Genomic DNA, 228,505 nt, shown 5'->3' with positions numbered 1-228,505 from the left:
GAGTCCCGGGGTGACGCTCCCGGCGGACCTCCCGGGCCCCCTCGCGGCACCCCCGACGGACGTCCCGGCCCGCCCCCGGGCGGACGGCCGCCGTCCGGTGGCCCGCGGGACCGCCGGTCCCCCGGTGAGCCCCGCCCCCCGGCGGCGACCGGTCCGGAGCAGCGCCCCGGCACTCCGCCCCCCGGACGTGGGCGGGACCGCGCGCCCGGCCCCCGGCGCGGACCCGGTGGCCCGGAGGGCCCCGGCAACGCGGACGACGACGGCGACTCACCCTGGCTGCGCCGCCGCGAGCGCGACGCCGCGGCCGAGGCCGAGCGGGCCGCGGCCTGGTCCCGCCGGGCACGCGACACGGCGTCCAGCGGGCACAGCGACAGCCGCCCGACCGACATCCGCTCGATCCGCGCCGCCAGCCGCGGCATCGGCGAGACCCTGCGGACCCCCGGCCGTCCGGAGGCCGCCGCCGAACGACGACGGCACCGCGCCGCCGAGCCCGACGTCCCGCCGGAGGAGCGCGACCGCGCCGCCCGGCTGAGCGGTGAGCTGCCGGTGGTCCCGCGCCGTTCCCGCCGGGAGCCCCCTCCCCCGGCGGGCCCCCCGCCCGCACGCCCGAACACCCCGAACGGCGGCCCCGGCGCACCTCCGGTGCGCCCCGGAGGCGGACCCGGCGGACCGGCCGGCCGTCCCGGACCGGCCCCCGGGCCCGGTGGTCCGGGCGGTGGCCCCGGCGGGCCCTCCGGTGGACGCGGTGCGCCCGGTAGCCCCGGCGGGTCCGGCGGGTCCGGTGGTCCGGGCGGACCCGGTCGCTCTGGTGGACCGGGCACCACCGGTACGCCCGCAGGACCCGGTGGCCCGCCCGGTCCCCGTGCTCCCGGCCGGGGCCGCCCGGCCGACGCCCCCACCCGTGCCGCCGCGGCGGCCCCGCCTACCCGGCCCGCCGACGCGACCCGGCGCGAGCCCGGTCCCGACGGCGCGCGCCCGCCGGACCGCCCCGGCCGCCCCGCGCCGGCCCGCCCGCCCCGCGGCGCGGCCCCCGCTGCGGGTGCCGCCGTGGCCGCGGCGAGCGCCGGAGCCGGCACCGCCGTGGCCGGAGCCGCGGCCGGGGCCGCACCCGGAGCCGTCGCACCGGGACGCACCGGCCGGCCGGGCGCCGCCGACGAGGACCGGCAGGAGGACGACCGTCCCCCCGGCCGCCGGCGGACCCTCGACACCGCGCGCGCCTCCCTCGGCGCCGCGCTCGGCCTCACCGCGGCCTCGACCGTCCTCCCCGGCAGCGGGCACCTCGCGCTGCGCCGGCGCCGCACCGGCGGGCTGATCCTCGGCACGCTGCTGGCGGTCGTCGTGGGGCTCGCGGTCCTGGTGCTGCTGACGCGCCGGTCCGTCCTGCTGCAGAACCTGCTGTCGACCACCACGCTGACCGTCATCGCGGGCGCGCTGGTGCTCGGCGGGATCGGCTGGATCGCCCAGGTCGCCCGCACCTACGCGCTCGCGCGGCCACGGACGCTGCCACTGGGCCAGAAGATCATCGGCACCGGGACCGCGGCACTCCTGTGCCTCACGGTCGCCGTGCCGTTCGGGTACGGCGTGGAGCTGCTGAACTCCCAGCGCGGGCTGCTGGACTCCCTGTTCCAGGGCGGCGGGACGTCCGCGGCCGAGGCGCTCGGGAAACCCCGGCTGAACGTCCTGCTCCTCGGCAGCGACGCCGGCGACGACCGCAGCGGCACCCGTACCGACACGATGATGGTCGCCAGCATCGACACCCGGTCCGGCCGGACGACCCTGTTCAGCCTCCCCCGGAACATCCAGCGTGCCGAGTTCCCGCCGGGGTCACCGGCCGCCGAGGAGTTCCCGGACGGCTTCCACGACTCCTCGCAGCCGCTGTCCGGCGACTACCTGCTCAACGGCGTCTTCGCCTACGGCGAGCAGAACCCGGAGATCGCGCCGCCGACGCCCACCGCCGAGCCCGGCCTCAACCTCCTGCAGTCGACGATCTCGTACATGACGGGCCTCCCGATCGACTACTACCTGGAGGTCAACATGGCCGGGTTCTCGTCGATGATCGACGCGGTCGGCGGGGTCACGGTCAACGTCGGGCAGGAGCCGATCCCGGTCGGCGGGGTCACCGCCTTCGGCCGGTACGTCACGCCCGACCGCTACATCCCGCCGGGCATGCAGACGCTCAACGGCGAGGACGCGCTGTGGTTCGCCCGGTCCCGCCGGGACGGCACCGACTACCAGCGGATGGGGCGGCAGCGCTGCCTGATCCAGGCGGTGATCAGCGAGACCAGCGCGACCGAGCTGATCGGCCGGTTCCAGAGCATCGCCGCGGTGACCCGGGACAACGTCTCGACCGACATGCCGCAGCAGGTGCTGCCGTCGCTGGCGGTGCTGGCCGACGAGGGCTTCCGGCTGGAGAGCGTCGCGTTCGACCCGTCACTGCCGGACCCGAACTCCTCGACCGGCTACTTCGTCACCGCCGACCCGGACGCCGACTACATGCGTGAGGTCGTCCGCGGGGCGATCGCCGACCCGCCGCCGCCCCCGGACCCTGCGCTCGCCGCCCCGGCACCTGCGCCGGCACCGGCGGCCCCGTCGTCGGAGGCCCCGTCGTCGTCGGAGTCGGGGGCACCGTCGTCGTCCGCCGCGCCGGAGCCGGCCTCGACCGCCCCGCAGTCGGTGGAGGACTCCTGCGCGAGCACCGGCGCGGCCGACGTCCCGTCCGAGGAGGAGCAGGGCGCGGCGGAAAGCGCCGAGGACTCCGGCTCGGGCACGACGACCACCGGGCTCGGCCCGGTCGGCGGCATCCGCCCCGACGAGTACTGAGTCCCGTCCGGGTTGCTCCGGACGTCCGATCCGAGGCGACCGACACGCTCCCTTCCTTTCGCCCGTCCGGGTTTGGTTAGGTAAGCGAAACCTGATCACCGGAACGGCTGACCCCCCGTGCTCCGTCGGACGCCCTCCGTCCTCGCCGCGCTCCTCGCGGCCCTCGCCCTCCTCGCCGGCTGCGGTTCCGGCTCCGATTCCGCACCGGGCGGCGAGGGCGCGACCGCGCCCGCCGCCGACGGAGCCTTCCCGGTCACGATCCCGACGGCGTTCGGTGAGGTCACCGTCTCCGAGCAACCGCAGCGGGTCGTCGCGCTGGGCTGGAGCGACGCCGAGACCGCGCTCGCCCTGGGCGTCGAGCCGGTCGGTGCGGCCGACTGGCTGGCCGTCGGCGACGACGGGCTCGGGCCGTGGGTGCCGCAGGACTACACGACCCCGCCGACCGTGCTCGGCACCCTGGAGGTCGACCTGGAGGCCGTCGCCGCGCTCGACCCGGATCTGATCCTCGACACCCGCGCCGCGGGCACCCGGGACCGCTACGACCGGCTGACCCAGCTCGGCGTGCCGGTCGTCTCGATCCCGGCCGGCGGGGAGAACTACCTGACGAACTGGCGCGACCAGCTCCGCATGGTGGGGGCCGCGGTCGGCCGCCCCGGGGAGGCCGCCCAGCTGCAGTCCGGCCTGGAGCAGCGCTTCGCCGACGCCCGCGCGCAGCACCCCCAGCTGGCCGGGGCCACCGTCGTGTCGGGGGCCCGCAACACCCTCGGCGAGTACGCCGCCTACACCGCGGGCTCCGGGCGGATGGAGTTCCTGGAGGAGCTGGGCATGACCCTGGCACCGCAGATCGCCGCGCTGCCCACCGAGGGCTTCTCGACGCCGATCTCGCGGGAGCGCATGAACCTGCTCGACGCCGACGTCACCGTCATGCAGCCGATCGGCAAGGACGCGACCGAGATCGAGAACGACCCGCTGTGGCAGGCCGTGCCGTCGGTCGCCGCCGGCCGCGGCGTGCTGCTGTCCGACCGGGACGTGTCGCAGGCGTTCTCCGCCGCGTCGGTGCAGGGCTGGACGTTCGCGCTGGACCGCACGGTGCCGCGCCTGGCGGACGCGGCCGCGGCCGCACCGTGACCGCCGGCCCGGCCGCGCCGGCCGTGGCGGAGCCGGACGCCCCGCCCGCCGCGGCCCGGCGGGCACGGGTGCGGCGCGCCGCCGTCGTGCTGGTCGTGCTGCTGGCGGGTTCGGTGACGGCGAGCATGCTCGTCGGCGCCGGGATGCTTCCGCCCGCGACCGTCGCCGACGCCCTGTTCGGCGACGGGCCGGTGACGCCGGAGAGCCTGGTCGTCACCGACGTCCGGCTGCCCCGCACGGTGCTCGCCCTGCTCGCCGGCGCCGCACTCGGTGTCGCCGGGGTGCTCGCCCAGGGCATGACCCGCAACCCGATCGCCGAGCCCGGCCTGCTCGGCCTGAACACCGGCGCGGCACTGGCCGTCGTGCTGGGCATCGGGGTGTTCGGTGTCTCCACCCTGACCGGCTACGTGTGGTTCGGCTTCCTGGGGGCGGCGCTCGCCGCGGTCGTCGTCGGCGGGGTCGCCGGGGTCGGGCGCAGCAGCCGCACCGTCTCCCCCGCCGCGCTGGCGCTGGCCGGCGCGGCGGTGGCGGCCGGGCTCGGCTCGGTGATCACCGTGTTCCTGCTGACCAACCCGACGCTGTTCGACGACTACCGGTTCTGGCAGGTCGGCTCGGTCGCCGGCCGGGACCTGTCGATCGCGGCCCAGGCGGCCCCGTTCGTCGTGGCCGGGCTGGCACTGGCTCTGACCTGCGGGCAGCGGCTCGACGCGCTGGCGCTCGGCGACGACGGCGCCCGCTCCTTCGGCCGCCGCCCCGGCGCCGACCGCCTGGTGTGCGGGCTCGCGCTCATCCTGCTGGCCGGGACGGCGACGGCGGCGGCCGGGCCGATCGCGTTCGTCGGGCTCGCCGTCCCGCACGTGCTGCGCGCGCTGACCGGCCCCGGTCACCGCACCCTGCTGCCGCTCGCGGTACTGGCGGGCCCGTCGCTGCTGCTGCTCGCCGACGTCCTCGGGCGGGTCGTGGTGCCGCCCGCCGAGGTGCAGGCCGGTGTGGTCACCGCCGTCGTCGGCGTGCCGCTGTTCGTGGCGCTGGTGCGTCGCCGGAAGTTCGTCCGGTGAGCGCCCCGCCCGACACCACCGACGCGACCGGCGGGGTCGGGGTCCTGCGCGGGCTGCGTGCCCGTCGGAGGCGACGCGTCCTGGTCTCCGGAGCGGTCGTCGCGGCCGCGGTGCTCGCCGCGTTCGTCGTCACGCTCTCGGCGGGGGCACAGCTCGTCCCGCCCCCCGACGTCGTCGCCGCGCTGCTCGGCTCCGGATCGCCGCGCACCGAGCTGGTGGTGCTGCGGCTGCGGCTGCCCCGCGCGCTCACCGCCGTGCTGGTCGGCGCGGCACTCGGGCTGGCCGGGGCGCTGTTCCAGCGGCTGCTGCGCAACCAGCTCGCCAGCCCGGACATCATCGGGATCAGTGCCGGGGCGAGCGCCGCCGCGGTCGCCGGCACCGTGCTGCTGGGCCTGTCCGCGGCCGGTGTGTCGGTGGCGGCGGTGCTCGGTGCGGTCGCGACGACGGTGCTGATCCTCGCCCTGACCCACCGCGACGGCCTGCACGGCGTCCGGTTCGTGCTGGTGGGGCTCGGGATCGGCACCGGGCTGCTGGCCGTCGTGTCGTTCCTGATGATCCGCGCGTCGCTGACCAGCGCGCAGGAGAACCTGGTGTGGCTGACCGGCAGCATCAACCAGGCCGACTGGTCGCGCACGGTGCCGCTCGTCGCGGCCTGCGCGGTGCTGGTCCCGCTCGCGCTGGTGCTGGCCCGGGCACTGCCCCGGCTGGAGCTCGGCGACGACACCGCGACCGCGCTCGGGCTGCCGGTCGGGCGGGCCCGGCTCGCCCTGATCGCGGTCGGAGTCCTCCTGGTCGCGACCGCTGTGGCCGCGGCAGGGCCGGTGTCGTTCGTGGCGCTGGTCTGCGGCCCGCTGGCGACGCGTGCGGCCGGGCCGGGGAACGGGTCGCTCCCGCACACCGCCGGCATCGGTGCGCTGGTGGTGTTGGTCTCCGACCTGGTGGCCCGCCATCTCGTGAACGACGTCGCGCTGCCGGTCGGTGTGGTCACCGGCGCGGTCGGCGCGCCCTACCTGCTGTGGCTGCTGGCCCGCGCCCGTACGAGGGGAACGACATGAGCCTGACCGCGGACGACCTGGTCCTGCGCTACGACGACCGCGTGGTCGCCGACGGCCTGACGGTCCGGCTGCCACCCGGGCGGATCACCGCGATCGTCGGGCCGAACGCGTGCGGCAAGTCCACGCTGCTGCGCGGCCTCGGCCGGATCATCACCCCGGCCGCCGGGCACGTCGCCCTCGACGGCACCGACGTCCGCGAGATCGGCGGCCGCGAGCTGGCCCGCCGGCTCGGGCTGCTCCCGCAGTCCCCGGTGGCGCCGGACGGGATCACCGTCGCCGATCTCGTCGAGCGAGGCCGGTCACCGCACCAGGGCTGGTTCGGCGGCCACGGGGACGCCGACGACGCCGCCGTCGCCGCCGCCATGCGGGCGACCGGGGTGCTCGAGCTCGCCGACCGCCCGGTGGACGAGCTGTCCGGCGGGCAGCGGCAGCGGGTGTGGATCGCCATGGTCCTCGCCCAGGACACCGGCGTGCTGCTGCTCGACGAGCCGACGACCTTCCTCGACATGACCCACGCCGTCGAGGTGCTGGACCTGCTCGTCGACCGCAACCGGGCGGAGGGGACGACGGTCGCCGTCGTCCTGCACGACCTGAACCTGGCGTGCCGCTACGCCGACCACCTGATCGCGATGCGCGACGGCGCGGTCGTCGCCGAGGGCCCGCCCGCGGCGACGATGACCGTGGACCTGGTCCGGCGGGTGTTCGCGATGGAGTCGCAGGTCGTGCCGGACCCGGTGACGGGGACGCCGATGGTCGTCCCCGCGGGGCGGCACCATCCCGTCCCCGTCCCCGGTGCCGGCCCGCGCACCGCGGACGGGCCGGGGCCGCGCACCGAGTCCGACCTGCGGGAGGTCGTCGGGGAGCCGCACCCGCTGGTGCTGGACACGTCCGCCGACCGGATCGACGACGTCGCCGCGTCGTTCGTCGCGGCGGCGACGCTCGCGTTCGTCGGCACCGTCGGCGCCTCCGGGTCGGTCACGGTGACCCCGCGCGGCAACCCGCCGGGCGACGGCGCCCGCGTCCTCGACGGCGGATCGCGCTGCCCGAGCGGCCCGGCAACCGGCGCCTCGACAGCCTGCGCAACCTGCTGGACCGGTCCGGGATCGGGCTGACGTTCTGCGTCCCCCGGGTCGAGCACGTGCTGCGGGTCAACGGGCACGGCCGGGTGGTGCGCGACGCCGAGGTGCTCGGGCTGTGGGAGGACCCGCCGGAGCTGGCGATCGTCGTCGACGTCGAGGAGACGTTCGTGCACTGCGGGCGGGCCCTGCGCACGTCCGGCACGTGGCGGCCGGAGGACTGGGCGGACCCGTCCGGGGTCCCGAGCTCGAAGGAGCTGGCCGCGGCCGCGCGCGCCACGCGTGACTGAGTGCCGTCGCGGCCCGGACCGGCGGGGTCCGGGCCGCGCGCGGTCACGCGGTCGCGAACGCGCCCAGGACGCGGTCCGGGCGGATCCCGGCGAAGTGCGACTGCCAGATCTCGTAGTAGAGGTACTCCTCCTCGCTGCGCAGCGGCCACGAGTACTCCGGCTGCTCGGGCACCGACCGGGTCTCCCCGGAATCCCGGGCCTCGGCGGCCTTGCGGCCGGCCAGCTCGGCGAGCACGGTGCCGGCGCCGGAGCCGTCGCCGAACTGCTCCTTTCCCCGCCACAGCAGGTCCTCGGGCAGCCAGCCCTCGAACGCCTCCCGCAGGATCGCCTTCTCGGGGCGGCCGTCGGTGCGCTGCTTCCACTCCGGCGGCAGCGCCAGCGCGGTGCGGACGAGGCCGGAATCCAGGAACGGCTCCCGGGCCTCCAGGCCGAAGTACATCGTCGTGCGGTCGCAGCGCTGCAGGTTCAGGTGGTGCAGCTGCTCCAGGGAGCGGACCAGCTCGGCCTGCAGGGTGTCGGGGTCGGCGTAGTCGTCGGTGTGGGTGTAGGAGTACCCGGCGAACAGCTCGTCGGCGCCCTCCCCGGTCAGCACGACCTTGACCTTCTTCGCGGCCTCGCGGGCCAGGATCAGGTTCGGCACCGAGCTGCGGACCAGCGCCGGGTCGTAGTGCTCGATCACCTCGACGGCGTGGTCGAGGGCCTCGCCGATGTCCTCGGCGGTCACGATGATCTCGTGGTGGTCCGATCCGATGTGCGCGGCGACCTTGCGGGCCGCGATCAGGTCGCCGGAGTCGGCCGTGCCGACCGCGAACGTCGGCAGCTGCTCGCCGCGGGCCCGCGCCTCCTGGGCGGCGATCGCCGCGACCAGCGCCGAGTCGAGCCCGCCGGAGAGGAAGACCCCGACGCCGACGTCGGACATCATCCGGCGGCGCACCGCGGAGACGACGGCCTCGCGGACCCGGGACAGGTCGGCGTCGTCCCAGCCGGGGCGGATCGCGCGCCGCGACGGCCGGACCTCGACCGGCACCGCCTCGGCGAACCGGACCAGGCCCGACGACGGGCTCCACAGGCACCCGGGCGGGAACGACTCGACGTACGGCCGGTCCTCCTCGTCGAAGGCGCGCAGCTCGCTGGCGAACAGCACGGTCGCCTCGGGGTCCGGGGCGGTGTAGGGCACGTCGGTGCCGCCGACGTCGGCCGGCGGGACCCAGTAGAGCGGCTTCACGCCGAACGGGTCCCGCGCCACCAGGCCGGACCCGTCCTCACGGCCCATCGCGACGGCGAACATGCCGTTCAGCGAGGCCACCGCGACCTGCCCGTCCCACATGACCGCGTGCAGCGCGGCCTCGGTGTCGGACTTGGTGCGGACGGTGCCGTCCGGGAACGCCTTGCTGATGCGCTCGTGGTTGTAGATCTCGCCGTTGCCGACGATCCAGGCCGTCTCGTCGGCGTCCGACATCGGCTGGTGCCCGCCGCTCACATCCATGATCGACAGGCGCTGGTGCCCGAGCCAGGTGTTCCCGACGACCTGTACACCCGTGTCGTCCGGTCCGCGGTGCGCCACCCTGGCGAGCATCCGCTCGTACTTCTCGAAGTCCTTCGGTGCTCCCACCGCTGTCCCGCCGAACGCGGCGACGATCCCGCACATGGTGACCATCGTCCCATGTCCCGAGGGGTGCGCATCTCGCTTGTGCATGATCGACGTGTGAGTTCGGACTCTGGAAGGCGTTTCCGGGTCGATGAGGTTTGCTCCGGGGTCCCGCGGTCAATACCGTCGTAGTCATCGGCCGGTACGGCCGTCGTTCACCGCCCTCTCACCTCCGGCGGCGAGGACCCAGCACCGGCCACCGAGCAGAGCGCGGAGACCCCGCGCCAGGACCGACCGACGAGGGGCGGACTCAGGTGAGCACGGCAGGGCACGACGAAGGCACGGGCCGGCAGAAGGTCGTGATCGTCGGCGGTGGTTTCGGCGGCGTGCAGGCGGCCAAGGCCCTCAAGGGCGCCGACGTCGACGTGACGATCGTCGACCGCACCAATCACCACCTCTTCCAGCCCCTGCTCTACCAGGTCGCGACGGGCATCCTGTCCCCCGGCCTGATCGCCCCGGCGCTGCGCCGGGTGCTGAAGAAGCAGGACAACGTCCGCACGCTGCTCGCCGAGGTCGGTGAGATCGACCTCGAGACCAAGATCGTGCACGCCGCCGCGCCGGACGGGCAGCACATCGACCTGCCCTACGACACCCTCGTCGTCGCCGCGGGCGCCACGCACGCCTACTTCGGCCACCCCGAGTGGGCCGAGCACGCCCCCGGCATGAAGTCCATCGAGGACGCCCGGCTGCTCCGCTCCCGCGTCCTGGGCGCCTACGAGCTGGCCGAGGTCGCCCCGACCGAGGAGGAGCAGCGGGCCTGGACGACGTTCGTCGTCGTCGGCGCCGGCCCCACCGGCGTCGAGCTGGCCGGTCAGCTCTCCGAGCTGGCCCGCCACGTGCTGCCCCGCGAGTACCGCGCGATCGACACCCGCGACGCCCGGATCATCCTGCTCGACGCCGCGCCCGCCGTGCTGCCGCCGTTCGCGAAGAAGCTGCAGAACTACACGCGCAAGACCCTCGAGAAGAAGGGCGTCGAGGTCCGTCTGAACACCATGGCGACCGACATCGACGCCGACTCGATCACCGTCAAGGGCCCCCAGGGGACCGACCGGATCGTCGCCCGCACCAAGGTCTGGGCCGCCGGCGTGCAGGCCTCGCCGCTGGCCGAGCTGCTGGCGAAGGCCTCCGGTGGCGAGATCGACCGCGCGGGCAGGCTCTCCGTCGACCCGGACTGCAGCCTGCCCGGCCGGCGCGACGTGTTCGCCATCGGCGACATGGTCTCGACCATCGACCGGCTGCCCGGCGTCGCGCAGGTCGCGATGCAGCAGGGCACCTACGTCGGCAAGCTGATCAAGGCCCGGTCCAAGGGCGACGACACCACCCCGGCCCCGTTCACGTACTTCGACAAGGGCTCGATGGCCACCATCGGCGCCCGCGAGGCCGTCGCCGACGTGCGCGGCGTCAAGTTCACCGGCTGGCTCGGCTACCTGATGTGGTGCTACGTCCACGTCATGTTCCTGATCGGCTGGGGCAACCGCCTCGGGACGCTCTACAACTGGGTCCGGTCGCTGCGCTACGCCCGCTACCGCGGCCACCGCCTGATCAGCGTGACCGCGTCGTACGACAAGGCCGAGCCGCACCACGGCGACGCCGGTCTCCCCGCCGAGAAGGCCGAGCACCGGAGCGAGGTGGACCCGCGCACCGCGCCGGGCACACCGGCCCCGCCCGAGGAGAAGCCGGCCGCGTCGGCCTGACCCCTCCCCCGTCCCGGAACGCCCGGGTGGCCGCACCGGCCACCCGGGCGTTCCGGTATCCGGGCGGGCCCGCGCCGTGGCACGGTTCCCGGGTGACCCCGGCGATGCAGACGCTCATGCGCGACGTCGCGCGGCTCTGGGACGACGCCGCCGACGGCCTCTACGACCGCGGTGATCCCGCCCCGGCGACCGCGGTGCTCGGCGACGGCGTGGAGTGGACCGAGCTGCCGACCGGCGCGGGCGGCACCGGGCCGGAGGCGGTGGGCGGGCACCTCGCCGTCGTCGCCGCGTCGCTGCCCGGCGGCGGCACCCGGACCCGGCTGTCCCGCACGCTCGACGTGCGCCGGATCGCCGACGAGGTCCGGTTCGCCTTCACCCACGACCACGAGCTGCCCTGGCTGCTGCCGGGCGTCGCCCCCACCGGACGCCGGGTGGAGGTCCACGCGGTCCAGCTGGTGCGGGTCCGGCAGGGCCGGATCGACGAGCTCCGCACCCTCTGGGACGTCGCCGGGCTCCGCACCGCGCTGGGGTTCTGACCGGTCGTCCCGCACTCATGCCTCTGACCTGCGGGAACAGGGAATCCCCCGTACGGTGCGACGGGCGGTCGCCGAGCTGCGCCGAGCAGCCCGGAAGCGGTCTCCGCGGGCGTCCGACACGCCCCGTGGAGGGGGTTCCTGCAGGTCGCGCGGGGGTCTCTGCCAGTCTGTACCGCGATCCGCGATGGGAATCCACCCCGGTACGGGGTGTTGGGAACCGAGAGGAGGCGTCAGCGATGGCCCTGCCCACCCTGACCCCGGAACAGCGTGCCGAGGCGCTGAAGAAGGCGGCCGCCGCGCGCACCGCCCGCAAGGAGCTCCGCGACAAGATCGCCAGCGGTGAGGAGACGATCCCCGGGGTGCTCGGTCGCGCGAAGACCGACCAGATCGTCGGCAAGACCAAGGTCGCCGACCTGCTGAAGAGCGTCCCGGGCTGGGGCCCGGCGAAGGTCTCGAAGGTCATGGAGGAGGCCGGCATCGACGCCTCGCGTCGCGCCGCCGGTCTCGGCGAACGTCAGCGCCAGGCCCTGATCGAGAAGGTCGGCTGACCGACCCCTCGTAGCGCCACCCGGCGCCGGGCCCGCCCGGTGCCGCGCGACGGCCCGGTCCGCCTCCCGCGGACCGGGCCGTCGCGCGTCCGGGCCCGGCCGCCGGCCCGTGATCGTCCTTTGGCAGGCTGCGCACGTGGAGCGCGAGGTCGAGATCGAGCCGGGCGTGACCCTGTGGGTGGAGGACCTCCCCGCCCACCGCGAGACCCCCGCGCACCCCGTCCTGCTCGTGATGGGTGCGAACGCCTCCGGGATCGGCTGGCCCGACGCCCTCGTCGAGCTGCTGCGTGAGCGGCACCGCGTGGTCCGCTACGACCACCGCGACACCGGCCGGTCGTCGCACGCGTTCGAGGACCACCCGTACGGCATCGCCGACCTCGCCGGGGACGCGCTCACCGTGCTCGACGCGTGCGGCATCGGCCGCGCGCACGTCGTCGGCATGTCGATGGGCGGGGTGCTGGTGCAGCTGCTCGCCCTGGACGCGCCGGACCGGCTCGCCAGCGCCGCGCTGCTCTGCACGGCCGCGCTCGGCGCGGACCTCGCCGGCCTGCCCGGGCCGCCCCGGGACGTGCTGCGGATGTGGCAGGAGATGCACGACCCGCGCGACGAGCGCAGCGAGCTCGCCTGGCGGGTCGAGCACTGGCGGCGGCTCTCGGGCGGGGCGCTGCCGTTCGAGCCGGCCGAGTTCGAGGAGCTCGAACGACGCGTGATGGCCCACTCCGGCCGGGTGGAGGCGCCGACCGCGCACGCCCAGGCCGACCCGGGCGGGCTGGACCGCGGCGACGAGCTCGGGGCGATCACCGTCCCGACTCTCGTCGTCGAGGCCCCGGCCGACCCGGTGAACCCGCCGCCGCACGCGGCGTTCCTCGCCGAGCGCATTGCGGGCCGCCGGGCCGCGCCGCCCGTCCGGCTCGTGTCGATCGAGGGGATGGGCCACGCGCTGCCGTCGGCGGTGCTGGAGCCCCTCGCGTGGGAGCTGCTGGAGCACGCGGCGGAGGCCGAGGACGAGGCCGCCGGAGCGCCGGGTCAGCCGACCCAGCGGTAGCGGCGCTCCGGGCGCCCGGTGCCGCCGTAGCGCAGCCGCACCGTCGCCGTGCCCGTGGTGACGAAGTGCTCGAGGTAGCGGCGCGCGCTGACCCGGGACAGCGCCGTGGCCTCCGCACACTCGGTGGCCGACAGGTCGGCGTCGCCGGCGCCGGTGTGCTCGCGCAGGGTGCGCGCCACCAGGTCCGCGGTCGGGGTGGTGAGACCCTTCGGCATCCGTTCCGGGCCACCGGCGGACCCGGCGGGCGTCCCGCCGGTGCCGCCGAAGAGGCGGTCGATGTCGGACTGGCCGCGGACCCGGTCCAGGTCGCGGCGCAGTCGCCGGGCCCGGTGCACCTGCGCGGCCAGCGCCGCCGAGTCGAACGGCTTCACCAGGTAGTGCAGGGCGCCCCCGTGCAGTGCCGCGGCCACCGTGTCCGGGTCGTCCGCGGCCGTCACGACCAGCACGAACGGGTCGTCCGCCGCGCCGGTCCGGAGCCCGCGCAGCACCTCGATGCCGGACATGTCGGGCAGGTACACGTCGAGCAGCACCAGGTCGGGGCGCAGCTCCGCCGCCCGCTCCAGGGCCTCCGCGCCGCGGTGCGCCACCCCGACGACGGTGCAGCCCTCGATCCGCTCCACGTATCCCGAGTGGACCTTGGCGACCATGAAGTCGTCGTCGACCACGAGCACCCTCACCGCTGCACCTCCTCTCCCGTCGTCGCCGGTTCCCCGGCCACCGGCAGGACGGCCACGAACACCGCTCCGGTGCCCTCCGCCGCGTCCTGCACCGCGATCATCCCACCGCGCCGCAGGCACGCCTGCCGGGCGAGCGCCAGGCCCAGGCCCCGGCCGCCGATCTCGGCGGCCTTGGTGCTGAACCCGGCCCGGAACACCTCCTCGGCGAGCTCGGAGGCCACGCCGGGGCCGGAGTCGCGGACCTCGATCCAGACCTCGCCGCCGCCGTCGTCCCCGCCGCCGCTCAGCCCGATCTGCACGCGGCGCTCACCCGACCGGCCCGCCGTCGCGTCGACCGCGTTGTCGATCAGGTTGCCGAGCACGGTGACGAGGTCGGCGGACAGGTCCGGGTCGCGCTCCGGGTCGGTGGGCTCCAGCCGTGAGTCCGGGTCGAACGTCAGCTCGACACCACGCTCGGCGGCCCGGCTGTTCTTCGCGACCAGCAGAGCCGCCGTCGCCGCGTCGCCCACCCGCGACGACACCTCCCGCCGCCAGCCCTCCGAGGCGGCGACGATCCCCGCGACGAACCGCCGCACCTCCTCGTGCTCGCCGAGCTCGGTCAGTCCGGCGATGGTGTGCAGGCGGTTGGAGAACTCGTGGGCCTGCGCGCGCAGCGTGTCGGTGACGGTGTGCGAGGCGTCGAGGCGGTGCTGCAGGGTGGTCAGCTCCGTGCGGTCCCGCAGGGTGACCACCGCGCCGACCTCGCGGCCGTCGAGGCGCACCGGCATCCGGTTCAGCACCAGCGCCCGGGTGTCGCGCAGCACCAGCTGGTCCTCCCCGGCGGCGGCGCCGGTGAGCACCTCGCGCAGCCGGTCGTCCAGGCCGAGATCGGCGACGGGGTCGCCGGGCCGGGCGCCGGGGAGCTCCAGGAGCTCACGGGCGACCGGGTTGAGCAGGGTGATCCGGTCGGCGGTGTCCAGCCCGACCACGCCCTCCTTGATCCCCAGCAGCATCGCCTCCCGCCGCTGCACCAGCTCGACGATCTCGCCGGGCTCCAGGCCGAGTGTCTGCCGGCGGACCCGGCGGGCGAGCAGCAGCGACCCGGCGACGCCGACGCCGAGCGCGAGCCCGAGCAGCGCGACCGTCTCGGTGCGGGCCCCGGCGAGCGACTCCCACAGCGACGGCGCCCGGATCCCGGCCGACACCAGCCCGGCCACCGCACCCCGGTCGTCGATCACCGGGACCTGGGCGACCACCGTGCGGCCGGCCGGGGCGCCGACCCAGGCCCGGCCGGCCGGCGCGGTGCTCGCCCCGGGATCGAACCGCTCGCGGACCCGGGACGGGTCCGGCGACGTGCGCACGACCAGGCCCGCGTCGACGATCTCGATCTCGTCGGCGCCCGACAGGTTCTCCGCGCTGCGCGCGAACGACGGCAGCAGGTCGTACTGGCGGCGCTGCAGGGCCTCCCGCACCGTGGGGACCGACGCGACGTCCTCGGCGACCGAGAGCATCCGGCGGCCGTGGGTCTCGCGGAACGACTCCGCGGACTGCACGGCGGCGAGCGCCGCGACCGCACCGAGCAGCACCAGGACGACCACCAGCTGCCAGACCAGGAACTGGCGCGCCAGCGGGGTCCTCGTGCCGCCACGCCGTCCCACCGGCCCAGACTAGGCTGGTCCGGGTGTGCCCGGCGCACCCTGCCGGACCGACCACAGGACCAGCCCATGACCGACACCGCCACCGGTGGTCCCGCCCGCCCGTCCCGGCGGGCGTTCTGCGCGGGCCTCGCCGCGGGGCTCGCCGCGCTCGCGACCGGCGCGGCCGCGGGCTGCGGCGGCCCGGAACCCGTCCGCGGGCTGCGGTTCCTCGTCCCGAACGCGCCCGGCGGCGGGTACGACGTGACCGCCCGCAGCGCGGCCAAGGCGCTGTCCGACGCCGGCATCACCGGCCCGGCCGAGGTGTTCAGCCTGCCCGGGGCGGGCGGCATCGCGGGACTGGGCCGGGTGGTGAACGAGGCGGGCAACGACCGGCTGGTGCTGAGCATAGGTCTCGGCCTGGTCGGCGCCGCCCGCTCCGCCGACGCCACCGGGCTCCTCACCGCGGCGACACCGCTCGCCCGGCTGACCCGCGAGACCGAGATCGTCGTCGTGGCCCGGGACTCGCCGTTCCGCGATCTGCCCCAGCTGCTCGCCGCGTGGCGCGCCGACCCGGCGGGCAACGCCGTCGGGGGCGGGTCGTCGACCGGCGGCCCGGACCACCTGGCGACGATGCTGGTCGCGGAGGGAGCCGGGGTGCCGCCCCGGCGCGTCGGCTACGTCCCGCACGACGGCGGTGGCGAGCTGCTCGCGTCGCTGCTCGCCGACGAGGTCACCTTCGGGGTGTCCGGGCTGGGCGAGTTCGCCGACCAGATCGCGTCCGGCGCGCTGCGCACCCTGGCGATCACCGCGGGGGAGCCGATCCCCGGCGTCGGCGCGCCGACCCTGCGCGAGGCCGGCATCGACCTCGAGGTGACCAACTGGCGCGGGATCCTCGCCCCGCCCGGTCTGACACCCGGCCAGGTGGGCGGGCTCGACGACTGCTTCGCCGCGATGGTCCGCACCCCCCAGTGGCAGGACGTGCTGCGCCGCAACAACTGGCAGGACGCCTACCTGCCCGGCCCGGAGTTCGGCACCTTCCTGCGCAGCGAGGACGAGCGCGTCGGCCGGGTGCTCACGGGCCTGGGTCTCGGCTGAGGAGCGCCGGCCCGTCCCGGCCGTGACCACAAGTTCCGCAATGTCGTTCGTGTCCGCAAGCTGGACCGTCCACGCGGTACGGAGTGATCGTTTCGAGCGGAACGTCACCTCTCGCACCGGCGCGTTGTTCCCCGACGACCGGTCGACGCAGTCGTCGGAAGGGACCTCGTGGAGAACTGGACATCGCCGCTGGGCACCGGACCGCTGCTCGGGATCGCGCTCGGCGCGATCGTCGTGCTGCTGGTGGCCATCATCCGGTTCAAGATCCACCCACTGCTGGCGCTGACCGTCGTCTCCGCGCTGACCGCCTTCGCGGCCCGGATCCCCGCCGACGCGGTCCTCGACGTGCTGGTGGACGGCTTCGGCGAGACCCTCGGCGAGGTCGCCCTGCTGGTCGGGCTCGGCGCCATGTTCGGCAGGCTCGCCGAGGTCAGCGGGGCCGCCGGGGCCCTGTCGGACGCCCTGGTGAGCCGGTTCGGGGACCGCCGGGCGCCGTTCGCGCTGGGCGTCGCCTCGCTGCTGTTCGGCTTCCCGATCTTCTTCGACGCCGCCTTCATGGTGATGCTGCCGATCATCTTCACGGTCGCCCGCCGGGTCGGCGGCGGCGTGCTCGTGCACACCCTGCCCGCGGCCGCGGCACTGTCCACGATGCACGTGTTCCTGCCGCCGCACCCCGGGGCCGTCGCGTCGACGGTGCTGCTCGGCGGCGACGTCGGGCTGGTGGTGCTCATCGGCGTCCTCGTCGCGGTGCCGACCTGGTACCTGGGCGCGTACTTCTACAGCGTCTGGATCGGCCGCCGCATCGTGCTGCCGGTCCCCGAGCTGCTCACCGGTGGCCCGCAGACCGACGACGACGAGACCGGCCCGCCGCCCCGGCCGCGGGTCGTGGTGGGGCTTCTCCTGCTGCCGCTGGTCCTCATCTTCGCGAACACGCTGGCCGCGACCCTGGCGGACACCGGCGCCGTCGACCCCGATGCCCCGTGGGTCGTGCTTCCGCAGTTCCTGGGGGCGACCCCGGTCGCGCTGCTGATCACCGTGCTGGTGGCGACCTGGGTGCTGGCGACGCGCCGCGGGCGCCGGGCGGCGTTCGTCGAGGACCTGCTGGACAACGCGCTCAAGCCGATCGCGCCGGTCGTGTTCATCACCGGGGCGGGTGGCATGTTCGGTGCGGTGCTGATCGCCAGCGGGATCGGCGACGCGCTCGCCGGGACGCTCGGGGCGACCGGCCTGCCGGTGATCGTGTCGGTCTTCCTCGTCGCGGCGATCCTGCGGATCGCGCTCGGCACCGCCACCGTGACGATCACGACCGCGGCCGGGCTGCTGGGCGCCTCGGTGGTCGAGGCGGGGCTCGGTCCGGTGCAGACCGTCGCCGTCGTGCTGGCGCTGGCCGCCGGGTCCTCGATCTTCCCGCACGTCAACGACGCGAGCTTCTGGCTGATCGGGCGGCTGCTCGGGATGGACGTCCCGACGACGTTCAAGACCTGGAGCGTGATCAAGACGCTGATCTCGCTGGTCGGGTTCGCGCTGTCCTGCGTCGTGTTCGTGCTCGCGTCCCTGGCGGGCTAGTTTCGCCGGGTGGGATTCGACGCGGCCCGTGCGCTCGCCGAGACGCTGCTCGCACACCAGCGCCCGGAGCTGTGGGTGCGGGCGCAGCGGGCCGCGATCCGGGCCCGGGAGCTCGCCGAGGAGCGCGGCCTGGACCGGGACCTGCTGATGACGGCGGCGATCCTGCACCCGGTCGGGCACTCCCCCGTCGTCCGGCGCAGTGGCGACCCGGTCCGTGACGCCGCCCGGTTCCTCGGCGCGCGTGGGTTCGACCCGCGGGTGGTCGAGCTGGTCGGCGGCGGTGCGGACGGCCCGCACGCCGAGGCCCTGCGGACCTGCGCGGACGGGCAGGCCGACCCGTCCGGGCGGTGACCTCGCCCCCCACCGGTTGACAACGCACCTACCCGCGGGTTCGGTGGGGGTGTGGTCGCTTTCCTGCTGACGCGACGCCGTCACGTCGATCACCTGGTCGTCACGAGCCAGGCCTGTCGTTGATCTGCTGATCCGCGGGTCCGTTTCCTCTCTTTCCTCCGTTTCCTCCCACGGGCGTCCGAGCACGCCCACTCCGCCGTGTCCGGCATGCCCGGCATGTCCGGCGGACGACACCCTGGAGTTCATCCCCCATGACCGACACCACCGCCGACAATCTCGACACCACCCTGAACGCACAGATCAGTGAGCCGCTGAAGTTCGCCTACTGGGTGCCGAACGTCTCCGGCGGCCTGGTCACGAGCACCATCGAGCAGCGCACCGACTGGGGCTTCGACTACAACGTGAAGCTCGCGCAGACCGCCGAGAACAACGGCTTCGAGTACGCGCTCTCCCAGATCCGCTACATGGCGAGCTACGGCGCCGACCACCAGCACGAGGCCACGAGCTTCTCGCTCGCGCTGGGCCTGGCCACCGAGCGGCTCAAGGTCATCGCCGCGGTGCACCCCGGCCTGTGGCAGCCGGCCGTGCTGTCGAAGTGGATCGCCACCGCCGACCACCTGACGAAGGGCCGGATCGCGGTCAACGTCGTCTCCGGCTGGCTCAAGGACGAGTTCACCTCGATGGGCGAGCCGTGGCTGGAGCACGACGAGCGCTACCGCCGCACCGACGAGTTCATCCGGGTGCTGCGCGAGATCTGGACCGCGGGCGACGGCGGCGCCGAGTTCGCCGGCGACTTCTACCGGGTGCACGGCTTCGACCTGAAGCCCAAGCCGGTCGACGTCCCCGGCCGCCCGCACCCGGAGATCTTCCAGGGCGGCAACTCGACGGCCGCCCGCCGCAACGGCGGCCGCGTCTCCGACTGGTACTTCTCCAACGGCAAGGACTACGACGGCTTCACCGAGCAGGTCGAGGAGGTCCTCGGCCACGCGAAGACCGCGCCGCGGCTGCAGCCCGTCCGGTTCGGGCTGAACGGCTTCATGATCGCCCGGGACGACGAGAAGGAGGCCCGGGACACCCTGCGCGAGATCATCGAGAAGGCGAACAAGCCCGCCGTCGAGGGCTTCCGCGACGCCGTCCAGCAGGCCGGGAACTCCACCGGTGACAAGCGCGGCATGTGGGCGGACTCGTCGTTCTCCGACCTGGTCCAGTACAACGACGGCTTCAAGAGCCAGCTCATCGGCACGCCGGAACAGATCGCCGACCGCGCCATCGAGTACAAGCGGCGCGGCGCCAACCTGCTGCTGCTCGGCTTCCTGCACTTCCAGGAGGAGGTCGAGTACTTCGGCGAGAAGGTCCTCCCCATCATCCGGGAGAAGGAGGCCGAGCTCGCCGCCCGCGAGCCGCGGCCGGTCACGGTCTGAGCCGATCCACCGACGGGCCCGGCGGGCGGCACGCTCGCCGGGCCCGTCCGCGTCCGGACGCGGAACCGGTCCGGACAACCCCCCGTGAATCCCAGTGCGGGGGACGCGCCATTGACGTCCTCGCTCATTCTCGCGAACACTGGGAATCGTGCAGTCCACCGAGCTCACCCGTCGACGCCACGTCGACCTGTCCCGCGTGAACTCGTCGATCTGTCGCTGATCACCGCCGCTCCGCACCGTCGCCGACCTGCGGCGCAGCCGTCGGAGCCCGGTTCCCGCCGCGCCCGCCGGTGATCACCCGACACGGATCCCCGCCGTCCTGGGACGGGCACCGGATCACCGTTCCCGCACACCCCGGAACCGCCGGGTCACATGTGCGGAAACAGTGACCGGCGCCTGCCCGGACGCATTCTCTCCCCGACGAGGAGACACGCATGACCACGACCGAGAACCGTTCCGGCACCGCCACCGTCGCCGAGGTGGTCGACTGGACCGCCGCGCCCGCCCCCACCGACGAGGCGGGCTGGCTGCGCCGGGCCGGCGAGGTCCGCCGCATCCTGGAGCGCGACGCCGCCGCCCGCGACCGCGCCGGCGCCACCCCCTACGACGAGGTCGCCCTGCTCAAGGAGTCCGGGCTCGTCACCCTGCTCGGCCCGGTCGAGCACGGGGGCGGCGGCCAGGAGTGGCCGACCGCCTACCGGGTGATCCGCGAGGTCGCCGCGGGCGACGGCTCGATCGGCCAGCTGCTCGGCTACCACCTGCTGTGGTTCTGGGCGGCCCGGCTGGTCGGCACGCCCGAGCAGATCGAGGCGGTCGAGGCCGACGCCACCCGGAACCGCTGGTTCTTCGGCGGCGCGGTCAACCCCCGCGACTCCGACCTGCTGATCCGCGACGAGGGCGACGAGATCGTCTACAACGGCCGGAAGAGCTTCTCCACCGGCAGCACGATCTCCGACGTCACGGTGCTGGAAGGGGTGCTGGAGGGCACCGACACCCACGTCTTCGCGATCGTGCCCAGCGAGCAGGACGGCATCGTCTTCCACGACGACTGGGACAACATCGGCCAGCGGCTCACCGAGAGCGGCAGCGTGACGATCACCGACGTCCGGGTGCCGTGGGCCTCGGCGGCCGGGTTCACCAACAAGGCGTTCCAGCCGCGGGTCTACAACACGCTCAACGTGCCGACCATCCAGCTGGTGTTCGTCAACTTCTACCTGGGCATCGCACGGGGCGCGCTGGAGACCGGCGCCAGGTACACCCGCACCGTGACCCGGCCCTGGCTGCACGGCGACGCCGAGCGCGCCGTCGACGAGCCCTACCAGCTCGACCTCTACGGCGACTACCGCTCGAAGCTGTGGGCGGTCGAGGCACTGGCCGACGCCGTCGCCGAGGAGGGGCTCGCCATCCACCGCGACGCCTGGAACGTCACCGAGGAGCAGCGTGGCGAGCACGAGGTCCGGGTCGCCGCGGTGAAGGCGCGGGCCACCGACGTCGCGCTGGAGATCACGTCCGGGATCTTCGAGGGGCTCGGCGCCCGCGCGACGTCCGCGGACCTCGCGTTCGACCGGTTCTGGCGCAACGTGCGCACGCACACCCTGCACGATCCGGTGGCCTACAAGCGCCGCGAGGTCGGCGCCCACCTGCTGCGCGACGAACTGCCACAGCCCACCTGGTACACCTGACCGCCCGCCCACCCGGGCGCGGTGGCGCTCCGCCACCGCGCCCGGCCCGGCCCGGCCCGCAAACGCTCACCGGTTCAGGCCAGGCTCACCCGATCGCACGAGCGGGGCCGCATTCCGTGAGCGGCCCGGCGCGGCACGGCCCAGCGCGGCCCGGCGCGGCACCCAGACGCTCACCGGTTCCGGCCACGCTCACCCGATCGCATGAGCGGGGCCCTGTCGCGTGAGCGCCCCGCCCAGTCCGTCGCGGCGGCCCTGCTCGGCTCGGCCGTGCTCGGCCCTGCTCGGCCGCGGCCGGGCTCGACCCACAGATGCTCACCGGTTCCGAGCCCGCTCACCGGCTCCGGCCCCGCTCGCCCGATCGCGTGAGCGGAGCCCAATCGCGTGAGCGCCCCGCCTCGTCCTGCTCTGCCCCGCGCTGTCCTGCGCTGCGAGGCCCGCAGACGCTCACCGGTTCCGCCCACGCTCGCCCGATCCCGTGAGCGCGGCCGTGGCCGAGGAGCGGGGGTGCGGGGTCGGGTGCGGTGTGTCAGGTGATCGCGGCGCGCAGGCGGTCGGCGTGGGAGTGCGCCCAGGCGGCGACGGTCGTCGCGGGACGGCCGGTCACCTCCTCGACCACGCCGTTCGGGGCCGGTTCGGCGTCGTGCAGGAAACCCAGGATCGTGTGGACGACCATCTCGGCGGCGTCCCGGCCGGCCGAGGGCTCCAGCGCCGCGACGGCCTCGTCCGGGGTGACCTGCTCGAACCCGATCCCGACGCCGGTGGCCTCGGCGATCGCGGCCACCGCGTCACGACGGCTGACCGGTTCCGGCCCGGTCAGCGTGAGGGCCCGGCCTGTGTAGCCCGGCGCGGTCAGGGCGACGGCGGCGACCTCGGCGATGTCGGTCATCGCCGTCGGCGTGCTCGCCAGCGCAGGCCACGGCTCGCGCACGACCCCGGTGGCCCGGATCTGCGGGAGCCACATCTCGTAGTTCTCGACGAAGTCGGCGGGCCACAGGTGCGTCCAGGCGGGGCCGGCGGCCTCGACGGCCTTCGTCACGCTCCCCCACCAGCTGTCCGGCTCACCGGTCAGCGCCACGACGTGCTCCACCCCGGCGTCCGCGGCCGCCGCGAGCACCTCGGCCGCCGTCGGCTCGTACGGGGCGAGGTACATCGCGCGGACCCCGTCGAACGCCCCGTCCAGCGCGGCCGGCCGCCGGACCGAACCGCGCACGGCCTCGACGCCGTCGGGCAGCGCGGCCCGCGCCGGGTCGACGGTGAGCGCGCGCACGGGCTCACCGGTGCGGACGATCAGGTGGTCGACGACCAGCCGGCCGATTTTCCCGGTCGCCCCGGTCACCAGGATCGTCATGGGCTCTCCCTCCGACGCCGGGGCCGCGCCACCGCGGCCCCTGACGTCGTACACCGTACCGGAATCACCGTACGGCGTACCGGGACGAGGTCAGCCGACCCGGGTGTGGTCGTCCCCGGCCGTGGCGTCGCCGTCCGCCCCGGTCCGGCGGACCCGTGGCAGGAACCGGCCGGTGCGCAGCCGGTAGGCGTCGTACTCGGGCCCCAGCGCGCTGCCCAGCCCGGGCTCGTACACCGCGCGGGCCTGGATCTGCACCGCGACGAGGATCAGCACCCCGGCGAGCACCCCGAGCAGGGTCGGGGCCATGAACAGCATCCCGGCGCAGCCGACGATCAGCCCGGTCAGCGCGGGGTTGCGGACGCGGCGGTAGAGGCCACCGGTCGCGAGCACCGGGCGTCGCGCGGCGTCCGGGTCCCCGGCGGCCGCGGCGCCCGCCTCGGTCGCGCTGCGCCGCCACACCGTGCCGAGCTGCAGCATGGCGACCGCGACGACGGCGAACCCGAGCAGCAGCAGACCGGCACCGACGACCGCCACGGCGGGCCGGGACAGCACCGAGATCGGCTCGAGCACGTCCAGCGCGACCAGCAGCGGGGCACCAAAGCCGAAGACGGCGGCGACGACGAACAGCGTCCGCGCCCACCAGGCCGGGCTGCCCGGGGCCCTGGCCACGTCGAGCCGGCGTTCCCCGCGGGCCCGGTGCGCCCGGCCGCGGACGACGAGCCCGGTCCCGACGGCGACGAGACCCAGCGCCAGCGCGGCCCAGCCGAATCCCTGGTGACCCATCGCGTCGGCGAGCCGGGCCCAGGCGTCGTCGCCCCAGACCTGCGGGACGGCCTCGGCGAACAGCCAGGCGCCGAACACGAAGAACATGATCGCGGCACCGACGGAGATGACCCGCTCGGGGAGCTTCTGGCCGAGCTTGCGGCCGACGACGATGGCCAGCGCGTCGGCGGCGACCATGCCCAGCGTGGAGCCGAGCCACACGCCGAACCAGCTGTACTGGGTGGCGAGGGTGATCGTGGCGAGCATGGTCTTGTCGCCCAGCTCGGCCAGGAAGAACGCGACCGACGCGGCGACGACGGCGGACCCGCCGGCCCGCTTCGCCTTCTGCTCCTCGTCGTCGGTCAGCGAGTCCCCGCGCAGGGTCCAGGCGCCGAACGCGACGAAGGCCACCGACGCGACCAGCGCGATCCAGCCGGTCGGGATCGACGCGCCCAGGCCGTACCCGACGGCGACCGACACCAGGTGGGTCACCGAGGTGGCAATCGTGATGCCGACGAGCACCGGGATCGCCTTGAAGCGCGTCGCGAACGTGAGGGCCATGAGCTGGGACTTGTCCCCGAGCTCGGCCACGAAGATGACGCCGAAGCTGACCGCGAACGCAGCCAGGAATCCGTCCATGTCCATCCCTCGATCTCGCTCCGGATCGAGGGGTACGGGTGACCTCGATCCGGATCATCCGGATCGAAGGTCTCGCTCACCTGGTGGCCAGGCCCTGCGCCCGGGCCGGCCCTCGTGATCGGGGCGGACCAGTATGTCGAGCGCAGCGTTGGGAGCTACTCCCCTTCGCGTACGGGTCCTGACGTTACCTCATCGATCCAGTCCTGCTCGACCGTCGCGGATCGATGTGACCGCACTCTCAGCACGTGCCGGCCGGGATGGCTTAGCGTCGCGAAGCAACCGCACCGCCCCTGTCACCGCCGACCGAGGAGGAACCCGCCATGCCCGAGGCCGTCGTCTGCGAGGCCGTCCGCACGCCGATCGGCAAGCGGAAGGGATCGCTGTCCGAGGTCCACCCGGTCGACCTGTCGGCCGCCGTGCTCGCCGCGCTCGCCGAGCGGACCGGGATCGACCCCGGTGTGGTCGACGACGTCGTGTGGGGCTGCGTCAACCAGGTCGGCGACCAGGCCGCCCAGATCGGCCGGTACGCGCTGCTGGCCGCCGGATGGCCGGAGACGGTGCCGGGCGTGACGATCAACCGGGCCTGCGGGTCGAGCCAGTCGGCCTTCGACTTCGCGGCCGGGATGGTCCTCGCCGGGCAGTACGACGTCGTCGTCGCCGGTGGGGTGGAGTCGATGACCCGGGTGCCGCTCGGCGCGGGCCGCGAGCTGGGCCGGCCCTACGGCCCGCTGGTGCGCGACCGCTACCGCGAGGACCTGACCTCGGGAGAGTTCCCGAACGACGACTTCAACCAGGGTGTCGGCGCGGAGCGGATCGCCCGCGACTGGGGGCTGTCCCGGACCCGGCTCGACGAGTACGCCGCCCACTCGCACGAGCTGGCCGCCGCCGCGATCGACTCGGGCGCGTTCGACGGGCAGCTCGTCGACGTCCCGGGCGCGCCGGGATTCGCCGCCGACGAGGGGCTGCGCCGCGGGACGACCGCCGAGACCCTCGCCGCGCTGAAGCCGGTGTTCTCCGGGACCGGGGTGATCCACGCCGGGAACAGCTCGCAGATCTCCGACGGCGCGTCCGCCGTGCTCGTCACGACGCCGGAGCGGGCCGCGGAGCTGGGACTGACCCCGATCGTCCGCTACCACTCCGGCGCGGTGTCCGGCGCCGACCCGCTGCGGATGCTGACCGGGCCGATCCCCGCGACCCAGAAGGTCCTCAAGCGCTCCGGGCTGGCGATCGGCGACATCGGCGCGTTCGAGGTCAACGAGGCGTTCGCGCCGGTCCCGCTGGCCTGGCAGGCGGAGCTGGGCGCCGACGACGCCCGGCTCAACCCGCTCGGCGGCGCGATCGCCGTCGGGCACCCGCTGGGCGCCTCCGGCACGATCCTGCTGACCCGGCTCGTGCACCACATGCGCGACCGCGGCATCCGCTACGGGCTGCAGACCATGTGCGAGGGCGGCGGCACGGCGAACGCGACGGTCGTCGAGCTGGTGTGACCGTCGGCTAGGTTCCCGTCGTGCTGTGGATCGGGATCATCGCGTTGCTCGCCGGTGCCGGGTGCTTCTGGGCCGCCGTCCACACCCAGCGCCGGGTGCACGCGATGATGGCGGCGGAGACGCTGCCGGTCCCCCGGCTGCTGGAGGAGGCGGGGATCGCCGCGGACCTCAACGGCGGGCCGGGCCGGTTCCGCAAGGTCTGCGAGGTCGTGGGCGAGGCCGCGCCCGCCCCGGTCGGCCTGCTGCGCTCCGAGCTCGCCGGCGTCGAGTGCGTCTGGCACGCCCACCGGGTCGAGCGCCGGTTCGAGCGCCGCGAGCGCGACTCCGAGGGCCGGATGCGCACCTCCACCCACACCGAGACCGTCTCCGAGCGGGTGTCACCGCACGGCTGGCCGCTGCTGCGCGACGGGCACACCATCGGCGTCGACCCTGGCGGGCGGCGTCCCGACCCGGTCGAGCTGGTGCTGGACCGCTTCGACCCGGCGGACGAACGCGGCCCCCGCGGCGACCGCACGCTCGGCTACCGCAACCAGGAGTGGGTGCTCCGCCCCGGCGTGCGGATGTACGTCCTGGGCGAGGTCGACGACCGTGACGGTCCGTTGGTGATCCGGGCCCCGCAGGACACGTCCCACCCGTTCGTCCTGTCCACCCGCACCGAGGACGAGCTGACCGCCACCGACCGGCGCAGCCAGCGGTGGTGGGCCCGCGGCGGCGCCGCACTCGTCCTGCTGGGGCTGGTCCTGACGATCGCAGGCGCGGTGACCTGAGGCGCGGGACCTGAGCGCGGCCCCACCGGTCCACACCGAACGCGCGCGGGATTCCCAGCGCGATCACAGGCTCGTCTCAGGGTCACGCCGCACAGTTGCTCCCATGACCGAGTACGGGCCGGGCACCGGCGGGCGCGCCGACGGGGAGACCTCCACCGGGGGCGGCGCCACGGACCCCACCCGGCCCGATCCGCGTGCGGCAGGGGACGGCCCCGGGCACGCCGACGGCAGGAGCGCTCAGGAGGCGACCGACGTGACCGACACCGACCACCGGAGGCAGCAGGAGCAGGCCCCGCCGCCGTGGGCCTCCGCGAGCAACCCCACGATCCCGGCGCACGGTGCCGGCAGCCCGCCCACCTCGGTGTACCCGCCGTTCCCGGCGCAGGCCCCTGCCCCGAAGCCGCCGCGGCGCTTCGGCGCAGGCCTGGTCACCGTCGCGGTCGCGGCGGGGCTGATCGGGGGCGGCGTCGGGTTCGGTGGCGCCTACGCCGTGCTCGGCGGGGACACCGGGTCGAGCACCGCGACGCTGTCCAGCTCCGCCGCCCCGGGCACCCCCGCCCAGGCCGCCGACGGCTCCATCGCCGGCGCGGCCGCAGCGATCACCCCGAGCACGGTGGACATCCAGGTCCGCACCGCGCAGGGCACCGCCGAGGGGTCGGGCGTGATCCTCACCGCCGACGGCGAGGTCCTCACCAACAACCACGTCGTCTCCGGGGCGGGCGACGGCGGGCAGATCACGGTCTCGACCGCCGACGGCACCCAGCACCGCGCGACCGTCGTCGGCACCTCCCCCAGCTACGACCTCGCCGTCATCCGGCTGGAGGGGGCCTCGGACCTGAAGGCCGCCACGCTCGGCCAGTCCTCGGGCGTCCAGGTCGGCGAGCAGGTGGTCGCCACCGGGTCCCCGCAGGGGCTCTCCGGCACCGTCACCGCCGGCATCGTGTCCGCGCTGAACCGCACCGTCTCCGCCAGTGGCGACGGCGGCACCCCGGTCGTCTACAACGGGCTGCAGACCGACGCACCGATCAACCAGGGCAACTCCGGCGGTCCGCTGGTCAACCTCGCCGGGCAGGTCGTCGGCATCAACTCGGCGATCGCGACGAGCGGGCAGAACGCCGGCTCGATCGGTCTCGGCTTCGCGATCCCGGTGGACACCGCGAAGCGGGTGGCCCAGAAGCTGATGTCGGACGGCGTCGCGACCAAGCCGCAGCTCGGCGTCCAGGGGTCGGTGTCGGCCTCCGGCTCCGAGACCGCGGGCACCGGTGGCGCGCAGGTGGCGGCCGTCGAGCCCGGCTCGCCCGCGGCGAACGCGGGCGTGGCGGCGGGCGACGTCGTCACCAAGGTCGACGAGTACCCGGTGTCGAGCTTCGCGGACCTGATCGCACGGGTCGGCAACTTCACCCCCGGCCAGCAGGTCACGCTGACCATCGGCAGCGGGGCGGACGCCCGCCAGGTCCCGGTGACCCTCGGCAGCGCGCAGGACACCGAGGCGGCCACCGCCCGGCAGGGCGCCCTCACCACGCCGGAGGGCTCCGGGCAGGGCGGCGGTTCCGCACCTTCCGCGCCGTTCGGGATCAACCCCTTCGGGGGCGGCGGGAACTGACCCCTCCCCCACCGGTCTCCGGCCGGGTGCGACGTACCCCCTCCCGTCGCGCCCGGCCGGTTCCGTCTGTGTCCGGAATCGTGTGGGTTCCGGCCCGCATTGCGGCGAACGGTGGACAGTCACGGACCGATACGGCAACCCTGGTCGCCGTTGTTGCGTGGCGCACCCGTCGCGCGACCCGACCGGGAGGGGCTGTCGATGACGACACACGGCGACACCGGCGACACCGGCCACCGCACGCGGCAGGGACGCGGGATCAGCCTGGCGACCACCGTCGCCGCCGCGGGCGGACTGCTGTTCGGCTACGACACCGGGGTGATCAGCGGGGCGCTGCTGTTCATCGCACCGGAGTTCGGGCTCGGTGAGGCCGGCCAGCAGCTGCTCGTCTCCGGGCTGCTGGTGGGCGCGCTGGTAGGCGCGCTGGCCGGCGGGGCGATCACCGACGCACTCGGCCGGCGGCGGACGCTCGTCGGCGTCGCCGCGGTGTTCCTTCTCGGCGCGGTGCTCTCCGGGCTGGCCCCGGGGACCGGGGTGCTGCTCGGCGCCCGGGTGCTGCTGGGGCTGGCGATCGGCGTGTCCTCGGTCTGCGTGCCGCTCTACATCGCCGAGATCGCGCCGAAGGAGTCACGCGGGCGCCTGGTCTCGATGAACCAGTTCCTGATCACGGTCGGGATCCTGCTGTCCTACCTGGTCAACTCGCTGTTCGCGGAGGCGGAGAGCTGGCGCTGGCCGCTCCTGCTGGCCGGTGTCCCGGCGCTGGCGATGCTCGTCGGGCTGGCCGGGGCGCAGGAGTCGCCGCGCTGGCTGGTGCTGCGCGGGCGGGTCGACGAGGCGCGGGCCGCGCTCGCCGGCCGGACGCCCGAGCAGGCCGACGCCGAGATCGCCGAGATCCGCGCCGCCGCCCGCGACGAGGCCCGCTGGACCTGGTCGGACCTGCGCCGCCCGCAGCTGCGTCCCGCGCTGACCCTGGGCATCGGCGTGGCCGCGGTGAACCAGCTGGTCGGGGTGAACGCGGTCATCTACTACGCGCCGACGATCCTGTCCGGGGTGTTCGGCTCCGACACCGGCGCACTCCTGGCGACGGTGGGGATCGGGGTGGTGAACACGGTCGTCACGGCGGTGGCGCTGGCCCGGATCGACTCGTGGGGCCGCAGGCCGTTGCTGCTCGGCGGGCTCGCCGTCGTCGTCGCCGCGCTGGTCGCGCTGGTCGTGCTGTTCCTGCTGCCCTCACAGGACGGCATCGTCGGGGTCCTCGTCGTCGTCGCGCTCTGCGTGTACATCGCCGCGTTCGCCGCGAGCCTGGGCATCGCGATCTGGCTGGTGAACTCCGAGGTGTTCCCGACCGCGGTCCGCGGCAAGGCCGCCGGGCTCGGCGCGACGACGCACTGGGGCATCGACCTGGTGATCGCGTCGACGACGCTGACGCTCATCACCACGCTCGGGGAGTCCGGGCTGTTCGCGATCTTCGCGGTGATCGGCGTGGCCGGGTTCGTCTTCCTCCACCGGCTGATGCCCGAGACCAAGGGGCGCAGCCTGGAGGAGATCGACGCCGCGTTGCAGGAGCGTGCGGGACGGACCTGACCGCACCCGTCACCGGTCGTGGGCGGGCTCTCCCGGCGAGTGGGCCCGCCGCTCGCGGCGCCGGGACCGCAGGCGGCCCACCAGCGCCGTCACCGCGCCGACGACGGCGACGAGCCCGACCGCCAGCCCGGCCGCCACCAGCGGTGAGTCGGTGAGGTTGCCGGTGAGGACCCCGAGCACGCCGTAGAGCAGCGTCCAGAGCACCGCGCCGGCCGCGACCGCGGGGAGCAGCACCGACCAGGCCATCCCGGACGCGGCGGCCGCGATCAGGGTCGGCACCCGTCCCGCGGGGGCGACCCGGCCGACCAGGACCAGCAGCCAGCCGCGGTCGGCGAACGCGGCCCGCACCCGGGCCACCCGCTCGCCGGTGCGCGCCCCGCCGAACCGGCCGCCTGCCACCGCGTCGAGCACCGGGACGCTCCCCCGGCGGGCGACGGCGTAGGTCACCAGGTCCCCGGCGAGCGCCGCGGCGAAGGCCAGCACGAGCACCACCGGCAGCGACAGCGCCGGGGAGGTCATCGCCGTCGCCGCGGCGGCACCGACGATGGCCCCGGTCGGCACCACCGGCAGGATCGAGCCGAACAGCACCCCGCCTCCGACGACGAGGTAGGCGACCCGGCCGGCGTCCGGGCTCAGCTCGGCGGTGAACCACTCCTCGGTGGCCGGTTGCAGCACGGCGCCCAGCACGCTCACACCGCCGCCCCGACCGCGGCGCCGGGCGGGACGACCAGGGTGCGCGCCGGCAGCCCGGCCGCGGCGACCGCCGCGGCGAAGTCGTGCGGCGGCCGCACGAGGAGCTCCCGCATCCGCCCGCCGGTCCGCCCGGGGACCGAACAGAGCCCGGTGACGGCGAGCGTGCCCCAGTGCACCGGCAGCGCGGCCCGGGGCGCCAGCCGCCGGACGGCCTCGGCGGCACCGGCCGGGTCGAGGTGTCCCGGGCCGAGGCTCGGGCCCCAGCCCCACACCGGCAGCGCGGCGAGGTCGATCGGGCCCTGGGCGGCGACGTCGCCGAGGCCCGGGAACAGTCCGGTGTCCCCGGCGGCGTAGACGCGCAGGCCGTCGCCCTCGAGCAGGTGGCCCATCGCGTCGGCCTGCGGGCCGTGGGTCAGCCGGGGGCCCCAGCGGTGCCCGGAGTGGTCGGCCGGGGTGCCGGTGACGTGCAGCCCGCCGAACGTCCGCCGCTGCCCGACGGCCAGCTCCGACACCCGGGCCACGCCGCGCCGGCGCAGCCACGCTGCCGCCCCTGCCGGGACCACGACCTCGGTGTCGCGCGGCAGCAGCGCCAGCGAGCCCAGGTGCAGGTGGTCGGCGTGCAGGTGTGAGATCAGGACCAGGTCGACGCCGTCGAGCCCCGCGGGATCGACCGCGGGCGCCATCCGCCGCAGCGGCCCGACCGCGGCGGTCAGCACCGGGTCGGTGAGCACGGTGCGCCCGCCGAGGCGCAGCCGCAGCGTGCTGTGCCCGAGGAAGGTCGTCTCCGGCAGGTCCACGCCGTCGAGTATCCCCGCCGGCGCGGTGGCGGGGATCAGGCGTTGCCGAGGACGCGGTCGACGACGATCCGCAGCACCACCCGCTGCGGGTTCACCCGGGGCTCCTTGTACTCGGCGGCGTAGCGGCGTTCCGCGGTGTGCACCCCCTCCGGGGTGGGATCCACGACGGCGACCCCTTCGAGGGTCGACCAGGTCCGGCCGTCGACCGCGGTGACGGTGACCCGGGCCCCGTCCGGCCCGGCGGCGGCGACGTTGCGGGCCTTCTGCGAGCCGCCGCTGGACAGGACCCTGGCGATCCCGTCCTCCACGTCGACGGTCACCCCGACCGGCACGGCGTGCGGCGTGCCGTCCCGCCGCGGGGTGACCAGGACGCACGGGCGGCGCTCCGACCAGAGCTCGCGGAAGCGGTCGGACACACCGTCGGCGAGGGAACGTCGTCGCGTCATCCGGCCATCCTCACCCCGCGGTCCCGGGCGGGTGCTCCCGGCTCCCCGGTCGCGGCCCGGTGTAGACGCCGGACGGCCGGAACCGCAGGCCGGGCTCGGCGTACTCCTCGCGGGCGTGCGCCACCCAGCCGACGGTGCGGGCGGTGGCGAACAGCAGCTCGCCGGCGTCGCGCCGCAGGCCGTGGGCGTGCAGCAACGCGGCCAGCGCGAGATCGACGTTCGGGGCGGGGCCCTCACCGCCGCGGTCGAGGTCCCCGGCCACCGCGTCCACGCACGCGAGCACCCGCTCCGCGGCCGGGTCGTCGCGCAGGCGGTCCAGCAGCACCGTCGCGCGGGGGTCCGGCCCCGGTACACCGTGTGCCCGAAGCCGGGCACGCGTTCGCCGGCGCGCAGCCGCTCGGCGAGCGCGCCGCGGGGGTCGTCCAGGGCGCCGGCGAGGAACCGGTGGGCCAGCCCGCTCGCGAGGCCGTGCCGCGGGCCGTCGAGCGCGCCGAGCCCGGCGGAGACGACGGCGTGCACGTCGGCGAGGGTGCTCGCGGCGCCCCGGGCCGCCACCGTCGACGCGGCCAGGCCGTGGTCGGCGAGCAGCACCAGCGCGGCGCGGACGTGGTCGAGCGCCGCGGGCGGGGGTTCGCCGTCCGGGTCACGGGCCAGGGCGGGCCACAGGCGCGCGGCGAGCGGGCCGTCCCCGCCGCCCGCCAGCGCGTCGACGACCGTCCCCAGCAGCCCGGACGCCGTGCGCACGACCGCAGCGGGCGCGACGTCGGCGCGGAGCGGGTCGGCCGCGGCGAGCGCGGCGACCGCCACCCGGAACCGGTCGGTGGTGCGCGCCCCGCCCGGGAGCGCCGCCAGCGCACCGCGGGCCACGGGCAGCAGCGCCGGATCGGCGTCGAACGCGACGGGGCCCGGGGGCTCCCAGAGCACGGCCGCCGCGTCCCCGAGGGTCCCGGCCACGGCGAGCTCGCCCACGGGCACGCCGCGGAACCACGGACCGCCGTCGGCCACGAGTGTGATCCGGGTCCGGATCCGCTCGACCGCGCCGGAGGGCTCGCCCGCCTCCCGGCCGCGCGCGGCGAGCGCCTCCACCTCGTCCTGGGCGAACCGGCTCCCCCGCCGCTGCGCGCCGCGCACGCTGGTCAGCAGCCCGCGGCTGGCGTAGGCGTACACGGTCTCGCGCTTCACCCCGAGCCGTTCCGCGGTCTCGGCGGCGTTCAGGAACTCCACGACGGCACCCTACGGGACCGCATCAACATTGACCGGATCAATATTGACAAGCGTTGTCGCCGGGCGGACCGTCCGCGGCATGACCACGACCGAGAGGGCCGCCGTGCCGGAGGTCCCACCGGGCCTGCGCGGCGTCGCCGTCACCACCACGACCCTCGGCGACGTCCGCGGCGACGAGGGCTTCTACCACTACCGCCAGTACTCCGCGGTCGAGCTCGCCCGGACCCGCACGTTCGTCTGCGCCTGGTTCCTCGCCACCCGCGGACGGCTGCCCGACCCGGACGAGCGGGCCGCGTTCGCCGCCCGCATCGCGCAGCGCCGGGCGCTGCCCGCCGCGCTGTCCGCGCTGCTGCCGGGCATCGCCGCGACGTGCGGCGACGACCTGCTCGCCGGGCTGCGCGCCGCACTGTCGGTGCTCGGCCCGCTGCACGGCATGCGACCGGTGTGGGACGCCGGCCCGGAGCGCGGCGCCGACGACGCGCTCACCGTCTGCGCGGCGACGCCGACGATCCTGGCCGCGCTGCACCGGCTGCGGTCCGGCCTCGACCCGGTGCCGCCCCGGCCGGACCTGGAACCCGCGGCGGACTGGCTGTGGATGCTCACCGGAGCCGAACCCGACTCCGGGCACGCCCGTGCCGTCGACGCCTACCTGGTCAGCACGCTGGACCACGGGTTCAACGCCTCCACCTTCACCGCACGCGTCGTCGCGTCGACCGGCGCGGACGTCGCGTCCGCGGTGGCGGCGGCGACCGGCGCCTTCTCCGGCCCGCTGCACGGTGGTGCGCCGGACCGCGCGCTGGAGGGCCTCGACGCCATCGACCGCGACGCCGGCGGCTCGCCCGAGCGCTGGGTGGCGGACCGGCTCGCCGCCGGCGAACGGATCATGGGGTTCGGACACGCCGTGTACCGCGGGCCGGACCCGCGCACGGCGCTGCTGCGGGAGGTCGCCGAGCGGCTCGGCGGGCCGCTACCCGCCCGCGCCGCCGACGTCGAACGCCGGGTCGCCGCCACCCTCGCCGAGCTCCGCCCGGACCGCCCGCTGCACGCGAACGTCGAGTTCTACGCCGGAGTGGTGATGGCGGGCTGCGGGATCCCGCGCAGCATGTTCACGCCGACGTTCGCGACCAGCCGGGTCGTCGGCTGGTGCGCCCACGTGCTGGAGCAGGCGGAGCAGCGTCGGCTGATCCGTCCGTCCGCCACCTACGTGGGCCCGCCGCCACCGGAGCCGGTGCCACCCCGCTGAACCCGGCAGGCGGACACCGGTGAGAAAGCTGGCAATGCTAACTTCCCTGTTGCCGCCGACATGCGGGACGTGCTCACCTGATCGTGCACATCCACAACAGCAGCGTCGGAGGTCGTGTGTTCCGGGCCCGTCGATCCGCAGGAGCGTCCCCCGGAGCCCCCGCACAGGAGGCACGGCACCGGCCGGCCGTCGCGATCACCGTGCTCGCCTCGTGCGGCCTGCTCGTCTCGCTGGTGCAGACGATGGTCGTCCCGCTGCTGCCGCGCTTCCCGGAGCTGCTGTCGGTGAGCCCGTCGACGGCGTCCTGGCTGATCACCGCGAACCTGGTCGCCGGCGCCGTGTCGGCGCCGGTGCCCGGCCGGCTCGGCGACATGTACGGCAAGCGGCGGATGCTGCTGGTCGCCCTGGGCCTGGTCGGTGCCGGTTCGCTGCTCGGCGCGGTCGCCCCCGGCATCGGCCTCCTCCTGGTGGCGCGGGTGCTGCAGGGCGCGGCGTTCGGCGTCATCGCGCTCGGGATGAGCCTGATGCGTGACGTCCTGCCCGCCGACCGCGTCGGGTCCGGGGTCGGGCTGATGTCGTCGTCGCTCGGGTTCGGCGGCGCGATCGGGCTACCGATCACCGGCGTCGTCGCGCAGTTCACCAGCTGGCGATGGCTGTTCGCCGGGGCCGCGGTCATCACCGTGTTCCAGATCCTGGTGGTAAGGCGGCTGGTCCCCGAGTCGAACCTGCGCAGCGGCGGCCGGTTCGACACCGTCGGGGCGATCGGTGTCGGCGCCGCCCTGGTGTGCCTGCTGCTGGCGGTGTCGAAGGGCAACGACTGGGGCTGGGCCTCGCCGCTGGTGCTCGGCCTGTTCGCCGCGTCGGTCGTGCTGGCCCTGGTGACGGGGCGGTACGAACTGCGGGTGCCGGGCCCGCTGGCGGACCTGCGCGTGTCCGCGCGGCCGGCGGTGCTCCTGACGAACCTCGCGTCGGTGCTGGTCGGCTTCGCCATGTTCGCGGGCTTCGTGCTCGCCACCCAGATCCTGCAGGCGCCGGTCGCGACCGGGTACGGCTTCGGACTGTCGCTGGTCGTCGCCAGTCTGGTCCTGCTGTCGATGGGCGGCTCGATGGTGGTCTTCTCGTCGGCCTCGGCCCGGCTGTCCCGGGTCCGCGGGCCGCGCACCACGCTGGTGCTCGGCACGCTGCTGCTGGGCGCCGGCAACCTCGGGTTCGCCCTGATCCCGGGCACCGTGTGGCTGCTCATGCTGGTGTCCACCGTCGCGGCGGTCGGGGCGGCGCTGGCCTACTCGGCGATCCCGCTGACGTTCATGCAGGCGGTGCCGGAGTCGGAGACGGCCGCGGCGAACAGCCTCAACACCCTCGCCCGCCAGCTGGGGACGAGCTCGTGCACGGCCGTCGTCGCCGCGGTGACGACGGCCCTGGTCCTCGACGACGGCACCCTGCCCGCCGCCTCGGCCTACACGATCTCGTTCGCCGCGGCCGGTGTCGCGGCGCTGGTGGCGACGGTCCTCGTCGCCCTGACACCGGCGCCGTCGGTCGCGCGGGAGCCGGTCACCACCGCCTCCTGACCCGCGTTCCGGCGCGGTCCCGCCCACCGTTCCCACCCGTCACGGGAATTGCGTCCGTGTCGCGTTCCGGGCACCGGGACGGACGCCGGTCCGGTGCCCGTCCCGTCCACTATGGATCCCTCTGCGCCCGGCCCGCCGAGCGGCGGCCCCCGGCCCGGCGCGGACCTACGGCGGACCCGGTGTCGCCATCGACCGCGCCACACCCCCGCGCTGCATGTGCACGCCGGGAGACGGCGCGGGCACGTCCAGTGATCATTCCAGTGTGGACACCGCGCGGGCGCCCACCTGCGGAGACAACAAGAATGTAATAAGAACCCGCGAGTAGACCCGCGGGTAACATTCTCGCCGGTAACAGTCCGAGTTGACCGACAATGCGTGAGCGCGCACACTCCGGGGCCGGATCACATTCCGATCGTGCCTGTTCACCGATACCGTCATCGGCACCGCTACCGATCCGATCACCCGGTCCGCATTCGCGGCCGGCCTGGTGATTCATCTGGCTGACGCCACTCCAGGAGGTCGTCACATGAAGCCGTTCGTGGTCAACAGCCACGACCGTCTGGTCTTTCCCGCCAATTTCCTCGGCGAGCTCGACTTTTCGGTGATCGACGATCTCGAACAGTTCACCGCAATCGTCGGCCGCGATTTCGAGGCGAAAGCCCCTACCGGGACCGACATCCTGGAGCGCGTCACCACCGGCGCCTACCGGAGCCGCTTCGCGCTGCTGCGCGACATGAGCCAGAACCTGTTCTGGGTCAACCGGTACACGCTGACCATGTTCGAGAAGCGGCCCACCCGCTGGCGTGACCTGCCGCGGCACCGGGGCGACGTCTTCCTCCCGACCCTCACCCCCTGGCGTGACGGCGACAAGAAGGTCCGCGCGGTGCAGGAGGCCTTCGCGGTGCTGCCTTCCACCTGGGACGACGGCGTCGAGGAGAAGATCTTCGACCTGCTCTTCGACGTCTACGGCAACCGCCGCCACCACGCGACCGAGCTGCCGGCGGTCAAGCCCACGGTGGAGCAGTTCCTGACCACCCCGGGCGCCCGCACCTTCGTCGTGCCGCACCACGACCCGGACTACCCGGTCTTCTCCTGGAGCGAGATCCTCGACGCGCACGCCGAACGGCCCGAGCTCGAGGCGCTGACCCGCTGGGCGATGGTCCTGCACAACCAGTACCCGTGGGACCGCGCGGCCACCGAGCTGCGCACCGCCGACGAGATCGGCGACGACGACCACGTCATCGCGTTCCACCCGCGCAACCGCGACGTGGCGGTCTTCCTCGACCGCGCCACCGGCGCCCGCCCGGCCCGCCGCGGCCGGATCGCGACGCAGGCCGAGCCGGTCGAGCCGGAGCGCCCGCTGCCGCCGGTGCGGGTCCGCGAGGCGTTCGCGGTCCAGCCGAAGGTGGAGGCCCTCGCGGTCGTCCGCGGCGAGCACGTCTGCTCGAACGACGACGTCGTGCGCAACTCCGCGTTCTCCTGGTCGCCGATGAGCGCCGAGGAGATCTCCACCAAGACCGGCATCGACCAGCGCCGCTACACCGAGCTGGACATCGAGGACCTCGCCTGGGCCGCGGCGGTCCGGGCGCTGGAGCACTCCGGGCGCGACCGGTCCGAGATCGGAGCCGTGCTCGTCGCCACCTGCACCAGCGAGCGGCTGATCCCGTCGCTGTCGACGTGGCTGTCCGGTCAGCTGGGGCTGCTGCAGACGCACTGCTCGGCCGACATCGTCGCCGCCTGCGCCGGCCTGCCCTACGGCCTGGCCGAGGCCGTCCGGCAGCTGCAGGAGGTCCGGCGCCCGGTGCTGCTGGTCTGCGTCGAGAAGTTCTCCGACAAGATCGGCAACGTCCGCACCTCCCGGATGATCTTCGGGGACGGCGCCGCGGCCATGGTGGTCGCACCGGCGGCCGAGGGCGAGCGCGGCGACGTCGACCTGCTCCAGACCTACGCCTCGGGCCCCGTCTCCCAGGTCAACTCGATCATCTGGCCGAACCCGGAGTTCGACAACGACATCACCGTCTACGGGCCCGAGGTGAAGGCGCTCGTCGCCCGCTACCTCTCCCAGATGATCGGTGAGCTGACCGAGCAGGCCGGCCCGGACGGCACGGGCACGATGCTCGACGCGGTCGACCTGATCGTCCCGCACCAGGCCAACAAGACGATGATCCTGCAGCTCGCGGCGAAGGCCGGCCTCTCGGCGGAGCAGCTGTACTTCAACATCGGCTCGATGGGCAACGTGTCGGCGGCGTCCATCCCGATCGCGCTCCACGACGCCTGCACCGACGGCGCCGTCACCGGCCGCACCCGGGTCTTCGCTCCCGGCTTCGGCGCCGGGGCCGTCGGCGGCTACGCGGTGCTCGAGGTCGATCCGGCCGTCATGGCCCCGGAGGTGGTCCTCGACCCGGCGGCCGCGCCCGAGGCGGCCGCCGTGGCGGCCCCCACGTCCGACGACGTCCGTATCGCGTTCGGCGAGTGACAGGGTTGGGGCCCCACCGGTAGGACAGGGCAAGCGAACCTCGTCCCGTCACCGGCCCGGGGGCACCGCCCGTGTCACCGAACGCCGCCGCAGCCACCAGGAGCAGTGAAACCCGTGTTCTCGCGCATCGCCATCGTCAACCGCGGCGAACCCGCCATGCGGTTGATCAACGCCGTCCGTGAGTGGAACGCAGAGAACGGACCCGACCGCCGGCTGCGCACCATCGCGCTCCACACCGCCGTCGACCGTCGTGCGATGTACGTCCGGGAGGCCGACGAGGCCGTCCTGATCGGACCGGACGACCCGGACCACATGGGTGCGAGCCCCTACCTCGACTTCGCCGAGCTCGAGCGGGCGCTGCGGGTGTCGCGGGCCGAGGCGGTCTGGCCGGGCTGGGGCTTCGTCTCCGAGAAGGCCGAGTTCGCCGAGCTCTGCGCACGGCTCGGGATCACCTTCGTGGGCCCGTCGGCCGAGGTGATGCGCCGGCTCGGCGACAAGATCGCCTCCAAGCAGCTGGCCGAGTCGGTCGGCGTGCCGATGGCCCCGTGGTCCGGCGGCCCGGTCGCCGATCTCGACGCGGCCCGCAAGGCCGCCGAGACCGTGGGCTACCCGCTGATGGTGAAGGCGACCGCGGGCGGCGGCGGCCGCGGCATCCGGTTCGTGGCGGGCCCGGAGCACCTGGACGGGGCCTTCGAGCGGGCGGCGTCCGAGGCGTCGCGGACGGCGGGCGACGCGACGGTGTTCCTGGAGCGCGCGGTCGCCGGCGGGCGGCACGTCGAGGTCCAGGTCGTCGCGGACGCGACGGGGGACGTGTGGACCCTGGGGGTCCGGGACTGCTCGGTGCAGCGCCGGAACCAGAAGGTGATCGAGGAGTCGGCGTCGACCGCGCTGGACGCCGAGCAGGAGCGTCTGCTGCGCGACTCCGCGGCCGACCTGGCCCGCGCCGCCGGCTACGTCAACGCCGGCACCGTGGAGTTCCTCTACCAGCCCGAGGAGAAGCTGCTCTCCTTCCTCGAGGTCAGCACCCGGCTGCAGGTGGAGCACCCCGTCACCGAGGCGTGCACCGGCGTCGACATCGTGAAGCTGCAGCTGCACGTCGCCGCGGGCGGTGCGCTGGCCGAGGTCGCGACCTCGGTGCCGGCAGGATCCGGCTGGGCGATCGAGGCCCGGCTGACCGCCGAGGACCCGGAGCGCGAGTTCGCGCCCGCACCCGGCCGGATCGAGCACCTCGCCCTGCCCAGCGGCCCCGGCATCCGGGTGGACACCGGCGTCGCGGCGGGCGACGTCATCCCGCCGCAGTTCGACTCCATGATCGCCAAGGTGATCGCGTGGGGCCGCGACCGCGACGAGGCCCGCGCCCGGCTCTCCCGCGCGCTGCGCCAGACCGCCGCGGTGATCGACGGCGGCTCCACGAACAAGGCGTTCCTGCTGGACCTGCTCGACCGCGACGAGCTGCGCGCCGGCGACGTGCAGACCACCTGGCTCGACGGGATGATGGCGCAGGGCTACGCCCCGCCGCGCCGCATCGACGTCGCCCTGCTGGCCACCGCGATCCAGTCGCACGACGGCCACGTCGCCCGCCAGCAGGACCGGCTGTTCCGCTCCGCCGAGGCCGGCCGCCCCGAGGTCGGCTACGAGACCTGGCACCAGACCGACGTGACGGTGGCCGGGCAGTCGTACAAGCTGCGGGTCGCCCGCACCCGGGCCGGCCGCTACCGCGTCGAGCTCGACGGGACCTCGGTCGACGTCGACGTCGAGCGCAACGGCGCCTACGAGCGCCGGATCACCGTCGGTGAGCAGAGCTGGACCGTGCTGTCGGTCGCCCAGGAGTCCGACTACCTGGTCGAGGTCGACGGCGCCGTGCACCGCATCTCCGGCGGCGAGGCCGGCATCGTGCGCGCGCCCGCCCCGGCGATGGTCGTCGCGCTGCCGGTCGCCCCCGGTGACGTCGTCTCCGAGGGCGACACCGTCGCCATCGTCGAGTCGATGAAGCTGGAGACCTCGCTGCGGGCGCCGTTCGACGGCACCGTCGCCGAGCTGCTCGTCCCGGCCAACACCCAGGTCGACGGCGGCACCAAGCTCGTCCGGCTGGAGCCCTCGGCCGACGCCGAGGCGGTCGCGGCCCCCACCGCCGACCGCGCCGACTTCGCCGCCTTCACCGCGGCCGGCACCGACGACGATCCCGCCGCCACGGCCGCCGACGCGCTGTCCGCGCTGCGCTACCAGGTGCTCGGCTTCGACGTCGACGAGAGCCAGGCCCGGCCGCAGATGCGCCGTCTCGCCGGGGCCCGCGCGCGCCTCGCCGATGACGACCCGGCCGTCCTCGCCGGCGAGGTCGCCGTCCTGAGGATCTTCGGTGACCTGTGCGCGCTGTCCCGGAACCGCTCCGAGACCGACGACGTCACCGGCGAGACCGAGCGCAACCCGCAGGAGTACCTCTACGCGTACCTGCGCAGCCGCGACGCCGACGACGAGGGCCTGCCCGAGTCGTTCCAGGCCAAGCTGCGCACCGCGCTCGCGCACTACGGCGTCTCCGACATCTCGTCCGACCCGGACCTCGGCCCGGCGCTGTACCGGATGTTCCTGGCACACCGCCGCGCCCCGCAGCAGGTGCCGGTCGTGCTGCACCTGCTCAACTGGCGCCTCGAGCACCCCCGCTCGCTCGCCGGGCTGTCGTCCGCGGCCCGGGAGGACTACCTGCGGACCCTCGACGAGCTCGTCGTCGCCACCCAGCTGCGGCACCCCGTCGTCGGCGACACCGCACGGCTGGTCCGCTACCGCGCGTTCGACGCGCCGGTCGTGGCGGCCGAGCGCTCGCACGCGCTCGCCGAGCTCCGGGAGAGCCTGGACGTGCTGGCCACCGACCCGGCGACGCCGGACCGGGCCCGCCGGATCGACGCGCTGGTCGCGTCGTCGGAGTCGATCCTCGGCGTCTTCGGGGAGCGGCACGACGCCGTCCTGCTGGAGGTCATGACCCGGCGCTACTACCGGGTGCGGCCGCTGCGCGACCTGGAGCTCACCGAGCACGCCGGCAAGCCGCTGCTGACGGCGCGCTACCAGCACCTCGGCAACGACCGGACGCTGTTCGCCTCGGTCATCGACAACAACGACCCGGCGGCCGCCGTGGCGGTCGCCGAGGAGCTGCGACGCCGCGTCGGCGAGCTCGACGGCGACCGCACCGCGCTCGTCGACCTCTACGTCACCTCCACCAAGGCCGACGACGGCGGCGACCCCGACGCCCGCGCCGAGCGGGTCCGGGCAGCGCTCGGCCGGGTGCCCGCCATCCTGCACCGGGTCGCCGTCGCGGTCCGCCCGAACCCGCGTGCCGAGCACACCGCGGAGGCCGAGGCCGAGGCGCCGACCTGGTTCACCTTCCGCCCCGACGAGACCGGCGAGCTCGTCGAGGACCGGACGCTGCGCGGCATGCACCCGCTGGTCGCCGACCGGCTGCGGCTGTGGCGCTTCCGCAACTTCGAGCTGACCCGTGTGCCGGCCGCCACCGACGTCCACCTGTTCCGCGCCGTCGGCCGCGAGGTCCCGGGCGACGACCGGCTGGTCGCGATGGCGGACGTCCGCGAGCTGACCGTGCTCCGTGACGAGGAGACCGGGCGCATCCGGTCCCTGCCGCAGTTCGAGCGCGCGCTCGACGCCTGCATCAACTCGCTGCGGTCCGCCCGCGCGAACGACCGGAACCTGGCCCGGCTGTCGTGGAACCGGATCGCGCTCTACGTCTGGCCGGAGGTCGACGTCCCGCTGGCCGAGCTCGACCAGGTGGTCCGGCGGCTCGCGCCGCGCACCGCGCACCTCGGACTGGAGCAGGTGCTCGTCGAGTTCCGCACGGCCGATGCGTCGGTCACCGGCGGGCAGGGCGGCCCGAAGTCGATGCTGCTGCGCATGTCCCGGCCCCCCGGTGCCGGGCTGACCCTGCGGCTCGACGAGCCGCCGACCGAGCCGATGCGCGAGCTCGACGACTACGACCAGAAGGTCCTCAAGGCCCGTCGCCGCGGCGCGGTCTACCCGTACGAGATCGTCCCGCTGCTCACCGCCCCGATCGACGCCGGCGAGGGCACCTGGCAGGAGTACGACCTGGTCGACCCGGACGACCCGGCACGGCCGCTGCCGGTCGACCGGGCGCCCGGCGGCAACCGGGCCAACCTGGTGCTCGGCGTCGTCTCGGTGCCGACCCGCCGCTACCCGGAGGGCATGAAGCGGGTCGTGCTGCTCGGTGACCCGACCCGGGCGCTCGGCGCGATCGCCGAGCCCGAGTGCCGCCGGGTGCTGGCCGCCATCGACCTCGCCCGCGAGCTCGACGTGCCCGTCGAGTGGTTCGCCGTCTCCGCCGGCGCGAAGATCGCGATGGACTCCGGCACCGAGAACATGGACTGGATCTCCCGGGTGCTGCGCGGGATCATCGAGTTCACCCAGGCGGGCGGCGAGATGAACGTCGTCGTCACCGGCATCAACGTCGGCGCCCAGCCCTACTGGAACGCCGAGGCGACGATGCTCATGCACACCAGGGGCATCCTGGTGATGACGCCGGACTCGGCCATGGTGCTCACCGGCAAGCAGTCGCTCGACTACTCCGGCGGGGTCTCGGCCGAGGACAACTTCGGCATCGGCGGCTACGACCGGATCATGGGCCCGAACGGGCAGGCGCAGTACTGGGCGCCGGACCTGTCCGGCGCGGTGCAGGTGCTGCTGCGCCACTACGCGCACACCTGGGCGCTGCCCGGCGAGCGGTTCCCGCGGCCCGCGCCGACCACCGACCCGGTCTCCCGGGACGTCACGACCGCGCCGCACGCCGGCCCGAACTGCGAGTTCACCACGCTCGGGGAGATCTGGGCGGAGGCCACCAACGGCGAGCGCAAGAAGCCGTTCGACATCCGCTCGGTGCTGCGCGGCGTCGCCGACGCCGACCACGTCACCTCCGAGCGCTGGGCCGACATGCACGACGCCGCGTCGGTCGTCGCGCTCGACGCGCACCTGGGCGGCCAGCCGATCGCCATGGTCGGCATCGAGTCGCGGCCGATTCCGCGCCGCGGCCCGCGCCCGGTGGACGGCCCGTCGCAGTTCACCGCCGGGACGCTGTTCCCGCGCTCGTCGCGCAAGTGCGCGCGGGCGATCAACGCGGCGTCCGGCAACCGGCCGCTGGTGGTGCTGGCGAACCTCTCCGGGTTCGACGGCTCGCCGGAGTCGCTGCGCGGGCTGCAGCTGGAGAACGGCGCCGAGATCGGCCGGGCCATCGTCAACTTCGACGGGCCGATCGTCTTCTGCGTGGTGTCTCGGTACCACGGCGGCGCGTTCGTCGTCTTCTCCGGGACGCTGAACGACAACATGGAGGTCGCCGCGATCACCGGTTCCTACGCCTCCGTGCTCGGCGGGGCGCCGGCTGCCGCCGTCGTCTTCGCCGGCGAGGTCAAGAACCGGGTCGCCGCCGACGAGCGGATCACCGTCCTGGAGGGCCGGATCGCCGAGGCATCGGAGGCCGGCGACGAGGCCGTCGCGGCCCGGCTGCGCGGCGAGCTCGCCGCGCTCCGCCCGGACGTCCGGTCGGAGAAGCTCGGCCAGGTCGCCGACGAGTTCGACACCAAGCACTCCATCGAGCGGGCGCAGAGCGTCGGCTCGGTGCACCGGATCGTCACCCCCGATCAGCTGCGGCCCTACCTGGCCGACGCCGTGGCACGGGGCATGAAGCGCACTCTCGACCGCCGCACCGGCGACACCACTGGAGGACGACAGACATGACCGCCATCACCGACACCAACCCGGAGCAGCGCGTCGCGATCGTGACCGGCGGGGCGCGCGGCATCGGGGCCGCGATCACCACCACCCTCGCCCGCCAGGGCGTGCACGTCGCCGCCGGCTACTCGTCGAACTCGAAGGCTGCCGACGACCTGCGCGAGAAGCTCGGCGCCGAGGGCGCATCGGTGTCGGTGCACCAGGGCAACGTCGGCGCGCCGGAGGACTGCTCCCGCGTCGTGCAGGAGGTGCTCGAGCAGCGGGGCCGGGTCGACTACCTGGTCAACAACGCCGGGATCACCGTCGACAAGACCGTCCGCAAGCTGACCGTCGACGACTGGCACGCCGTGCTGCGGATCAACCTCTCCGGCGCGTTCTACATGAGCAAGGCCGTGCTGGAGCACATGTCCGGCAACGAGTTCGGCCGGATCGTGAACATCTCGTCGGTGATCGGCCAGACCGGGTCGATCGGCCAGGCCAACTACGCCTCGTCCAAGGCGGGCCTGATCGGTTTCTCGAAGTCCCTCGCGCAGGAGGTCGCCCGCAAGGGCATCACCGTCAACTGCGTCGCGCCGGGCTTCATCGAGACCGAGATGGTCGCCGCCGTGCCGGAGAAGGCGATGGAGAAGATCCTCGCGAAGATCCCGGTCGGGCGGCTCGGGCAGGCCGACGAGATCGCCCGCGCGGTGTCGTTCCTGGTCGACGACCGCGCCGGCTACGTGACCGGGTCCGTGATCAGCGTCAACGGCGGCCTGGACATGGCCTCCTGACCCGTCCCCCCACCGGCCGCCCCTGCACCCACCGGGTGCGGGGGCGGCGGTGTCAGGAGCGGGAGCAGAGGCCCTTCGACTCCAGGACGCGGGCGGTGGCGGCGTCGTTCGCCTCCGGCGTGATCCGGCCTTCGGCGAGGCCCTTCTCGGCGGCGTCGAGCAGCGGGCCGACCGGTGTGACGTTCGAGAACAGCGCGATGTCGGCGCCCGCCGACAGCGCCCGGGTGGTCGCCTCGGCCAGCCCGAACCGGTCGGTGATCGCCTTCATCGCGCCGAGGTCGTCGGTCATGACGACGCCGTCGAACCGGTACTGCTCGCGCAGCAGCCGGTAGGCGGCCGGGTCGACGCTGGTCGGGTTGCCGCCGGTGAGCCCGGGGACCTCCAGGTGCCCGAGCATGACGCCGATCCGGCCGTCGAGCGGCTTGCCGGGCCCCACGAGCGCCGCGTACGGCTTCAGGTCCTTCTGCTCCAGCTCCGCCAGGGGCGGGGTGGTGACCGAGCCCTTGTGCGAGTCGCCGGAGCTGTGGCCGTGCCCGGGGAAGTGCTTGAGCACGCCGTACACGCCCCCGGCCTGCTGGCCCTCGGCCCACGCCTGGGCGTAACGGGTGGCGGTCTCCGGGTCGTCGGAGAACGACCGGTCCCCGATCACCGACGAGCGCGGCTGGTCGGAGGTGTCCACCGACGGCGCGAGGTTCCAGGTGACGCCCCGGGCCTTCAGCTGCCCGGCGCGCTCGCGCGCGATCTCCGTGACCTGCTCGGGGGTCCTCGACGCGGCCATCTCCCGCGCGCTGGGGATGTCGCCGTCGAGGTCGTCGATCCGCTGGACACGGCCGCCCTCCTCGTCGACGGCGACGGCGAGCGGGGTGCGCGAGGCGTCCTGCAGGGCCTGCATCCGGTTCCCCTGCAGCAGTGCGGTCTCGTTGCCGCCGAGGAACACGCCGCCGACCTGGGACTCCTTCACGATCGCCGCGGCGCCGGCCGGGTCGGAGGCATCGACCCCGACCATGAGCCGCTGCGCGAGCCGGTCCCGGGTGGACAGTGCCGCGACCATCGGGACGCAGGTGTCGGCGGGGGCCTGCTCGACGCTCGCCGGAGTGGCCTGCGGCTCCGCGGAACCGGGCCCGGGGTCACCACGGTTCGCCGTCAGCACCGGCGTCGTGACGGCCACGGTGCCCGCCGCCAGCGCGCCCACGACGGCCGCGGTCAGCAGCCCGACACCGCGACGGCGGCGGATGGTTGGTCCTCGCATCGCCGACCATCGTGACGCACCGGGCGCCCGCCCGTGCGGCGACACGGTGGGTGCCGGCGTCCGGTCCGCCAGGACGACGCCACCGAGCGGCGGACGGTCGCCCGGCCGGGTGGTCAGCCGACGGCCGGCACGCCCCCCCCCCCCCCCCCCCCCCCCCGGGCGGCGGGCCGGGCGGGGTGCCGTCACCGAACGGGCGCCCGCCCAGCTCCTCGCGGCCGTGCGGGGTGAGCCAGCCCGAGGGTCGGGGCCGAGCGGCACGACCCCGGACGGGTTCACCGAGGTGTGCACGCCGTAGTAGTGCTGCTTGATCTGCTCGAAGTCGATCGTGTCGCCGAACCCGGGCGTCCCGTAGAGGTCCCGGGCGTAGGCCCACAGCACCGGCAGCTCGGTCAGCTTGTGCCGGTTCGCCTTGAAGTGGCCGTGGTAGACGGCGTCGAAGCGGACCAGCGTCACCCACAGCCGGACGTCGGCCTGGGTGATCGTGTCCCCGACCAGGAAGCGACGCGTCGACAGCCGCTCCGACAGCGCGTCGAGGCGCTCCCACAACGCGCGGTAGGCCCGCTCGTAGGCGCGCTGCGAGGTGGCGAACCCGCACTTGTAGACGCCGTTGTTGACGTCGTGGAAGATCCCCTCGCCCAGGCTCTCGATCTCGTCGCGGTGGGCGGCGGGCCACAGGTCCGGGGCGCCGGGGCGGTGGTGCTCCCGCCACTGGGTGGCCAGGTCGTACTCGAGGTCGGCGTAGGAGTTGGTCGCGACCGCGCCGGAGCCGACGTCGACCATCGCCGGGACGGTGACGCCGCCGTCGTAGCCGGGGACCGCCGTCTCGTAGGCCTCGCGCAGGTACTCGATGCCGAGCACCGGGTCGACCCCGCCGGGATCGAGGTGGAAGCGCCAGCTGCGCTCGTCGTGCAGCGGGCCCGCGATGCCCAGCGAGATCGCGTCCTCCAGGCCGAGGAGCCGCCGGGTGATGATCGCCCGGTTGGCCCACGGGCAGGCCCGTGCCCCGACCAGCCGGTACCGGCCCGCCGCGACCGGCCACGGCGACGACCCGTCCGCCGTGATGCGCTCCGCGACCCCGAGGGGCCCGCGTACGAACTCTCCGCTGTCCTGCTCGGTCGCCATGGTCGGTGACGGTAGTGGCGGACACACTGCCGTGCAGGTCACGGACATGATCGGATGGCGGCATGACCGACGAGACGGAACGGGCGCTCGACGAGCTGGTGCGCCCCGGCGCCCGGGTCGCGGTCGCCGACGCGTGCGGCCTGCCCTACGCCCTCGCCGGCCCGCTGAGCCGGGTCGCCGCCCGCCGCCGCGACGACGGCGACGGCGTCCGCCTGGTGCTCGGCTGGATCCCCGGCCCGGCACCGGACCTCGATCCGGCCGCCTTCGTCGACATCCGCACGGTCGTCGGCGGTCCGGGCGCCCGCGCGCTGCTCGACTCGGGCGCCGCGCAGCGGGTGCCGGCGCGGCTCTCCGCGGTCCCGGCGCTGCTGGCCGGGCCGCTGCGGCCGGACCTGCTGCTGGCCACCGTCGTCGCCGACGCCGACGGCTACCGGTTCGGCGCCGAGTCGTCGTGGATGCGCGGGCTCGCCGACGACGGTGTGCCCGTCGCCGCGGTCGTCTCCGGGACCGCGCCGCACGCCGAGGCCGGGCCGCCGTTGCCGGACGTCACCGTCGTCGGCCGCGTCGACGGGCCGGCCGGGCTCCCGCACGTCGTGACGGCTCCCCCGCCGACCGACGCCGACCGGGCGATCGCCGAGCAGGTCGCCGCACTCGTCCCGGTGGGCGCCCGGATCCAGTTCGGGCCCGGTCGCCTGGCCGGGGCGCTGGTCGCCGCCCTGGACGTCCCGGTGCACGTCGACTCGGGCCTGCTCGCCGACGCGGTCGTCGATCTCGACGAGCGGGGGCTGCTGCTCGGGACCCCGTCGTCGACCGCGCTCTGCGGCAGCGAGCGGCTGTACTCCTGGGCGGGCGGGCCCGGCCGGTCCGGTGTCGTCCGGCCGATCGAGTACACCCACGACCTGTCGCGGCTGAGCACGGACCCGGGCCCGCTGGTCGCGCTCAACACCGCGCTGGAGATCGACGTCCACGGGCAGGTCAACGTCGAGGGCGTCGCCGGGTCGGCCGCCGGGATGATCGGCGGCCACCCGGACTTCGCGGCCGCGGCGGCACGCGGGCCGGGGCTCTCGGTGATCGCGCTGCCGTCGTCGCACCGGGGTGGGCCGACGCTCGTCGAGCGGCTCGGCGGGCCGGTCAGCACTCCGTCACACGACGTCGACGTCGTCGTCACCGAACGGGGCACCGCGGACCTGCGTGGCCTGGGCAGGGACGAGCGTCGGCGTGCGCTCGACGTCCTGTGGAGTGGCACCGCTGGCGCGAACGAGTGAACCTCGAATCCATGGCGTGAGCGGTATCACACCGTCTCTCCGGGCGCGCGCAGGCTCCACGAGCCCTCCGGTTGCGGTGCGCGACCTCACCGCGGACTCCGGGCGCACCCCGGGCGCGCCCCCGCGATCGACGACCGGCGAACGACACTGGTGGGAGCGCGGGTTCCGCACCCCACCACGAGGCCCGGAAACATGCTCGTAATGTGAGGAAACCCACGCCTGATCGGGCGTGAGTTGCGTATAACACAACCTCGGCGAGCGATAAAGCCCCCCGCGCCGGACCCGGACGGACCGGCGGCTCCCGATCTAACGTCGACTCGACCCGCTGCACCCGAACCTTGTCGAGGAGACGCGGTACATGACGGCCGACCACCGCACCGAGAGCGAGCTGCCCGAGCTCGGAAGGACTGTCCAGGAGTTCGGTGACGAACCGACCGAGGTCCGGGAGTCCACCCACTACAAGCACGAGTACGTGCAGACGTTCGTCGACAAGTGGGACGAGCTGATCGACTGGCGTGCCCGCTACGAGAGCGAGGGGAAGTTCTTCGTCGAGCAGCTCCGCAAGCGTGGCGTGAAGAGCGTGCTCGACGTCGCCACCGGCACCGGGTTCCACTCGGTCCGGCTGCTCGAGGAGGGTTTCGACACCGTCTCCGCCGACGGCAGCGCCGAGATGCTCGCGAAGGCGTTCGACAACGGCATGAAGTACGGCGGGCACATCCTGCGCGTCGTGCAGGCCGACTGGCGCTGGCTCAACCGTGACGTGCACGGCGAGTACGACGCGATCATCTGCCTCGGGAACTCGTTCACGCACCTGTTCTCCGAGAAGGACCGCCGCAAGGCGCTCGCCGAGTTCTACGCGATGCTCAAGCACGACGGCGTCCTGATCCTGGACCAGCGCAACTACGACTCGATCCTGGACAACGGGTTCTCGTCGAAGCACCAGTACTACTACTGCGGCGACGGCGTCGTGGCGGAGCCGGAGCACGTCGACGACGGCCTGGCCCGGTTCCGGTACCAGTTCTCGGACGGCTCCGAGTACCACCTGAACATGTTCCCGCTGCGCAAGGACTACACGCGCCGCCTCATGCACGAGGTCGGGTTCCAGAAGATCGAGACCTACGGCGACTTCCAGTCGACCTACTCCGACGACGAGCCGGACTTCTTCGTCCACATCGCGGAGAAGGCGTACCTGGAAGAGGCCCTCGACGGGGAGGTCCCGGCGTGACGCAGGCACAGGCCGCGGAGACCACCGCACGGAGCTACTACGACTCCGAGGACGCCGACAACTTCTACTCCCGGGTCTGGGGCGGCGAGGACATCCACGTCGGCCTCTACGAGGCCCCGGACGAGGAGATCGCCGTCGCGAGCCGGCGGACCGTCGCGCGGATGGGCGAGATCGCGGGCATCACGTCCGGCACCCGGGTCCTCGACCTGGGCTCCGGCTACGGCGGCGCCGCCCGCCAGCTCGCGCGCAACCTCGGCGCGCACGTGCACTGCCTGAACCTGTCCCCCGTCGAGAACGAGCGCAACGCCCGGCTCACGAAGGAGCAGGGGCTCGACGGACTCGTGACGGTGGCGACCGGGACGTTCGAGGACGTGCCCGTCGAGGACGCCTCGGTCGACGTCGTCTGGTCGCAGGACGCGTTCCTGCACTCCGGCGACCGGGAGACCGTGCTCGGCGAGGTCGCCCGGGTGCTCAAGCCCGGCGGGCAGGTCGTGTTCACCGACCCGATGGCCGTCGACGGGCTCGACCAGTCCTCGATCCAGCCGATCCTGGACCGCATCCAGCTGGCGACGATGGCGACCCCGGGCTTCTACACCGAGGGGCTCGAGACGCGCGGCTTCACGTCCGTGACGTTCCACGACCACGCCGCGCAGCTGCCGACGCACTACCGGCGGGTCCGTGAGGAGCTGGTCGCCCGCGAGCAGGAGCTCGCCGCGGCCATCTCCGGCACCTACATCGCGAACATGAAGGCGGGCCTGCAGCACTGGGTGGACGGCGGCAACGCCGGCAAGCTCACCTGGGGCGTCGTGCACGCCGTCAAGGGCTGAGAAGGACCGGTACGACGACGAGGGCCCGGCACCCGCCGTGAGCGGGGTGCCGGGCCCTCGTCGTGTCCGTGGCCGGGCGGGGGCCGGTGCTCAGTCGTCCTGCTCGTCCTCCTGACCGCCGCCCTGACCGCCGCCCTGGTCGTCGTCCTGGTCGTCCTGGTCGTCGCCGTCGTCGTCGCCCTGCTGCTGCTCCTGCTGCTGGCCGGGAGCGGGCGCGGCGTCACCGCCACCACAGGCACCGGCGGTCGTGAACACGAGGGCGAGCGCGGCGAGGACGCCGAGCGCCGCCCGGGACAGGGTTGTACGTCGCATGGGTCCGAGTGTTCCAGGATTGTCCGGAACACCGGGCGGCTCAGGACGTGAGGAACGTCCTGAGCTCGGCCAGGACGTCGGCGGGCCGCTCGTCGACGAGGAAGTGCCCGGCACCGGCGAGCCCCCGCCCGGTGACGAGACCCGGCTCGACCGCCTCGCGACGCCACACGTCGAGCGGGCTCTCGGCGTTCGCGCCGACGACCCCGGCACCGCCCCAGAGGACGAGCGCGGGGGCGCCGATCCGCTGCCCGATCGCGACCGACGCGGCGTCGTGCTCCAGGTCGATCGACGCGCCGGCCCGGTAGTCCTCCAGCATCGCGTGCCGCGCCGCGGGATCGGCGAACGCGCGCTCGTAGGACGCCAGCGCCTCCGGGGGGTGCGCGTCCAGCCCGGAGCCCCAGCCGCCCAGCAGCGAGTGCAGGTAGGCGATCGGGTCCCCGGCGATGAGGCGCTCCGGGACGTCGGCGGGCTGGATGAACAGGAACCAGTGGTAGTACGCCGTCGCCAGCGCGCGGTCCACGTGCCCGTAGACGTACGCGGTCGGCAGGATGTCGAGCAGCGCGGCGCGGGTGACCGCGGCCGGGTGGTCGAGCAGCATCCGGTGCGTGACCCGCGCGCCGCGGTCGTGCCCGGCGACGGCGAACTCGTCGAACCCGAGCTCGGCCATCACCGCGACCTGGTCGCCCGCCATCGCGCGGAACGAGTAGCCGAGGTGGTCCGCACCGGACTCCGGGCGGCCGGACTCCCCGTACCCGCGCAGGTCGGTGCAGACGACGGTGTGGTCGCGGGCCAGTTCCTCGGCGACCGGCGCCCACATCGCGTGGGTCTGCGGGAAGCCGTGCAGCAGCAGGACGGGCGGGCCCTCGCCGCCGCGCACCCCGTGGACGGGTACGCGGTCCGGGCCGACGGTCAGGTCGAAGGTGGTGAACTCGCCGAACACTCCTCGGCTCCTTCCGGGTGGTGGATCGGGTCACCGGCGCGTCCCCCGTGGACGTCGAACACCCAGAACCGCAGCACCGCGAACCGCAGCAGCCCGCCCGCGACGCTCGCCAGCGCCACCGCGGTGGCCTCCTCGGCGGGCGTCGGGCGGACGAGGATCCACTCCAGACCGATCAGCACGGTGGAGGTGTAGGTCGCGTAGAAGGCGACCGTGCCGACGTCCTGCACCCACTCGCGGAGCCGGTGCGCGCGGGCGCCGCCGAAGGCGAAGCGCCGGTTCGCCTCGGTGAACACCGCGGTGGTCAGGACGAGCGCGACGAGGTTGGCCGGGACCGCGTCCAGCCACGGCCGGACGAGCAGGAACAGTGCCGCGTTCAGCGCGGTCGCGCCGCCGCCGATCACCGCGTAGCGGGCCAGCTGGACGGCGAGCGGGTGGCGGGCGCCGAGCCGGCGGGCGGCCGCGCGGATCCGGGCACCGCCGGGCGCACCGGCCCGAGCCGTCCCGCCTTCCCCCGGTCCCGGGGTGGATGCTGCGTCCACCGGCCCTCCCACGGACATCCTCACGAGGATCTTCGCAGGGACTACCCGGCCCGGACGATACGAATCGGCGGGACGTGTGACACAGCCACCCGTCCGGACGCTCAGATCTGCAGGAACACCGTCTCGCCCTCGCCCTGGAGCCGGATGTCGAACCGGTAGCGGTCGGCGCCCTCGGCGACCGCGACCAGGGTGTCGCGCCGCTCGGCGGGCACCACCGCCAGCAGCGGGTCGGTGGCGTTGGCCTCGGCGAAGCAGGGGAAGTAGATCCGGGTCACGACGCGGTCGAGCAGCCCGCGGGCGAACACCGAGACGTCGAGGTGCGGGGCCTCGGACACGCCGTCCTCGCCGGGGACGGTCAGCGCACCGGGCAGCACGGTGCGTAGGCTCCAGCGGCCGTCGTCGCCGGTGGGGACGCGGCCGAACCCGCGGAACCCGGCCACCGCGGGCCTCCGCGCGCCGCGGGGGTCGTCGGGGTGGTCGAAGCGTCCGTCCGGGTCGGCCTGCCAGGTCTCGACCAGGGCGTCGACGACGGGGGCGCCGTTGCCGTCGTGGACGGTGCCGCCGACGGTGACCGCGCCCGGGGTGCCGTCGGGGACGACGTCGGCGCCGTCCGGCCAGGGCAGTCCGAGCGACAGGTAGGGCCCGACGGTCTGGGACGGGGTGGGGTCGTGGCGGCTCATGCGTGCGGCTCCTCGAACGGGGTCTGCTCGCGGCCGCGGAGCACGATGTCGAACCGGAACGCCAGTGCCCACCCGGGACGGGTGGCGTCGAGGTCGAAGGTGGACACCATGCGCCCGCGGGCTCCCTCGGGGACCGAGTTGTAGATCGGGTCCTGGGCGAACAGCGGGTCGTCCGGGAAGTACATCTGGGTGACCAGGCGCTGGGTGAAGGCGCGGCCGAACAGCGAGAAGTGGATGTGTGCGGGGCGCCAGGCGTTGTGGTGGTTGCCCCACGGATAGGCACCCGGCTTGATCGTGGTGAACGAGTAGTGGCCGAGCGGGTCGGTCAGCACCCGGCCGCCGCCGGTGAAGTTCGGGTCCAGCGGCGCGGGCCAGTCGTCCCACCGGTGCGCGTAGCGGCCTGCGGCGTTGGCCTGCCAGACCTCGACCAGGGTGTCGGGGACCGGGCGGCCGTCGGAGTCGAGTACCCGGCCGAAGACGACGATCCGCTGCCCCTGGGCCTCACCGTGCTCGCCGAGGGTGAGGTCGTCGTCGCCGGGGCGGAGCGGGCCGGTGAGCAGCGGGCCGGTGACCTCGGTGAGGCGGTGCGGGAGGATCACCGGCTGCTGCTGCGGGGCGCGCAGCCCGGTGCTGCGGTAGCCAGGGGACAGCAGCGGCGCGTGGGTGCCCTCCGGGGCCGGCCGGTAGCCGGCCGGGCGGGTGACGGACGACGTCATCGGCGGGCCTCTCGTGGTGGGTTTCGGGCTCGGGCCGCGGTCAGCAGGCGCCGTGCGGGAGGCCGACGTAGTTCTCGGCCAGGCTGGTCGCGGCGGCCCGCGAGGTGACGGTGTAGCGCAGCTGGGAGCGCTGCAACCCGACGCCGAACGCGTCTCCCGCCTCGGTGGCGGGGTCGAAGCGGTGCAGCATCGAGGTCATGAACCAGGAGAAGTGCTCGGCCCGCCAGACCCGGCGCAGGCAGGTCGCCGAGTAGCCGTCGAAGCCGGTCTCGTCGCCGTCCGCGCAGAACCGCGTGACGGCCTCGGCCAGCACCCGGACGTCGGCGATCGCCAGGTTCATGCCCTTGGCGCCGGTCGGCGGGACGATGTGCGCGGCGTCCCCGGCCAGGAACAGCCGGCCGCGGCGCATCGGGGAGGCGACCATGCTCCGCATCCCGGTGACGCCCGGCTTCTCCAGGAACTCGCCCTCGTTCAGGGTGAAGCCCTCGCAGGCCAGCCGGGTGTGCAGCTCGTCCCAGATGCGGGCGTCGGACCAGTCGGCCGGGTCGGTCTCCGGCGGCACCTGCAGGTAGAGCCGGGTGACCTCGGGGCTGCGCATCGAGTAGAGCGCGAAGCTGTTGTCGTGGTGGGCGTAGACGAGCTCGTCGGTGGTGGGCGCGGCCTTCGCCAGCACGCCCAGCCAGCCGAACGGGTACACGCGCTCGGCGACGGTGAGCCCCCCGCCGTCCCCGACGATCTCCCGGGTGATGCCGTGGAACCCGTCGCAGCCGGCGACGACGTCGCAGCGCAGCAGGTTCTCGGCGCCGTCCGCGCCGGTCCAGGTGATCGACGGCGACGCGGTGTCCACGTCGTGCACCGCCACCCCGGAGACGTCGAACTCGACCGGCAGGCCCGCGTCGTCGACCCGGTCGGCGAGCAGGTCCTTCACGACCTCCTGCTGGCCGTACACGGTGATCCCGGTCCCGACGAGGTCGGCGAAGTCGATCCGGTGGTCGCGGGCCGGCTCACCGGGGGCCTCGGCGAACCGCAGCGAGATCCCGTGGTGCGGCATGCCCTCGCGGTCGAGCCGCCCGGCGACGCCCATCCCGCGCAGCAGCTCGACGGTCGGCGCCTCCAGGACGCCGGCGCGGACCCGGGCCTCGACGTAGGAGCGGCTGCGGGCCTCCAGCACCACCGAGTCGATGCCCTCCCGCGCCAGCAGCGCCGCCAGGACCAGCCCGGCGGGGCCCGCCCCCACGATGCCGACCCGGGTCCGGTGCTCGCGCCGCTGCGTCGTCATGGTGGGGACGTTCCCGCAGCGGCGCTCCCGCATTCGACACGACTTCCGCCCTGCGGAAGAATGCCCGGTCATGGGATCGAGGCCGGTCCGTTCGGGGGTCACCGCGCGGGTGCTGGACGTGCTCGGGGCGTTCAGCGCGACGACACCGGTCCTCGCCCTCACCGACATCGCGACCCGGACCGGGCTGCCACTGACGACCGTGCACCGGATCGTCGGCGAGCTCGCCGCGGGCGGCGCGCTGGACCGCGGCGGTGACGGCCGCTACCGGATCGGGCTGCGGCTCTGGGAGATCGGCCACCTCGCCCCCGCCAGCCACGGGCTGCGCGAGGCGGCGATGCCGTTCCTCGAGGACCTGCACGAGGTGACCCGGCACAACGTCCAGCTCGCCGTCCTCGACCCGGACGACCCGGGCGAGGTCGTCTACGTGGAGCGGCTCTCCCGCCACGACGCCGTCTCGATCGTCACCCGCTCCGGCTCCCGGCTCCCCTCGCACGCGACCGGTGTGGGGCTGGTGCTGCTGGCGCACGCGGTGCCCGAGGCGGCGGAGGCCGTGCTGGCCCGCCCGCTGCGCCGGTTCACCGCGCACACCGTCTGCGAGCCCGACGGGGTGCGCACCCTGCTGGCCCGGGCCCGTACCAGCGGGTTCGTGATCTCGGACCGGCAGATCGAGGCGGTGTCGCTGTCGGTGGCGGCGCCGGTCCGGGCGGGCGAGGGGCCGGTCGTCGCGGCGCTGTCGATCGTCGTCCCGGCCGACGGCACCAACCGCACACCTGGGTCCCCGCGGTCCGGGCGGCGGCCCGCGGGATCAGCAGGGCGCTGGCCCGCGGGGGCGCCGCATCGTGATCGTTCCGATGCCCCGGCCACCGGGACGCGGCGGCGCCGACCGTGCCACCGTGACGGGGTGCGCGACTTCCGCATCGAGATCCCCGAGGCCGAGCTCGACGACCTGCGCGAGCGGCTCGCCCGGACCCGCTGGCCGGAGCCTGCCACCGTGGAGGGCTGGAACCAGGGGGTGCCGCTGGACTACGCCCGCGAGCTCTGCGAGTACTGGCGCACCCGCTACGACTGGCGCCGGGTCGAGGCGGAGATCAACGCCTGGCCGCAGTACCGCACCGGGCTCGACGGCGGTGGCGACGACTCCGTCGAGGTGCACGTCCTGCACGCCCGCTCGCGGCACCCCGGCGCGATGCCGCTGCTGCTCACCCACGGCTGGCCCGGCTCGATCGTCGAGTTCCTCGACGTCCTGACCGCACTGACCGACCCGCCGGACCCGGCCGACGCGTTCCACGTCGTGCTGCCGACGCTGCCCGGGTTCGGGTTCTCCGGGAAGCCGGCGGTGACCGGCTGGGGCGTCGAGCGCATCGCCGTCGCCTGGGCCCAGCTGATGGACCGGCTCGGCTACGACCGGTTCGCCGCGCAGGGCGGCGACTGGGGCTCGATGATCACCTCCGCGCTCGGCACCGCGGCGCCGGAGATGCTGTACGGCATCCACCTCACGATGGCGCTCGCCCCGAAGCCGGACGACGACGACCGGGTGCTGACGAAGCAGGAGAAGGAGGACATCCGCTTCTCCAAGGCGTTCGACCGCTACGGCAGCGGCTACTCCGCCGAGCAGACCACCCGCCCGCAGACCATCGGCTACGGGCTCGTCGACTCCCCCGCCGCCCAGTGCACCTGGATCGTCGAGAAGTTCTGGGACTGGACCGACTGCGCGGGACACCCGGAGAACGTGATCGGCCGGGACCGGCTGCTGGACAACGTCATGCAGTACTGGCTCAACGGGACGGGCGCCTCCTCGGCCCGGCTCTACTGGGAGAGCTTCGCCCGCCGGCGGCTGGAGGAGGTCGACGTCCCGACCGGGGTCGCCCAGTTCCCGCACGAGATGACCAAGCTGCCGCGGCACTGGCTGGAGCGGCGGTTCACCGACCTGCGCCGGTTCTCCCGGCCCGACGTCGGCGGGCACTTCGCGTCGATGGAGCAGCCGGAGGTGTTCGTGGACGAGCTGCGCGACTTCTTCCGGGAGCTGCGCACCTGACCCGCGCTGCGGCAGGATCGCGGCGTGCGCACCCACGTCGCGCTGCTGCGCGGGATCAACGTCGGCGGGACCGGCAAGGTCCCGATGGCCGACCTGCGGCGGGTGCTCGCCGGGCGCGGGTTCACCGACGTCGCCACCTACATCCAGTCCGGGAACGTGGTCCTGACCAGCACCGATCCCGATCCCGGCACGATCGCCGACGAGATCGCCGGGATCCTGCAGGACGACTTCGGCCTCGACCGCCCGGTCGTCGCGTTCGGCCGGGACGAGTACGCCGCCGCCGTCGCGGCGAACCCGTTCCCGCAGGTGAGCGAGCCGAAGCAGCTGCACGCGGTGTTCCTGGCCGAACCCCCGGACGACGCCGGGACGGCCCGGCTGGAGGCCGCGCTGGCCGTCGAACGGGAGCAGGGCGGCCCGGGCGACGCCGCCGTCGTCGGGCGGGTGGTCTACCTGCACCTTCCCGACGGGATCGGGCGCAGCCGGCTCGCCGCCCGGCTGTCCACGCGGACCGGCGCCGCCGACGGCGGCGGCACCGCCCGGAACTGGGCCACGGTCCGGAAGCTCCTCGAGCTCCTGGGGTGACGCCCGGGGTGAGACACACCGCCGTTCCGGTCCGTGGACGCGTAGTCGTCCGCCGTCGCGGGTAGGGGTGTGGTGCGACATAGTGGCACGTGTTCGTGCGTGGCCGACCGCCACGCTTTTCCGTGACCGAGGAGGTCGGAGACAACCGATGGCCGAGTACACGCTCCCGGATCTGCCGTACGACTACGGCGCACTCGCTCCGCACATCGCGCCGGAGATCATGGAACTGCACCACTCCAAGCACCACAACACCTACGTCCAGGGCCTCAACGGCACCATCGACAAGCTCGCCGAGGCCCGGGAGAAGAACGACTTCGGCGCCATCGTCGGCCTGGAGAAGACCCTCGCGTTCAACCTCGGCGGGCACGTCAACCACTCCGCCTTCTGGAAGAACCTCTCCCCGGACGGCGGCGACAAGCCCACCGGGGACCTCGCCTCCGCGATCGACAACGACTTCGGGTCGTTCGACGCGTTCCAGGCGCACTTCACCGCCGCCGCCACCACCATCCAGGGCTCCGGCTGGGCCATCCTGGGCTTCGACCAGCTCGGGCAGAAGCTGCTGATCCACCAGCTCTACGACCAGCAGTCCCAGCTCCCCGCCGGGCAGACCCCGATCGTGCTGCTCGACATGTGGGAGCACGCGTTCTACCTGCAGTACAAGAACGTGAAGCCGGACTACGTCAAGGCCTGGTGGAACGTCGTCAACTGGGCGGACGCCGCCGAGCGCTTCGCCGCCGCGAAGGGCTGACACCGCCTGCGCCCACGCCCCGCCCGGACCGTTCCGGGCGGGGCGCGCGTGTGTCCGGGGCCTAGCGGTGCGCGTCCGGCCCCGTCACCCCGGTCACGCGCAGCAGCAGGTGCATCGCCAGGTCGACCGACCGTTCCCGGACGTCGGCCCGACCGCCGGGCAGCTGCGGGTCGCGGGCGATCACCTGGCCGTCGGCCGTCGTGACGCAGAAGCAGACGTAGCCGACGGGCTTGGCCTCCGTCCCGCCCCCGGGCCCGGCGACACCGGTGATGCCGACGCCGACGTCGGCCCCGAACCGTGCGCGGGCGCCGTCGGCCAGCGCCCGGGCCACCTCCGGCGACACCGCACCGTGCTCGGCGACCAGCGCCGCCGGCACGTCCAGCAGGGCCGTCTTCGCCGCGTCGGAGTAGGCGACCACGCCCCCGGCGACGTAGGCCGACGAGCCGGACCGGTCGACCAGCCGCCCGGCCAGCAGTCCGCCGGTGCAGGACTCGCCGGTCGCGACCGTCCAGCCCCGGCCTGCCAGCGCATCGGCGACGAGCTCGTCGGTGGTGCTGCCGTCGTCGCTGATCAGCTTCCGGCGGTGCCGGTCGACGATCCGCTCCGCGAGGTCCCGGGCGACCGGCTCCGCGCCGGGCAGCGGGTGCAGGTCCACCTCGAGCTCGGAGCGGCGCAGGCAGGTCGTGATCTCGACCCGGGACAGGTCGAGATCGGTGCCGATCACCCGCAGCGTCTCGGCGATCTCGGACTCCGGCAGCCCGGCGAACCGGAGCAGGGTCGGCTCCGCGTGCGGGGTCCGGGCGAGCAGCGCCGCGACCGGCTCCGCGGCGAGCGCCGCGGGCCACATCCCGGTCAGCTCGCGCGGCGGCCCCGGCAGGACGACGACGAGCGGCCCGCCCTCGCGGGACACCGCCAGGCCCGGCGCGGTCCCGACCGGCTCCAGCACACTGCCCCCGCGCGGCACCCGCGCCTGCTTGGCGGTCGCGGCGTCCAGCGCCGGGCCGTCCCAGCCCGCGCGCGCCGCCCAGCCCGCGACCCGCGCGTGGATCCGCTCCTGCAGCGCGGTGTCGACCTCCATCGGCGCGCCGGCGAACTCGGCGACGACGTCCGCGGTCAGGTCGTCGGCGGTCGGGCCGAGCCCACCGGAGGTGACGACGAGATCGTCGCCGGCCACGAACTCCAGCGCGGTGCGCAGGTCCTCGGGGCGGTCACCGACCAGCAGCACCCGGCGCACAGCGAAGCCGAGGTCGCCGAGCGAGCGCGCCACGAACGGACCGTTGGCGTCGGCGACGTGGCCGGTCAGCAGCTCGCTGCCGGTGACCAGCACGGACGCGGTGGGGCGGGACTCACTCATGATCCGAACCTACCCGCGCGCGTGGCGGGGCACCCGGTTCCACCCGGCGGCGGTGGTCGAACCGGGCAGAACACCCGGGACAACCCCGAACCGGACACGGTGCTCACCCGATCGTGGTCAGCGCGACCGTGATCGACGCTGGTGGGGACACCGGGCCCGACCGCATGCACGTGTGGTCACCCGTTCGTGTCGACCCGTCCCGTCGGACACGCCGACGACGGAGCCGACACAGCGTGTCCCCGCTCGAAGCAGCGCGCTCGTCGCGGCGTCGGACGGTCGCCCGGGGCGGCCGATCCGGTCTCACGTCGACCCTCACGAGATCGTGGCCTGCGTCGACACGAAGCACTGACACCGGTACCGGTGAACCGGTCACCGTCGAGCACGCAGCGTAGCCGGACCCCGGCCGACGGGCGCTCTCAGTGTGGTCTCAGGGCGCGTGCACGAGACTGTCCGACATGTCAGGGAAGTCTGCGACGCCCGACGCCGTGACCTGGGTCGGCGAACTCGACCGCCTCGCGCCGCTGCGCGACCTGCGGGTCGGCCCCGGGTTCCACGCCGCCCGTCTGCTGGTCACCGTCGGTGGCACACCGCAGGGGCAGGTGACCGTGCCGCTGCGGAACGGGCACGCCACCATCGCGGAGCTCAACGCCGCCCTGATCACGCTCAGCCCGCCCGAGGCGGTCGTGCCGGCGCCGGTCGGGTCCGACCCGGTCACCGTGGTCGTCGCGACCCGCAACCGCCCCGAGTCCCTGGCCCGCTGCCTGCGCGCCGTGCTCGCCTCCGACCACCCCGCCCTCTCGGTCGTCGTCGTCGACAACGACCCCGACGACGAACGCACCCAGCAGGCCGTCACCGCCACCGGCTCACCCCGGGTCCGCTACGTCCGCGAACCCCGCCGCGGCGCCTCGGTCGGACGCAACCGCGGCCTCGCCGAGGCCCGCACCGACCTGGTCGCCTTCACCGACGACGACACCGAGGTCGACCCCGCCTGGGCCTCCCGCATCGCCGGCGCCTTCGCCGCCGACCCCGACCTGGCCTGCGTGTCGGGCCCCGTCCTCGCCGCCCGCCTGGGCAGCCCCGAGGAACGCGCCGCCGACACCGCCCTGGCCTGGAACAAGGGCTTCACCGCCCGCCGCTTCTCCCTGGCCGCACCCCCGCCGGACTCCCCGATCTTCCCGTTCGCCCCCGGCCTGCTCGGCATCGGCGCCAACCTCGCCGTGCGCGCCACCGCCGCCCGCTCGGTCGGCGGCTTCGACGAGGCCATGGGCCCGGGCACCCCCACCCACGGCGGCGAGGACGGCGAGTTCCTGGTCCGCATGATCCTGGCCGGGCACGTCCTGGGCTACCTGCCCGGCGCCTACCTGTGGCACCACCACCGCCCCGACCAGGAGGCCCTGCGCAAGCAGATGGAGGGTTACGCGGTCGGCCTGGGCAGCTTCCTGGCCAAGGTCGCACTGTCCCCGCAGGGCCGCTCCGCGGCCCTGCGCCGGCTGCCCGCCGCCGTCGCCCGGCTGCGCCACATCTCCGCCCGCGAGGCCGGTGCCGGCGACGCGATGCCGGCCGACGCCGACCAGACCCGCACCCGCGGCATGCTCAACGGGCCGCGGGCCTACCTGCAGTCCCGGCGGGCGGTGCGCCGCGCCGGCGGTGCGGTCCCGCCCCTGATGGGGTTCGTCGGACCGGCCGTCGTGCCGGGGCACCGGACCGTCACCGCATCCGGCGCGTTCCCGGCGGCCGGGCAGCAGCCGGCGGAGGACGGCGAGCGCGCCGGCACCGACCCGGTCGTCCCGGCCTGACCGCGGGCGTCACACCCGCGGGCCGCCGCCGGTCCGCAGGCGGCCCGTCACGCGCCGGTCGCGGCCTGCCGGGCCGGGCCCGGCCCCAGCACCTCCGGTGCGGACGCCGCCGCCACCAGCCGGCCGTACGGGTCGGCCACGAGCCGCCGGGTCGCGACGTCCAGCACACCCATCGTGCACTCCGCCTCCGCGGCGAGCTCGCGGCCGTCGCCGGTCTCGCGCACCAGCCGGTGACGCATCGTGAACGGCTTCCGCTCGGTGAACCCGATCTCCGAGTCGATCTCCACCTGCTCGCCGACGCGGAGCTCGGCCCGGAAGTGCACGGTCGTCGACAGGAGGACGACCGTGATCCCGGCGGCGTCCAGCGCCGGCTGGGACAACCCGGCCGCCCGCAGGTGTTCCATCCGGGCGTGCTCGGCGTACTGGTGGTACACCGCGTGGTTGACGTGCCCGTTCACGTCCATCTCGTAGCTACGGACACCGATCCGGACCGTGAACCGCCCGGGCTGCACTGCGCTCATGGACGCCACCCTGGCATCTCCCCCGACCGTCCGTGGGCGACCGCCGGGCCGGTGCCGCGGAACGTTTGTGCGACCCGCGACCGCGGTCGTAGGGTGGGACGTCCTCCTGACTAGGCTGGAGCGGGAGCAGCACGGGCGGCCCGTCAAGCAACGGCGGCCGGTCGTCACTCACGGTGAAGCTCCCGGGATTCCGGGAGCCGAGCCACCGGCGACGACTGTCGAGGGAGCACGAGACACATGAGCAGTGAGACGCCCACCGGGGTGGGGGACGACCAGGACCCCGACGTCGGCGAGGTCGTCCGCTTCGAGGTGGTCGAGCACGGGGACGGCGCCGTCGTCGTCCACGTCCACGGCGAGATCGACACGATGACCGCTCCGGTCGTGCGGCAACGCCTGGCCGGGCAGATCCCGGCCGCGAGCCTGCTGGTGGTCGACCTGACCCGGGTGACCTTCCTGGGATCGGCCGGGCTGGCCGCACTCGTCGAGGCCAAGGAGAAGGCGGAGGGCGACGGCAGCAGGCTGCGCCTGGTGTGCGGGTCGCACGCGGTGACCCGCGCCCTCGAGGCGACGAACCTGCTGTCCCTGTTCGACGTCGCCGACGGTGTGCCGGAGGCACTCCGCACGGCCTGAGACCTGGAGGCGTATGGGCGCCTGGTGGCCCCCGCGGTCTTCAACACCGACGTGGCCGAGTACCTCGGCCAGGCGGGTTCGATTCCCGTCCGCCTCCGCAGAACCGCAGTATCGACGATGAGCATCCTCCCCGCGCCCGGCACCGCACCGACCGGCGTTCCGGCCACGGCCGGTGCGGTCCGGGCCGGCGAGCGCACCGCGGCCGAGTACGCGTGTGCCCTGCTGGACCGGGCGGGGGGTGCCGCCGGGCTGCTCGCCGTCGACGCCGAGTCGCTGCGTGCGGCGGCCGCCGCGCTGGACCGGCGCACCGACCGGTTCGCGCTGCCGCTCGCGGGCGTGCTCGTCGCCGTCGAGGAGGGCATCTCGACGACCGGGCGCGGCGACGAACCGGTACGGCGGCTGCGCGGTGCGGGAGCGCTGGTCGCGGGCCGTGCGCGCACCGCCGAGTTCGGGATCGGCCCGGACGGGTCCCCCGGCGGCCGGGCCACCGCGGCCGCCGTCGCGACGGGCACCGTCCCCCTCGGCATCGGGGTGGACGGCGACGGCGCGCTGCGCGCCGCCGCGGCCGCGCACGGCCTGGCCGCGCTGAAGCCCGGGCGCCGCGTGCTCCCGCTGCCCCCCGGCGCGGACCGGCGGTGGGCGGGACTGGCCGAGACGACCGTCGTCGCCGCCGGACCGGCCGACCTCCGGGCGGCGCTGGACGTGCTGGCCGCCCCCGCACGCCGCGCCCCGGCCGTGACGGGCGGTCTCCCCGGCGCCACGGCCCTCGGCCCGGCTCCCGCTCCGGCGGCCGCCCCCGCGGCGGACGGCGGGGAACCGGTCGGCTCGCTGGCCTGCTCGCTGCGCACCGGCCGGACCCGGCTCGCCGACCCGGCCGCGGCGGCCGCCGTGCACGCCGCGATCCGGGTGCTGGGCACCACCGCCGTGCGGCTGCTCGCCGCGGACCCGCCGTACCGCGCGGTCCTGCCGGTGCACGGCGCGCGCCGCAGGCACGCCGGGCTGGCCCGCCGGGTGGAGGACCTCGATCTCGATCCGGCCGGGCTCCCCCGCACGGCGCGCAGCGCGCTGCGCCGGGGACGCCGGGTGCGGCGGCTCGGCGGGCTCCGCCCGGCCACCCCCGCGTCCTGGCGGCAGCGGCTGGTCGGCTGGCTCGACGACGCCGGCGCCGAGGCCGGGCTGCTGCCCGTGACCTCGGGCCCCACCGGGGCCGGGACGACCGGGCTGGCCGCGTGGAACCTCGCGGGACTGCCGTCGCTGGTCGCGCCGGTGCCCACCGCGGGCGGGCCGGCCTGCGTGCAGCTGGTCGGACGGCCCGGGTCGGAGCGGAGGCTGCTGGCCACCGCGGAGCTGCTCGGCGGTTCCTGACGGGTGTCAGGCGGGCGGTTCCCACCGTCCGGTCGCGACGAACGTCTCCAGGGCCGCGGTGTGCGGGGCGAGGTCGAGGCCCTGCGCGGCGACCCAGCCGTCGTCGTAGTAGCTGTGCCGGTAGCGCTCGCCGCCGTCGCAGATCAGCGTGACGACGCTGCCGGAGCGACCGCTGCGGAGCATCTCGGCGACCAGCTGGTAGACCGCCCAGAGGTTGGTGCCGGTCGAGCCGCCGACCCAGCGGCCGGTGCGGTCCCGCAGGTGCCGGGCGGCGGCGACGCTGGCGGCGTCGGGCACCGGGAACATCCGGTCGATCACCGACGGCACGAAGCTCGGCTCCATCCGGGGCCTGCCGATCCCCTCGATCCGCGACGCCACCCCGGTCTCGTGGGCCGGGTCGCCCGCCAGCCAGCCGGGCAGGAACGCCGAGCCCTCCGGATCGACGACCGCGAGCCGGGTGGGCAGCCGCCGGTAGCGCAGGTAGCGGCCGATCGTCGCGGACGTCCCGCCGGTGCCGGCACCGACGACGATCCACTCCGGGACCGGGTGCTGCTCCTCGGCGAGCTGGGCCAGGATCGACTCGGCGATGTTGTTGTTGCCCCGCCAGTCGGTGGCCCGCTCGGCGTAGGTGAACTGGTCGAGGTAGTGGCCGCCGGACTCGGCGGCGAGCCGCTCGGCCTCGGCGTAGACCTGGCCGCCGTGCTCCACGAAGTGGCAACGGCCGCCCTCGCGCTCGATGAGCGCGACCTTCTCCGGGCTCGTCGACCGCGGCATCACCGCGACGAACGGCAGCCCCAGCAGCCGCGCGAAGTACGCCTCGGAGACCGCCGTCGACCCGGAGCTGGCCTCGACGACCGTCGTCCCCTCGGTGATCCAGCCCGACGCCAGCCCGTACAGGAACAGGGACCGGGCCAGCCGGTGCTTGAGGCTCCCGGTGGGGTGCACCGACTCGTCCTTGAGGTACACGTGCACGCCCCACTCGGCGGGCAGGTCGAGCACGTGCAGGTGCGTGTCGGCGGAGCGGTTCGCGTCGGCCTGGACCCGGCGCATCGCCTCGTCGGTCCAGGCTCGGGTGCGGGCACAGCTGCGGTCGACGGGCTCCACCCGTCCGACCCTAGACGTGGACCAGACCGGTCCCCGCGGTGACGGACCCGATCACTGCGGCCGGGTGCCCCCGCTCGCGCAGCCACCGGACGGCCGTGCCCGCGGCGCCGGGCGCGGCGCCGAACAGCAGCCCGCCGGAGGTCTGGGCGTCGGAGAGCAGCAGCACCTCGTCGTCGGACGCGGACGTGCGCACGATCCGGTCGTCCACCCACTGCCGGTTGCGCAGCGTTCCGCCGGGGACGACGCCGCCGGCGACGAGCTCCCGGACGCCATCGAGCAGCGGCACGGCGCCCGCGTCGACGCGGGCGTCCACACCGGAGGCGACGGTCATCTTCGTGAGGTGACCGAGCAGGCCGTAGCCGGTGACGTCGGTGCAGCCGGTCGCACCCGCGTCCCGGGCCGCCCGCGCGGCGTCGGCGTTCGGGGTGGTCATCGCGGCGACGGCGGCCCCGACCGCGGCCGGGACACCGCGCTTCACGGCGGTGGTGACGACGCCGATCCCGAGCGGCTTGGTCAGGACCAGCTCGTCGCCGGGGCGCAGGCCCGCGTTGGTCAGTACCCGGTCCGGGTGGACCTCCCCGACGACGGCGAGGCCGTACTTCGGTTCCGGGTCGTCGATCGTGTGCCCGCCGACGACGGCGAACCCACAGTCCCGGCCGACGCCTGCGCCGCCCTCGAGCACCTCGGCGAGCACGTCCGGGCCGAGGTCCTCCGACGGCCAGCACACCAGGTTCAGCGCGAACAGCGGGGTGCCGCCCATCGCGTAGACGTCCGACACGGCGTTGGTCGCGGCGATCGCCCCCCAGGTGCGCGCGTCGTCGACGATCGGGGTGAAGAAGTCGGTGGTCGCGACCAGCGCACGGTCCGGCGACAGCCGCCAGACGGCCGCGTCGTCCCCGGTGTCCGTCCCCACCAGCAGGTCCGGGTGCGACGGCGGGGTCACCCCGGCGAGCACCTCGGCCAGCTGTCCCGGGCCGAGCTTGCACCCGCAGCCCGCGCCGTGGCTGTACTCGGTGAGCCGGCGCGTGGTCGCACGGTCGGATATGCGTTCCCCCCTCGGAAACGACCTGGTCACCTCGGGAACGCTACCCGCCCCCGGGAGTTACCGTCGGGAGCGCGCCGTCGGTCGCCGCGCCGGATCCGTCCGCCGAACGGGGGCTGTCCGGGCACGGTCCGGCGAACGACACTGACCCACCGTGAGCGCGGGGCACGAGAACGACCCGGCCGGACAGGCCGGCGATGCTCCGCACCGGAGCACGACAGGAGGACGAGCGGCGACGTGGTCGACAACGACGGAGTGGCCGAGGACGTCCGCGACGACGAGACGACCCGCGCCGGGGACACCGCCCCCGATCTCCCCCGGCGCAGCCCGTCCCCGTCGCGGGGCGGGGACGGCGCCCGGGCGGAGGTGACCGGCGGCGAGCAGGCCCCCGAGGACCCCGGCACCCGGCTCGCCGACGCGGAGCGCGCCCGTGTCCGGGCCGAGGCCGCCCGGGACGAGGCCGTCCGCCGGGCCGACGCACTCGCCGCCGCGCTGGACGAGGCCCGGGCCCGGCCGGCCGAGACGTTCGGGATCCGCGCCGACAAGGTGCTCCGGATGGCCGACCACGAGGCGGCGCAGCGGCGCCGAGCCGCCGAGCAGGAAGCGGGCGAGCTGCGCCGGCAGGCGCTCGCCGAGGCTGCCCGGATCACGGCGGCGGCGCACGCCGAGGCCGAGCGGACGACCGCGGCGGCCCGGGCGGAGGCCGAGCGGCTCGCGGTGGACGCCGCCGGTGAGCACGAGCGGCAGCGGGCGGCCGGGGTCGCGGCCCGCCGGAACTCCGAGCTGGTCGCCGACACCGCGGCGTCGATGCACGCGCACGTCTCCGAGCTGCGGAGCTCGGTGCGCGACGAGATCGCGCGGCTGCACTCGCTGCTCGGCGCGGAGCTGGGCAGGCTCGACGGGCCGGCGCGTCCGTCGCCCGGGCGTTCCCGCGACACCGACCCGCCGCCCGCGGTCCCCCCGGCCCGCGCGCCGGGCGGAGGTGGTGCGCACACCCTGCGGGAGCCGGCCCCCGCCGAACCCGCCACCGCCGAGCCCGCGATCTCCGAGCCCGCGACCGGGGACCTTCCCGCGGTGTCCCTGCCCGAGCAGCGGGCGGCGGACAGCGCGCCCGTCGCCGGTGCGGAGGACGGCCCCGAGGACGGCCCTGAGGACGGCTCCGCCGCGGAGGGCACCCCGCGGGCCGGGGACGCCGAGCCCGCCCGGACGTCCGGGGACACCGGCCCCGGCTGAGCGCTACCGTGCGGCGATGACCACCGCGCGCCACGCCGCGGCGGACCCGCGCCGCCGGATCCCGCGGACCGACGCCGTCCTCGCCGCACCGGAGCTCGCCGGCGCGATCGACCGGCTCGGCCGCGCCCGGGTCAAGCGCGCCGTCGCCGCGGCCCAGCAGCGCGCCCGCGACGGCGGGATCGACCCGTCGGACGTCACCACGGACGCGCTGGCCGCGCTCCCGGCGGCGGCGACCGCGATCCGTCCGGTGCTCAACGCCAGCGGCGTCCTGCTGCACACCAACCTCGGCCGGGCCCCGCTCTCCGGTGCCGCCGTCGCCGCGCTCGGTGCCGCCGCCGGAACCTGTGACGTCGAGCTGGACCTCGCGACCGGCAGGCGCGGCACCCGCGGAGCCGGGGCCGTCGCGGCACTGCGCGACGCGGTCCCCGGCGCGGGCGCCGCGTGGATCGCCAACAACGGCGCCGCCGCGCTCGCGCTGGTCTGCGCGGCCCTCGCCGGGACCGGCCGGGAGATCGTCGTGTCCCGGGGGCAGCTCGTCGAGATCGGCGACGGGTTCCGCATCCCGGAGCTCATCGAGTCGACCGGCGCCCGGCTCCGCCCGGTCGGCACCACGAACCGCACCCACCTGCGCGACTACGCCGACGCGATCGGCCAGGACACGGCGTTCCTGCTGGTGGTGCACCCGTCGAACTTCGTCGTCAGCGGCTTCGTCTCCACGGTGGGCATCGGCGAGCTGGCCGGGCTCGGGCCCCCGGTCGTCGCCGACATCGGCTCCGGACTGCTCACCCCGCACCCGCTGCTGCCGGACGAGCCGGACGCGGCTGGGACCCTCGCCGACGGCGCCGACCTCGTGACGGCGTCCGGCGACAAGCTGCTCGGCGGGCCGCAGGCCGGCCTGCTGCTCGGCGGCGGGGAACGCGGGACGGCACTGGTCGAGACCGTCCGCCGGTTCCCGCTGGCCCGCGCGATGCGGGTCGACAAGCTGACCCTCGCCGCGCTGGAGGCCTCGGTCGCCGGGCCGCCGACCCCCGTCCGGGAGTTCCTCGACGCCGATCCGGCCGCACTGCGCGGCCGGGCGGACGCGCTCGTCGCCGCGCTCGCCGCGGACGGTGTCGACGCCACCGCCGTCGACACCGTGGCCGGGGTCGGTGGCGGCGGGGCCCCCGGGGTGGAGCTGGCCAGCGCCGGGATCGCGCTCCCCGCCCGCTACGCCGCGGCGTTGCGCGCCGGGGACCCGCCGGTGCTCGGCCGGGTCGCCGACGACCGCTGTCTGCTCGACCTGCGGGCGCTGCCGCCGGCGGCCGACGCCGTCCTGGCCCGCGCGGTGCGGGAGGTCCGGTAGGTGCACGTCCTCTGCACCGCCGGGCACGTCGACCACGGCAAGTCGACGCTGGTCCGCGCGCTCACCGGGATGGAGCCCGACCGCTACGCCGAGGAACGGCGACGCGGGATGACGATCGACCTCGGCTTCGCCTGGACCACGCTGACCGGGAAGGACGGGCCGGCCACCGTGGCGTTCGTCGACGTCCCGGGACACGAACGGTTCGTGACCACCATGCTCGCCGGTGCCGGTCCGGTCCCGGCCGCACTGTTCGTCGTCGCCGCCGACGAGGGCTGGATGCCGCAGTCCGGGGAGCACGCCGACGCACTCGCCGCCGCCGGGATCACCCGCGGGCTGCTCGTCGTGACCCGGACCGACCTGCTCGACCCCGAGCTGGCCCTCGACGACGCCCGCGCCGGGCTCGCCGCCCGCGGGCTCGGCGGGTGGCCCGCCGTCGCCGTCTCCGCGGCCACCGGGGACGGCCTCGACACCCTGCGCGCGGCCATCGTCGAGCTGGTCGCGGCGCTGCCCCCGGCCGACCCGGACGGCGCCGCGCGGCTCTGGGTGGACCGGGCCTTCACCGTCCGCGGGTCGGGCACCGTCGTCACCGGGACGCTCGGCAGCGGCACCGTGCGCACCGGCGACGAGCTGGAGCTCGACGGCGCCGACGGCCGGCACGTCGTGACCGTGCGGGCGGTGCAGGAGCTCGGTGCCCCGGTCGACGCCGCCGGTGCGGTGGCCCGGGTCGCGCTCAACCTGCGCGGGGTCCCGCGGGACCGGGTGCGGCGCGGGGACGTCCTGCTCGCCCGCGGCGCGTGGCCGGTCACCACCGAGGCCGACGTCCGGCTGCACGGCGTCGGCGGGCCGCCGCCGGAGCTCACCTCCCCGACGGGGCTGACCCTGCACGCCGGCTCGGCCGCCGTCCCGGTCCGGGTGCGGCCGCTCGGCGACGACGTCGTCCGGATCCGCCCGGAGCACCCGCTGCCGCTGCGGATCGGCGACCGCGCGGTGCTGCGCGATCCCGGGGCGCACCGGATCGTGGCGGGGGTGACCGTCCTGGACCCGGCGCCGCCCCCGCTGCGCCGCCGCGGCGCCGCGCGGCGCCGGGCGGGTGAGCTGGCGGCGGCGACCGGCGTCCCGGACGCCGCGGCGGAGCTGGCCCGGCGCGGCGCCGTACCGGCGGCCGACCTCGTGCGGTGGGGCGTGCCGGGCGACGCCGTCGCCGCGCTGGGCACCCGGGTACCGGGAGCGGCCGGCTGGTTGCTCGATCCGGCCGCGGCCGACGCGGCCGTCACCGCGCTGGAGCGGGCCGTGGCCGCGCACGACGCGTCGGACCCGCTCGACCCGGGGCTGCCGCTCGCAGCGGCCCGGCGGGAGGCCGGGCTGCCCGACGCCGGGCTGGTGGAGGCCGCGCTGGCCCGGGCCGCGGAACCCCGTCTGGTGGTGCGCGACGGCCGCGTCCGCCCGGCCGCCGACGCGGGCCCGCCAGAGCACGTCCTCGCGGCCGCGGCGGCGCTGCGGGCGGACCTCGTCGCGCGCCCGTTCACCGCGCCGGAGGCGGACCGCCTGGCCGGGCTGAGCCTGGGGCAGCGCGAGCTCGCCGCGCTGGAGCGGGCCGGGGAGCTGCTGCGGCTGACCCCCGACGTGGTGCTGCTGCCCGACGCCCCGGAGCGCGCACTGGAGGTGCTCCGCGGGCTCGGCGAGGAGTTCACCGCGAGCACCGCACGGCAGGCGCTGGGGACCAGCAGACGAGTCGTCGTCCCGCTGCTGGAACTGCTGGGGCGCACCGGACGGACCGTCCGGACCCCGTCGGGTGGGCACCGCCTCCGCTGACACCGGACGCCGGGGACCGCAGTCCCCGGCTCCGAGTGGCGGCGGCGCAGCACCGTGCCTACCGTCGGCCCATGACCGACTCGCGTCCGCCCGGCCCCGGCACCGCCCGCGGCCGATCCGGCGGGACCGGGGCGGCACCCGGCCCCGGGGGCACCGGGGCCACCGACATCACCGACAACGGCGACGGGCTGCGGCTCGCCGCCACGACCCGGCCCGGCGGGGTCGTCGTGATCGCGGTCGAGGGCGAGCTGGACATCCTCACCGGTCCGGGGCTCCGGACCGCGGTGACCGCCCGGATCCCGGACGCGACGCTGGTGGTGCTGGAGCTGGACGGCGTGCAGTTCCTCGGCACCAGCGGGCTCGCGGCGCTCATCGAGATCCGCGAGGAGGCGCACCGGGCCGGGGTCGAGCTCCGGCTGGCCTGCGCCGAACGACGGGTGCTGCGCCCGCTCGGCATCGCCGGTCTGGACCACCTGTTCGACATCCACGAGGGAGTCCAGGCGGCACTGAACTCCTGACGATGTGACTCACATCACATCATTGTGTCAGGGCGTCCGGTCGCGCCCACCTGCGGGGACCTGCAGACCACCCGTGACATGCGACGACGATTCGGGACCCTCTGTCGCCCGATCCGGCCCGCCACCGCGCCGGACGGCCTCATAGCACCGATCGGCCCGGGCCGCAGGTTTGCCCGTTGCGGCCCTCGGGAACCGGGTGACAAGTCAGCCCGGGCCGCCGGGTCCCGACCGACGAGGTGAGCACGTGAGCGATGTTTCCCGGCTTCCCGGCCCGATGGACGACCAGTGGGAGTGGCAGCGCCTCGGCGCGTGCCGCGGGATGGACAGCGCGGTCTTCTTCCACCCGGACGGCGAGCGGAACCCCTCACGCTCCCGGCGCACCGAGCGGGCCAAGCAGGTCTGCCGGGGTTGTCCGGTGGTCCAGCAGTGCCGGCGTTTCGCCCTCGCGAGCCGCGAGCCGTTCGGCGTGTGGGGCGGGCTCGGCGAGTCCGAACGCCGGGCGATCCTCGAACGCCGCGACGCCGGACACATCGCGGCCGAGGCCCCCGGACTCGTCGCCGCCGCCGGCTGACCGCCGCACCCGTCCGTCCGCGCCGGGGTCAGGCCCCCGGGGCCTCCTCGGCCAGCCAGGTGGGCAGCGACGCCGCACCGGCAGCCGGAGCGCGGTACGGCAGGACCGGTAGCCCGTAGACCCGCGCCACCCGGCGGACCGCCCGTCGCACGACCTCGATCTCCGGATCCGCGACCACGCCCGTCGAGGCAGGCGCCACGCAGTACGTGTCACCGTCCGGGTCGAAGCCGACGAGCTCGGACAGTGCCGCGACGAGGTCCGGCTCGTCCGCGTCCTGCACCACCCAGCGCAGACCCAGCCGGTGCAACCGCACCGGACCGGACGGGATCCGCGACACCGGCATCGTGATCGGTGAGTCGTCCGGGTCGGTCGCCGGGTCGTCCCCCGGGTAGTCCTCGGCCTCCACGGGCTCAGCACGACGCAGCCGGTCCGCCGGGTCGTTGCGGACGACGAGCAGGTCGGTCTCACCCGCGCTGCCGGACAGCTCGGCGAGGGCGCCCCCGGCCCGGGCGGACTCGGACTCGGTGAGCGCGACGGCCACCAGCCTGCGCGGCCGGGCCACGTCCTGCACCACGACGATCACGTGCCTTCCGGGACGATCTGCTCTCTCCGCCACAGTGAACCCCGGCGGCGGCCCCGGATGCGCGCTGGACCGGCCCCCGTACGGACGAGTGGGGTCACGCGCGCCGCGAGCGGATCGGGGACGGCGCCGTCCTCCACCACATCCGCTGGTACGCAGCACCACCCGGCGCCGCCGACGGCCGCCGGTCCCCGCCGGCGGTCCGGCGGTCGAGCGGTGCCGTACGCCCGCCCGGCGGTCGATGTGATCCCTCGGGTGGCGGTACGGCACACCGGTGAGCCGTCACCCCTCCGGCGGCACCGGACCCACCGGCCCGACCCCGCGCGACCGGGGCGTCCACCCGGCGGGTCCCCGTCCGGCCGGCGACCCGGACCACCCGGACGGCCCAGCGAGCCGATGGCCGGACACCGTCCGTGGCGCGCCGGGACCGGCCGGTACCGTCTGATCGCGCGGCCCCGCCCGGCGGAGCCCGCGCACGTACCTGCGAGACCCCGTCGAGAACACGGCGGGGGCGCCCGCCCCGACGACGCGCCTCAGCGCGCCCGTTCCCGGAGGTGATCCCCCTGCCCGGATCCCCGCCGCCGTCCCGCGGGGACGGCGTCGAGCACCCGGACGACAGCGCCGACCTCGGCGTGACGTTCTCGTCCCCCCGCCGGGGACTCACCGTGCTCACCGTCCGCGGCGAGGTCGACACGCTGACCGCGCCCCGGCTCGGCGTCGCGCTCGACGAACTGCTGGACCGTCCCGCGAACGGCGACGGCGACGACCGCGACGTCGCCGTCGACCTCGAGGGCGTCACGTTCCTCGCGTCCAGCGGGCTCGGCGTCCTCATCCACACCGCACGCCGGGCCGCCCGTGACGACCGGCGTCTCTACGTCGTCGCCACCAACCGGGCGGTCCTGCGACCGCTCGAGGTGACCGGCTCCGCCCAGCTCTTCACTGTCCTGGCCGACCAGACCGGCATACCCGGGCCCTGAGCGGGGCACTCCCGGCACGACGGGGACCCGCCCGACGGCCGGCGCCGGTGGCGCCGGGCGCGACACCGACCGAAAGGACGACCCAGCGTGGCCCACGAGGACACCTCGAGCGCTCCCACCGACCAGGCATCCGGCGCCGCCACCGTCGAGATCCGGACGGCGGCACGCGCCGCGCTGATCCCGACGGTCCGTGCAGTCGCCTCCGACCTCGCCGCGCGCGCGGACTTCGACCTCGACGCGATCTCCGACCTGCGGATGGCGGTCGACGAGGCGTGCGCGACGCTGGTCGGGCTCGCCGCGCCCGGATCGTCCCTGCGCTGCACGTTCGACGTCCACGGCGAGCGGATCGACGTCTCCGCACGGGTGCACACCGGAGCGGACGCGGAGCTGCCCACCGACAGCTTCGGCTGGCGGGTGCTGCAGACCCTCGCCGACCAGGTCGCGGTCGAGACCGGTGAGGAGGACGGGGGCGGTTCCGCCCTCACCATCCGGCTGCACAAGCTCGCCGGACCCGGCCTGTGACGGCGGACCCCGAGTACGCACACCTCACCCCGCTGCTGTCGGAGTACAGCGGCCTCGAGGTGGACGACCCGCGCCGGGAGCAGCTGCGCGACCGGCTCGTCACCGGGTACCTGCCCGTCGCCCAGCACATCGCGCGCCGCTTCAACCACCGCGGCGAACCGCTCGACGACCTCGTCCAGGTCGCCACCGTCGGCCTGATCAACGCCATCGACCGGTTCGACCCGGACAAGGGCGGCGAGTTCTTCTCGTTCGCGGTGCCGACGATCTCGGGCGAGGTCCGCAGGCACTTCCGCGACCAGAGCTGGTCGATGCGCGTCCCGCGCCGGCTCAAGGACATGCACGTCTCGATCAACGGGGCGGTGTCCGAGCTGTCCCAGACCCTGGGCCGCTCCCCGCGGCCCTCGGAGATCGCCGAGCACCTCGGCCTGCCCGTACCGGAGGTGCTGGAGGGGCTGGAGGCCGCCGAGGCCTACCGCAGCTCGTCGCTCGACGAGATGCTGTCCTCGGAGGACGGTGGCGCCACCGTCGGGGAGCTCGTGGGCGACGCCGACGCCGAGCTCGACCGTGTCGACTACCGCGAGTCGCTGCGCCCGCTGCTCGCCGAGCTCGCGCCGCGCGAGCGCACGATCGTCATGCTGCGGTTCTTCGGGAACCGGACCCAGACGCAGATCGCGAACGAGGTCGGGATCTCGCAGATGCACGTGTCCCGGCTGCTCTCCCAGACGCTGTCCCGGCTGCGCAACCGGCTCGAACCCGACGACCGCACGCTGTAGACCCCGCCCCGCGCGGACGGGGCCGGCCGGTGTCGGCGAAGATCCTGTGCGAGGGACCGCGGTGGCGCGGCTGGCCGCGGCGCGATCGGGAGGAGCGCGATGAGCGTGCCGGAACACGTGCTGGTGATCGGAGCGGGCCTGGCCGGCCTGCGGACCGTGCAGGGACTGCGCCGGGCGGGCTACGAGGGCCGGCTCAGCCTGGTCGGGGCGGAGGAGCACCTCCCCTACGACCGGCCGCCGCTGTCCAAGCAGTACCTCGCCGGTGAGTGGGACCGGTCGCGGATCGAGCTGGCCTCGGAGGACGACCTCGAGGAGCTCGGCGTCCGCACCCACCTCGGGCGCGCCGCCGTCGCGCTGCGGCCGAGCGAGGTCGAGCTCGACGACGGCGCCACCCTGCACGCCGACGCGATCGTGCTCGCCGTCGGTGTCACCTCCCGCACCCGCGACGGCCAGCCCGGATCCATCCACGTGCTGCGCAGCGTCGACGAGTCCGACGGGCTGCGGGACGCACTGGCGGACGCCTCGTCGCTGCTGGTCGTCGGGGCCGGGTTCGTCGGCGCCGAGGTGGCCAGCACCGCGGTCGACCGCGGGCTGGCGGTAACGGTCGTCGAGACCGCGCCGGTGCCGATGGAGCGCCTGCTCGGCGAGCGGGGCGGCACCCTGGTGGCCCGGCTGATGACGGACGCCGGGATCGACCTGCGGACCGGGGTGTCGGTGGCGTCGCTGACGGCGACGGGGGCCGAGCTGTCCGACGGCTCGACGGTGTCCGCGGACGAGACCGTCGTCGGGATCGGCGGGCGGCTGGACCTGGGCTGGCTCGAGGGCAGCGGGCCGGACCTGTCCGGCGGCATCCCGTGCGACGAGCACGGCCGGGTCGAGGGGCTCGACGGTGTCTGGGCGGTCGGGGACGCCGCGGCGTGGACCGACCCGCGCACCGGGGACCGGGCACGGCTCGAGCACTGGACGTCGGCCGCCGAGCAGGCCGCAGCCGTCGCCGCGGACATCGCGGGCGGGGACCCGCCGCCGGCCACCGTGCCGTTCTTCTGGTCCGACCAGTTCGGCCTCAAGATCCAGCTGATCGGACGGCCGGGCGCGGCGGACGAGGTGCTGACGCTGCACGGCGACGGCCTCGACGGGGGCGCAGTGAAGGGCACCGTGCTCGGCTACCTGCGCGGGGACACCCTGGTCGCGGTCGCCGGGTTCGGGGCGGCCCGGCTGATCGCCCGCTACCGCAGGCCGCTCTCCGACGGGGTGGACCGGGCCGCGCTGCTGGAGTTCCGCGACACCCTGTCCTGACCGGGGCGCCGGCCGGGCCTCCCGGCCGGCCGGGCCCGGCGGGGCTCAGCGCAGGATCGAGCGGACCAGCGCCAGCCCGACGAGCGCGCCGACCGCGATCAGCGTGTACTTGATCTTGGGGTCGGCGAGCTTCTCGGCGACCTGCTCCTTGCCGCCCTCGATGAGGTTCTTCGGGTTCGCACGGTCGGCCAGGGCGTCCAGGCTCTCGGCCAGCGCGTCCCGGGTCTGCTCGATCTCGTGCTGGATGCTCTCGGGGTCGCGGGCCACCACGTCTCCTCCGACTCGGCCGGTACGCGCAGCGCGCCCGGGATCTCCTGCTGCTCGCGCCCGCCGGGGTGTGCTGCGGGCGGCGTGGCACACACCGTAGCCATCGCCCGCACCCCGCGCGCAGCGTGGCCACCCGGCGGCGGCGCGTCGCGGCCACCTGTCCACAACCGGCCCCCGATCGGCCGAGTTGTCCACAGGCGGCGTGCTCGGGACGGTGGCGTGCACACCGGGTGGCAGGCTGATCGTCATGAGCGACCGGCTGCAGGCGGGAGACCCCGCCCCCGACTTCACCCTCGACGACGCCGACGGCACGCCCGTCTCGCTGGCCGACCACCGCGGCCGCAGGGTGATCGTCTACTTCTACCCCGCTGCGAGCACGCCCGGCTGCACCACCGAGGCCTGCGACTTCCGCGACAACCTTACCGAGCTGAACGGGGCGGGCATCGACGTCCTCGGCATCTCGCCGGACACGCCGGCGAAGCTGGCGAAGTTCCGTGACGCCGAGGGGCTGACCTTCCCGCTGCTGTCCGACCCGGAGAAGCAGGTCCTCACCGCGTGGGGCGCCTACGGCGAGAAGAAGCTCTACGGCAAGACGGTGACCGGGGTCATCCGCTCGACGTTCCTGATCGGCGAGGACGGCACGGTCACCGACGCCCGGTACAACGTGAAGGCCACCGGGCACGTGGCGAAGCTGCGGCGGGACTGGAAGATCTAGTGCCGCGGGTCCGCCCGGCGGGCGGTGGGTGATGCCCCGTGCCCGCCGGTGGACCGACGAGCAGCTCGTCGCGGCCGTGGCGACGTCGGCCACGCTGGCCGAGGTCTGCCGGCGGCTCGGGATCCGGCCGGGCCGGTACGACGTGCTCCGGGCCCACATCGAGCGGGTCGGGGCGGACGCGGGTCACCTGGCGGGGCCGGTGGAGGCGCGACGGCGCCACCACTGGACGGACGCGCAGCTCGCCGAGGCGGTGCGGGCGTCGGTCTCGTTCGCGGAGGTGTTGCGGCGGCTGGGCTACGCACCGAGCGGGGGTATGCACCGTTTCATCCGGAGCCACATCAGCTCACGCGGTCTCGACACCTCGCACTTCACCGGACAGGCGTGGGCGGAGGGCAGACGGTTTCCGCTCCAGCGCCGCGCGCGCCCGCTCACCGAGATACTCGTACGGGGCTCGACCTACTACAGCAGCGCCGCGCTGCGTCGCCGGCTGATCGCCGAAGGCGTGAAGGAACAGCGGTGCGAGGAGTGCGGACTCCTCGACTGGCGCGGGCGCCCGATCCCGTTCGAGTTGGACCACGTCAACGGTGACCACACCGACAACCGGCTGGAGAACCTCCGTATCCTGTGCCCGAACTGCCATGCACTCACGGAGACGTGGTGCACCCGTAAGAACTAGCCGGCGTAGCCCAACGGGAGAGGCCCACGGTTTAGGTCCGTGTCAGTGCGGGTTCGAATCCCGCCGTCGGCACACGTCGGGTGGTCGCCGGGCCGGTGCTCGGCGACCACCCGACGGTCGCGCTGCGACCGGCGGTCAGGCCGCCGCTCGTCAGACCGCCGCTCGTCAGGCCGCCGGCTCGTCCGGCAGCGGGCGCCGAGCCGCCAGCAGGACACCGCCCAGTCCGAGGAGCGCGCAGATCCCCGAGACGAGCAGCAGCGAGGGCGGCAGGTGCCCGGTCACCGCGTCGCCGAGCGCGACCATCGCGATCGTGCTGGGGGCGGAGCCGAGGATCGTGCCGACCAGGTAGGGCCAGAACCGCACGGCGGACAGCCCGGCCAGGTAGTTCATCGCCGCGAACGGCACCATCGGGATCAGCCGGAGCGAGGTGACGGCCAGGGTCCCGTGGTGGTCGAGCCTGCGCCGCACCCACACGGCCCGCGGGTGCTCGGCCCAGCGCGCGACCATCCGGCCGCCGGTGACCCGGACCAGGAGGAACGCCACGATCGCGGCGAGGGCGGTCGCGACCAGGGTCAGCAGCGTGCCCGACACCGCGCCGAACAGCACACCGGCGGAGACGGTGAAGACCGTGCGGGGGAACGGCGGGACGTTCAGCAGCACCTGGAGCAGTACGAACACGACCGGTCCCCAGGGCCCGGAGGCCTCGACGACGCGGCGCACCTCACCGAACTGCGGGACGACGGAGACCCCGTAGGCGCGGGCCACGAGTACGACGAGGCTCGCCAGGAGCACCAGCCCGAGACAGGCCAGGAGAGGACGCCACCACCGCACTCCGGCCACGGTACTCAGCACGCCGCCGCGACCGTCGTCACGTCCCGGAACGGGTGGTGCACCGCTCACCGGCGGGGCCGCGGAACCGTGAGAAGGTGCCGTCATGAGCGCCGCGACCGACGGAATGGATCCCGCCGACCTGGACCAGGAGGGGCTCGCGGTGCGGCGCGAGGTGCTCGGCGCCGGCTACGTCGAGGCGGCGCTGGCGAAGGTCGACGGCACGACGGCCGAGTTCCAGCAGCTGATCACCCGCTACGCGTGGAACGAGATCTGGACCCGGCCCGGCCTGGAGCGGCGGATGCGGTCCGCCGTGACGCTGACCGCCCTGGTCGCCCACGGGCACTGGGCCGAGTTCGAGTTGCACGTCCGGGCCGCCCGGCGCAACGGGCTGAGCGGCGACGAGATCGTCGAGATCCTGCTGCAGACCGCGATCTACTGTGGTGTCCCGGCCGCCAACTCCGCCTTCAAGATCGCCCAGCAGGTTCTGGCGGAGCCGGCCCCGGAATGACCCGGGGCCGGTGTCACGCCTGGGCGAGCAGGGCCTGCAGGTGCGGGACGAGGGCGCGCAGCGCGAGCCCGCGGTGCGACGCCGCGTCCTTCTCCGCGGCGGACAACTCCGCCGAGGACCGGGTCTCCCCCTCCGGCGCGAAGATCGGGTCGTAGCCGAAGCCGTTCCCGCCCCGCGGCGCGCGCAGCAGGGTGCCCCGCCACGTGCCGTGAACGACGGTCCGGCCGGGGGTCTCGCCGTCGGCGCCGGGTGCGTCCGCGGCGGCGCCGTCCGGGGTCACGAGCGCGGCCGCGCACACGAAGGCGGCGCCGCGCCGGTCGTCCGGCACGTCCCCGGTCTGCCCGAGCAGCAGCTGCAGGTTGGCGTCGTCGTCGCCGTGCCGCCCCGCCCAGCGGGCCGAGAAGATGCCGGGCATCCCGTTGAGCGCGTCGACGGTGATCCCGGAGTCGTCGGCGATCGCCGGCAGGCCGGTCGCGGCGGCCGCGTCCCGGGCCTTGGCGAGCGCGTTCTCGGCGAAGGTCGCCCCGGTCTCCGGCGCCTCGGGGAACTCGGGGACGTCGGCGAGCCCGACGATCTCGACACCGGTCAGCCCGGCGGCGTCGACGATCCGGCGCAGCTCCACGAGCTTCTTGGCGTTGCGGGTGGCCAGCAGGATCCGGGCCGCGGTCACTCGGTGCCCTCCGCCGCCTCGGCCGCGGCCTTCTCCGCCTCGAGCTTGGGGTGCGGGGCGTCGAGTGCCTCGATCTGCATCCGGGCGATGCCGGCGATCCCGGCGAGCGCGGAGTCGAGCATCGCGTCGAGGGTCTTGCGGGCGAACGTGGCGCCCTCACCGGTGCCCTGGACCTCGATGAGCGTGCCGGTCTCGGTCGCCACCACGTTGGTGTCGACCTCGGCCCGGGAGTCCTCCTCGTAGGGCAGGTCGAGCCGGACCCGGCCGTCGACGACGCCGACGGACACGGCCGCGACCTGGCAGGAGATCGGCTTGGGGTCGGTCAGCTTCCCGTGCTCGCCGAGCCAGGTGACGGCGTCGCACAGCGCGACGTAGGCGCCGGTGATGGCCGCGGTCCGGGTGCCGCCGTCGGCCTGCAGCACGTCGCAGTCGATCGCGATGGTGTTCTCGCCGAGCGCGCGCAGGTCGATGCAGGCGCGCAGCGACCGGCCGATCAGGCGGGAGATCTCGTGGGTGCGACCGCCGATCTTTCCCTTCACCGACTCCCGCGACGACCGGGTGTCGGTCGACGAGGGCAGCATCGCGTACTCGGCGGTGACCCAGCCGAGGCCGGATCCCTTGCGCCAGCGTGGGACCCCCTCGGTCACGCTGGCCGCGCACAGCACCTTGGTGTCCCCGAACTCCACCAGCACCGATCCGGCCGGATGCTTCTGGAAGCCCCGGGTGATCGTCACCGGACGGAGCTCGTCGTCCGCGCGTCCGTCCGTCCTGCCCTCAGATCGTGTCACCCGGACATCCTAGGAACCCGTGGCCGGGCCCGCCGGGCCGCTCCGGTCCCGGGGCGCTCAGAGGTCGAACACGGCGTCCGGGGCGGCGAGCTCGACGGGGGCGCCGAAGGAGGCCTTCGCCTCGGTGGCGAGCTCCTCGCGGTCGTACCAGGCGGGGACGTGCGTGACGACCAGCCGCCGGGCGCCGGCCGCGGCGGCGTGCGCCCCGGCCTCCCGGCCGGACAGGTGCACGCCGGCCGGGTTGGCGTCGTCGTGCGGCCAGCTCGCCTCGCACAGGAACAGGTCGGCGTCGCGGGCCGCGTCGACGAGACCGTCGCAGGCGCCGGTGTCCCCGGAGTAGGCGAGGACCGTCCCCGCGTGCTCGACCCGGAGGGCGAACGACGGGCACGGGTGCACCACCGGGTGAGCGGTGACCGTCACCGTGTCCGCGCCGGTGCCGACGGTGAAGGAGCCGACGGCGGCGAGGTCGTGGAACGTGAACACGTCGGTGAGGTCGGTGCCGTGCAGCTCCTCCTCCGACGGCGCGTAGGCGCGGGCGAAGCGGGCGTGCGCGCCGGACGGGGCGTGCACCGGCAACGGGGACTCGGCGGGGTCGAACGGCGGCCGCGGGTGGTACCGGCGGTGCACGACGAGCGAGGCGAAGTCCGAGCAGTGGTCGGGGTGCAGGTGGCTGAAGGCGACGGCGTCGAGGCCCCACGGGTCGGTGTGCCGCTGGAGGGCACCGAGGGTGCCGTTGCCGAGGTCGAGCGTGAACCGGGTGGTACCGGCCTCCACGAGGTAGCCGGACGCCGGGGAGCCGGGACCGGGACCGCTGCCGGAGCACCCGAGCACGATCAGCCGCATGCGCGACACTAACCCGATCGCGCCGTGCGCCGCAGCCACCAGATCCCGGCGAACGGCAGGACGAGCGGGATGAAGCCGTACCCGACGCCGAACCAGGACCAGACGGTGTCCTGCGGGAAGTCACCGGGCACGAGCAGGGTGAAGGCCCCGACGACGAGCACCCCGGTCAGCTCGAACAGCACGGCGGCCCAGGCGAGGCGCCGGAAGCCCGGTCCGGTCCCGGCGAGGCCGATCGTGGCGAGGACGTAGACGATCCCGGCGAGGCCGGACAGCGTGTAGGCCAGGGGCGCCTCGGCGAACCGTTCCGCGATCTGGACGCCGGCCCGCGCGGTCGCGGCGACCGCGAAGACCCCGTAGACGGCGATGAGGATGCGGCCGGGCCCGGTCGCGGTGGCGCGGACCTCCCCCGGCTCAGGCACCGGGCACCCACAGGCCCTGCAGGCGGAGCACCGCGACCAGGGTGCCGAGCGCGCCGACGGCAATCACCGTGCCGCCCCACCGGCTGGGCTCGGCGGTGGCGAACTGCAACGAGACCGGCGGGACGCAGATCGCGACGACGAGGTAGATGAGGAAGGTGCTCTGCTCCGGCAGGGTGACACCGCCGACGAGCACCTGGTAGGCGGCGATGGCCGCCTGCACCACGACGAGTGCCGTGCAGACCCCGACCGCGATCCGGTGGACCGCGCCCGGGGGGCGGTTCGTCACCGTGGTGACCAGCCCGAACAGCGCGGTGGCCGACAGGGCCACCGTGATCACCAGGACCAGCGCACCGATCACGGCGCGGACGTTACCCCGGCCCCGGGGAGGGGCTCCGACCCGGCCCGCCCCACGACGGCACCGATCTCCGGGCCGAGGAAGCGGCGGCCGAGCCGGCGGAACGGCTCCGGGTCGCCGGTGGCGAGGAAACGGTGCGCCGCCGCCGGTGCGGTGTCGTCGCGCAGCAGGTCACGGGTGTGCAGGGTGCGCACGAGGGTGCGGGCGGTCTCGTCGGCCGAGGACACCAGCGTCACGTCCGGGCCGAGGACGATCTCCAGGACCCCGGTGAGCAGCGGGTAGTGCGTGCAGCCGAGGACGACGGTGTCGACCCCGGCCCGCTGCAGCGGCTCCAGGTAGCCCTCGGCGACGCCGAGCACCTGCCGGCCGCTGGTGGTGCCGCGTTCGACGAAGTCGACGAAGCGGGGGCACGCGACGGAGGTGATCTCGGTGTCGCGGGCGGCGTCGAAGGCGTCGGCGTAGGCGCCGGAGGCGATCGTCGCCTGCGTCCCGATGACGCCGATCCGGCCGTTGCGGGTGGCGGCGACGGCACGTCGCACGGCGGGGCGGACGACCTCGACGACCGGGACCGGGTAGCGCTCGCGGAAGTCGGCGAGGCAGGCCGCCGACGCCGAGTTGCAGGCGATGACCAGCGCCTTCACCCCGGACTCGACGAGCTCGTCGCCGATCTGCAGCGCGAGCCGGCGGATGTCGGCGATCGTGCGGGGCCCGTACGGGCTGTGCGCGGTGTCGCCGACGTAGACGATCTGCTCGGCGGGCAGGAGGTCGATCACGGAGCGGGCGACGGTGAGACCACCCACGCCGGAGTCGAAGATCCCGATCGGTGCGTCGATCCCCCGCTCGCTGCTCACACCCCCAGGGTAGGCGTGGCGCGGCGGTCGGCCTTCGCCACCCAGGACGCGGCGACCACGCCGCCGACCGCGCCGAACAGGTGGCCCTGCCAGGACACCATCGGGTCGGACGGCAGCACCCCCCACAGCAGCGAACCCCAGACGAGGAACAGCACGACGGCGAGCAGGATCTGCCGCCCGTTGCGCGCGTAGAAGCCGCGGACCAGCAGGAACAGGAACCAGCCGAACACGATCGACGACGCCCCGATCACCGGCAGCGGGGAGATCAGCCAGACCCCGACGCCGCTGACCACCCAGATCGTCGCGGTCACCACTAACCACTGCCCGACCCCGCCGGACATCGCGAGGAAGCCGAACACCAGGAACGGCACGGTGTTCGCGACGAGGTGCGCCCAGTCGCCGTGCAGCAGCGGCGCGGTGAGGATCCCGGCGAGCCCGTCGGTGTCGCGCGGGTAGATCGCCCCGGCCTGCTCCACCATGCCGCCGGAGGCGGAATCCACGGTTTCGACGATGTACAGCGCGGCCGTGAACAGCAGCATGATCGCCGCGGCCCGTGCCGGAGCGGGCGGGAGCACGCGCACGCGAGCACGGCCGGACGGGAGAGCGGTCATGGCCTCGACGGTACCGACGACGGGTGCGGCCGATCGGGCGAATCAGGCGTGCACCCGGCAACGCCGGGACGGTGTGTGACGACCCCGGGCCGGACGGGCTCGGGGAGGAGGGCGGGCGCGATGGGATACGGCCTGGCCGTCGACCTCGGTACGACCTGCACCACCGCCGCGGTGGAGCGGGACGGCCGGGTCGGGACGGCGACGCTGGGCGACCGGACCACGGCCGTGCCGTCGGTGGTGCTGCTGCGTCCCGACGGGACCGTCCTGACCGGTGACGCGGCCGAGCGCGGGGCCGCCGGTGCACCGGACCGGGTGGTCCGCGGGGTCGGGGCGCGGCTCGGCGACCCGGTCCCGGTGCTCGTCGGCGGTGCCCCGCACCCGGTGCCGGAGCTGATGGCCCACCAGCTGCGCGACGTCCTCCGGATGGTGGGGACGCAGGAGGGTGCCGCACCGGACACCGTCACCCTGACCCACCCGGCGGCCTGGGGCCCGTACGAGCGGGAGCGGTTCGGGCAGGTGCACCGGGCGGCCGGGATCGACGACGCCCGGGTGCTGACCGAGCCGGAGGCGGCCGTCGCGCACCTCGCCTCCACCGGGCAGGTGCCTGACGGTGCCCTCGTCGCCGTACACGACCTGGGCGGCGGGAGCGTCGACGCGACCGTGCTGCGGGTCGGCGGTGCCGGGGCCACCGTCCTCGGCGTGCCCGGGAGCGCACCGGGACTCGGCGGCGCGGGCCTCGACGACGTGGTGTTCGCACACGTCGACCGGGCACTCGACGGTGCGGTCTCCGCGCACGATCCGGCCGACGCCCGGGCGGCCGCCGCCGTCGTCCGGCTCCGGCAGGACTGCGTCCTCGCGAAGGAGGCGCTCTCCACCGACACCGAGACGGTGATCCCGGTGGTGCTGCCGTCGGTGCAGACCGCGGTCCTGCTGACCCGTGGCGAGCTGGAGGAGATGATCCGGCCCTGGGTCGGTGCGACGGTCGCGGTGCTGCGCCGCGCGCTCCGCTCGGCGGGGGTGACCCCGGACGACCTGCACACGGTCCTGCTGACGGGTGGCTCCGCCCGGATCCCCGCGATGGCCGGGGCCGTGGCCGGGCTGGGCAGGCCGCCCTCGGTGGGCAGGCACCCGGAGCACGCCGTCGCGCTCGGGGCCGCGTCGTGGGGCGCCGAGCGCACCGGTGCCCCGGGACGTGCCGGTGGTCCGGGGAGCGCCGATCGTCCGGGCGGTGCCGGCGGCCCGGGTGGTGCCGGTGGAACGAGGGATCCGGGTGAGGCCGGTGGAACGAGTGGTGCCGGGAGCGGGGCGGCCGCGCCGGACCGCCGTCGTCGCGGCCGGGTCGTCCTCGGCGCGGGCGTGCTCGTCGTGGCGGCCGCCGCCGGTGGCGGGCTGCTCTACGGCACCTCCGGCGGGACGCCGCCCGGCGCCGTCGTCGTCACGAGTGAGGCGCCCACCGTTCCGGAGGCCGGGATCCCCCCGGCCGGCGGGAGCCCTGCCGTCCCGATGCCCGCCGTCCCGGCCGAGCCGGCCGCGCCCGGGTCCGACGGCGTCCGGCCCGCCCCCGCAGCGCCGCTACCGGGCGCCCCGGCGGCGGTCCCGCCGCCGGCGCCGGGCGGTGCCGGGGTCGGACACGACCACCACTAGGGCGGCGGTCAGGCCCAGAGGTGCCCGTCGATGCCCTGCGCGGCCGAACCGAGGTCGCCCGAGTAGGCGCCGGTGGACAGGTACTTCCAGCCGCCGTCACAGATGACGATCACGACGTCGGCGCGTTCCCCGGCCTCGAGCGCCTTGTTCGCGACGCCGAGCGCGGCGTGCAGGATCGCCCCGGACGAGATGCCCGCGAAGATCCCCTCCTCCTCGACGAGCTGACGGGTGCGGCGCAGCGCGTCGTAGGAGCCGACCGAGAAGCGGCCGGTCAGGACGGTCTCGTCGTACAGCTCGGGGACGAAGCCCTCGGACAGGTTGCGCAGGCCGTAGACCAGCTCGCCGTAGCGCGGCTCGGCGGCGACGACCTGGACGTCGGGCTTCTGCTCGCGCAGGTAGCGACCGGCGCCGACGAGGGTCCCGGTGGTGCCGAGCCCGGCGACGAAGTGGGTGATCGAGGGCAGGTCACGCAGGATCTCCGGGCCGGTGCCGCGGTAGTGCGCGTCGGTGTTGGCCGGGTTGCCGTACTGGTAGAGCATCACCCAGTCGGTGTGCTCCGCGGCCAGCTGCTTGGCGACGGCGACGGCCTGGTTCGAACCGCCCGCCGCCGGCGACGAGATGATCTGCGCGCCGTACATGGCGAGCAGCTGCCTGCGCTCCTCGGAGGTGTTCTCCGGCATCACGCAGACGAGCTGGTAGCCCTTGAGCCTCGACGCCATCGCCAGCGAGATGCCGGTGTTGCCCGAGGTGGGCTCCAGGATGGTGCAGCCGGGGGTGAGCCGGCCCTGCTTCTCCGCGTCCTCGATCATGGCCAGCGCGGGCCGGTCCTTGATCGAGCCGGTGGGGTTGCGGTCCTCCAGCTTGGCCCACAGCCGCACGTCCTCCGACGGCGACAGCGACGGCAGCCCGACGAGCGGGGTGTCGCCGACGGCGTCCAGCAGCGAGTCGTAACGCACTGACGATCTCCTCACGGGGCGGTGCCGGGCGGGCGTCGCCGCCCGGCACCCGCCGACGATGGGCTCAGCGACCGCCGGCGACGGCCGGGAGGATCGTGAGGGTCGAGGACTCCTTGACCGGGGCCTCGAGGCCACCGGCGAAGCGGACGTCCTCGTCGTCGACGTAGATGTTGACGAAGCGGTGCAGCTTGCCGTCGGTGATCAGGCGGCCCTTGATGCCGCTGTGCCGCGACTCCAGGTCGTCGATGACTCCTGCGACGGTGTCGCCCTTCGCCTCGACGGTCTTCTCGCCGCCGGTGTGCGTGCGAAGGATGGTGGGGATGGAGACGGAGACGGCCATCTCGGTGATCACTCCTGGGGGTTGCGTTGCCGTGGACGTTTCGTCACGCGACAACGCAACCGGAGTACGGCGACATTCCCGCGTGACCTCCGGCGCGGGTGCGCGGGAGGGTCGTTCAGGCCCGGTCGGGCACGTCGTCGGAACCGGTGTGGGAGAACATGTAGGACTCCACCACCTGCAGTGCGTCCTCCACGATCTCGCCACCGGCGAGGTGGTACGACCGCACCTCGGGCTCGCCGTCGGCCGTGGCCAGCCCGACGATCAGCCAGTGCTGGTCGGGGGTCCACTCCATCTGCGCGACGTCCTTGACCGAGGGGTACGCCTCGGGCAGTCCGGTGTCGGTCAGCGGACGGCGCGGGACGCGGGTGTGCGAGTGGACGACGAGCATCCGGCGTTCCCCGGCGGCGTCGAGCGCGCGCTCCAGCCTGATGTCCTCGACGGGGGAGAACGCGAAGTCGCTCTCGATCTCGTCGGCGTTGGTCATCGGGACGTAGCGCTCGGCGTGCTCGCCGTGCTCCGGCCCCACGAGCTGACCGCACGCCTCCAGCGGGAAGTCCCGCCGGGCGTGCGCGACGATCTCGTCGACGAGGTCCGCTCGGATGGCCAGCACGCGGCCGAGGATACGGGCCCGGTCCGGGCCGTCGCACATCGCTCGGCGCGGCTCACAACGTTCATCCGCCGGACGCCCCCGTTCGTGACCCACGCCACGGTGCCGGCGGGCGCGCCGCGGCGATACTGCGCGGCGTGCCCGCCGCCTCCTCCCGCCGGACCGGCATCGTCCTGGCAGCGGTGTTCGCGTCGGTCCTCGTGGTGGCCGTCGCCGCCGAGTCCCGCACCCTGGCCGGCCGTCCGGACGCCGGTGGCGATCCCGGCACGGTCCGGGTCATCGCGTTCAACGACCTGCACGGCACCCTCGAGCCGCCGACGGGGTCCTCGGCCAGGGTGACCGGCGACGACGGCGCCGAGGTCGACGCCGGCGGCGCCGCCTACCTGGCCGCGCACGTGGAACGGCTGCGCGCCGAGGAGCCGGACTCGGTGCTGCTCTCGACCGGCGACAACATCGGCGCCTCCCCGCTGGCGTCGGCGCTGTTCCGCGACGAGCCGACGATCGAGGTGCTCGACGGGATGGGCGTGGCGGCCTCGGTGGCGGGCAACCACGAGTTCGACGAGGGCATCACCGAGCTGCGCCGCATCGCGGGTGGTGGCTGCCACCCGTCCGACGGCTGCCGGTTCACCCCGTCCTTCGACGGCGCGTCCTTCCCGGTCCTCGCCGCGAACGTCACCGAGGACGGCGGCGGCCCGGCGCTGCCGGCGACCCACGTCGTCGAGGCCGGCGGCACCCGGATCGGGATCATCGGCGCGACGCTCACCGAGCTGCCCGGGCTCGTCTCGCCGGACGGCCTGCGCGGCCTGGAGATCGGCGACGAGGTCGCCGCCGTGGACGCCGCGTCCCGCGACCTCACCGCGCAGGGGGTGCGGGCCCAGGTCCTGCTGCTGCACCAGGGCGACGACTCCGACGGCGGCCCGGACTCCTGTGCGCTGGAACCGGGCGGGCCGGGCTCGCGGATCGCCGCGGCCGTCTCCGCCGACGTCGACGCCGTCCTCTCCGCCCACTCGCACCAGCAGTACGTGTGCAGCGCCACCGACCCGGCCGGTGCACCGCGCCCGTTCGTGCAGGGCCTGTCGTTCGGCAGGCTGCTGTCCGCCCTCGACCTCACGATCACCGCCGACGGCGACGTCGACCGGGTCGCCACCACCGCCCGCAACGAGATCGTGTCCCACGACGTGGAGCCCGACCCGGCCGCGCAGGAGATCGTCGACCGGGCCGTTGCCGGGTCGGCCCCGCTCGCAGAGCGCCCGGTCGGCACCCTCGCCGGACCGCTCCCCCGGGCGGCGGCGCCGTCCGGGCTGTCCCCGCTCGGCACCGTGATCGCCGACGCGCACCTGGCCGCCTCCCGCGGCGACGGCGCGCAGCTCGCGCTCACCAACCCCGGCGGCGTCCGCGCCGACCTGGTCCCGGACGCGGAGGGACGGGTGACCTACGGGCAGGCCTACACCGTCCAGCCGTTCGGCAACGTCCTGCAGACGATGACGCTGACCGGCGCGCAGCTGCGGGCCGTGCTGGACCAGCAGTTCACAGTGGAGGACGGGCCGACGGTCCTGCAGACGTCGTCGAACGTCCGCTACGCCGTGGCCGGGGAGCGGGTGGGCCGCGTCGAGGTGGACGGCGTCCCGATCGCGGACGACCGCCCGTACCGGGTCGCGGTGAACAACTTCCTGTCCGCGGGCGGCGACGGATTCGACGCCTTCTCCGCGGGCACCGACCTGGTCGGCGGCCCGGTCGACCTGGACGCGCTCGTCGCCCGCCTGGGGGCGGCGCCGCGGCTCACCGCACCGCCGACGGACCGGATCGGGCGCGGCTGACCCCGGTCAGGCGCGGAGGCGCACCCGGACCAGGGAGTCCTGGACGAAGGTCAGCCAGTGGTAGACGCCCAGGTGCTGGCCCCGCGGGTCGTCGTCGGGCAACTGGTCGGGCATGTCCTCGCTGACGTCGAGCGCGGTGCCCAGCGCGAGCCGGACGTCGTTGAGCGCCGCCAGCCAGGCGTCGGCCTGGTCGGGCGACAGCTCGAGCCGGCCGCCGGACTCGGGGAGGGTGTCCAGCACCGTCTCCGCCGCCTTGTCCTTGGCCTCGATCAGCTCCGGCTCGTGCAGCGAGCGCAGTCCGCCCGCGAGGTCCGAGTCCTCGGTGGTGAAGTCGGGCAGCAGCCGGGCCAGCACCCGGTCGGTGGGCCGGCTGGTGGGCCCGGTGCGGATGCCGGTGAGGGTGGCGAGCTCGTCCTCGGGGGCCAGCGAGGCCCGGTCGGCGAGCATCTGCCGGACCTCGGTGAACAGGCCGCGGAGCACCGCGGCCTCCTCCCCGGAGAAGCCGGAGGTGAACCGGACGCGGTCGCCGCGGCCGCTGCGCTTCCAGCCGTTCATGTGCGCTGCATGGTGGCCCACAGGCCGGCCGCGTGGAGCTTCGCCACGTGCACCTCGACGGTGTCCTTGTCACCGGAGGAGACGGCGGCCTTGCCCTTGTGGTGCACGTCGAGCATCAGCGCGTTCGCCGTCTGCTCGGGATAGTCGAAGACCTTCTGCAGGACGTACGTGACGTACGACATCAGGTTGACCGGATCGTTCCACACGATCGCCTGCCACGGGGTGTCAGGACTGGTGGCATCGTCCGTGTCCGGCGAGACCTGCTCGGTGGGCGACGGGGACGGCGCGGTCATGCGCACCATGGTGACACAGGCGGGCATAGGCTCCGTCCCATGACCGGCTCCGTCCCCCCGCCCGCCCCGGCACCGGGCACGGCACTGCTGACCGACCGCTACGAGCTGACGATGGTGGCCGCCGCGCTCGCCGACGGCACGGCCGACCGGCACTGCGTGTTCGAGCTCTTCGCCCGCCGCCTCCCGGACGGCCGCCGCTACGGCGTCGTCGCCGGGACCGGGCGGCTGCTCGAGGCCCTGCGCGGGTTCCGGTTCGGCCCCGCCGACCTGGAGACGCTGGCGACCGTCGTCGACGACGACACCCTGGGCTGGCTGCGCGACTACCGCTTCACCGGCGACGTCGACGGCTACCCCGAGGGGGAGCTCTACTTCCCCGGCTCCCCGGTCCTCACCGTCACCGGGACGTTCGCCGACGCCGTCCTCCTCGAGACCCTCGCGTTGTCGATCTTCAACCACGACAGCGCGATCGCCTCCGCCGCGGCCCGGATGGTCACGGCCGCGGCCGGACGCCCGCTGATCGAGATGGGGTCCCGGCGCACCCACGAGGAGGCGGCCGTGGCGGCCGCCCGGTCGGCGTACCTCGCCGGGTTCACCACGACGTCGAACCTCGCCGCCGGGCAGCGGTTCGGCATCCCGACCGCCGGCACCGCCGCGCACGCCTGGATCCTGCTGCACGACGACGAGCCCGCCGCGTTCCGCAGCCAGGTCGCGGCACTGGGGACGGGCACCACCCTGCTCGTCGACACCTTCGACATCCGCAAGGGCATCGCGAACGCCGTCGAGGCGGCCGGGACCGGTCTCGGCGCGGTCCGGATCGACTCCGGCGACCTCGGCGAGCTCGCGCGGCAGGCCCGGGACCAGCTCGACTCGCTCGGCGCGACCGGCACCCGGATCGTGCTCTCCGGTGATCTGGACGAGTACGCCATCGCGTCGCTGCGCGCCGAGCCCGTCGACTCCTACGGCGTCGGGACGTCGCTGGTCACCGGGTCCGGTGCCCCGACGGCGGGGATGGTCTACAAGCTCGTCGAGGTCGACGAACGCCCGGTGAGCAAGCGGTCCAGCGCGAAGGAGTCGCGGGGCGGGCGGAAGTCGGCGCTGCGCCGGTTCAAGCCGACCGGCACCGCGGTGGAGGAGGTCGTGTTCCCGCACGGCTCCGAGCCCGAGCTCGGCGACCACGACCGCGTGCTGCCGGTGCCGCTCGTCCGCGGCGGGGAGCTGGTCGACGGGACGGGCTCGCTGCCCGACGCCCGCGAGCGGCTCCGCGCGGCGCTGGTGGCCGTACCGTGGGAGGGTCTGAAGCTCTCCCGCGGCGAGCCCGCGATCCCGACCAGCTTCGTCACGCCCGCCACGGAGGGGTGAGATGGCCCGAACACTGATCGTCGTCGACGTCCAGAACGACTTCTGCGAGGGCGGGGCGCTGGCCGTGGCGGGTGGCGCCGCGGTCGCCGCCCGGATCGGGCGGCTCGCCGCCGAGGGCTCCTACGACCACGTCGTCGCCACCCGGGACGTGCACGTCGACCCGGGCCCGCACTTCTCCGACACCCCGGACTTCGTCGACTCGTGGCCGCCGCACTGCCGGGCCGGGACGCCCGGGGCGTCGTTCCACCCGGCGCTGGACGTCGCGCCGATCGAGTGCGTCTTCGACAAGGGCGCCTACTCCAGCGCGTACTCCGGGTTCGAGGGCGCGAGCGAGAACGAGTCGGGCCTGCCGCTGGCCGACTGGCTCGACGCCCGCGGGGTGGGCGAGGTCGACGTCGTCGGCCTGGCGACCGACCACTGCGTCCGGGCGACCGCGCTGGACGCGGCCCGGCTCGGCCTGACGACGACGGTGCTGCTCGAGCACTGCGCCGGGGTCGCGCAGGAGACGACCGGCCGGGCCCTCGCCCAGCTGCGCGAGGCCGGGGTGACCGTCACCGAGGTGTGACCGGCTCCACCGCGGGCGCCGGCTCGGCGGGCGCCGGCTCGGTGGGCGACGGCTCGGCGGGCGGCGGCTCCGCCTGCGGTTCGCCGGGCACGGGTGGGTCCGCGTCGTCCGGGTCCGCGTCGTCCGGGTCCGCGCCGTCCTCGCCGACCTCCTCGTCCTCGCTGCCCTCGGTGGTGAACGCGCCGACCTTCACGTAGAAGTCGTCGCCGTGCCGGTCGGTGGCCCAGTCCACCGCCTGCTCGATCACCTCGGTGGACTTGATGCTGCGGAGGACGACCCGGTCCCGCCGGACGTCGCGCAGCAGGGCCACGCAGAGCAGGACCATGATCACCACGAACGGCGCGGCCACCAGGATCGTGAGGTCCTGGATCCCGGAGAGCGCGTCCTCACCTCCGGTGACCAGCATCAGCACCGCCACCGCGCCCGTCGCGGCTCCCCAGAAGACCACCACCCAGCGGCTCGGCTCGATGGTCCCGCGCTGCGAGAGCGTCCCCATGACGATCGACGCCGCGTCCGCACCGGACACGAAGAAGATCGCGACCAGGACCATCACGAGCAACCCGGTCACCGTCGCCCACGGGTAGGCCCCGAGCATCTCGAACAGCTGGACGTTCGAGTCGCCGGAGAACCGCGCGCCCGCCTGCGCCTGCTCGACCGCGGTACCGCCGAAGATGCAGAACCAGACCAGGGAGACCAGGCTCGGCGCGAGGATCACCCCGCCGACGAACTCCTTGATCGTGCGCCCGCGCGAGATCCGGGCCAGGAACATCCCGACGAACGGCGTCCACGAGATCCACCAGGCCCAGTAGAAGACGGTCCAGCCGGACAGCCACTCGAGCATCGGCTCCCCGCCGACGGCCTCGGTGCGCGCCACCATGTCGAAGAACTGGGAGAAGTACGCCCCCAGCGACGTCGGGATCATGTCCAGCACGAGCACCGTCGGGCCGACGACGAACACGAACAGCGCCAGCGCGGCGGCCAGCACCATGTTCGTGTTCGACAGCCACTGGATGCCCCGGGCGACGCCGGAGAACGCGGACAGGACGAAGGCCGCGGTGAGCACGACGACGATCGCGGCCAGCACCGGGGCGCCGACGTCGCCGTCGACCCAGCCGACGGCCTGCATGCCGCCACCGATCTGGAAGGCACCGAGACCGAGCGAGGCGGCCGAGCCGAACAGCGTCGCGAAGATCGCCAAGATGTCGATCGTCCTGCCGACCGGACCCTCCGCGGCCCGGCGCCCGATCAGCGGGACGAACGCCTGGCTGATCAGCTGACGGCGCCCCCTGCGGAACGTCGAGTACGCGATGGCCAGCCCGACGACGGCGTAGATCGCCCACGGGTGCAGCGTCCAGTGGAACAGCGAGGTCGCCATGGCCGTCTGCATCGCCTCGGTCGTCCCCGGTGCGGCGGACCCCGGGGGCGGCGACGCGTAGAACGACAGCGGCTCGGTGACGCCGAAGAACATCAGCCCGATGCCCATGCCGGCGGAGAACATCATCGCGATCCAGGACACCGTCCGGAACTCGGGCTGCTCGTCGTCGGCACCGAGCCTGATCCGGCCGAACCTGCTGAACGCGAGGAAGAGCGCGAACGCGACGAAGCCGGTCGCGGCGAGGATGAAACCCCAGCCCCCGGCCCGCATCAGGCCGTCGATCATGGTGCTCGCGGCGTCGCCGAGCCCCTGCGGGTCCGCGACGCCCCACACCACGAAGAGCAGCGCCAGGGCCGCACCCACGCCGAAGACGGTCCGGTCGGTGCGGCCCGCGGTCACCGGGCTCTCCGGACTCTCCGGGGGCTCCGGGGGCTCGGGGAGGTCCGCGGTCCGGGACCGCGGTTCGACGTCTGCCATGACGGTGTCCACCTCTGTTCGGGAATCCGGGCGGCGGATCGACGCTGATCGGGATCCGCGCGGAGCGGGGCGGGCGGTGTGTGCCGAGGGTCGTGCGGTGATCACAGGGGAGGGGCCACCTCACAGCGGCCATCAGATACTCGACTAATATATCTGAACAGGCTAAGGTCCGGCACGAGCGCCGGTCAAGGTCGGCGCCCACCCCCCGACGCCGACGACCCGGGAGCCGCCACGCGTCCCGCACCGCCCTCGGGAAGTCCCGGCCCGATCTGCCACGACAGGCGCGACGACCTGCGGATCGTCGCCCGAATCGACTCTTGACAGGACCCCCGGGGTCGCGCTCCCATCATGGTGCACATTGAGCGACCGGTTGCTTGTCACGCAACGGTTGCCCTGCTTTTCCTTCTCATTTCTCGCGCACGCGGAGCACCGGCGTGCAGGTCCCGCACACCCGATCGACCTCTCCCCCGCCCCGGGCCCGAGCCGCGGGCACCCATGTCCTGCACGAGGAGCACTGCCATGACGACCGGTGAGCTGTCCCCCTCCCCCCGCGGTCAGACCCTGCCGGAGAGCCTGCGAGAGACCCTGGCAGGCCACTACTACACCGATCCGGACATCTTCCGGGCCGAGCAGGACAGCATCTTCCACACGGGATGGTTCTGCTCCGTCCTGAGCGCAGACCTCGACCGGCCCGGCCGGTTCGAGACCGTCCAGATCGGACGCGAGAGCGTCATCGTGACCCGCGGCCGTGACAGTGCGGTCCGGGCGTTCCTGAACGTGTGCCGGCACCGGGGCGCACGGCTGTGCACCGAGGAGAGCGGCGAGGTGAAGCGCTCCTTCCAGTGTCCGTACCACGCGTGGACCTACGGCCTGGACGGCAAGCTCGTCGCCGCGCCGAACCTGACCGCGATGCCGGACGTCGACAAGGTCGAGTACGGCCTGCACACGGTGCACGTCCGCGAGTGGCTGGGCTACGCCTGGCTGTGCCTGGCGGAGGACCCGCCGCCGTTCGAGGAGACGGTGATCGGCGACGTCACCGCCCGGCTCGGCTCGCCGGACGCGATCGTCGGCTACGACGTCGAGAACCTGAAGCTCGGCCGGCGCATCTCCTACGACGTCAAGGCGAACTGGAAGCAGATCGTCGAGAACTTCATGGAGTGCTACCACTGCGCGACGATCCACCCGGAGCTCACCGAGGTGCTGCCCGAGTTCGCCGACGGCCTCGCCACGCAGTACTTCGTCGGCCACGGCGCCGAGTTCGGCGAGGAGGTCCAGGGCTTCACCGTGGACGGCTCGGCCGGGCTCGCCCCGATCCCGGGCGTCGGCGCCGACCAGAACCGCCGCTACTACGCGATCACCGTGCGGCCGCAGGTGTTCATCAACCTGGTCCCCGACCACGTGGTCTTCCACCGCATGTTCCCGCTGACGGCCGAGCGGACCATGGTCGTCTGCGACTAGCTCTACCTGCCCGAGGTCGTCGACTCCGGCGCCGACATCGACCGGTCCGTCGAGCTCTTCCACCGGGTCAACCTGCAGGACTTCGAGGCCTGCGAGCGCTGCCAGGTGGCGATGGACTCGCGGTCGTACCGCGACGGCGGCGTCCTCGTCCCGAGCGAGCACCACATCGGCGAGTTCCACGACTGGGTGCGCGGGCGCCTCGGCTGAGCACCCCCGACGGCCCCGTCACCCGCCACCCCGGCGAGTGACGGGGCCGCCCCACGCCCAGTCCACCGACCCACTCCCGCCCGCCCACCCCAGCTCACCTGCCTCCGCTCCCCAGGCTCCACTCCGCAGCCGGCCGAGACGCTCACCGAACCCGCCGTCGCTCACGCGATCGAGCGAGCGCCAGCGGATCCCGCGAGCGCCCACAGATCGCGTGGGCGCCGACAGACCAGGTGAGCGCCGTCAGAACGCGTGCGAGCCAGCGGATCCGTGAGCGCCGGCGGATCCTCTGGGCGTCGACAGGCCCGTCAGCACCACGGATCCGGCGAGACGCTCACCGAACCCGGCGCTGCTCACGCAATCGGGCGCGCGTCCACGGATCCCGCGAGCGCCGACAGATCGCGTGCGCGTCGCCAGGCCCCGGGAGCGTCGACAGCCCCGTGAGCGTCGGCAGAACCCGCGGAACGCTCGCCGATCCCGTGAGCGGCCAGGGCCCTCCGAGCGTCAGAGGTCCCGTCGCACCCACGAATCCCGCAAGACGCTCACCGAATCCGGCACCGCTCACGCGATCGCGCGAGCGTCCACGGATCCCGCGAGCGCCCGCGGAACGCGTGAGCGCCGACAGGCTCTGTGAGCGTCCGGGAATCCGGTGCGCGTCGACGAGACCCCAAAGCACCACGGATCCGGCGAGACGCTCACCGAACCCGGTATTGCTCACGCGATCGCGCGAGCGTCCACGGATCCCGTGAGCGTCAGCAGATCCCGTGAGCGCCCGCGGAACGCTTGAGCGTCAGCGGATCCTGTGAGCGTCGGGTCAGCGGAAGACGACGGTGCTCGTCCCCGACAGCAGGACCCGGCGCTCGCAGTGCCAGCGCACCGCGCGGGACAGGGCCAGGGCCTCGGCGTCGCGGCCGACCATCTGCAGCGCCGTCGGGTGGTGACCGTGGTCGATCCGGATGACCTCCTGCTCGATGATCGGGCCCTCGTCGAGGTCGGGGGTCACGTAGTGCGCGGTGGCACCGACCAGCTTCACCCCGCGGTCGTAGGCCTGGTGGTAGGGCCGGGCGCCCTTGAAGCCGGGCAGGAACGAGTGGTGGATGTTGATGGCGCGGCCGTGCAGCGCCTTGCAGGTCTCGTCGGAGAGCACCTGCATGTAGCGGGCGAGCACGACGAGCTCGGCGTCGAAGTCGTCGACCGTCCGCAGGAGCTGTGCCTCGGCCTCCGGCTTCGTCTCCGGCGTCACCGGGATGTGCACGAACGGCAGGCCGGCCGCCTCCGCCATCGGTCGCAGGTCGGGATGGTTCGACACGACGGCGACGACGTCGGCGCCCAGGTTGCCCGCCCGCCACCGGAAGATCAGGTCATTGAGGCAGTGGCCCAGCCGGGACACCATCACGAGGATCCGGGCCGGGGCGTCGCCGGAGAAGGCGTAGTCCATCCCGAACTCGGTCGCCACCGGCTCGAAGGCGCGGGCCACCGTGCCGAGGTCGACGCCCTCCGGGGCCACGACCTGGGTGCGGAGGAACAGCCGCTCGCGGATCGGGTCGTCGAACTGCTGATACTCCCCGATGTCGCAGCCGCGCTCGAACAGGAAGGCGCTCACCGCCCGCACGATGCCGGTGCGGTTGGCGCAGTTCAGGGTCAGGATGAACGAACGGGTCACGGTGTCTCCTCGGGCTTCCGCGTCCTCCGGGCGGGCCGTGGCGACAGGACCCGCCCGTGAGATACTGCATTGATATATCAACTGTCGTCAAGAGTCGGCGGACTGACGGTGCACTGTCAGATCGGTGTGCGGGGTTACCATGCGGTAGTGACCGCTCTTCCCGATGTCAGTGAGCCGGAGTACGCCTCCCTGGCCGACAAGGCCTACACGGCGATCCGGGACCGACTGATCATGCTCGACATCCCGCCGATGACGGCGATCGACGACGTCGCGCTGGCCAAGGCGCTGGAGGTCGGCCGCACCCCCGTCCGGGAGGCGCTGAAGCGGCTCGAGATCGACCGTCTGGTGATCTCCTACCCGCGCCGCGGCACGTTCGCGACCGGCGTGGACATCACCGATCTCGCCTACATCTCCGAGATCCGGGTCCAGCTCGAGCCGCTCGCCGCCCGCCGGGCCGCCGAGTCGGCGGGCACCGCCGTGCTCGCCGACCTCGTGGAGCTGGCCGACACGATCGACGGTCTCGACGTGCGGACCCTCGACCGCGACTCCCTGATGCGCTGGGACCTCCACGTGCACCGCGCGATCTACGCGGCCGCGGCGAACCCGCACCTCGAGGACACGCTGATCCGTTACGACAACCTGGCGACCAGGATCTTCTGCCTGTTCCTGGACCGGATGTCGCACTTCGACCAGCACGTCGGCGAGCACACCGGCCTGCTCCGGGCGATCGGCGAGCGCAGGGCCGACGAGGCCGAGCAGCGGGCCCGCGACCACGTGATCGGGTTCGAGAAGGCGATCCGCGCGGTCGTCTGAGCCACCGCGCCCGACCGGGTCAGCCGTGCGCCCGGGCCGACCGCACGGTGTGGTCGAGGAGCAGCGCCGTCGTCACCGGGCCGACCCCGCCCGGCACGGGCGTGATCCCCCCGGCCCGGGTCGCGACGTCGGCGGCATCGACGTCGCCGGCGAGGCTGCCGTCCGGGGCGGTGTTGGTCCCGACGTCGACGACGATCGCGCCCTCCGCGACGTGCTCGGCGCGCACCAGGCCGATCAGCCCGACGGCCACGACCAGGACGTCGGCGTGGCGGGTGTGCTCGGCGAGGTCCTTGGTGTGCCGGTGGCAGATCGACACCGTGGCGTCGCGCTGCAGCAGCAGCTGCGCGGTGGGCTTCCCGACCACCAGCGACCGCCCGACGACGACCGCGCTGCGGCCGGCGAGCGCGATGCCGTGATGGTCGAGGAGCGCCAGGACGGCGGCCGCCGTCGCCGGCGGGTGGGCGGGCAGGCCCGCCGCGAGCCGGCCCACCGACAGCGGGTTGGCCCCGTCGACGTCCTTTTCGGGCACGATCCCCGCGGCGAGCTCGGAGACCCGCACCCCGTCGGACAGCGGGGTCTGCAGGACGATCCCGTGCACCGTGTCGTCGGCGCTCAGCCCGGCCAGGGTGCGCCGGATCGTCCCGGCGTCGGCGTCCGGGGCGAGCGCGACGACGTCGCACACGATCCCGGCCCGGCGGGCCGCGCCGGACAGCGAACGGACGTACCAGCCTGCGCCCTCGTCGTCGGTGGCGACGACGACGGCGAGCCGGACCGGCACGCCCCGTCCGGCCGACTCGGCCGCGGCGGCCGCGACCCGCGCGCGGATCTCCCGCGCGAGCCCGGTCCCGTCGAGGACGGCCGCGGCGGGCGCGGACGTGGACGTGGACGTGGACGCGGTGGTCATCGGCGGATCTGCTCCCGTACGTCGGCGGTGACCTTGTCGGCGCGGCGGAGGACGTCGTCGACCCCGTCGAGAGCCTCGGCGAGCTCCATCCGCGCGAGCGGGTCGGTGATGCCCGCGAGGTTGATCTCGACGTTGAGCCGGGCGGTGCTCGCCGCCGCGCGGGCGGCGTCGGCCGCGGCCCCGACGTCGGTGATCACGTTCGGGTTGCCGATCGGCCGCAGCCGTTCGGCGAGGTCGATCACCTGCCCGGCCTCCCGGACGACCCGGGCCGGGACGCGTCCCGCCTCGACCAGCGCCCACCCGATGGCCGACGACCGGGCCGCCTTCTCCTCCTCGGTGCCCCGGGGCAGGGCGTAGGCGGCGGTGACGGCGGCGAAGGCGCGGGCGTCGTCCTCGGCGAGCCCGATCCCGACGACGCGGAGCTCGTCGGCGCGGTTGCGCACGGACAGGATCGTGTCGGCGTCGCGGGCGTAGCGGTCGCCGTCGCTGTAGCGGGCGACCATGCCGAGCAGCGCGGCGGCCTGGGCGAGGTGCAGGCCGGCCGTCGCGCCACCGCCGGGGGCGGGGACACGGGCGGCGAGGTCCCACAGGAACCTGTCGAGGGTGTCGGAGCGCATGGAGGTCCTTCGGTGCGGCGGTGCGGCGGGCAGGCGGTGCGGCGGGCAGGCGGTGCGGCGGGCAGGGTCCGGCGGGTCAGCGCCGGATGCGGGTCATCTCCGGGTCGACCAGCGGCTCGGCCGCGACCGACGCCGGGATCCGGCGGTCGAAGTACTGGATCTCGACGCCGGCCCCGACCGGCAGCCCCGCCGGCAGCCAGGCGTACGCGACCGGGGTGCCGAGGGTGTAGGCGTACGCGGCCGAGGTGACGTAGCCGGCGGGCTCGCCGTCGACCAGCACGACCTCGTGGCCGAGGACGACGCTGCGGCCGTCGTCGACGGTCAGGCAGGTCAGCCGCCGGGTGACCGCCTCCGGGTCGAGCGCCTCCACCGCGGCGCGCCCGACGAAGTCGCCCTTGGTCTGCGGCCGTACCGCGAAACCCAGACCGGCCTCGTACGGGTCGTGCTCGGTGGTCATGTCCGCACCCCAGGAGCGGTAGCCCTTCTCCAGCCGGAGGCTGTTGAACGCGGCCCGCCCTGCTGCGACGACGCCGAGCGGGCGCCCCGCCGCGTACAGCACGTCCCACAGCTTCTGCCCGTACTCGGCGCCGGTGTAGATCTCCCAGCCGAGCTCGCCGACGTAGGACAGCCGCATCACGGTCACCGGGATCCCGGCGATGTGCGCGGCCCTCGCCCGGAAGAACTTCAGGCCCTCGTGCGAGAGGTCGTCGGCGGTCAGCGGCTGGACGAGATCCCGTGCGAGCGGGCCCCACACGCCGATGCAGCAGGTCCCACCGGTGATGTCCCGGACCCGGGCGCTCCCGTCGCCCGGGAGTGCCCGGCGCAGGTGATCGAGATCGAGGTGGGAGTTCGCCCCGACCTGGAACAGCTGCTCGCCGAGCCGCGCGACGGTGAGATCGCTGCGGACACCACCCGTCTCGTCGAGCATCAGGGTGTAGGTCACCGAGCCGCCCGACTTGTCCATCTTCCCGGTGACGAGCCCGTCGAGGAACGCGCAGGCGCCGGGCCCGGTGACCTCGAGCCGCTTGAGCGGGGTCATGTCGTACATCGCGACGGCGGTACGGGTCTTCCACGCCTCGACCGCGACGACCGGCGAGTGGAACATCGCCGACCACGGGTCGCGCGACGGCGGACGCCAGTCGTGCGGCAGGTCCTTCACCAGGCCGGCGTTCGCCTCGTACCAGTGCGGGCGCTCCCAGGCGTGCGCCTGGAGGAAGAACGCGCCGAGCTCGCGCTGCCGGGCGTGGAACGGGCTGACCCGCACGTCGCGCGGGGACAGCTTGGGCTGCAGCGGGTGCAGGACGTCGTAGATCTCGGCGAAGTTCTGCTGGGAGGTCTCGTCGACGTAGGCGTCGGTGGTCTCGATCTCGTCGAACCGGTGCACGTCGCAGCCGTGCAGGTCGAGGTCGCTGCGGCCGTCGGTGAGCAGCTGGGCCACCGCCCTGGCGACACCGGACGAGTGCGTGACCCACACGGCCTCGGCGATCCAGAAGCCGGCGACCTCGGCCGACTCCCCGATCAGCGGGCCGCCGTCCGGGGTGAAGGAGAAGACGCCGTTGAACCCGGTCTCGACCTTCGCGGACCGCAGCGCGGGCAGGAGCGCGCGGCTCTGCTCCCACTGGGCTGCGAAGTCCTCCTCGGTGAAGGGCAGCATCGAGGGCTGGGCCGACTCGCTGACGTCGTCGCCGATCTCGGGCAGCTCGGCGATCGAGACGGGCATCGGACGGTGCGCGTAGGAGCCGATCCCGATGCAGTCGTTGTGCTCGCGGTAGTAGAGGTCGGCGTCCTGGTGACGCAGGATCGGCATCCGGGCCTCGGTCCGCTCGTCGTTGCGGCCGACGAGGTCCTCCACCTGCCCGGTGCGCGCGTACTGGTGGGCCAGCGGCAGCAGCGGCACCCGCATCCCGACGAGCTTCCCCAGCTCGCGGCCCCAGAACCCGGCGCAGGACACGACGACGTCGGCCGGGATCGTGTCCCCGGCATCGGTCTCGACCCCGGTCACCCGGCCGCCGGCCTGCGCGATGCCGGTGACCCGGGTGGAGCCGCGGAACACCGCGCCGCGGGCCTGCGCCCGCCGGGTCAGGGCGACGACCGCGCGGGACGCCTTGGCGAGGCCGTCGGTCGGGGTGTGCAGCCCGCCGAGCACCCGGTCGCGGTCGAGGAGCGGGTGCAGCCGGGCGCACTCGTCCGGCCCGACGACGGTGGCCGGCACGCCCCGGGAGACCGCCCAGCCCTGCTTGCGGTGCAGGTCGGCGAGGCGCTCCGGGGTGGTCGCGACCTCCAGGCCGCCGACCTGGTTGAAGCACCACCCGCCGTCGCCGTCGCCGGTGTCGAGGCCCGTCAGCTTCTCGACGGTGTAGGTCGCGAAGGCGGTCATGGTCTTCGAGCCGGTGGTCTGGAAGACCAGCCCGGGGGCGTGCGAGGTGGATCCGCCGGTCAGGGGCAGCGGCCCCTGGTCGACGACGGTGACGTCGGTCCAGCCGCGTGCGGTGAGCTCGTCCGCCAGGTTGGTCCCGACGATCCCGGCTCCGATGACGACGACACGGGAGGTCGTGTTCATGGTGGTCTCCTGTTCTTCACCGGGCCGCGCGGGCGGCGGGCGGCGGGCGGCCCGGTGAGAGGTGGCGGGTCACCGCGCTGGGGCGACCCGGGACTCGGTCGCCGCGTCGAGCAGCCGGTCGGCGAGGTGACCGGCGAACGACGGGCGGACGTGCAGCAGGTAGTCGTCGGCGTGGCCGAGGGCCACCAGGATCACGCCGGTCTGCGCGACGACGGTCTGCGCGCAGCGGCCGGCCGGGAACTCGGACGGGTGCAGGTCGAGCGCGCACCCGAGGGCGAGCAGCTCGCGGGCGAGGCGGCCGCGGAGCCGCAGCACGACCCGCTGCCCGGACACGTCGACGGCCGACCCGCCGTGCTCGGCGACGACCGAGCGCAGCGACTCCTCCCCCGCGTGCGGGCGGGCGTGCCGGCTGGTGACGAGCCACTCGTCCGGGCCGAGCCAGACGATCTCGCCGTCGGAGGTGGAGACCCAGGTGTTCGGCCGGGTCGGGATCTCCGCGCCGAGCAGCGCGGACGCCACGGCGCGGGTGCGGGACTCCGGGTCCAGCCGAAGGTTCGTGGCCAGCCCGACGTCCTCGATCTCGATCGTCAGGTCGCCGCCGGTCTCCCGGGCCAGCGCGGTGAACTCCGGCTCCCACGCCTCCAGGGGGCGGGCGGGTTCCAGCGGGCGGGTCTCAGCCATCACGGCGGGCTCCTTCCGGGTCGACGAGGACGCTTCCGGTGATCTCCACCGGGACGAGCGCACCGCGGTACGGGACGTGCACGACGTCGCCGATCCGGTCCCGGCCGCCCGCGACCAGTGCGAGCGCGAACGGCCGGGCCAGCTCGGCGCTGTGGTAGCTGGAGGTGACGTGGCCGAGCATCGGCACCGGGGGCGGCGGCAGGGCGCCGTCGGCGGCGAACTCGACGATCTGCGAACCCTCGGGCAGCCGGGTGGCGGAGTCGGTCGGGAGGAGGCCGACGAGCTGCTTGCGCAGCGGATCGAGGTTCTCGGCACGGGTGAAGGACCGCTTCCCGACGAAGTCCTCCTTCTTCTTCGACACCGCCCAGCTCATGCCGAGGTCGTGCGGGGAGACCGTGCCGTCGGTGTCCTGGCCGATGATCGGGTAGCCCTTCTCGGCGCGGAGGACGTGCATCGTCTCGGTGCCGTACGGGGTGATCCCCCAGAGCGCCCCGACGGTGACGAGCCGCTCCCACAGCGCGAGGCCGTAGCGGGAGTCGACGTTCACCTCGTAGGCCAGCTCGCCGGAGAAGGAGATCCGGGCGAGCCGGACCGGGACCCTGTCGAGCGTGGTGTCCTGCCAGCTCATGAACCCGAAGGCGTCGTTCGAGACGTCGAGGTCGCGGAAGCCCTCGGCGATCAGCTCCCGCGAGCGCGGGCCGACGACCGGGAACACCGACCAGTGCTCGGTGACCGACGCGAGGTGCACCCGCAGGTCCGGCCACTCGGTCTGGACCCAGTCCTCGAGGCTGTCGAGGACGGCGGCGGCGTTGCCGGTGGTGGTGGTGAGCAGGAACCGCTCCGGACCGATCCGCAGGACGGTGCCGTCGTCGACGACCATGCCGTCGTTGCCGCACATGACGCCGTAGCGCACCCGGCCGACCTTCAGGGTGCTCATCATGTTCGTGTAGACGCGGTCGAGCAGCTCGCCGGCGTCCGGGCCCTGCACCTCGATCTTGCCGAGGGTGGAGCCGGCGAGGATCCCGACGTCGCGCCGCACGGCCGCGCACTCGCGCAGCACCGCGGTGTCCATGTCCTCACCGGGGTGCGGGTAGTAGCGCGGGCGCTTCCACTGCCCGACGTCCTCGAACACCGCGCCGTGCGCGACGTGCCAGGGGTGCACGGCGGTCGTGCGGACCGGGTCGAACAGCACACCGCGCTCACGTCCGGCCAGCGCGGCGAACGCGACCGGGGTGAACGGCGGGCGGAACGTCGTGGTCCCGAGGTCGCCGTCCGGGCGGCCGAGCAGCTCGGCGGTGATCCCCGAGGCGATCATCCCGGAGGTCCGGCCCTGGTCGTGTGCGGTGCCGATGGTGGTGTAGCGCTTCACGTGCTCGACCGACCGCATGCCGGCGCCGACGGCACGCTCGATGTCGGCGACGGTCGCGTCGCGCTGGAGGTCGACGAACTGGCGGGCCGGGTCGCCCGGGGTCCGCCACAGCACCGCGGTGGGCGTGCGGGGCGGCTCCGGCGGCACGCTCGGGGCGTCGCCCCCGGAACCCTCGAACAGGCATCCGGCCAGGTCGAGCGTGCCGTTCGCGGCGCCGACGACCTCGGTGCCGGCGAGCGCCGGGCCCGGCCGGAAGGCCCCGAGTGCCGGGTCGTACACGAGCTCACCGCGGACGTGGCTGAACAGGTGCGCGGACGGCGTCCAGCCACCGGAGACGAGCAGCAGGTCGCACGGGACCGTCCCGGCGCCGTCCGGGCCCGCGGTGTGCGCGGCGGTGACGGCACCGTCGGCGCCGCCGTCGGTGCCCACCACGACGGTGCCGGTGCGGACCTCGACGCCGGCCTCGCGGCAGGTCGCGGCGCGCTCGGCGGGGGCGGTGCCGCGGGCGTCGAGCAGGGTGACCCGGGCCCCGGCACCGGCGAGGTCGGCGGCCGCGGCGTAGGCGGCGTCGTCGGTGGTGAAGACCGCGATCTCCTGCCCGGCGAGCACGCCGTAGCGGTGCAGGTAATCACGCGCCGCGGAGGCGAGCATGATCCCGGGGCGGTCGTTGTCGGCGAAGGCGACCGGGCGCTCGATCGCACCGGCCGCGACGACGACCCGCCCGGCCCGGATCCGGTGCACCCGCTGCCGGGACCGGTTCCGCGGTTCGTCGGTCCCCCGGTGCTCGGTGCTCGTTCCTGTCGTGCGCCGCTCCAGCGCCAGCACGAACCCGTCGTCGTAGTGGCCGAACGCGGTGGTGCGCTGCAGGTGCAGGACCTCGGGGTGCCGGTCGAGCTCGGCGACGACGTCGGCCACGAAGCGCAGCGCCGCCCGGCCGTCGACGCGGTCGGTCGGCGCCAGGCTGCCGCCGGCCTCCGGGCGGTCGTCGACCAGGACGACGCGGTCACCCCGCCGCGCGGCGGTGCGGGCGGCGAGCAGCCCGGCCGGGCCCGCCCCGATCACGAGGGTGTCGCAGTGCGCGTGGCGGTGGTCGTAGCGGGCGGTGTCGGCGACGGCGGCGAGCCGGCCCCGGCCGTTCACCCCGCAGGCGACCAGGCCGTCGTGGATCTCGACCACCGCGGCCTGCAGCATCGGCTCGGGGAAGGGCTCCTCGATCTGCACGAGGCCGGTCGGGTCGTCGGTCCAGGCGGCACCGATCCCGCGCGGCCTGCCGAGCGTGACGCTGCTGCCGACGGCGCGGACACCGTGCGCGAGCAGCGCCGACGCGAGCGTGTCCCCGGGGTGGCCGGTGTAGGTGGTGCCGTCGAAGGTGAAGGCGACGGTGCGGGTGCGGTCGACGCGGCCGTAGCCGTGGACGCGGCTCATGTGGTGGCCCCCGGGATCTGCGGCTGGGCCTCGCCGATCCGGTAGACCGCGAGGAACTGGTAGGTACGGGTGTCGCGGACGGCGTTGAACCAGCGCCGGCATCCGGCGCCGTGCACCCAGCGCTCCGGGAAGGGCCCCTTCGGGTTGTCCCGGAAGAACACGAAGTGGGCCCACTGCTCGTCGGTCAGCTCCTGGGGGTCCTCCGGGTAGGCGACGTGGGCCGGGCCGCCGTAGTGGAACTCGAGCTCCTCGCGGGGCCCGCACCACGGGCAGGTGATCAGTTGCACGGTGGGCTCCTGTGTGGACGGTGCGGGGTCAGTGGGCGACGCCGGCGGCGCCGGGCTCGTCGACGAGCGCGCCGGTGACGAACCGGTCGAGGGCGAACGGGGCGATGTGGGGGTGCAGCTCGCCGGTGGCGATCGTGTGCGCGAGGCACCAGCCCAGGCCGGGGGTGACCTTGAAGCCACCGGTCCCCCAGCCGGAGTTGACCAGCACGTTCGCGTAGGGGGGTCCGGCCGACGATCGGCGAGGCGTCCGGGGTGACGTCGACGATCCCGGCCCAGCTGCGCAGCAGGTGCGCCCTGGCGAAGACCGGGAACAGCTCGACGGCGGCGGCCATCTGCCGTTCGATGACGTGGAAGGCCCCGCGCTGCCCGTAGCCGTTGTAGGAGTCCACGCCGGCGCCCATCACCAGCTCGCCCTTGTGCGCCTGGGAGACGTACACGTGCACCGCGTTGGACATGACGATCGTCGGGTGCACCGGCTCGAGCAACTCGGAGACCAGGGCCTGCAGCGGGTGCGACTGCAGCGGCGTGCGCACCCCGAGCCGGTCGAGCAGCGTGGAGGTGTGCCCGGCCGCGCAGAGCGCGACCTGCCCGCAGGCGATGTCGCCGCGGGACGTGCGGATGCCGGTGACCCGGGCGGTGCCGTCACCGACGTCGCCCTCGGTGAGGAAGTCCAGGACCTCGCAGTCCTGGATGAGGTCCACCCCCGCCTCGTCGACCCGCCGGCCGAAGCCCCAGGCCACGTAGTCGTGCTTCGCGATCCCGGCCCGCGGCTGGTAGGTCGCGCCGAGCACCGGGTAGCGGATGTCGTCGGAGACGTTCAGGATCGGGCAGATCTTCGCGACGTCGTCCGGGCCGAGGTACTCGGCGTCGATCCCGTTGAGCCTGTTCGCCTCGACCCGGCGGACCGAGTCGCGGACGTCCTGCTCGGTGTGGGCGAGGTTGAGCACCCCGCGCTGGGAGAACAGGATCGGGTAGTCGAGGTCCTCCTCCAGCCCCTCCCACAGCTTCAGGGCGTGCTCGTAGACGAACGCCGACTCGTCCAGGAGATAGTTGGACCGGATCAGGGTGGTGTTGCGGGCCATGTTCCCGCCGGCCAGCCAGCCCTTCTCCAGGACCGCCACGTTGGTGATCCCGTGGTTGCGCACCAGGTAGTGGGCGGTGGCCAGGCCGTGCCCGCCGCCGCCGACGATCACGACGTCGTAGGAGCGCTTCGGCTCCGGGTTGCGCCAGAGGAAGTCGGGGTGCTCGGGCAGGTCCGCGCCGGGAGGGTCGCCGGCGGTCGCGGTCGTGGTGCTCACGGCGTCAGAGCTCCGGGTAGAGGGGGTGGCGGTCGGCGAGTGCGGTGACGCGGCCGGACAGGACGTCCAGCTCGGACCCGGTGACGCCCGGGCGCAGCGTGCGGGCGATGACGTCGGCGACCTCGGCGAACTCGCCGGCGCCGAAGCCACGGGCGGCGAGGGCGGGGGTGCCGATCCGGAGCCCTGAGCTGACCATCGGCGGCCGGGGGTCGAACGGGACGACGTTGCGGTTGACGGTGATCCCGACCCGGTGCAGCCGGTCCTCGGCCTGCTTGCCGTCGAGTTCGGACTCGCGCAGGTCGACCAGGACGAGGTGCACGTCGGTACCCCCGGAGACGACGCCGACGCCGGACTCGTCGAGCAACCGGGACGCGATGAGCTGCGCGCCGTCGAGCGTGCGCTGCTGGCGCTCGGCGAACGCGGGCGTCCCGGCGAGCCGGAACGCCACGGCCTTGGCGGCGATCACGTGCTCCAGCGGGCCGCCCTGCTGCCCCGGGAAGACCGTCGAGTTCAGCTTCTTCGCGAGCTCCGCCCTGGCGAGGATCACGCCCCCGCGCGGGCCGCCGAGGGTCTTGTGGGTGGTGCTGGTGACGACGTCGGCGTACGGCACCGGCGACGGGTGCAGCCCGGCGGCGACGAGCCCGGCGAAGTGCGCCATGTCGACCATCAGGTACGCGCCGACGGCGTCGGCGATCCGCCGGAACGCGGCGAAGTCGAGGTGCCGCGGGTACGCCGACCACCCGGCGACGATCAGCTTCGGCCGTCGCTCGTGGGCCAGGCGCTCGACCTCGTCCATGTCGACCCGGTGGTCGTCGGGGCGGACGTGGTACGCCGCGACGTCGTAGAGCCGGCCCGAGAAGTTCAGCCGCATCCCGTGTGTGAGGTGCCCGCCGTGGGCGAGGTCCAGGCCGAGGATCGTGTCGCCCGGGTCGAGCAGCGCGGCCATCGCTGCGGCGTTGGCCTGCGCCCCGGAGTGCGGCTGGACGTTCGCGAACCCGGCCCCGAAGAGCTCCGTCAACCGGTCGATCGCCAGCTGCTCGATCACGTCGACGTGCTCGCAGCCGCCGTAGTAGCGCCGGCCCGGGTAGCCCTCGGCGTACTTGTTGGTCAGGACCGACCCCTGCGCCTCCATGACCGCCTGCGGCGCGAAGTTCTCGCTGGCGATCATCTCCAGGGTCCGCCGCTGGCGGCCGAGCTCGGCGGCGACGGCGGCGCGCACCTCGGGGTCGGTGTGCTGCAGCGACCCGTCCAGCGGGCCGGTGGACGTACCCGGCCCGGTCCCGATCCGGTCCACGGCGGACGTCGTCATGGCCACCTCCACATATCTGAACGAGAGGATTGATATATCAACACGCACGAGACTGGCACGCCTGGTTCTGCACGGTCAAGAGGTCGTCAGGGGCGGCTCGGACGCATCGCCGGGCGGCCTGCTGCCGGCCCCGGGCATGCGTGTGGTGCAGGCCCGCCCGGGACCTGCACCACACGCGCGACCACCGGCTACAGGCGTCCGGCCAGCTCCCGGCGCCACCGGCCGAACGGGCGGGGCCGGTCGATCCCGACGACGCCGACGGGCTCGCCCGCGGCGTCCAGGAAGAGCGCCAGGAGACCCGCCGCGGGCTCCGCGGGGTCGCCCTCCTCCACCCGGACCGTCCCGTCCGCCGCGCGGTGCCCGGCGAACTGGATCCGGTGGCCGTACTGGTCGGACCAGAAGTAGGGCACGGCGTGGTGCGACGGCAGCGTGTGCGTGGTCCCGAGCAGCGCCGCGATGGCGACCGCGGGTTGCTGCAGGGCGTTGGTCCAGTGCTCCAGCCGCAGCCGGCTCCCGGTGTAGTCGCGGTGCGTCCGGGCACAGTCCCCGACCGCGACGACCTCGGGCAGCGCCGTCATCCCGCGGGAGTCGGTGACGACCCCGTCGTCGAGCTCCAGCCCGGAACCCGCCAGCCACTCCACGTTGGGCGCGGCACCGATGCCGGCCACCACCACGTCGGCCGGGAGCTCCCGGCCGTCGTCGAGCCGGACGACGGTGACCCGGGGCGACCCGCCGAGCCCGGCGACGCCGGTCCCCCGGTGCAGGCGCACCCCGTTGTGCTCGTGCAGGAGGCCGCAGGCGGCCCCCAGCTCCGGACCGAGCGCGCGGTGCAGCGGGACCGGGGCGGCCTCGACGACGTCGACGTCGAGCCCGAGCCCGGCCGCGGTCGACGCGACCTCGGCGCCGACGAACCCGGCTCCGATCACGACCAGCCGCCTGCCCGGCACGAGATCGGCCCGCAGGGCGCGGGCGTCGTCGAGGGTGCGCAGGGTGTGCACCCCCCGCGGGAGCTCGCCCGGGAGGGCGCGGGCCCGGGCCCCCGTGGCGAGGACGACGGCGTCGGAGGCCAGGCGCTCACCGTCGTCGAGGGTGACGACCCGGCCCGAACCGTCGAGCGCGATCGCCGTGCGGCCGAGCCGCCACTCGGCCGCCGGCTCGGCGTCGTCCGGGCCGGCGAGCGCGATGTCCTCCTCGGACGCGGTGCCCGCGAGGAACTCCTTCGACAGCGGGGGCCGGTCGTACGGGGCGTGCTTCTCGTCGCCCACGACCACGATCCGGCCGTCGAAGCCCTGCTCGCGCAACGCCCGGACGGTCGCGAGCCCGGCGAGCGAGGCCCCGACCACGGTCACGTCGCGCATCAGGGCGCGACCCCGGTCGCCAGCCCGGCCGTCTCGGCTCCGGCCGGGACGGACTCGTCGACGAAGACCCGGCCGTCGTCGACGACCACGGCATGTGTGCGGACGGGCGTCTTGGCGGGCGGGCCGCTCGGCCGGCCGGTGCGGAGGTCGAAGCAGGCCGCGTGCAGCGGGCACTCGACCGCGCAGCCCTCGAGCCAGCCGTCGGACAGCGAGGCGTCCTGGTGGGTGCAGGTGTCGTCGATGCCGAAGAGCTCGCCGTCGACATTGAACACCGCGATCGCCACCGTCCCCAGGACACGAACGGACTCTCCGACCGGGATGTCGGACAGCTCGCCCACGAAGATCATGGTTCCTCCCGTGTTGCCTATCGCGAAACTCGCCATCTCATGCGCAACCGTAGGATGGGGCCGGCACTGCCGGTCGTCAACGAGTGATTTCGCCGCGCGACCGGGTCCGGAGCAGCCGAAACACCGGCGTCACACGTCCGGAGCAGACCGGTGACACACGGGTCCCCGCGTCGGCCGACTGTCCGGGCGCCCGGACGGCCGCGCGGGGACCGCCCGGCGCACCGGATCGACTCCGGCTGTCGCACAAGGGGTCGGCCACCAGGGGATCCACTCGGGACACGGCTCACCAGCTCGCCATCGGACGACGACGGGGGCGGACGGGGGACCACACGGCGCCACGGACCGCACGACCCCGCCGACCGAATGAAAGATATATCACTGATGGACCACGTACGACATGTCGGCCACGATGGCCGGGTTGCGACACTGCGCCGCGACGTGCCTCCAGCGCCGGAAGGGACCCCATGACCAGCAGCCCGCGGAGACGCCCGCGGGGCGGGCCCGCTCCGGCGGTCGAGGAGGAGCGCACGGTCCGCCGCGCGGCCACCGCGGCGTCGATCGGGAACGTGGCCGAGTGGTACGACTTCGGGCTCTTCTCCTACCTCGCCGCGGTCGTGCTGAACCGGGTGCTCTTCCCGGAGGCCGGCGAGCGGTCGGGCGTGCTGACCCTGGGCACGTTCGCGGCGGCCTTCGTCGTGCGACCGCTCGGTGGGTTCGTGTTCGGCCCGCTCGGTGACCGGATCGGACGGACCCGGGTCCTCTCCTTCACCGTGCTGCTGATGACGGTGGCCACCCGCGCGCTGGGCCTGGCGCCGAGCCACGACACGATCGGGATCGCGGCGCCGCTGCTGGTGCTGTTCATCCGGATGCTGCAAGGCTTCTCGGCCGGTGGCGAGCACACCGGCGCGCTCACGCTCGTCGCCGAGTACGCGCCGGACCGGCGGCGCGGGTTCTTCGGCAGCTGGCTGGAGTTCGGCACGATCACCGGCTACACCCTCGGGGCAGGTGTCTGCGGCACGGTGGTCGCCGTGCTGCCCGAGGAGGACCTCCTCGCCTGGGGCTGGCGGATCCCCTTCGTCCTCGCCCTGCCGCTGGGCGTCGCCGGGATCTACCTGCGGATGCGCCTGGAGGACACCCCGGCCTTCCGCCAGCTCATGGACCGCTCCCCCGCCCTGGCGACGATGCCCTACCGGCGCGCGATGCAGATCCTGCTCACCCGGTACCGGGCCCCGGCGCTGGTGGCCGGCGGCCTCGTCGTCGCGTGGAACGTCACCAACTACGTGCTCACCAACTACATGCCGACCTACCTGACGAGCACCCTGCCCCGCTACGGCGAGGACGGCGCGACCGGCGCCGCCGCCGGAGCCATGCAGGTGGCGGTGATGCTGTTCGTGCTCGGCATCGTCGTCCCGGTCGGCAGGCTGAGCGACCGGATCGGCCGCAGGCCGATCCTCATGACGGGCGGCCTCGCCCTGGTCGTGCTGGGCCTGCCCGCGGTGTGGCTGATGCGCGACGGCCTGCTAGGCCAGACGATCGGCCTGCTGATGGTGGGCACGATCCCGGCGTGCTTCGCCGCCGTCGCCCCCTCGACGCTGCCCGCGCAGTTCCCCACGATGGTCCGCTACGGCGGCCTCGGTGTCGTCTTCAACCTGTTCGTCTCGATCTTCGCCGGTACCGCACCCACGATCATCGAGACGGCCGTGACCACCACCGGCGATCTCGACTGGCCCGGCTACTACCTGGTCGGCGCGGGCGTGGTGGGCGTGGTCAGCGTGCTGTTCCTGCAGGAGTCCGCGGGCAGGCCGCTGGCGGGCGCGGCTCCGCTGACCTCCAGTGCGGACCTGCCACCGCCACCGCTCTCGGCGGACGGGATCCCGATGGAGCAGCCCCGCAGGCACCGCCCGCACTGACGCCGCCCCGGCGACGGGCACACTCTTGGCAGGTTTGATATATTAGTCTAGTATCTTCTGTACGTCCAGCGTCCGGCGGCGACGGGAGCCCTCGTGACCATCTCCGTGTTCGACATGTTCAAGGTCGGCATCGGGCCGTCGAGCTCGCACACCGTCGGGCCCATGCGGGCCGCCCACCTGTTCGTCGGCCGGCTGGCCGCGTCCGGTCTCCTGGCGCGGACCGCGTCGGTCCGGGTGGAGCTGTTCGGCTCCCTGGGCGCGACCGGGCACGGGCACGGCAGCGTCCCGGCGGTCGTCCTCGGGCTGGCCGGACACGAGCCGCACCTGGTCGACCCGGTCTGGGCCGGCCCGCTGGTCGACGCCGTCCGCGCGGACGGCCGGCTCCGGCTCGGCGGCTCCCACGAGATCGCCTTCGCGGTCGACGACGACGTCGTGCTGCACCGGAACCGGAGTCTCGACCTCCACCCGAACGGCATGCTGCTGCACGCCCGCGCCGCCGACGGCACGGTGCTCGAGCGCCGCGAGTACTACTCCGTCGGTGGCGGGTTCGTCCTCGACCCCGGCACCGCGGACGGCCCGGCCCTCGTCGAGGACGACACCCCGGTCGCGCACCCCTTCACCACCGGTGACGAGCTGCTCGGCCTGACCCGCACGCACGGCCTGCCGATCTCGCAGGTCATGCTCGCCAACGAGCTGTCCTGGCGGACCGAGGCGCAGGTCCGCGCGGAGCTGCTGCACATCTGGTCGGTGATGCAGGAGTGCGTCGAACGGGGCACGACGACGGGGGGCGTCCTCCCCGGCGGGCTGCGCGTGCGGCGCCGGGCCGCCGCGCTGCGCGCGCACCTGGAGGCGGCGACCGGCGAGCCGGACGCGTTGCACGCCATGGAGTGGGTGACCCTCTACGCGCTGGCCGTCAACGAGGAGAACGCCGCGGGCGGCCGCGTGGTCACCGCCCCGACCAACGGCGCCGCCGGCATCGTGCCCGCGGTGCTGCACTACGCGGCGAGGTTCGTCCCCGGTGTCGACGACGACGCCGTCGTCCGCTTCCTGCTCACCGCGGGCGCGGTCGGGGCTCTGTTCAAGGAGAACGCCTCGATCTCCGGGGCGGAGGTCGGCTGCCAGGGCGAGGTCGGTTCGGCCTGCGCGATGGCGGCGGCCGGGCTGGCCGAGATCATCGGCGCGCCCCCGAGAAGGTCGAGAACGCCGCCGAGATCGGCATCGAGCACAACCTAGGGCTGACCTGCGACCCCGTCGGCGGGCTGGTGCAGATCCCGTGCATCGAGCGCAACGCGGTGGCGTCGGTCAAGGCGATCACCGCGGCCCGGATGGCGCTGCACGGCGACGGCACGCACCACGTCTCACTGGACAAGGCGATCACGACCATGCGCGAGACCGGGGCGGACATGAAGGACAAGTACAAGGAGACCGCCCGCGGCGGGCTCGCACTCACCATCGTGGAGTGCTGAGGTGACCGCGCTCCCCCACTCCGCGGCCCACCCCGACCTCCTCCTGGAGTTCGACACCCCGGTCTCGATGGCCGACCGCGCCTACGTCGCCCTCCGCGACCAGCTGATCATGCTCGTCATCCCGCCACTGGCCCCGATCGACGACGAGGGCATCTCGGCCGTGCTCGGCCTCGGGCGCACCCCCGTGCGGGAGGCGATCAAGAGATTGCAGAGCGAGCGGCTCCTGGTCTCCTACCCGCGTCGCGGGACGTTCGCGACGGCCGTCGACATCTCGGACCTGCGCGACGTCTCCGACGTCCGCACCGCGCTGGAGCCGCTGGCCGCACGCCGGGCGGCGGAGTCCGCCCCGCCCGCCCGGCGCGCGGAGCTCCGCGCGCTGGCGGAGCGGATCCGGGCGCTCGACTCCGGACGGACGGGACGCACCGAGCTGATGCGGTGGGACGTCGCGGTGCACCGGTCGATGTACCGGGCCGCGGGCAACCCCTACCTCGAGGACACGCTGACCCACCACCACAACCTCGCGACCCGGATCCACTGCCTGTTCCTGGAACGTCTCGACCACGTCGACCGGCACGTCGGCGAGCACGGGGACATGCTGGCCGCGATCGCCGACGGCGACGCCGCACGGGCCGAGGCGATCTGCCGCGAGCACGTGACCGGGTTCGAGCGGGCCGTACGCGCGGTGCTGTGACGGCCGTCGCTCGGGCACCGCACAGCGACCCGCCATGATCCGGAAATGGGACACTTCCGACGTGACTGCCACGCCTTCCCCGCACGGACCCGGCGACCTCCGTATCGACGAGGAGGAGACCGACCTCCGCATCGGCGCCCCCGCCGACCACGCAGCAGGACTCAAAGCCGTGCGGGTGTCGATGTCCCGGGCGCTGCGCCAGATGGGCCCGGTCCGGACGGCGAAGAACCTGCTCACCCTCAACCAGGTCGACGGGTTCGACTGCATGTCGTGCGCCTGGCCCGACCCCCAGGGACACCGGCACACCGCCGAGTTCTGCGAGAACGGGGCGAAGGCCGTCTCCTGGGAGGGTCAGCGCGACACCGTCGGGCCGGAGTTCTTCGCCGAGCACCCGATCTCCGAGCTCGACGAGCGCACCGATTACTGGCTGGAGAGCCAGGGCAGGCTCACCCACCCGATGGTGCGCCGGGACGGCGCCGACCACTACGAGCCGATCTCCTGGGACGACGCGTTCGCCCTGGTCGGCAGGCACCTGCGGGAGCTGCCCTCACCCGACGCTGCGGCGTTCTACACCTCCGGGCGGGCGTCCAACGAGGCCGCGTTCGTCTACCAGCTGTTCGCGCGCGCCTACGGCACGAACAACCTGCCCGACTGCTCGAACATGTGCCACGAGTCCACCTCGGTCGGGCTCGGCCGGACCATCGGCGTCGGCAAGGGCACGGTCTCGCTGCAGGACATCCACGAGGCCGACCTGATCATCGTCTCCGGGCAGAACCCGGGCACCAACCACCCGCGGATGCTGTCCGCCCTGGAGATCGCGAAGCGCGACGGCGCGACGATCCTGGCGATCAACCCGCTGCGCGAGGCCGGGCTGCTGCGCTTCGACAACCCGCAGCGCCCCACCGGGCTCGCCGGCCGGGGCACCGCGCTGGCCGACCTCTTCCTCCAGATCCGCTCGAACGGGGACCTCGCGTTCTGGCAGGCGATCGGGCACCTGCTGCTCGCCGCCGAGGAGCGCGACCCCGGCAGCGTGATCGACCGGGAGTTCGTCGAGGGGCACACCGTCGGCTACGAGGCGTGGGCCGGGCACGTCCGCGACCTCGACTGGGACGCGGTCCTCGCCGCGACCGGGCTGACCCGCGCCGAGATCGAGGAGGCGGCCCGGCTCATCGCCTCGTCGAAGCGGACGGTGAACTGCTGGGCGATGGGGATCACCCAGCACCGCAACGGCGTCGCGACCGTTCAGGAGATCGTCAACGTGACGCTGGCCCGCGGCATGATCGGCAAGCCGGGCGCCGGCCTGTGCCCGGTGCGCGGCCACTCCAACGTGCAGGGCGACCGCACGATGGGCATCTGGGAGAAGGCGCCCGACGCGTTCCTTGACGCTCTCGGCACCGAGTTCGGCTTCGACCCGCCCCGCGAGCACGGTCACGACGCCGCGGCCACCGTCCGCGCGATGCGGGACGGCGACGTCCGCGTCTTCGTCGGGCTCGGCGGCAACTTCGCCGCGGCCATGTCCGACACCGGGGTCACCGAGGCCGCACTGCGGTCCGCCGACCTCACCGTGCAGATCTCGACCAAGCTCAACCGCAGCCACCTGGCCGCCGGTCGCGACGCGCTCGTCCTCCCCGCCCTCGGCCGCACCGAGGCCGACCGCACCGGCGGGCTCGTGCAGCGGGTGACCGTGGAGGACTCGATGTCGGCGGTGCACGCCTCCCGCGGGAGGGCCACGCCGGCCGGGCCGCTGCTGCGCTCCGAGGTCGACATCCTCTGCGGCGTCGCACACGCCACGCTCGGCGACTGCCACGGCATCCCGTGGCGGGACTTCGCGTCCGACTACTCCCGTATCCGGGAGCGCATCGGTCGCGTCGTGCCCGGCTGCGAGGGCTATGAGGAGCGGATCAGCCGCCGCGGCGGCTTCACGATGCCGCACCCGCCGCGCGACTCCCGCACCTTCCCCACCGCGCAGGGCCGGGCGGTGTTCACCGTCAACCCGCTGGAGGTCGCGACGGTGCCCGAGGGGCGGCTCGTGCTGCAGACGATCCGCAGCCACGACCAGTTCAACACCACGGTCTACGGCCTCGACGACCGCTACCGCGGCATCTACTCGGGCCGGCGCGTGCTGTTCGTGAACCCCGACGACCTGCGCGAGCTGGACCTGGCCGACGGCGACCACGTCGACATCGTGTCCGAGTGGGAGGACGGGATCGAGCGGCGTGCCCCACGGTTCCGGCTCGTCTCCTACGACACCCCGAAGGGCTGTGTCGCCGGGTACTACCCGGAGACGAACCCGCTGGTGCCGCTGGACTCGCAGGCCCTGGAGTCGGGCACGCCCACCTCGAAGTGGGTCGTCGTGCGGCTGGTCCCGGCGGCCTGACGGAGCGGCCGCGTCGTGGAGCCGGTCCGGCTCCACGACGCGGGGCGGGTCAGTCCTTGAAGCGGAACGGGGCCAGCGCCTCGGCCAGCCGCACCGGGTCGCCGTCCTCGCCGGGGGCGTGGTGGAAGCCCTCCGCCTCGGCGAGGCCGATCAGGCGGCGCTCGTCGAACAGCGCGCAGACGTAGCGGACGGTGTCCTCACCGATCTCGGAGACCGCGACCCGCAGCTGGTAGATGCCCGGGTAGTGCACCTCGTCGAGGTACTGCACCGACAGCGACGACGGCGAGAGGCCGTCCAGCGGTCCGCCCGCCGGGTAGCCGAGGACGTCGGAGTGCAGCTCCGCCAGGCCGTCGAGGTACCAGGAGGCCAGCGCGACGTTGTTGACGTGCCGGTTGGTGTCGAGATCGGTGAACCGGGTGCGGACGTCCCAGCGGAACGGGTAGTTCTCGCGGACCGCGCGGTCGTCCCCGCGCTCGGGGCGGGCCGGTGCCGGGGCGTCGATCCGCAGCGCGGCCAGCGCGTCGCGGACCTCGTCGGTCAGCGGGGCCGGCTTCTCACCGTCGGTGTGCACCGAGGTCGACTCGCCGGTGGCGACGCACTCGTCACCGGCGAACACGGCGTAGCGGTAGGAGAACGACGTCGTGCCGATGTGGCTGACGCCGACGCCGATCCGGTAGGAGCCCGTGACGCGCAGCGGGGCGAGCACGTCGACCCGGATCGCGGCCAGGAGCAGGCGGACCCGGGACTGCAGGCGGGCGACGAGGTCGGCGCCGAAGGTGTCCCGCTCGACGGCGACCCGGGCGTCCTCGAACCAGCGCACCAGCGCGTCGCGGCCGATCCGCCGGCTCGGGTCGAGGTCGGCGTAGCGCGCCTCGTGCTCGATCAGCACCGGGAACTCGCCCGGCAGCGGAACCGTCGGGTTCTCAGTCGTGGTTGCAGCTGTCACGCCCTCCATCGTGACGCTGTGTCTGCGCTCACCGGCCACCGGCTGCCCGATATCACACGTGGTGAGCATCGCTGTGACACAGCGTGCGCGTGTCGGGTTCCCCCGTCCGACCGTGACCGTCGGGGGTGCTCGGTAACCTCCTCCTGTGCCCGCTCCCTTGCAGACCCGCGACCTGCCCGGCGTGCACGAGCTGTTGGAGACCGCCGTGTCCTCGGTGGGGGGTTCCCGCCGCGAGGGGCAGGACCGGATGGCCGACGCCGTGCGCCGGTCGCTGTCGTCCGGCGAGCACCTCGCCGTCCAGGCCGGGACCGGCACCGGCAAGTCGCTGGCCTACCTGGTGCCGGCGATCCGGCACGCGATCGCCCGCGACACCACGGTCGTCGTGTCCACGGCGACGATCGCGCTGCAGCGCCAGCTCGTCGACCGCGACCTGCCGCGGGTGGCGACGAGCCTGAAGAAGGTGCTCGGGCGGGAGCCGACGTTCGCGATCCTCAAGGGCCGCCGCAACTACCTGTGCCTCAACAAGCTCCACGGCGACATGGACGACGACCCCCTCGAGGACCAGCTCTTCGACGCGTTCGCGGTCTCCGCGCTGGGCCGCAACGTGAAGCGACTGCACGACTGGGCCTCCGACACCGAGACCGGCGACCGCGACGAGCTCGTCCCCGGCGTCCCCGACACGGCGTGGCGGCAGGTCTCCGTCACCGCGCGGGAGTGCCTGGGCGCGAGCCGCTGCCCGGTCGGCGAGGACTGCTTCGCGGAGAAGGCGCGGGCCGAGGCGGGCCGGGCCGACATCGTCGTCACCAACCACGCGCTGCTCGCGATCGACGCCATGGGCGAGGCGCAGGTGCTGCCCGAGCACGACGTCGTGATCGTCGACGAGGCGCACGAGCTCGTCGACCGGGTCACCGGCGCCGCCACCGCCGAGCTCACCGCCGGCACCGTCGCGACCGCGGCGCGGCGCTGCGGCAAGCTCGTCGACCAGGAACTGGCCGACCGGCTCAGCGAGGCCGGCGAAGGGCTCGGCGCGGTCCTGGAGGATCTGCCGCCGGCCCGCTGGGAGTCGCTGCCGACCCCGGCGTCGGGAGCCCTGAACGCGATCCTCACCGCCGCCGCGGGCTGCCGGCAGGCGATGGGCGGCCAGCGCCGCGCCGACGACGCCGATCCCGACGGCGCCGCCGCCCGCAAGCTCGCCCTCGCCGTGCTCGACGAGGTGTCCGAGACCTGCGTCCGGCTGGTCGACACGTTCTCCGAGACGGATCCCGCGAAGCGGCGCGACGTCGTGTGGCTCGGCGAGCAGGGCCCCGACGGCAGCCGGTACAAGGTGGTCCGTGTCGCCCCGCTGTCGGTGGGCGGGCTCCTGCGGGAGCGCCTGTTCAACTCCCGGACGACGGTGCTGACCTCGGCCACCCTCGCGCTCGGCGGGTCGTTCGACGCGCTGGCCCGGCAGTGGGGCCTGCCCGCCTCGCAGCCGAAGGAGGCCGGCGACACGCCGCCCGGTGAGCCGGTGGGACACGGCCCGGTGCAGGATCCGGAGGCCCCGCGCTGGCAGGGCCTCGACGTCGGGTCCCCGTTCGCGCACGGGAAGTCGGGGATCCTCTACCTCGCGAAGCGCCTGCCCGCCCCGGGCCGCGACGGCCTGGCCCCGCAGACGCTCGACGAGACCGAGGGCCTGGTCCGGGCCGCCGGCGGCCGCACGCTGGGCCTGTTCTCCTCCACCCGGGCCGCGAAGCAGGCCACCGAGGCGTTGCGCGGCAAGCTCGACACCCCGCTGCTCTGCCAGGGCGACGACTCGACGATGCTGCTGGTCAAGCGGTTCGCCGAGGACGAGGAGACCTCGCTGTTCGGCACCCTGTCGCTGTGGCAGGGGGTCGACGTGCCCGGCCCGTCGCTCTCCTGCGTGATCATCGACCGGATCCCGTTCCCGCGCCCGGACGACCCGCTGGTCGCGGCCCGGCAGAAGGCCACCGACTCCCGGGGCGGGAACGGGTTCCTGTCGGTCTCGGCCACGCACGCCGCGCTGCTGCTGGCCCAGGGTGCGGGCCGGCTGCTGCGCTCCACCGACGACCGCGGCGTCGTCGCCATCCTGGACCCGCGGATCGCGACCGCCCGCTACGGCGGGTTCCTCCGGGCCAGCCTGCCGCCGTTCTGGGAGACCACCGACGTCGAGAAGGTGCACGGCGCCCTGAAGCGCCTGCGCGGCGCCTGACGCCTGCACCGGATCACCGCCGAGATCCGGCCGGTCCGCCCGGTCCGGCCGGTCCGCCGGGTCCGCATTCCCCGGGGCCGGTACGGCCGGTCCCGGCCCAGCCGGAGCGCGGGGTCCGGGCCGGGGACCCCCGGCCGCCCGGGGCCGCGGGCCGGGGCGGCCGGGCCCCTCGCCCCCGCCGGTTCCGGGTGGCCGCGCTGCGCCACCGGGTCCCGGCCGGGTGCACCGGGGCGGTGCCGTCCGAGCGGGGGCGGGGAGGCGGCGTCGCCGGTCACCGCGCGCTGCACCCCGGCCCCGGTCAGCGCCCGGACCGACATCTGCGCGAAGCCCGCGGCGTCGGGCCGCTCGGCTCCCAGCACCGAGCCGAGATAGCCCAGCAGGAAGCCCGCCGGTACGGAGACCAGGCCCGGGTTGCTCAGCGGGAACCACGCGAAGTCGAGATCGGGCAGCATCGATCCCGGCGTGCCCGACACCGCGGGCGAGAAGACGATCAGGGTCAGGGTGACCGTGAGTCCCCCGTAGATACTCCACACCGCGCCGGTGGTGGTGAACCGCTTCCAGAACAGTGAGTACAGCAGGGTCGGCAGGTTCGCCGACGCGGCCATGGCGAACGTCAGGGCCGCCAGGAACGCGATGTTCTGGCCGTTGGCGAGGATCCCGCCCGCGATGCCGACCAGGCCGATGACCAGCGTGACCCGGCGCGCGACCCGGACCTCCTCCTCGGCGGTGGCCTTGCCGTTGCGGATCAGCTGCGCGTAGACGTCGTGCGCGAACGCCGCGGCCGCGGTGATCATGAGTCCGGCGACGACGGCGAGGATCGTCGCGAACGCCACCGCCGAGACCAGCGCGAGCAGCACCGGCCCGCCGATCTGCAGCGCCAGCAGCGGCGCGGCCGAGTTGACGCCGCCGGGCGCGGCCAGGATCGCCTGCGGGCCCACCAGCGCGGTGGCGCCGTAGCCGAGGACGAGCACCAGCAGGAAGAACGTGCCGATGATCCAGATCGCCGACACCACGGACCGCCGGGCCTGACGGGCGTCGGGAGCCGTGTAGAAGCGCATCATGATGTGCGGGAGCCCGGCCACCCCGAGCACTCCCCCGAGCGCCAGTGACAGCAGGTCGAGGTTCGCGGTGAGGCTGCCGCCGTAGAGCAGCCCGGGCTGCAGGACCGCCTCGCCGCCGGGGTGGTTCTCGACCGCCGACGTGAGCAGGGCGGGCAGGCTCAGGCCGGAGGCTCCGAGCACGAACGCCGCCATCACCAGGCCGGTGACGAGCAGCAGGCAGGCCTTCACGATCTGGATCCAGGTCGCGCCGGCCATGCCGCCGACCAGGACGTAGCCGATCACGACCGCACCGACGCCGGCGATCACCGCGGACTGGGCGGCGCGGTCGGTGACGTTGAGCAGCAGCGCGATCAGACCGCCCGCGCCGGCGAGCTGCCCGAGCAGGTAGAGCGTCGAGATCACCACCGCCGAGGTGGCTGCCGCGGCCCGGACCGGCCGCTTCCGCAACCGGTACCCCAGGACGTCGGCCATCGTGTAGCGGCCGGTGTTGCGCAGCAGCTCGGCGACGAAGAACAGCGCCACCAGCCAGGCCACGAAGGCCACCACCGCGTAGATGTACCCATCCGGGCCGGCGACGGCGACCGCGCCGACGATGCCCAGGAACGTCGCGGCCGAGAGGAAGTCGCCGGACAGGGCGAGCCCGTTCTCCGTCCCGGAGAACCGGCTCCCGGCGGTGTAGTAGTCCGAGGTCGCCACCCCCGACCGTCGCCGGACCCGCATCACGAGGACGAAGGCGAACAGGATGAACGCGGTGAACACGGCCATGTTCAGCACCGGGTCCCCCGGTGCGGGCACCGCCGCGGCGAGGATCGCCCCGCTCACGTGCGGACCCCCTCGAGCCGGCCGCGGATCTCGTCGGCGAGCGGGTCGAGCCGGCGGTTCGCGTACCGGACGTAGGCGGCGGTGAGCGCGAAGGTCGAGACGAACTGGGCGACGGCCAGCACCAGCACCAGCGTGAGGTCCCCGACGACCTTGGTGCCCATCAGCCCGGGGGCCCAGGCGTTGAGCCCGATGAAGACGAAGAACCAGAGCAGGAACCCGGCCGTCGCGGGGAGGACGAATCGCAGCAGGCGGCCGCGGAGCTCCTCGAACTGCGGGCTCTCGGCCGCCGCGACCCACACGTCCCGGCCGGCTCCCCCGAGACCCGGCGGGGTGGGGGGATACACCGGGGGCGGTGACAATTCACGGGGGTAGTTCATACTCTCCGTAATGAGAGACCTCTTTGCGGGTTATGTGGGTCACACAAGCACTACGGTGTCGCCCCGATATTCGCCGCTCTCGACACGGTCCGTGTCACTACGCAACGCCGCCGACGACGCCGTGCTGCGCGCCCCGGGTCCCCGCGTTAGGTTGTGCGCAATCGAAACCACGACACGAGGAGCAGAGCATGGCGGACGCGGTGTACACGACCGAGGCGATCTCGTCGGGCGGTGGCCGGGACGGCCGGATCCGCACCGATGACGGCTTCATCGACCAGGACCTGAAGATGCCCCCCGGCCTCGGCGGCCCCGGTGGCGCGACCAACCCCGAGCAGCTGTTCGCCGCCGCGTACGCGAGTTGCTTCCACGGTGCGCTGCGCCTCGTCGCGGGGAAGAAGAAGGTGGCGGTCCCGGACGGCGCCACCGTCACCGCGCAGGTGAGCCTCGCCCCGGACGACACCAGCTTCGCCGTCTCGGCGCAGATCACCGCGAACCTGCCGGGCCTCGACCAGGCCGACGCCGACGCGCTCGTCGAGGCCGCGCACCAGGTGTGCCCGTACTCGAAGGCCACCCGCGGCAACGTCGACGTCCAGCTGGCGGCGACGGTCTGAGTCAGCCCGGGTGCTCGACCCCGAGGCACGTGACCGTGCCCGGGGCGACCTCGGTGAACCCGGCGTCCCGGACCGCGACGAGTCCGGGCTCGCCCCGCTCCAGCGCCGTGCGGTACCGCTCCCAGTCGGCGGGGCGGGGGGTCCGCACGGCGCACCGGGGCACGCCCGGCTCCTCGGCGACCGGCCAGCCGCCGACGGCTCCGAGGATCATCGTGGCGTGCCCCACCTGGGCCGCCGCCTTGCCGACGGACATCTCCACGTGCGGGTTCAGCAGCACCAGGGGCGTGTCCGCGGGCGGTGCACCGGGGTCGTCCGGCTCCAGCTCGGTCCCCCCGATCTGGAGCCGGGAGACGGTCTTCGGGACGTCGTCGACCGGGCCGGGGAGCAACGCCCGGGCCTCCGCTCCGCCGACCTCGACGGTCACGCCGGGCAGGTCCTGCACCGCCCGCCAGTGCGCCCCACGCGCCCGGCGGGCGATCTTGCGGATGCGGCCGTCGATCCAGGTCTCGACGGCGTCGTGCCACTCGCCACCCGGCTGGGCCCGCGGGTCCAGGCACACCGCCACCGCGGCGGTCGCGGCCGCCTCCAGGAGCGGGGTACGGCCCGGGAGCGGGTCGCGTTCGATGCGCAGGACCACCGGCATGGCGCGGACGACGCCGTCCGGCTCGGGCGGGATCTCCCGGCGGCGTGCTCCGGTGCCGTAGCGCTCGGCGAGCAGACCGAGGACGGGGTCACCGACCACGTCGCTCACGCGATCGGGACCCGCCGCAGCACGCCCTCCTCGGCGTCCGCGGCCTCCACCTCGTCGCGGGTGATCCCCAGGACGAACAGCACGACGTCGAGGTAGGGCACCGTCACCGAGGTGTCCGCGACGTCGCGCAGCGCCTGCTTGGCGTTGAACGCGACGCCGAGCCCGGCGGTGGAGAGCATGTCGATGTCGTTGGCGCCGTCGCCGACCGCGACCGACTGCCCGATCGGGATCTCGTGGGCCTCGGCGAACCGGCGCAGCGCGACCGCCTTGCCGGGCCGGTCGACGACCTCGCCGGTGACCCGGCCGGTCAGCCTGCCGTCGACGATCTCCAGCTCGTTCGCGGCGACGAAGTCGAGCTTGAGCTCGTCGGCCAGGCCGGCGATCACCTGGGTGAACCCGCCGGACACGACGCCGCAGCGGTAGCCGAGGCGCTTCAGCGTGCGGATCGTCGTCCGCGCGCCCGGGGTGAGCTCGATCTCGGCCGCGACCTCGTCGACGACCGAGGCGGGCAGCCCCTTCAGGGCCGAGACCCGCGCCGCGAGCGACTCGGCGAAGTCCAGGTTCCCGGCCATCGCCTCCTCGGTGACCCGGCGGACCTCGGCCTCGACGTCCGCCCCGGCCCGCGCGGCCAGCATCTCGATGATCTCGCCCTGGATGAGGGTGGAGTCGACGTCGAAGACGATCAGCCGCTTGCTGCGGCGGGCGAGGCCGGCCCGCGCGACGGCGACGTCCACACCGGCCGACCGGGCGACCTCGACCAGGCGCTTGCGCAGCGTGCCGGGCGGGTAGGAGTCGGCGTCGCCGTCCGGGACCGGGGAGACCAGCAGCTCCAGCCCGGTGACGGGGTAGTCGGCGACCCGGCGGATGGCGTCGATGTTCGCGCCCACCGCGGCCAGCTCGGCCGCGATCGCGCCGAACGCGCGGGCGGTGATCGGCCGCCCGAGCACCGTGACGACGTGGGTCGGCTGCGGACGGGGATCGGTGCGCCCGTCGCGCTGGATCTCGATGTGGACCGACATGTCGATCGAGTCCATGGCCTCGCCCACGGACTCCTGCAGGTCCTCGGGATCACCCTGCGGGACGACGAGCGCCCCGAGGGTCAGCCGCCCGTTGACGACCACCTGCTCCAGGTCGAGGAGCTCGACACCGGCGGCGGTGAGGGCGGCGAAGAGGACGGAGCTGACACCCGGACGGTCCGGCCCGGTCACCGTGACGAGCACGGTGGACGGGGCCGGACCGGGAGCGGCTACCGCCACCTCAGTTGGACTTGGGATCGTCGTCCGGCCAGGACTCCTTGCCGACCTCCTTGGCCAGCACCTCCGTCGGGTGTGCCCGGCCACCGACGTGCGCCTCGGCGCGCGCCTTCTCGACCAGGTGCGGGTAGTGCAGGTCGAACGCCGGCCGCTCGGACCGGATCCGGGGCAGCTCGGTGAAGTTGTGCCGCGGCGGCGGGCAGGAGGTCGCCCACTCCAGCGAGTTGCCGAAGCCCCACGGGTCGTCCGACTGCACGACGCGACCGAACCGGTAGCTCTTGAACACGTTGTAGAAGAACGGCAGCGTCGACGCACCGAGCACGAACGCACCGATCGAGGAGATCATGTTCAGTGTCGTGAAGCCGTCCATCGGCAGGTAGTCGGCGTACCGGCGCGGGTAGCCCTCGTTGCCCAGCCAGTGCTGCACCAGGAACGTCAGGTGGAACCCGACGAAGGTCAGCCAGAAGTGGATCTTGCCGAGGGTCTCGTCGAGGAACCGCCCGGTCATCTTCGGGAACCAGAAGTAGATCCCGCCGAACGTCGCGAACACGATCGTGCCGTAGAGCACGTAGTGGAAGTGCGCGACGACGAAGTACGTGTCCGACACGTGGAAGTCCACCGGCGGCATCGCGAGCAGGATGCCGGTCAGGCCACCGAAGAGGAACGTGACGAGGAAGCCGACCGAGAACAGCATCGGCGTCTCGTGGGTGATCTTGCCCTTCCACAGGGTCCCGATCCAGTTGACGAACTTGACGCCCGTCGGGATCGCGATCAGGAACGTGGTGAAGGAGAAGAACGCCAGCATGACCGCGCCGGTGGCGTACATGTGGTGCGCCCACACCGCGACCGACAGCGCCGCGATCGCGATCGTCGCGAAGACGAGGCCCTTGTAGCCGAACAGCGGCTTGCGCGAGAAGACCGGGAAGATCTCCGACACGATGCCGAAGAACGGCAGCGCGACGATGTAGACCTCGGGATGGCCGAAGAACCAGAACAGGTGCTGCCAGAGCACCACACCGCCGTGCTCCGGGTTGAACACGTTCGCACCGAGGTGCCGGTCCGCGGCCAGGCCCAGCAGGGCCGCGGTCAGGATCGGGAACGCGATCAGGATCAGCAGCGCGGTGATGAAGATGTTCCAGGTGAAGATCGGCAGCCGGAACATCGTCATGCCCGGCGCGCGCATGCAGACGATCGTGGTGATGAAGTTGACGCCACCCAGGATCGTGCCCAGGCCGGAGACGACCAGGCCCATGATCCACAGGTCGCCACCGACGCCCGGCGAGCGGATCGCGTCGGACAGCGGGGTGTAGGCGAACCAGCCGAAGTCCGCGGCGCCGCCCGGGGTCAGGAACCCGGAGACGACGATGATCCCGCCGAACAGGTAGAGCCAGTACGAGAACGAGTTCAACCGGGGGAACGCCACGTCGGGCGCGCCGATCTGCAGCGGCACGATGTAGTTGGCGAAGCCGAACAGCATCGGCGTCGCGAACAGCAGCAGCATGATCGTGCCGTGCATCGTGAACAGCTGGTTGTACTGCTCGGTGGACAGGAACTGCAGCTCCGGTCGCGCGAGCTCGGCGCGGATCAGCAGCGCCATCACGCCGCCGACCGCGAAGAACGCGAACGACGTGCAGAGGTACAGGATCGCGATGTCCTTCGGATCCGTCGTCCTCAGCATCCTGAGGAACGTGGATCCCTTGCCCTCCCGGCGCGCCGGATACGGGCGCGTCAAGATCGGCTTGGGCTCGACCGCTGTCACCTGGGCCTCCATGCACTTGCCTGACCTGAGCACGTCCTCGCGGACGGGAGGACCTTACTTCCCGACCGGCGAGTGCCGCCCGTCCGGTCGGTGAAGATCCACCCGGGGTCCCCCGACCGTTCGCGCGTCGCGCGCCGATTGTGCTCTACGAAGGGTAGAACCGACACCCCCCGGGCGCGCAGTCAGGGCCTCCTTCGGGGGCGTGGGAGGGCGCGGAGGGTGCCGCGCTTACCGTGTCGGGGTGGTCGTGCCGACTCCTCCAGAGCCCGGCCGGCCGGGGTCCCGGCGGCGGGAACCCGGCTGGGACGTGCTGCGCAGCGGGTTCGTCCTGCTGGTGGTGCTCTACCACGCCACGCACCTCGGACCGGTGCTCCATCCGGAGCTCATCCCCCGCCGGCTCTCCTTCGACCACCAGGTCGGCGCGAGCCTGCTGCTGGTCGTCTCCGCCTACTTCGCGTGCGCCACCCTCGGCAAGCACTCCCCGGGCCAGCTACTGGTGGGGCCGGGTGGCGCGGCTGCTGCCGGCCTTCCTCGTCGCCGTCCCGGTGGCCTGGGTGGCGCTGCGCTTCCTCTCCCCCGAGGACTGGGCCTCGCCCGACGCGCGCGAGGTCGTCGTCAACTGGCTGATGCTGGGGAACTGGGACACGGTCCGGTACCCGTGGCTCGACCCGGCCTTCTGGACGCTGCCCCTGCAGCTGATGGCCTTCACCGCCGCGGCGGTGCTCAGCACGACCCGGTGGGGCTTCGGCCCGCGGCTGCGGGTGCTGCTGTGGACGATGGTGCTCGTCCCGCTGCTGCTCTGGCCGCTGCGGGCCCGGCCGGGCGACCCGGCCGACCCGCCCGAGTGGTACCGGATGATCGTCGACGGCTTCGGGTTCCACCGGCTGCACCTGTTCGTCGCCGGGATCGCCGTCTGGCTGTGGTCGACCCGGCGGATGGGCAACGGGCACGCGCTCGCACTGCTGGCGTTCTGCGGGCTCGCGCAGTTCGTGCACGGCCTCATGCCCGGCCCGGACGGGGTGCTGCGGGTCGATCTCGACCACATCGACGCGGTCGCCGCGGCACTCGTGTGCGTCGGCATCGCGCTGGTCGCGCTCGTCGCCCGGCTCCCCCGCCCCGGCGGCTGGATACCGGCGCCGCTCGCGACCGCCTTCCGCAGGCTCGCCGGCATCTCCTACGGCGTCTACCTGATGCACCAGACCGTCGGCTACGTGGTGATGCGCCGGCTCCAGGACGTCGGCGTGGGGCCGCTGCTGCAGTCCGCGGCGATGCTGGTCGTCGCGGTACTGCTCGGCTGGCTGCTGACCCGGCTCCTCGAACGCCCCGCGCACGGGGTGCTCATGCGCAGCTGGGACCGGGTGGCCGCCCGCTAGCGCAGCGGCTCGAACACGTCGGTCCAGACGTCCGGCGCGGAGGCCGGGTTCGGCTGCACGTCGACGATGTAGAACTCGGTGCCCAGGCCCATCGCGAACACCGGCTCGGGCATGGTCAGCATGAAGTGGTCCGGGCCCATCTGGCTGGCGTGCGCCCGCATCGAGGCGCGCTTGGTCTCGGCGTACTCGACGGCCTCCACCCGGTGTGTGATCTCCGACTCGGGCTTGCCGAACGAGCCGTCGTCGGGGAGCTCGGGCATCTGCCAGTCGCCGCCGCGCTCCTTCTGGAGGCCCCGCATCCCGCGCATCAGCCAGTCCCGGTTGGTGGTGTTCTGCGCGACCACCGGGACACCGGCGAGCTCGCCGGCACGGGCGCCGACCCGGTGCACCTGGATGTGGTCGGGGTGGCCGTAGCCGCCGTTGTCGTCGTAGGTGGTGAGGACGTCCGCCTCCTCCTCCTCGCAGATCAGCGCGAGGCGCCGGGCGGCGTGCTCCACCGACGCCTGCCAGAAGCAGTACGGCGCGTCGTTCGTCGGGTCGCCCATCATCCCGGAGTCGACGTAGCCGAGGAACTCGACGCGCGCGACGCCGAGCACGCGGGCGGACTCGTGACACTCCGCGGAGCGGCGCACCGGGAGCTGCTCGCCGTCGGCGAGCACCCCGGGCACCGGCTCGCCGAGCTCGCCGCGGGTGGCGAACACGAGCACGACACGGTGTCCGAGCGCGGCGGCCTTGGCGAGCGTGCCGGCGGTGCCGATCGACTCGTCGTCGGGATGGGCGTGAAAGCTGACGAGGGTCCCCACGGCGGGCGACACTACGCAGCCGTCGTGCCGCGCCGCGGGCGGCTCCTCGGTCCGGCTCAGCCCAGGATCCGGGTCAGCGCCGGACCGACCTCCGCCAGCCGTGACACGGTGGTGTGCACGCCCCCGCCGCGGGCGGCGAGCGCCCCGGCCGCCCGCAGCGCCGCCGGGTCGGGGTCGCCGGGCTGCGGCAGCAGCACGTGCAGCCGGTCGATCCCGGCGAGCGCGGTGAGCGGGTCGTCGCCGCTGGTGTGCAGGCAGTCCGACAGCAGCACGACGGTGCGCTCCTCGGCGACCGCCCCGGCGAGCTGCACCGACGCGGCCCGCAGCGCGGCCGCGACGTCGGTGACCCCGTGGCCCCGGACGGCGACCAGCTCGCCGACGAGGTCGTCGGCCGGACGGGGCACGCCCTGCGTGGCGAGCGTCCGCACCTCCGAGCCGAAGACGAGCACGCCGGGGTCCTGCGGCCCGCCCGCGGTCCCGCCACTCGTGCAGGCCAGCACCACGCCCGCGGCGGCGACGGCGGCGAGCGCCACCGCGTCGCCCTGCATCGACCCGGAGACGTCGACGGCCAGCACCACGGCCCTGCGGTGCGCCGTCCAGTCCCGGGTGACGACGTCGGCCGGTCCCGGACGGCGCGCGTGCGGGCCCGGCTGCCAGCCGTCGAGCGTCCGGTCGAGGTCGAGGTCGCCCTGCCCGCCGGGCCGGGGCCCGAGCCTCCGGGTGCCGCGCGACCGGGCGGGCCCGACCCGGCCCAGCCGCAGGAACACCCGCCCGGCCAGGCGCCGGGCCCGGGCCCGCAGCTGCGCGTCGGTGGCGACCGCGAGATCGGCGAGCAACGCCGCGGCGGCCTCAGGGTCGGCGGCGAGCGCGTCGTCGAACGCGGCGTCGTCGAGCTCGCCGAGCTCCGGCGAGACCGCGGCGAAGCCCTCGTGCCGGGACGCGAGCTCGTCGCGGCCCAGCGTGCGGGGCCCGCGCGCTGGCCGGCCCCGGCGCGAGGTGTCCGGCGCCCCGTCAGCGGGGGCCGGACTCCCGGCTTTTCCCGGACCCTCACCGCCGTCCGCGGGAGGGTTCTCCTCGTCGCCGGGTGCGGGCGGCTCGGGTGGGGACTCGGCGTCGGGCGGCCAGACGTCGTCGAGGATCTCATCGAGCACCGCCTCCGGGGTCCGGTCGACGCCGTCGGCGACGCGGATCCGGCCGGAGAGCGCCGCGTGCATGGCGTCGCGCGCGGTGTCCCGGCCGGTGGGGTCCTCGCCGCGCATCGCGGCCAGCCCGTCGACGACGTGCGCGAGGTCGATCGCGCCCCGCACCGAGGAGCCGGTGCGGACGTCGCGGTGCTCGCGGGTGCGCCGGGTCAGCGCCACCGCCAGCGCGACGGCCGCCGGGTCGCGCCCGGTCACGGCGCCGGTGATCCGCCGCTCGGCGGCCTCCGGCTGGTAGCCGAGGACGACCCGGCACATCCGGTCGGCGATGGCCTGGCTGACCCGGGCGGTGCCGACGGCGTCGAACGGGTTCATCGCCGCGATCAGCCGGAAGCCGGGCCCGGCGGGGACCGTGCCCAGCCGGGGCACGGTGATCTCGCCCTCGGTGAGGACCGTGATCAGGACGTTCAGCGTCTCCTCGGGGATCCGGTTCATCTCCTCGAGGTAGAGGAGCCCGGAGTCGCCGTCACCGCGCAGCGCGGTGAGCAGCGGCCCGTCGACGAACGCGGCGGGGCCGTAGCCGTCGGTGAGGACCTGGGCCGGGTCGAAGGCGCCGACGAGCCGGGCCGGGGTCAGCTCGGCGTTGCCCTCCACGAACACCGTCCGGCGGCCGGACTCGCGCGCGATCGCGTGCAGCAGCGTCGACTTGCCGGTGCCCGGCGGGCCCTCCAGCACGACGTGGCGGCCGGTCGCGAGGGCGACCGTGAGCACCTCGCGCTGCCGGTCGAGCCCGACGAGCGGTACCGGTGACGCACCCGCGGCCGGCGTGACCTGCGGGGACGAGGGGACTGGGGACTGGGGACTGGGGACTGGGGACTGGGGACTGGGGACTGGGGACTGGGGACTGGGGACTGGGGACTGGGGACAACGCTGTCACCGCGGCGACCTCCTGGTGTCGACTGCCGATCAGCTCACCACACGGGCGCCGGGAACGCACCGGCGTCGATCTACGAACCGTTGACGGCACGTCCGATGTGTGTAGCATCACAGACTCCCGAACCGGCACAGGAGCCACCCACCATGGCCGATGTCGTCAACGCCGACGAGCCCGCCCGTTCCACCCCGATCCCGGCGCCCCGCGGCAGCGCGGACGCCTTCAACGCCGCCGCCCACCTCACGTCCGCGCGGGTCGCCGCGGGCGACGGCGACCGCACCGCCGTCCGGTTCCCCGGCGGTGCGCTCACCTACGCCGGGCTGACCGACCGCGTCCGCGCGGTGGCCGGGGCGCTGCGCGCCGTGGGCGTGCGTCCCGAGCAGCGGGTCCTGATGGTGATGCCCGACGACGTCGAGCTCTTCACCGCGATCCTCGGCACCATGTGGGCCGGTGCCGTCGCGGTCCCGAGCTCGACCATGCTCACCGGTCGCGAGCTCGCCGTCCTCGTGCGGGACTCCCGCGCGACGACGGTCATCGGCGGCGAGGCGTTCGCCGCGCAGCTCGCCGAGGCCACGGCCGGGGCCCCGGACCTGGAGCGCGTCGTCACCACCGGCCCGGCGGCGCCGGCGACGCCGCCCGGGGTCGCCTCGCTGACCTGGGACGAGCTGCTCGCCGCCGGCGAGCCGATGCCGGAGCCCGCCCCGACCTGGGCGGAGTCGCAGGCGCTGTGGCTCTACACCTCGGGCACCACCGGGCGGCCCAAGGGCGCGATGCACCGGCACAGCGACATCCGGTTCGCCGGCGAGACCTACGGGACCCAGGTGCTCGGCATCCGGCGCGACGACGTCTGCCTGTCGGTAGCGAAGCTGTTCTTCGCCTACGGCATCGGCAACTCGATGTTCTTCCCGCTGTCGGTGGGCGCCTGCGCGGTGCTGGAGCCCTCGCGGCCGGCCCCGGAGCTGTACTCGCGGCTCGCCGAGGAGCACCGGGCGACGCTGTTCTTCGCCGTCCCCAGCTTCTGGGGCCCGATGATCGCCGCCGACCTGCCCCCGGAACGGTTCGCCACCGTGCGCCGGGGCGCCTCGGCCGGGGAGGCACTCCCGGCCCGGATGTTCCACGGCGTCCGCGACCGCTACGGCTTCGAGGTGCTGGACGGCATCGGGTCCACCGAGGCCCTGCACATCTTCATCTCCAACCGGCCCGGCGAGGTCGTGCCCGGCAGCTCCGGGTTCCCGGTGCCCGGCTACGAGGTGGAGCTCCGCCGCCCGGACGGCAGCGTGATCACCGAGCCGGGCGAGCAGGGGATGCTCTTCGTCGCCGGCGACTCGGTCTGCACCGGCTACTGGTGCCGCACCGAGGTGAACCGGCTGGTGTTCCAGGGCCGCTGGATGCGCACGGGCGACCAGTACGTCCGCAACGCCGACGGGTCCTGGACCTGCCTGGGCCGCGCCGACGACGTCCTCAAGGTCGGCGGCATCTGGGTCTCCCCCGGCGAGGTGGAGACCCGGCTGCTGGAGCACCCCGGGCTGGCCGAGGCGGTCGTCGTCGGGGTGCCGGACGCCGACGGGCTCGACAAGCCGGTCGCGTTCGTCGTGCCGCGCGACGCCGCGGCCGCCCCGAGCTCCGACGAGCTCGTCGCGTTCTGCCGGGACGGGCTGGCGTCGTTCAAGCGTCCCCGGGTCGTCGTCGCGGTGACGGAGCTGCCCAAGACCCCCACCGGGAAGATCCAGCGGTACCGGCTGCGCGAGCAGGCGTCCGGGCTCCCCGGGGTGAGCGGGCAGCAGACCGAAGCGCCGACGGTCGTCTGAGGTCCGAGGTGTCGCAATCAGCGACGATCCCTGGCCCGATCCCGGTCGGGCGGGTTCACTCGCAGACGGCACCCGTCACCCGAGGAGCGAGGAGGCCGGAGTGGACACCTGGGCATGGGTCGCGGAGACCCCGGCGAGCTGGGACGACCGCAAGCGGCAGGTGCTGGGGGGCCTGGATCCCGCACTGTTCGGGCTGGGCCGCCCGGAGTCCGGCGACCCGCTGGGCGACGAGTGGTGGCGGGTCGAGGACGGTGCGGGCCGGACCCTCGGCTACGGCCGCCTCGACGGGTCCTGGGGCGACGCGGAGATCCTCGTCCTGGTCCGCCCGGACGCCCGGGGCGGTGGGGTCGGCGCGTTCGTCCTCGCCCACCTGGAGGCCGAGGCGGGACGTCGCAGGCTCCACTACATCTACAACGTCGTGCCGCACGGTCACCCCGATCCCGAGCAGGTCACCGAGTGGCTGGCCGGGCACGGGTTCGTCCGCAACGACGTCGGCGAGCTGCGCAAGCAGGTCCCCGCGGGGGTCGTGCAGAACTCGGGCTGAGGCGACACTCCACACACTTCCGTCGTCGCGTCGTCTTGTTGTAGCCTTTGAGCCACCGCGACGACGCGAGGAGGCGCCCGTCCCATGAGCGATGCCGGCCCCACCACCGATGCCGGGTCCCCCGCCGTCGACTTCGACCGGGACCCGTCGACGTACCGGCACTGGCAGCTGGAGATCGACCCGGAGAACCCGGCCGTCGCCCGGGTGAAGCTCGACGTCGACGAGGACGGCGGTCTCGTCCCCGGCTACGAGCTGAAGATGAACTCGTACGACCTCGGCGTCGACATCGAGCTCTACGACATCACCCAGCGGCTCCGCTTCACCCACCCCGGCGTGAAGGCCGTGGTGCTGACCAGTGGACGCGACCGCAACTTCTGCGCCGGGGCGAACATCCGGATGCTCGCCGGGGCGCCGCACCCGTGGAAGGTGAACTTCTGCAAGTTCACCAACGAGACCCGCAACGGCATCGAGGACGCCACCGAGCACTCCGGCCAGCGCTGGATCGCCGCCCTCAACGGCACCGCCGCCGGTGGCGGCTACGAGATGGCACTGGCCTGCGAGGACATCCTGCTGATCGACGACAACTCGTCGACGGTCGCGCTGCCCGAGGTCCCGCTGCTCGGCGTGCTGCCCGGCACCGGCGGCCTGACCCGGGTCACCGACAAGCGGAAGGTCCGCAAGGACCGCGCCGACGTCTTCGCCACCAGGTCCGAGGGCTTCGGCGGGAAGCAGGCCGTCGAGTGGAAGCTCGTCGACGAGGTGATCCCGAAGCGGAAGTGGGACGAGACGGTCCGGGAGCGGGCCGACGCGGCCGCCGCGGCGTCGTCCCGGCTGCCCGGCGGCGCGGGGATCGAGCTGCCGCCGCTGCAGCGCACCGAGAACGACGAGGGGATCTTCTACCCGCACGTCCGCGCGGAGTTCGACCGCGACCGCGGGCTGGTCGAGATCACCGTCGACGGGCCGGACGGCGGCGTGCCGTCGTCGCTGGAGCGGGTCTACGAGCTGGGCGCGGACTTCTGGCCGCTGGCCGTGACCCGCCAGCTCGACGACCTGGTCCTCCGGCTGCGCAGCAACGAGCTGGAGCTGGGCACCTGGATCGTCCGGACCCGCGGCGACGTCGAGGACGCGCTGGCCTTCGAGAAGGTCATCGAGGAGCACTCGTCGTCGGACTGGCTGGTCAACGAGATCCGGCACTACTTCAAGCGCACCCTCAAGCGGCTCGACGTGACCTCGCGCTCGCTGATCGCGCTGATCGAGCCCGGCTCCTGCTTCGCCGGGGCGCTGCTGGAGCTGGCCCTGGCCTGCGACCGGCAGTACATGCTGGACGGCACGCTCGACGAGGACGACTCGGAGCAGCAGGACGAGGCCCAGATCATGCTCACGGCGTCGAACTTCGGGACGTTCCCGATGGGCAACGGCGTGACCCGGCTGGGCTCGCGGTTCCACGGCGACGACGACCACGTCGCCAAGCTCCGGCAGGAGGTGGGCCGGCGGATCGAGGCGCGCGAGGCGCTGGAGCTCGGCCTGGTCACCGATGCCCCGGACGACATCGACTGGGACGACGAGGTCCGGATCATGCTCGAGGAGCGGGCCTCGCTGTCCCCCGACGCCCTGACGGGGATGGAGGCCAACCACCGCTTCGTCGGGCCGGAGACGATGGAGAGCCGCATCTTCGGACGGCTCACCGCCTGGCAGAACTGGATCTTCGTGCGCCCGAACGCCTCCGGACCGGAGGGCGCACTGCGCAAGTACGGGACGGGCCGCAGGGCCGACTTCGACCGCAAGCGGGTGTGAAGCAATGTCGATCGACTACACCGAGAAGATCCCGAACAACGTCGACCTCGACGGCGACCGGAAGCTGCAGCGGGCGCTGGAGTCGTGGCAGCCGAACTTCATCAACTGGTGGAAGACGATGGGCCCGGCCGTGCCGACCCAGGACGTCTACCTGCGCACCGCCGTCGACGTCGGCAAGGAGGGCTGGGCGCAGTTCGGCCACGTCGCGATGGAGGAGTACCGCTGGGGCGTGTTCCTCGCCGAGCGCGGGGACGACCGGCGGATCGCGTTCGGCGAGAACCGCGGCGAGCCGGTGTGGCAGCAGGTGCCCGGCGAGTACCGCGCCGACCTGCAGCGGCTGATCGTCATCCAGGGCGACACCGAGCCGGCGTCGGTGGAGCAGCAGCGCCGCCTCGGGGAGACCGCGCCCAGCCTCTACGACCTGCGGAACCTGTTCCAGGTCAACGTCGAGGAGGGCCGGCACCTCTGGGCGATGGTGTACCTGCTGCACGCCTACTTCGGCCGCAACGGCCGCGAGGAGGCGGAGGCGCTGCTGCACCGCAACTCCGGCGACCTGGACAGCCCGCGGATCCTCGGCGCGTTCAACGAGGAGACGCCGGACTGGCTCAGCTTCTACATGTTCACCTACTTCACCGACCGGGACGGCAAGTACCAGCTCGGTACGCTGAAGGAGTCGGCGTTCGACCCGCTGTCGCGGACCTGCGAGTTCATGCTCAAGGAGGAGGCCCACCACATGTTCGTGGGCACCACCGGCATCGACCGCGTGATCCAGCGGACCTGCGAGCTGATGCGCGAGCACGACACCGCCGACATCGCCCCGCACGGCGGCGTCCCGCTGGACGTGATCCAGAAGTACATCAACTTCCACTACTCGGTGTCGCTGGACCTGTTCGGGTCCGAGCAGTCGACGAACGCGGCCAACTACTTCACCGCCGGGCTCAAGGGCCGCTGGCAGGAAGAGCGCCGCCACGACGACCACCTGCTCACCGATGACGGCTACGACATGGAGCAGGTGCACGACGGCGCGGTGGTCACCGATCAGGTCCCGGCCCTGCTCGCGCTGAACCTGGACCTGCGCAACGAGTACGTGAAGGACTGCCGGTCCGGGCTGAAGCGCTGGAACCGGATCCTCGAGAAGAACGGCTTCGACGGGCGCGTGTACCTGCCGCACGTCGGCTTCAACCGCGAGGTCGGGCTGTTCTCCGGGCACCACGTGACGCCGAAGGGCGACCTCGTCAGCTCGGACGCGTGGGAGGCCCGCAAGGACGGCTGGCTGCCGACGGACGCCGACCGCACGCACGTCCAGAACCTGATGCGGCCCGTCTACGAGCCCGGGAAGATCGCCGGCTGGATCGCGCCGCCGTCGAACGGGATCAACGGGAAGCCGTTCGAGTACGAGTACGTGCACTTCGCCTGAGGTGCAGCAGGGCGACCCCGGCGGCGACGACGAGTGTCGTCGCCGCCCCGGGGACGCTCCCCCGCGCCAGCAGCACCGTCACCACCTCGCCGGCGGCGGCCGCCCCGGCCGTCGCCGTGCAGACCGTGAGGGACGCCGGCCGCCCGGCCGACGCCAGCAGCGCGTGCGCGAGGATCACCCCGCCCACCAGGGAGGTCACCGCACCGAACGGCACCCCGGCCACGATCCCGGCGAGGACGACGCCGAACGCCGCGGTGGCGGGTGGTTCCCAGCGGTGTGCCGGGGTGTCGTCCGCGGTGCCGCCGTACCGGATCCGCGCCTGGCCGAGCCGGTCCGCCGAGTAGCGCCAGCGCGCCCACGGCGAGTCCGGCTTCGCGACCCGTGCGACGCCGGCGATGCCGATCACCGAGACGACCGACAGCGGTGCGAGCAGGGCGATGCGGCGCTTGCCCTTGAGCCAGTGGACGGTGCCGACGGTCGTGACGAGGGTCAGCAGGGCCCCGGCCGGGACGAGGACGTCGTCGATCGGGTCGAGTCCGCCCGTCACGTCGCGCGCCGTCGTCGCATCGGTCCAGGATGCGGGTGATCCGGTGGCGCCGCGCGGCCACGGACCCGGGGCTCCGGGCCGGCGTCAGCCCCCGGCGGGTCCCGCCCCCGGGTCCGGCGGTGCCACGGCCGGGCACTGCACGTCCGACCGGTCCCCCGCCACCCGGTCCGGCAGGGCACCGGTGAGCAGGTAGTCGGCCACCCGGTCGTCCACACACGACACCCCGGACAGCGACGCCGAGTGGGTGTGCCCGCCGACGCCCTCGATCAGCGACGCCCCGGGGAACGTCCGGCGCGCCTGCAGCGCACCCTCGTACGGGGTGGCGCCGTCGTAGGTCTCGGAGATCAGCAGCGGTCCCTGGTCGAGGGTCCCCTCGACCGTCGCGGCCGGTCCGGGCGGCACCGGCCAGTCCCGGCAGGGCGCGTTGTACCAGGCGTTGCCCCAGGTCTCGAACGGCGCCGTCGCGTCGGTCTCCGTGTTGTCGCGCCGCCAGGTGTCCCAGTCCTGCGGGAACGGGGCGTCGGTGCACTGGGTGGCGAGGTAGACGGCGTAGTTGTTGTCGTCGGTCGGCGACCCGGCCTGCCCGAAGGCGGCGGTGAGGGCCGCGGCGTCGCCACGGGTGCCTGCGACGAACGCCTCGGCGACCGTCGTGTACTCCCCGACGTTGTACCCGGCGCGCAGGAAGATGTCGGTCCACTCCGACGAGCCGATCCGCCCGCCGGCCGGCCTCGTCCGGAACTGCTCGCGCAGGTCGTAGTACCGCTTCTCGACGGCGTCGCCGGTGGCGCCGAGGTGGTAGGTGGCGTCGTTCTTCGCGACCCAGTCGAAGAACGCGCCGATGTTGCGCTCGAACGCGACGTCCTGGTTGAGGTTGCCCTGGTACCACCAGTCCCGCGGGTCGATGACGCCGTCGAGCACCATCCGGCGGACCCGGTCCGGGAACGTGCTCGCGTAGACCTGCCCGAGGTACGTGCCGTAGGAGAAGCCGTAGTAGTTGATCTGTTCGGCGCCGAGTGCCTGCCGGAGGAGGTCCATGTCACGCACCGTGTCCTCGGTGCGCAGATGCTCCAGCAGCTCCCCGCCCTTCTCGGCGCAGGCCCGGGCGTACGCCTTCACCCGGGGCAGCCAGGCCGCCTCGGCGCCGTGCTCGGGGCGGTAGTCGGGGCGGGCGTAGCCGCCGTAGCCGGGATCGCAGCTGAGGGCGGGCCTGCTCTCGCCGACGCCGCGCGGGTCGAAGCCGATCCAGTCGTAGGCCGCGCCCGCGTCCTTCGGGACGGCCGAGCCGAGCCGGCTCAGCCCGACCCCGGGCCCACCGGGTCCGCCCGGGTTCACGAGGACGACGCCCTGGTAGCGGTCCTGCGGCACGGTGTGCCGGACCCGGGAGACCGCGAGCTGGACCGTCTCCCCGCCGGGGTCGGCGTGGTCGAGCGGGACGGTCAGGAAGCCGCACTCGGCGCCGGCCGTCGTCAGGGACGGGGTGCTGCACGGGCCCCACGCGATGGCCGGTGCGGCCGGGGCCGCCGGGGCCGCGACCGCGGACGTGGCGGTGCCGACGGCCACCCCCATCGCGACGACGAGTGACACGAGCGTCCTGCGCACCGACCCCACCTCTCCGGGCACCCGGTGCCCGTCCCCCGACCGAGAGCGGCGACGTTGCCATTCGCAACGCTCAGCTCACAATCACCACGCCGGGCAGCGACACGATCGGATGAGCGGGGTTGCCGTCAACGGCCGCAGAGGCCACCGGTGCAGCCGGCGCAGCGCGCCCGGGGCAGCAGCGACTCGATCACGTCGGCCGCCTGCGCCGCGCCGCCCGCGGCCCGGGCGACGGCCTTCTGCTCGGCGCAGCGCCGTGCCACGTCCTCCGACGACGACACCCGCAGCACCGCCTCCCGCAGGCTCTCCGGGGTGACCTCGCCGACGGGCAGGTGCTCGCCGACGCCGAGCCCGGCGATCACGTCCGCGTTGCCGAACTGGTCGACGGCCTGCGGCACGGCGACCATCGGGACGCCGTGCCAGAGCCCCTCCGAGCAGCCGCCCATCCCGGCGTGCGTCACGAACGCCGACGCCTGCGCGAGCACCGCGAGCTGCGGCACCCACTCCCGGACGACGACGTCGCCGGGGATCTCGCCGAGGTCGGCGCGGTCGACGTGCGGGCCGGTCGCGAGCACCGTCGCCCACCCGGTCCCGTGCATCGCCGCGATGCAGTCCCGCCAGAACCGTGGCCGGTCGTTGTAGGCGGAGCCGAGCGAGACCAGCAGCAGCGGGTTCCGCGGCTTCGGCCAGAGCCCCTGGTGCGAGCGGTCGCCGATGACCGGGCCGACGAAGGTGTAGCGCTCCCGGTCGACGCGGTCCGCGTGCGGCTGCATGGCCTCCGGGATCAGCACGACCGACCGGTCCGGGCGGCGCAGGAACTCCCGGTTCCCGACGCCGGCGCCGACCTCGGCCAGCCAGGCGTCCAGCTCGGCGCGCCACGCCAGTCCCTCGGGGGCGTCGAGGAACGCGAAGGCGTCGGCCATGTCCTCGGAGAACCCGTCCCAGGCGACCATGTGCGGGGCGAGCTCCACCCGGGGCAGCCCCCACACCCGGGAGAGCGCGTGCCCCGCCCATCCGCTGCCGTCGTAGCAGACGACGTCGGGGTGCTCGTACTGCAGCGCGTCGGCGATCTGCTCGTAGGCGGAGCGGGCCTCGCCGGAGAACAGCCGCATCGCCTCGACCCCGCCCTCGGGCCACTGCTCACCGCGGGCCGGGTCGGGCAGGTCGGTGCGGATCCGCAGCGCGGTCGCGCCGGTGGCGGAGACCGCGTCGGCGAAACGCTCCGGGACCGGGTAGGTGACGCGGTGCCCGCGGGCGACCAGCTCCGCCATCACCGGCAGGTTGGGGTGGACGTGGCCGTGCGCGGCGACGGTGGACATCAGGACGTGGCTCATGGCACCACCGATCCTCCCCCGCGCCGGTGCCGTCGCGCAGCCGGGTTCCTTGACCGCGCCGCGCGTCCCCGGCGAGGATCACCGCCCGTGGATCTCCTGCGCGGGCCGGCCCCGGCCCCGGCGGCCGGCACGTAGTGGCCCGGCTGCGCTGCGACGTCGTCGCCGACTCCCTCGGGCTGGCCACGTCGATCACCGTCCTGCTGCCGCAGCCGTCGCGCACCCGGATCGGCGCCGGCGTCCGCGATCCCGGCGCGCCGCCCCCGGTGCTCTACCTGCTGCACGGACTGTCCGACGACGACACGGCGTGGACCCGCTACACCGCGATCGAGCGCTACGCCGACGAGCTCGGGCTGGCCGTCGTCATGCCGCAGGTGCACCGCAGCTTCTACACCGACCAGGCCTACGGCGGCCGGTACCGGACGTGGATCGAGCAGGAGCTCCCCGAGCTGGTCGGCCGGTTCTTCCGGGTGTCCGGCGACCCGGACCGGACGTTCGTGGCGGGCCTGTCGATGGGCGGCTACGGCGCGCTGGGCTGGGCGCTGCGCGATCCCGGCCGGTTCGGCGCCGCCGCGTCGCTGTCGGGGGTGCTGGACATCGGCGCGCTGATCCAGGGCCCGCCGCGGGAGGAGGACCCGCGGATCTGGGACCGGATCTTCGGCGGGGACCCGGTGACGGGCACCGGCGACGACCTGTTCACGCTGGTCGACCGTCTGCCCGCGGCCGCTCCCCCGCTGTACGTCTGCGCGGGCACCGAGGACCCGCTGCACCCGCACGCGGAGCGGTTCACCCGGCACGCCCGCGCCGCCGGGATCGACGTGACCGGCCACGACGGGCCCGGCGGGCACGAGTGGTCCTACTGGGACGCCCGGATCCGGGACGTCCTGGACTGGCTGCCGCTCCCGCGGTGACCCGGGCCGCTCCCGTCAGGGCAGGTCGCGGACCAGGCGGGCGGTGCCGTAGCCGCCGTGCAGGACGAGATCGGTGCCGTCGATCTCGGCGCGGTCGGCCTCGGCGATCCAGCGGGCGACCGGCACGTTCTCGCAGGCGATCATCGTGCTCATCCCGGAGGTGCCGGTGACGGCGCCGCCGGGGCCCACCGCCCAGGTGCCGCTCTGGCCGTTGCAGCCGTCGGACCCCGTCCAGGCGCCGCCGTCGGCGAACTCGGCGAACGCCCGGCCCTGCGCGGTGCCGGCGGCGGGGTACCAGCGGCCCAGCAGGTCGCCCGCGGCCGCGGGGCGGGGGCCGGGGGCGGCGCCGGACGGGCCGGCGGCGGGGTCGGCGCAGCCGGCGAGCACCAGCACGACCAGCAGCGCCGGTCCGAGCAGCATCCGTGCGGTCATGGTTCCTCTCCTCCGTCGGCTCCCACCTCTACCGCGGTTCACCGGCCGGGCGCACCCCCGCGGACCATGCGGGCGAGCTCGGTGCCCGCGCCGTCGCGCAGGACCAGGACGTCTCGCTCGACGACGGCCGTCGCCGCGCACTCGAACCACCGCCCGATCGGGACGTTCTCGCAGGCCATCCGGGTGGTGGGCCCGCAGGTCCCGGCGAAGGCGCCACCGGGACCGGCCGACCAGGTGCCGCGCAGCCGGTTGCAGCCGTCGGAGCCGGTCCAGCCGCCGCCGTCGGCGAGCTCGGCGAACGCCCGGCCCTGCGCGGTGCCGTCGGCCGGGACCCAGCAGCCGGTCAGGTCAGCCGGCGTCGTCGTCACGGTGCGCGGCACCGAGCTCGAAGGCGGGCAGGCAGACCGCGACGTACTCGGCGCCCTCCGGGCCGGGCGAGCTGTAGCGGACCCACTCACCCGGGGTGGTGTGCACGGCCTGGCCGGCGGCCACGGTGAGCTCGCCGCCCGCGTGCTCGACGCGCAGCTCCCCGCGCAGGACGAGGGTGTACTCGTCGAACTCGGGGGTCTGGCCGGGCTCGGCCCAGCCGGACGGGCTGCGCATGTGCGCCAGCGAGACCCGGTCCGTGCCGGTGTTCACCCGGCCGACGTGCTCGTCGATGGTCTTCGGCGGGGTGCCGGCGGCGGTGACCCGGCTCGCGTTCTCGATCAGGTTCGGCATGGCCCCATCCTCGTCACGTGGTCCGGGTCAGCCGTCACGGGGCGGCCGCGGTGCGGGCAGCGCGGGCCCGGGACGCCGGTCCACCGGCTCCGCCGGGAACGGTCCGCCGTGGACGGACAGGTCGATCCGGACCATCCGCGCCCGCGGGAACACCAGCCCCGTCTGGTCCGGCTCGGGCCGCAGCGGGTGCCGGTAGTGCGTGCGGACCCAGCTGCGGTTCCGCCAGTGCCCCTCGACCCTGACCACGGCCCACCTCCCGGGTGTCACCCGTCAGGAAAGCACGGACCCCCGACGGTCGTCGTCGGTCAGGAGGCGGTGCATCCGGCGGAACAGGCCGTCGGCGGCGGCGAGCTCGGCGTGCGTGCCGGACTGCACCACCCGTCCGCGGTCGAGGACGTGGATGCGGTCCGCGGACTGCAGCGTCGACAGCCGGTGCGCGACGACGATCACGGTGCGACCGGCCGTCAGCCGTTCCAGACCGGCCATGACCAGGGACTCGGACACGGCGTCGAGCCCGGAGGTCGGCTCGTCGAGGATGACGACCGGCGCGTCGCGGGCCAGCGCGCGGGCGATCGCGACGCGCTGGCGCTGCCCGCCCGACAGCGTCGTCCCGCGCTCGGTGAGCACGGTGTCCCAGCCGTCCGGAAGGCGCTCGGCGAACTCGTCGACGTGCGCGGCGCGGCCGGCCTCGATCAGCTGCGCGCGGGTCGCGTACGGGGCGCCGAAGCGGATGTTGTCGAGGATCGTCCCGGAGAGCAGCACCGGGTCCTGCGGGACGACCGCGACCTGGTCCCGCAGGGAGCGGCCGGTGACGGTGCGGACGTCGTGCCCGTCGAGCAGCACGGCACCGGCGTCGACGTCGTGCAGCCGCAGGACGAGGCCGCCGACCGTGGACTTGCCCGCGCCGGTGGGCCCGGCCAGCGCGACGGTCTCGCCCGGCCGGGCGACGATCGACACGTCGTGCAGCACCGGGTGCGCCGGGTCGTAGCCGAACCGGACGCCGCGCAGCTCGACGTGTCCCCGCAGCCGGGGCAGCGGGCGGGCACCGGGCGCGTCGGCGACGTCCGGGACGGTGTCGAGGACCTCGCAGACCCGGTCCGCGGACGCCTGCCCCTTGCTGATCGTCGTCTGCAGCTTCGCGAGCTGCCGGACGGGCTGGTAGAGCCGCTCGTTGTAGGTGAGGAACACCAGCAGGACCCCGAGGTCCATCGACCCGTCGAGCACCCGCAGCGAGCCGGCCAGCAGCACCACCGCGCGTCCGGTGTGGACCAGCACGTCGACGACGGCGGGCAGCCGGGCGGCGTGGTCGACCCGGTGCAGACCGGCCGCCATCCGCTCGCGGCCGTGCCCGCGGAAGCGGGACTCCGAGCGGGCCTCGCCGGCGAACGTCTTCACCAGCCGGATCGCACCGAGCGACTCGACGGCGTGCGCGGCGACCCGGCCCTCCGCCGCGCGGGCGACCGACGCCCAGGACTTGATGATCACCCGGTAGTGCACGAGGACGGCGTAGAGCGCCGGCCCCACGGCCAGGGACAGCAGCGCGAACGCCGGGTCCACCACCAGGGTCACCGCGACGATCCCGACCAGCAGCGTCGCGTTCGGCAGCAGCACCGACAGCACCGCCACCAGCAGCGACTGCACCGTCGAGGTGTCGGCGGTGAGCCGGTTGCCGAGGTCGCCGACGCGCTGACCGTCGTGGTAGCGCAGCGGCAGCGCCTGCAGGTGCACGAACAGCCGGTGCCGCAGGTCGGCCAGCAGCCGCTCCCCGACCCCGGCGAGCACGCGTTCCGCCCCGTAGGTCGCGGCGGCCCCCGCGGCCGCGGCCAGGCACAGCGCCAGCGCGCACGCCGCGGCCAGGCCGGCACCGGTCCCGGTCACGGCGGCGACGGGCTCCAGCAGGTCCGGCACCCCCGCCCCGCCGAGCACCGCGTCGACGACGACGGCCAGCGGCCACGGCAGCAGCAGCGCCAGCCCGGCGGCGACGACCGTCAGCAGCCCGCCCGCGGCGAGCCGGCGGCGGTGCGGGACCAGCAGGTCCCGGAACCGCCACAGCACCGCGGTCACCGGGTCACCCGGCCCGGCGGGGCGTGCTCGGCCGCCACCCCCGCCACGACGACGCGGTCGCGCTCCCGGGTCAGCCGCCCGGCCGCGTCCCGCAGCGGCACCCAGGCCACGCCGTCGACCTCGGCCGGGTCCGGGCGGCCGGTCGCCCCGGTGAGCGGGGTCATCAGCCAGTACCGGACCTGTTTGGCGCGGCGGTTGCGGTCCCGGTAGCGGACGCCCGTCACCTCGGCCCCGGCCCGGCAGCGCAGGCCGGTCTCCTCCCGCACCTCGCGCAGCGCCGCGTCGACGTCGGCCTCGCCCGGCTCCACCGCCCCCTTCGGCAGCGACCAGTCACCGCGCCGGGTCCGGTGCACGAGCAGCACCTCGGGACCGTCCGGGCCGGACCGCAGGACGACACCGCCCGCGGCGCGCCGGGCCGGGCCGGTCGTGTCGACGGGCAGCAGGTCCCGCAGCGCGGCCAGGTCGGCGAGCGGTCCGGCGAGCCCGGGTGGGCCGGTGGCGAGCAGCGCGTCCCGGGCGGGCCCCGGCGGGAGGTCGGCGGCCGTCACGGCGGTGCCGGCGAACAGGGTCGCGGCGGTGCCGGCCAGCAGCGCCGTGGCGGCCCGGTCCTGCAGGTCGCCGGCGACCGCGGCGACGACGGCGGGCCCGGAGCGGTGCCGGGCCCCCGGATCGCCGCCGAGCCCCGCGTCGGACGCCAGCGCGAGCACGATCCGCAGCTCGGCGGCGCGCCGGTGGACCGCGCCGGCGTCGCGGGGGTCGGTGTCGCGGGTGAGCTTGCGGAACCGCCGGTGCAGCAGCGGCGGGAGCAGCACGGTCGCGGGCAGGCCGGGGTCGCCGAGCGGGGCACCGTCGCGGAGCGGGATCCGGCCGGACGCGAGCTCGTCGAGGCACCCGTCGAGGCCGGCCCCGGTCACGACGAGCGGGGAGCGGCGGCGCAGGCGCAGGAGCGCGTCCCGGCGGGTCCGTGCCTCGCCGTCGCCGGCGACGGTGCCGAGCAGGTCGATCCGGACGTCCAGGTCGTGCCGCGCGGCGAGGGCACTGGCGGGTGCGTCGGTCGCGGCCCGGCACCGGACGGCGTGCTCCCGGTCGAGCAGCGGCCGCAGCGAGCGGAGCTCGGTGCGCAGGGTGCCGAGTGCGTCGAGCGCGGCGGCGACCGACGGCGGGTCGGGCTCACCGGAGCGGGCGACGGTCCGCAGCCAGGCGGCCGCCGTCGCCGCGCTGCCGGCGAGCCGGGCCCGGGCCAGCGGTCCGGTGGCGGGCGGGCCGGCGTGGAACGCCCGGACCGGTGGGGTTCCCGCCGGCTCCCCGAGGGCCGCGGAGCCGGGTCGCGCGGCGGGATGCACGGGGGCGGGGTGCGCGGGCGCGGCGGGCGCGGCGGCGGTGGAGGTCGACACGCGAGGAACGGTGCCCGGCGGCCGGGTAACGGCACGCTGTGTGCGGGTTAAGCGTCGCCCGGACGCCGTGGAACACCCCTGGGGGGTATCGGTGTTGCACGCGACCGGCGATCCGGGAGGGTGATGGCGATGACGAGCGGAACGGCGGCCGGCGACCAGCACGGCACACAGGAGGGTCACGGCGCACACGAGGGTCACGGCGGTCACGGCGGTCACGGCGGTCACGGCGGTCACGGCGGTCACGGCGACCACGGCGACCACGCCGCGATGTTCCGGGACCGCTTCGCGCTCACCCTGGTCCTGGCCGTCCCCGTCGTCGCGTTCAGCGAGATGGTCGGGATGCTGTTCGGCTACACCCCGCCGGCGTGGTCGGTGTGGGTCCCGCCGGTCCTCGGCTCGGTGATCTTCTTCTGGGGCGGACGGCCGTTCCTCACCGGCGCCGTCACCGAGATCCGGACGCGCCGGCCCGGCATGATGCTGCTGATCGGCCTGGCGATCACCGTCGCCTACGTGGCCAGCCTGCTCAGCTCGCTCGGCATCGGCGGCCTGGACTTCTGGTGGGAGCTGGCGCTCCTCGTCGTGATCATGCTCCTGGGCCACTGGCTGGAGATGCGGGCGCTCGGCCAGGCCACCGGAGCGCTCGACGCCCTCGCCGCGCTGCTCCCCGACACCGCCGAGCGGATCGGGCCCGCCGGCGGCACCGAGTCCGTCTCCCCCGCCGATCTCGCGGTCGGCGACACCGTGCTCGTCCGGGCGGGCGGACGGGTCCCCGCCGACGGCACCGTCGTCGACGGCTCCGCCGAGGTCGACGAATCGATGATCACCGGCGAGTCCCGGCCGGTCCCGCGGGAACGGGATGACCGGGTCGTCGCCGGGACCGTCGCGACCGACTCGTCACTGCGCGTACGGGTCGACGCGGTCGGCGAGGACACCGCGCTGTCGGGCATCCGCCGGCTGGTCGAGCGGGCGGCGGGGTCCCGGTCCCGCGCGCAGGCGCTCGCCGACCGCGCGGCCGCGCTGCTGTTCTGGTTCGCCGCCGGCGCGGGTGTGCTGACGTTCGCGGTGTGGACGCTGGCCGGCGACCTGCCCGGGGCCGTGACCCGCACGGTGACGGTGCTGGTGATCGCCTGCCCGCACGCGCTCGGCCTGGCGATCCCGCTGGTCGTCGCGATCTCGACGGCCCGCGCCGCGCGCGCCGGGATCCTCGTCACCGACCGGCTCGCGCTGGAGCGCACCCGCACCGTCGACACCGTGCTGTTCGACAAGACCGGCACGCTGACCACCGGCGCCCCGCACGTCGTCGGCGTCGCGGGTGAGGACGGCACCCTCGCGCTGGCCGCGGCCGTCGAGGCCGACAGCGAGCACCCGCTGGCCCGTGCGGTCGTCTCCGCAGCCGGCGGGCTCGTCGTGCCGGAGGCGCACGGGTTCCGCGCGCACACCGGGCGCGGGGTCACCGCGACCGTCGACGGCACGGAGGTCTCCGTCGGCGGCCCGGCCCTGCTGCGTGAACGGGGGATCGAGGTCCCCGCCGGCGTCGCCGCCACGACGGCCCCGTGGAGCCGGGACGGCGCCACCGTGCTGTACGTGGTGCGCGGGGGCGGTGGGGTGACCGGCGCGATCGGGCTCGCCGACACGGTCCGCCCCGAGTCGCGCGCCGCCGTCGGTGCGCTGCACGACCGCGGCGTCCGCGGCGTCATGGTCACCGGGGACGCCCGGCCGGTCGCCGAGGCGGTCGGCGGCGACCTCGGCGTCGACGAGGTGTTCGCCGAGGTCCTCCCGGACGGCAAGGACGACCGGGTCGCCGAGCTCCAGGACCGCGGCGCGGTCGTCGCGATGGTCGGGGACGGCGTCAACGACGCCCCCGCACTGGCCCGGGCCGACGTGGGCATCGCGATCGGCGCGGGCACCGACGTCGCGATCTCCTCCGCCGGCGTCGTCCTGGCCTCGTCGGACCCGCGCGGCGTGCTGTCAGTGATCGAGCTGTCCCGGACCGGGTACCGGAAGATGCTGCAGAACCTGTGGTGGGCAGCCGGCTACAACCTGGTGTCGGTGCCGCTCGCCGCCGGCGTGCTGGCTCCGGTCGGGTTCGTGCTGCCGCCCGAGGTCGGGGCGGTGCTCATGAGCCTCTCGACGATCGTCGTGGCGCTCAACGCGCAGCTGCTCCGCCGGGTCGAGCTACGCCCCGAGCGGCTGGCCGGGTGAGGACCGCGGCGGCGCCGTCGTCCCGCGGACGACGAGCCGGGTGGGCAGCTCGACGCTCTCCGGCTCCCCGCCGCCGAGCGCGGTGAGCAGCGCCCGCGCGGCCAGCTCCCCCTGCCGCCGGACCGGCTGCCCGATGGTCGTCAGGTCGGCGACGGCGGCCATCTCGTGGTCGTCGAACCCGATCACCGAGATCTGGCCGGGCACGTCGACCCCGGCCCGGCGCAGCGTGCGGACCAGGCCGAGCGCCGCCTCGTCGGCCATCGCGAACACCGCCGTCGGCAGCCGGGGCAGCGAGAGCAGCGCCCCGGCCGCCGTGTCGCCGGCCTCGATGTCACCGCCCACCTCCAGCACCGGGCCGCGGGCGCGGCCGGACTCGGCGAGCGCGTCGGCCCAGCCGGCGTGGCGGGCCCGGGTGGTGACCCGGCCGCACGCCTCGTCCGGGTCGAACGAGACGAGCGCGACACCGTCGTGCCCCAGCCCGACCAGGTGCCGGACGGCCGCCCGGGCCCCGACCCGGTCGTCGATCCCGATCCGCGGCCGGCCCGCCATCGTGTCGCCGACGGCGACGACCGGGACCCCGAGGTCGTCCAGCGCGGCCCGCTCCCCGTCGTCGACGGCGGACGCGACGACGATCAGCCCGTCGACCCGTCCGCGCACCGGCAGCGTCGCGAAGAAGTGCGCCCGCCCCGCGGGATCGCCGACGTTGTGCAGCTGCAGGGCGTGTCCCTCGGCGGACAGCACCGACTCGACCCCGGCGACGGCCTCGGCGAAGAACCAGCGGGTGGGGAACCGGGCGAGCACGGCCACGGTCAGACGGCGGGCCGGTGCCCGGTACCCGAGCGAGACCGCGGCCGACCGCACCCGCTGCCGGGTCTCGTCGGACACCGGGGTGCCCTCGCGCAGCGCGCGCGAGACCGTCGCCGGGGACACCCCGGCCAGCTGGGCCACCCGCCGGACACCCACCCGGCGGACGACCTCGTGCACCGGCTCGTCCGTCACGGGGGTCATCCTCCTCGGACCTCGACAGCGTTGCAACAGCGTGCAACAGTATGAAACATGACCGCCCACACTCTCGACTGGTGGCGCAACGCCGTCGTCTACCAGGTCTACATCCGCAGCTTCGCCGACGGGAACGGCGACGGCACCGGCGACATCACCGGGCTCCGCGCGAAGCTCGACCATCTCGCGCGGCTCGGCGTCGACGCGATCTGGATCAACCCCTGGTACCCGTCGCCGCTGGCCGACGGCGGCTACGACGTCGCGGACTACCGGGCGATCAACCCGATGTTCGGCGACACCGCGCAGGCCGAGGCGCTGATCGCCGAGGCGCACGGGCGCGGCATCCGGGTACTGCTCGACATCGTCCCCAACCACCACTCCGACCAGCACGCGTGGTTCCGCGCCGCACTCGACGCCGCGCCGGGCTCCCCCGAGCGGGCCCACTACGTGTTCCGCGACGGCCGCGGGCCCGGCGGCGACGAGCCGCCGAACAACTGGCGGTCGATGTTCGGCGGACCGGCGTGGGAGCGCGTCCCGGACGGGCAGTGGTACCTGCACCTGTTCGACGTCACGCAGCCCGACGTCGACTGGGAGAACCCGGAGGTCCGCGCGGACTTCGAGGAGACGCTGCGGTTCTGGTTCGACCGGGGCGTCGACGGCTTCCGGATCGACGTCGCCAACTCCATGGTCAAGGAGCCGGGCCTGCCGGACCTCGTGGCGGGCGTCAACAACGTCCAGGACGGCGGCCACCCCTACCTCGACCGCGAGGGCGTGCACGAGGTCTACCGGTCGTGGCGCGCGATCGCCGACTCCTACGACCCGCCGAAGGTCTTCGTCGCCGAGGCGTGGGTGCCCGACCCCGAGCGCCTGGCCCGTTACCTGCGCCCGGACGAGCTGCAGACCGCGTTCGGCTTCAACTTCCTGACCGCGGCCTGGCTGGCCGACGACCTGCGCCGCAACATCGACGACGCGATCGCCGAGAACACCGCGGTCGGCGCTCCGGCGACCTGGGTGTTGTCCAACCACGACGTCTGCCGGCACCCGAGCCGGCTGGCCCGCAAGCCCGAGGCGGGCCGGGGCTGGAACCTCGACGACGTGCTCGACCTCCCTGCCGACCCGGAGACCGGGCTGCGGCGGGCGCGGGCCGCGACCCTGCTGATGCTCGCCCTGCCCGGCACCGCGTATCTCTACCAGGGCGAGGAGTTCGGCCTGCCCGAGGTCGAGGACATCCCGGTCGAGAAGCTCGACGACCCCACCTGGGTGCTGTCCGGGCACACCAAGCGGGGTCGTGACGGGTGCCGCGTCCCGCTGCCCTGGGCCGCCGGCGAACCGTGGTTCGGCTTCGGGGGACCCGCCTGGCTCCCCCAGCCCGACGTCTTCGCCCGGCACGCGGCGGACGTCCAGGAGGCCGACCCGGACTCGGTGCTGCACCTGTACCGGGACGCCCTGGCGATCCGCAGGGCGCACCCGGCACTCGGCGGCGGGAGCCTGACCTGGCAGGACTCGCCGGAGGGCACCCTCGCGCTCAGCCGGACCTCCGACGAGGGCGATGGCGGGTTCACCGCACTGGTGAACGTGTCCTCCGCGCCGGTGTCACTGCCCGAGGACGCCGAGGTGATGCTGGCCAGCGGCCCGCTCACCCCGCGCGGCGAGGTCCCGGCCGACACCACCGTCTGGCTGCGCACCGCCTGACTCAGGCCACCACGGGCAGCCCGGAGAACCAGATCTCGCGCAGGGACCGCTCGGTCCAGCGCCAGACCCTGCGGGCGACGACCGGGTCGACGGCGTGGGCGGCCACCCCGCGCCCGGTCACCGGGTCCGCGGGACCGGCCTCGGCGAGGTCGGTGAAGTAGCGGCCGCTGATCCCGCCCACCAGCGGGGACGCGGCGAGCAGGGCGATCGTCGCGGCCCCGGCGTCCGGGTCGGCGCCGGGGTCCACGGCGTTGACCGAGATCCCGTCACCGGACCAGCGCCGGGCCGCCTCGACGGTGTGCAGCACCGCGGCGGTCCGCGACCGGGCGTGGGCCTCCTCCCGGTCGTACCGGGAGGACATGAACTGCGGGTCCTCGAGATCGAACTCCGCGAGCCGGTGCGCGGACGAGGTGACGTGCACGATCCGGGCACCGTCCACCGCGGTGAGGGCCCAGTGCAGGCCCGCGCTCAGCGAGGCGGGGCCGAGGTGGTTGACGGCGAGGTGCAGCTCCCACTCGTCGACGGTCCGGGTGAGCGGTGCACCCGCCACACCGGCGGCGTGCACGAGCATGTGGAGCGGGCCGTCCCAGAGCCGCACGAAGCGGGCGATCGAACGCTGGTCGGCGAGGTCGATCTCGCCGACGAGGACGTGCTCGTTGCCGGTCTCGGCGACGATCGCGGCACGGGCGGCCGCACCGGCGTCGGCGTCGCGGACGGCCAGGGTGACCTCGGCGCCGGCGGCGGCCAGGGCGCGGGCGGCCGTCAGGCCGACGCCGGACGCGGCGCCGGTCACGACGGCGCGCCGCCCGGTCAGGTCGACGCCGTCGAGCACGTCGGCGGCGGTGGGACCGGCGTGGACGACCTCGCCGGCGGTGGGCGGGACAGGAGCGATCGGGGATCGGGTGGTCGTGGACCGGAGGAACATGTGGGTGATCCCTTCTGTTCGCCGGGGTACGCGGCGATCGGCGGCACTGCGCGGTGGCGTATCCGGGAGACGAAGAAACGGAGGACTCTCCGTATGACTCGGAACTCTATCCGGAGCATCCTCCGCTTTGCAAGTCGTATCGTGGGGTCGATCGCGTTCGAGGAGGCACCTCATGGCCACCGGCACCGGCGGCACCGGCACCCGTCCCGCACTGCGGGCCGACGCCGCCCGCAACCGTGAACTGCTGCTCGCCGCAGCGGTCCGGGCGTTCACGGCGGAGAGCACCGGTGGCCCCGCGCCCACGCTCGACGGCATCGCGAAGGACGCCGGCGTCGGCATCGGGACCCTCTACCGGCACTTCCCCAACCGGGACGCGCTGGTCGAGGCCGTCTACCGCAACGAGCTGGACCGGCTCTGCACGGCCGCGGGCGAGCTGCGCGCCGAACTGCCCGCCGACGAGGCGCTGCGGATGTGGATGGACCGCTTCGTCGACTACGTGATCACCAAGAAGCACCTGGCGGACTCGCTGCACGCGCTGGTCGCCTGCGGTCACAACCCGTTCGCACAGAGCCGCGAGCGGATGATCGAGGCGGTGCGGTCGCTGCACGAGGCCGGCATCGCCGACGGCACGCTGCGGTCCGACGTGGACGCGGCGGACGTGCTGGTCGGCACCAGCGGGATCTGCATGGCGATCGCCGACCCGGAGGGCCGGAGCCAGGCCGGACGCCTGCTCGACCTGCTGGTCGACGGCCTCCGCACGCGCTGAGCCCACCACCGGGCGTGATCGTCCGGGCACGTAGGATCGGGACGGTTCCGGGCACCGGGTCCGGATCGGCCTCGGAGGGACCATGGGCGAGCCGCTGCGGCGACGTCGCGAGCAGAGACCGGCCGTCACCGCGGCCCCGCCCGCGAGCCTCGTCGCCGCACCCGGGTACGGCGCCCGCCGGATGTACCAGGCGTATCTCGCCGCCTGGAACCGGCACGTCGACGCCGTGCTCACCGGGCCGCAGTTCGCCGTGCTGTCCGCGATCCGCGCGTACCCCGACTCCGACCAGAGCTCGCTCGCCGGCGCCGTCGCACTGGACACCTCCACGATGGCCGACGTCTGCCGCCGGATGGAGCGCCGCGGCCTGATCCTGCGCACCGAGTCGCCGCGCGACGCCCGCCGCAAGCTGCTCTCCCTCACCGACGACGGCGCCGCCGCACTCGGGGAGGTGACCCGCCGCACCCGCCGGCTGGACCAGGAACTGCTCGCCGCCGTCCCGGAGGACCGTCGCGGCGAGATCGCCGGCCTGCTCAACACCCTCGGCGCGCACTGGGAGGCGGTCGCGGAACGCGACCCGCTCGACGACCCGGAGTGACCGCGGACCGGCGTTCGTTAACAGGACGTCACCGCGCGTTGCGGTTCCGGTTCCACCTCGACCAAACTCTTGCGTATCCGGATAGTACGTGCTCGGATGACTTCTCGTGCGGGCTGCGTCACAGACGCCACGCGGCCCACCGGGCGCGAGGAGGTACGTCGTGGCACCCAGCCAGTCCCTGGAGATCACGGTCGCCGGAGGCGGCCTGGGCGGGCTCACCGCCGCGCTGGCCCTGCGCCAGCAGGGCTTCCGGGTCACCGTGCTGGAGGCCGCTCCGCAGCTCGGGGAGGTGGGGGCCGGGATCCAGACCGCCCCGAACGCCAGCCGGGTGCTGATCGGTCTCGGCCTGCGGGCCGAGATGGAGCGGATCCACACCGCACCGCAGGACCAGGTCCGCCGGCGCTGGGCCGACGGCAGCGTCATCGCGCAGCTCCCGCTCGGGCGGTCGGTGGTCGACGCCTACGGCGCGCCCTACTGGCACTACCACCGGGCCGACCTGCACCGGATCCTGCTCGACGCCTGCCTCGACCCGGAGGGCCCGGGGCCGGTCGTCGACGTGCACACCGACGCGAAGGTCGTCGAACTGGACCGCGGCGACGCCGCCAGGCCGGTCGCCGTCACCGCCCGCGGCGAGCGCTTCGCCGGTGACGTCGTGGTCGGCGCGGACGGCATCCGGTCGTCCGTCCGCGACCTCGCCGGGTTCGACGACTCCCTGGTCTTCTCCGGCGAGATGGCCTACCGGGCGCTGATCCCGGGCGACCTGATCGCCGCCGACCCGGCCACCCGCTTCCTCGTCGACCGCTACCACTCCACCATCTGGTACGGCCCCGACAAGCACCTCGTGCACTACGTGATCCGCCAGGGCGAGTACCTGAACATCGTCGCGATCGTGCCCTGCTCGCCCGAGGTCGAGCAGGACTGGACGGCGCCGGCGTCGGCCGAGGAGATGGTCGAGGCCTTCTCCGACTGGGACGACCGCGTCCCGGCGATGCTGGCCAAGGCCAAGGACGACGTCGCCGCCTTCGCCCTCTACCGCCGCCGCCGGGACCCGGTGTGGGTCGACGGCCGGGTCGCCCTGCTGGGTGACGCCTGCCACGCGATGCTCCCCTACCAGGCCCAGGGCGCCTCCCAGGCGATGGAGGACGCGGCGGTGCTCGCCGAGGAGCTGGGCGCCGCCGGACGGTCCGGTGTGGACGGCGCGCTCACCCGCTACGTGCACCGCCGGGCCAAGCACGCCGGGATGGTGCAGGACGCGTCCCTGCAGAACATGGCCTTCTACCACCTGCCCGACGGCCCCGAGCAGCGTGCGCGGGACGAGAAGCTCGCCCGCTTCGACGGTGAGTCCGACGTCTCCTACGACTGGCTCTGGCGCGGATCGCCGCTGCACGATCCCGACAACGAGGCCATCACCTACCAGTTCGCCCGCTGAGCTGCGTTCCCGCCACACACGACAGGAGTACCGACATGCGTACCGGAGACCAGGTCGTCCAGGACCTGCCCTGGCGGTGGAACGTCCAGGGGAAGATCTTCATCATCGGTGGCCTCGGCTACATGTTCGACGCGTGGGACGTCGCCCTCAACGGCTTCCTCACCCCGCTGCTCGGCACCGAGTTCGACCTCTCCACCGGGCAGCGCGGGCTGGTCGCCACGGCGAACCTGGTCGGCATGGCGGTCGGCGCCGTCGCGTTCGGCACGATCGCCGACCGGATGGGCCGCAAGCGCGCCTTCAGCATCACGCTGCTGATCTTCGCGTTGTTCTCGGTGCTCGGCGCGCTGTCGCCGAACTGGGAGATCTTCCTGGCACTGCGGTTCCTGGCCGGTGTCGGCCTCGGTGGCTGCATCCCGGTCGACTACGCGATCGTCAGCGAGTTCTCACCACGCAAGCAACGCGGCAGGGTGCTCGACGCGATGGACGGCTGGTGGCCGATCGGCACCACGCTGGCCGGGCTCTCGGCGACCCTGCTGGTTCCGGTCGACGGCAACTGGCGCTGGATGCTCGCCCTGATGGTGCTGCCCGCGATCCTGCTGTTCTGGATCCGCCGCGGTGTCCCGGAGTCCCCGCTGTACCTGGCCCGCACCGGCCGCGAGGCCGAGGCCCGCGTCGTCATCGACGACCTGGTCCGCCGCACCGGCGCCACCCCGGAGCCCTACGCGATCGCCGCCGTCGCCCCGGAGCCCGTCCGGTCCGGGCGGCGCGGCGTCGGCGCCGTCGCCGAGCAGCTGAAACTGGTCTGGGCGTTCTCGCCGCGGATCACCGGCGTCGCGTGGTCGCTGTTCATCACGGTCATGGTCGTCTACTACGCCGCGCTGTCCTGGATGCCGTCGATCCTGCGCGCCCAGGGCATGGGCGAGGTCGCCGCGTTCGGCTCCACCACGGTGATGAACGCCGTCGGCATCCTCGGCGTGATCACCTCGGTGCTGCTGGTCGAGACGCTCGGCCGCAAGTGGGTCATCGGTATCGCGGCACCACTGGCCGCGCTGTCGCTGATCGTGTTCTCTCTGGTCATGGAGTCGTCGGCGGCGGCGATCGCGATGATCGCGGTGTTCGGGTTCTTCGCCCTCGTGGTCATCCCGGTCATGTACGCCTACGTCTCCGAGCTCTACCCGACCGAGCTGCGGGCGTCCGGGTTCGGCTGGGCGTCGTCGTCGAGCCGGGCGGTCACCGGGTTCGTCCCGCTGGTCTTCGGCAGCCTGCTGTGGCCGGTGCTGGGCCTCCCGCTGACCTTCACGCTGATGGGCCTGCTCGTCGTCGCCGCGGTGGTGTTCATGGCGCTCGGCGCGCCGGAGACCCGCGGCCGTGAGCTGGACCGGATCACCGGGACCGAGGAGCAGACCGACGCGCAGGTGGTGGAGAAGGCGTGAAACCCGCTCCCTTCACCTACCACCGGGCGTCGTCGGTCACCGGTGCGGTGGCCCTGCTCGGCGAGCTGGCCGAGGAGGAGCCGAAGATCCTGGCCGGCGGGCAGAGCCTGGTCGCGATGATGAACTACCGGATGGCCCGCCCCGGGCACCTGGTCGACATCACCCACGTGCCCGGCCTGGCCGGGATCCGCCGTGACGGCGGGGCCCTGCGGATCGGTGCGCTGACCACCCACCGCGACGTCGAGAAGGCCGATCTCGGGCCGGACTTCACGGTGCTGTCCCGGACCATGCGGTGGGTCGGCCACCTGCCGATCCGCACCCGGGGCACGGTGGGCGGCAGCATCGCCCACGCCGACGCGACGGCCGAGTGGTGCCTGCTCGCCGTCCTGCTGGACGCGGTGATCGTCGTCGAGGGCCCGGCCGGACGGCGCGACGTCGCCGCCGGCGGGTTCTTCCTCGGGCCCTTCACCACGGCGCTGGAGCCGGACGAGGTGATCGTCGAGATCGTCTTCCCGCGCCCGGCCCCGCGCGCCGCGCTGACCGAGTACGCCGACCGGCGGGGCGACTTCGCCGTCGTCGCGGCGGGGGTGGACCTGGACACGGAGTCGGTCGTGCTGGGCGGGGTCGGTTCCGTGCCGGTCGCCGTCCGCCCGGCCGGCTCCCCCGGCGAGGTCGCGGACGGTCTCGACCTGCGCGACGAGCCGGGCGTCCCGGCGTCGTACCGGCGCGGGCTGGTCCGGACGCTCGTCGCCCGCGCACGGGAGGAGGTGCCCGATGCGTGAGCCCGGGTTCCGGACCGACGGGACGTGGGTCGGCGCGGACGTGCCGCGCCGCGAGGACCCGCGACTGCTCGCCGGCCGCGGCCGGTTCGTCGACGACATCACGCTGCCGCGGATGCTGCACGCCGCGTTCGTCCGCAGCACCGAGGCGCACGCCCTGCTCACCTTGGTCGACCTCTCCGAGGTGCGCGGGGTGCCGGGCGTCGTCGCCGCGTTCGACGCCGCCGGCCTCGGTCTCGCCGACGTCACCGCGCTGCTGGACCGGCCCGCCGAGGAGTTCACGCCGACGTCGATGCCGGTGCTGGCCCGTGACAAGGTGCGCTACGTCGGCGAGCCGGTCGCCGTCGTCCTCGCGACCGACCCGTACGCCGCCGAGGACGGCGTCGAGGCCGCCGTCGTCGACTACGAGCCGCTCGACCCGGTGGTGACCGAGACCGCCGCGCTCGCCGCGGCCGGTGCCCCGGTGCACGACGAGGCGCCGGGCAACGTGCTCGGCGACGTCTCGCTGTTCGCCACCGAGGGCATCGACGACGTCTTCGCCACCGCGGCTGCATCGTCGAACGGCGCGGTGGTGTCCGTCGAGGCCCGCACCGGGCGGCAGAACGCGCTGCCGCTGGAGACCCGCGGCGTCGTCGCCGACTGGGACGACCGCGACGAACAGCTGCTCGTGCGCACCTGCACCCAGGTCCCGCACCAGGTCCGGACCGTCCTCGCCCGCTGTGCCGGGCTCGACGAGAAGCAGGTCCGGGTCACCGTGCCGGACATGGGCGGCGGGTTCGGGCAGAAGTGCGTCGTCGGCCGCGAGGAGATCGCCGCCGCGGCCGCCGCCCGCCGGCTGCGCAGGCCGGTGAAGTGGATCGAGGACCGCCGGGAGGCGCTGACCGCGAGCTTCCTCGCCCGCGAGCAGCACTACACGGCCCGGGCCGCGTTCGACGCCGACGGCGCGATCCTGGCGCTGGAGGCCGACGTCGTCTGCGACATGGGCGCCTACTCGTGCTACCCGTTCACCGCCGGGATCGAGCCCCTGATGGCATCGGCCGAGATGCCCGGCGTCTACCGGGTCCCGGCCTACCGGGTCCGGGGCCGCGCGGTCACGACCAACAAGGCACCGACCGCGCCGTACCGCGGGGTGTCCCGCCCGCAGTACGTGATGGTGATGGAGCGCCTGATGGAGCGCGCCGCCCGGTCGCTCGGGCTCGACGCGCTCGACGTCCGCCGCCGCAACCTGATCACCGAGTTCCCCTACCGCGGGATCAACAACATCACCTACGACCCCGGGTCCTACCTCGAGTCCCTCGACCTGTGCGAGCGGGTGCTGCGCGACGAGGGCTGGCACCGCCACACCGAGCCCGGCCGGGTCGTCGGGATCGGGTACTCCTGCTTCTCCGAGCGCACCGGCTACGGCTCGGGCGCCTTCGCCCAGCGGAAGATGCAGGTCGTGCCCGGCTTCGACCTCTCCCAGATCACGATGGACCTCGACGGGACCGTGTCGGTCACCACCGGCACGCTGTCGCACGGCCAGAGCCACGAGACGACGTTCGCCCAGATCGTCGCCGACCGGCTCGGGGTGCCCTACGACAAGGTCAAGATCGTGCAGGGTGACACCGACCGGATCACCTACGGCTGGGGCTCGTTCGCGTCCCGCTCGGTCACCATCGGCGGCTCCGCGGCGTCGGCCGCCGCGGTGAAGCTCGGCGACCAGCTCCGCGCGCTGGCCGCGCACCTGGCCGGGGTCGACGTCGACACCTGCGAGCTCGACGGCCGCGGCGGCGTCCGCGCCGGTGACCGCACGCTGCCCTTCACCGAGCTCGCCGAGGTCGCCTACCTGCGGTCGCACGTGCTGCCCAAGGACGTCGGCCCCGGGCTGACGGCGACGGCGAGCTTCGACGTCGGCGGCGACGGCACGTTCTCCAACGCCACCCACGGCTGCGTGGTCGCGCTCGACCCCGGCACCGGCGGCGTCGAGATCCTCCGCTACGTGTGCGTGGAGGACTGCGGCGTCGCGATCCACCCGCGGGTCGTGGACGGACAGGCCCGCGGCGGCATCGCCCAGGGCATCGCCGGTGCGCTGTTCGAGGAGGTCCTCTACGACGAGGCCGGCCAGCCGCTGGCGCCGAGCTTCATGGAGTACAAGGTGCCGACCGCCGCCGAGATCCCGGACGTGCGGATCGAGCACCTCGAGACGCCGTGCGCGTTCACCGCGAACGGGGCGAAGGGCGCCGGCGAGGGTGGCACGATCGGCGCGCCGGCCGCCGTCCTCAACGCCGTCAACGACGCCCTGCGCGGCACCGGCGTCGAGCTGGACTCCACCCCGATCCCCCGGCACGCGATCTTCGCGGCACTCGCGCCGCACGAGGAGGCGTCATGACCGACGTGCAGCTGGTCGAGCTGACCGTCAACTCCGAGCGCCACGAGCTGGCGATCCCGCCGCGCCGCACCCTCGCCGACGTGCTGCGCCACGACCTCGGCCTCACCGGCACGCACGTCGGCTGCGAGCACGGCATCTGCGGGGCGTGCACCGTCCTCGTCGACGGCCGCCCCGCGCGCGCCTGCCTGCTGTTCGCCGCGCAGGTCGAGAACACCGAGATCCGCACCGTCGAGTCGCTGGCGGGCCCCGACGGCGAGCTGTCGGACCTGCAGCGGTGCTTCGGCGAGCACCACGGGCTGCAGTGCGGGTTCTGCACCCCCGGCTTCCTGATGCTCGCCGAGGGGTTCCTCGCCGAGGAGCCCGGCGCGACCCGCGAGGAGATCCGCGAGGTCGTCGCCTCGAACCTGTGCCGGTGCACCGGCTACCAGACCGTCGTGGACGCGGTCGACGACTGCGCGTCCCGCCGCCGTGCGAGCCTCCAGGCCGCACTCGACACCGCAGGGAGCACCCGTTGAGTCTGCACGGAGAGTCCACCGACGCCACCTACTCGCGCGCCGAGTTCGGGGCCGAGACCCGCCGGGGGCCGCGGCCCGCCGTCGTCGTCGTCGACCTGACGGCCGGGTTCACCGACCCGGCGTACCCGACCGGGGCGGATCTCACCGACGTCGTCGCTGGTCGAGGCGGCCCGGGCGGCCGGGGCCCCGGTCGTCTGGACGACCAGCGCCTTCTCCCCCGCCGAGCTCGACACGCTGCCGTGGCTGGTGAAGGTGCCGGGCATGCGCGGGCTCGCCGAGGGCTCGCCGTCGGTCGCGCTCGACACCCGGCTGCCGGTCGGCGAGCGCGACCACGTGCTCACCAAGAAGGGCGTCTCGGCGTTCTTCGAGACCGGACTCGCCGCGTTCCTCACCGCGGCCGGGGTGGACACCGTGCTGGTCTGCGGCGCCACCACCAGCGGCTGCGTGCGCGCCACCGCCGTCGACGCGGCGCAGTCCGGGTTCGGCGTGCTCGTCCCGCGCGAGTGCGTCGGCGACCGGGCCGACGGCCCGCACGAGGCCAACCTGTTCGACATCGGAGCGAAGTACGGCGACGTGATCACCCTCGGCGACGCGCTCGGGTACCTGAAGGAGATCGCATGACCCCGACGACGGCGACGCTCACCACCCGCCAGGTCCGCCAGGACGCGCTGGCCGACCTCGCCGACGTGCCCGCCGTGTCCCGCTGGGTGCGCAACGGCGACGTCCGCATGCACCTGCTCGACTACGGCGGCCCCGGGGGCCCCGTGCTCGTCCTGCCCGGCATCACCAGCCCGGCGGTCACGATGGACTTCGTCGCGCGCGAGCTCACCGACGGCTTCCGCCCGGTGGTGCTCGACGTCCGCGGCCGCGGCCTGTCCGACACCGGCACCTCGTGGACGCTCGACGACTACGCGGGCGACGTGCTCGCCGTCCTGGAGGGGCTCGGCCTCGGGTCCGAGACGATCCTGTTCGGACACTCCATGGGCGCCCGGATCGCCGCCGTCGCCGCGACACGGCGCCCGGTCCGCGGCGCGGTGCTGGTCGACCCGCCGCTGTCCGGGCCCGGCCGCGACCCGTACCCGACGACCCTGGAGGCGTTCCTCGGGCAGCTGCACGAGGCGCAGCGCGGCACCGACGCCGACGAGGTCGCCCGCGCCTGGCCGCGCTGGCCGCGGGCGGAGCAGGAGCTGCGGGCACGCTGGCTGTCGTCCTGCGACGAGGCCGCGATCCGCGCGACCCACGCCGGGTTCGAGAGCGAGGACTTCTTCACCGCGTGGCCGGAGGTCCCCGGGCCGGTCACGGTCCTGTACGGCGACGGCTCCCCCGTGGTCCCCGCCGCCGGGGTCGCCGAGATCGGCGCGGCGAACCCGGCCGCCCGGCTCGCCGGCGTCCCGGACGCCGGGCACATGGTGTTCTGGGACAACCCGCCCGCGGCACTGGCCCTGCTGCGCGAGGCGCTGGAGCACGCCGCCGGCTGAGCCGGTCCCCGCCGCACGGCACGCCGTGCACCCGTCACACCGACTGCCGGGTGCATGGCGTGCCGTTCGGGCGTCGGCTCGGTGTTCGGCGCGGTGCCCGGCCGTCGTGCCGGGCCGGGGACAGCGGGATTACCGTGGCCGGGTGCGTCCCCGAACCCGATCCGGCCGTCGCGTGTCCGTCCGGGCCGCCACCGTCGCGGTGGCGGCCCTCCTCGTGCTCGCCGGGTGCGGGACCGGCCCGGCGACCACCCGGACCACCACCGGCGAGGGCACGAGTGCCTCCGACCGCGTCGGCGCCCCCGGCCTCGACGCCCTGCGCACCAAGTTCCGGTTCTTCGCCGAGGACACCTGCTTCGACGGCGATCCGGCGCAGGTCTTCCCGCGCTGCGGGCGGTTCGTCACCGAGATCCGCAACGTCGTCGGGCAGGTCCGCCGGGACGCACCCGCCGCGGCCCCGCAGGCCGACGCCACCGAGGCGGCCGTCGACCGGTTCACCGCGGGCTGCGCGACCGATCCGGGCACGGTCGGCGGCGGCGACCCGGCCACCTGCGGCCCCGCCTTCCGCGAGGTGCAGGAGGCCGTGCAGGGCATGGCGACCGCGGTCGGTGCCCCCGGCTGATCCGCCTCAGGCGGCGAGCAGCGCGTCCACCTCGGCCCGGGTCGGGGCCGTCGCCGGGCCGTGCCGGGTCACGGCGAGCGCCGCGGCGGCGTTCGCCCGGCGCGCGGCGACGGTCCACCCGGCGCCGCGCAGCAGCTCGGCGGCGAGCACCCCGCAGTGCGCGTCCCCGGCCCCGTTGGTGTCGACCGCCCGCACGGACGGCGCCGGGACCTGCTCGGCCCGGCCGTCGCGGACCAGCACGCAGCCCGCGGCGCCGTCGCGCACCACGACCACCGCACCATCCGGGAGCCGCCGGGCGAGCTCGCGGCCCGCGGCGGTGACGTCCGGTTCACCGGACAGCAGCTTCGCCTCCCGGGCGTTGCAGCTGAGCACCCCGGTCGCCGCGAGCATCCGGGCCCACGTCCCGGCCGGGACGTCGCCGACCAGCGGTCCGGGATCGAGCAGCACGGTGCCGGCGGTGTCCGCCGCAGCCTCCACGACCTGGGCGGCCTTGTCCGGGACGAGCAGGCTGTAGCCGGACACGTAGAGCACGTCGTCCGGTCCGGTCGGCGGCAGCCCGCCCGCCAGGCCGGACTCCACGCCGCTGCCGGTCACGAACGTCCGCTCACCGGACGGCTCGACCAGCGTCACGCAGATCCCGGTGTCGCCACCGGCGTCGGGCGGTGCCGCGACCTGCACGCCCTCGGCGGCCAGCGCCGCCCGGACCAGCTCGCCGCGGGGCCCGGTGCCGTGGCCACCGGCGTAGAGCACCGGGGCACCGGCCCGGGCGGCCGCGGCGACGACGTTGAACCCGCCGCCGGGCAGCATCGCGGTGTCCGAGGCCATGACGTCCCCGCCCGGCGGCGGCAGCGCGGGCACCCGCATGACCAGGTCGACGAGCACCTGGCCGGTGTGCACCAGCCGGCCGCTCACCGCGGCTCCCGGGACCCGCCGAGCAGCGCGTACGCCCCGGCCGCCACGACGAAGGTGATCACCCAGGCCAGCCCGTTCTCACCGAACCAGGTCCCGGCCAGCGGCCCGGTGAACCACGGCGCCGACGAGGGACCGACGGTCGCGAACAGGTACCCGGCGACGATCGCGAGCGCCCAGGCCGTGGTCGCCCGCGGCTCGATCCCGGCGCGGTACCAGTAGCGGCTGGTGCGCCCGGTGTCCATCAGCGCGTCCGGGTCGTAGTGGGTGCGCCGCAGCATGTCGACCGCGAACACCCCGACCCACGCGGTGATCGGCACGGCCAGCGCGCTGATGAAGGCGATGAAGGGCGTGTAGAAGCCGTCGGCGACGAGCATGAAGTAGATCGCCCCGGCGAACGTCACCAGCACGTCGACGACGACCGCGTACACCCGCGGGAGCCGCACGCCGAGGGTCAGGGTGGTGAGCCCGGCCGAGTACACCGAGAGGTGGTTGGAGAGCAGCAGGCCGCCGAACGCGGCGACCAGGTACGGGATCGCCATCCAGGCCGGGAGGAGGTCGCGGATCGCGGCGACCGGGTCACCGGCCTCGGCGAGCGCGGGATCACCGGCGGCGAGCAGGCTGCCCAGCGAGATCAGCAGCACCAGCGGGATCCCGGCACCGGCGGCCGCCGACAGCACGAGCGACCCGGCCCGCACCGACGGCGACTGGTAGCGGGGCATGTCGGCCGAGGCGTTCGCCCAGCCGATGCCCGTCCCGGCGGCGATCACGCCGACCGCGGCCACCACCGCACCGGTGGGCGCGGGCGTCGCCGCGGCGACGGCCGTCCAGTCCACGGTGGCCACCAGGAAGCCGCCGACCAGGATGTTCAGCGCCCCGAACACCCAGGTCGCCCAGCGCTGGACGGCCACCAGCACGCCGTGCCCGAGCCCGGCGACCAGCACCGTGCAGAGCACGAACACCGCGATGCAGGCGATCGTGATCACCGGATGGTCCTTCGCCGCCGGGCTGGTACCCGCGACGATGGTGACCAGCGAGAGCAGGGCGAAGGCGGCCGTCGTCGTGTTGACGGTCTCCCAGCCGAGCCGGGAGAGCAGCGACACCAGCGTCGGGCCGATGTTGCCCCGCACACCGAACACGGCCCGGGACAGCGTCAGTCCGGGGGCGCCGCCGCGGCGGCCCGCGATCGAGACCGCGCCGACGATGGCGAACGACCCGACCGCGCCCAGCACGGCGGCGATCACCGCCTGCCAGACCGTGAGCCCGGACGCGACCAGCGTCGCGCCCAGCGGGAGGCCGAGGATCGAGATGTTGGCGGCGAACCAGACCCAGAACAGCTCGCCCGGACGCCCGTGCCGCTCGGCGACGGGGACGGGCTCGATGCCGCGGGTCTCGAGCGCTCCGCCGGCGGTACCGGCGTCGGTCTCGGTGGTACCGGTGGCCATGGCGGCCTCCTATCGGGCGGTGGACCGGAGGTGGAGCAGCCCCGCGACCACGTCGTCGAGGGGGTCGAGCAGCGGTGCGTTGACCCGGCGCACGGTCGCGACGAGATCGGCGGGAAGGCCCGCGGCACCGTGCACCGCGCCGAGGACGGCGCCGCAGATCGCGGCGACCGTGTCGGTGTCCCCGCCCAGCGACGCGGCGGTGACCAGCGCGGCCCGCGGGTCGTCACCGAGCGCTGCGGCCAGGCCGATCGCGGCGACGACCGACTCGGTGGCCGTCACCGAGGTCCCGACGACACCGGCGACGGCGTCGGCGAGGGCGTCCGGGGCGAGCCCGGGCAGCAGCCGGCGGGCGACGACCAGCCGGTCGGCGACCGAGGCCCCGGCCGCCCACCCGCCGCGGCCGGCACCGGCCCGGGCCGCGTCCACCGCGGCGTCCAGTGCGGCGGGGAGCCCCGCACCGGACACCGCGGTGGAGACCGCGGCGGCGATCCCGGGCGCGGTGTGGTGGGTGACGACCGCGGACTCCACGACGGCGTCGAGCAGCCGCGCCCCGGTGCAGGCGATGCCGACGGGGGCGACCCGCATCGCGGCGCCGTTGGTGACGCCGTCGCGGCCGGCCCGCTCGGGGGACTCGCCGTCGGCGAGCCGAGTCAGCGCGAGCTTCGTGGAGGGGCCGAGCAGGTCCCGTGACCCGCGCCGGATCATCTCCTGCTCCCAGTCCTCGAGCGCGGCCGCGAACACCCGCGGAGGCACCCGCCCGTCGTGGGCGACGAGGATCCGGGCGAGCAGCAGGGCCTGCTCGGTGTCGTCGGTGACGGTCCCGGCGGGGAGCTTCGGGGCGATCGGCTGGTCGTCGGCGCCGTCGAGGAGCCGGTCGACGACGCCGTAGCGCTCCGCGATCGCCTCCCGCGACATCGACTGGGTCGGCATGCCGAGCGCGTCGCCGACGGCGAGGCCGAGCAGCGCGCCGAGCGCGCGGTCGTGCTCGCCGCTCACCGGGCGTCCCCGGCCGTCGTGGTGCCGCCGAACGCGAGGTGGAACCGGAAGCGATGCGGGTCGAGGAGGCTGACGACGTGCTCGGCGAGCGCGCCGTCGGCGGTGCGGGTGACCCGCACCGCCCGCAGGAACAGCTCGCCCGGCGTCCGTTCGAGGCGGACGGCGTCGGCGGCGTCGAGGGGTTCCGCCGAGATCCACTGCTCGCCGCCGGCGCCGTGCAGGCCGGCCGCGGCGAGGGTGGCGGTGATGGAGCCGTCGACGAGGCCGCGGACCGGGAGCCCGGCGAGCGCACCGCCCGCCGGGAGCGACGCGGTCTCCAGCGAGACGGGGCGGCCGTCGGCGCGCCGCAGCCGCCGGACGGTGACCAGCGGTCCCTCGCGCTCCGCGACGGCCGGGTCGCCGCCCGCGGTGATGCCGAGCAGCTCGGTGGTGACCTCGGCGCCCGCACCGGCGAGCGCGCGGGCCCAGCCGACCTGCTGGTCGAGCGGCGCCCCGTCGAAGGTGACGAACGAGCCGACCCCGGTCTCGGTGGCGATCAGGTCGCGGCGCTGGAGCTCGGCGAGCGCACTACGCACGGTCCCGCGGGACACCTCGTAGGTCTGCGCGAGCTGGTTCTCCCCCGGCAGGCGCTCGCCGTGCACCAGCAGGCCGGAACGGATCCGGCCGGTCAGGTCCGCGACGAGCCGGGCGCTTGCCCCGGCCACCCTGTTCAGACATGTACAGCACGACGCCGGGCCCTGTCCAGACCCCGTTCACCGGCCCGACCTGCGCGGATCCGGGCACGCCGACGGGCCCGCACCCCGTGTCGGGGTGCGGGCCACGGGCGGCGGCGGTCAGCCGGCCAGCAGCGCCCCGGCGCCGGGGACCCGCGGGTCGAGACCCAGCTCGGTGAGGATCCGGTGGGTGGTCGCGGTGGCCGCGGACAGCACGGGGATGCCGATCTCGTCCTGCACCGGCTGGATCGAGGGCAACGACGGCATCTGCACGCAGGCGCTGAGCACGAGCGCGTCGGCGCGGGTGAGGTCGAGCCTCCGGTGGTGCTCGCGCAGGTCGGCCGGGTCCAGCCGGGCGACGGCGAGGTTGTCCGGCACCTCCAGCGACAGCGCGTCCACGACCTCGACGCCGGCGTCCTCGATGTAGGTGACGACCGCCTTCGTCAGCGGCTCCATGTACGGCGTGATGATCGCGACCCGCCGCGCCCCGAGCGCGGCGATGCCCGACAGCAGCGCGCCGGCGCTGGACACGACCGGCGCCTCCGAGCCCTCGGCCCGCAGCGCCGCGGTGATGTCGTCCTCGGCGGTGCAGTGGTAGCCGGGCCCCTGGGCCATGATCGCGACGAGGCACGCGGTGGCGACGACGTCCGGACGGGCGTCGGCCAGCTCGGTGGCGGCCCGCTGGGCCTGGGCGTTCATCGCGCGCAGCTGCTCGGGGGTCACGTGCTGCATCCGGGCCCGGGCGGCGTGGAAGACGAAGCGGTCGCCGGGCAGCGCGTCCTCGCTGGCACGCAGCATCCGCGGCAGCTCGGTCTCCATCGTGAGGTTCGAGCTCGGGACGATCATCCCGATGTGGTGGTCGGTCATCGGCGGTTCACCGGCCGCATCTCGGGCACGGTGAGCGCACCGGCGTCGACGATCAGCTCGTCGTCGAGGTAGAGGGAGTTGCCGCGCATCGGGATGTCGAAGTGGCAGGCGGTGTCGTTCGGGCCGCCGAGCTCGTTGTTCGGGCCGATGGAGAACATGACGTTGCCGTAGAAGCTGCGCAGCTCCATCCCCATGCCGCCGCCGAACTGGGTGAGCCCGTGCCAGTGCGCGCGCTCGTCGAGACCCCAGCCGACGTGGCTCATGCCGTAGCCGCGCGGGTCGTCGAAGCTCTCGATGTAGGAGCGCAGGAGGTCCGCGTCGAGTCCCGAGGAGCCGGCGCCGCCGCGGATGTCACGGATGAAGCCCTCCTCGATGGTGATCTCCACCGGGGTCTGCACGTAGGTGTTGAACGGCAGCAGCACGTCCCCGGGCGCGAGGACGATCTTCCCGTCGACGCCGGTGTCCGACCCGCCGGTGAACACGAACGCGGCCGGCCAGTGGTCCCAGCGGCCGGGGGTGTCGGTGTAGCCGTACTCGCTCATGGTCGGGTACATGCCGAGCTGGTAGGTGACGTCGGTGCCGTGCGGGCTGGTGATCCGCATGGCCGACGCCTTGGCGAGGAGCTCGGCGCCGGTCTCGACGCGCTCGCGCAGCTCGGTGGTCGGCATCAGCCGGGCGAGCAGCTCGGGCGGCTCGACGGCAGTGAGGATCCGGGTGCCGGCGTCCTGGATCGCGAACTGCTCGGGCGAGAAGAGCAGGAACGTGCAGTCGACGACCATGTCGGCGGCCTTCAGGGCGTCGACGGCCAGCGGGATGTTCCCCAGGCCGGAGTCACCCACCGCCCAGGCGCCGTTCGCGCTCGCCGGGGACGGCAGGCGCATGTGGTAGCCGGTCGCGCCGAGCTTCTGGATCGCCCAGAGGAAGGCGTCGGCGTACTCGGTCCGCTCCGCGCCCCGGGTCAGCACCACGACGGTCTCGCCCTCGTGCACGCCGGACAGGGTCAGCTGCTGCAGACAGATGTCGTTGAACAGGTTCTGGTCCATCGCGACCACCTCCATGGCTCGTCCTGTTAATCCGAGCACGTACTATCCGGGTACGCAAGACCTGGGCGGGCCCGAAACAGGACCGTCACGCGCGGGCGGCTACTCCGGGGTGCCGTCGCAGACCGACATCAGGGCGCGGCCGAGGGCGGCCCGGTGCACGTCGTCGAGCGTCGCCGACCGGGTGACCGCGGCCTGCGCGAGCGACGATGCGCAGTCCTCGTGTGCCCGGGCGGGCGTCGCCAGCTTCAGCGCGGCGACCAGCTCGTCGCCGATCCGGTCGAGTTCCGGGCGCACCTGCGCCAGGTCCACCGGGGCGGGGCGGGCGCCGGGCTGCTCGGTCCAGCGCCGGAGCAGGTCCTCCTGCACCTGGGTGCTCGCCGCGATCTGGTCGGCGAACACCCGGGCGGTCCACTCGGGATCGACGCCGTCGCGGGCCGCGTCGGCGCGGGCGTCGTCGACGACGACCTTCTCCCGGGCCGGGTCGGTGACCGGCTGCCCGGTACCGGCCTTGGCGGCGGCGACGCGGTCGGACAGCACCGCCCGCTCGGCCGCGAGATCGACGACCCGGGTCAGCCCGTCGGCGGGGGCCGCGCCCGCCGGGCCGTCCGTCAGCGGCTCGGGCGGGTCGCCGCACCCGGCCACCAGGGCGACGACCGCGACGGAGGCGGCGACGACAGCGGCACGACGGCGGATCCCGGTCACGCGCAGGACCCTACGACCCCCCACCGGACGGCCGCGCCGCGCCACCCGCCGGTCCGTCCGGGCACGTCCGGCCCGCACCGAGATGCAGGTCAGCGCGAGTCGTCGATCTCCCGGCGACGCCGAGCTGCATCTCGACGAGGCCGGGGCGGGATCGGGATGCTGACCGGCGTGGACTCGACGGTGATCCTCGAAGCGGCCCTGAACGGCACGACGACGCGGGAGCAGAACCCGCACGTCCCCCGCACCCCCGGGGAGGTCACCGAGCAGGCCATGGAGGCGCTCGACCTCGGTGCCGCGATCGTGCACAACCACAACGACGAGCCGATGTTCACCCGGGACGGGGTGCACGCCGTCGAGCCGTACGTGCAGGCGTGGGAACCGGTGCTCGCCCGCCACCCCGACGCCCTGCTCTACCCGACGATGGCGGCCGGCGCCCGGGACGTCCCGGTGCGGCGCCGCTGGGCGCACGTCGAGGAGCTCGCCCGGCGCCGGATGGGCGGGCTGACGCTCGTCGACCCGGGCTCGGTGAACGTCGGCCTGCTCGACGACGGGACCTGTCCCGCGGCGGCCGCGCCCGACCCGTACCAGAACTCGTTCGCCGACACCGAGTACATGTTCGCCCGCACCGCCGAGCTCGGCGCCGCGCCCAGCATCTCGATCTTCGAGCCGGGCTTCCTGCGGACCACACTGACCCTGCACCGGCACGGCCGGGTGCCGCCGGGGGGCGATCGTGAAGCTCTACTTCGCCGACCGGCTGCAGTTCGGGCTCCCGCCGACGCCCGCCGCGCTGGAGGCCTACCTGGAGCTGCTGGAGCCGTCCGGCCTGCCGTGGTCGGTGGCTGTCCTGGGTGGTGACGTCGTCGGGTCCGGCCTGGCGGAGCTCGCGGTGCGGCGCGGCGGGCACCTGCGGGTCGGACTGGAGGACTTCCACGACCGTGCGGGGTCGGCACCGTCCAACCGGGAGCTCGTCGAGGGGGCGCTGCGGGTGATCGAGTCGGCCGGCGCGACCCCGGCCTCCCCGGCCCGCGCCCGCGCCCGCGCAATCCTGGGCGTCCGGTGACATTCCCCGGAATTCATGATCGAGTACCCCGGGAATGACGTCGCGGTACCCCCGGGACGACCGGCGAAACATGAATTCCCGGGCCGATGCCGACCTGGAATGCGAGAGGGGCGTGACTCCGGGGGAATTCCCCGGGACCACGCCCCTCGACCCGTCGCGAGCCGACCGCCACCCGGACCTCACCGGGAAACGATCGGCCTGGTCAGAACCAGGTCTTCCGACCACCCACCGGCTTGCCGATCGCACCGAGGATCACCAGGATCACGCCGATCACGAGCAGGATGCCGCCGAGCGTGGTGAGCAGTCCGATGTTCAGGAAATACCCTACGACGAGCAAGATCAGTCCCAGAATGATCATTCGATCATCCTCCCTTCCGGAATGTGGGTGGAATGTACATCGACATCGCGGGCACTGCACCGCGTGGACCGATTCCGACACGCCGATCGTGATGTACGGGCGGCCGGCGTGACGGGAACCGACCGGCTGCCGCGGCCGGCACACCACACGGCGGTTCGACGAGCGGTGAGCGGGGGACCCTGCACCCGACGGACCGAGTGGAGGGAGCGTGCCGGTGAGCCGCACCGTGGCCGACCAGATGATCGAGCTGCTGCACCAGGCGGGCGTCGAACGGATCTACGGACTGGTCGGGGACAGCCTGAACCCGCTCGCCGACGCGATCCGCCGGGACGGCCGGATCCGCTGGGTGCACGTGCACAACGAGGAGGGCGCGGCGCTGGCCGCGGCCGCCGAGGCACAGCTGACCGGACGGCTCGCCGTCTGCGCCGGCAGCTGCGGGCCCGGGAACACGCACCTCGTCCAGGGCCTCTACGACGCGCACCGCACCGGCGCGCCGGTGCTGGCGATCGCCTCGCACATCCCGTCGGTGCAGATCGGCACCGGCTACTTCCAGGAGACCCACCCGGAGCACCTGTTCGCCGAGTGCTCAGGCTACTGCGAGCTGATCTCCCGTCCGGAGCAGATGCCGCGGATGCAGCGGATGGCGATGCAGAGCGCGATCGCCCGCCGCGACGTCTCGGTGCTGGTGCTGCCCGGTGACGTCAGCGCCGAGCCGGCCACGCACGACACCGGCCACTCGGACCTGGTGACGCCGTCCGGCACCGTCGTCCCGGACCCGGCGAAGGTCGACGAGCTGGCCCGGCTGGTGGACGGGGCGTCGTCGGTGACGCTGTTCGTCGGTGCGGGGATCGCGGGCGCTCGTGACGAGGTGCTCGCACTGGCCGGGGCGGTGCAGGCCCCGATCGGGCACTCGCTCGGCGGCAAGGAGTGGATCCAGTACGACAACCCGTACGACGTCGGCATGAGCGGGCTGCTCGGCTACGGCGCCTGCTACGAGGCCACCCACGAGGCGGACCTGCTGATCCTGATCGGCACCGACTTCCCCTACGACGACTTCCTGCCGCAGGCCCGTACCGTCCAGATCGACGCCGAGGCCGCGCACCTGGGCCGGCGCACGGTGCTGGAGCTCGGCGTGCACGGCGACGCCCGGTCCACGCTGGCCGCCCTGCTGCCGCGGATCACGGCGCGGACCGACCGGAGCTTCCTCGACCGGATGCTGCGCCGGCACGCCGAGGCGCTGGAGAAGGTCGTCGGCGCCTACACCCGGAAGGTCTCCGACCTGCGTCCGATCCACCCCGAGCACGTCGCCGACGTCCTCGACGACGAGATGGCCGACGACGCGATCGCCACCGTCGACACCGGCATGTGCAACGTGTGGGCCGCGCGCTACCTGACCCCCAACGGCCGGCGCCGGATCATCGGCTCCTACCGGCACGGGACGATGGCCAACGCGCTGCCGCACGCGATCGGCGCGGCGAGCGCGTTCCCCGGACGGCAGGTGGTCTCGCTGTCCGGCGACGGCGGGCTCACGATGCTGCTCGGCGAGCTGCTGACCGCCGTCGAGCACGGGCTGCCGCTCACCGTCGTCGCGTACAACAACGGCTCGCTGGGCATGATCCGGCTGGAGATGATGGTCGCGGGCTACCCGTCGTTCCAGACCGACCACGGCCCGGCCGACCTGGCCGGGATCGCCCGTGCCGCGGGCGCGCACGCCGTCACCGTGGAGGACCCGGACCACGTCCGGCCGGCACTGCGCACGGCGCTCGACCACGACGGCCCGTCCCTGGTGGACGTGCGCACCGACCCGAACGCGCTGTCCATCCCGCCGCACGTCACGGCGGCGCAGGTCCGCGGGTTCGCGCTCGCGGCGACCCGCACCGTGCTCGACGGCGGCGTCGGGAAGATGATCGAGCTGGCGCGCAGCAACCTGCGGTCTATCCCGCGGCCGTGACCGCTCAGCCCGCGCGGGCCGCCAGCCCGGCCGGGGAGGTGGCGTGGTCGAGGGCGATGGCCGCCGCTCCCCGCAGGACGCCGTCGGCACCGTGCGCGGCGTCGTGCACCGGGGGCGGCTCGGTCCGGCGGAACGCCATCAGCCCGGCGTCGTAGGCGACGGCGAACGACTCCGGGGCGGCGGCCCGGAGCGCGGGCGCGAGCCCGCCCAGCACGACGACCTCCGGGTCGTGCGCGTTGACCAGGCCGGCCGTGCCGCGGGCGAGCGACGCGGCCGCCGACGTCACCACCGACGTCGCGGCGGCGTCCCCGGCTGCCGCCCGGTCGAGCACCCGGCCGGTGTAGGAGTACGGGTCGTCGGGCTCGGGTTCCCCGAGCATCCGGGCGAGCGCCCGGCCGTCGGTGCCGTTGTTCCAGCATCCCCGGGCACCGCACGCACACTCCAGCGACGGGTCCCCGAACGGCAGGTGCCCGAACTCCCCCGCCGCACCGCGCGCGCCGGTCTGCGGGCGCCCGCGCAGCAGCAGGGCGCCGCCGATGCCTACCTCGACCGTGAGGAACAGCGCCGTGCCCGCCCCGGCGGCGGCGCCGTCGCGCACCTCGGCGACACCGGCGAGGTTCGCGTCGTTCCCGACGAGCACCGGCAGGCCGTGCCCGGCGGCGATCCGGCGGACGTCGAGCGGGCTCCAGCCCTGGCCCGCGCCCTGGGCGAGGTGCTCGTCGACGATCGTGGCGGCGACCCCGATGCCGGTGGCGACGACCGGGCCGGGATGCTCCGCGACCAGCTCGCCGACGACCGCGGCCAGCCGGGAGACGACGGTCTCCGGGTCCCGGCGGGTGTGCCGCCCGGACCGCACGGCGACGGGCTCCCCGTCGAGACCGGCGAGCCCGGCCCGCCAGTCCTCGAACCGGACGTCGACCGCGACGACGGCGGGCCCGCCCGGCGCCGGGACGAGCCGGGTGGTGGGCCTGCCGCGGCCCCCGCACGGCGCGCGCTCCTCGGCCACCCAGCCCAGGTCGCGCAGCCGGCCCGCGATCTCGGTGGCCGACCCGCTGGCCAGCCGCAGCCGCCGGGCCAGCTCGACCCGGGTCAGCCCGGGCTCGCGCCGGACCTCCCGCAGGGCCTCCGCGGTGGCCCGCCAGCGGTCGGTCTCGGCCCGGCCGGGACGTGAACCGGCTGACACCGCCCCCATCTCGTTTGACACCTCCGGGCGCGCGGCCTTTATCCTCGTGACGCGATGAAAAACTACCCCGCGCGCTCCGGCCACTCTCCCACCCCCTCCTCCACCACCGGAAAGCCCGGCCCCGCGCTGTTCGCCATGGCGCTGGGCGGGCTCGCGATCGGCACCACCGAGTTCGCCTCGATGGGCCTGCTGCCGGCGTTCGCCGCCGATCTCGGCGCGACGGTGCCGCAGGCCGGCACCGCGATCAGCGCCTACGCGCTCGGGGTCGTCGTCGGCGCCCCGGTGCTCGCCGTGCTGGGAGCGCGGTGGCCGCGCAAGCGGCTGGTGCTGGTGCTGGCCGCCGCGCTGGCGGTCACCAACATCGCCTCGGCGTTCGCGCCGACGTTCGGCACCTTCGTCGGGACCCGGTTCCTGGCCGGGCTGCCGCACGGCGCCTACTTCGGGACGGCGTCGGTGCTGGCCGCGTCGCTCGTGCCGCGGGAGCGGCGGCCGCGCGCGATCGCGACCGTGATGAGCGGACTGATGATCGCGAACATCGTCGGCGTGCCCGGGGCCACCTGGCTCGGACAGGCGGCGGGCTGGCCCGCTGCCTACCTGGCGACGGGCGCGATCGCCGTCGTCACCATGGCGGCGGTGTGGTGGCTGGTCCCCGACGTGCGCGAGGAGCGCCGCGGCTCGGTCGTCGCCGAGCTGTCGGCCCTGCGCCGCGGCCAGGTGTGGATCACGATGGCCGTCATCGCGACCGGGTTCGGCGGCTCGTTCGCCGTCTACAGCTACGTGACCCCGATCCTCACCGAGGTCTCCGGTCTCGCCGAGGCCGCGGTGCCGCTCGCGCTCGCCGTGTACGGACTGGGCATGACGCTGGGCAACCAGGCCGGGGGCCGGATGGCCGAGGCGGCGCCGGTCCGCACGATCGCGGCCGGGCTCGGCGCGGCGGCGCTGTCGATGGCGGTGTTCGCGGTGACGGCGTCGTCGGCGGTCATGGCGCTGGTGACGTTGTTCGCACTGGCCTTCACGACGACGGCGACGACCCCGGCGCTGGCGACCCGCCTGATGGACGCCGGCCGGGAGGGCCCGACGCTGGGCGCCGCCCTGCACCACGCCGCGTTCAACGTGGCGAACGCGCTCGGCGCGGCGCTGGGCGGCGCGGTGCTGGCCGCGGGCTGGGGCTGGACGTCGCCCGCCGCGGCCGCCACCGTCCTGCCCCTGCTCGGCCTGGTGGCGCTGGGTGTCGCCGTCCGGATGGAGCGGGTCGAGCGGCGCCGGGACCTCGCGCTGGCCGCGTAGCCCCGGCGCCGCGGCGGTCACGCGGCCGGCGCGCTCGCGTCGGACAGCGCGGCCAGCTCGACCGGCTCCAGGGTCAGGGTCAGCGCCGGGAGGACGGCGTCGAGCTGCGCGGTCGTGCGCGCGCTGGCGATGGGCGCGGCGACCGTCGGCTGGGCGCCCAGCCAGGCCAGTGCCACGGCGGGGACCGCCACGCCGCGGGCACGGGCGATCTCGTCCAGGGTGGCCAGCACCTTCTCGGCCCGCGGGTCGGCGAGGTAGGCCCGCGCCCCCTCGGCGCGGGCCCGCGCCATCGGCCCGCTGGTCACGCCGGAGTCGACCGCGGCGGTGTCACCGGCCCGGTACTTCCCGGTGAGGAACCCCTTCGCGAGACCGAAGTACGGGAAGCAGGCGAGCCCCTCGGCCTCGGCGACGAGTGCCTCCTCGGCCTCGTAGCCGCGCTCCATCAGGTTGTAGTGCGGCTGGGTCGCGGTGAACCGGGCCCCACCGGTGCCGCCGGCGACCGCGAGCGCGGACCGCAGCCGGTCCGCGGAGAAGTTCGACGCCCCGATCTCGCGGACCTTCCCGTCCCGGACCAGCCCGTCGAACGCGGCGAGGTAGTCCTCCTGCGGCACCGCCTCGTCGTCGACGTGGGCGTAGTAGAGGTCGATCCGGTCCGTGCGCAGCCGGCGCAGCGAGTCCTCCGCGGCCGCGCGGACGTTCTCCGGGCCGAGCCCCTGGCGGCCGGGGAGCTGCCCGACCTTGGTCGCGAGCACGACCCGGTCCCGCATCCCGGGCCGGGCGGCGAGCCAGTTGCCGATCACCGTCTCGGACTCGCCGCCCGAGTTGCCCTCGGCGGCGGCCATGTAGGAGTCGGCGGTGTCCAGCATGGACCCGCCCGCGCCGACGAACGCGTCGAGCAGCGCGAACGACGTCTCCTCGTCCGCGGTCCAGCCGAACACGTTCGTCCCGAGGCAGAGCCCCGACACCTGGTTCCCGATCGTCGTCATGGCGGGTGGGTACCCCGCGGGCCCGGCGACGAAGCGAGAGGTGTCGATCGGCTCACCTTCCGGAAGCACGGGCCCGTGTCGATCGTTGCGTCTGGTAACGATCCCGTCGGACACGAACCACCTGGAGGAACCACCGATGCCGACCGGCGCGCACACCGACGTCGAGGAACTGCTGGACGCCCTGGAGACCGGACGAGACCGCGAGGCCCTCGTGCACGGCGACCGACGCCTGACGGCCGGTCACGTCGCCGACACCGTGCACCGGCTCGCGCACACCCTCGACGGCCGGGTCGGGCCCGGCCAGGTCGTCGCGCTGCTCGCCGGGAACTCGCCCGAGGCGCTGATCGCGCGCTACGCGGTGAACCTCCTCGGTGCCGGGGTCACCCAGCCGCACGAGGGACTGGCCGCCGCGGCGCAGGCCCGGATCGTCGACGACGTCGAGCCCGCACTCGTCCTCGTCGACGCGGCGCAGGCGGAGCAGGCCGCCGCGGTCCTGGACCACGCGGCGCCGGCCGAGGTCCTGGCGCTGGGCACGGTCGCCGGGCGCGAGGACGTCCTGGCGGAGTCCGCCGCCGCGTCCACCGAGCCGGTCCGCGGGCGGGCCCGCCCGGAGGACGTCGAGCAGATCCGGCACACCGGCGGCACGACCGGCCACCCGAAGGGGATCACCTACACCTTCGACCACCACACCCGCGCGGCCCGGCTGCGCGAGGCGATGGAGCCGCTGACCCCGCAGGGCCCGGCCCGGATGCTGGTCGCCACGCCGGTCGCGCACGCCGGTGGCGGGGTGGCCGACCGGATGCTCACCGGCGGCGGGACGGTCGTCCTGCTCGACCGGTTCGACGCCGGCGACTTCCTCGCCGCCGTCGAGCGCGAGCGGATCACGCACTCGTTCCTGCTCCCGCCGCTGCTGTACCGGCTACTCGACCACCCCGGCCTCGACGAGACCGACCTGTCGTCGCTGCGCTCGCTGCTCTACGGCGGGGCGCCCGCGAACCCCCGCCGGATCGCGGAGGCGCACGAGCGGATCGGGCCGGTCCTCACCCAGTTCTACGGCCAGACCGAGGCCGGCGGGATCAGCATCCTCACCCCCGCCGAGCACGAGAAGCCGGAGCTCCTCGGCACCGTCGGGCGGATCGTCCCGAGCACCGAGATCGCGATCACCGGCGACGACGGCGCCCGGGTCGCCGACGGCGAGCACGGCGAGCTGTGGGTGCACACCGGCACCGAGATGGACGGCTACTGGAAGCAGCCGGAGCTGACCGCCCGCACGATCTCCGACGGCTGGGTCCGGACCGGTGACGTCGCCCGGCTCGACGACGCCGGCTACCTGCACCTCGTGGACCGCGTGAAGGACATGGTGATCGTCGTCGGCGGGCACGTGTACACCTCGGAGCTCGAGGACACCCTCATGGAGCACCCGGGCGTCCGCCAGGCCGCGGTGTTCGGCGTCCCGGACGGCGACGGCACCGAGGTCGTGCACGCCGCCGTGGTCGCGGGCGACCCGGCGCCGTCCGCCGGGGACCTGACCGGCCTGGTCGCCGAGCGCGCCGGGGACATGTACGTCCCCCTGGTCAGCTTCGTCCCCGAGCTGCCCCTGACGGGGATCGGAAAGACCGACAAGAAGCGGCTGCGGGCCGAGCTCACCGGCGTCACGGCCTGAGCACCGGCGCCCGGTCCGCCGTCCGCGCGGCGGGCCGGGCCGGGCGCAACGCCCGCACCGCCACCACCACCTGGGTCACGACGACCGCGATCCCCAGCGGGACGTGCAGCGTCAGGAGCCCCGCGTGCCCGATCGCGACCTGCGCGGTGTCGGCGACGACCAGCACCGCGCTCACCGCGAGCGGCCACACCGGCATCCCGCCCGGCCACACCGCCGGGACCGCGAGCACCGTCTGCACCATCGCGACGAGGATCAGCGAGCCCCCGATGCCGCCGTGCCAGGCCAGTGCCGGGCCGACGGCGTCGAGCAGCGCGCCGGCCGCCCCGACCTGGGCCAGCACGAGCAGCCCGTGGAACACCGCCCACACCCGGAACAGGACGGCGGCGAGCGGCCTAGCCATGGTGGCCGCCCACCCCGGCGGCGAGGGTCCGCGGCACGTCGGCGGTCCCGGGCGGCACCACGACGAACTGCCCCATCATCCCCTGGTCCTCGTGGTGGAGCAGGTGGCAGTGGTACATGTACGGCACCGCCGGGTCGGGGTGGCGGCCGAAGCGCAGGAGCACCCGCGTGGTCGTCCGCGGCGGGACGTACACCGTGTCCTTCCAGCACCGCTCCGCCGCGGGCACCGGCCGGCCCGCGGCGGACAGCACCTGGCCACGCGCGTCGTGGACGTGCAGGTTGTGCGGGCGGGAGTGGACGTTCGCCAGCTCCCAGACCTCCTCCGCGCCGGCGGGGACGACCTCGTCGATCCGGGTCATGTCCATCGACCTCCCGTCGATCGTGTCGTCGCCGAGCTCGAACCTCCGGACCCTCGTTCCCGGCGCGGGCTCCGGGCCGGGCTCGTGCGGCAGCCGGTCCGGCAGCGGCAGTGCGGGCGCGAGCACGGCGGCGGGCCGGATCTGCAGCACGTCGCGGGTGTCGCGGGCACCGATCGTGCGTTCGGTGCCGGACACCGCGCCGAGGTCGTGCGGGACCGAACGCAGGATCACGGGGCGTCCGGGCTCGAGGTCGAGCAGCACCTCGGCGCACTCGCCGGGGGTGAGCAGCACGTCGGGGACCGGGCGCGGGGCCGGGAGCAGGCCCGAGTCGGTGCCGACGAGCACGAGCGGGCGCCCGTCGGAGCGGGCGAACCGGTAGCAGCGGGCCGGTGAGGCGTCGAGCAGCCGCAACCGGATCCGCGCTGTCGTCGCCACCAGGTACGGCGCGACGGTCCCGTTGACCAGCAGGGTGTCGCCGAGTAGGCCGTGGGCGTTGCGGTGCGCCTCGTCGAACGCGCCGTCGGCGGTGAACACCCGGTCGGTGACGACGACGGGCACGTCGTCCACGCCGTAGCGGTGCGGCAGCGGGATGCCGCCGTCTGCGCCGTCCGCGCTGTCGTCGATCACGAACAGCCCCGCCAGGCCGCGGTGCACGTGCCGCCCGGTGACGCCGTGCGGGTGCGGGTGCGGGTGGTACCAGAGCGTCGCCGCCGGCTGGTCGATCGTCCACTCCGGACTCCAGGTGGCGCCGGGCTCGATCGGGCTGTACGGTCCGCCGTCGGCGGCGGCGGGCAGCACCATGCCGTGCCAGTGCGTGGAGGTCCGCTCGGGCAGCCGGCTGGTCACGTGCACGCGGACCCGCTCGCCGCGGGCCGCGCGCAGGGTCGGGCCGCCGAACGGGGCGTCGTATCCCCAGGTCGGGGTGTCCCGGCCGGCGAGGAACCCGCTCGTCCCGGGCGCCGCGGTCAGCCGGAAGGTGCGCACGCCGCCGTCCACCGTGGAGGGTGCGAGCGGCGGGACCGCGAGCGGGCGGGGCACCGGTGCGGGGCGCGGTGCCGAGACGGGGGCACGCGAGCACGACTGCAGCAGCATGCCGCCCGCGGCGGCGCCCGCTCCGGCCAGCGCGGAGGCGAGGAAGCCCCGGCGGGTGAACGCTCTGGTCATGGGACCGAGCCTCGCCGGGACACCGGTCCCGGCGCGTCGGCGCGACGACGTCACCCGCGGCTACGCGCCCGGGCGTACGACCCCGGGACCCGGGCCGGGGTCAGCGCCGCTGCCCCACCAGACCCGTCTCGTGGGCGATGACGACGAGCTGCACCCGGTCGCGGGCGCCGAGCTTGGTCAGCAGCCGCCCCACGTGGGTCCGGGCGGTGGCCGGGCTGATCACCAGCTGGGCGGCGATCTCGCCGTTGGTGTGCCCGCGCCCGACGAGGGCGAGTACCTCGCGTTCCCGTCCGGTGAGGACGGCGAGCCGGTCGGTGCCCGGCGGGGCGGCGGGCCCGTGCCGGGCGAACTCGGTGATGAGCCGCCGGGTCACCGACGGCGCCAGCAGCGCCTCCCCGGCGTGCACGAGGTCGATCGCGCGCAGCAGCGCCACCGGGTCGGTGTCCTTGAGCAGGAAGCCGCTCGCCCCGGAGCGCAACGCCCGGTAGACGTAGTCGTCCAGGTCGAACGTGGTCAACACGATCACCCGGGTCCCGGCCAGCTCCGGGTCGCCGGTGATCACGGAGAGGGCGTCGAGACCGTCGGTGCCGGGCATCCGGACGTCCATCAGCGCCACGTCGGGCCGGGTCTCGCGGGCCCGGCGGACGGCCTCCGCGCCGTCGGCGGCCTCGGCGGCGACCGCGTAGCCGTCCTCGGTCTCCAGCAGCACCCGCAGCCCGGCCCGGATCAGCGGCTGGTCGTCGGCGAGCAGCACCCGCACGTCAGGCACCCGCCGCACCTCCCGCCGCCGGCGTGGTCCGGATCGCGACCGGCAGCTCCGCCGTCACCACGAACCCGTCCCCGTCGGGTGCCGCGGTGCACCGCCCGCCCAGCGCCGCGGCGCGTTCGGCGAGGCCGCGCAGGCCCTGGCCCTCCGGGCGTCCGCGCTCCCCCGCGGGGGCGGGCGGGCCGCCGTCGTCGCTGATCCGCAGGTGCAGCAGGTCGCCGTGCCGGTCGAGCGTGGCCCGCACCGCCGACGCGTCCGGCGCGTGCCGGACGGTGTTGGTGACGGCCTCCCGCACGGTGCCGAACGCGGCCCGGTCCACCTCCGGCGGGAGCGCACCGGCGTCCCCGGCCACGGTCACCGTGATCCCGGCGGCCCGCCCGGCGCGGACGACCTCGTCGAGCCGGTCGAGCCCGCCGGCGTGCCGGTCCCGGGCCGTTCCGTCACCATCGCCGGGGTCGGCACCGGGGTCGGCGGGATCACGCAGCAGCGCGAGGGTGCCGCGCAGCTCGCGCAGGGCGTCGGTGCCGGCGTCGCGGATGCGTTCCAGCGCCGCGACGGCCTCCTCGGGGCGGCGGGCCGCCACGTGCGCGCCCACCCCGGCCTGCACGACGATCATCGAGAGGCTGTGCGAGACGACGTCGTGGACGTCGCGGGCGATCCGCAGCCGTTCCTGCTCGACCCGGCGGACCAGCCGTTCCTCGGCCCGCCCCGCCGACGCCTCGGCGGCCCGGCGCACCGCTCCGACCGCGACACCGAGCGCGACGGTGACGACGATCCACGAGTAGTGGTCGAGGTGCAGCTCCGGCGGCGGGCCGACGATCAGCTGCTCGGTACCGGTCCACGCCAGCACGACGAGGACCCCGGTGAGCACCGCGTGCGGCCAGCTCACCCGGCTGGCGACGGTGTAGACGGCGACCGCGACGAGCAGCGAGGCCGGACCGTCGGGATGGTCGAGCCAGCAGTAGAGCGCCGTCGGCACCATCACCGCGACGAGCACGGGCACCGGGTGGCGGCTCCGCCAGCACAGCAGCAGCGTGGCGAGTGCGATCAGGACCGCGCCCCAGGGCAGCAGCGGGCGGCCGGACGGGTCGGCGAACAGCGCACCGGCGACCGCGGCGGCACCCACGACGAGCGCCACCAGCACGTCGCGCACGGTCGGCATGCCGCGAGGTTACGCAGAGCGCGGTCCGCGCCGCGTCAGCCTGCTGACGTACCCGAGCGCTGCCGGACCGCCTCGAACAGCACCACCGCGGCGGCGATCGAGGCGTTGAGCGAGTTGACGGTGCCGCGCATCGGGATGACGACGGTGGCGTCGGCACCCGCCAGCCACGGCCCGGTGACGCCGGTCGCCTCGGTCCCGATCACCAGCGCCGTCGGGCCGGTGAGGTCGGCCCGGCCCAGCTCGGTCGTCCCGGCCGGGGTGGTGACGACGCTGCGCACGCCGCGGCGCCGCAGCCACTCCTGGACCTCCGCGGTCGGCGCCGACGCCACCGGCACCGCGAACACCGTGCCCTTCGACGCCCGCACGACGTTCGGGTTGGCGAAGTCGGTCCCGGCCCGGTCCGGGGTCGCGATGACCACGGCGTCCACCCCGCACGCCTCCGCGGTGCGCAGCATCGCGCCGACGTTGCCGGGCTTCTCGATCCCCTCGGCGACGAGCACCAGCGCGTCCGGCCGGAGCTCCAGCTCGTCGAGCGGGCGGCCCGGCGCGGGGGCGACCGCGAGCCAGCCGTCCGGGGACTCGCGGTAGGCGATGCGGGCGAACACCTCGCGGGTCACCGACGTCGCGCGGGCGCCGGGCATCCGTTCCAGCAGGTCCTCCGACCGCACCAGGTCGGGGGCCCAGTAGACCTCGGTGGGCCGGACCCCGGCGTCGAGGGCGAGGGACAGCTCGTCGTGCCCCTCGACGAGGGTGACGCCCGCGGCGTCGCGGTGGCGGCGGGTGCGCAGCCGGACCAGGTTCTTGACGCGCGGGTTGGCGGTGCTGGTCAGGTCGGGCACCCGGCGAGCCTAGGACGGCCGGTCCGTCAGGAGGCGGTGTCCCCGGCGCGCGCGGCGAGCCAGGCCGCGGTCGCCACCGTCACCGCGACCAGCACGGCCAGCGGGACGGCGAGCGCCTGCACCGGTGCCGACGCCGTCACCAGGAACGGCGTCGCGAAGCCGAGGTAGGCGGCGGTGTAGAAGACGCCGTTCGCGGCGCCGCGGCCGGACGCCGGCGCGAGCCGCCCCACCAGGGTCAGTCCGGCGTTGAGGCAGAGCCCGCCCCCGGCACCGAGCAGGATCCCCGCCACCGCGACCGCGACGACCGAGCCGGTGAGGGCCGCGACGACGCCGGTGGCGAACCCGAGCGCGCCGAGCGCCGCGCCCAGGGCGCCGGCCCGCGCCCCGGGGCGGTGCGCGAACGGCTGCACCAGGGTCCCGGTGCCCAGGGTCAGCGCGGCGAGCAGCCCGGTGAAGGCGACCAGCCCGGACGCGCCGGGCAGCAGCAGCGGCAGCACCGTCACCGAGACCGACGGGAACGCGTACACGCACACCGCCGTCGGGACGACGACACGGACGAACGTCCGCCGGGCCGCGGGATCGAACCCGGGCCGCGGCAGCAGCCCGCGCGGGACCACCCCCACCGGCGGGCTCCCCGTCCCGACGGTGACCAGGACGGCCGCGACGGCCACGACCAGCAGCCCGACGTGGACGAGGTAGGGCAGGGTCAGCGGCAACGGCCCGTACGCGGCCAGCAGCCCGGAGGCGAGCGGACCCAGGCAGAACCCCGCGGTCTGGGCCACCGAGGCCGCCCGGGCGGCCCGGCCGGCACCGTCCGCACCGGCGCGGTCCTGCAGCCAGGCGCTGCCCACCGAGAACACGGCGCCCGAGGCGAGGCCCTGCACGAAGCGGGCCGCGAACAGCAGCCACAGCGCCGACGCCCCGCCGAGGAACAGCAGCGACCCCAGCACCACCCCCACCGAGGCGGGGAGCAGCACGCGGACCCGCCCGAACCGGTCCGACGCCGGCCCGCCGAGCAGCAGCGACGGCGCGAGCCCCAGCGCGTACACGCCGAAGATCGCCGCGAGCGTGCACGGCGCGAGATCGAGCTCGGTCCGGTAGACGAGCAGCAGCGGCGTCGGCACGTTGGTGCCGAACGCCGTCGCGAACAGCAGCCCGCACGCCACCCACCACGTCCGGTCCCCCGCGCCCCGTTGCCGCACCGACGCATCCTGTCAGGCCGGGGTTACTCCGCGGTAGCCTCCGGGTCGGACCGGATCGGACACGAGGGAGTGCGCATGGGCGAGCCGACGGGCATCGCGGTCGAGGTGGCGGACGGGGTCGCGCGGGTGCGGCTGGACCGCGCGGAGGCGGCGAACGCGCTGAACGAGCCGATGTGGTTCGGGCTGCGCGACGCGCTCCGCGCGCTGGACGACGACCCGGCCGTCCGCGTCGTCGTGATCAGCGGCAACGGGCGGCACTTCTGCTCCGGCATCGACGTGGCGATGCTGGGCGGGCTGAAGGAGACCGCCGCCGACGACTCCCCGGGGCACGGCGCGGACCGGCTGCGGCGGGTCATCCTCGACCTGCAGGACTGCCTGACGGCGGTCGAGCGCTGCCGCACGCCCGTGATCGCGGCGGTGCACGGCGTCTGCCTCGGCGCCGGTCTCGACCTCGCCGTGGCCTGCGACCTGCGGTACGCGACGGCCGACGCGTCCTTCGTGCTGAAGGAGGTCGACATGGGCCTCGCCGCCGACGTCGGCGTGCTGCAGCGGCTGCCGCGGATCGTCGGCGAGGGCGTCGCGCGGGAGATGGCCTACACCTGCCGCCCGGTCTCCGGGACCGAGGCGCGGGAGCTGCGGCTGGTCAACGGCGTCTACGACGACGCCGCCGCCCTCGAGGAGGGTGTCGCGGGCCTCGCGGCGGAGCTGGCCGCGAAGTCCCCGCTGGCGATGCGCGGCACCAAGTACGCGATCACCTACGCCCGCGACCACACGGTCGCCGACTCCCTCGACCAGATCGCGACCTGGAACGGCGGGCAGCTGATCTCCGCCGACCTGCAGGAGGCGGTGTCGGCGTTCCTGGAGAAGCGCCCCGGCACCTACCGCGACTAGCACGGCACAGCCGCACAGCGTCCGGGCCTCCCGCACGAGCCCGAACCTGTGCGGCTGCCCGTGGACCCGTGCGGCTGCCGATGGGCTGTGCCACTGCCCGTGGACCTGTGCGGCTGCCGAGGGGCTGTGCGGCTGCCCGTGGACCTGTGCGGCTGCCAAGGGGCTGTGCGAGGGCGGGCGGCTCCGGGCCGGGCCGGTCAGCGGGCGATCTCGCCCACGGCGGCGTACATGCCGACGACCCGGCCCGGCTCGTGGCCGGGCTCGGGGCGCCACCGGCTGACGTCGACGAGGCCCGGTTCCAGCAGGTCGACCCGGTGCAGCAGACAGCGCAGGGTCGCGCGGTCCCGGGCGGCCGCGGGCTGGGCGCTCTCCTGGGTGAACCGCTCGATCGTCCGCATCTCCTCGGCGGCACGCTCGTCGTCGACGTCGGTGCTGCCGTGCGAGAGGACGAGCAGGCCGCCGGGCCCGAAGGCGTCGCAGTAGCGGTCGAGGAGCCGGGTGAGGACGGCGTCGTCGCGGACGAAGTGCAGCACCGACACGGCGAGCACGGCGGTGGGCACCGTGGGATCGAACAGGTCCGCGACGCCGGGGGCGGCGAGGACGGAGTCGGCGTCGGTCAGGTCGGCGGCCGAGATCGTCACCCCGTCGACGCCGTCGAGGATCTCCCGCGACATCGCGACCGCGACCGGCTCGCTGTCGACGTAGGCGACCCGGGCCGCGGGATCGTGCCGGCGGACGATCTCGTGCAGCGGCTCGGCCGTCGGGATCCCGGAGCCCAGGTCGAGGAACTGCCGGCAGCCCCGGTCCAGGCAGGCCCGCACCGCGCGGCCGAGGAAGGCCCGGTTGGCCACGGCGGCGTCGCGGGCACCGGGCAGCGCCTCCAGCAGGCGCTCGGCGAACGCACGGTCGGCGTCGAAGTTGTGCGCGCCGCCGAGCATGTAGTCGTAGACGCGGGCGGGGTTGGGGAGGCTGAGATCGGGGCCTCCGGCCCGGTCCGGGTCGATCACGGCGTGACCCTCTCGCTATTTCCTCTCGCAGCGCAAGGGCGGTCAGCACGTCGTGCAGCTCGGCCGCGGTGCGCGGGGCCGGCCCGCGGTGCCCGGCGGCGGCGAGCAGCCGGGCGACCGCGGGCGCCCAGGCGGGACCGAGCCGGGCCGCGGCGAGCAGCCCGGTGTCCCCCAGGATCTCGGCCGACGGCCCCCGGCGCACCCGCCCGTCGTGGACGACGGCGACGTCGTCGGCCCAGCGGTGCGCGAGGTCGACGTCGTGCGTGGACAGCACGACCGCGGTGCCCTCGTCGTGCAGCCGGCCCAGGACGGCGACGAGCTCCTCCACCCCGGCCGGGTCCAGCCCGGCCGTCGGCTCGTCGAGCACCAGGATCCGCGGCCGGACGGCGAGCGCGCCCGCGATCGCGACCCGCTTGCGCTGGCCGAACGAGAGCCGGTGGGTGGGCCGGTCGGCGAGCTCCGCCATCCCCACGGCCGCCAGCGCCTCGCCGACCCGGGCGTCGACCTCGGCGTCGGGCAGGCCCAGGTTGAGCGGGCCGAACGAGACGTCCTGCGCGACGTCGGCGGCGAACAGCTGGTCGTCGGGGTCCTGCAGCACGAGCTGGGCGGACTCGCGCAGCCGGGCGAGCCCGCGGCGGGACCGGTCGAGCGGGGCACCGTCGAGCAGGACCTCGCCCCGGGCCGGTTCGAGCAGCCCGAGGAGCAACCGGAACAGCGTCGTCTTGCCGCCGCCGTTCGGTCCGAGCACGGCCAGCCGCCGTCCGGTGCGGACGGCGAGGTCGGCGCCGTCGAGGACCGGCGGCCCGTCGCGGTAGGCGAAGGCGACGCCGCGCGCCTCCAGCACCGGGGCGGTCACGCGCGCACCGCCAGCGCCGTCGCACCGACCGCGACCAGCAGCGCCGCGCTCGCCGCGACGAACCGCGGCGACACCGGCCGGGAGGTCACCCGCACCCGCAGGCTGCCGTCGTACCCGCGCGACGCCAGGCCCGCCTCCAGCCGCCGGGCCCGGTCGAAGGCACGCACGAACACCGCGCTCCCCTGCCCGGCCAGCGACCGGAAGGTGGCACGGCGGGTCCGGAACCCCATCCGCAGCGACTGCGCCTCGCGCACCGCGTTCAGCGAGTCCAGCAGCAGGAACAGCATCCGGTAGATCAGCAACGTGATCTCCAGGACGGCAGGCGGCACGAACCGCAGCCGCGGCAGCGTGTCGGCGAGCGGGGTCGTCGCGGCGAACAGGATCAGGCAGCCCACGGCCGCCATCGAGCGGCCGACCAGCTCGGCGGCTCGCGCCGGGCCGCCCGGCGCGAGCGCGAGCCACGGGTCCCCGCCGAGTGTGACCAGCAGCGGCAACGCCCCCACCAGCACGAATACGAGCGGGAGCCGCAGCAGCCGCAGCGCCGTCCCGGGCCGGACGCGGGCACCGGCGAGCAGCAGCGCCACCGCTGCGGTGCCGGTGAGCAGCGCGCCGGGCCACGGCGGGAGCGCGACGGCCAGCACCAGCAGGCCGAGCGCGAGGAACGCCTTCTCCCCCGGGTGCCTGCCCCGCCAGCGGTTGGCGTGCGCGATCTCGTCGATCAGCAGCATCAGGTCTCGGTCGGCGCGGAGTCCGCGCCCCGCTGCCTCGACCGCGTCCGGGCGACGCCGAGGCAGTACCCCAGGACACCGGCACCCGCCGCGGCCTGGAGCGCGAAGATGCCGGACTCGCTCTCGCCCGACGGCGGCTCCCACACCGGGGAGAACCACGGCTCGTAGCCCGACGCCTCGATGGCCTCCCCGGCCTGGCCGTCGGCCCCGGAGTACTCGCCGGGGACGAACAGCACCGGGATCGCGAACAGCGCGACGACGGCGACGACGAGCAGGACGTTGACCAGGGTGGAACGGCTCACGCCGATGCCTCCTTCGACGCGGCGCCGTCACCGGCGGTGTCCTTCGGGCGCAGCACGCCGAGCCGGCGCAGCTCGTCCGGGGTGATCCGCACGAGGAGCCGGACGACCAGCACGGTCAGCAGCCCCTCGGCGACCGCCAGCGGGATCTGGGTGAGGGAGAAGATGGAGGCGAACGTGACGAAGGCGCCGCCGAACCCCGAGGTGGGGTCCGGGAAGGCCAGCGCCAGCTGCGCGCTGGTGATCGTGTAGGTGCCGAGGTCGCCGAGGAACGCGGCGGCGAACACGGCGGGCCCGAGCCCGCCGCCGAGCCGGCGCACCAGGACGTAGGCGCCGTAGGCGATCCAGGGCCCGGCGATCGCCATGGAGAAGGCGTTCGCGCCGAGTGTCGTCAGGCCGCCGTGGGCGAGCAGGACGGCCTGGAAGAACAGCACCACCGTCCCCAGCAACGCCATGACGGGTGGCCGGAACAGCACGGCACCGAGTCCGGTGCCGGTCGGGTGCGACGACGACCCGGTGACCGACGGGATCTTCAGCGCGGACAGCACGAAGGTGAAGGCCCCGGCCGCGGCGAGCAGCAGCTTGGTGTCCGGGTCCTCCCGGACCCGGACGACGACGGCCCGCGCGCCGTGCACCACGAACGGCGCGGCGACGACGGTCCAGGCCGCCGCGTGCAGCGGCGGCAGATAGCCCTCGGCGATGTGCACGGGTGTTCTCCTCGCAGGTCCAGCGGTTCGCCGGAACGCTACGGCTGCGCAGCGCAACCCTGCAAGACTGAACATCCCCTCATGTGTGAGAACACGGACACGCCCGGACCCCCGTACGGAGGGCCCGGGCGTGCGGGACTACGACGAACGCGTCAGTTGCGGATCGCGTTCGTGTGATGCACCTCGGCCGGCTGGTCGCTGTCCACCTTGTGCTCGACGGCGGCGGCGATCCGGGCGGCCTCACGCTCGGCCTCGCGACGGCGGGCCTCCCGGTCGGCGGGCGCGTTCTCGGGCGCGCCGACGCCGGAGCCGGGCTTCTCGGCGACGACCTTCTCGGTCGCCGCACGACGGGCCTTCTTCTCCGCCTTGTCCGCCTTCTCGCGCTTCGCGACCTTCTCGAGCCGGGCGGCCTTGGCCTGCTTCGCGGCCTTCTTCTCGGCCTTGGCGGCGTCCTTCTGGGCCTTGCGCTGCTCGTCGGCCTCGGCCTTGGCCTTCTTCTCGGCCTTCGCCGCGGCGCGGACGGCCTGCTCGGCCTCCTTCTCCTCCGCGCGACGGGCCTTCTTCCCGTCCTTCTTGCCGGACTTCTTCCCGGCCTTCTTCCCGGCTTTCTCCGCCTTCTCGGACTTCCCGGACTTCTCGGACTTCTCGGACTTCTCCGTGGTCGCGCCCGCCGACTCGCCGGACCCACCGGCCACGGAGTCGGCGGCCTCGGTGACGATGCGGGCCGCACGCTGCACGCGGACGGCGGCCTGCTCGGCCCGCTCGGCCGCCCGCTCCATCCGGGTGGCGGAGGCGGTCAGGGTCTGCTCGGCGGCAGCGCCGGAACCCTTCTTGTCCTTCTTGTCCTTCTTGGCCATACCAGGTCCTCCCCTTGTCCCGGCCGGAGCGGGCGTGGCGACGTGCCGGCGGTGCGGCCCGGGTCGGGCCCCGGTGCACCCGGCCGGGTCGGCGGCGCGCCCGCGCCCCGTGCGGGACGACGACGGTGTCGCACGAGCACCGGCCCCGTGATCGGGAGGTGTCGTGCGCGAACACAGGAGGGTTCCCCGGTGACCGCCCGGCAAACACGCAATGTGACCGGCGGCGCGGCCCCGACGCCCGCCGGGGCGGCGTTCCCCGGCCCGCCGGGGCGGCGTTCACCCCGCGTCGGACATCGGGGACACGGCGTCCCCACCGGGCTCCTCGACGAGGTGCCTGCGCAGCGTGGCGAGGCTGCGGGCGAGCAGCCGGGAGACGTGCATCTGGGACAACCCGACCTCCTCGGCGATCTGGGTCTGCGTCCTGTTGCCGAAGAACCGCAGCAGCAGGATGGTCCGCTCGCGCTCGGGGAGCCGGCGCAACGCCGGGCGCAACGCCTCCCTGTCCTCGACGGTGCCGATGCCGGCGTCGGCCCCGCCGACGATCTCGCCGAGCGGGCTCTCGGTGTCACCGGCGAGCCGGTCGAGCGAGTCCGACCGGTAGGAGTCCTGCGCCTGCAGACCCTCGATGACCTCTTCCCGGCTGGTCCCGAGGTGCTCGGCCAGCTCGGACACCTTCGGTGCCCGGCCGTGGCGCACCGCCAGCTCCACCTGGGCGCGGGTCATCCGGGTCTGGAAGTCCTTCAGCCGCCGGGGGACCCGCATCGACCAGGTCCGGTCCCGGAAGTGCCGCCGGATCTCCCCCGTGATCGTCGGGACCGCGTAGGCGAGGAACGGGGTCCCCTGCTCCGGGTCGAACCGGTCGAGGGCGTTCAGCAGGCCGATCGCGCCGACCTGCTCGAGGTCGTCGGCGGGCTCACCGCGGTGCCGGTAGCGCCCGGCGATGTGCCGGACGACCGGATGGAATCCCCGTGCGAGCTGCTCGCGCAGTGCGGCGCGCTCCGGGTCGTCGCCCGGTGCGGCCGCGAAGGCCCGCAGCGGCACGTCGAGGTGCGCGTACTCGTCGTCGGTAGCGACGGTCGCGGTGTCCATCCGGGTGTCCGGCTCAGCCATCCCGCACCCACGGAAGGCGGTGGTCTGGTCTCATCACCAGCGACGATAGGGCGGCGTCGGGGGGCCCGCGCGTCGAACCGCACCGGATCGGCCGCGACGCCGCACCGGACGGGGGATGCGGTGCACGCGGTGTGGCCGGGGGCACGCATCAGGGTGCACCGGTCGGGGTACCCCAGTCCCCATGGGACCGCGTCTGCACGTCGAGTTGCCCGCCGATCCCGGCGCGGCCGGCCGGTCGCGCCGGGAGACCGGCCGCTGGCTGACGTCGCTGTGCGGCGCCGACCGGCCGTGCGAGATCGCGCAGGACCTGGTGCTGGCCGTGAACGAGGCCGTGTCGAACTGCGTCGAGCACGGCTACCGGGCGGCACCGTCCGGCACGGTCTCGCTGCGCGGGACGGCCGACGGTGCCCGGGTGCGGATGGAGATCTCCGACCGTGGTTCCTGGCGGGAACCGCCGGAGGACAACGGCTGCCGCGGTCGCGGGCTGGGCATGATCGAGGCGGTCACCGAGGACGTGCGCGTCGAGCGCGGCCCGGGCGGGACCACCGTCACCTTCCACGGCACGCTCGGGCGGTGCCCGGGCGTCTGCTCGGACTGACCCCGGCCGGCCGGGTCGGGTCGTGCGCCGGTCAGTCCCGGTGGATGCCGGCGTCGTCGGTGAGCCGGGCCGGTGCCCCGGTCCGGTCCGGGCTGTAGCGGCCGTCGAGCCGGGCCGCCTCGCTCGCCGGGTGCGGCCACCCGGCGTCCGCGTGCTGCGTGCTGCTCTCACTCATGACCCCAGCGTGCCCAGGCGATGTTCCGGCGAGGCGGAGCGCAGGAGTCGCGCGGGTAACAAGCGGTCCCCGATCCGGTGACGTGCCCACCGGGCGTCCCCCGCGTCCATGTCCCGGACACATGGGGTCACCCACCAACGGTCATTTCCCCCGGGGCCGCCGGGGGCGGAGACTGATCCCGACCGGCCGGCGACCACGACGGGCGCCGGCCCCGCCCCGAGCCGTCGAACGAGGGAGTGACGTGCCCGAGACCGCCGCCACCGGAGTCCTGGCCGACCTGGTCCGTGACTGGGACCCGCCGCAGGTCACCGACAGCAGGCGGGTCGACCCGTGGCCCGCCGCCGCCTTCGCCGACCTGCTCGACGCCCCGGTGCCGGATCTCCGCGACGGCGCCGCGCTCCCCCCGATGTGGCACTGGCTGCTCCTGCTCCCGCACCCGCGCACCTCGGAGATCGGCGAGGACGGGCACCCCACCGACGGCCCGTTCCTCCCGCCGGTACCCGGCCGGCGCCGGATGTTCGCCGGGGGCCGCTTCCACGCCCACGGCACGATCCCGTTCGGCTCGGTGCTGCGGAGCCGGTCGTCCGTCACCACCGTCACGCCGAAGTCCGGGCGGTCCGGCGAGATGCTGTTCGTGACGGTCCGCCACGAGCTGACCGTCGACGGGGGCGACGACGTCGTCGCGGTCGAGGAGCAGGACATCGTCTACCGCTCCGAGCCCGAGGGCACCGAGCGCCGCGTCGTCGAGCGTCCGGTCGCCGACCAGCCCGATCCCGGCGGCGCGTGGCGGCTGCGGCGCCCGACCGACTCCGTCCTGCTGTCCCGGTTCAGCGCGCTGACCTACAACGGGCACCGCGTCCACCACGACCTCCCCTACGTCACCGGCGTCGAGGGCTACCCCGACCTGGTGATCCACGGCCCGCTGATGGCACTGCTGGCCCTGGAGCTCCCCCGGCAGAACGCACCGTCCGACCGGGTCACCGGGTTCGAGTACCGGCTCGCCCGCCCGGCGTTCGTGCCGTCGGCCCTCGTCGCGACCGGCGACCGGAGCGGGGCCGAGGCGACCGTCGCCGTCGCCGCCGAGGGCGTGCAGCCCTCGCTGACGGCCACCGTCCACCTCGGCTGAGACCGGGCCGGACGACCCCCACCACGACCAGCAGGAGAACCGAGTCATGGGTGTGCTGAGCACCGAGGAACAGGCCGTCGTCGACGTCGTGCGCGACTTCGTCGACCGCGAGGTCAAGCCCTCGGTCAACGAGGTCGAGCACTCGGGCGAGTACCCCGAGAAGTGGATCGAGCAGATGAAGGAGCTCGGCATCTACGGGCTCGCGGTCCCCGAGCCCTGGGGCGAGGCCCCGGTCTCGATGCCCTGCTACGCCCTGGTCACCGCCGAGCTGGCCCGCGGCTGGATGAGCCTGGCCGGCGCGATGGGCGGGCACACCGTCGTCGCGAAGCTGCTCGTCGAGTTCGGCACCCAGGAGCAGAAGGACCGCTACCTGCCGCGGATGGCCACCGGCGAGCTGCGCGCCACGATGGCACTCACCGAGCCCGGCGGTGGCTCCGACCTGCAGAACATGGCCACCCACGCCGCGTCCGACGGCGACGGCTACGTGATCGACGGGTCCAAGACCTGGATCTCGAACGCGCGCCGCTCCGGGCTGATCGCGCTGCTGTGCAAGACCGACCCGGCCGCCGAGCCCAAGCACCGGGGCATCTCGGTGCTGCTCGTCGAGCACGGCCCCGGCCTCACGGTGTCCAAGGACCTGCCCAAGCTCGGCTACAAGGGCGTCGAGTCCTGCGAGCTGGTCTTCGAGGGCATGCGGGTCCCCGCGGACGCCGTCCTCGGCGGCACCCCCGGCAAGGGCTTCGGCCAGATGATGAAGGGCCTCGAGACCGGCCGCATCCAGGTCGCCTCCCGCGCGCTCGGCGTCGCCGACGCCGCCCTGGAGGACTCCCTGCGCTACGCCCAGGACCGGGAGAGCTTCGGCAAGCCGATCTGGCAGCACCAGTCGGTCGGCAACCACCTCGCCGACATGGCCACGAAGATCACCGCCGCCCGGCAGCTGATCCTCTACGCCGCCCAGAAGTACGACCGCGGCGAGCGGTGCGACATGGAGGCCGGGATGGCGAAGCTGTTCACCTCCGAGATCGCGATGGAGGTCGCGCTGAACGCCGTCCGCATCCACGGCGGCTACGGCTACTCCACCGAGTTCGACGTCGAGCGGTACTTCCGCGACGCTCCGCTGATGATCGTCGGCGAGGGGACCAACGAGATCCAGCGGAACGTGATCGCCGCACAGCTGGTCAAGCGCGGCGGACTGGAGCGGGGATGACGGACACGACGACGGACACGGGCTACACGCTGCGCGGCCCGGCCCTGCTGTTCTGCCCGGGCGACCGGCCCGAGCGGTACGCGAAGGCGGCGGCCGCGGCCGACACGGTGATCCTGGACCTGGAGGACGCGGTCGGCCCGGACGGCAAGGACGCGGCGCGCGCCGGCGTCGTCGCCGGGCTGGCGGAGCTCGACCCGGCCGCCGTGGTCGTCCGGGTCAACGCCCCGGGCACCGCGTGGCACGACGCCGACGTCGCCGCACTCGCCGGCCACCCGGACGTCGCGGTGATGCTGCCGATGGCCGCCCGCGCCGCCGACGTCGCCGCGCTGGCGCCGCGCCCGGTGATCGCGCTGTGCGAGACCGCGGCCGGCGTCCTCGCAGCACCGGAGATCGCCGCCGCACCGAACTGCACCGGGCTGATGTGGGGCAGCGAGGACCTGGTCGCCGACCTGGGCGGACGCCCCGGCCGCGCGCCCGGCGGGGGCTACCGCCCGGCCGTCGAGGAGGCCCGCATCCGGATCCTCTACGCGGCGCGCGCCGCAGGGGTCACCCCGGTCGACACGGTGCTCGTCGCCATCGACGACCCCGACACGCTCCGCACCGACAGCGAGTCGGCCGTCGGCTCGGGGTACGCGGCGAAGGCCTGCATCCACCCGAAGCAGGTCACCGTGGTCCGCGAGGCGTTCCTGCCGACCGACGACGAGGTCGCCGAGGCCCGCGAGGTCCTCGACGCGGCACGGGAGCACACCGGCGGCGGGGTGTTCCGCCTGCACGGCCGGATGATCGACGCGCCGGTGCTCGCGCACGCCCGGGAGGTGCTCCGCCAGGCGGGCGCCCCCGTCTGACCGCCCGGCCCGCGTCATGTCCGTGGTGCATCGCGGGCGGTGACATGATGAGGCGGTGACGACGCTGGACGAGCTCGAGTGGTTCGTCGTGCTCGCCGAGACCGAGCACATGACCCGGGCCGCGGAGAAGCTCTCCGTCGCCCAGCCGACGCTGTCCCGCGCGCTGGGCCGGCTCGAGCGCCAGGTCGGCGCCCCGCTGTTCGACCGGGTCGCCCGCAGGCTCCGGTTGAACGCCTCCGGCGAGATCATGCTGGAACACGCCCGGCGCAGCCTCGCCGAGCTGGCCGCCGCCGGGGACCGGATCGCGACGCTGCGCGACCCGGACCACGGCACGGTCCGGCTGGCGTTCCTGCACTCGATCGCGGCCGGCCTCACCCCCGAGATGCTGCGGGCCTACCGCTCGCACGCCCCCGGGGTCGTCTTCGAGCTCACCCAGGCCGCTGGGCACGAGATCATCGAGCACGTCCGCGCCGGGCACGCCGACCTCGGGCTGACCGCCCCGCGCCCGGACGACGACGAGCTGGCCTGGACCGGCCTGTACCGGCAGCAGCTGTGCCTCGCCGTCCCCGCCGACCACCGGCTCGCCGGCCGGCCGCGGGTCGCGCTGTCGGCGGCGGGGACGGACCCGTTCGTGGCGCTGCGCGCCGATCGGCCTGCGGCGGCTCACCGACGAGCTCTGCGCCCGGGCGGGGCTCAGCCCGCGGTTCGCGTTCGAGAGCACCGAGATCGGCACGCTGGAGGGGTTCGTCTCGGCCGGGCTGGGGGTCGCGATCGTGCCCGAGCCGCGGCCGGACCGGGCCGAGCCGGGCGTCTCCTACGTCCCGCTGACCGACGCGACGGCGCACCGGTCGATCGGGTTGACCTGGCTGCGGGAACGGCCCGCCCCGCCCGTCGTGGCCCGGTTCGCCGACTTCGTCGTCGAGCGGTACCGGGACCGCGCACCCGGCACACGGCCCTGACCGGGAGGAAGACCGTGCCGGACGACCCGAGGACGATCCCGCTGAGCCGCGACGAGCTCCGGGCCGTCACCGCGTTCGCCGTGGCGTGCGCGCGGCCCGCCCTGGAGATCCTCGAGCACGCCCGGCCGGCCGAACCGCGCCCGCGCGACGCGGTGGACGCGGCACACGCGTTCGCCGCGGGCGCCGCACGCACCAGGGCGGTCCGCGACGCCGCGTGGGCCGCACACCGTGCGGCGCAGGAGACCCGCGACGCGGGCCTGGCCGCGGCGAGCGACGCCGCCCGCGCCGCGGGGCACGCGGCGGGGGCGGACGGGTCGGCGAGCTGGTCCGGCGATTGGACGCGGCGCTCCGGTGACGCCGCGGTCCCGGGGCCTCAGAGTCCCAGGCCCCGGCCGATGACCTCCTTCATGATCTCGGTCGTGCCGCCGTAGATCCGGGTGATCCGGGCGTCGGCGTAGGCCGTGGAGATCGGGTACTCGCTCATGTAGCCGTAGCCGCCGTGCAGCTGCAGGCACTTGTCGACGACCCGGCCCTGCAGCTCGGTGCACCAGTACTTCGCCTTCGACGCGTCGACCGCGGTCAGCTCGCCCGCGTTGAGGGCGCGCACGCAGTCGTCGACGTAGTGCTCGGCGATGTCGATCTCGGTGTCCAGCTCGGCCAGCACGAACTTCGAGTTCTGGAACGAGCCGATCGGCGAGCCGAACGCCTTCCGTTCCTTCACGTACTCCAGCGTCCACCGCAGTGCCGCACGCGCGGCGCTGACACCGGCCAGTGCGATCGAGAGCCGCTCCTGCGGGAGCTTCTGCACCAGCTGGGCGAAGCCCTGGCCCTCGTCGGGCCCGAGCAGGTTCCCCACCGGGACCCGGACGTCGGTGAACGACAGCTCGGCGGTGTCCTGCGCGTGCTGGCCCAGCTTGTCCAGGTTCCGGCCGCGCTCGAACCCCTCCATCCCGCGCTCGAGCACCAGCAGGCTCATGCCCTTGTGCTTCTGCGACGGGTCGGTCTTCACCGCCACGACCACCAGGTCGGCGTTGATGCCGTTGGTGATGAACGTCTTCGCCCCGTTGACGACGTAGTGGTCGCCCTCCCGGACCGCGGTCGTCGTCATCGAGGCGAGGTCCGAGCCGGTTCCGGGCTCGGTCATCGCGATCGCCAGGATCGCGTTCCCGCTCACCGCGTCCGGCAGCCAGCGCTGCTTCTGCTCGTCGGAGCCGTAGGCGAGCAGGTACGGGATGACGATGTCGTTGTGCAGGGTCATCCCGAGGCCCAGGCCGCCGGCACCGGCGTCCATCAGCTCCTCGATGACGACGGCGTTGAACCGGAAGTCCGGGACCCCGCCGCCGCCGTAGGACTCGGGCACGTCCATGCCCAGGAAACCGTTCGCGCCGGCCGTCGTGAACAGCTCCCGGGGCACGATCCCGTCGGCGGTCCACCGCTCCCCGTGCGGAGCGACCTCCTTGTCGACGAAGGCTCGGAACGCGGACCGGAAGTCCTCGTGGTCGGACTCGTACAGTGTGCGCCGCATCGGACGTCTCCTCCTCGCGCCGGGCCCGCTACCGCGGCTGCATCCGGATCACGCCGTCGAGGCGGATCGTCTCGCCGTTGAGCATCGGGTTCTCGACGATGTGCGCGGCCAGCTTCGCGTACTCCGCGGGCTGCCCCAGCCGCGACGGGTGCGGCACCTGCTTGCCCAGCGACGCCTTCACGTCCTCGGGCAGCGACCCGAGCAGCGGGGTCTCGAACAGCCCCGGCGCGATCGTGCACACCCGGATCCCCAGGTCGGCCAGGTCACGCGCGATCGGCAGCGTCATCCCGACGATGCCACCCTTCGACGCCGAGTACGCCGCCTGCCCGATCTGACCCTCGAACGCCGCCACCGACGCCGTATTGATCACCACGCCGCGGTCCCCGTCGACCGGCTCGGCCGTCGCGATCCGCTCCGCAGCCAGCCGGATCACGTTGAACGTGCCGATCAGGTTCACGTTGATCACCTTCGTGAACCCGTCCAGCGGGAAGGCGCCCTTCCTGCCGAAGGTCTTCTCCGCGTTGCCGATGCCCGCGCAGTTGACCGTGACCCGGACGGTGCCGAGCTCCTCGGCCAGGTCCAGGGCGGCCCGCACCTGCGCCTCGTCGGTGACGTCGGTGGGTGCGAAGCGCACGTTCTCGCCCAGCTTGTCGGCGACGGCCTCGCCCTGCGACGACGGCAGGTCGATGATCACCACCTTCGCGCCCTGCTCGACGAACTTCTCGGTGGTGGCCAGGCCGAGGCCGGAGGCGCCGCCGGTGACGACGGCGACGGCGCCGGTGATGTCCATGAATCCAGTCCTTCCGGGGAGCTGTGGGATCGGTGCGCCGCCGGCACGCGTGCGGCGGCGACGCACCGGGATCAGAGGTGTGTGTCAGAGGAGTTCGAGGATGGTGGCGTTCGCCTGCCCGCCGCCCTCGCACATGGTCTGCAGGCCGTAACGGATGCCGTTGTCCCGCATGTGGTGCACCAGCGTCGTCATGATCCGCGCACCCGAACCACCCAGCGGGTGCCCCAGCGCGATCGCCCCACCGTTCGGGTTCAACCGCTGCGCCACACCCGCGTCGTCCCCACCGATGTCGGCCAGCCACGCCAGCGGCACCGGCGCGAACGCCTCGTTCACCTCGATGTCCGACAGACCCAGCCCCGACTTCGCCAGCGCCTTCTCCGTCGCCGGGATCGGCGCCGTCAACATGATCACCGGATCCGCACCCGCCAGCACCGCGGTGTGCACCCGCGCCACCGGACGCAACCCCAGCTCCGCAGCCTTCTCCGAGGTCGTCATCAGCAACGCCGCCGACCCGTCGGAGATCTGCGACGAGTTCCCCGCATGGATCACCCCACCCTGGTCGGCCTCCTCGAACACCGTCTTCAGCTGCGCGAGACCCTCGAGCGTCCCGCCCCGCCGCACACCCTCGTCGGCGGCGACCCCGGCCAGCGGCGCGATCTGGCCGTCGAACCGGCCCGCGTCCTGCGCCTCGGCGGCACGCGCGTGCGACTGCAGCGCGAACTCGTCGAGCTGCTGCCGCGAGAAGCCCCACTTCTCGGCGATCATCTCCGCGCCCACACCCTGGTTCGGGGCGGTGCCGTACCGCGCCGCGAAGTCCGCACCGAGCGGGTCCTCGCCCTGGCTCGACGAGAACATCGGCACCCGGGTCATCGACTCCACACCACCGGCGACGACCACGTCGTACTGCCCGGCGATCAGGCCCGCCGCCGCGAAGTGCACCGACTGCTGGCTCGACCCGCACTGCCGGTCGACCGTCACACCCGTCACCGACTCCGGGAACCCCGCCGCCAGCGCCGCGTTGCGGGCGATGTCCAGGGTCTGCTCACCGGACTGCGACACGCAGCCCCAGATCACGTCCTCGATCTCAGCCGGGTCGACACCCGACCGCTCCGCCACGCTCCGCAGCACGTGGGCCGACAGATCGGTCGGGTGCACCCCGGCCAGACCGCCCTTGCGCTTGCCGACCGGGCTGCGCACCGCTTCGACGATGACTGCGTCCCGCACGATTGACCTCCAGGGATCGACGTCGTTGGCATCCGGGGCGGTCCGCGGTCAGTGCCGCAACGATGCGGCCCGGAGCTGATGCATCAGTGTTACCGGATCCGTCATCTGTTTCACCACCCTTCCGGGCCCCGTGTCGCCGTTGCGCTCGTCACCGACGGTGGACGGCAGGCCCCGGACTCCGGGCGCCAGGTGAGGCGGTCGCACATCGAGCGCCCGGACCGGGTGTCACGCGACGGCGTGCGCAGCTCGAGCAGCCCGTCGCGCCAGGACACCGTCCGCACCAGGTCGGTCCCCGGGTGCTCCGGGTACAGCGAGATGTCCACGTGGTGCACGACGCGGTCGTCCACGACCTCGAACCGGCCCGAGTAGGCGACGAACTCACGCGCGGCGGCCCCGCGGGCCTCGTCGCCGGCGGACAGGAAGGTCTCACCGGACCGCCACGGACGGTCGCGACGCGCGAGCAGGGCGGTGACGCGCCCGTCCGCCTGGTAGGTCAGCCGGCCGACCGGATCGGGCCCGAGGACGTCACCGATCGGGTCGCCGTCGACGAGCCGGACGAACGACACGAGGTCCCAGGTCCCGAGCAGGCGCTCCCACGGCGACCGCGGGTCCGCCCCGGTCACGCCGGGACCTGACGGTCCGCGGGGCCGTCGTCCACGACCGGGCGGGGCCGGTCGGTGAGCCCGGTCCGCGGGACCAGTGCGACGAGCACCGCGGCGACGAGCCCGACCGCCGTGAACGCCCAGAACACGCCGGTCGCACCGGCCGGGGCCGCGATGACGATGCCGACCATGATCGGCCCGGCGACCCCGCCCAGCCGGCCGAGCCCGGTGCACAGCCCGAGGACCGTGCCCCGCGCGGCAGCCGGGTAGTAGACGCCGGCGAAGCCGTACACCGCGGACTGGGACGACGCGCAGAACCCGATCAGCAGCACCAGGCCGAACACGACCCCCTGGGCCGGCCCCAGGGTCAGGGCCGCGACGGCCGCCGCGCCGGCCAGGAACCCGGTGGAGATGACCCGGCGCGAGCCGAAGCGGTCGGCGAGCCCCGTCAGGACGACCATGCCGACGGCGCTGCCGAGGTTGAACGCCAGCATGAACGACAGCGCCGAGCCGAGGTCGTAGCCGGTCGTGCGGAGGATCTGCGGGATCCAGGTGTTCATACCGTAGGAGACGAGCAGCCCGAAGAAGCTGATCAGCGGGAACAGCACGGCGGCCACGCGGAACCCCGGGGCGGACAACAGGCGGAACGCCGAGCGCCGCTCGTCCCCGGCGGTGGCGCCCTGCCGGACGGCGAGGCCGGACTCGGCGGCGACGCCGACCTCGTACCGGCGGGCGAGCTCCGCGGCCTCGTCGGCACGGCCGCGGGCGACGAGGAACGCCATCGACTCGGGCAGGTTCCGGTAGGCGACGACGAACAGCACGATCCCCACCAGGCCCGCCGCGGCGAACAGGGACTGCCACCCGAAGACCGGGATGACGACGATGGCGATGACCGACACGAGCGCGCCGCCGATCGGGAACCCCGTCTGGACGACGCCGTTGTAGAACTGACGCCGCTCGATCCGCACGTACTCCATGGTCAGCGCGATGACGGTCGGCAGCGCGCCGCCGAACCCGAGCCCCGCCAGGAAGCGCAGGATCGCGAAGACCTCCAGGCTCGGGGCGAGCGCGCACAACCCGGTGAACACGCTGAAGCTCGCGACGCAGCCGAGCACGATGGGCCGCCGGCCCACGATGTCGGTCAGGTACCCCGCCAGCATCGCCCCGATCATCATGCCGAACAGCGAGACGCTGCCGATCAGTCCGGCCTCGACGGTCGTCATGCCCCACACCTGGTCCTGCAGCAGGACCGGGAGGACCGCTCCGAACATGAGCAGGTCGACCCCGTCGAGGACGGTCACCGCAAGGCAGGTGGACACGACGGCCCGGAACCCGGTGCTGCGTGTGGCGGATCTGGACATCGACGTCCTCCGTGTGCTGGGTCGCGTCGGCCGGGAACGGCGCGCGAGGAGGCCGAACCTTATGCAATTAGGTGAGAAGCGGTCAACCATTTCTCCGACGGTCCGGCATGATTCCTCCATGCCACGACCCGACCGCCCGATGCTGAGCCGGAAAATCATCGTCACGGCAGCGCTCGCGATCATCGACGCCGACGGACTGGAGGCGTTCAGCCTCACCCGGCTCGCCCGCGAGATGGGCGTGCAGGCCCCCTCGCTCTACCACCACTTCCCGGACAAGGCATCGATCCTCGAGGCCGTCGCCCGGTCGATCATCCGCGAGACGCCGCAGCCGGTCGCCCGGGACACGGACGACTGGATCGAGTACTTCGTCGCCCTGAGCCTGCTCTTCCGCCGGACGATCCTGCGCCACGCCCACGCCGCGCCGATCCTGCTGGAGTTCATGCCGCGCGAGGTCTTCACGCCGGCCTACGAGACCTCGGCGACCTTCCTGGAGGAGGTCGGCATCCCGCCCCACCTGCACGTCCTCGTCCTCGACGGGCTCGACCGCCTCACCCTCGGCGCCGCACTGACGGACGCGATGAAGGCGCCGGCCGGACAGGACCGGGTCTTCCCGCACGCGGACCCGCAGCAGCACCCGGCCCTGGTCCGGGCGATCGGCAACAACGCGCTCGACCCCGAGACCCTCTGGGTCGAATCCGTCCGGACGTTCCTGCGCGGCATCGACGCCATGCGGCCGGAGACGCCCGCGAGACCCGCGACGACGGACGCCGTGACCCCCCGGAGTGACCCTTGACACTCTCTACCTATCGCCGTAAGGTACCTCCGTCAGGACGGTCGGCCACCATTCCCGAATCGCGTCCCCATATCGCGACCCCGACGACCGGGATCGCCGCGCGAACACATTCCGTCGCTTTCTGGTCACCGATCGGACACCGTTCCCGGAGCCGGCCCGGACCATTCGCGCATGTCTTCTCGGAAGCTCCGCGCGCCGGGATCGGCCGGGAGCAGGTCGCAACACGATGAGACTCTAGACGTTCTTTGTATCACGTGTCAGTCTGGACATGCAGGACCACGACCGCACCGGCGCGCTCGGCGACGGGCCCGTGAGCACCGCGCCCGTCCCGACCCGACGTCCCACCACCGGAGCAGCCGATGAACGTCCCCGAGCTCGTCCGATTCTGGGCCCGCACCCGGCCCGACCACGACGCGATCGCCTTCGAGGGCGCCGCCGAGTCCTGGAGCGCGTTCGACGCCGCGACCGACGACCTCGCCCGCGGTCTCGCCGCCCGCGGGATCGCCCGGGGTGACCGGGTCGCGGTGCTCATGCACAACCGCCCCGAGCTCGCCCGGACCATGGTGGCGGTGCTCAAGCTCGGCGCGATCTGCGTCCCGCTGAACTTCCGGCTGCTGTCCGGCGAGCTCGCCGAACTGCTGGACGACGCGGACTGCTCCCTGGTCGTCACCGAGGAGTCGCTGCTCTCCCTGGTCGCCGACGGCGACGGACGCCACGACATCGTCTCGCTGGGCTCGACCGCCGTCCCCGGGTACGACACGCTGCTCGGCACCCCCGGCCCGGCACCGTCGGCCGACATCGCCGACGACGACGGCGCCTTCCTCTGCTACACCTCGGGCACCACCGGCGTGCAGAAGGGCGCACTGCTGACCCACCGCAGCGTGCTCGCGCCCGCCCAGGCGCAGATGATCGCCTACGGCCTGTCCTGGCGGGACCGCGTCCTGGTACCCGCCCCGCTGGTCTACACCGGCTCCGTCGTGTCGGTGTTCGTGCAGCTCGTGATCTACCCGGGCGCGACCATGGTGCTGCTCGCCGACTTCGACCCGGAGCGCAGCCTGGAGATCATGGTGCGCGAGCGGGTCACCGCGGCGACGTTCGTCCCGGTGATCTGGCAGCGGATGGCCGCCCGTTCCGGCTTCGCCGACGCCGCACTCTCCGCCTTCACCTACGCCGCCGCCGGCGGCGCGCCCGTCGCGACCGAGACCCTGCGTGCCTACCGCGACCGGGGCGTCCCGCTGAACCAGGTCTACGGCCTGACCGAGGCGTCCGGCCTGGTCACCAGCCTGCCCTGGCACGACGCGCTGCACCGCCCCGAGTCCTGCGGCCGGGCGCTGGTCGGCACCGAGGTCCGGGTCGCCGCGGCCACCGGTGAGGTCGGTGAGGTGCTCGTCCGCGGCCCGCACGTGATGCGCGAGTACTGGCGCAGGCCGGAGGCGACCGCCGAGACCGTCGTCGACGGGTGGCTGCACACCGGGGACCTCGGCCGGATGGACGACGAGGGTTTCCTGTCCATCGTGGACCGGAGCAAGGACCTGGTGATCTCCGGCGGCATCAACGTCTATCCGGCCGAGATCGAGAAGGTGCTCGCGGCCGTACCCGGGGTGGGTGACCTCGCCGTCATCGGGGTCCCCGACGAGGTGTGGGGCGAGGTGCCGATGGTCGTCTTCCACTCCGAGCGCGACGCGTCCGTCGTCGTCGCGGAGCTCGCCGCCGCCGCCGGGTCCCGGCTCGCGCAGTTCAAGCAGCCGCGGCACGCCGTCGCCTCGCCGGATCCGCTGCCGCGGACCTTCTCCGGGAAGCTGACCAAGGCCGCGCTGCGCGAGAGGTTCCGGGAGGTCCCGCCCGAGGCGGTCTCCCTGCGCGACACGACACCCGCCTGACCACCGGCCCGGCGGGCCCGGTCCGGGCCCGCCGGGTCAGCGGTGGCGCCGCCGCGCCCGGGACGCCGCCCGGACCGCGTCGGCGGGCCACCCCCGGCCCAGGGACGCGCCGCCGTCCACGACCAGCTCCTGACCGGTGACGAAGCCCGACGCGTCCGAGGCGAGGAACACCGCGGCGTCGGCCAGGTCGTCGGGCTCCCCGGCGCGGGGCAGCGGCTGCAACGACCGCAGGTTCTCCCGGACCGTGTCGACCGAGCGGTCCAGTGCGTCACCGGTGAGGCCCGCGCCGTGCCCCACGATCCGTGTCGCCACACCGCCGGGGACGAGCGTGTTCACCCGGATCCCGTCGGGGGCGAGCTCGACGGCGGCGCTGCGGACGAGCTGGGCGACCGCGGCCTTCGCTGCCCCGTAGGCGTGCGGGCCGTACCCGGTCCGCAGGCCCGCCACGCTGCCGGTGGCGACGATGCTGCCGTGCCCGGCGGCCCGCATCGGCGGCACCGCGTACCTGATCCCGAACAGGACCGAGCGGCAGAGCAGCGCGAACGCGGCGTCCCACTCGTCGGCCGGGATGTCGTCCACGAAGCGCCACCGGCCGACGGCACCGGCGTTGGCGACCAGGCAGTCCAGCCGGCCGTCCCGGTCGAGCACCTCCGCGACGGCGCCCTCCACGTCGGACTCCCGCAGCACGTCGACCCGCCGGAACCGGGCCCGCGGCCCCAGCTCGCCGGCGAGCGCCGCACCGCGCTCGGTGTCGACGTCGCACACCAGCACCGAGGCCCCCTCGGCGACGAACCGCGCGGCGACCGCCGCCCCGATCCCGCTCGGCGACGAACCGCGCAGCGACCGCCGCCCCGATCCCGCTCGCCGCCCCGGTCACGACCGCGGTGCGCCCGGCCAGCGCGGGGCCGGTCACCGGTCCCGGAACACGGGCGGGCGCTTCTCCAGGAACGCCTCGACCGCCTCGCGGTGGTCCTTCGTCAGCGCGGTCAGGATCTGCGAGCGGTTCTCCAGCTCGACCGCGGCCTGGAAGCTGCCGGTCTCCTGGTTCGCCCACAGGACCTCCTTGCTCATCCACACACCGAACGGGCTGTGGCCGGCGATGAGCCGGGCCCGTTCCAGGGCGGCCTCCTGCAGTGCGTCGTCGTCGACGACCGCCGCGACCAGGCCGATCCGCTCCGCCTCGTCCGCGTCGACCGTCCGGCCGGTGAGGATCAGGTCGGTCGCCCGGGCGAAGCCGACCATCCGGGGCAGCAGCCAGCTCAGCCCGATGTCGGTGCCGCCGAGGCCGCGCCGGATGAACGACGCCTGCAGGATCGCCGAACGTGCCATCAGCCGGATGTCGCAGAACACGGCCAGCGCCATGCCGCCACCGACCGCCGCGCCGTTGACGGCGCCGATGATCGGGGCCCGGACCCGCCGGAAGGTCTCGCCGAGGCTCGAGATGTGCTGCTGGACGCGCATCCCCGCCTGGGAACGTCCCTCCTCCGCGGGGCTGCCCGGTGGGTCCCCGTAGCCGCGGAGGTCGAGGCCCGCGCAGAACGCCCGGCCGGCGCCGGTCAGCACGATCGCGCGGACCCCGGAGTCCTCCTGGACCGCGCGCAGCTCGTCGTGCAGGGCCTCGACCAGCTCCGCACCCATGGCGTTGAGCGCTCCGGGCCGGTTCAGGGTGATCCGCAGGATCCCCGGCTCCGGCCGGTCGGTCAGGACCGGCCGGTCGTCCGGTACGGGTACGGCGTCGCCGGTGGTCGTCATCCGTCCTCCAGGGGTTCTCTCGGCGGGCTCACCGGTGCAGGCCGGACGGACCGCCCAGCCACACACCCAGCTGCTCACCCGAGACGTGTGCCGCGCGGTCCGCGACCAGGTAGGACACGGCGTCGGCGACGGCGTCGGGCGGGATCTCCGGCCACTGTCCACGGAGGACCTCCATGGCCTTCTCCCCCTCGCCGCGGGTCATCCCGGTCTCGACGAACCCCGGGATCACCGAGTTGACCGTGATCCCGCGGCGCGCCGTCTCCTTGGCCAGCACCTCGACCAGCGCCCCGACGCCCGCCTTCGCGGCGGCGTAGGCGCCGGTCCCGGGCAGGACCGACCGGCCGGCCGCCGGGCTGCCGACGAACACGATCCGGCCGTGCCCCGCCTCGTACATCGCCGGGAGCACGGCGTGCGTGCAGTAGAAGGCCCCGCTGAGGTTGACGCCGATCACCCGGTCCCAGTCGGCAGGGTCGAGCCGCCGGGCCGACGCGGTCAGGTTCATCCCGGCGTTGTTGACCAGGACCGACGGTGCGGCCCACAGCGCGGTCACCCGCTCGACCAGCTCCGTCACCGCGGCGGGATCGGTGACGTCGGCCTGCAGGCACTCCGCGGTCCCGCCGGCTCCCCGGATCTCCTCGACGAGCGCCTCGGCCTCGGCCCCGCTGGTCGCGTAGTCGACGGCGACGGCGTGGCCGTCGGCCGCGAGCCGCCGGGCGACCGCGGCCCCGATCCCGCGGGCCCCTCCGGTGAGCAGCGCGACCCGCCGGGCCGCGGCGTCGGGTGACGGCACGCGTACGTCCTCTCCTCGGTTCCGATCATCCTGACACGTGAGACGAATACCGTCCATTGTCACAGCGCCTGCACGGGACGAGCGTCGAGGAACACCGGGGCCGCTCCGTATGCTGGGCCGGTGCCCGACCGCTCGCCTCCGGTGACCACCCGGCCCTCCGCTGCCGTCGAGCGGATCCTCGACGCCGCCGACGCGTGCTTCGCCCACTACGGCATCGCCAAGACGACGATGGAGGACGTCGCGTCGGCGGCGGAGATCTCCCGCGCGACGCTCTACCGCACGTTCTCCGACCGGGAGAGCCTGCTGACGGCGCTGGTCCGCCGCCGCGCACGGATGAACATCGAGCGCAGCCGGGCCCGGATCATGGCGCTGGGCTCGCTCACCGAGCGCGTCGTGGAGGGCATCACGCTCAACGTCCGGGTCGGGCACCGGGACCCGCTGATGCACGCGCTCGTCTCCCCCGAGCAGATGGCGCTGGCGAACACCCTCCTGAGCTCGACCGGGCTGGCGACGGAGCTGACCCACGAGTTCTGGGAGCCCGTCCTGGCCTCGGCACGGGACACCGGCGAGATCCGGGCGGACCTCGACCTGGCCGGCCTGTGCGAGTGGATCTCCCGGCTGGAGATCATGTTCATCGTCCAGCTGGAGGACACGGACCGCATCCGCCGGCTCGTGGCCGACTTCGTCGTGCCCGCGCTCACGGCGGCCCGCTGAGCGGGCCGGCCGGAGCGCGTCAGTCGCCCAGGTCGGCGGCGAGCTCGCGGTGCAGGTGCTGGCAGGCCTGCTCGTTGCGGCCGTAGAGGAACGTCCCGTGCGGCCACGCGGCCGCGTTCTGCTGGATCGTCAGCTCCATCGGCCAGTCCTCGTTCACGGCGGCGTCCTGCAGGATCTCCCAGCTCCGCCGGATCCGCCGCTCGATCCGCTCGGTCCGCTTCTCCGGGCGGACCAGGAACCGGATCTGCGTCGTCGACCGGTTCGGGTCGGTCGTGTCGGGCCACACGGTCCAGAACTCCACGTGGTCCGGCGTCGAGATGACCATGGAGTTCGGGTAGAGGAACAGGTTGCTGCCCATCAGCCGGAAGTCGGCGTCGACCTCCTCCCCGGCGCGGGCGAGGTCGCCCATCCGGGTCCGCGGGCTGAAGGACTGGCCGTGCCGGCCGTACTGCCGCCACACGCTGGTGTTCGTCTCGATCAGCTTCCCGACGCCCTCGGGGTGCAGGAACTTCGGGTGCAGGACGTCGATCGCACCGTCGAGGACGATCTTCCAGTTGATGTCCAGGGTGAACGGCTCGTCGAGGAAGATCTCGGCGCCGCCGAGGCCGTAGGGCGACAGCTGCGCGTCCACCTCCGGCCCCAGCCAGTCGTCGATCTCGAGGTCCTGGTCACCGGACAGGACGGCGAACAGGAAGCCGTGCCGCTCCTCGGTCCGGATCCGGTGCAGGCCGTGCCGGTCCTTGTCGACGTGGGTGTAGAAGTCGTCGTACGGCACGCCGCGCAGGCCGCCGTCCTCCCGGGAGTAGCTCCAGCCGTGGTAATGGCAGGTGAAGATCCGCTTCTGCCCGCACGGCTCGTCCTCCACCCGGCCGCCGCGGTGCCGGCAGATGTTGAGGTAGGAGCCGACCGTGCCGTCCGACCGGCGGACGACGATCAGCGGCATCCCGAGGATCTCGCGGGTCAGGAAGCTGCCGGGCCTCGCGATCTCCGAACCGTGCCCGATGATCACCGGCAGCCGCTTCAGGAGCGCCCGCTCCTGCGCGGCCCGCTCCTCACCGACGAAGTGCGAGATCGGCACCCGGAGGTCGGTCGGGGACATCTCCGTGGTCCCGGCGCGCAGGTGCTCGGCGAGGGTGTGTGCGACGTCGTCGTTCAGCAGTGTCATGTCTCGGTCCCCCGGGTGGTGGTGGTCGACGGGCGGGACGCTCGTATCTCCCCGAGCACCTCGTCGGTGTGGGCCCCGAGGTCCGGGGCCCGCTGCGGCGCGAACTCCTCCCCGACGACCCGGACGGGGCTGGCGGCGAACCGGAACCCGTCCTGGTCGTAGGTGGTGGCGCGGGCCGTGAAGTGCGGGTCGTCCACCAGCTCGGTCACGGTGTTGACCGGGCCTCCCGCGATGTCGCGGGCCAGGAACAGCGCGGTCCACTCGGCCCGCGTCCGGGTGCGGAACACCGCGTCGAGCTCCCGCCAGACGTGCCGGGCGCGCGCGTCGGACCCCTCGTCCACCGACACGAGATCGACCTCCAGCAGGTCCGGCCGGTCGACCGCGTCGCAGAACGCCCGCCAGAACTTCGGCGTGTGCGAGCCGAACACCATCGCGCCGCCGTCCTTCGTGGCGTACGCGTCGAGCAGCGGCCAGTCCGGCAGCCGCCCGTCGGCGGTCCAGCCCGGACGCCGGTGGGTGCGGCCGGCGTTCAGCGCGCCGTCGATCCGGTCCGGCATCCAGGCGATCGCGACGTCGGCGCTGCTCACCTGCAGGCGCGCGCCCTCTCCGGTGGTGCGTGCCCGCAGCACCGCCGCCAGGACCGCCATCGCGCCGTACGCGCCCACGGCGTACATCGCCTGCGGGGTCTCCCCCGAGCCGCCCATCACCCCGGGCGGGGACGGCCGCGCGGTGTCCACCGTGCGCAGCCCGGCGTAGGCGTCGAACCACATCCCGCCGGTGGCGAGGTCCCGGTACGGCCCCTCGGCCCCGGTGCCGGAGACCTCGCACAGCACGGTCGACGGGCGCTGCCCGGCCAGGCGCTCCCAGCCGAGTCCGAGCCGGTCGAGGTACCCGTGCCTCGTCCCCTCGACCACCGCGTCGGCGGACGCGGCGAGCCGGAGGAACGCCTCGGCGCCGTCCGCCGTGCGCAGGTCGAGCTCGACGCTACGCTTGCCGCGGTTCCACCGCAGGTGCATGAACCCGGGGCCGTCCGGTCCGCCGACGGCCTGCGCCCCGGCGTACCGGACGCCCTCGCCGCGGCCGGGCGTCTCGATCTTGATGACGTCGGCGCCGAGATCGGCGAGGTGCCCGCCGACCGACGACGGCGCCAGCTGCGCGACCTCGACGACGCGCACGCCGTCGAGCAACGAGTATCCGCCCACCACTCCTCCTCCGTCCGTCGCCGAACCGTGACACGTGAGACAATATCTGTCAATCATCTTATGACGCTGGACGCTACCTTCTGCCTTAAGGTGAAGCGATGTCGGGATTCCGTTTCGGAGTGCTCAGCACCGGTGCCACCTGCGGTCCAGGAGGCTGGCCGGCGTTCGCCCGGCGGGTCGAGGACCAGGGCTGGTCGGTGCTCCAGGTCCCCCAGCACTTCAGCGTACCGTCGGTACCGCCGCTGCCCGCCCTCGCGACGGCGGCCGCGGCCACGTCGGGGCTGACCGTCGGGACGCTGGTGCTGGACAACGAGACCGGCCACCCGGCCGTCGTCGCGCGGGACGCCGCGTGGCTCGCCGCCGCGACCGGCGGCCGGTTCGAGCTGGGCATCGGGGCGGGCTGGATGGCCGCCGACCACACGATGCTCGGCCGTCCGTTCCGGGAGCCCGCCGAGCGGGTCGACCGCCTCGGCGAGGCCCTCGCGCTGATCCGGGGGTGCTGGGCCGGGCGGACGTCGTTCGCCGGGACGCACTACGTGCTGGAGGACCTGCCGGAGGGTGCCGCCACCGCGACCCCGCCGCGGCTGCTCGTGGGCGGCGGCGGGCGGCGGGTGCTCGATCTCGCGGCCCGGCACGCCGACGTCGTCGGGATCGCCCCGGACATGCGGAGCGGCCGGATCGGCCGCGCCGCGGCACGGACCACCGGACGGGAGCAGGTCACGGCCAAGGCGGCCCGGATCCGGGAGGTGGCCGCGGCCCGCGGGGCCACGGTCGAGCTGCACATGTCGATCACCGGGATCCACGACCGCGCCGACACCGCCCGGATCGACCGGCTGGCCGACAGCTTCGGCGTCGCGCCCGGCGAGGTACCCCGGCTGCCCAGCGTGCTCGTGGGGGACACCGCGGAGATCGCCGACGAGCTCCGCCGCCGCCGCGACGAGACGGGCGTGAGCTACCTGACGGTGAACGAGACGCTGCTGGAGCGGATGGCCCCGGTCGTCGCCGAGCTCGCCGGGACCTGAGGGGCTCTCAGCCCCGGACGAGATCCCGGCTGATGATCTCCTTCATGATCTCGTTCGCGCCGCCGTAGATCCGCTGGACCCGGGCGTCGGTGAAGGCGCGCGCGATCGGGTACTCGGTCATGTAGCCGTAGCCGCCGTGCAGCTGGACCCCGGCGTCGATCACCTGCCACTGCATCTCGGTGGCCCACCACTTGGCCTTGGCGGCGTCCACCGGGGTGAGCCGGCCCGCGTTCAGCTCACGGACGCACCGGTCGACGTAGCTGCGGGTGACCTCGATCCGGGTCCGGAGGTCGGCGAGCGTGAACCCGACGCTCTGCTGCGCGGCGAGCGGCTTGCCGAAGGCCGTGCGCTCGCGGGTGTGGTCGAGCGTCCACCGGAACGCGGCCTCGGCCGAGCACTGCGCGGCGACCGCGATGCCCATCCGCTCACGGGGCAGGTTCTGCATCAGCGCCGGCAGTCCGCCGCCGAGCTCGCCGAGCAGGTTGGCCGCCGGCACCCGGGCGTCCTGGAAGAACAGCTCCGCGGTGTCCTGGCCGGGGAGCCCGATCTTGTCCAGCTTGCGGCCGCGCTCGAAGCCCGGGGTGTCCCGCTCGACGACGAACAGGGAGTACCCGGCGGAGCCCGCGTCCGGGTCGGTGCGGGTCACGACGACGACCAGGTCCGAGGTGATCCCGTTGCTGATGAACGTCTTGGAGCCGTTGAGGACCCAGTGGTCGCCGTCGCGGACGGCGGTCGTCGCGATGCCCCGCAGGTCACTGCCCGCCGCGGGCTCGCTCATCGCGATGGCGGCGATCGTCTCCCCGGTCGCGAAGCCGGGGAGCCAGCGCTCCCGCTGCTCCGGGCCGGCGAGGTTCAGCAGGTAGCCGAGGACGATGTCGTCGTTGGTCCCGAACGCGGACTGGAGGGACGCCGCCCCGGCCGCGGCGATCTGCTCGGACAGCACGAAGCGGAACCGGTAGTCCGGCTCGCCCGCGCCGCCGTACTCCTCCGGCACCGCGAGCCCGACCAGGCCGGCCGCACCCGCCTTCTTCCAGGTCTCCCGGTCGATCTGCCGGTCGGTGTCCCACCGCTCCACGTTGGGCACCACCTCCCGGGTCACGAAGGCCCGGGCCGTCTCGCGGTACGCCTCGTGGTCGGCCCCGTACAGGTCGGTCTCCACGCGGTCTCTCCTTCCGGCCGGTCGGACCGGCGGTGAACGGGACGGACGGTGTCAGCGGGTCGCCGCGGCCTCGGCCACGTCGAGCATGTCCCGGATGTCGACGAGCTTGACCCGGGGTCGTCCCTCGCCCCGGCCGGTCCGCCGCTCGTGGGCGTCGATCGCCTTCCAGGCGGCGAGCCCCATCGCCTCGGGCCTGCGCTCGGCCACCAGCGCCGAGCACTCCGGCCCCCCGGCCCGCGGGGTGTCCAGCCGGCCCGCCGACCAGTCCGCCAGCAGGGCGTTCACGGTGTCCTCGGCGCACCAGCGGTTCGTCCCGATGACGCCGCTCGGGCCGCGCTTGATCCAGCCCGCGGTGTAGACGCCGGTCACGGCCTCGCCGGTGTCCGGGTCGGTGACCCGGCCGTCGTCGTTCGGGAGGACCCCGCGCTGCTCGTCGAAGGGCACCCCGGGGATCCGCGCGCCGCGGTAGCCGACCGAGGTGAGGACGAGCCCGCAGTCGAGGTCCTCGGTCTCGCCGGTCGGCCGGGCGGCGACCCGGTCCCCGTCGGCGACCGCGGTGTTCCGCGCGACGCGGACGCCCTCGACGCGCTCCTCCCCGAGGATCTCGTCGGGCCCGGTCAGGAACCGGAGGACGATGCGGCGGCCGGCACCGCCCGGCTCGCGCCCGGCGAGCTCGCGCAGCGCGTCCAGCTTCAGGGTGAGGACCGGGTCCGGCTCCCGCTCCAGCCGGGCCGCCGTGACCTCGTCGAGCTCGATCTCCGCGGGGTCGACGACGACGTCGATCCCGGGAAGGTCGCCGAGCGCCAGGATCTCGGGGGTGGTGAACGCCGCCTGGGCGGGGCCCCGGCGGCCGAGGACCACGACCTCGCGGACCGCGCTGTCCCGCAGGGCGGAGAGCGCGTGCGCCGAGGTGTCGGTGCCCGCCAGGTGCTCCTCCCCCGCGACCAGCACGCGGGCGACGTCGAGGGCGACGTTGCCGTTGCCGACGACGACCGCGCGCTCGCCGGACAGGTCGAACTGCCGGTCCGCGGCGTCCGGATGGCCGTTGTACCAGGCCACGAAGTCGGTGGCCGAGCTGCAGCCGGGCAGGTCCTCCCCGGTGATCCCGAGGCTCCGCCCGCCCGGGGCACCGACCGCGTACAGCACCGCGTGGTGGTGGGCGAGCAGCTCGTCGTGCCCGATGTGCTCCCCCACCTCGACGTTGAGGTGCAGGTCGACCTTCCGCCGCCCCCAGGTGCGGGCGAGCGCGGTGCCCGCGCCCTTGGTGTCCTGGTGGTCGGGAGCCACGCCGTGCCGGATCAGGCCGCCCGGCACCGGCAGGCGGTCGATCATCGTGATCTCGACGTCCAGCCCGCGCCGGCGCAGCATGCTCTCCGCCGCGTAGCAGGCGGCCGGGCCGGTCCCGACGACGGCGACCCGCAACGGCCCCGCCCCCTCGGGCGAGCTGATCTCCGGCTCGGTCCGCGCCGTCCGCGCGGCCGGCTCCCGGCCGTCGTACCAGGCCGCGTTGATCCGCAGGTAGCGCTCGTCGACCGGTTCGAGGTCCTCGTCCGGCACGATCGCCGACACCGGGCACACGTCGATGCAGGCCGCGCAGTCGATGCAGGTGTCCGGATCGATGTAGAGCATCTCGGCACTCGCGTAGCCCGGCTCGTCGGGCGTCGGGTGGATGCAGTCGACCGGGCAGACCTCGACGCAGGACGCGTCGTTGCAGCACGAGCGGGTGATCACATGGGTCATCGGTGGTCCTCGACGGTGCGGACGGGAGCAGGCCGCCGGCGGCGGGATGCGTCGCGCTGGGGATCAACGCACCTTCTGGTGGGTGGACGTGATGTCCGAGTACTCGGTGCGGATCGCCGGCTTCGCGATCTTCCCGCTGGGCAGCCGCGGCAGCGGGTCCTCGCGGACCACGACGTAGCGCGGGACCTTGTAGTCCGCCATGTGCCGGTTGCACTCCGCGATGATCGACGCCTCGTCGAGGCCCTCGCCCCAGACGATCGCCGCCGGGGTCTCGCCGAACCGCTCGTCCTTGGCGGCGATCACCGAGACCTCCTTCACCCCGGGGATCTGCGAGATCACGGCCTCCAGCTCGAACGGCGACACGTTGATGCCACCGGTGATGATCAGGTCCTTGAGCCGGTCGACGAAGGTGAGCCGGCCGCCCTCGTCGCGGTTCCCGAGGTCGCCGCTGTGCAGCCAGCCGTCACGCAGCGCCTTGGCCGTGTTCTCCTCGTCCTGCCAGTACCCGGGTGTGACACCGGGCCCGCGCATGAGGATCTCGCCGTTCTCGCCGGGCTCGCACTCGGTGCCGTCGTGGCGGACGACCTTGATCTCGGTGAAGACGTTGCCGCTGCCGCACTTGTCGGGGTGGTCGGCGGCCTCCTCCGGCCACGTCGCGGTCGCGACGCCACCGACCTCGGTCATCCCGTAGATCTGGCGGAGCACGACGTCCTTCGCCGCGTACGCCTCCAGCAGCGGCACGGGCACCGCCGCGCCACCGACGATCGCGGTGTCCAGGCTGCTGAGGTCGGCGTCGGCGAACTCCGGGGTCGCGGCCAGCGCCTGGAAGATCAGCGGCACGCCGAACATGACGGTGATCCGGTGCTTCTCGATCAGCTGCACGGAGCGCGACGGCTTCATCTCCCGCTCCGCGACCAGCGTCCCGCCGAGCACACCGGTGATCACCACGCCGTAGACCAGGCCCGGGGTGAAGGCCAGGGGCAGCAGGAGGAGCGTCCGCGCGCCGGGCCGCATCCCGGGGTCGGTCAGCGAGTTCTCGAAGACGATGTCGAGCAGCGTCCGGTTGGTGCAGACGACACCCTTGGACAGGCCGGTCGACCCGCTGGTGAACAGGATCGCCACCGGGTCCGCGGGGTCGAGGTCGATCCGGAAGTCGTCGGTGCCGCCGGTGCGGAGCCGGCCGACCTCGTCGAACGGGACGGTCGTGAGGTCGTGCCCGAGCCCGACGACCTCCTTGAGCGTCTCCTCGTGCGCCTCCGCGGTCACGACCACCCGGGCGCCGGAGTCGCCGAGGATCTTGTGCAGCTCGCTCGCCACCAGCCGGGGGTTGAGCGGGACGAGCACGCCGCCCGCCTTGATGATCCCCCAGGCCGTCACGACCCACTCGACGCTGTTCGCGCTCATCAGCCCGATCCGGTCGCCGGGCGAGACGCCCTCCCCGACCAGCCTGCGGGCGAGCCGTCCGGACCAGTCCTGCAGCTGCCGGTAGGTCACGGCGTCGTCGCCGACGACGACCTGCTGGTCCGGCTTCCGACGAGCCCACCAGTGCAGGGCCGATGCAACTGACGTCGCCATGATTCTCCTTCTCGCGCCACGGTGCGCAGCCGGCGACCGGACGGGGCCTCGGGCCCCGGACCTCCCGGTCACGTGGACATCCTTCGGTGGGCCGTCGGACCGGCCCGGTACGGGTCTCAGGCCGGTACGACGACCCGGCCGGCGAGCCGGCCGAGCACCTCCTCGGCATCGGCGACGATGCGGTGCACCAGCTCGGCGACCGTGGGGATGTCGTCGATCAGTCCCTGGCACTGGCCCGCCGTCCAGACACCGGCGTCGAGCTCGCCGGTCTCGAACACGGTCCGCCCGCGGGCCCCGCCACCAGCTCGCGGACGTCGGGGAACTGCCCGCCCTCGTCGAGGATCCGGACGACCTCGGTGCTGACCGCGTTCCGCGCCACCCGTGCGGTGTTCCGCAGCGGGCGGAAGATCAGGTCGGTGGCCCGCTCGTCGGCGTCCACGATCGCCTGCTTCACGTTCCGGTGCACCGGCGCCTCCGCGGTCGCCATGAACCGGGTGCCCATGTTGATGCCGTCGGCGCCGAGCGCGAGCGCCGCCGCGAGGCCGCGGCCGTCGGCGAACCCGCCGGAGGCCACCACCGGGACCGACAAGCGGGCCGTCGCCGCCGGGATCAGGACGAGCCCCGGCACGTCGTCCTCGCCGGGGTGCCCCGCGCACTCGAACCCGTCGATGCTCACGCCGTCCACGCCCACCCGCTCGGCCTTGAGGGCGTGCCGGACGCTGGTGCACTTGTGCAGCACCTTCACGCCGTGCTCGTGGAAGAGCGGGAGGTGCGGCTCGGGGTTGGACCCGGCCGTCTCGACGATCGGGATGCCGGACTCGACGATCACCCGCCGGTACTCGTCGTACGGCGGCGGGTCGATCGCCGGGAGGATCGTCAGGTTCACCCCGAACGGCCGGTCGGTGAGCTCGCGGCAGCGCGCGATCTCCTTCGCCAGGTCCTCGGGGGTCGGCTGGGTCAGCGCGGTCAGGAAGCCGAGGCCGCCGGCCTCGGCGACCGCGGCGACGAGCTCCGCGCGGCCCACCCACTGCATCCCGCCCTGGACGACCGGGTGCTCGATCCCGAAGACCTCGGTGAACCTCGTACGCAGCGCCATCTGTCTCCTCCCGCTGGGATCCGGTGCGGCGGCGTCAGAGCCGCTCGGTGAACTCCGCGTCCCGCTTCTCGCGGAACGCGCTGAAGGCCTCCCGCGAGTCGTCGCCGCGCAGCGTGATCGCCTGCGCGGCGGCCTCCGCGTCCAGGGCCTCCTGGATGCTGCGGTCACCGCCGTCGGTGAGCAGCCGCTTGGTCAGCGCCATCGCCACCGCGGGCCCGGCGGCGAGCCGGTCCACCAGGTCGCCCGTGACGGTGTCGAGTTCGGACACCGGCACGACCCGGTTGACCAGGCCGATCTCGGCGGCGCGGTCCGCGGGGACGATCTCGCCGAGCAGGCAGAGCTCCTTCGCCCGGTGCAGGCCGACCAGCCGGGGCAGGACCCAGGACCCGCCGAAGTCGACGGCCAGCCCGCGCCGGACGAACACCTCGGAGAAGCGGGCCCGGTCGGACGCGACGACGAGGTCGCAGGCCAGGGCCAGGTTCAGCCCCGCCCCGACGGCCACCCCGTCGACGCGCGCGACGGTCGGGGTGGCCATCCGGTGCAGCGCCAGCGCCGTGCGGTTGATCCGGTTCATCGAGCCGAGCGGGTGCCGCTCGTCGGACACCGCCGACAGGTCCGCCCCGGAGCAGAAGTCGCCGTCCCGCCCGGTCACGACGACGACCCGCACCTGCGGGTCGTCGTCGAGCTCGGTCAGCAGGCGGTACAGCTCGTCGAGCATCGAGGCGGTCAGCGCGTTGCGCCGGCCCGGGTTCGACAGCTCGACCGTCGCCGCCGGACCGCTCCGCCGGACGGTCACCTCCGCCTGCGCCACGCCGGTCACGCGAAGTCGACCACTCCGCGCAGGTTCAGGCCCGCGTGCATGTCGGCGTAGCCCTGGTTGATCTCCTCGAGCTTGTACCGCCGGCTCACGAGCTCGTCGAGCCGCAGGTAGCCCTGCTGGTACATGTTCAGGAAGTAGGGCACGTCGCGGGTCGGCGACGACATGCCGAACAGTGCGCCCTGGATCCGCTTCTGGTACATCGCGAACTCCATCAGGTTCACCGGGATGCCGGTGGCCATGAAGTTCGCGACGGCGGTGAGCACCACGATGCCGTCCTTGCGGACCGACGCGAACGCCTCGGCGACGTGCTCGCCGGTCGCGACGCCGACGCAGACGATCGCGCTGTCCGCGCCCTGGCCGTTGGTCAGGTCCTTGGCCAGTGCGGTGGCCTCGGCCATGGTGCCGACCGCGTCGGTCGCACCGAGCTTGAGCGCGCTCTCGCGCTTGAACTCGACGGGGTCGACCGCGATGACGCGCAGGGCGCCACCGTGCTTCGCACCCTGCACCGCGTTGATGCCGATCCCGCCGACACCCATGACGATCACGACGTGCCCGGGCCGCACCTGGCCGGCGTTCACGGCGGATCCCCACCCGGTCGGGACACCGCAGCCCACGAGGGCGGCGCTCTCCAGCGGGATGCTCTTGTCGATCTTGATGGCGCCCCACTCGGGGAGGACGCTGTACTCGGAGAAGGTCGACACGAGCGAGCACTGGGCGATGTCGGTGTCGCCGTGGTGCAGGCGGAAGGTCCCGTCGAGCTGGGTCCCGGTCATCATGAACGCGCCGTTGTCGCAGAGGTTCTGCTTGCCCTCGGCGCACCAGCGGCAGCGGCCGCAGCCGGGGATGAAGCTGGCCACGATGTGGTCGCCGGGCTGCAGGTCCCGCACGCCGGAGCCGACCCGCTCGACCACGCCGGCACCCTCGTGCCCGCCGCAGTACGGGTAGTGCGCCGACGGCACGTCACCCTTGGTGAGGTGGTCGTCGGAGTGGCACAGCCCGGCGGAGGTGTACCGCACGAGGATCTCGTGCTCCTTGGGCTCGTCGACGTCGATCTCGATGACGTCCCACTCGCCCGGTGCTTCCCACAGGACAGCTGCCCTCGACTTCATCGTCTTGTTCCTCTCGGGGAATGTGCGGTATGCCGCTCGGAGCGGAGCGACCGTCTCCCTCGACGGCCTCGGCGAGGGGGCCGGGGAAGATCGGGACCCTCCGGAGCGTGGGCCAGCCTAAAGTTGGTAGGTAGGGTCGTCAATACGTTCTCGGGTTTTTGTATCGCAAGAAGCATCGCACGGCGCATCACACCAGGTGAGAGCACGTGCGTACGGCACTAATGGATACATATGACATCATCCGTCACATGATCGCCGACGATGCCGCTCCCGCGGGGGACCCCGCCCCGCCGACACCCCTGCTCGACCTCTTCCGGCTCGACGGGAAGGTCGCCGTCGTCACCGGGGCGAGCTCCGGGCTCGGGGCCGGGTTCGCGGTCGCGCTCGCCGAGGCGGGCGCGGACGTCGTCCTCGCCGCCCGCCGGGCGGACCGCCTCGCCGAGACCGGTGACGCGGTGGCCCGGCACGGCCGCGGGTGGCACGCCGTCGCGGCCGACGTCGCCGACCCGGACGACTGCGACCGGGTCGCGGGAGCCGCACTCGAACGCTTCGGCCGGGTCGACGTGCTCGTGAACAACGCCGGCATCAGCAGCGTGGTGCCCGCGCTGCGGGAGGAGCCCGGCGACTTCCGCGGCGTGCTCGACGTCAACCTGTCCGGGGCGTACTGGATGGCACAGGCCTGCGCCCGGCGGATGGAGCCCGGCTCGGCGATCGTGAACGTCGCGAGCGTGCTGGGCCTCGTCGCGTCGGCGCTGCCACAGGCCGCCTACTCGGCGAGCAAGGCCGGTCTCCTCGGCCTGACCCACGACCTCGCCCAGCAGTGGTCGGGCCGCCGCGGGATCCGGGTCAACGCGCTCGCACCCGGGTTCGTGAACACCGAGATGACCGAGGAGACGCCGGAGGAGACCCTCGGCCGCTTCCTCGCCGGGGCACCGCTGCAGCGGCTCGGCACCCAGCGCGAGCTCGACGCCGCGATGCTGTTCCTCGCCGCGCCCGCCTCCGGCTACGTCACCGGGACGACGCTCGCCGTCGACGGCGGGATGAGCGGGCACTGAGCCGGTACCGGACCGACGGAGCGCCGGGAGGCGGGACCTCCCGGCGCGGTCCGTCACACCGGGTCGAGTGCCGACACCAGCCAGTGGTCACCGTCCTGCTCCATCGTGACCCGCACCCGCGAGCCCGACAGGGTCGGCTGGTCCTGCCCCGCCCGCGTGGAGGTCTGGTTCAGGAACATCATGAGCTGGACCTGCCCCGGCGACGACACCTCGGTCGTGCCGACCGCGGCCGTGGAGGTCTGGGTGACCAGCTGGTCACGGTCCGACGCCGGGATGACGATGTCCCGGACCAGGCTGGTGTAGTCGTCGCGGAACCTGCCGCCGACCTGCTGGGTCCGCTCGTCGATCTCGTCGGCGATGCTGCGGTGGTCGTAGGACAGCAGCCGCGGCACGACCTCCTCGGCCACCGCCCGCGCCTCGTTCCGGGCCGAGTCCGTCCGCATGTTCTGCACCTGCAGCACGGTGAACAGCACCGCCAGGACCGCCAGCACCACGGCACCGGCGCCGAGCACCCGGGTCGCCTGCCGGGGCCGGTCCCGGTACCAGCCGACGACCGACCGGTACGCACGGACCGGCAGCAGGCCGACCCACCTCAGGCCACGGCCCACCGGCCGCAGCAACGCCTTCGGGCCCCTCACGGCACGAACTCCACTCGCGAGACGAGCCATTCGCCGTCCTTCTTCTCGAGCTCGGTGACCATCCGGTAGAAGCGCGGCTCCCCGTCCGGCACACTCTGGTTCTTGACGTCCGCCTTGACCGCGACCACGACGCGGGCGGTGCTGCCGTCGATGCGGTCGATGCCGGCACCGGTGACCTCGCCCCGGGTCGCGACCTTGGACTCCTTCACCAGGGAGATGTAGGAGTCGAGGTTCTGGGCGAACAGGCCACCGAAGTCACCGGTGGACTCCTCGACGACCTTGCGGACGTCGTCCTCGGCGGTCTCGAAGTTGATCGAGGTCAGGCTGACGGCCGCGGCCTGGGCGGACTCGAGCGCCGCGGCACGGTCGGACTCCGCCTGCTGCCCGATGCCCCACCAGATGCCCGTCGCCACGGCGGCGACGAGCATCAGCCCGAAGGCCGCCGCCACACCACGGCGCACGGTCGCGCTCGGCGCGGGGCCGCTCTCGGGCTCGCGGCGGGTCGCGGCGGGGCCTGAGCCACCCCGGCCGGCCGCGCCGCCGTCGCCGTCCTCACCGTCCTCGTCGTCACCGGTGCGCAGCGGCGGCGCGGCGGGGAGCCCGTCCGGTTCGCGCTCCGGGGTGTTCTCCGCACCGGAGGTCTCGGTCCGTTCGGTGCGGACGTCGCTCTCCTGCGACGTGACGGCGTCGGCCGCCTCGTCCCCGGCCGCGGGCGTCGTCGCCCGCCTGCCGGACTGGAAGGTTCTCACCACGTCAACTCCTCGGTTCGGCGGTGCCGGGCCGCCCCGCTCCGGGGGTGAGCGGGGCGCGGGGTGCCGGCGCCGTGTGGGGGCCCGGCCGCACAGCGGGTGCGGCCGTGCCCACGACCGGACGGACCAACGATGTTGTCTCCGTCACGGCCGTTCGATCGTGACATCTTGGCTCGACTGTCTCGCATCCGGGGTCCGGTACCACTGCTGACCACGGTCAGGCCGGGCCCGGGACGGACATCAGACCGCCGAGCGTCATCTGGTCCGCGGGCGGTGCCGGCGTGCTCACGGCGCCGATCGCACCCAGCGGCTCGAAGGCGGGCTCACCGTTCAGCCCGGTGTCCGGACGGAGCGTCAGGCGGCCGGCCGCCGTCGGGCTGTAGCCCTCGCCACGGCACTGGAAGATCGTCGCCGCACGCCGGCCGGGGGGCGACCCCGGCTCGAAGCACGGCAGGTTGCGCGCGCTGCGGGCCAGCGTCGGGTCGTCCTGGGGCAGCTTGCAGTAGCTGTTCTCCGGGAGCGGGATGTCACCCGTCTCCATCGCGTTCCGCGGTCCGCCCGGCGGGGATCCATCCCTCGACGCAGTTGGGCTGGTTGGCGTTGGTCTCGAGGTTGAACCGGAAGATCCCCGGTTCGGCCTCCGGCGCGACGACCAGCGATCCGGCCGTGAACATCGGGTACACGACGAGGATCTGCTCGATCGGCGCGTTGTACGCCTCCGCCAGCCGGGTCAGGACCTCGGTGGTGCTCAGCAGCGTCGGCGTGCTCCGGCTCAGGTCACCGAGCAGGCCCTCGGCCTGCTCGGCCGCACGGGTGCCGTCGGTGAACACCGACCGCAGATCGGTGTCGCTCTCCCGCAGCTGCCCGGTGAAGGAGTTCAGGTTCCGGCTCCAGTTCCGGATCGAGTCGCTGGTCGCGAGCTGCGGGTCGACGAAGCCCTCGAAGTCGTTGATCAGCCGCTCGGTCGGCTCGTAGTTCTTGTCCGCCTCGTCGACGAGGAGCCGGGTGTTGTCGACCAGCCGCCCGAGGTCGGGCCCGATCCCGCGGAACGCGTCGGCGAACTCGTTCAGGACGGTCGTGAAGTTGTCCTGGTCCACCGAGGTCAGCAGGTTGTCGGTGTTCTGGAGGACGTCGGCCGTCGGGATCGGGACCGTCGTCATCTCCTTGGGGATGTGGTCCCCGTCGGCCAGCGGCGGGGCCGCCGGGTCCTGCGGGACGAAGTCGACGTACTGCTCACCGATGGCCGACACGCTGTGCACCTCGGCCCGGCTGCCGCTGGGCGGCAGCCGGTCCTCCTCGAGCGTCATCCGGATCCGGACACCCTCGGGGTCCAGGTCGACGTCGGTGACGGTCCCGACGGTGGCTCCGCGGAACGTCACGTTGGCGTTCGGGTAGAGGCCACCGGTGGCCGGCAGCGTCGCCGTCACCGCGATCCGGCCGAACCCCAGCACCTGGGGCACCCGCACGTAGTAGAAGACGATCAGTAGCGAGGCGAGCAGCGTGAGGACCATGAAGATCGCCAGCTGGACCTTGACGTACCTGGTGATCACGTCAGTTGCCTCCCGTCAGGCCGTCGAGCAGGCCGCCGCCGGAGGGCTCCTCGGCCGGTCGTTGCTGCTGCTGTTGCTCCTGCTGCCGCTCGAACTCGCTCTGCTCCGGCGGGGCCGGGCGCTCGAGCGTGCCGGACGGCGGTCCCGGCGGTGGCTCGTTCGGCACGGCGCCGTCGAGCAGGTCGAGCCCGGGCTCACCGACCGGGGCACCCGGCTCCTCGGGTAGCACCGGCGCCGTCAGGGGATTCGCTGCGCCGAGGGCGTTCCCGCCGGCCTTCATGATGTCCTGCAGCCGGTTCAGCTGACCCTCGAACGGCGTGCCGGTCAGGAAGTTCTGGTCGAGCGTGCCGAGCGTCAGGTCCAGCGTGAGCCAGAAGTTGATGTAGTCGCCCTGGAACGTCTCGCCGAAGTTGCGCAGCGGGAAGATGATCGTCCCGAGCAGCCCGAGCGAGTCGGTCAGCGAGTTGTTGGCGTCCGCGAGCCCGGCCAGGGCCGGGGTCAGGTTGTCCAGGTTGCGGGCGAGGTTGTCCGAGCTCTCCGCGACGACCGCGTCCGTGGCGTCACCGAACTTGCCGAGCGACACGAGCGTGTTCGTCAGGTTCTCGCGTTCCCGGTTCAGCACGGTCAGCGCCGGTGGGATCGCCTGCAGGGCGCCGTCGATGGCCTGGTCCTGCTCGGCGAAGTTGGCCGCCAGGCGGTCGATCCCGTCGATCGCGCGGGTGATGTCCTGCTTCTGGTCGTCCAGCCCGCGGGAGAAGGTCTCCAGCTCGGTGATCAGGCCCCGGAAGTCCTCGGTGCGGCCGCCCAGCGCCTTGTTCACCTCGCCGGTGATGGTCTTGAGGTTCTGCAGGTTGCCGCCGTTGAGCAGGGTCGCGACCGAGGCCAGCACCTCCTCGGTCTCCGGGTACTTGCCGGACTGCTCCAGCCCGATCCGGGCACCGTCGGTCAGGCGCCCGGTCGGCGCCTGGTCGGCCGGAGGCGTCAGCTCGACGAACTTCGCGCCGAGCAGGGAGGCCTGGCCGATCCGGGCCTGGGTGTTCGCCGGCAGCTCCACGTCGGAGTTCAGCGACACCGTGACGAGCGCGTTCCAGTCGTCGAGCTCGACCTTGGTGATGTTGCCGACCGGCTGGTCACCGACCCGCACCGGGTTGTTCGGCACGAGATCGGCCACGTTGCGCAGCTCGATCTGCACCGTGTACGCGTCGTCCCCGACGCCGGGCACACCCGGCAGGGTGAAGTCGTTCAGCCCGCTGTACCCGCACGCGGAGAGCGAGACCGAGCAGGCGGCGATCATCGCGATCGCGACGCTGCGTGGCGTCCTGGCCATCAGTTGCCTCCCTGGGGGAACAGCAGGCCGCCGAGACCCGGGGCGTCGACGTCCGGCGGGGCCTCCGGTCCGGGGGTGGGCTGCCGGTAGGGCGCGTCCCTGCCCGGCTGGTTGTCCGTCGGTCCACCCGTACCGGGGACGGCGATCGGGTTGACGCCGACCGGCGGCTGCTGGACGCGCAGCAGGTTGAACAGCGGGCCGAGGTTGCTCTTGCAGTAGTCGATGCCCTTGATCGGGTCCTGGGCCGCCGCGGTGAACGCCGAGCAGACGAAGTCCGCCGGGGTGTTGAGGTTGTCCACCACGAGCTTGCCGGAGAGCGCCCGCGTCCTCGGCGAGACGATGTTGAAGAGGTTCATCAGCGTGCTCGGGCCGACGTGCAGGATCGTTGCGAGCTCGTCGCGCGAGTTCGACAGCGTCCGGGTGAGGTCACCGAGCTCGGTCACCGACTCGTTGAGCACCGGGCCGTTGTCGGCGACGAACTCGTCGACCGCCACGGCGGCCCGGGAGACGCCCTCGAGCGCCCGGGACAGCTCGTCCTCGTTGTCGGTCAGGACTCCGGAGACCGTGTCGAGCCGCGAGTTGAACTCGACGATCTGGCCGTCGACCTGCTTGAGCGCCGTGACGAAGGCCTGCAGGTTGCGGACCGTCCCGAACAGGTCGCCGCGCCCCTCGGACAGGGTCTCGACCGCCGAGGACGCCTCACGCACCAGCTCGTTGAACTTCTGGCCCTGGCCACCTGCGGCGTTGCGGGCCGCCATGTCCAGGAAGCGGGACAGGGAACCGCTCTGGTTCGCCTCGTCGGGCCCGAGCGCCGTACTCAGGTTCTGGAGCTCCTTCTTCAGGTCGTCGAACTCCAGCGGGGAGACGGTGCGCTCGACGGGGATCTCCGCACCGTCCTCCAGCACGGGGCCGCCGGTGTAGGCGGGTGCGAGCTGGAGGAACCGGGTCGCGACCAGGGTCGGCGACACGACGGCGGCGTTCACCTCGGCGGGGAGGTCGTACTGGGAGTCGTAGGTGAACTCCATCCGGACCTTGTCGCCGGCGGGCTCGATCGAGCTGATCTTGCCGACGTCGACGCCCTGGATCTTCACGCGGTCGTTCGGGTAGATGCTCTTGACCGACTCGAAGTAGGCCACACCGGTCTTCGACGACGTGCTGACCAGCACGATCACCGCAGCCGCCACGACGGCGGCCACGAGACCGGCGGCGAGCAGCCGGGTCAGCGCCGTTCCTGCTTTCAGACGGGACATCTCAGTTTCCTCCGGCACCGATCAGGCCGCCGATCGAGGGCGGAGTGGGGACGGGTGGTGCGCCCCCGGCGGGCGGTGTGGGAACGGCCAGGCTGGGCAGGAAGTCCGCGGCCGGGAACAACGTGGGCCCGGCGTTCCCCAGGTCGCCGTGCCCGGCGAAGAACGGGCCGCCGGCGAGACCCTCGCCCAGGCCGGTGATGAAGCTCGAGACGCGCTCGACGGCGGAGACGATGTTGCCCTCGTTGCGCTCGAGGATCTCGAGCACTCCGTTGAGCTCGTTCAGCGCCGGTGCGAGCCGCCCCCGCTGGTCCTCCGTCAGGCCGACGATCTGGTCGGTGGCCCGCCGGGTGGTGACGAGCAGCTCACCGATGATGTCGCGGCGGGCCTCCAGCTCACCGAGCAGCTTGTTGCCGTCGGTGAGCAGCGTCGTCAGCTTCGCGGTCTGCCGGTTGAGGACGCCCGTGACGCTCTCCGCCCGCTCGAGCAGGTCACCGATGGCGGCGTCCCGGCTGGCGATCGTGCGGGACAGCCGGGTGATGCCCTCGAACGCGGGCCCGAGCTCGTCCGGGGTGTTCTGGAAGGCGTCGGTGAACGTGTCGAGCGCCGTGCTGACCTGGTTCATGTCGATCTCGCCCGCGCGCCGGGTGAGATCCTCGATGCCCTCGGTGATGCTGTACGGCGCGACGGTCCGCTCCAGCGGGATGACCCCGCCGGCCTCCATCGGGGTCCGCCCGTCCGGCCGGATCTCCAGGTTGCGCTCGCCCAGCAGGGTCTGCGTGCCGATCGTCGCCGAGGTCAGGTCGCCGAGCTCCACGTCCTTCGCCGTGAACTCGACGACCACGTCCGGCCCGTCCAGGGTGACGTTCTTGACCTGGCCCACCTCGGCACCGGCCACCCGGACGGTGTTGCCCATCTGCAGGCCACCGGCCTCGGTGAACCGGGCCTCGTACTTCTTGCCGCCGAAGACCGGCAGCTCGGCCAGCTGGAACGAGGCGACCAGCAGCACCGCCAGGATCGCCAGGCCGGCGATCGCGATCGTGACCGGGTTCTTCTCCCGGAACCGGAGCTTCATCGCGGGCCCTCCGTACCGTCGGTGCGGAGGAGCTCGTTCGGGACCTGGCCCTGGTCCGCGGCGTCCTCCTGCCGGATCGGGTTCGCCTCGCGCTGCTCGGGCGTCTCCAGCGGGGAGTTGCCGAACTTGCAGCGGTCGACGTTGTCGGCCGGGCCCACCCACGGCGAGTAGACCGGGTCACCGGCCGGGCCGGTGGTCTTCACCCGCACCGAGCAGATGAACAGGTTGTAGGTCGCGCCGCGCGAACCCAGCCGGCTGACCCGCAGGTACGCCCCGGGCAGCAGCGCCAGGTTCTCGTCGATCGCCGCCTCACCGGCCTTGGCCTGCTTCGACACCCGGTCGAGCTGGTCCACGGTGCCCTTCAGGGGGCCGCGGACCTTCCCGAGCAGCTCGTCGACGCTGCTGGTGAGCCGGTTGGCGCCCTCCAGCGAGTTGCCGATCCGCTCCCGGTCGTTCGCCAGGCCGGTCGTGAGCTCCTGCAGCTGGCCGATCGTCGACTCCAGCTCGGGGGCGCGCTTGTCGAGCGTGCCGAGCACGGTGTTGAGGTTGTCGACGACGGAGCCGATCACCGCGTCCTTGTCGGCGAGCGTGTTGGTCAGCGAGCCGACCCGGGCGAGCAGCGACTCGATGGTGCCGCCCTGCCCCTGGAAGACCGAGATGATGTCGGAGCTCATCTGGTTGATCTGGTCCGGCGCCAGCCCCTCGAACAGCGGCGAGAAGCCCGCCAGCAGGACGTCGAGGTCGAGGGCCGGGCGGGTCTGCGCGACCGGGATGACCGCGTCCTCCGCCAGCGGCGCGCCGCCGCCGGTGCCCCGGGAGACCTCGAGGTAGCGGTCACCGGTCAGGTTGAGGTACCGGACGGCGAGATTCGTGTCGGCGGGGAGCTCCTTCGCCGAGTCGACGGTGAAGGTGACCTTCCCCTGGGTGTTGTCGACGACCGAGATGTCCTGGACCGACCCCACCTCGACGCCGGCGATCCGCACCGAGTCGCCCTCGAGGATCCCGGAGGTGTCGGTGAAGACGCCCGAGTAGCTCTTGCGGTCGCCGAACCCGGAGCCCGCGCCCATCTCGATGCTCACGACGGCGAGCACGAGCATCGTCACGACCACGAAGATCGTCGACTTGACCAGGGGGCCCTTGATGTTCTGGGCCTTCGAGACGCTCATCGGCCGCCCTCCTCGTCGGTGAACAGCCCGCCGAGGAGACCGCCGGACCCACCGTCCGGCGCCGTCGGCGGCGTCGCTTCCTGCTCCGGGGTCAGCGGTCCGGGAGCGCCCGGTGCCGGAGCGGGCGGAGCGCCCGGCCCGGCCGGTGCCCCCGGCGCCGGCGCGTTCTCGCCGCCCGGGACCGGCTGGACCTGGGCGCCCGGGAGGCCTAGCCCCTCACCGGCACCGGCGAACGGCCCGAAGAGCTGCGTGACCAGCGGCGGATCGCCGATCCGGACGGTGTTGTCGCCGTCCGGGTTGGGCTCGCCACCCTTGTCGACGTTCTTCAACAGCGACTCGGGCACCACGCTGCCGTCGAGCCCGGGCATCTGGTGGCAGTCCGGGCCGTTGTCGGCGCCGACCTCGGGCGGGCTCTTGTAGACGGTGTCGCCCGGCTGCAGCGTGACGAGCCCGACGAAGCCGGGGACGGTGTTGCCCTGCTGCTGCTCGAGCTGCTGGCGCGACTTGTCCAGGCCCTTGAGCCAGCACGAGAACATCGGGGAGTACTCGCGCAGCAGGTCGGTCGTGGGCAGCGCCGTCTGTGCGACGTCGCGGATCCCCTCGCGGTTCTGCAGGAAGAACGACTCGCCGGTCTTCGAGACCCGGGACAGCTGGAACAGGAAGCTCTCGATGTCGGCCTGCTGCTCGACGACTGTCCGGCTGGTCACCGTGGCGTTGTCCAGGGTGGACGCCAGATCGCCGGCCACGTCACCGTAGAGGTTGGTGAGGTCCGCGCCCTTGCGGAAGTCGGTCTGCAGCTGCGGCAGGTTCGCGTTGAACCGCTTGAGGTAGGCGTTCAGCTGTGTCGCCGTCTCGCCGATCTCCTCGCCGCGGCCGTCGAGCGCGGTGGCGAGGTTGCCGATCACCTGGCTCACCTGGGCCGGCTCGAGGGTGTCGAGGATCTGGTCGAGCGAGTCGAACAGCGTGTTGACCTCGACCGTGACCGCGTCACTGCTGATCCGGTCCCCGGCGGCGAGCATCCGGCCCGACGGCGCCTGGGGCATGGTCATCTGCACCGTCTTCGCGCCGAAGGCGGTGAGCTGGTCGAGGGAGACGGACACGTCCGCCGGGACCTGACCGATCCGGTCGGCGTCCATGTCGAGGACGATGTCGACCGCACCGCGGTCGCCGTCGGCCAGCGACACCGAGCCGACCTCGCCGACGTCGACGCCCTTCAGCTGCACCCGGTTGCCCGGGTACATCTGCAGGCCCGACCGGTCCGCGCGCAGCTGCACGGGGACGGTCTTGGCGAAGGCGTTGAGGTACATGGCGGTGCACAGCCCGAGGAACCCGAGCATGATCCCGAGCAGGATCAACGCGTAGACGCGGTACTTGAACCGCGAGAAGAAGGTCTCGTTCATCAGGTCATCCCGTGATGCGGAAGGCGTCGGAGTCGGCGTAGAGGGCCATCGAGATGGCGAGCTCGGCGGTCAGCACCGCGATCAGCGACGTGCGGACGGCCTGCCCCACCGCCTTCCCGACGCCGGCCGGGCCACCGCTGGCGGTGTAGCCGTAGTAGGTGTGGATGGAGATCACGACGATCGCGATCCCGATCGCCTGGGCGAACGAGTAGAGGACGTCCTGCCACTGCATGAACGTCTGCATGTAGTGGTCGAACGTGCCCTCGGAGAGCCCGAAGAAGCCGACCTGGGTGACCTTCCAGCCGACCCAGGCGCCGACCATCGACATGGAGAAGATCGGGATGATCGTGATCATCCCGGCGCCCAGGCGGGTGGTGACGAGGTAGGGGAGCGAGCGGACGCCCATCACCTCGAGCGCGTCGATCTCCTCGGAGACCCGCATCGCGCCGAGCTGGGCGGTGAACCCGCTGCCGACCGTGGCCGCGAGGGCGGCGCCCGCGATGATCGGCACCAGCAGGCGCGGGTTGATGATCGCCGAGGCGAACCCGCCGAGCGCCTCGAGCTGGAGGTTGGCCAGCGCGTCGTAGCTCTGGAGGCCGCCGGTGACACCGGCGAACAGGGTGATGAAGAAGGTGATCACCGACGAGCCACCGATGACGGCGAGCGCGCCGGTGCTCATACCGACCTCGGCGATCAGCCGGACCTGCTCGGTCTTGTAGCTCTTGACGGCTTTGGGGATCCAGACGACGCCCTTGCCGTAGAACTCGGCCTGCTTGCCGAGGTCGTCGAGCAGCCGGAGCGGAGCGCCCAGGGCGTTGCGAACAGAGGAGAGCATGGGCACGTCCCTCACACGAGTCCGAGCGAGTAGGGGATCTGCGTCAGCAGGATGTTGATCGGGAAGAGCGCGAGGAACGTGTAGACCACGGTCTCGTTGACCGCGTTCCCGACACCGCGCGGACCTGCCTTGCAGGTCATCCCCCGGTAGCAGCCGATGAGGGCGCCGACGACGCCGAACACGACGGCGCGGAGCTCGCCGTGCACCAGGTCGTCGAAGCCGACGAGCAGCGTGAGCGAGTCGATGTACTGACCCGGGCTGGCGTCCTGCAGGTAGACGGCGAAGACGTAGCCGCCGGAGAGACCGATCAGGATCATCACGCCGTTGAGCAGGAAGGCGTTGACCGCCGTCGCCAGCACCCGCGGCACGACGAGGCGGGGCACGACGTCGATGCCGAGGACCTCCATGGCGTCGAGCTCCTCGCGGATCCGGCGCGCACCGATGTCGGCACAGACGGCGGTGGAGCTGGCCCCCGCGATGATGAACGTCGTCGCGACCGGTCCGATCTGGGTCACCGTGGCGAACGCCGACCCCGAGCCGCTGAGATCGATCGCGCCGATCTCGACGAGCACGAGGTTGAACTGGAACGTCACCAGTGCGACGAAGGGGATGCCGCGCAGGATCGCCGGCCCGAGCGAGACGCTGGCGACGAACCAGGTCTGCTGCACGAACTCGCGCCACTGGAACGGGCGCCTGAACATCGCGACGAAGGTGTCCGCGGTGAAGGCGAAGAAGGTGCCGAGCGGTGTCACGGTCCGCGCGACCGCCGGGGGGGTGTTCATGACGCCATCCCCCTCGGGGTGGCATCGGTGCAGGTCACAACGTCGGGCTGCATCGGGGGCCTCTGCTCTGAGACGACGGGGTTCGGGACGGGCGTCGCGGGGACGGCGCTCCGTCTTCAGAGGCAGAACGAGCTACGCTTTGACAAGTTTCGTTCAACGTCTCACTGTTAACCCGATCGGAGTACTGACCCACCCAGACATCACCCGAACGAGCAGCCAAGTAAGAGACGCTCGACGAAAGATGTTTCGTTGTTTCAGTATCGGAGGCGGTCATCGCCGACGCAGCGACACGAGGAGGTGCGCCGTGAAGGGCGTGGAGGTCAAGGTCGAGAACCTGTCGAAGTCGTTCGGCAAGGCGAACATCTGGTCGGACGTGTCACTGACCCTCCCTCCGGGCGAGGTGTCGGTGCTTCTGGGCCCGTCGGGTACCGGCAAGTCCGTGTTCCTGAAGACCCTCATCGGGCTGCTCAAGCCCGAGCAGGGGTCGATCGTGATCCACGACACCGACCTCGTCCGATGCACGGAGTCGAAGCTCTACGAGATCCGGAAGCTGTTCGGGGTGCTGTTCCAGGACGGCGCGCTGTTCGGGTCGATGAACCTGTTCGACAACATCGCCTTCCCGCTGCGCGAGCACACGAAGAAGAACGAGTCGCAGATCAGCGACATCGTGCTCGAGAAGATGGACCTGGTCGGCCTGCGCGGCGACGAGGGCAAGCTGCCCGGTGAGATCTCCGGCGGCATGCGCAAGCGGGCCGGGCTGGCCCGGGCCCTCGTGCTGGACCCGGAGATCATCCTGTTCGACGAGCCGGACTCGGGCCTCGACCCGGTGCGCACGGCGTACCTGAACCAGCTGATCATCGACCTCAACGCACAGACCGACTCCACCTTCCTGATCGTCACCCACGACATCAACACCGCGCAGACGATCCCGGACAACATCGGCCTGCTGTACCGCAAGCACCTCGCCATGTTCGGCCCCCGCGAGCAGCTGCTGACCTCCGAGGAGCCCGTCGTCGCGCAGTTCCTCAACGGCCGCAGGCAGGGGCCGATCGGGATGTCCGAGGAGAAGGACTCGGCGCAGGCCGAACGGGAGATGGCCGAGGCCGGCGGGCTGGCCGGGCTGCCCCCGATGAAGCCGCAGTTCCAGGCCTCCCCGGGGATGCCCGAGCGCGCGGCCGTCCGGCGCCGCCAGGAACGGGTCCGCGAGATGATGCACACGCTGTCGCCCGCGGCCCAGGAGGCGATTCGCGCGAACATGGACGACCAGGCGGTCCCGGCGGGCGCCGGCGCCGCCCGGCACGGGTTCCGGGACGAGCCCACGACCGAGTTCCCCCGCGTGCAGTGACGGGGACGAGTCGCATGGACGCCGCCGGCGAGGAGATGAACGCCTTCGAGACCGTCATGTGGCGGATCGAGTCGGATCCCGCACTGCGGACACCGGCCATGGCCTGTCTCGAGCTCGACGCCGTCCCGGATCCCGGACGGCTGGCCGCGGTGCACGAGGCCGCCGTCGCCGTCGTCCCCCGGCTCGGCCAGCGGGTCGTGGAGCCGGCACTGGGGCTCGGGGTGCCGCGGTGGACGACCGACCCGGCGATGGACCTCCGGTTCCACCTCCGCCGCCACCAGCTCCCGGCCCGCGGCGGCTGGCCGGAGCTGATGGAGGGGTTGTCGCAGTTCTACATGAGCCCGCTCGACCGGGCGCGGTCCCCGTGGGAGGCCCTCCTGGTCGAGGGGCTCCCCCGCGGCCGCGCCCTGTACGCGCTGAAGATGCACCACGCCGTCACCGACGGTCTCGGCGTGATGCAGCACCTGGCGCGCATCCTGGCGCCGGAGCGGCAGGACGACGTCCCGGGCGGGCCGCGGCCGGCGCACCTGCAGACGCCA

General features: G+C 74.2%; 205 protein-coding genes, 2 tRNA genes and 9 pseudogenes (1 of these 216 cut by a window edge). 97 read left to right on the top strand and 119 right to left on the bottom strand.

All coding sequences use genetic code 11. The features are described 5' to 3' along the window. The first annotated feature begins 1,047 nt into the window (after positions 1-1,047). The 6 genes from Ae150APs1_RS22160 (at position 1,048) to Ae150APs1_RS33850 (ending at position 7,427) form a co-directional block, all read left to right on the top strand. Positions 1,048-2,820, top strand: coding sequence for an LCP family protein (locus tag Ae150APs1_RS22160; RefSeq protein ID WP_139317010.1), 1,773 nt, complete (start codon positions 1,048-1,050; stop codon positions 2,818-2,820). A 117-nt stretch (positions 2,821-2,937) separates the two neighbouring features. Then, positions 2,938-3,948 (top strand): iron-siderophore ABC transporter substrate-binding protein, encoded by a 1,011-nt coding sequence (locus tag Ae150APs1_RS22155; RefSeq protein ID WP_075300049.1) that lies wholly within the window; start codon positions 2,938-2,940, stop codon positions 3,946-3,948. Beyond that, the gene (locus Ae150APs1_RS22150) at positions 3,945-5,006 is read left to right on the top strand and encodes an iron chelate uptake ABC transporter family permease subunit (protein WP_083680293.1); all 1,062 of its coding nucleotides are present in this window, start codon (positions 3,945-3,947) and stop codon (positions 5,004-5,006) included. Before Ae150APs1_RS22155 ends, Ae150APs1_RS22150 begins: the two co-directional genes overlap by 4 nt. Beyond that, positions 5,003-6,061, top strand: a complete 1,059-nt coding sequence (locus Ae150APs1_RS22145) for an iron chelate uptake ABC transporter family permease subunit (protein WP_083680292.1) — start codon at positions 5,003-5,005, stop codon at positions 6,059-6,061. Before Ae150APs1_RS22150 ends, Ae150APs1_RS22145 begins: the two co-directional genes overlap by 4 nt. Then, positions 6,058-7,173 carry an ABC transporter ATP-binding protein gene (locus Ae150APs1_RS33855; protein WP_349289893.1) on the top strand — a complete coding sequence of 372 codons (1,116 nt, stop codon included), beginning with the start codon at positions 6,058-6,060 and terminating at the stop codon, positions 7,171-7,173. Before Ae150APs1_RS22145 ends, Ae150APs1_RS33855 begins: the two co-directional genes overlap by 4 nt. A gap of 26 nt (positions 7,174-7,199) precedes the next feature. Continuing rightward, entirely contained in the window at positions 7,200-7,427 is a 228-nt protein-coding gene (locus Ae150APs1_RS33850; protein ID WP_249266433.1) for a hypothetical protein, read from the top strand. 43 nt (positions 7,428-7,470) lie between these two features. Here Ae150APs1_RS33850 and asnB read toward each other — a convergent pair whose 3' ends face one another. Continuing rightward, positions 7,471-9,075, bottom strand: a complete 1,605-nt coding sequence (asnB, locus tag Ae150APs1_RS22135; RefSeq protein ID WP_083680291.1) for an asparagine synthase (glutamine-hydrolyzing) — start codon at positions 9,073-9,075, stop codon at positions 7,471-7,473. Positions 9,076-9,329: 254 nt separating this feature from the next. On the opposite strand from asnB, the gene Ae150APs1_RS22130 reads away from it, so the two are divergent. From Ae150APs1_RS22130 to Ae150APs1_RS22115, 4 genes are all read left to right on the top strand, one after another. Beyond that, positions 9,330-10,769 (top strand): NAD(P)/FAD-dependent oxidoreductase, encoded by a 1,440-nt coding sequence (locus Ae150APs1_RS22130; protein ID WP_075300045.1) that lies wholly within the window; start codon positions 9,330-9,332, stop codon positions 10,767-10,769. A gap of 92 nt (positions 10,770-10,861) precedes the next feature. Beyond that, positions 10,862-11,305, top strand: coding sequence for an ester cyclase (locus tag Ae150APs1_RS22125; protein WP_139317009.1), 444 nt, complete (start codon positions 10,862-10,864; stop codon positions 11,303-11,305). 236 nt (positions 11,306-11,541) lie between these two features. Next, positions 11,542-11,853, top strand: coding sequence for an integration host factor, actinobacterial type (gene mihF / locus Ae150APs1_RS22120; protein ID WP_010236095.1), 312 nt, complete (start codon positions 11,542-11,544; stop codon positions 11,851-11,853). 136 nt (positions 11,854-11,989) lie between these two features. Further along, a complete protein-coding gene (locus Ae150APs1_RS22115) occupies positions 11,990-12,898 on the top strand; it encodes an alpha/beta fold hydrolase (RefSeq protein WP_075300041.1) in 909 nt (302 codons plus the stop codon). On the opposite strand, the gene Ae150APs1_RS22110 is transcribed toward Ae150APs1_RS22115, so the two are convergent. Both Ae150APs1_RS22110 and Ae150APs1_RS22105 read right to left on the bottom strand, forming a co-directional pair. Then, positions 12,880-13,575 (bottom strand): response regulator, encoded by a 696-nt coding sequence (locus Ae150APs1_RS22110; RefSeq protein ID WP_075300039.1) that lies wholly within the window; start codon positions 13,573-13,575, stop codon positions 12,880-12,882. The genes Ae150APs1_RS22115 and Ae150APs1_RS22110 overlap by 19 nt on opposite strands. Further along, positions 13,572-15,212, bottom strand: coding sequence for a sensor histidine kinase (locus Ae150APs1_RS22105; protein WP_075300037.1), 1,641 nt, complete (start codon positions 15,210-15,212; stop codon positions 13,572-13,574). The genes Ae150APs1_RS22110 and Ae150APs1_RS22105 overlap by 4 nt, the downstream gene beginning before the upstream one ends. 66 nt (positions 15,213-15,278) lie before the next feature. Between Ae150APs1_RS22105 and Ae150APs1_RS22100 the strand changes: the two genes are divergently transcribed. From Ae150APs1_RS22100 to Ae150APs1_RS22080, 5 genes are all read left to right on the top strand, one after another. Then, entirely contained in the window at positions 15,279-16,286 is a 1,008-nt protein-coding gene (locus tag Ae150APs1_RS22100) for a tripartite tricarboxylate transporter substrate binding protein (RefSeq protein ID WP_075300035.1), read from the top strand. Positions 16,287-16,454: 168 nt separating this feature from the next. Further along, positions 16,455-17,852, top strand: a complete 1,398-nt coding sequence (locus Ae150APs1_RS22095) for a GntP family permease (RefSeq protein ID WP_075300033.1) — start codon at positions 16,455-16,457, stop codon at positions 17,850-17,852. A gap of 9 nt (positions 17,853-17,861) precedes the next feature. Then, positions 17,862-18,203: an HD domain-containing protein gene (locus tag Ae150APs1_RS22090; protein WP_060573586.1), complete on the top strand. Its 342-nt coding sequence runs from the start codon at positions 17,862-17,864 to the stop codon at positions 18,201-18,203. Positions 18,204-18,454: 251 nt separating this feature from the next. Next, positions 18,455-19,624, top strand: coding sequence for a dimethylsulfone monooxygenase SfnG (sfnG, locus tag Ae150APs1_RS22085; RefSeq protein WP_075300031.1), 1,170 nt, complete (start codon positions 18,455-18,457; stop codon positions 19,622-19,624). Positions 19,625-20,058: 434 nt separating this feature from the next. Then, the gene (locus tag Ae150APs1_RS22080) at positions 20,059-21,306 is read left to right on the top strand and encodes an acyl-CoA dehydrogenase family protein (protein ID WP_212567246.1); all 1,248 of its coding nucleotides are present in this window, start codon (positions 20,059-20,061) and stop codon (positions 21,304-21,306) included. 526 nt (positions 21,307-21,832) lie between these two features. On the opposite strand, the gene Ae150APs1_RS22075 is transcribed toward Ae150APs1_RS22080, so the two are convergent. After that, positions 21,833-22,654 (bottom strand): NAD(P)H-binding protein, encoded by an 822-nt coding sequence (locus Ae150APs1_RS22075; RefSeq protein ID WP_075300029.1) that lies wholly within the window; start codon positions 22,652-22,654, stop codon positions 21,833-21,835. A 90-nt stretch (positions 22,655-22,744) separates the two neighbouring features. Next, complete coding sequence (locus tag Ae150APs1_RS22070; protein WP_075302412.1) at positions 22,745-24,055, bottom strand: TMEM165/GDT1 family protein; 1,311 nt, start codon at positions 24,053-24,055, stop codon at positions 22,745-22,747. A 320-nt stretch (positions 24,056-24,375) separates the two neighbouring features. Between Ae150APs1_RS22070 and Ae150APs1_RS22065 the strand changes: the two genes are divergently transcribed. The 4 genes from Ae150APs1_RS22065 (at position 24,376) to Ae150APs1_RS22050 (ending at position 29,493) form a co-directional block, all read left to right on the top strand. Next, the gene (locus tag Ae150APs1_RS22065; protein WP_075300027.1) at positions 24,376-25,542 is read left to right on the top strand and encodes a thiolase family protein; all 1,167 of its coding nucleotides are present in this window, start codon (positions 24,376-24,378) and stop codon (positions 25,540-25,542) included. Between the two features lie 20 nt (positions 25,543-25,562). Then, positions 25,563-26,309 (top strand): GIDE domain-containing protein, encoded by a 747-nt coding sequence (locus Ae150APs1_RS22060; protein WP_010242243.1) that lies wholly within the window; start codon positions 25,563-25,565, stop codon positions 26,307-26,309. 103 nt (positions 26,310-26,412) lie between these two features. Continuing rightward, positions 26,413-27,912: a trypsin-like peptidase domain-containing protein gene (locus tag Ae150APs1_RS22055; protein ID WP_075300025.1), complete on the top strand. Its 1,500-nt coding sequence runs from the start codon at positions 26,413-26,415 to the stop codon at positions 27,910-27,912. Positions 27,913-28,110: 198 nt separating this feature from the next. Next, positions 28,111-29,493 (top strand): sugar porter family MFS transporter, encoded by a 1,383-nt coding sequence (locus tag Ae150APs1_RS22050; protein ID WP_075300023.1) that lies wholly within the window; start codon positions 28,111-28,113, stop codon positions 29,491-29,493. Between the two features lie 9 nt (positions 29,494-29,502). Here the strand turns inward: Ae150APs1_RS22050 and Ae150APs1_RS22045 are convergent, their stop codons facing one another. The 4 genes and pseudogenes from Ae150APs1_RS22045 to Ae150APs1_RS22030 form a co-directional block, all read right to left on the bottom strand. Then, complete coding sequence (locus Ae150APs1_RS22045; protein WP_249266431.1) at positions 29,503-30,180, bottom strand: VTT domain-containing protein; 678 nt, start codon at positions 30,178-30,180, stop codon at positions 29,503-29,505. A gap of 2 nt (positions 30,181-30,182) precedes the next feature. Further along, positions 30,183-30,983, bottom strand: a complete 801-nt coding sequence (locus Ae150APs1_RS22040; protein ID WP_083680290.1) for an MBL fold metallo-hydrolase — start codon at positions 30,981-30,983, stop codon at positions 30,183-30,185. A gap of 35 nt (positions 30,984-31,018) precedes the next feature. Further along, positions 31,019-31,429, bottom strand: a complete 411-nt coding sequence (locus tag Ae150APs1_RS22035) for a TIGR03618 family F420-dependent PPOX class oxidoreductase (protein ID WP_075300021.1) — start codon at positions 31,427-31,429, stop codon at positions 31,019-31,021. A 10-nt stretch (positions 31,430-31,439) separates the two neighbouring features. Beyond that, a pseudogene (locus Ae150APs1_RS22030) lies at positions 31,440-32,596 on the bottom strand (citrate/2-methylcitrate synthase). Between the two features lie 136 nt (positions 32,597-32,732). Between Ae150APs1_RS22030 and Ae150APs1_RS22025 the strand changes: the two are divergent. From Ae150APs1_RS22025 to Ae150APs1_RS22005, 5 genes are all read left to right on the top strand, one after another. Next, positions 32,733-33,896 carry a citrate/2-methylcitrate synthase gene (locus Ae150APs1_RS22025; RefSeq protein ID WP_075300019.1) on the top strand — a complete coding sequence of 388 codons (1,164 nt, stop codon included), beginning with the start codon at positions 32,733-32,735 and terminating at the stop codon, positions 33,894-33,896. 200 nt (positions 33,897-34,096) lie between these two features. Further along, complete coding sequence (locus Ae150APs1_RS22020; RefSeq protein WP_249266430.1) at positions 34,097-35,464, top strand: MFS transporter; 1,368 nt, start codon at positions 34,097-34,099, stop codon at positions 35,462-35,464. A gap of 526 nt (positions 35,465-35,990) precedes the next feature. After that, positions 35,991-37,940, top strand: coding sequence for a 3-oxoacyl-[acyl-carrier-protein] synthase III C-terminal domain-containing protein (locus Ae150APs1_RS22015; protein WP_075300015.1), 1,950 nt, complete (start codon positions 35,991-35,993; stop codon positions 37,938-37,940). Positions 37,941-38,054: 114 nt separating this feature from the next. Further along, the gene (locus Ae150APs1_RS22010; RefSeq protein ID WP_075300013.1) at positions 38,055-43,685 is read left to right on the top strand and encodes a biotin carboxylase N-terminal domain-containing protein; all 5,631 of its coding nucleotides are present in this window, start codon (positions 38,055-38,057) and stop codon (positions 43,683-43,685) included. After that, on the top strand, positions 43,682-44,449 hold the full coding sequence (locus Ae150APs1_RS22005) for a beta-ketoacyl-ACP reductase (RefSeq protein ID WP_010242735.1): 768 nt from the start codon (positions 43,682-43,684) through the stop codon (positions 44,447-44,449). The genes Ae150APs1_RS22010 and Ae150APs1_RS22005 overlap by 4 nt, the downstream gene beginning before the upstream one ends. A 52-nt stretch (positions 44,450-44,501) precedes the next feature. Here Ae150APs1_RS22005 and Ae150APs1_RS22000 read toward each other — a convergent pair whose 3' ends face one another. After that, positions 44,502-45,698 (bottom strand): glycoside hydrolase family 3 N-terminal domain-containing protein, encoded by a 1,197-nt coding sequence (locus Ae150APs1_RS22000; RefSeq protein WP_075302408.1) that lies wholly within the window; start codon positions 45,696-45,698, stop codon positions 44,502-44,504. 157 nt (positions 45,699-45,855) lie between these two features. Further along, positions 45,856-46,820 (bottom strand): annotated as a pseudogene (locus tag Ae150APs1_RS21995) (glutathione S-transferase C-terminal domain-containing protein); the annotation flags it as partial. Positions 46,821-46,882: 62 nt separating this feature from the next. Here Ae150APs1_RS21995 and Ae150APs1_RS21990 point away from each other — a divergent pair. From Ae150APs1_RS21990 to Ae150APs1_RS31400, 3 genes are all read left to right on the top strand, one after another. Further along, entirely contained in the window at positions 46,883-48,085 is a 1,203-nt protein-coding gene (locus tag Ae150APs1_RS21990) for an acetyl-CoA hydrolase/transferase C-terminal domain-containing protein (protein WP_075300011.1), read from the top strand. Positions 48,086-48,443: 358 nt separating this feature from the next. Continuing rightward, the gene (locus tag Ae150APs1_RS31405) at positions 48,444-49,310 is read left to right on the top strand and encodes a class I SAM-dependent methyltransferase (protein WP_010242743.1); all 867 of its coding nucleotides are present in this window, start codon (positions 48,444-48,446) and stop codon (positions 49,308-49,310) included. Beyond that, entirely contained in the window at positions 49,307-50,137 is an 831-nt protein-coding gene (locus tag Ae150APs1_RS31400; protein WP_139317008.1) for a methyltransferase domain-containing protein, read from the top strand. Before Ae150APs1_RS31405 ends, Ae150APs1_RS31400 begins: the two co-directional genes overlap by 4 nt. A 90-nt stretch (positions 50,138-50,227) precedes the next feature. Here the strand turns inward: Ae150APs1_RS31400 and Ae150APs1_RS21980 are convergent, their stop codons facing one another. The 6 genes from Ae150APs1_RS21980 to Ae150APs1_RS21955 form a co-directional block, all read right to left on the bottom strand. Further along, positions 50,228-50,449, bottom strand: a complete 222-nt coding sequence (locus Ae150APs1_RS21980) for a hypothetical protein (protein WP_010242747.1) — start codon at positions 50,447-50,449, stop codon at positions 50,228-50,230. 40 nt (positions 50,450-50,489) lie between these two features. Then, positions 50,490-51,389 carry an alpha/beta hydrolase gene (locus Ae150APs1_RS21975; RefSeq protein ID WP_075300009.1) on the bottom strand — a complete coding sequence of 300 codons (900 nt, stop codon included), beginning with the start codon at positions 51,387-51,389 and terminating at the stop codon, positions 50,490-50,492. Beyond that, on the bottom strand, positions 51,359-51,928 hold the full coding sequence (locus Ae150APs1_RS21970; RefSeq protein WP_075300007.1) for a GtrA family protein: 570 nt from the start codon (positions 51,926-51,928) through the stop codon (positions 51,359-51,361). The genes Ae150APs1_RS21975 and Ae150APs1_RS21970 overlap by 31 nt, the downstream gene beginning before the upstream one ends. Positions 51,929-52,029: 101 nt before the next feature. Then, positions 52,030-52,608 (bottom strand): protocatechuate 3,4-dioxygenase subunit alpha, encoded by a 579-nt coding sequence (pcaG, locus tag Ae150APs1_RS21965; protein ID WP_075300005.1) that lies wholly within the window; start codon positions 52,606-52,608, stop codon positions 52,030-52,032. Continuing rightward, positions 52,605-53,324: a protocatechuate 3,4-dioxygenase subunit beta gene (pcaH, locus tag Ae150APs1_RS21960; protein WP_010242755.1), complete on the bottom strand. Its 720-nt coding sequence runs from the start codon at positions 53,322-53,324 to the stop codon at positions 52,605-52,607. Before pcaH ends, pcaG begins: the two co-directional genes overlap by 4 nt. Before the next feature lie 40 nt (positions 53,325-53,364). Further along, positions 53,365-54,603 carry a 4-hydroxybenzoate 3-monooxygenase gene (locus Ae150APs1_RS21955; RefSeq protein WP_075300003.1) on the bottom strand — a complete coding sequence of 413 codons (1,239 nt, stop codon included), beginning with the start codon at positions 54,601-54,603 and terminating at the stop codon, positions 53,365-53,367. A 70-nt stretch (positions 54,604-54,673) separates the two neighbouring features. On the opposite strand from Ae150APs1_RS21955, the gene Ae150APs1_RS34705 reads away from it, so the two are divergent. The 3 genes from Ae150APs1_RS34705 to Ae150APs1_RS21930 all read left to right on the top strand — a co-directional run bounded on the left by Ae150APs1_RS34705 (position 54,674) and on the right by Ae150APs1_RS21930 (position 57,968). Next, the gene (locus Ae150APs1_RS34705; protein WP_212567244.1) at positions 54,674-56,638 is read left to right on the top strand and encodes an alpha/beta fold hydrolase; all 1,965 of its coding nucleotides are present in this window, start codon (positions 54,674-54,676) and stop codon (positions 56,636-56,638) included. A gap of 24 nt (positions 56,639-56,662) precedes the next feature. Next, a complete protein-coding gene (locus Ae150APs1_RS21935) occupies positions 56,663-57,220 on the top strand; it encodes a DUF1697 domain-containing protein (protein ID WP_075300001.1) in 558 nt (185 codons plus the stop codon). Positions 57,221-57,368: 148 nt separating this feature from the next. Beyond that, positions 57,369-57,968 (top strand): superoxide dismutase, encoded by a 600-nt coding sequence (locus Ae150APs1_RS21930; protein ID WP_075299999.1) that lies wholly within the window; start codon positions 57,369-57,371, stop codon positions 57,966-57,968. Positions 57,969-58,029: 61 nt separating this feature from the next. On the opposite strand, the gene Ae150APs1_RS21925 is transcribed toward Ae150APs1_RS21930, so the two are convergent. Then, positions 58,030-59,322 (bottom strand): competence/damage-inducible protein A, encoded by a 1,293-nt coding sequence (locus Ae150APs1_RS21925; RefSeq protein WP_060573619.1) that lies wholly within the window; start codon positions 59,320-59,322, stop codon positions 58,030-58,032. Between the two features lie 455 nt (positions 59,323-59,777). On the opposite strand from Ae150APs1_RS21925, the gene Ae150APs1_RS21920 reads away from it, so the two are divergent. After that, on the top strand, positions 59,778-61,118 hold the full coding sequence (locus Ae150APs1_RS21920) for a glycosyltransferase family 2 protein (RefSeq protein ID WP_083680287.1): 1,341 nt from the start codon (positions 59,778-59,780) through the stop codon (positions 61,116-61,118). A 47-nt stretch (positions 61,119-61,165) separates the two neighbouring features. Here the strand turns inward: Ae150APs1_RS21920 and Ae150APs1_RS21915 are convergent, their stop codons facing one another. Then, positions 61,166-61,639 (bottom strand): acyl-CoA thioesterase, encoded by a 474-nt coding sequence (locus tag Ae150APs1_RS21915; RefSeq protein ID WP_075299995.1) that lies wholly within the window; start codon positions 61,637-61,639, stop codon positions 61,166-61,168. 237 nt (positions 61,640-61,876) lie between these two features. Between Ae150APs1_RS21915 and Ae150APs1_RS21910 the strand changes: the two genes are divergently transcribed. The 3 genes from Ae150APs1_RS21910 (at position 61,877) to Ae150APs1_RS21900 (ending at position 63,634) form a co-directional block, all read left to right on the top strand. Then, positions 61,877-62,269: an STAS domain-containing protein gene (locus Ae150APs1_RS21910; protein ID WP_139317007.1), complete on the top strand. Its 393-nt coding sequence runs from the start codon at positions 61,877-61,879 to the stop codon at positions 62,267-62,269. A 5-nt stretch (positions 62,270-62,274) separates the two neighbouring features. Further along, a tRNA-Sec gene (locus Ae150APs1_RS21905) sits at positions 62,275-62,369 on the top strand. 17 nt (positions 62,370-62,386) lie between these two features. Further along, entirely contained in the window at positions 62,387-63,634 is a 1,248-nt protein-coding gene (locus Ae150APs1_RS21900; protein WP_060573628.1) for an amidase family protein, read from the top strand. Positions 63,635-63,640: 6 nt separating this feature from the next. Here Ae150APs1_RS21900 and Ae150APs1_RS21895 read toward each other — a convergent pair whose 3' ends face one another. Together Ae150APs1_RS21895 and selD are read right to left on the bottom strand one after the other, a co-directional pair. Beyond that, on the bottom strand, positions 63,641-64,684 hold the full coding sequence (locus Ae150APs1_RS21895) for a PLP-dependent cysteine synthase family protein (RefSeq protein ID WP_212567323.1): 1,044 nt from the start codon (positions 64,682-64,684) through the stop codon (positions 63,641-63,643). A gap of 64 nt (positions 64,685-64,748) precedes the next feature. Beyond that, positions 64,749-65,813, bottom strand: coding sequence for a selenide, water dikinase SelD (gene selD / locus Ae150APs1_RS21890; protein WP_249266429.1), 1,065 nt, complete (start codon positions 65,811-65,813; stop codon positions 64,749-64,751). A 204-nt stretch (positions 65,814-66,017) separates the two neighbouring features. On the opposite strand from selD, the gene Ae150APs1_RS21885 reads away from it, so the two are divergent. The 5 genes from Ae150APs1_RS21885 (at position 66,018) to Ae150APs1_RS21865 (ending at position 71,256) form a co-directional block, all read left to right on the top strand. Further along, positions 66,018-67,013, top strand: a complete 996-nt coding sequence (locus Ae150APs1_RS21885) for a hypothetical protein (RefSeq protein WP_075299991.1) — start codon at positions 66,018-66,020, stop codon at positions 67,011-67,013. 16 nt (positions 67,014-67,029) lie between these two features. Continuing rightward, positions 67,030-68,355, top strand: coding sequence for an L-seryl-tRNA(Sec) selenium transferase (selA, locus tag Ae150APs1_RS21880; RefSeq protein WP_075299989.1), 1,326 nt, complete (start codon positions 67,030-67,032; stop codon positions 68,353-68,355). Beyond that, entirely contained in the window at positions 68,356-70,167 is a 1,812-nt protein-coding gene (locus Ae150APs1_RS21875; RefSeq protein WP_075299987.1) for a selenocysteine-specific translation elongation factor, read from the top strand. Between the two features lie 71 nt (positions 70,168-70,238). Further along, positions 70,239-70,685, top strand: coding sequence for an STAS domain-containing protein (locus tag Ae150APs1_RS21870; RefSeq protein ID WP_075299985.1), 447 nt, complete (start codon positions 70,239-70,241; stop codon positions 70,683-70,685). 244 nt (positions 70,686-70,929) lie between these two features. After that, positions 70,930-71,256, top strand: coding sequence for a WhiB family transcriptional regulator (locus tag Ae150APs1_RS21865; RefSeq protein ID WP_075299983.1), 327 nt, complete (start codon positions 70,930-70,932; stop codon positions 71,254-71,256). A gap of 28 nt (positions 71,257-71,284) precedes the next feature. Here the strand turns inward: Ae150APs1_RS21865 and Ae150APs1_RS21860 are convergent, their stop codons facing one another. Next, positions 71,285-71,839, bottom strand: coding sequence for a hypothetical protein (locus Ae150APs1_RS21860; RefSeq protein ID WP_060573642.1), 555 nt, complete (start codon positions 71,837-71,839; stop codon positions 71,285-71,287). A 551-nt stretch (positions 71,840-72,390) separates the two neighbouring features. Here Ae150APs1_RS21860 and Ae150APs1_RS21855 point away from each other — a divergent pair. From Ae150APs1_RS21855 to Ae150APs1_RS21840, 4 genes are all read left to right on the top strand, one after another. Beyond that, on the top strand, positions 72,391-72,813 hold the full coding sequence (locus Ae150APs1_RS21855; protein ID WP_010226251.1) for an STAS domain-containing protein: 423 nt from the start codon (positions 72,391-72,393) through the stop codon (positions 72,811-72,813). 87 nt (positions 72,814-72,900) lie between these two features. Next, on the top strand, positions 72,901-73,335 hold the full coding sequence (locus Ae150APs1_RS21850) for an ATP-binding protein (RefSeq protein WP_010226249.1): 435 nt from the start codon (positions 72,901-72,903) through the stop codon (positions 73,333-73,335). After that, positions 73,332-74,108: an RNA polymerase sigma factor SigF gene (locus tag Ae150APs1_RS21845; RefSeq protein WP_010226247.1), complete on the top strand. Its 777-nt coding sequence runs from the start codon at positions 73,332-73,334 to the stop codon at positions 74,106-74,108. Before Ae150APs1_RS21850 ends, Ae150APs1_RS21845 begins: the two co-directional genes overlap by 4 nt. A gap of 99 nt (positions 74,109-74,207) precedes the next feature. Further along, entirely contained in the window at positions 74,208-75,404 is a 1,197-nt protein-coding gene (locus Ae150APs1_RS21840; RefSeq protein WP_075299981.1) for an FAD-dependent oxidoreductase, read from the top strand. A 45-nt stretch (positions 75,405-75,449) separates the two neighbouring features. Here Ae150APs1_RS21840 and Ae150APs1_RS21835 read toward each other — a convergent pair whose 3' ends face one another. After that, complete coding sequence (locus Ae150APs1_RS21835) at positions 75,450-75,671, bottom strand: DUF3618 domain-containing protein (protein WP_029239290.1); 222 nt, start codon at positions 75,669-75,671, stop codon at positions 75,450-75,452. Positions 75,672-75,918: 247 nt separating this feature from the next. Between Ae150APs1_RS21835 and bcp the strand changes: the two genes are divergently transcribed. From bcp to Ae150APs1_RS21820, 3 genes are all read left to right on the top strand, one after another. Continuing rightward, positions 75,919-76,386, top strand: a complete 468-nt coding sequence (gene bcp, locus Ae150APs1_RS21830; protein ID WP_010226241.1) for a thioredoxin-dependent thiol peroxidase — start codon at positions 75,919-75,921, stop codon at positions 76,384-76,386. 31 nt (positions 76,387-76,417) lie between these two features. Continuing rightward, positions 76,418-77,062 carry a transposase gene (locus Ae150APs1_RS21825; protein ID WP_075299979.1) on the top strand — a complete coding sequence of 215 codons (645 nt, stop codon included), beginning with the start codon at positions 76,418-76,420 and terminating at the stop codon, positions 77,060-77,062. Beyond that, positions 77,062-77,134 (top strand) — tRNA-Leu (locus Ae150APs1_RS21820). Before Ae150APs1_RS21825 ends, Ae150APs1_RS21820 begins: the two co-directional genes overlap by 1 nt. A gap of 93 nt (positions 77,135-77,227) precedes the next feature. Here Ae150APs1_RS21820 and Ae150APs1_RS21815 read toward each other — a convergent pair. Then, positions 77,228-77,914 (bottom strand): TVP38/TMEM64 family protein, encoded by a 687-nt coding sequence (locus tag Ae150APs1_RS21815; RefSeq protein WP_249266428.1) that lies wholly within the window; start codon positions 77,912-77,914, stop codon positions 77,228-77,230. 82 nt (positions 77,915-77,996) lie between these two features. Between Ae150APs1_RS21815 and Ae150APs1_RS21810 the strand changes: the two genes are divergently transcribed. Next, entirely contained in the window at positions 77,997-78,401 is a 405-nt protein-coding gene (locus tag Ae150APs1_RS21810) for a carboxymuconolactone decarboxylase family protein (protein WP_010226235.1), read from the top strand. Between the two features lie 13 nt (positions 78,402-78,414). Here the strand turns inward: Ae150APs1_RS21810 and Ae150APs1_RS21805 are convergent, their stop codons facing one another. Genes Ae150APs1_RS21805 through Ae150APs1_RS21775 form a run of 7 tightly spaced genes read right to left on the bottom strand, consistent with a single transcriptional unit; the run spans position 78,415 to position 82,938 of the window. Beyond that, positions 78,415-79,071, bottom strand: coding sequence for a non-canonical purine NTP pyrophosphatase (locus Ae150APs1_RS21805; RefSeq protein WP_075299975.1), 657 nt, complete (start codon positions 79,069-79,071; stop codon positions 78,415-78,417). Next, positions 79,068-79,859: a ribonuclease PH gene (gene rph, locus Ae150APs1_RS21800; protein WP_075299973.1), complete on the bottom strand. Its 792-nt coding sequence runs from the start codon at positions 79,857-79,859 to the stop codon at positions 79,068-79,070. The genes Ae150APs1_RS21805 and rph overlap by 4 nt, the downstream gene beginning before the upstream one ends. A 57-nt stretch (positions 79,860-79,916) precedes the next feature. After that, a complete protein-coding gene (locus Ae150APs1_RS21795; RefSeq protein ID WP_075302402.1) occupies positions 79,917-80,702 on the bottom strand; it encodes an MBL fold metallo-hydrolase in 786 nt (261 codons plus the stop codon). An 8-nt stretch (positions 80,703-80,710) separates the two neighbouring features. Beyond that, a complete protein-coding gene (locus tag Ae150APs1_RS21790; protein WP_010224055.1) occupies positions 80,711-81,121 on the bottom strand; it encodes a hypothetical protein in 411 nt (136 codons plus the stop codon). Continuing rightward, the gene (locus Ae150APs1_RS21785; RefSeq protein WP_010224053.1) at positions 81,114-81,479 is read right to left on the bottom strand and encodes a hypothetical protein; all 366 of its coding nucleotides are present in this window, start codon (positions 81,477-81,479) and stop codon (positions 81,114-81,116) included. The genes Ae150APs1_RS21790 and Ae150APs1_RS21785 overlap by 8 nt, the downstream gene beginning before the upstream one ends. Then, a complete protein-coding gene (gene murI / locus Ae150APs1_RS21780; protein ID WP_060573654.1) occupies positions 81,476-82,327 on the bottom strand; it encodes a glutamate racemase in 852 nt (283 codons plus the stop codon). Before murI ends, Ae150APs1_RS21785 begins: the two co-directional genes overlap by 4 nt. Further along, positions 82,324-82,938 (bottom strand): rhomboid family intramembrane serine protease, encoded by a 615-nt coding sequence (locus Ae150APs1_RS21775; RefSeq protein ID WP_075299971.1) that lies wholly within the window; start codon positions 82,936-82,938, stop codon positions 82,324-82,326. Before Ae150APs1_RS21775 ends, murI begins: the two co-directional genes overlap by 4 nt. 120 nt (positions 82,939-83,058) lie before the next feature. Between Ae150APs1_RS21775 and Ae150APs1_RS34400 the strand changes: the two genes are divergently transcribed. After that, complete coding sequence (locus Ae150APs1_RS34400) at positions 83,059-84,582, top strand: Hsp70 family protein (protein ID WP_075299969.1); 1,524 nt, start codon at positions 83,059-83,061, stop codon at positions 84,580-84,582. A gap of 8 nt (positions 84,583-84,590) precedes the next feature. On the opposite strand, the gene Ae150APs1_RS21765 is transcribed toward Ae150APs1_RS34400, so the two are convergent. From Ae150APs1_RS21765 to Ae150APs1_RS21755, 3 genes are all read right to left on the bottom strand, one after another. Continuing rightward, positions 84,591-85,538: a cysteine synthase gene (locus tag Ae150APs1_RS21765; protein WP_010240810.1), complete on the bottom strand. Its 948-nt coding sequence runs from the start codon at positions 85,536-85,538 to the stop codon at positions 84,591-84,593. Between the two features lie 64 nt (positions 85,539-85,602). Beyond that, positions 85,603-85,878: a MoaD/ThiS family protein gene (locus Ae150APs1_RS21760; RefSeq protein ID WP_010240811.1), complete on the bottom strand. Its 276-nt coding sequence runs from the start codon at positions 85,876-85,878 to the stop codon at positions 85,603-85,605. Positions 85,879-85,993: 115 nt separating this feature from the next. Continuing rightward, a complete protein-coding gene (locus Ae150APs1_RS21755) occupies positions 85,994-86,488 on the bottom strand; it encodes a M67 family metallopeptidase (protein WP_033200458.1) in 495 nt (164 codons plus the stop codon). Positions 86,489-86,622: 134 nt separating this feature from the next. On the opposite strand from Ae150APs1_RS21755, the gene Ae150APs1_RS21750 reads away from it, so the two are divergent. Next, positions 86,623-88,302 carry a bifunctional UDP-sugar hydrolase/5'-nucleotidase gene (locus Ae150APs1_RS21750; protein ID WP_075299965.1) on the top strand — a complete coding sequence of 560 codons (1,680 nt, stop codon included), beginning with the start codon at positions 86,623-86,625 and terminating at the stop codon, positions 88,300-88,302. A gap of 6 nt (positions 88,303-88,308) precedes the next feature. Here Ae150APs1_RS21750 and Ae150APs1_RS21745 read toward each other — a convergent pair whose 3' ends face one another. Then, on the bottom strand, positions 88,309-88,857 hold the full coding sequence (locus Ae150APs1_RS21745; protein ID WP_010240814.1) for a DUF2017 domain-containing protein: 549 nt from the start codon (positions 88,855-88,857) through the stop codon (positions 88,309-88,311). Beyond that, positions 88,854-89,150 (bottom strand): ATP-dependent Clp protease adapter ClpS, encoded by a 297-nt coding sequence (clpS, locus tag Ae150APs1_RS21740; RefSeq protein ID WP_029239928.1) that lies wholly within the window; start codon positions 89,148-89,150, stop codon positions 88,854-88,856. The genes Ae150APs1_RS21745 and clpS overlap by 4 nt, the downstream gene beginning before the upstream one ends. A 39-nt stretch (positions 89,151-89,189) precedes the next feature. Here clpS and Ae150APs1_RS21735 point away from each other — a divergent pair, with 39 nt between their 5' ends. Continuing rightward, entirely contained in the window at positions 89,190-90,509 is a 1,320-nt protein-coding gene (locus Ae150APs1_RS21735; protein WP_075299963.1) for a nicotinate phosphoribosyltransferase, read from the top strand. 1 nt (position 90,510) lies between these two features. Next, the gene (locus tag Ae150APs1_RS21730) at positions 90,511-91,074 is read left to right on the top strand and encodes an isochorismatase family protein (protein WP_075299961.1); all 564 of its coding nucleotides are present in this window, start codon (positions 90,511-90,513) and stop codon (positions 91,072-91,074) included. On the opposite strand, the gene Ae150APs1_RS21725 is transcribed toward Ae150APs1_RS21730, so the two are convergent. Continuing rightward, a complete protein-coding gene (locus Ae150APs1_RS21725; protein WP_249266426.1) occupies positions 91,061-92,926 on the bottom strand; it encodes a BCCT family transporter in 1,866 nt (621 codons plus the stop codon). The two genes, Ae150APs1_RS21730 and Ae150APs1_RS21725, sit on opposite strands and share 14 nt — an antisense overlap. A gap of 519 nt (positions 92,927-93,445) precedes the next feature. Here Ae150APs1_RS21725 and Ae150APs1_RS21720 point away from each other — a divergent pair. Continuing rightward, positions 93,446-94,591, top strand: a pseudogene (locus Ae150APs1_RS21720) (aromatic ring-hydroxylating dioxygenase subunit alpha). Between the two features lie 811 nt (positions 94,592-95,402). On the opposite strand, the gene purU reads toward Ae150APs1_RS21720, so the two are convergent. Next, positions 95,403-96,251: a formyltetrahydrofolate deformylase gene (purU, locus tag Ae150APs1_RS21715; RefSeq protein ID WP_075299957.1), complete on the bottom strand. Its 849-nt coding sequence runs from the start codon at positions 96,249-96,251 to the stop codon at positions 95,403-95,405. Positions 96,252-96,398: 147 nt separating this feature from the next. Between purU and Ae150APs1_RS21710 the strand changes: the two genes are divergently transcribed. Next, positions 96,399-97,064: a GntR family transcriptional regulator gene (locus tag Ae150APs1_RS21710; protein ID WP_060573664.1), complete on the top strand. Its 666-nt coding sequence runs from the start codon at positions 96,399-96,401 to the stop codon at positions 97,062-97,064. 19 nt (positions 97,065-97,083) lie between these two features. On the opposite strand, the gene Ae150APs1_RS21705 is transcribed toward Ae150APs1_RS21710, so the two are convergent. The 10 genes from Ae150APs1_RS21705 to Ae150APs1_RS21660 form a co-directional block, all read right to left on the bottom strand. Beyond that, the gene (locus tag Ae150APs1_RS21705; RefSeq protein ID WP_075299955.1) at positions 97,084-97,968 is read right to left on the bottom strand and encodes a bifunctional 5,10-methylenetetrahydrofolate dehydrogenase/5,10-methenyltetrahydrofolate cyclohydrolase; all 885 of its coding nucleotides are present in this window, start codon (positions 97,966-97,968) and stop codon (positions 97,084-97,086) included. After that, positions 97,965-98,585 carry a cyclodeaminase/cyclohydrolase family protein gene (locus Ae150APs1_RS21700; RefSeq protein WP_075299953.1) on the bottom strand — a complete coding sequence of 207 codons (621 nt, stop codon included), beginning with the start codon at positions 98,583-98,585 and terminating at the stop codon, positions 97,965-97,967. Before Ae150APs1_RS21700 ends, Ae150APs1_RS21705 begins: the two co-directional genes overlap by 4 nt. A 76-nt stretch (positions 98,586-98,661) precedes the next feature. Then, positions 98,662-101,145 carry an FAD-dependent oxidoreductase gene (locus Ae150APs1_RS21695; protein WP_075299951.1) on the bottom strand — a complete coding sequence of 828 codons (2,484 nt, stop codon included), beginning with the start codon at positions 101,143-101,145 and terminating at the stop codon, positions 98,662-98,664. Positions 101,146-101,214: 69 nt separating this feature from the next. Then, positions 101,215-101,826 (bottom strand): sarcosine oxidase subunit gamma family protein, encoded by a 612-nt coding sequence (locus tag Ae150APs1_RS21690; RefSeq protein WP_075302398.1) that lies wholly within the window; start codon positions 101,824-101,826, stop codon positions 101,215-101,217. After that, positions 101,819-104,620 carry a 2Fe-2S iron-sulfur cluster-binding protein gene (locus Ae150APs1_RS21685; protein WP_075299949.1) on the bottom strand — a complete coding sequence of 934 codons (2,802 nt, stop codon included), beginning with the start codon at positions 104,618-104,620 and terminating at the stop codon, positions 101,819-101,821. Before Ae150APs1_RS21685 ends, Ae150APs1_RS21690 begins: the two co-directional genes overlap by 8 nt. Beyond that, complete coding sequence (locus Ae150APs1_RS21680) at positions 104,617-104,907, bottom strand: sarcosine oxidase subunit delta (protein ID WP_075299947.1); 291 nt, start codon at positions 104,905-104,907, stop codon at positions 104,617-104,619. The genes Ae150APs1_RS21685 and Ae150APs1_RS21680 overlap by 4 nt, the downstream gene beginning before the upstream one ends. After that, positions 104,898-106,205, bottom strand: a complete 1,308-nt coding sequence (locus tag Ae150APs1_RS21675) for an FAD-dependent oxidoreductase (protein WP_349289892.1) — start codon at positions 106,203-106,205, stop codon at positions 104,898-104,900. Before Ae150APs1_RS21675 ends, Ae150APs1_RS21680 begins: the two co-directional genes overlap by 10 nt. Before the next feature lie 4 nt (positions 106,206-106,209). Further along, positions 106,210-107,514, bottom strand: coding sequence for a serine hydroxymethyltransferase (gene glyA / locus Ae150APs1_RS21670; RefSeq protein ID WP_283160257.1), 1,305 nt, complete (start codon positions 107,512-107,514; stop codon positions 106,210-106,212). Positions 107,515-107,702: 188 nt separating this feature from the next. Then, positions 107,703-108,872, bottom strand: coding sequence for an FAD-dependent oxidoreductase (locus Ae150APs1_RS21665; RefSeq protein ID WP_075299945.1), 1,170 nt, complete (start codon positions 108,870-108,872; stop codon positions 107,703-107,705). Next, complete coding sequence (locus Ae150APs1_RS21660; protein ID WP_075299943.1) at positions 108,872-109,219, bottom strand: bifunctional 3-phenylpropionate/cinnamic acid dioxygenase ferredoxin subunit; 348 nt, start codon at positions 109,217-109,219, stop codon at positions 108,872-108,874. The genes Ae150APs1_RS21665 and Ae150APs1_RS21660 overlap by 1 nt, the downstream gene beginning before the upstream one ends. Positions 109,220-109,683: 464 nt before the next feature. Here Ae150APs1_RS21660 and Ae150APs1_RS21655 point away from each other — a divergent pair, with 464 nt between their 5' ends. The 4 genes and pseudogenes from Ae150APs1_RS21655 to Ae150APs1_RS21640 all read left to right on the top strand — a co-directional run bounded on the left by Ae150APs1_RS21655 (position 109,684) and on the right by Ae150APs1_RS21640 (position 115,663). Further along, entirely contained in the window at positions 109,684-111,129 is a 1,446-nt protein-coding gene (locus Ae150APs1_RS21655; protein ID WP_075299941.1) for an MFS transporter, read from the top strand. Between the two features lie 93 nt (positions 111,130-111,222). After that, a pseudogene (locus Ae150APs1_RS21650) lies at positions 111,223-112,595 on the top strand (L-serine ammonia-lyase). 1 nt (position 112,596) lies between these two features. After that, complete coding sequence (locus tag Ae150APs1_RS21645) at positions 112,597-113,286, top strand: GntR family transcriptional regulator (RefSeq protein WP_249266424.1); 690 nt, start codon at positions 112,597-112,599, stop codon at positions 113,284-113,286. Positions 113,287-113,347: 61 nt separating this feature from the next. After that, positions 113,348-115,663, top strand: coding sequence for an FdhF/YdeP family oxidoreductase (locus Ae150APs1_RS21640; RefSeq protein WP_075299939.1), 2,316 nt, complete (start codon positions 113,348-113,350; stop codon positions 115,661-115,663). Between the two features lie 49 nt (positions 115,664-115,712). Here Ae150APs1_RS21640 and Ae150APs1_RS21635 read toward each other — a convergent pair whose 3' ends face one another. Then, a complete protein-coding gene (locus Ae150APs1_RS21635; protein WP_139317006.1) occupies positions 115,713-116,609 on the bottom strand; it encodes a thioesterase family protein in 897 nt (298 codons plus the stop codon). A 145-nt stretch (positions 116,610-116,754) separates the two neighbouring features. On the opposite strand from Ae150APs1_RS21635, the gene Ae150APs1_RS21630 reads away from it, so the two are divergent. Beyond that, a complete protein-coding gene (locus Ae150APs1_RS21630; RefSeq protein ID WP_075299936.1) occupies positions 116,755-118,818 on the top strand; it encodes an ATP-dependent DNA helicase in 2,064 nt (687 codons plus the stop codon). Between the two features lie 272 nt (positions 118,819-119,090). Here the strand turns inward: Ae150APs1_RS21630 and Ae150APs1_RS21625 are convergent. Both Ae150APs1_RS21625 and Ae150APs1_RS21620 read right to left on the bottom strand, forming a co-directional pair. Next, positions 119,091-120,644, bottom strand: a pseudogene (locus Ae150APs1_RS21625) (cation acetate symporter); the annotation flags it as partial. A 53-nt stretch (positions 120,645-120,697) separates the two neighbouring features. Further along, positions 120,698-121,045, bottom strand: a complete 348-nt coding sequence (locus tag Ae150APs1_RS21620) for a DUF485 domain-containing protein (protein WP_050802386.1) — start codon at positions 121,043-121,045, stop codon at positions 120,698-120,700. Between the two features lie 221 nt (positions 121,046-121,266). On the opposite strand from Ae150APs1_RS21620, the gene Ae150APs1_RS21615 reads away from it, so the two are divergent. Further along, entirely contained in the window at positions 121,267-121,689 is a 423-nt protein-coding gene (locus Ae150APs1_RS21615; protein ID WP_075299934.1) for an organic hydroperoxide resistance protein, read from the top strand. A 1-nt stretch (position 121,690) separates the two neighbouring features. Here the strand turns inward: Ae150APs1_RS21615 and Ae150APs1_RS21610 are convergent, their stop codons facing one another. From Ae150APs1_RS21610 to ctaD, 3 genes are read right to left on the bottom strand one after another with little or no spacing between them, the layout of a single operon-like run. Then, positions 121,691-122,440: a peptidyl-tRNA hydrolase gene (locus tag Ae150APs1_RS21610; protein ID WP_075299933.1), complete on the bottom strand. Its 750-nt coding sequence runs from the start codon at positions 122,438-122,440 to the stop codon at positions 121,691-121,693. Then, positions 122,437-123,660 carry a phosphoserine phosphatase SerB gene (gene serB, locus Ae150APs1_RS21605; protein WP_083680459.1) on the bottom strand — a complete coding sequence of 408 codons (1,224 nt, stop codon included), beginning with the start codon at positions 123,658-123,660 and terminating at the stop codon, positions 122,437-122,439. The genes Ae150APs1_RS21610 and serB overlap by 4 nt, the downstream gene beginning before the upstream one ends. 37 nt (positions 123,661-123,697) lie before the next feature. Continuing rightward, positions 123,698-125,452 (bottom strand): cytochrome c oxidase subunit I, encoded by a 1,755-nt coding sequence (gene ctaD / locus Ae150APs1_RS21600; protein ID WP_075302392.1) that lies wholly within the window; start codon positions 125,450-125,452, stop codon positions 123,698-123,700. A 506-nt stretch (positions 125,453-125,958) separates the two neighbouring features. On the opposite strand from ctaD, the gene Ae150APs1_RS21595 reads away from it, so the two are divergent. After that, on the top strand, positions 125,959-126,825 hold the full coding sequence (locus Ae150APs1_RS21595; protein ID WP_249266422.1) for an acyltransferase family protein: 867 nt from the start codon (positions 125,959-125,961) through the stop codon (positions 126,823-126,825). Here Ae150APs1_RS21595 and Ae150APs1_RS21590 read toward each other — a convergent pair. The 3 genes and pseudogenes from Ae150APs1_RS21590 to Ae150APs1_RS34700 all read right to left on the bottom strand — a co-directional run. After that, the gene (locus Ae150APs1_RS21590; protein ID WP_010231632.1) at positions 126,822-127,628 is read right to left on the bottom strand and encodes a PIG-L family deacetylase; all 807 of its coding nucleotides are present in this window, start codon (positions 127,626-127,628) and stop codon (positions 126,822-126,824) included. The genes Ae150APs1_RS21595 and Ae150APs1_RS21590 overlap by 4 nt on opposite strands. A 56-nt stretch (positions 127,629-127,684) precedes the next feature. Then, the gene (locus tag Ae150APs1_RS32210; protein WP_349289914.1) at positions 127,685-129,085 is read right to left on the bottom strand and encodes a VWA domain-containing protein; all 1,401 of its coding nucleotides are present in this window, start codon (positions 129,083-129,085) and stop codon (positions 127,685-127,687) included. A gap of 9 nt (positions 129,086-129,094) precedes the next feature. Continuing rightward, positions 129,095-129,556: pseudogene (locus Ae150APs1_RS34700) on the bottom strand (MoxR family ATPase); the annotation flags it as partial. A gap of 291 nt (positions 129,557-129,847) precedes the next feature. Between Ae150APs1_RS34700 and Ae150APs1_RS21580 the strand changes: the two are divergent. The 4 genes from Ae150APs1_RS21580 (at position 129,848) to boxB (ending at position 135,264) form a co-directional block, all read left to right on the top strand. Further along, the gene (locus Ae150APs1_RS21580) at positions 129,848-131,509 is read left to right on the top strand and encodes a benzoate-CoA ligase family protein (protein WP_083680282.1); all 1,662 of its coding nucleotides are present in this window, start codon (positions 129,848-129,850) and stop codon (positions 131,507-131,509) included. 100 nt (positions 131,510-131,609) lie between these two features. Beyond that, positions 131,610-132,053 carry a GNAT family N-acetyltransferase gene (locus Ae150APs1_RS21575; RefSeq protein WP_010225249.1) on the top strand — a complete coding sequence of 148 codons (444 nt, stop codon included), beginning with the start codon at positions 131,610-131,612 and terminating at the stop codon, positions 132,051-132,053. 84 nt (positions 132,054-132,137) lie between these two features. Then, the gene (gene boxC / locus Ae150APs1_RS21570) at positions 132,138-133,847 is read left to right on the top strand and encodes a 2,3-epoxybenzoyl-CoA dihydrolase (RefSeq protein WP_075299929.1); all 1,710 of its coding nucleotides are present in this window, start codon (positions 132,138-132,140) and stop codon (positions 133,845-133,847) included. A 4-nt stretch (positions 133,848-133,851) separates the two neighbouring features. Next, a complete protein-coding gene (boxB, locus tag Ae150APs1_RS21565; RefSeq protein WP_075299927.1) occupies positions 133,852-135,264 on the top strand; it encodes a benzoyl-CoA 2,3-epoxidase subunit BoxB in 1,413 nt (470 codons plus the stop codon). Here the strand turns inward: boxB and Ae150APs1_RS21560 are convergent. From Ae150APs1_RS21560 to Ae150APs1_RS21550, 3 genes are all read right to left on the bottom strand, one after another. Further along, a complete protein-coding gene (locus Ae150APs1_RS21560; RefSeq protein WP_075299925.1) occupies positions 135,221-135,811 on the bottom strand; it encodes a hypothetical protein in 591 nt (196 codons plus the stop codon). The genes boxB and Ae150APs1_RS21560 overlap by 44 nt on opposite strands. An 84-nt stretch (positions 135,812-135,895) precedes the next feature. Further along, positions 135,896-137,410 (bottom strand): alpha/beta hydrolase, encoded by a 1,515-nt coding sequence (locus Ae150APs1_RS21555; protein ID WP_249266420.1) that lies wholly within the window; start codon positions 137,408-137,410, stop codon positions 135,896-135,898. Between the two features lie 125 nt (positions 137,411-137,535). Further along, positions 137,536-138,741 carry a macrolide family glycosyltransferase gene (locus tag Ae150APs1_RS21550; protein ID WP_075299921.1) on the bottom strand — a complete coding sequence of 402 codons (1,206 nt, stop codon included), beginning with the start codon at positions 138,739-138,741 and terminating at the stop codon, positions 137,536-137,538. A 134-nt stretch (positions 138,742-138,875) separates the two neighbouring features. Here Ae150APs1_RS21550 and Ae150APs1_RS21545 point away from each other — a divergent pair, with 134 nt between their 5' ends. Continuing rightward, complete coding sequence (locus Ae150APs1_RS21545; RefSeq protein ID WP_010225261.1) at positions 138,876-139,649, top strand: alpha/beta hydrolase family protein; 774 nt, start codon at positions 138,876-138,878, stop codon at positions 139,647-139,649. Between the two features lie 15 nt (positions 139,650-139,664). On the opposite strand, the gene Ae150APs1_RS21540 is transcribed toward Ae150APs1_RS21545, so the two are convergent. From Ae150APs1_RS21540 to Ae150APs1_RS32935, 6 genes are read right to left on the bottom strand one after another with little or no spacing between them, the layout of a single operon-like run. Next, on the bottom strand, positions 139,665-140,081 hold the full coding sequence (locus Ae150APs1_RS21540) for an META domain-containing protein (protein ID WP_075299919.1): 417 nt from the start codon (positions 140,079-140,081) through the stop codon (positions 139,665-139,667). Positions 140,082-140,119: 38 nt separating this feature from the next. Continuing rightward, on the bottom strand, positions 140,120-140,449 hold the full coding sequence (locus tag Ae150APs1_RS21535; RefSeq protein WP_075299917.1) for an META domain-containing protein: 330 nt from the start codon (positions 140,447-140,449) through the stop codon (positions 140,120-140,122). Next, on the bottom strand, positions 140,430-140,801 hold the full coding sequence (locus Ae150APs1_RS21530; RefSeq protein WP_010227440.1) for a cupin domain-containing protein: 372 nt from the start codon (positions 140,799-140,801) through the stop codon (positions 140,430-140,432). The genes Ae150APs1_RS21535 and Ae150APs1_RS21530 overlap by 20 nt, the downstream gene beginning before the upstream one ends. 27 nt (positions 140,802-140,828) lie before the next feature. Then, positions 140,829-141,047: a hypothetical protein gene (locus Ae150APs1_RS21525; protein ID WP_010227438.1), complete on the bottom strand. Its 219-nt coding sequence runs from the start codon at positions 141,045-141,047 to the stop codon at positions 140,829-140,831. Between the two features lie 24 nt (positions 141,048-141,071). Then, positions 141,072-142,865, bottom strand: a complete 1,794-nt coding sequence (locus Ae150APs1_RS21520) for an ABC transporter ATP-binding protein (RefSeq protein WP_060633806.1) — start codon at positions 142,863-142,865, stop codon at positions 141,072-141,074. Beyond that, entirely contained in the window at positions 142,862-144,259 is a 1,398-nt protein-coding gene (locus Ae150APs1_RS32935) for an NUDIX hydrolase (RefSeq protein ID WP_075299915.1), read from the bottom strand. The genes Ae150APs1_RS21520 and Ae150APs1_RS32935 overlap by 4 nt, the downstream gene beginning before the upstream one ends. A gap of 123 nt (positions 144,260-144,382) precedes the next feature. On the opposite strand from Ae150APs1_RS32935, the gene Ae150APs1_RS21510 reads away from it, so the two are divergent. Continuing rightward, entirely contained in the window at positions 144,383-146,461 is a 2,079-nt protein-coding gene (locus tag Ae150APs1_RS21510) for a copper-translocating P-type ATPase (RefSeq protein WP_083680280.1), read from the top strand. Here Ae150APs1_RS21510 and Ae150APs1_RS21505 read toward each other — a convergent pair. Further along, on the bottom strand, positions 146,435-147,469 hold the full coding sequence (locus tag Ae150APs1_RS21505; protein ID WP_075299913.1) for a LacI family DNA-binding transcriptional regulator: 1,035 nt from the start codon (positions 147,467-147,469) through the stop codon (positions 146,435-146,437). The two genes, Ae150APs1_RS21510 and Ae150APs1_RS21505, sit on opposite strands and share 27 nt — an antisense overlap. Positions 147,470-147,517: 48 nt before the next feature. Here Ae150APs1_RS21505 and Ae150APs1_RS21500 point away from each other — a divergent pair, with 48 nt between their 5' ends. Further along, positions 147,518-149,152, top strand: coding sequence for a glycoside hydrolase family 13 protein (locus Ae150APs1_RS21500; protein ID WP_075299911.1), 1,635 nt, complete (start codon positions 147,518-147,520; stop codon positions 149,150-149,152). Between the two features lies 1 nt (position 149,153). Here Ae150APs1_RS21500 and Ae150APs1_RS21495 read toward each other — a convergent pair whose 3' ends face one another. After that, a complete protein-coding gene (locus Ae150APs1_RS21495; protein ID WP_083680279.1) occupies positions 149,154-150,077 on the bottom strand; it encodes an SDR family NAD(P)-dependent oxidoreductase in 924 nt (307 codons plus the stop codon). A 172-nt stretch (positions 150,078-150,249) separates the two neighbouring features. Here Ae150APs1_RS21495 and Ae150APs1_RS21490 point away from each other — a divergent pair, with 172 nt between their 5' ends. The 10 genes from Ae150APs1_RS21490 to Ae150APs1_RS21445 all read left to right on the top strand — a co-directional run bounded on the left by Ae150APs1_RS21490 (position 150,250) and on the right by Ae150APs1_RS21445 (position 160,059). Next, the gene (locus tag Ae150APs1_RS21490) at positions 150,250-150,843 is read left to right on the top strand and encodes a TetR/AcrR family transcriptional regulator (RefSeq protein ID WP_010223919.1); all 594 of its coding nucleotides are present in this window, start codon (positions 150,250-150,252) and stop codon (positions 150,841-150,843) included. A gap of 82 nt (positions 150,844-150,925) precedes the next feature. Then, complete coding sequence (locus Ae150APs1_RS21485) at positions 150,926-151,438, top strand: MarR family winged helix-turn-helix transcriptional regulator (RefSeq protein ID WP_060573721.1); 513 nt, start codon at positions 150,926-150,928, stop codon at positions 151,436-151,438. Positions 151,439-151,598: 160 nt separating this feature from the next. Further along, positions 151,599-152,867, top strand: coding sequence for an FAD-dependent monooxygenase (locus Ae150APs1_RS21480; protein ID WP_075299909.1), 1,269 nt, complete (start codon positions 151,599-151,601; stop codon positions 152,865-152,867). 35 nt (positions 152,868-152,902) lie between these two features. Continuing rightward, a complete protein-coding gene (locus Ae150APs1_RS21475) occupies positions 152,903-154,300 on the top strand; it encodes an MFS transporter (protein ID WP_075299907.1) in 1,398 nt (465 codons plus the stop codon). Further along, positions 154,297-155,082 carry an FAD binding domain-containing protein gene (locus Ae150APs1_RS21470; protein ID WP_075299905.1) on the top strand — a complete coding sequence of 262 codons (786 nt, stop codon included), beginning with the start codon at positions 154,297-154,299 and terminating at the stop codon, positions 155,080-155,082. Before Ae150APs1_RS21475 ends, Ae150APs1_RS21470 begins: the two co-directional genes overlap by 4 nt. Continuing rightward, a complete protein-coding gene (locus tag Ae150APs1_RS21465; protein ID WP_075299903.1) occupies positions 155,075-157,447 on the top strand; it encodes a xanthine dehydrogenase family protein molybdopterin-binding subunit in 2,373 nt (790 codons plus the stop codon). Before Ae150APs1_RS21470 ends, Ae150APs1_RS21465 begins: the two co-directional genes overlap by 8 nt. Beyond that, positions 157,444-157,962 (top strand): (2Fe-2S)-binding protein, encoded by a 519-nt coding sequence (locus Ae150APs1_RS21460; protein WP_075299901.1) that lies wholly within the window; start codon positions 157,444-157,446, stop codon positions 157,960-157,962. The genes Ae150APs1_RS21465 and Ae150APs1_RS21460 overlap by 4 nt, the downstream gene beginning before the upstream one ends. A gap of 138 nt (positions 157,963-158,100) precedes the next feature. Continuing rightward, entirely contained in the window at positions 158,101-158,583 is a 483-nt protein-coding gene (locus Ae150APs1_RS21455; protein ID WP_349289913.1) for an isochorismatase family protein, read from the top strand. Beyond that, on the top strand, positions 158,580-159,440 hold the full coding sequence (locus Ae150APs1_RS21450) for an alpha/beta hydrolase (protein ID WP_075299899.1): 861 nt from the start codon (positions 158,580-158,582) through the stop codon (positions 159,438-159,440). The genes Ae150APs1_RS21455 and Ae150APs1_RS21450 overlap by 4 nt, the downstream gene beginning before the upstream one ends. A gap of 142 nt (positions 159,441-159,582) precedes the next feature. Continuing rightward, positions 159,583-160,059: a hypothetical protein gene (locus tag Ae150APs1_RS21445; RefSeq protein WP_139317005.1), complete on the top strand. Its 477-nt coding sequence runs from the start codon at positions 159,583-159,585 to the stop codon at positions 160,057-160,059. Positions 160,060-160,065: 6 nt separating this feature from the next. Here Ae150APs1_RS21445 and Ae150APs1_RS21440 read toward each other — a convergent pair whose 3' ends face one another. The 7 genes from Ae150APs1_RS21440 to aroQ form a co-directional block, all read right to left on the bottom strand. After that, entirely contained in the window at positions 160,066-160,971 is a 906-nt protein-coding gene (locus Ae150APs1_RS21440; protein WP_075299897.1) for a PfkB family carbohydrate kinase, read from the bottom strand. Then, positions 160,968-162,413 carry a cytosine permease gene (locus Ae150APs1_RS21435; RefSeq protein ID WP_075299895.1) on the bottom strand — a complete coding sequence of 482 codons (1,446 nt, stop codon included), beginning with the start codon at positions 162,411-162,413 and terminating at the stop codon, positions 160,968-160,970. Before Ae150APs1_RS21435 ends, Ae150APs1_RS21440 begins: the two co-directional genes overlap by 4 nt. Positions 162,414-162,422: 9 nt before the next feature. Next, positions 162,423-163,409 (bottom strand): ADP-ribosylglycohydrolase family protein, encoded by a 987-nt coding sequence (locus Ae150APs1_RS21430; protein WP_075299893.1) that lies wholly within the window; start codon positions 163,407-163,409, stop codon positions 162,423-162,425. Next, positions 163,406-164,113 carry a GntR family transcriptional regulator gene (locus Ae150APs1_RS21425; RefSeq protein WP_075299891.1) on the bottom strand — a complete coding sequence of 236 codons (708 nt, stop codon included), beginning with the start codon at positions 164,111-164,113 and terminating at the stop codon, positions 163,406-163,408. The genes Ae150APs1_RS21430 and Ae150APs1_RS21425 overlap by 4 nt, the downstream gene beginning before the upstream one ends. Before the next feature lie 129 nt (positions 164,114-164,242). After that, entirely contained in the window at positions 164,243-164,989 is a 747-nt protein-coding gene (locus Ae150APs1_RS21420) for an aspartate/glutamate racemase family protein (protein ID WP_075299889.1), read from the bottom strand. Continuing rightward, positions 164,986-166,032 carry a leucyl aminopeptidase gene (locus Ae150APs1_RS21415; RefSeq protein ID WP_075302382.1) on the bottom strand — a complete coding sequence of 349 codons (1,047 nt, stop codon included), beginning with the start codon at positions 166,030-166,032 and terminating at the stop codon, positions 164,986-164,988. The genes Ae150APs1_RS21420 and Ae150APs1_RS21415 overlap by 4 nt, the downstream gene beginning before the upstream one ends. A gap of 99 nt (positions 166,033-166,131) precedes the next feature. Then, complete coding sequence (aroQ, locus tag Ae150APs1_RS21410) at positions 166,132-166,734, bottom strand: gamma subclass chorismate mutase AroQ (protein ID WP_202968835.1); 603 nt, start codon at positions 166,732-166,734, stop codon at positions 166,132-166,134. 168 nt (positions 166,735-166,902) lie between these two features. On the opposite strand from aroQ, the gene Ae150APs1_RS21405 reads away from it, so the two are divergent. Both Ae150APs1_RS21405 and Ae150APs1_RS34395 read left to right on the top strand, forming a co-directional pair. Then, on the top strand, positions 166,903-167,589 hold the full coding sequence (locus Ae150APs1_RS21405) for a 3-keto-5-aminohexanoate cleavage protein (RefSeq protein ID WP_254850126.1): 687 nt from the start codon (positions 166,903-166,905) through the stop codon (positions 167,587-167,589). Continuing rightward, positions 167,489-167,794 carry a 3-keto-5-aminohexanoate cleavage protein gene (locus Ae150APs1_RS34395; RefSeq protein WP_254850177.1) on the top strand — a complete coding sequence of 102 codons (306 nt, stop codon included), beginning with the start codon at positions 167,489-167,491 and terminating at the stop codon, positions 167,792-167,794. Before Ae150APs1_RS21405 ends, Ae150APs1_RS34395 begins: the two co-directional genes overlap by 101 nt. Positions 167,795-167,996: 202 nt before the next feature. Here Ae150APs1_RS34395 and Ae150APs1_RS32205 read toward each other — a convergent pair whose 3' ends face one another. Next, positions 167,997-168,152: a hypothetical protein gene (locus Ae150APs1_RS32205; RefSeq protein WP_010226402.1), complete on the bottom strand. Its 156-nt coding sequence runs from the start codon at positions 168,150-168,152 to the stop codon at positions 167,997-167,999. 214 nt (positions 168,153-168,366) lie between these two features. On the opposite strand from Ae150APs1_RS32205, the gene Ae150APs1_RS21400 reads away from it, so the two are divergent. Beyond that, the gene (locus Ae150APs1_RS21400; protein ID WP_075302379.1) at positions 168,367-170,103 is read left to right on the top strand and encodes a pyruvate dehydrogenase; all 1,737 of its coding nucleotides are present in this window, start codon (positions 168,367-168,369) and stop codon (positions 170,101-170,103) included. Positions 170,104-170,107: 4 nt separating this feature from the next. Here Ae150APs1_RS21400 and Ae150APs1_RS21395 read toward each other — a convergent pair whose 3' ends face one another. Further along, the gene (locus Ae150APs1_RS21395; RefSeq protein ID WP_083680277.1) at positions 170,108-171,295 is read right to left on the bottom strand and encodes an ROK family transcriptional regulator; all 1,188 of its coding nucleotides are present in this window, start codon (positions 171,293-171,295) and stop codon (positions 170,108-170,110) included. Between the two features lie 45 nt (positions 171,296-171,340). Here Ae150APs1_RS21395 and Ae150APs1_RS21390 point away from each other — a divergent pair, with 45 nt between their 5' ends. Beyond that, a complete protein-coding gene (locus tag Ae150APs1_RS21390; RefSeq protein ID WP_083680276.1) occupies positions 171,341-172,573 on the top strand; it encodes an MFS transporter in 1,233 nt (410 codons plus the stop codon). Positions 172,574-172,590: 17 nt separating this feature from the next. Here the strand turns inward: Ae150APs1_RS21390 and Ae150APs1_RS21385 are convergent, their stop codons facing one another. Next, positions 172,591-173,559 (bottom strand): aldo/keto reductase, encoded by a 969-nt coding sequence (locus Ae150APs1_RS21385; RefSeq protein ID WP_075302373.1) that lies wholly within the window; start codon positions 173,557-173,559, stop codon positions 172,591-172,593. A 136-nt stretch (positions 173,560-173,695) separates the two neighbouring features. Here Ae150APs1_RS21385 and Ae150APs1_RS21380 point away from each other — a divergent pair, with 136 nt between their 5' ends. Beyond that, positions 173,696-175,222 carry an AMP-binding protein gene (locus Ae150APs1_RS21380; protein WP_075299887.1) on the top strand — a complete coding sequence of 509 codons (1,527 nt, stop codon included), beginning with the start codon at positions 173,696-173,698 and terminating at the stop codon, positions 175,220-175,222. On the opposite strand, the gene Ae150APs1_RS21375 is transcribed toward Ae150APs1_RS21380, so the two are convergent. The 6 genes from Ae150APs1_RS21375 to Ae150APs1_RS21350 all read right to left on the bottom strand — a co-directional run bounded on the left by Ae150APs1_RS21375 (position 175,212) and on the right by Ae150APs1_RS21350 (position 181,113). Further along, positions 175,212-175,622, bottom strand: coding sequence for a hypothetical protein (locus tag Ae150APs1_RS21375; RefSeq protein WP_075299885.1), 411 nt, complete (start codon positions 175,620-175,622; stop codon positions 175,212-175,214). The genes Ae150APs1_RS21380 and Ae150APs1_RS21375 overlap by 11 nt on opposite strands. Further along, positions 175,615-177,144, bottom strand: coding sequence for a multicopper oxidase domain-containing protein (locus Ae150APs1_RS21370; protein WP_075299883.1), 1,530 nt, complete (start codon positions 177,142-177,144; stop codon positions 175,615-175,617). The genes Ae150APs1_RS21375 and Ae150APs1_RS21370 overlap by 8 nt, the downstream gene beginning before the upstream one ends. Positions 177,145-177,244: 100 nt before the next feature. Next, positions 177,245-177,922: a response regulator transcription factor gene (locus Ae150APs1_RS21365; RefSeq protein ID WP_075299881.1), complete on the bottom strand. Its 678-nt coding sequence runs from the start codon at positions 177,920-177,922 to the stop codon at positions 177,245-177,247. Further along, positions 177,906-179,072, bottom strand: coding sequence for a histidine kinase (locus tag Ae150APs1_RS21360; protein ID WP_075299879.1), 1,167 nt, complete (start codon positions 179,070-179,072; stop codon positions 177,906-177,908). Before Ae150APs1_RS21360 ends, Ae150APs1_RS21365 begins: the two co-directional genes overlap by 17 nt. A 35-nt stretch (positions 179,073-179,107) precedes the next feature. Continuing rightward, entirely contained in the window at positions 179,108-179,911 is an 804-nt protein-coding gene (locus Ae150APs1_RS21355) for a TrmH family RNA methyltransferase (RefSeq protein ID WP_075299877.1), read from the bottom strand. A 26-nt stretch (positions 179,912-179,937) separates the two neighbouring features. Then, positions 179,938-181,113 (bottom strand): MFS transporter, encoded by a 1,176-nt coding sequence (locus Ae150APs1_RS21350; protein ID WP_139317628.1) that lies wholly within the window; start codon positions 181,111-181,113, stop codon positions 179,938-179,940. Positions 181,114-181,188: 75 nt separating this feature from the next. On the opposite strand from Ae150APs1_RS21350, the gene Ae150APs1_RS21345 reads away from it, so the two are divergent. Further along, a complete protein-coding gene (locus Ae150APs1_RS21345) occupies positions 181,189-182,004 on the top strand; it encodes a crotonase/enoyl-CoA hydratase family protein (protein ID WP_075299873.1) in 816 nt (271 codons plus the stop codon). Positions 182,005-182,201: 197 nt separating this feature from the next. On the opposite strand, the gene Ae150APs1_RS21340 is transcribed toward Ae150APs1_RS21345, so the two are convergent. The 7 genes and pseudogenes from Ae150APs1_RS21340 to Ae150APs1_RS21310 all read right to left on the bottom strand — a co-directional run bounded on the left by Ae150APs1_RS21340 (position 182,202) and on the right by Ae150APs1_RS21310 (position 187,568). Further along, on the bottom strand, positions 182,202-183,011 hold the full coding sequence (locus Ae150APs1_RS21340) for an SAM-dependent methyltransferase (protein ID WP_075299871.1): 810 nt from the start codon (positions 183,009-183,011) through the stop codon (positions 182,202-182,204). 256 nt (positions 183,012-183,267) lie between these two features. Then, positions 183,268-183,855: pseudogene (locus Ae150APs1_RS21335) on the bottom strand (ATP-binding cassette domain-containing protein); the annotation flags it as partial. Between the two features lie 8 nt (positions 183,856-183,863). Further along, a complete protein-coding gene (gene cbiQ, locus Ae150APs1_RS21330; RefSeq protein WP_075299870.1) occupies positions 183,864-184,595 on the bottom strand; it encodes a cobalt ECF transporter T component CbiQ in 732 nt (243 codons plus the stop codon). Beyond that, on the bottom strand, positions 184,595-184,897 hold the full coding sequence (locus Ae150APs1_RS21325; protein ID WP_075299869.1) for an energy-coupling factor ABC transporter substrate-binding protein: 303 nt from the start codon (positions 184,895-184,897) through the stop codon (positions 184,595-184,597). The genes cbiQ and Ae150APs1_RS21325 overlap by 1 nt, the downstream gene beginning before the upstream one ends. After that, positions 184,894-185,601 carry an energy-coupling factor ABC transporter permease gene (locus Ae150APs1_RS21320; RefSeq protein ID WP_010224582.1) on the bottom strand — a complete coding sequence of 236 codons (708 nt, stop codon included), beginning with the start codon at positions 185,599-185,601 and terminating at the stop codon, positions 184,894-184,896. Before Ae150APs1_RS21320 ends, Ae150APs1_RS21325 begins: the two co-directional genes overlap by 4 nt. A gap of 152 nt (positions 185,602-185,753) precedes the next feature. After that, positions 185,754-186,458, bottom strand: a complete 705-nt coding sequence (locus Ae150APs1_RS21315) for a hypothetical protein (protein WP_075299868.1) — start codon at positions 186,456-186,458, stop codon at positions 185,754-185,756. A gap of 276 nt (positions 186,459-186,734) precedes the next feature. Further along, positions 186,735-187,568 carry a SigB/SigF/SigG family RNA polymerase sigma factor gene (locus Ae150APs1_RS21310; RefSeq protein ID WP_083680275.1) on the bottom strand — a complete coding sequence of 278 codons (834 nt, stop codon included), beginning with the start codon at positions 187,566-187,568 and terminating at the stop codon, positions 186,735-186,737. 181 nt (positions 187,569-187,749) lie between these two features. Here Ae150APs1_RS21310 and Ae150APs1_RS21305 point away from each other — a divergent pair, with 181 nt between their 5' ends. Beyond that, entirely contained in the window at positions 187,750-188,166 is a 417-nt protein-coding gene (locus Ae150APs1_RS21305) for an ATP-binding protein (protein WP_010224585.1), read from the top strand. 31 nt (positions 188,167-188,197) lie between these two features. Here Ae150APs1_RS21305 and Ae150APs1_RS32200 read toward each other — a convergent pair whose 3' ends face one another. Then, the gene (locus Ae150APs1_RS32200) at positions 188,198-188,341 is read right to left on the bottom strand and encodes a hypothetical protein (protein WP_170918115.1); all 144 of its coding nucleotides are present in this window, start codon (positions 188,339-188,341) and stop codon (positions 188,198-188,200) included. A 241-nt stretch (positions 188,342-188,582) separates the two neighbouring features. Here Ae150APs1_RS32200 and Ae150APs1_RS21300 point away from each other — a divergent pair, with 241 nt between their 5' ends. The 6 genes and pseudogenes from Ae150APs1_RS21300 to Ae150APs1_RS21280 all read left to right on the top strand — a co-directional run bounded on the left by Ae150APs1_RS21300 (position 188,583) and on the right by Ae150APs1_RS21280 (position 192,909). Next, the gene (locus tag Ae150APs1_RS21300) at positions 188,583-189,467 is read left to right on the top strand and encodes a MaoC family dehydratase N-terminal domain-containing protein (RefSeq protein ID WP_083680273.1); all 885 of its coding nucleotides are present in this window, start codon (positions 188,583-188,585) and stop codon (positions 189,465-189,467) included. A 46-nt stretch (positions 189,468-189,513) separates the two neighbouring features. Continuing rightward, a complete protein-coding gene (locus tag Ae150APs1_RS21295; RefSeq protein WP_075299866.1) occupies positions 189,514-190,674 on the top strand; it encodes an acyl-CoA dehydrogenase family protein in 1,161 nt (386 codons plus the stop codon). After that, on the top strand, positions 190,671-191,519 hold the full coding sequence (locus Ae150APs1_RS21290) for a CoA ester lyase (protein WP_075299865.1): 849 nt from the start codon (positions 190,671-190,673) through the stop codon (positions 191,517-191,519). Before Ae150APs1_RS21295 ends, Ae150APs1_RS21290 begins: the two co-directional genes overlap by 4 nt. A 109-nt stretch (positions 191,520-191,628) precedes the next feature. Continuing rightward, a pseudogene (locus Ae150APs1_RS33825) lies at positions 191,629-192,168 on the top strand (LysR family transcriptional regulator); the annotation flags it as partial. Then, positions 192,167-192,478, top strand: coding sequence for a LysR substrate-binding domain-containing protein (locus tag Ae150APs1_RS33820; protein WP_349289912.1), 312 nt, complete (start codon positions 192,167-192,169; stop codon positions 192,476-192,478). The pseudogene Ae150APs1_RS33825 and the gene Ae150APs1_RS33820, both read left to right, overlap by 2 nt. Before the next feature lie 14 nt (positions 192,479-192,492). Next, entirely contained in the window at positions 192,493-192,909 is a 417-nt protein-coding gene (locus Ae150APs1_RS21280; protein ID WP_075299864.1) for a putative immunity protein, read from the top strand. Here Ae150APs1_RS21280 and Ae150APs1_RS21275 read toward each other — a convergent pair. From Ae150APs1_RS21275 to Ae150APs1_RS21255, 5 genes are all read right to left on the bottom strand, one after another. After that, positions 192,852-194,003 carry an acyl-CoA dehydrogenase family protein gene (locus tag Ae150APs1_RS21275; RefSeq protein WP_075296176.1) on the bottom strand — a complete coding sequence of 384 codons (1,152 nt, stop codon included), beginning with the start codon at positions 194,001-194,003 and terminating at the stop codon, positions 192,852-192,854. The two genes, Ae150APs1_RS21280 and Ae150APs1_RS21275, sit on opposite strands and share 58 nt — an antisense overlap. A gap of 28 nt (positions 194,004-194,031) precedes the next feature. After that, a complete protein-coding gene (locus Ae150APs1_RS21270) occupies positions 194,032-194,793 on the bottom strand; it encodes a 3-hydroxyacyl-CoA dehydrogenase (protein ID WP_075296178.1) in 762 nt (253 codons plus the stop codon). A gap of 84 nt (positions 194,794-194,877) precedes the next feature. Next, a complete protein-coding gene (locus Ae150APs1_RS21265) occupies positions 194,878-196,017 on the bottom strand; it encodes an acetyl-CoA C-acyltransferase (RefSeq protein WP_075299863.1) in 1,140 nt (379 codons plus the stop codon). 110 nt (positions 196,018-196,127) lie between these two features. Beyond that, complete coding sequence (locus Ae150APs1_RS21260) at positions 196,128-196,640, bottom strand: lipocalin-like domain-containing protein (protein ID WP_060573764.1); 513 nt, start codon at positions 196,638-196,640, stop codon at positions 196,128-196,130. After that, positions 196,637-197,980, bottom strand: a complete 1,344-nt coding sequence (locus tag Ae150APs1_RS21255) for an MFS transporter (RefSeq protein ID WP_075299861.1) — start codon at positions 197,978-197,980, stop codon at positions 196,637-196,639. Before Ae150APs1_RS21255 ends, Ae150APs1_RS21260 begins: the two co-directional genes overlap by 4 nt. A gap of 118 nt (positions 197,981-198,098) precedes the next feature. Here Ae150APs1_RS21255 and Ae150APs1_RS21250 point away from each other — a divergent pair, with 118 nt between their 5' ends. Continuing rightward, on the top strand, positions 198,099-198,773 hold the full coding sequence (locus tag Ae150APs1_RS21250) for a TetR family transcriptional regulator (RefSeq protein ID WP_075299859.1): 675 nt from the start codon (positions 198,099-198,101) through the stop codon (positions 198,771-198,773). A gap of 359 nt (positions 198,774-199,132) precedes the next feature. After that, on the top strand, positions 199,133-200,653 hold the full coding sequence (locus tag Ae150APs1_RS21245; RefSeq protein ID WP_075299857.1) for an AMP-binding protein: 1,521 nt from the start codon (positions 199,133-199,135) through the stop codon (positions 200,651-200,653). Positions 200,654-200,689: 36 nt separating this feature from the next. Here Ae150APs1_RS21245 and Ae150APs1_RS21240 read toward each other — a convergent pair whose 3' ends face one another. The 3 genes from Ae150APs1_RS21240 to Ae150APs1_RS21230 all read right to left on the bottom strand — a co-directional run bounded on the left by Ae150APs1_RS21240 (position 200,690) and on the right by Ae150APs1_RS21230 (position 203,195). Then, on the bottom strand, positions 200,690-201,469 hold the full coding sequence (locus Ae150APs1_RS21240; RefSeq protein ID WP_256385615.1) for an SDR family oxidoreductase: 780 nt from the start codon (positions 201,467-201,469) through the stop codon (positions 200,690-200,692). Positions 201,470-201,562: 93 nt separating this feature from the next. Then, entirely contained in the window at positions 201,563-202,405 is an 843-nt protein-coding gene (locus Ae150APs1_RS21235; RefSeq protein ID WP_060573767.1) for an enoyl-CoA hydratase-related protein, read from the bottom strand. Positions 202,406-202,433: 28 nt separating this feature from the next. After that, complete coding sequence (locus Ae150APs1_RS21230; protein WP_075299853.1) at positions 202,434-203,195, bottom strand: SDR family NAD(P)-dependent oxidoreductase; 762 nt, start codon at positions 203,193-203,195, stop codon at positions 202,434-202,436. 120 nt (positions 203,196-203,315) lie between these two features. On the opposite strand from Ae150APs1_RS21230, the gene Ae150APs1_RS21225 reads away from it, so the two are divergent. After that, positions 203,316-203,909, top strand: a complete 594-nt coding sequence (locus tag Ae150APs1_RS21225) for a TetR/AcrR family transcriptional regulator (RefSeq protein WP_212567243.1) — start codon at positions 203,316-203,318, stop codon at positions 203,907-203,909. A gap of 19 nt (positions 203,910-203,928) precedes the next feature. Here the strand turns inward: Ae150APs1_RS21225 and Ae150APs1_RS21220 are convergent, their stop codons facing one another. After that, the gene (locus Ae150APs1_RS21220; protein ID WP_075299849.1) at positions 203,929-205,074 is read right to left on the bottom strand and encodes an aromatic ring-hydroxylating dioxygenase subunit alpha; all 1,146 of its coding nucleotides are present in this window, start codon (positions 205,072-205,074) and stop codon (positions 203,929-203,931) included. Then, positions 205,071-206,276, bottom strand: coding sequence for a CaiB/BaiF CoA-transferase family protein (locus Ae150APs1_RS21215; protein WP_075299847.1), 1,206 nt, complete (start codon positions 206,274-206,276; stop codon positions 205,071-205,073). The genes Ae150APs1_RS21220 and Ae150APs1_RS21215 overlap by 4 nt, the downstream gene beginning before the upstream one ends. Positions 206,277-206,374: 98 nt before the next feature. Here Ae150APs1_RS21215 and Ae150APs1_RS21210 point away from each other — a divergent pair, with 98 nt between their 5' ends. Then, positions 206,375-207,298 (top strand): TIGR03621 family F420-dependent LLM class oxidoreductase, encoded by a 924-nt coding sequence (locus tag Ae150APs1_RS21210; RefSeq protein ID WP_075299845.1) that lies wholly within the window; start codon positions 206,375-206,377, stop codon positions 207,296-207,298. A 7-nt stretch (positions 207,299-207,305) separates the two neighbouring features. On the opposite strand, the gene Ae150APs1_RS21205 is transcribed toward Ae150APs1_RS21210, so the two are convergent. From Ae150APs1_RS21205 to Ae150APs1_RS21180, 6 genes and pseudogenes are all read right to left on the bottom strand, one after another. Beyond that, complete coding sequence (locus Ae150APs1_RS21205; RefSeq protein WP_075299843.1) at positions 207,306-208,457, bottom strand: acyl-CoA dehydrogenase family protein; 1,152 nt, start codon at positions 208,455-208,457, stop codon at positions 207,306-207,308. Between the two features lie 51 nt (positions 208,458-208,508). Continuing rightward, on the bottom strand, positions 208,509-210,197 hold the full coding sequence (locus Ae150APs1_RS21200; RefSeq protein WP_075299841.1) for an FAD-dependent oxidoreductase: 1,689 nt from the start codon (positions 210,195-210,197) through the stop codon (positions 208,509-208,511). Positions 210,198-210,260: 63 nt separating this feature from the next. Then, positions 210,261-211,772 (bottom strand): AMP-binding protein, encoded by a 1,512-nt coding sequence (locus tag Ae150APs1_RS21195; RefSeq protein ID WP_075299839.1) that lies wholly within the window; start codon positions 211,770-211,772, stop codon positions 210,261-210,263. Positions 211,773-211,888: 116 nt separating this feature from the next. Beyond that, positions 211,889-212,868, bottom strand: a pseudogene (locus tag Ae150APs1_RS21190) (nitronate monooxygenase family protein). 34 nt (positions 212,869-212,902) lie between these two features. Then, entirely contained in the window at positions 212,903-213,679 is a 777-nt protein-coding gene (locus Ae150APs1_RS21185) for an enoyl-CoA hydratase-related protein (protein ID WP_060576295.1), read from the bottom strand. Between the two features lie 5 nt (positions 213,680-213,684). After that, the gene (locus tag Ae150APs1_RS21180; RefSeq protein ID WP_060573776.1) at positions 213,685-214,797 is read right to left on the bottom strand and encodes an NDMA-dependent alcohol dehydrogenase; all 1,113 of its coding nucleotides are present in this window, start codon (positions 214,795-214,797) and stop codon (positions 213,685-213,687) included. 248 nt (positions 214,798-215,045) lie between these two features. Here Ae150APs1_RS21180 and Ae150APs1_RS21175 point away from each other — a divergent pair, with 248 nt between their 5' ends. Further along, positions 215,046-215,852: a glucose 1-dehydrogenase gene (locus Ae150APs1_RS21175; RefSeq protein WP_075299837.1), complete on the top strand. Its 807-nt coding sequence runs from the start codon at positions 215,046-215,048 to the stop codon at positions 215,850-215,852. Positions 215,853-215,905: 53 nt separating this feature from the next. Here the strand turns inward: Ae150APs1_RS21175 and Ae150APs1_RS21170 are convergent, their stop codons facing one another. The 11 genes from Ae150APs1_RS21170 to Ae150APs1_RS21120 all read right to left on the bottom strand — a co-directional run bounded on the left by Ae150APs1_RS21170 (position 215,906) and on the right by Ae150APs1_RS21120 (position 226,621). Further along, positions 215,906-216,490, bottom strand: a complete 585-nt coding sequence (locus tag Ae150APs1_RS21170) for a hypothetical protein (RefSeq protein WP_060573778.1) — start codon at positions 216,488-216,490, stop codon at positions 215,906-215,908. Next, a complete protein-coding gene (locus tag Ae150APs1_RS21165; RefSeq protein WP_075299835.1) occupies positions 216,487-217,242 on the bottom strand; it encodes a hypothetical protein in 756 nt (251 codons plus the stop codon). The genes Ae150APs1_RS21170 and Ae150APs1_RS21165 overlap by 4 nt, the downstream gene beginning before the upstream one ends. Before the next feature lie 214 nt (positions 217,243-217,456). Then, positions 217,457-217,780 carry a hypothetical protein gene (locus tag Ae150APs1_RS21160; protein ID WP_075299833.1) on the bottom strand — a complete coding sequence of 108 codons (324 nt, stop codon included), beginning with the start codon at positions 217,778-217,780 and terminating at the stop codon, positions 217,457-217,459. Then, positions 217,767-218,789: an MlaD family protein gene (locus Ae150APs1_RS21155; RefSeq protein WP_075299831.1), complete on the bottom strand. Its 1,023-nt coding sequence runs from the start codon at positions 218,787-218,789 to the stop codon at positions 217,767-217,769. Before Ae150APs1_RS21155 ends, Ae150APs1_RS21160 begins: the two co-directional genes overlap by 14 nt. Position 218,790: 1 nt before the next feature. Next, positions 218,791-220,116, bottom strand: a complete 1,326-nt coding sequence (locus tag Ae150APs1_RS21150) for an MCE family protein (RefSeq protein WP_075299828.1) — start codon at positions 220,114-220,116, stop codon at positions 218,791-218,793. Continuing rightward, the gene (locus Ae150APs1_RS21145; RefSeq protein ID WP_060573781.1) at positions 220,116-221,366 is read right to left on the bottom strand and encodes an MCE family protein; all 1,251 of its coding nucleotides are present in this window, start codon (positions 221,364-221,366) and stop codon (positions 220,116-220,118) included. The genes Ae150APs1_RS21150 and Ae150APs1_RS21145 overlap by 1 nt, the downstream gene beginning before the upstream one ends. 1 nt (position 221,367) lies before the next feature. Next, complete coding sequence (locus Ae150APs1_RS21140; protein WP_075299826.1) at positions 221,368-222,438, bottom strand: MCE family protein; 1,071 nt, start codon at positions 222,436-222,438, stop codon at positions 221,368-221,370. Further along, entirely contained in the window at positions 222,435-223,604 is a 1,170-nt protein-coding gene (locus Ae150APs1_RS21135) for an MlaD family protein (RefSeq protein WP_075299824.1), read from the bottom strand. Before Ae150APs1_RS21135 ends, Ae150APs1_RS21140 begins: the two co-directional genes overlap by 4 nt. After that, positions 223,601-225,004, bottom strand: coding sequence for an MCE family protein (locus tag Ae150APs1_RS21130; protein ID WP_075299822.1), 1,404 nt, complete (start codon positions 225,002-225,004; stop codon positions 223,601-223,603). Before Ae150APs1_RS21130 ends, Ae150APs1_RS21135 begins: the two co-directional genes overlap by 4 nt. 4 nt (positions 225,005-225,008) lie before the next feature. Next, positions 225,009-225,839 (bottom strand): ABC transporter permease, encoded by an 831-nt coding sequence (locus Ae150APs1_RS21125; protein WP_075299820.1) that lies wholly within the window; start codon positions 225,837-225,839, stop codon positions 225,009-225,011. 11 nt (positions 225,840-225,850) lie between these two features. Further along, complete coding sequence (locus Ae150APs1_RS21120; RefSeq protein ID WP_075299818.1) at positions 225,851-226,621, bottom strand: ABC transporter permease; 771 nt, start codon at positions 226,619-226,621, stop codon at positions 225,851-225,853. Between the two features lie 304 nt (positions 226,622-226,925). Between Ae150APs1_RS21120 and Ae150APs1_RS21115 the strand changes: the two genes are divergently transcribed. After that, positions 226,926-227,966, top strand: coding sequence for an ATP-binding cassette domain-containing protein (locus Ae150APs1_RS21115; RefSeq protein ID WP_083680270.1), 1,041 nt, complete (start codon positions 226,926-226,928; stop codon positions 227,964-227,966). 14 nt (positions 227,967-227,980) lie between these two features. Next, positions 227,981-228,505, top strand: the 5' portion of a protein-coding gene (locus Ae150APs1_RS21110) for a wax ester/triacylglycerol synthase domain-containing protein (RefSeq protein WP_060573787.1). It continues 885 nt past the right edge of the window; 525 of the gene's 1,410 nt are visible here — the first part of the coding sequence; the start codon lies at positions 227,981-227,983; its stop codon lies off the right edge, out of view.

Source organism: Pseudonocardia sp. Ae150A_Ps1, from assembly GCF_001932315.1.
Taxonomy (GTDB): Bacteria; Actinomycetota; Actinomycetes; order Mycobacteriales; family Pseudonocardiaceae; genus Pseudonocardia.
Note: the sequence above shows the minus strand (reverse complement) of the source record. Positions and strands in the feature narration are given on the sequence as shown.

Bases quoted from the DNA above. Each gene is read 5' to 3' on its own strand.
- Ae150APs1_RS33855 (WP_349289893.1), top strand. From the start codon at position 6,058: ATGAGCCTGACCGCGGACGACCTGGTCCTGCGCTACGACGACCGCGTG.
- asnB (WP_083680291.1), bottom strand. From the start codon at position 9,075: ATGTGCGGGATCGTCGCCGCGTTCGGCGGGACAGCGGTGGGAGCACCG.
- mihF (WP_010236095.1), top strand. From the start codon at position 11,542: ATGGCCCTGCCCACCCTGACCCCGGAACAGCGTGCCGAGGCGCTGAAG.
- Ae150APs1_RS22100 (WP_075300035.1), top strand. From the start codon at position 15,279: ATGACCGACACCGCCACCGGTGGTCCCGCCCGCCCGTCCCGGCGGGCG.
- sfnG (WP_075300031.1), top strand. From the start codon at position 18,455: ATGACCGACACCACCGCCGACAATCTCGACACCACCCTGAACGCACAG.
- Ae150APs1_RS22080 (WP_212567246.1), top strand. From the start codon at position 20,059: ATGACCACGACCGAGAACCGTTCCGGCACCGCCACCGTCGCCGAGGTG.
- Ae150APs1_RS22075 (WP_075300029.1), bottom strand. From the start codon at position 22,654: ATGACGATCCTGGTGACCGGGGCGACCGGGAAAATCGGCCGGCTGGTC.
- Ae150APs1_RS22070 (WP_075302412.1), bottom strand. From the start codon at position 24,055: ATGGACGGATTCCTGGCTGCGTTCGCGGTCAGCTTCGGCGTCATCTTC.
- Ae150APs1_RS22065 (WP_075300027.1), top strand. From the start codon at position 24,376: ATGCCCGAGGCCGTCGTCTGCGAGGCCGTCCGCACGCCGATCGGCAAG.
- Ae150APs1_RS22055 (WP_075300025.1), top strand. From the start codon at position 26,413: ATGACCGAGTACGGGCCGGGCACCGGCGGGCGCGCCGACGGGGAGACC.
- Ae150APs1_RS22050 (WP_075300023.1), top strand. From the start codon at position 28,111: ATGACGACACACGGCGACACCGGCGACACCGGCCACCGCACGCGGCAG.
- Ae150APs1_RS22035 (WP_075300021.1), bottom strand. From the start codon at position 31,429: ATGACGCGACGACGTTCCCTCGCCGACGGTGTGTCCGACCGCTTCCGC.
- Ae150APs1_RS22025 (WP_075300019.1), top strand. From the start codon at position 32,733: ATGACCACGACCGAGAGGGCCGCCGTGCCGGAGGTCCCACCGGGCCTG.
- Ae150APs1_RS22015 (WP_075300015.1), top strand. From the start codon at position 35,991: ATGAAGCCGTTCGTGGTCAACAGCCACGACCGTCTGGTCTTTCCCGCC.
- Ae150APs1_RS22005 (WP_010242735.1), top strand. From the start codon at position 43,682: ATGACCGCCATCACCGACACCAACCCGGAGCAGCGCGTCGCGATCGTG.
- Ae150APs1_RS22000 (WP_075302408.1), bottom strand. From the start codon at position 45,698: ATGCGAGGACCAACCATCCGCCGCCGTCGCGGTGTCGGGCTGCTGACC.
- Ae150APs1_RS21990 (WP_075300011.1), top strand. From the start codon at position 46,883: ATGACCGACGAGACGGAACGGGCGCTCGACGAGCTGGTGCGCCCCGGC.
- Ae150APs1_RS31405 (WP_010242743.1), top strand. From the start codon at position 48,444: ATGACGGCCGACCACCGCACCGAGAGCGAGCTGCCCGAGCTCGGAAGG.
- Ae150APs1_RS21980 (WP_010242747.1), bottom strand. From the start codon at position 50,449: ATGCGACGTACAACCCTGTCCCGGGCGGCGCTCGGCGTCCTCGCCGCG.
- pcaG (WP_075300005.1), bottom strand. From the start codon at position 52,608: ATGAGCCGCCACGACCCCACCCCGTCCCAGACCGTCGGGCCCTACCTG.
- pcaH (WP_010242755.1), bottom strand. From the start codon at position 53,324: ATGACGTCGTCCGTCACCCGCCCGGCCGGCTACCGGCCGGCCCCGGAG.
- Ae150APs1_RS21955 (WP_075300003.1), bottom strand. From the start codon at position 54,603: ATGACGACGCAGCGGCGCGAGCACCGGACCCGGGTCGGCATCGTGGGG.
- Ae150APs1_RS34705 (WP_212567244.1), top strand. From the start codon at position 54,674: ATGGGATCGAGGCCGGTCCGTTCGGGGGTCACCGCGCGGGTGCTGGAC.
- Ae150APs1_RS21930 (WP_075299999.1), top strand. From the start codon at position 57,369: ATGGCCGAGTACACGCTCCCGGATCTGCCGTACGACTACGGCGCACTC.
- Ae150APs1_RS21925 (WP_060573619.1), bottom strand. From the start codon at position 59,322: ATGAGTGAGTCCCGCCCCACCGCGTCCGTGCTGGTCACCGGCAGCGAG.
- Ae150APs1_RS21920 (WP_083680287.1), top strand. From the start codon at position 59,778: ATGTCAGGGAAGTCTGCGACGCCCGACGCCGTGACCTGGGTCGGCGAA.
- Ae150APs1_RS21915 (WP_075299995.1), bottom strand. From the start codon at position 61,639: ATGAGCGCAGTGCAGCCCGGGCGGTTCACGGTCCGGATCGGTGTCCGT.
- Ae150APs1_RS21910 (WP_139317007.1), top strand. From the start codon at position 61,877: ATGAGCAGTGAGACGCCCACCGGGGTGGGGGACGACCAGGACCCCGAC.
- Ae150APs1_RS21900 (WP_060573628.1), top strand. From the start codon at position 62,387: ATGAGCATCCTCCCCGCGCCCGGCACCGCACCGACCGGCGTTCCGGCC.
- Ae150APs1_RS21895 (WP_212567323.1), bottom strand. From the start codon at position 64,684: ATGCGCCGGGTCCAGGCCGACGCGAACCGCTCCGCCGACACGCACCTG.
- selA (WP_075299989.1), top strand. From the start codon at position 67,030: ATGACCACCGCGCGCCACGCCGCGGCGGACCCGCGCCGCCGGATCCCG.
- Ae150APs1_RS21870 (WP_075299985.1), top strand. From the start codon at position 70,239: ATGACCGACTCGCGTCCGCCCGGCCCCGGCACCGCCCGCGGCCGATCC.
- Ae150APs1_RS21840 (WP_075299981.1), top strand. From the start codon at position 74,208: ATGAGCGTGCCGGAACACGTGCTGGTGATCGGAGCGGGCCTGGCCGGC.
- bcp (WP_010226241.1), top strand. From the start codon at position 75,919: ATGAGCGACCGGCTGCAGGCGGGAGACCCCGCCCCCGACTTCACCCTC.
- Ae150APs1_RS21825 (WP_075299979.1), top strand. From the start codon at position 76,418: ATGCCCCGTGCCCGCCGGTGGACCGACGAGCAGCTCGTCGCGGCCGTG.
- Ae150APs1_RS21810 (WP_010226235.1), top strand. From the start codon at position 77,997: ATGAGCGCCGCGACCGACGGAATGGATCCCGCCGACCTGGACCAGGAG.
- Ae150APs1_RS21795 (WP_075302402.1), bottom strand. From the start codon at position 80,702: ATGCGGCTGATCGTGCTCGGGTGCTCCGGCAGCGGTCCCGGTCCCGGC.
- Ae150APs1_RS21775 (WP_075299971.1), bottom strand. From the start codon at position 82,938: ATGACCGCTCTCCCGTCCGGCCGTGCTCGCGTGCGCGTGCTCCCGCCC.
- Ae150APs1_RS34400 (WP_075299969.1), top strand. From the start codon at position 83,059: ATGGGATACGGCCTGGCCGTCGACCTCGGTACGACCTGCACCACCGCC.
- Ae150APs1_RS21760 (WP_010240811.1), bottom strand. From the start codon at position 85,878: ATGGCCGTCTCCGTCTCCATCCCCACCATCCTTCGCACGCACACCGGC.
- Ae150APs1_RS21745 (WP_010240814.1), bottom strand. From the start codon at position 88,857: ATGAACGGCTGGAAGCGCAGCGGCCGCGGCGACCGCGTCCGGTTCACC.
- clpS (WP_029239928.1), bottom strand. From the start codon at position 89,150: ATGACCGCGCCGTCCCCGTCGCCCACCGAGCAGGTCTCGCCGGACACG.
- Ae150APs1_RS21735 (WP_075299963.1), top strand. From the start codon at position 89,190: ATGACCGGCTCCGTCCCCCCGCCCGCCCCGGCACCGGGCACGGCACTG.
- Ae150APs1_RS21730 (WP_075299961.1), top strand. From the start codon at position 90,511: ATGGCCCGAACACTGATCGTCGTCGACGTCCAGAACGACTTCTGCGAG.
- Ae150APs1_RS21725 (WP_249266426.1), bottom strand. From the start codon at position 92,926: ATGGCAGACGTCGAACCGCGGTCCCGGACCGCGGACCTCCCCGAGCCC.
- Ae150APs1_RS21705 (WP_075299955.1), bottom strand. From the start codon at position 97,968: ATGACCACCGCGTCCACGTCCACGTCCACGTCCGCGCCCGCCGCGGCC.
- Ae150APs1_RS21700 (WP_075299953.1), bottom strand. From the start codon at position 98,585: ATGCGCTCCGACACCCTCGACAGGTTCCTGTGGGACCTCGCCGCCCGT.
- Ae150APs1_RS21695 (WP_075299951.1), bottom strand. From the start codon at position 101,145: ATGAACACGACCTCCCGTGTCGTCGTCATCGGAGCCGGGATCGTCGGG.
- Ae150APs1_RS21690 (WP_075302398.1), bottom strand. From the start codon at position 101,826: ATGGCTGAGACCCGCCCGCTGGAACCCGCCCGCCCCCTGGAGGCGTGG.
- Ae150APs1_RS21685 (WP_075299949.1), bottom strand. From the start codon at position 104,620: ATGAGCCGCGTCCACGGCTACGGCCGCGTCGACCGCACCCGCACCGTC.
- glyA (WP_283160257.1), bottom strand. From the start codon at position 107,514: ATGACGACGTCCGCCGTGGACCGGATCGGGACCGGGCCGGGTACGTCC.
- Ae150APs1_RS21665 (WP_075299945.1), bottom strand. From the start codon at position 108,872: ATGCGCGACGTGACCGTGGTCGGGGCCTCGCTCGCCGGGCTCGCGACC.
- Ae150APs1_RS21660 (WP_075299943.1), bottom strand. From the start codon at position 109,219: ATGATCTTCGTGGGCGAGCTGTCCGACATCCCGGTCGGAGAGTCCGTT.
- Ae150APs1_RS21655 (WP_075299941.1), top strand. From the start codon at position 109,684: ATGACCAGCAGCCCGCGGAGACGCCCGCGGGGCGGGCCCGCTCCGGCG.
- Ae150APs1_RS21615 (WP_075299934.1), top strand. From the start codon at position 121,267: ATGGCGGACGCGGTGTACACGACCGAGGCGATCTCGTCGGGCGGTGGC.
- Ae150APs1_RS32210 (WP_349289914.1), bottom strand. From the start codon at position 129,085: ATGTGCCGGGTCGTCCTCGGCTACCAGCCGGAGGCCGCCGAGCGGCGG.
- Ae150APs1_RS21580 (WP_083680282.1), top strand. From the start codon at position 129,848: ATGGCCGATGTCGTCAACGCCGACGAGCCCGCCCGTTCCACCCCGATC.
- boxC (WP_075299929.1), top strand. From the start codon at position 132,138: ATGAGCGATGCCGGCCCCACCACCGATGCCGGGTCCCCCGCCGTCGAC.
- boxB (WP_075299927.1), top strand. From the start codon at position 133,852: ATGTCGATCGACTACACCGAGAAGATCCCGAACAACGTCGACCTCGAC.
- Ae150APs1_RS21550 (WP_075299921.1), bottom strand. From the start codon at position 138,741: ATGAGCCACGTCCTGATGTCCACCGTCGCCGCGCACGGCCACGTCCAC.
- Ae150APs1_RS21540 (WP_075299919.1), bottom strand. From the start codon at position 140,081: ATGACCGCACGGATGCTGCTCGGACCGGCGCTGCTGGTCGTGCTGGTG.
- Ae150APs1_RS21530 (WP_010227440.1), bottom strand. From the start codon at position 140,801: ATGCCGAACCTGATCGAGAACGCGAGCCGGGTCACCGCCGCCGGCACC.
- Ae150APs1_RS21510 (WP_083680280.1), top strand. From the start codon at position 144,383: ATGGCGATGACGAGCGGAACGGCGGCCGGCGACCAGCACGGCACACAG.
- Ae150APs1_RS21505 (WP_075299913.1), bottom strand. From the start codon at position 147,469: ATGACCCCCGTGACGGACGAGCCGGTGCACGAGGTCGTCCGCCGGGTG.
- Ae150APs1_RS21500 (WP_075299911.1), top strand. From the start codon at position 147,518: ATGACCGCCCACACTCTCGACTGGTGGCGCAACGCCGTCGTCTACCAG.
- Ae150APs1_RS21495 (WP_083680279.1), bottom strand. From the start codon at position 150,077: ATGTTCCTCCGGTCCACGACCACCCGATCCCCGATCGCTCCTGTCCCG.
- Ae150APs1_RS21490 (WP_010223919.1), top strand. From the start codon at position 150,250: ATGGCCACCGGCACCGGCGGCACCGGCACCCGTCCCGCACTGCGGGCC.
- Ae150APs1_RS21485 (WP_060573721.1), top strand. From the start codon at position 150,926: ATGGGCGAGCCGCTGCGGCGACGTCGCGAGCAGAGACCGGCCGTCACC.
- Ae150APs1_RS21475 (WP_075299907.1), top strand. From the start codon at position 152,903: ATGCGTACCGGAGACCAGGTCGTCCAGGACCTGCCCTGGCGGTGGAAC.
- Ae150APs1_RS21465 (WP_075299903.1), top strand. From the start codon at position 155,075: ATGCGTGAGCCCGGGTTCCGGACCGACGGGACGTGGGTCGGCGCGGAC.
- Ae150APs1_RS21460 (WP_075299901.1), top strand. From the start codon at position 157,444: ATGACCGACGTGCAGCTGGTCGAGCTGACCGTCAACTCCGAGCGCCAC.
- Ae150APs1_RS21450 (WP_075299899.1), top strand. From the start codon at position 158,580: ATGACCCCGACGACGGCGACGCTCACCACCCGCCAGGTCCGCCAGGAC.
- Ae150APs1_RS21435 (WP_075299895.1), bottom strand. From the start codon at position 162,413: ATGGCCACCGGTACCACCGAGACCGACGCCGGTACCGCCGGCGGAGCG.
- Ae150APs1_RS21420 (WP_075299889.1), bottom strand. From the start codon at position 164,989: ATGACCGACCACCACATCGGGATGATCGTCCCGAGCTCGAACCTCACG.
- Ae150APs1_RS21415 (WP_075302382.1), bottom strand. From the start codon at position 166,032: ATGGACCAGAACCTGTTCAACGACATCTGTCTGCAGCAGCTGACCCTG.
- Ae150APs1_RS32205 (WP_010226402.1), bottom strand. From the start codon at position 168,152: ATGATCATTCTGGGACTGATCTTGCTCGTCGTAGGGTATTTCCTGAAC.
- Ae150APs1_RS21395 (WP_083680277.1), bottom strand. From the start codon at position 171,295: ATGGGGGCGGTGTCAGCCGGTTCACGTCCCGGCCGGGCCGAGACCGAC.
- Ae150APs1_RS21390 (WP_083680276.1), top strand. From the start codon at position 171,341: ATGAAAAACTACCCCGCGCGCTCCGGCCACTCTCCCACCCCCTCCTCC.
- Ae150APs1_RS21385 (WP_075302373.1), bottom strand. From the start codon at position 173,559: ATGACGACGATCGGGAACCAGGTGTCGGGGCTCTGCCTCGGGACGAAC.
- Ae150APs1_RS21380 (WP_075299887.1), top strand. From the start codon at position 173,696: ATGCCGACCGGCGCGCACACCGACGTCGAGGAACTGCTGGACGCCCTG.
- Ae150APs1_RS21375 (WP_075299885.1), bottom strand. From the start codon at position 175,622: ATGGCTAGGCCGCTCGCCGCCGTCCTGTTCCGGGTGTGGGCGGTGTTC.
- Ae150APs1_RS21370 (WP_075299883.1), bottom strand. From the start codon at position 177,144: ATGACCAGAGCGTTCACCCGCCGGGGCTTCCTCGCCTCCGCGCTGGCC.
- Ae150APs1_RS21360 (WP_075299879.1), bottom strand. From the start codon at position 179,072: ATGCCGACCGTGCGCGACGTGCTGGTGGCGCTCGTCGTGGGTGCCGCC.
- Ae150APs1_RS21345 (WP_075299873.1), top strand. From the start codon at position 181,189: ATGGGCGAGCCGACGGGCATCGCGGTCGAGGTGGCGGACGGGGTCGCG.
- cbiQ (WP_075299870.1), bottom strand. From the start codon at position 184,595: ATGCTGCTGATCGACGAGATCGCGCACGCCAACCGCTGGCGGGGCAGG.
- Ae150APs1_RS21315 (WP_075299868.1), bottom strand. From the start codon at position 186,458: ATGGCCAAGAAGGACAAGAAGGACAAGAAGGGTTCCGGCGCTGCCGCC.
- Ae150APs1_RS21310 (WP_083680275.1), bottom strand. From the start codon at position 187,568: ATGGCTGAGCCGGACACCCGGATGGACACCGCGACCGTCGCTACCGAC.
- Ae150APs1_RS21305 (WP_010224585.1), top strand. From the start codon at position 187,750: ATGGGACCGCGTCTGCACGTCGAGTTGCCCGCCGATCCCGGCGCGGCC.
- Ae150APs1_RS32200 (WP_170918115.1), bottom strand. From the start codon at position 188,341: ATGAGTGAGAGCAGCACGCAGCACGCGGACGCCGGGTGGCCGCACCCG.
- Ae150APs1_RS21295 (WP_075299866.1), top strand. From the start codon at position 189,514: ATGGGTGTGCTGAGCACCGAGGAACAGGCCGTCGTCGACGTCGTGCGC.
- Ae150APs1_RS21290 (WP_075299865.1), top strand. From the start codon at position 190,671: ATGACGGACACGACGACGGACACGGGCTACACGCTGCGCGGCCCGGCC.
- Ae150APs1_RS21275 (WP_075296176.1), bottom strand. From the start codon at position 194,003: ATGCGGCGCACACTGTACGAGTCCGACCACGAGGACTTCCGGTCCGCG.
- Ae150APs1_RS21270 (WP_075296178.1), bottom strand. From the start codon at position 194,793: ATGGACATCACCGGCGCCGTCGCCGTCGTCACCGGCGGCGCCTCCGGC.
- Ae150APs1_RS21255 (WP_075299861.1), bottom strand. From the start codon at position 197,980: ATGTCCAGATCCGCCACACGCAGCACCGGGTTCCGGGCCGTCGTGTCC.
- Ae150APs1_RS21250 (WP_075299859.1), top strand. From the start codon at position 198,099: ATGCCACGACCCGACCGCCCGATGCTGAGCCGGAAAATCATCGTCACG.
- Ae150APs1_RS21245 (WP_075299857.1), top strand. From the start codon at position 199,133: ATGAACGTCCCCGAGCTCGTCCGATTCTGGGCCCGCACCCGGCCCGAC.
- Ae150APs1_RS21235 (WP_060573767.1), bottom strand. From the start codon at position 202,405: ATGACGACCACCGGCGACGCCGTACCCGTACCGGACGACCGGCCGGTC.
- Ae150APs1_RS21220 (WP_075299849.1), bottom strand. From the start codon at position 205,074: ATGACACTGCTGAACGACGACGTCGCACACACCCTCGCCGAGCACCTG.
- Ae150APs1_RS21210 (WP_075299845.1), top strand. From the start codon at position 206,375: ATGTCGGGATTCCGTTTCGGAGTGCTCAGCACCGGTGCCACCTGCGGT.
- Ae150APs1_RS21200 (WP_075299841.1), bottom strand. From the start codon at position 210,197: ATGACCCATGTGATCACCCGCTCGTGCTGCAACGACGCGTCCTGCGTC.
- Ae150APs1_RS21195 (WP_075299839.1), bottom strand. From the start codon at position 211,772: ATGGCGACGTCAGTTGCATCGGCCCTGCACTGGTGGGCTCGTCGGAAG.
- Ae150APs1_RS21180 (WP_060573776.1), bottom strand. From the start codon at position 214,797: ATGAAGTCGAGGGCAGCTGTCCTGTGGGAAGCACCGGGCGAGTGGGAC.
- Ae150APs1_RS21175 (WP_075299837.1), top strand. From the start codon at position 215,046: ATGATCGCCGACGATGCCGCTCCCGCGGGGGACCCCGCCCCGCCGACA.
- Ae150APs1_RS21160 (WP_075299833.1), bottom strand. From the start codon at position 217,780: ATGGAGACGGGTGACATCCCGCTCCCGGAGAACAGCTACTGCAAGCTG.
- Ae150APs1_RS21150 (WP_075299828.1), bottom strand. From the start codon at position 220,116: ATGGCCAGGACGCCACGCAGCGTCGCGATCGCGATGATCGCCGCCTGC.
- Ae150APs1_RS21145 (WP_060573781.1), bottom strand. From the start codon at position 221,366: ATGTCCCGTCTGAAAGCAGGAACGGCGCTGACCCGGCTGCTCGCCGCC.
- Ae150APs1_RS21140 (WP_075299826.1), bottom strand. From the start codon at position 222,438: ATGAAGCTCCGGTTCCGGGAGAAGAACCCGGTCACGATCGCGATCGCC.
- Ae150APs1_RS21135 (WP_075299824.1), bottom strand. From the start codon at position 223,604: ATGAGCGTCTCGAAGGCCCAGAACATCAAGGGCCCCCTGGTCAAGTCG.
- Ae150APs1_RS21130 (WP_075299822.1), bottom strand. From the start codon at position 225,004: ATGAACGAGACCTTCTTCTCGCGGTTCAAGTACCGCGTCTACGCGTTG.
- Ae150APs1_RS21125 (WP_075299820.1), bottom strand. From the start codon at position 225,839: ATGCTCTCCTCTGTTCGCAACGCCCTGGGCGCTCCGCTCCGGCTGCTC.
- Ae150APs1_RS21120 (WP_075299818.1), bottom strand. From the start codon at position 226,621: ATGAACACCCCCCCGGCGGTCGCGCGGACCGTGACACCGCTCGGCACC.